Source organism: Occultella kanbiaonis, from assembly GCF_009708215.1.
GTDB classification, from domain to species: Bacteria; Actinomycetota; Actinomycetes; order Actinomycetales; family Beutenbergiaceae; genus Occultella; species Occultella kanbiaonis.
On the sequence record NZ_CP046175.1, the window covers coordinates 1486264 to 1716949 of the forward strand.

A 230686-nucleotide genomic window follows, 5' to 3' on the forward strand; every position below is an offset into this window, starting at 1 on the left:
CGCACCGGTCGCCGTCGTCGGCGACGGCACCACCCGGTGGACGCTCACGCACGCGCGGGACTTCGCAGTCGGGTTCGTCGGCCTGCTCGGCCGCGCCGACGCCGTCGGTGAGGCGTTCCACATCACCTCGGACTTCGCGCCCACCTGGAACGAGATCTTCACGGTCCTGTCCGAGACCCTCGACGTCGAGGCGAACCTGCTGCACGTGCCGGCGACCGAGATGGCCGCCGTGGACGCCGACTTCGGCGCCGGGATGCTGGGCGACAAGGCCAACTCGTTCGTCCTGGACAACAGCAAGATCCGCGGCTTCGTGCCGGAGTTCGCCCCCAGCACCACCGTGGAACAGGGCTTCGCGGAGTCCGTGGCCTGGCACCTGGAGCAGGGCTTCGGCCCCGTCGGGGACCCGAAACTCGAGGCGATGTTCGACCAGATCGTCGCCCGGCACTGATGCGACACCCCGTGCCCGAAATGACGTCTCGGGCGCCGAACGCGCAAGATGGGAGCATGACCGCCCCGACCGACCACACCCAGGAACCGACCCACCGGACGGATCCGGCACCGACGACCGCGAGTTCGCTGCCGAGCGTGCCCGGGCCGGGCCGGGTGCCAACGGTCGAGGATGTCGTCGAGGACGCGGTGGCGCTCGCGCACCGGTGGGCGAGCGCGACCCACGCTGGGGAGAGCGGAGCCGAGCGTCGGGCCACGGCGCGGCTCGCGGCGCTCGTCGCCGACCCGGCCGGGCTCGACCTGGCGGTCCGGTTCGTGGACCGGGTCGCCCGCCCGGAGGACCTGAGGGTCGCCGCCGACGAACTCGGCCGGATCCGCGCCGACGCCGCCGGTGGGTTCCTGTCGAAGGCGGACCGGGGTCTGCTCGGACTCGGGTCCGCGGTGGCCGGCGTGGCACCCGGCGTGGTGGTTCCGCTGGCCCGGCAGCGGCTGCGTCAACTCGTCGGGCACCTGGTGGTGGACGCCCAGGACCCGGCGCTCGGCGCCCACCTGGCCAGGGCCCGGGCGGAGGGCTACCGCCTGAACGTCAACCTGCTCGGTGAGCACGTGCACGGAGAGATGGAGGCACTGCGCCGCGCGGAGCGGACCCGGGCCCTGCTGGAACGGCCCGACGTCGACTACGTCTCGATCAAGGTCTCCTCGCTGGTGTCCCAGATCAGCACGTGGGACACGGCGGGCACGACCAAGCGGGTGCTCGAACGGCTCCGGCCGCTGTACCGGACCGCCGCTGCGAAGACGCCGGTGGCGTTCGTGAACCTGGACATGGAGGAGTACCGCGACCTCGACCTCACCGTCGAGGTGTTCGAGTCGATCTGCCTCGAGCCGGAGTTCCTCGCACTCGAGGCCGGGATCGTGCTCCAGGCCTACCTGCCGGACTCCGCGGCCGCGCTGCGCCGGCTGATCGCGTTCGCGAACCGCCGCCGGGAACTCGGCGGGGCACCGATCAAGGTACGGCTCGTCAAGGGCGCCAACCTGGCGATGGAGCGGGTCGAGGCCGAGCTGCACGGCTGGACGCAGGCGCCGTTCGGCACGAAGGCGGACGTGGACGCCAACTACGTGCGGGCCCTGGACGAGGCGCTGCGCGGGGAGTCCCTCGGCGCGTTGCGGATCGGCGTCGCCTCGCACAACCTGTTCGACGTCGCTCTCGCGTACCTCCTCGCGACCGGCCGAGGCGTGGCGGGGATGCTCGACGTCGAGATGCTGCAGGGCATGGCGCCTGCGCAGGCCCGGGCGGTTGCGGCGGACCTGCGCGCGAGCGGTCCGCTGATCCTGTACACGCCGGTGGTGGCGCCGGCGGACTTCGACGTTGCCGTGTCCTACCTGGTGCGCCGCCTCGAGGAGAACGCCGCCCCGGAGAACTTCCTGCACGCGCTCTTCGCCGGCGGGCACGGCCAGGGTCAGGACCAGCAGACCGTGATGGCCGACCAGGAGGCGCGCTTCCGGGCGAGCGTCGAGGCCCGCAGCACGGTCTCGGACCGGCCCCGGCGGACCCGGGAGCGCGTACCGGCGGGTGTGGACTTCGCGAACTCGGTCGACTCCGACCCGGCGGTCTCGAGCACCCGGGACTGGGCGGTGACCGCCCTCGAGGGCGCGGCTCGTGGGCTCACCTCACCCGAGCTGACCACGGTGGCCATGGTGGACGACGTCGTCACTCGGGCCCGGCGCGCCGGCGGCACCTGGGCGGCTCTGCCGGCCGCGGAACGGGCTGCGGTGCTGCGCACCGCCGCCGACGCCATCGAGGCGCGCCGCGCCGACCTGGTCACGCAGATGGCCCACGAGGGCGGCAAGACCGTCGGTGAGGCCGATCCGGAGGTCTCCGAGGCCGTCGACTTCGCTCGGTACTACGCGGACTCCGCCGTTGACCTCGAGCTGCGCTCCGACGCCGAGGGACTCGCCTTCACCCCGACCGGACTGGTGTTGGTCACCCCACCCTGGAACTTCCCCGTCGCGATCGCGGCAGGCGGGGTGCTGGCCGCGCTCGCGGCCGGTTCACCCGCGATCATCAAGCCCGCCCCCGCGGTACCCGGGTGCACGGAGGTGGTGGTGGAGGCGATCCACGCCGCCCTGGCCGAGCACGGGCACGATCGCGACGTGCTGAGCGTGGTGCGGGTCGCCGAGGACGAGGTCGGCCGGCACCTGGTCGCGCACCCGCAGGTCGAGACGGTCATCCTCACCGGGGCCTGGGAGACGGCCCGGATGTTCACCCAGTGGCGGGCCGACCATCCCGGCGGGCCGGGGGTGCTCGCCGAGACCAGCGGCAAGAACGCGCTGATCGTGACGCCGAGCGCCGACTACGATCTCGCCGTCGCGGATGTCCTACGCAGTGCGTTCGGGCACGCCGGCCAGAAGTGCTCGGCGGCCTCGCTGCTCATCCTGGTCGGCTCGGTGGCCGGCTCGGAACGCTTCCGGCGGCACCTCATCGACGCCGTCGCCTCGGTGCGGGTCGGCTGGCCGGAGGATCTCGGCACCACGATGGGGCCGATCATCGAGCCTGCCGGCGGCAAACTGCTCGACGCCCTCACCCGGCTGGAGCCGGGCGAGACCTGGATGGTGGAGCCGCGCCGGCTGGACCCCTCCGGCCGGCTCTGGTCGCCCGGGGTCAAGGAGGGCGTCTGGCCCGGTTCCCCGTTCCATCTCACCGAGTACTTCGGCCCCGTCCTCGGCGTCATGACCGCCGCCACCCTTGACGATGCGATCGACATCGCGAACGCGGTGCCCTACGGGCTCACCGGTGGGCTGCACAGCCTCGACGCTGACGAGATCGCCCGTTGGAGCGACCGGATCGAGGTCGGCAACGGGTACGTCAACCGGCACACCACCGGGGCGATCGTGCGCCGGCAGTCCTTCGGCGGCTGGAAGCGATCCGCCGTCGGACCGGGGGCGAAGGCGGGCGGACCGAACTACGTGGCGCAGCTGGGCACCTGGATCCAGGAGCACCGGCCCGCCGGCGCCGGGGTCCCCGGGACCCGGGTGCGTGCCCTCGCGCGGACGCTGGCCGCGCTCACCACCGACCCCGGTGAGAGTGAGTGGCTGGAGGTGTCGATGGGTTCGGACGCGGCCGCCCGCGACGACGTGTTCCGTGTCGAGGCCGACCCGTCGGCGCTGCGGAGCGAGTCGAACGTGTTCCGGTACCGGCCGATCCCGCACCTGACCATCCGTGCGCAGGAGCGCACGCTACCGATCGAGGTGGCCCGGGTCGCGCTGGCGGCCGAGTGCGCCGGCGTGCCGGTGAGCGTGAGCCTGGCCGCGGATGTCGCCGCCGCGGCGAACGAGTCCGCCGCGGCCTTCGCCGACGCGGCCAGGGCCATCGGGTACATGGGCTGGCGCACCGAGACGGCTCAGGAGTTCGCCGACCGGATCGCAGCCGGGGACGTGCGCGGACGGGTGCGGGTGATCGGCCGGGCCGACGACCTCTGGCCGGCCACCGCGGCGCCCGACGCCGACGTGACCCTGCTCACCGGAGAAGTACTCGCATCCGGGCGCCGGGAGATGCTCGGCGTGCTCCGTGAGCAGGCGATCAGCAGCACCCGGCACAGGTTCGGGCACCTGCCGCCCGCACCGCGGGAACCGGAGCCGCCCGGCCGGGCCGCCCGAGCCCCGGGCGACCAAGCCCCGAGCACTGCCGCACCGGGCTCAGCCCCGGCGGGCTGAGGTCCCAGCGGGCGCCCGGTTCCGGTGCGCGGCTCCGGTCAGGCAGCCGACGCGCCGGTCACGCCTCGCCCGGCTCCGCGAGCAGGTCGGCACCGCGAGCCTCGTCCCATCCCATCCGGTAGACCGTGCCGGGGTCCCAGGGCAGGGTCCAGCCGAGCTGGTCGAAGACGTGGTCGAGCAGGTTCCCGGTGAAGCCCCACACCCAGCCCGTCGGGCGGCGGAACCCGTGGCTGCCGAAGCCGCCCATCTGCACCGTGGCCCGCGCGGCCGGATCGAGCAGCTCGGCCACCGGGACCCGGAGCGTGTGCAGGACCTCCCCGGGCGTGACCTCGTCGGCTGCGTGGGCCGTGTCCGACCACCCGAGCACCGGGGTGACGACGAACTCGCTGATCGGTACCAGCACCGGCGGGAGCGGACCGGCGACCTCCACCTGATCGGGGGCGATGCCGGTCTCCTCGTGCGTCTCACGCACGGCGGCGGCGACGGCGTCCTCACCGGGCTCGAGCCGCCCGCCGGGCAGCGCGATCTGGCCCGGGTGGTGGCGCAGCAGCGGGGACCGCTGGACCAGGAACAGGTCAAGGCCCGGGCCGGCCTGCGCCGTCGGCGTGAACAGCAGCAGCACCCCGGAGTGGCGGAAGCCCCTGGAGCTCTCCTCGGAGTAGGCGTGGGGTCCGCCCAGTTTCTTGAACCGACCGGACGCGGCCCGGGCCGCGAGCTCGAAGAGATCGTCGCGACGTGGCTGCACGTCCGCCAGCCTACGTGCCGGGTCGGTGCGTCGGTGCGTGGTCGCTGGCACGGTGGCTCGGCGAATGCTCTCGCCCGTCGTCGCCCGGTTGTGTCACGATGGCGGCGGACGGGGACGATCGACGGCTGGGGACGCCTGTGGCGCACGAGCGCGGAAGCACGACGAGTCAGCACGTTCTCGAGGTCGAGGAGGTGGTCCGACGATACGGCGACCTCACCGCCGTCGACGGGATCTCCTTCGACATCGCACCCGGCGAGACGTACGGCCTGCTCGGCCCGAACGGCGCCGGCAAGACCACCACGATCTCGATGATCGCCGGGCTGCTCGCCGCCGACTCCGGAGCGGTCCGGGTCCTCGGTGAGCAGATGGGCCCGTCCCGGGTCGCGGTGAAGCGGCACATCGGGCTCGTGCCCCAGGACCTGGCCATCTACCCCGAGCTCAAGGGCCGGGAGAACCTGAACTTCTTCGGTCGGCTGCAGGGCATGCGCGGCAAGGAACTGACCACTCGCGTCGACGAGGTCCTCGATCTCGTGGGACTGACCGACCGTGCCGGTGACCCGGCCAAGGAGTACTCCGGCGGCATGAAGCGCCGCCTGAACATCGGGATCGGACTCCTGCACCGGCCCACCTTGCTCATCCTCGACGAGCCCACCGTCGGGGTCGACCCGCAGTCGCGCAACGCCATCCTGGAGTCGGTGGAGGCGCTGTCGGGAGAGGGCATGGCAGTGCTCTACACGACCCACTACATGGAGGAGGCCGAGCGGCTCTGCGACCGCATCGGGATCGTCGACTCCGGGCAACTGCAGGCCGAGGGCACCCGGGACGAGCTGATCCGGCTCATCGGCGGGCTGGACCGGGTCCGCCTGGACGGTTCCGGCGACCTCGCCGCGGCCGCCGACGCCCTGGGCGACCTGGCCGCCGTCGAGCAGGTCGACGCGGACCGCACGGGACTCTCGCTCGCCGTCCGCGAGGCACCGACCGCCGTCGCCGAGCTCGTCACCCGAGCCACCGCCGCGGGCGTGACGTTGGCGGACGTGGAGATCACCCGCCCGAACCTAGAGCAGGTCTTCCTGCACCTCACCGGCAAAGCGCTGCGGGACTGATCCGATGCGACAACTGTGGGTGATGACCTCATCCGACCTGCGCCAGCGCCTCCGCGACAAGTCGGTGATCATCTTCTCGCTGATCGTGCCGCTCGCCCTGATGTTCGTCTTCAACCTGGTCTTCGGTGGGACCGACGAGATCGAACTCGAGCCGGTGACGGTCGCGGTGTCCGCCCCGGCCGACGACGAGGTCGCGCAGACCCTGCTCGATGCGATCACCGGGACCGGCGTCGTCGACGTGACCGTCGAGCAGATGACGGCGGACGCGGCACGGACCGCGGTGGCCGACGGCGACGCCAACCTGGCCATGATCGTTCCGGAGGGCTTCGCCCAGGACGTGCTCGCCGGCACCGGTGGCGACCTCGAGTTCGTCGAGGGGGACACCTCCGGTCTCGAGACCGGCGTCGTGATCGTCGTCAGTCAGTCCGTTCTCGATGCCTACGCAGCCGGGACGGTCGCAGCCACCGCAGGCGGCGGGCTCGGTCTCGACCCCGAGGAGCTCGGGCGCGTCGCGGTCGAGGCGGCCACCGCCGGGCCGACGATCGAGTCGACGGAGGGCGAGACCTCCGACGAACAGCTCGGCCAAGGGGCCGCGCTCGTGGCCGGCCAGGCCGGCCTGTTCCTCACCTTCACGGTCGGTTTCGGGGTGCTCGGGCTGATCTCCGAACGGCAGGAGGGCACCCTGGCCCGGCTCCAGTCGATGCCGATGCGCCCGGGCCTGATCGTGCTCGCCAAGGCCCTGACCGCGTTCGTCCTCGGCGTCGTCGCGACGTCAGTCCTGCTGACCCTCGGCGGGCTGTTCTTCGACGTCTCGTTCGGACCGCCCGCCCTCGTCGCCCTGCTGATCCTGTCCGTGGTCACCGCGATCACCTCGCTGACCTTCATCGTGGTCCGCGTCGCCCGGACGGCCGAGCAGGCCGGCATCATCCAGTCCATCCTGGCCATGGTGCTCGGCATCGCCGGCGGCGCGTTCTTCCCGGTGAGTGCCTCGGGGTCGCTCGCCACGGTCCTCGATCTCAACCCGATCGCCGCGTTCACCCGCGGGCTCGGCATCACCTCGAGCGGTGGTGGGCTCGCCGACATCGCGGCGCCGATCGCGATCATGCTCGGCTTCGCCGTGGTGATGCTCGTGGTGGCCCGGCTGATCCCCGACCGGGGGGTGTCCCGATGAGGGTCGTCGGTGCCATCGCCGGGGTGGAACTGCGGCGGTTCCTCCGGGACCGCTCCAACCTGTTCTTCGTGTTCGTGTTCCCGCTGATCCTCGTGGTGCTGATCGGCTCCCAGTTCGGGGCCGCGTCCTCCTCGGGCCGGGTGGTGATCAGTGGGTCGGACTCCTCGCTGCGCGCCGCCCTGGTGGCCGAGCTCGAGGAGGCCTCGGTCACGGTCAGCTACGCCGACGCGGACGCCGCCAGCGAGCAGATCGCCCGCGGCCGAGTGGATCTGGGTCTGGAGCTCACCGACGAGGCGGCGGCAGCGTTCGACGCCGACGAGGACCTGACCGTCGTGGTGACGTCGAGCTCGAGCGGCGGCGCGATCGCCACCCGGCAACAGGTCGACCGGGCCCTGAATGCGCTGCAGCTGCGACTACGACAGGAGGCCGCGCTCGTCGGCGCGGGCGCGGACCCGGCCGCCGTCGACGAGGCACTCGAGGACGCCGAGGCGCAGGTGGTGGCGCCGACCGTGACGGTGACGAACACCTCGAGCCTCTCCGAGGCCTTCGCCGGGGCGTCCGGCTTCACGGTGGGTGCCTCCGCGCAGGTCCTGCTGTTCGTGTTCCTGAACAGCCTCGCCGGTTCGGCCACCATGATCCAGGCCCGCAAGTACCGGGTGGTGGCGCGGACCCTCGCGGCGCCGGTCGCCACCGTGCAGGTGATCGGTGGCGAAGCGCTGGGCCGCTGGGTGATCGCCATGGTGCAGGGGCTCTACATCATGCTCGGCACCGCCCTGCTCTTCGGTGTCGAGTGGGGCAACCTCGCCCTTTCCACGCTGATCCTCGCGCTGTTCGCCGCCGTGGCCGCCGGTGCGGCGATGGTCGTGGGGTCGGCACTGGACAACGACAGTGCCGCCTCCGGGCTCGGTGTCGGTCTCGGCCTGGTGCTGGCCGCACTCGGCGGGTGCATGCTCCCGCTCGAACTCTTCCCGGACACGCTGCAGACGGTCGCCCTCTTCACCCCGCATGCCTGGGCCTACCAGGCGTTCGCGGAGGTGACCCGGCGCGGGGGTACCTTCGCCGACATCGCCGGCGATCTCGCGGTGCTGCTCGCCTTCGCCGTGGTGCTGCTGGCGCTCGGCTCCGTGCTGCTGCGGCGGAGCCTGGCCCGCGCCATCTGATCCTGAGCGAGCCCGGCCGCCTGACGGCCCTCGCCGACGAGGGCCGTCAGGTCGCGTCGGGTCCTACGCGGCGTCGAGGTAGCCGTTCGGGTTCAGCACGTACTTCTGTGCGGCGCCCTTGTCGAACTCGGCGTAGCCCCGCGGCGCGTCCGCGAGCGTGATCGCGGTCGCGTTCACATTCGCGGCGATGTGCACCCGGTCGTGCAGGATGGCCATCATCAGTTCCCGGTTGTACTTCATCACCGGGCACTGACCGGTGGTGAAGGACAGTGACTTGGCCCATCCGGTGCCGAGGCTGAGGGACAGGGCCCCCTTCTTCGCGGCCTCGTCGATCCCACCCGGGTCGCCGGTCACGTACAGGCCAGGGATGCCGAGCGCGCCGCCGGCCGCAGTGAGGTCCATGAGGTCGTTCAGGACCGTCGCGGGTGCCTCGCTCGCACCCTCACCGTGTCCCTTCGCCTCGAATCCGACCGCGTCGATCCCGCAGTCCACCTCCGGGACCCCGAGGATCTGCTCGATCTGTTCCACGGGTCCACCCTTGGTCAGGTCGACCGTCTCGCAGCCGAACGACTTCGCCTGCGCCAGCCGGTCGGCGTTCATGTCGGCGACGATCACCGCGGACGCCCCGAGCAGCAGCGCCGAGGTGGCCGCGGCCAGGCCCACCGGCCCCGCACCCGCCACGTACACCGTCGAACCGACGCCGACGCCTGCGGTCACGGCGCCGTGGAACCCGGTCGGAAAGATATCGGAGAGCATCGCCAGATCCAGGATCTTCTCCATCGCCTGGTCCTTGTCCGGGAACTTCAGCAGGTTCCAGTCCGCGTAGGGCACCAGCACGTACTCGGCCTGGCCGCCCACCCAGCCCCCCATGTCCACGTACCCGTAGGCGCTGCCGGGCCGGTCCGGATTCACGTTCAGACAGATGCCGGTCTTGCGTTCCTTGCAGTTGCGGCAGCGCCCACAGGCGATGTTGAACGGCACCGAGACCAGGTCGCCGACGGCGATGAACTCCACGCCGGGACCGACCTCCACGACCTCGCCGGTGATCTCGTGACCGAGGACCAGATCGGTGGGTGCGGTGGTCCGACCCCGCACCATGTGCTGGTCCGAACCGCAGATGTTCGTCGCGACCGTTCTCAGGATGGCGCCGTGCGGCACCTTCCGGCCCACGTTCGCAGGATTGACACCCGGTCCGTCCTTCAACTCGAACGTGGGATGGTCGATATCGATCACCTCGACCACGCCCGGTCCCTTGTAGGCCACGGCCTTGTTGCCACCCATGTCTGATTCCCTTCACCTCATCGTGAACCCCGCCGATCCGGCGGGGCACTACCGCGTGACACGCGGCCGAGGCTCGCGGGCTGCAAGCCGAGCAGGATATGGATGTCGGGTGACCCGGCTGCTCGGCAGCGTGGGCACGCTCCCGAGTCTAGGTACCGTCACGGTTTCGGCAAGCGCAGGCCGATCCCGCTCGACCGGCCGCCGTGAAACCAGGGCGAGGGCATTGTGAAACCGGGGCCTCCGAGCATGGGCCCATGACCACGAACACACTCCTGCCAGCGCAGCCGCACACCGGCGGCACCCACGAGACGGCCGTCCGTACGGAAGGACTCATCAAGGACTTCGGCGAGCTCCGCGCCGTCGACAACGTCGACCTGGAGGTCCGTACCGGAGAGATCTTCGGCGTCCTCGGGCACGGTGCCGGAAAGACCACCACGCTGAGGATGCTGGCCACGCTCCTCTCGATCGACGGCGGGCATGCGGAGGTCTTCGGCGTCGACGTGGCCCGGCAGCCGCACGTGGTTCGCCAGCTGCTCGGCGTCACCGGCCAGTACGCCTCGGTGGATGAGAACCTCACGGCAACGGAGAACCTGGTCCTGTTCGGTCGGTTGCAGGGTGTCGCGCGAGCTCGGGCCCGCACCGTGGCGGCGGACCTGCTCGCCGAGTTCGGGCTCGAGGACGCCGCGAAACGGCCGATCTCGGAGTTCTCCGGTGGGATGCGGCGCCGCCTCGACCTGGCCGCCAGCCGGCCGTGCCGCACCAGGTCACCTCTGCGATCAGGGCGAGCCGGGTCGGCACGGTCAGCGGCTGGGGTCCGCGGGCGCGTCCCGGCCGGACTCGGCGCCGGGGGACTCGGGTGCGCCCGGGTGGGCCACGCCGGTCTCCTCGCCCGGCGCGTCACGGGCGGCGTCCGGTGCGACGCCTCGCGGCGTCCGCTTCGCGGAGCTGCGGGCATAGCCGAACGCCGCCACCAGGAACGTCGCTGCGAAGATGGCCGGAGTGGACAGGAGCGGCGCCGAAGACTCACCGATGGACGCCATCATCGCGACGACGGACACCAGTGCGACCACCAGCCACACGGTCGCGGGGATGCGACCGAGGCCGGTGGAACGCCCGCGCTGTGGAGACGAACTCATGGGGTCGATGCTAGCCCTCGCCTACTCCCGGCCGATGCGGCGCAGCCAGGGAGCTGAGCAGGAATCGAGAAGCCCGATCTCTCGGGTGGCGACTAGCGTGGCGGACTCGTGCACACGACGATCACAGACCGAGGCGCAGCGACATGAGCGCGTCGACGGCAGAAAGTGTCGGGACCGAGTCCACCGGGGCAGGGTTCTCCGCCGAGGAACGGGCGTCGATGAAGGCGCGCGCCGAGGAGCTCCGGTCCGATGCCCGCGGCGGCCGGGGCGCGAAGAAGGCGGCGGCCGACGAGGCTGCACTGCTCGCCAAGATCGAGGACATGGCACAGCCGGACCGGACGCTGGCCGAACGCGTCCACGTCACCGTCACCTCGACCGTTCCGGACGTCGCACCCAAGCTCATGTATGGCCAACCCGCGTACTACCGGGCAGGGAAGGTGCTCTGCTTCTTCCGGAGCGGACAGGGTGACTCCGAGCGGTACTCGACGTTCGGATTCAGCGCCGAAGCCGCCCTCGACGACGACGCGGGCATCTGGGCCACCTCGTACGCACTCACCGAGTGGACCGAATCCGTCGAGGCGATGATCACGGACCTCCTGACCAGGGCCACCAGCTGACTCCGTGACCCGCCGCCCGGCACCCCGCGGTGACGATCGGCGCTACCGCACGGCCAGGGAACGGGTGTGCGTGGTGCGCATTCGCCGGGGACTCGTGCCGTACCGGATGACGAACGCCTGACGCAGGCTCTCGGCCGAGCCGAAGCCACATCGCCGGGCGACCTGGGACATCGAGAGGTCGGTCGTGGAGACCAGCCGAGCGGCCAGTTCGAGGCGGATCCGGCGCACCGCGCTGGCCGGTGGGACCTTGAGGTGATCCTGGAACAACCGGGTCAGCTGTCGCGTGCTGACCCCGACGAGACCGGCGAGCGCGGACGTACGCAGGTCCCCGTCCGGATGGGCCGTGGCGTGGTCGAGGACACGCTTGACGAGGGCATGGTCGGCGCGCGGGGCCGCGGTGAAGATGCTCATCTGAGCCTGGTTCGCCGGGCGCTGGAGGTAGGTGACCATGCCCATCGCCACCCAGCGCGCGAACTCGGCGCCGTGGTCCTCCTCGATGAAGGCGAGGGTCAGGTCCAGCGACGCGGTGACACCGCCGGACGTGGCGACCTTGCCGTCCCTGACGTAGATCGGCCCCGGGTCGAGGCGAACCAGGGGGAAGCGCTCGGCGATGTCCGCCGCGTAGAACCAGTGCGTGGTGGCACGCCGACCGTCCAGCAGGCCGGCCGCCGCGAGCACGGAGGTACCGGTGCAGACCGATGCAATCCGGCGCGCCCGCGCCGCGAGGCGCCGGACGTGCTGGGTCAGGTCCGGGTTGCGACTGGCGTCCTCGTGGCCGAGGCCACCGGAGACGATCACCGTGTCGGCTCCCGACACCTCCGCCAGCGCTCGCTGCGCTCCGAGCCGCAGGCCCGAGTCGCAGGTGATGTCCCGCCCGTCGATGGTGGCGAGCTCGATGCGGTAGCTCGGGCTGGCGCCGAGGCGGTTCGCCAGCGCGAGCGCGGACGTGACGCTCGAGATGTCGACGAGCTCGGCACCCTCGAATCCCACGACGACGACGCTCATGGTGGCCATGACGCCAGCGTAGGCAGAGGTCCGCGTCGACGGCAGGAGTCTCGTAGGACGCGTATCCAAGAATTCCAGCCATCACCTGCCAGGGGGCGATCCCGCTTGGCATCGTCGTGTCCGCCGGCCCGCCCGGGCGGGGCGGTGATCACGACGAGGGAGCAACCATGACCACCACAAGCAGGACCGAGACCGAACGCCGGACCCGCTCCGGGGGCGCCATCACCGCCTGGGTCGTGCTCGGAGTCGTCAGCGGCCTCGGCATGACCTACGGGCTGGCCGCGATGCACGGCGAGTCGATCATCAACGGGACCACCCAGCTCACGCCCGCCACCGCCGTGGGGGTCGCGGCCCTGTGCTACCTGGCTGCCGCGGCCACGAGGACCCGCTGGGTCGCCTGGCTCGGCGTGCCGGTGTTCAGCGGCCTCGCCTTCGCGGGCCTGCTCGGGGCACTGCCCTGGTGGACCCTGTTCGTCCTGGCCGCGATCGTCCTGCTCGGGGTCGGGGTGCTCCTGGGGGCCGGCCAGGTCACCGCGGTCCAGGCCGCGGCCCTGCTCGGCTACTTCGGGATGGCGATCGTCGCGCTCCAGCTGAGCCCTCAGCTCGGACTGGCGATCGCGGGCGTGACGCTGGCCGCCCACGCGTTCTGGGACGTCAAGCACTACCGCAGCGGCGAGGTGGTCCTGGGCTCGCTGGCGATCTTCTGCATCGGGCTGGACCTCACCGTCGGTGCCATCTGCGTCGCGCTGGCGATCGCCGGCTGACGCGCCGAGGGGGTGGCGTACGGACGAGGGCTCGGCGAGGATGGGACGCATGGATGAGAAGCAGAACGACGGCGAGAAAACCTGGTACGAGGAGTTCAGCGTGTCGGGTTCGGAGCTGCTCGACAAGGTCAAGGGCCTGGTCCACGAGGGCAACGTGCGGCGCCTCTACATCAAGAACGGTGACGGCCGGACCCTCCTCGAGATCCCGCTCACCGCGGGCGTCGCGATCACGGCCGTGACCGCCGTGATCGCGCCCGTGCTCGTGGCCGTCGGGGCCGTCGCCGCCCTGCTGACCAAGGTCACGCTGGGGGTCGAGCGCGAGGGGGAGGCCGCCCCGGACGTGGCCGACCCTGCTCCGGCCGACCAGGACGCTCCGGGGATCCCCGGGGTGGACCCGGCGCCGGACGAGGACGCGCGGTAGCACCCGCGCCGGTCGCGCCTACTCCTCGACGAGGCCGCCGAACTCCCGACCTCGCCACCGGGCGAGTTCCGCGCCCCGGTCCTCGACCACGCGGCGCAGGGCCGGGTCGACCGACAGCCAGGGTGTGAACCGGATGCTCACGGTGCTGCCCTTGGTGAGCGGGCGCCAGGTGCCGAGGATCTCGCCGCCGGCTGCGACCGCACCCGGTCTGCCGATGGTCCGGAACAGATCCTTGCGGCCGGCCTCGTCCGGCACCAGCAGGTCCCGGTCCTTCGCCTGCAGCAACGGGTCGAACGCGCCAAGCAGGCGCACCTCGAGCGCGTCGTCGGCGCCGCCCGACCCGTCGGCCTCGACGAGGGCGGGCACATCCGGCTCCAGCAGCCACGACGGGCGACCCTCGACCTCCACCGCGACGGCGTCCGCTGGCCAGGCGGCGACCACGTCCCGGACCGGCGCGTCCAGGTAGGCGGCCACCTCCTTGGGGGTGGCCGGGCCGAGCAGGCGCAGGTAGGCGCGGACGACCTGCAGGTGCTCGGGTGCTGTGCCCGGACCCCGCGGGGCGCGGGCCGGACCGTGGCTGCGGCGACGCCAGCCCGGGATCCGGCGCAGCACCGGGGGCGAGGTGCCCGGGTCCAATTCCAGCCCGGCGTACAGGGCGCTGAGCCGGAACGGCTGCTCGTACAGGTGCGTAGCCCTGCACACCCGGCAGTAGCGCAGGTACGGCTCGTCCACGCGGGCCGTCAGCTGCGCGGACATCTCACCCTTGACCGTCGGCTCCTTGACGATCTCGCGCATGTGCCGGGCGACGACGTCGAGCGCGTCGAGGACGTCGATGCCGGCCCCGCGCAGCGGCCTGGACGCGTCGTACACCCGCTTCGCGGCGTCCGCCTCGGAGAACGGTGAGACCGCCTGCATCACCCCGGGCAGATCGGCCCGCCGGTACGCGTGCGGTGCCCCGCGCAACGTCCACGCGAGCGCCAACTCGGGCTCCGCCGTCGCCGGGTCGACGCCACGCAACCACAACGCCCAGGCGGACCCCATCGGGCCGGTGTCCTGCACGCCCAGGTCGAGTGCGGGCGCCTCGGCGACGCCGACCGGCCCGGCATGGGCCAGCCCTTGACGGCGCCAGCGGTACCGCAGCGCGCCGGCGCGGGAGACGGTGACGATGGGCCGCTGCGCATCCATCCACTCAGGCTAGACCTGGGCACCGACCCCTCGACTCAGGCGGACTCGCGCACCACGAGTTCCGTCGGCATCGTCACGGGCTCGAGGATGGGACCGCCCTCGAGCTGCGCCAGCAGCATGGCGACCGCCTGGGTGGCCATCTCGTCGACCGGGTTCACCACCGTGGTCAGCGGTGGCCGGGTCCGGGTCGCCAGCTCGAGGTTGTCCATGCCGACCACGGCGATGTCCGTGGGGATCGCGCGCCCGCTCGCGCGGATCGCGTCCATGGCCCCGCTGGCCATCAGGTCCGAGGCGACGAACACGGCGTCGAGGTCTGGGTGGCCGGCGAGCAGGCGCGTCATCGCGTCGCCGCCACCCGCCACGGTGAAGTCACCGAGTTCGACGGCGTCGGCCGGCAGGCCGTGCTCGGTGAGCACGCTGCGCCAGCCTTCGAGCCGGTCCGCACCGGCGCTCATGTCCGCGGGACCCGCGACGGTGCCGATCCTCGTCCGGCCGGAGTCCACCAGGTACCCGGTGGCGAGCGCCGCGGCCGCGACGTTGTCGACGTCCACGAACGTCAGGCCGGGGTGCTCGGCGAACGGGCGGCCCAGGAACACCGTGGGCAGGCTGACCTCGGCCACGGACCGCCACAGATTGTCGTTCGCGTGGTGGGAGACGATGATGGCGCCGTCGGTGTGGCGGCCGCGGATGTACCGGTCCAGTCGGCCGTCGCCGTCGCCCGGGCTGCCGATCAACAGCACCATCTGCAGCTCGGTGAGCGCGAGCGCCTTCGTCACGCCGCGCAGGGTCCCCGCGAAGAACGGGTCGTTGAAGACCCGCTCGTCGGACTCCGGCACCACGACGGCGATCGTGTCCGTCCGCCGGGTGACGAGCGAGCGGGCGGCCAGGTTCGGGCTGTAGCCGAGGTCGCGGATCGCCGCCAGGACGGCCTCGCGGGTGGCGTCCTGGACCCGCTCGTCCGCGTTGACGACCCGGGAGGCGGTGGCCCGCGAGACACCGGCCGCGCGCGCGACATCCTCGAGCGTCGGAACGCCGGTTCGTCGTGACATCGTGCTGTCCCGCCCTTCGCCGTGATTGCTGGTGCTCAAACTATCCGCCCCGGGGGCCCGCACGGGTCAGCCCTTGACCGCGCCGGCCATGATGCCGCTGACGAGCTGCCGGCCGGCGACCACGAACAGGATCAGGAGCGGGAACGTGGTCACCAGCACGCCCGCCATGACGAGCGAGTAGTCGGTGAAGTAGTTCGCCTGCAGCAGCTGGACCGCCATCGGCAGGGTCGGATTGTTCGAGGTGAGAATGATGAACGGCCAGAAGAACGCGACCCAGTGCTGCACGAACGTGAAGAGACCGAGCATCGCGGCGGCCGGCCGAGCGGCCGGCAGGGCCACGTGCCAGAACGTCCGGATCATCGACGCACCGTCCACCCGGGCGGCCTCGATGAGTTCGTACGGGAGGGCCTGGTCCAGGTACTGGGTCATCCAGAACACTCCGAACGCGGAGACCATGGCCGGCACGATGACGCCGATCAGGTTGTTCGCCCAGCCGAGCTCGGTGAACAGGATGAACATCGGCACGATGCCGAGCTGGGTGGGCACGGCCATGGTCGCGATCACGAACACCAGGAGCGGCCCGCGGCCCCGGTAACGCAGTTTCGCGAACGAGAACCCGGCCAGGGTCGAGAACGCGACGACCGAGACGGCGGCGCTGACCGAGATGATCATCGAGTTCACGAACGCCTTGCCGAACGGGACGCGGCCGCCGAGCACCTCGGCGATGTTCGCGAACAGGTTCCCCTCGGGCACCAGGCTCGGGATCGGGTTGCGCGCGATCGAGACCGCGTCCGAGGAGGCGAGCTGGAGCGTGTAGTAGAGCGGATACACCGCGATCAGCAGGACCACGGCGAGGATCGCGTAGGTGACCCAGCCCGGCCGGCGGTTCGCGCCACCGGTCGCACGCCCGCGTCGCCGGGCCGCCCAGCGTGCGGCCCCCGGGCCGGCGCTCTGCGCGATGACGGGGATCGAGGACATCAGGTCTCCTTCGAGGCGGTGGTGGGCCGGGTGGCGTCAGCGGCGGGGGTGCGGCCGGCGTCGCCGGAGCCGCGCGCGAGGAGCCGGGCGGCACCTCGCGGGGAGTCGCTGGTGGCGATCCGGCGCGAGACGAGGAAGTTCACCAGGGCAACCACGATGATGATCAGGAACAGCAGCCATGCGATCGCGGCGGCGCGGCCGAAGTTCTTCTGGTTGCCCCAGCCGACGTCGTACATGTACATGGCAACGGTCATCCAGTTCCGGGACGGGCCACCGAGACCCTGGTCGTCGAACAGACGTGGCTCGTCGAAGATCTGGAGGCCGCCGATGGTGGCCGTGATGATGACGAAGATGATCGTCGGCCGCAGCTGCGGCACCGTGACCGAGAAGAACTGGCGCAACCGGCCCGCACCGTCGATGATCGCGGCCTCGTACAGCTCCTGGGGCACGGCCTGCATGGCGGCCAGGAAGATCAGGGTGTTGTAGCCGGTCCAGCGGAAGTTCACCATCGTGGCGATCGCGATGTGGCTGGTCAGCCGGTCCGAGTGCCATCCGAGCGGCTCAAGGCCGACCTGGGTGAGCAGGGCGTTCACGAGGCCCGAGTCGTCGGCGAACAGCCGGCCGAAGATGAGCCCGACGGCGACGGGCGCCACGATGAACGGCAGCAGCACCCCCATCCGCCAGAACGTCTTCGCGCGCAGGTTCGCGTTCAGCACCGCCGCCAGGGCGAGTGCGGCGATCACCTGCGGGACCGAGGACAGCGCGAAGATGCTGAACGTGTTGCCGATGGCCTTGAGGAAGGTCGGCTGGGCGAACACATCGCGGTAGTTGGTCAACCCGACGAACTCGCCCTGACCGCCGAGCAGGTTCCACTCGTGCACCGAGACGAACGCGGTGTACAGCAGCGGGAAGGCCCCGACCACCGCGAACAGGATGAAGAACGGGGAGATGTACAGGTAGGGCGAGACCTTGACGTCCCAGCGGCCCATCCGCTGCCGGAACCCCATCCTGCGAGCCGTGGCCTCGCGGGGCCGCTGCGCCGTCGGCGGGCGCGGGGTGATGACACTCATGCTGCTCCTCATGAGGGGGTCGGCGGGGCGGGTGGGTGCCGCCCCGCCGACCGGTTGGCGGATCGGTCGGGCTAGAGGCCGAGGTCGGCGACCGCCTGCTCGGCGGCGGCCCAGGAGTCCTCGGCGTTCTGCTCACCGGTCACGTCCACACGAAGGATGGCGTCCTGCACCGTCTGGTGGATCGCGAAGTAGTTCGGGCCCTTGTAGGGCAGGAACCCGAGCTCGTCGACGGCGAGGGAGCGGCTCGCGAAGATCTCACCGACGGGAGCGTCGTTGAAGAACTCGTTCGTGGCCCCGGTCAGGTCAGGGTTCTCGTAGGCGTCCACCTGGCTCGGGAACGTCCCGGCGTTGCCGAACGCCTGGACCTGGATCTCCGGGGAGGTGAGCCACTCGGCGAGTGCCTGGGCCTCCTCGACGTGCTCGCCGCCGGCGGGCACGGTCAGGTACGAGCCGCCCCAGTTGCCGCCGCCGCCGGGGAAGACGTCGGCGATGTCCCAGCCCTCGACCTCGGCCGCGTTGCCCGCGATCGGGCCCTGCATCCACGCCGGGCAGAGCATCGTCGCGAACGCGTTGTTCTGGAACCCGGCGGTCCAGTCCTCCTGCCACTGCTCGAAGCCCGCCGACAGACCGTCGTCGGTGGACGCACTCAGTACCGCGTCGTAGGCCTCGCGCACCTCCGGGTTGGTCAGCCCGACAGGGGTGCCGTCGCCCTCCTCGTAGGCGAACTCGACCTGGTTGATCATGCCCTGGTAGATCGAGACGGCCGAGTCGTACCAGGCCGAGTCGGACGCGCCGACGAACTGGCGCCCGACCTCGAAGTAGTCGTCCCAGGTGGCGTCGGCGCCGCCCAGCAGCTCGGCCACCTCGGCCCGGTCGGTGGGCAGGCCCGCCGCGGCGAACAGGTCGGAGCGGTAGCAGATCGCCTGCGGGCCGACGTCGGTGCCGTAGCCGAGCAGTCGGCCGTCCTCGGTGGTGGCTGCGGCGACCTTGCTCTCCAGCCAGCGACCCTCGACGGCCGGGTCGGAGAGGTCGGTGAAGTAGTCGGGGTACTGCAACAGCTCGGCCAGCCAGTCGACCTCGATGGCCTCGATGTCGCTCAGGCCCTCACCGCCGGAGGCGAGGTTCGTGGTCAGGTTGGCCCGCGCGTCCTCGGCGCGGGCGGCCAGGACGTGCTCGACCACGACGTTCGGGTGTTCGGCGGTGTACTGGGCGAGGAGTTCCTCGGTGTAGCCGAAGTCGTTGAACGTGGCGACCGTGAGGGTGATCTGCTCACCCTCGCCGGAGCCGCCGTCCGTGGTCGAACCGGTCTCGCCGCTGCCGGCATCGCCGCCGCCGCACGCGGCCGTCAGGGCCAGGCCGCACAGGCCGGCCGTTGCTACCAGTGCTCGTGTCCTACGTCGCACGATGACTCCTTCGTCGTGGTGCGGCTGGTGCCGCAACCTTGGTGGGGTGCCGGGTCGTTCCGGCGGTCGAGGGATTTGCGCAGGTGTTCCGGGCAGCTTCGCCCGGAACGGGTAAGAGCGCTCTCACAGTCGGACGACCATGTCCTGAGAGCGCTCTCAGGGATTGCAGTGATAGTGGAACATGTGCGGCCACCGCGTCAAGTCCCGTGACCGAACCGCAATCAACGGGGGCCGGCGCCGACGTCCGATCCGGACGGGGTCCCGGGTGCGTCAGCGCTCGGTCAGCCACTCCTGCGCGGCCCGCCGCTCGGCGTCGAGCACGTTCTGGACCGCCTCCACGACGGCTCGTTCCACCGCGGCACCCAGGAACGGCACGTTGACCTTCGCGTCGCCGTCGTAGCGGACCCGGGAGCCGGCCGCGCCGCTGGGCTCGAGCTCGGTGGTGCCGGTGGCTCCGGCCGGCGCGCCGGCCACGTCCAGGGTGAAGGTCCCGCTGCGCCGCCCATCGGCGGCGGCCCTTTGCCAGACCTCGACGAACCGGACGTCGATCGAGGCGCCGACGAAGGAGCGCAGCGCCGTCGGGATCCTGTCGGTCGGCATCGCTCGCCGGGTCAACACGGTGAAGCCGCCGTCGTCGCCAGCGGTGACCTCGATGGCGGTCGACGTCGCACCGGTCGCCTCGACCTTGCGCCGCACGAACTCGGGATCGGCGAACATCCGAGCGACCCGCGTGGTGTCCGCGGGGTAGTCGATCGCGGCATCGAAGCGCATGGCTCTCCTCGCTGGGTGGTCGGGCCGGCCGGCCCATCTGTGAGCGTAGCGACGCACCGCTCGCGGCACACCCCCGGCCGCACCCGCCGCACCGACCGGCCGCCGTCGGACCGTGGCTCGCCGTCGGTCCCGCGGTGCGTAGGCTACGAGCGTGTCCACGATGGGTGACCTGATCGAGAACCACAGCGACCTGAGCAGCCAGGACGCCGAGTGGCTGCATCTGCTGGTGGGGGACTGGCAGGTGATCTCCGACCTGTCCTTCGCCGACCTGGTGCTCTGGTTGCCGACCACCGACGGCGACCTGGTGGCCGTCGCACACGCGCGCCCCTCGACCGGGGCGACCGTGCACCACGACGACGTGGTCGGCAGGCGCGCCCCCGCCGGACTCAAGACGGCGCTGCTGCAGGCCCTGGAGACCAAGGAGATCAACCGCGCGCGCGAGGCCCGCTGGAACGGGTCGTTCGCGATCCGCGAGGAGGCCATCCCGGTGGTGCGGGCGGGTCGCATCCTTGCGGTCGTCGCCCGCGAGACGCACCTCGGTGCGAGCCGCACCCCGAGCCGGCTCGAACTCAACTACGTGGAGTCAGCGGACGAGCTCTGCGGGATGATCGCGCGCGGAGAGTTCCCGCTGGCGAACGCGGCCACCGGTCCGCGGCGCGGCGCCCCCCGGGTGGGGGACGGACTGGTCCGGCTGAACAGCGAGGGCGAGGTCCTGTACGCGAGCCCGAACGCGCTCAGCGCGTTCCACCGGCTCGGTGTCAGCGACGAGGTCGTCGGGCAGTCCCTGGCGGAGGTGATCACCCCGCTGCTGGAGGACCACTCGCCGGTCGACGAGTCGCTCCCGCTCGTGGTGATGGGCCGGGCGGCGTGGCGCACCGATGTGGAGGCGCGTGGGGTCAGCCTGTCCCTGCGAGCGGTGCCCGTCACGGAGTACGGCCAGCGCGTCGGAGCGGTCCTGCTCGTGCGCGACGTGTCCGAACTGCGTCGCCGCGAGCGCGAACTCCTCACCAAGGACGCCACGATCCGCGAGATCCACCACCGCGTGAAGAACAACCTGCAGACGGTGGCCGCGCTGTTGCGGTTGCAGGCGCGTCGAACCGACTCCGACGAGGCCAAGTCCGCGCTGAACGAGGCGATGCGTCGGGTTGCGACCATCGCGACGGTGCACGAGGCGTTGTCCCAGACCATCGACGAGGTGGTCGACTTCGACGAGGTCTTCGGACGCACCCTGCGCCTGGTGGCCGACGTCGCCGCGGGCGAGGCGCACGTCAAGACGGTGCGCGAGGGCGCCTTCGGCCGCGTGCCGGCCACCGACGCGACGGCCCTGGCCGTCGTGCTCACCGAACTGGTGACCAACGCCGTCGAGCACGGGCTGGCGACCACCGGCGGCACCGTGACGATCAACTCCCGCCGGGATGGCCCGATGCTCCGGGTCAGTGTCATCGACGACGGCGTCGGCATGGGCGAGGACCCGCAGATGAAGGGCCTCGGCACCCAGATCGTGCGCACGCTCGTGGCCACCGAACTGGATGGGACCATCTCCTGGCAGCCGGTCCCCAGCGGTGGCACGGAGGTCGTCCTCGAGGCCCGCGTCGGCGAGCTGCGGGACTACTGAGACACGCGAACGGCCGGACCGCCAAGGGCGATCCGGCCGTTCGGGAAGAGGTTCGGGTCAGCCGGCGCGGCGGGCGCGGGCGGTGCGGCGCTTCAGCGCGCGGCGCTCGTCCTCGGACATCCCGCCCCAGACGCCGGCGTCCTGACCGGACTCGATCGCCCACTTCAGGCACGTGTCCACGACGGGGCAGCGACGGCACACGGCCTTCGCCTCCTCGATCTGCACGAGCGCGGGCCCGGTGTTCCCGATCGGGAAGAAGAGCTCGGGGTCTTCGGTCAGACAGGACGCGTTGTGACGCCAATCCATTGCGTTCTCCTAGCGTGGGCGCGTGCGAGTGCGTGGCCATTTTTCAGGCCGAGTTGGGTGGGGGGAGTTCCGCTACTCGCGTGAATCTCTGGGAACAACTTTCACATGGTATTTGAACGTGCACAAGGGGTTACGACAAAGTTTCAACTTGGTTGCCGTGAGAGATTGTTCACAGGGTGGACACCTTGAACGGGATGCTCGTCGTGTGCTCGCCGGGTGGTGCCGGCCCGACGGCGGAGCTCGGCCCGGGTGGTTCCGCGCGCCGTAGAGTGGTGGCCGTGTCTGCGACCTCCACGCCCCCGGAATCGGACGCGACGAGCCCCGGAGAGCGTCCGTTGCCGCTGCGCGTCGGCCTCGCCGTTGCCCTCCTCGAGGCCGTGGCCCTGGCCGTGATCGGTGTCGTGTCGCTGGTCCTCTCGCTCTCGGACGATGCGACCTTCGTCGGCTTCGCGGCCGGCGTCCTGGTGTTCCTGGTGTTGATCGCCGGCCTGCTGTTCCTGGCCGTCCGGGCGCTGTGGAGTGGCAAGCGCTGGGGCCGGGGGCCAGTGATCACCTGGCAGTTGCTGCAGTTCGCGGCCGGGGCGTCCTCGCTGTCCACCGTGGTCTGGTGGGCTGCGACCGTGCCGATGGTGGCCGCCGTGGTGGTGATCGTGGCGTTGCTCCTGCCGGCGTCGCTCGCGGCGACCTCGGGCTCCGGCGGGCCGGACGCCGTCGCCTAGCTCGCGAGCTGGACCGGGGTGAGCCGGCCGCCGTCGAGCAGCACCCCGCGGCCCGGCCCGGGATCGTCGTCGGCGTGCCGGCGCAGGTCCACCCCGGTCAGGTGTGTGGCGCCTCCGACGGGGCCGAGGATGACCATCAGCGGCGCCTCCCGCAGCCGCGCGCCGACCTCGTGGTAGAGACCGAGGAGGGCCTCCGGGCGGGCGGCCGCGAGCACGGCGAGGTCCACGCGCTCGCTCGCCTCGGCGATCGCGGTGAGGGTTGCCGCCGGCAGCCGGTCGGCGTCATCGAGGAGCAGGACCGGGCCGCGTGCGCGCACGACCGGGTCGCCGACACCCGGGGGTCGGGTCGCACCAGGGGAGGCAGCGGCCCGGAGGGCGGCGAGCCCGTCGGGCCCGTCGATGACCACGCGGCCGCCGGACCGGAGCTGCCCACCCAACATCCGGAGCGCGCAGGTCCGCCCGGAGCCGGCCGGTCCGGCGACCAGCCAGGTGCCGCCGTCGGGCAGGTCACGCACGATCGGGCCGGCATCATCCCCACCCACGCCGAGCACGAGTCCGGCTCGTGCACCGTCGGGCTCGCCGACGTCGGCCAGCGGGGCCGTGGCAGGCAGGGCGACCAGGCGGACGGGAGCCCGGGCTGGGGCACGGTAGGAGTCGGGAGCGGTCGCCGCGAGGGCGACCTGGGCCACCCGAGCCGCGCCCGAGGTGATCAGCACGCCCCGCCCCGCCGGCCAGCCGGTGCCCACGAGGTCCTTCGGGATCCCGGCAAGGAGGGCTTCGCTGATGTCCTGCGGTCGCAGCACCAACCGGTCGGCCACGAGCGGCGCAAAGCGGGTCGGTGTGCCGGCGCAGGTCAGCACCACCCCGACGCCGACGCGGCGGGCCCGGCGGAGCAGCGCGGTCATCAGGTCCATCCCGGTGCCGACGCCCCCGGACTCGTCGAGCGCGCGGCAGAGGACGTCGACGTCGTCGACGAGCAGCACCGCCGGACCGGCGGCGCCCCCGGTGAGCAGTTCGACGAGCCGCCGCGCACGGCGGGAGTCCTCGGGCCCGCACTGGGTGCCGTGGGTGGGGGTGTCTGTCCCGGGCGAGGTGCCGCCGGACCGAGGGACGATCGCGGCCAGGTCCTCGGCGATCACGTGCGTCGCCAGGCCGGCCCGGTGCGCCATCTCGGCCAGCGTGCGCAGCGCGGTGGTCCGGCCGGACCCGGGCGGCCCGCTGACGAGCAGCGTGGACGCGGGCGGCCAGGACCAGCTGCCGAGGGCCTGCTCCTCGGGCAGGTCGGTGCGCAGGAACGGCAGGGCCGTGGGGGTGGGCCGCCCCCGGCCGGAGTCCGGTGCGCCACCGGGCTCGACGGCTGGGGCGCCGAGCTCGGCCTCGAGTTCGTCGACGTCGATGCGGCCCGGCAACGGTTCGGCCCACGGGCGCGGGCGCCGGGTCCGCCACGGCTCGCGTGCCTCGACGTCGGCCGCGGCGGCCACGAGCCGGCCCACAAGGGCCGGGACCGTGCCGGCGTCCGGTGGGCCGGTCCAGGGCACCTGCAGAGTCGTCCGCTCACCGGCCAGGACCACCGCGCGCCCCGGCACCGGCGGGAGCCGGGCGGCCGACGCGTCACCGACGAGGTCGATCGAGTCGGCGTCCTCGAGCACCCGCAGGCAGATCCGCACGGTGAGGTTGGCGCGCATGTCCGGTGTCACCGCACCGGCGGGTCGCTGGGTGGCGAGCACCAGGTGGATGCCGAGCGAGCGCCCCTGGGCGGCCAGCCGCACCAGCGCGTCGAGGAAGTCCGGGTGCTCGGCGGCCATCGCCCGGAACTCGTCGACCATCACGACCAGGGCCGGCGGACGTTCCTCGGGCGGGACACGGGCGCGGTGTTCGGCGAGGGTCGACGTGCCGGACGTGGCCAGCAGCCGCTCTCGGCGGCGCAGTTCCGCGCGCAGGCTGGCCAGGGCCCTGGCGGTGTCCGCAGCATCGAGATCGGTGAGCACCCCGGCGGCGTGCGGCAGGTCCGCGACCGGTCCGAACGTCGCGCCGCCCTTGTAGTCGATGAGCACCAGGGCCAGGTCCGCGGGGGAGCGGGCGTGGGCCAGCCCGAGCAGCCACGACAACAGCAGTTCGGACTTGCCCGACCCGGTGGTGCCGGCCACGAGCGCGTGCGGTCCGTCCACGCCGAGGTCGAGCCGGAGCGGGCCGGCGGGACCGACGCCGATCACGGCCGACAGCCCGGAGTCCTCGGCCCAGCACTGGAGGATCCCGGCGACGTCGCCCGGGCCGACCACCGCGCCGATCGGCACCGTCGCGGGGAGCCCTTCGGCGTGGCGGGTGGCCGCGGCGACGGCGGCGCACACCCTGGCTGCCCAGCGCTCGCCGACCCGACGGTCGTGGCCCGGCCCGACCTCGATCGTCCGCTCGCACCAGGGCGGCACCTCGGTCAGGTCCCGGGCGAGCACGATGCGCACGCCATCGGCTCCGGGTGGCACGTCCGGCCGTTCGGCCACCTGGACGGTGAGTCGTTCGGGTCCGCCGCCGGGGGCACGGTGCGGCAGCGTCGTCGCCCAGGCCCACGCGGCCGGCAGGTCCAGCTGCACCCGCGTCGCCGGGTGCCGCACCGCGAGCCGACAGACCAGCCAGCGGGCGAGCGCGGCCACGTCCTCGTCGTCGCCGACCAGGGCCAGTGCGCCGGGCGCGCCGGGCAGGTACCTGGCCCGTTCGTGGTCGCGCCGGGCGCGAGCGGACGACGGCGGTGCGCGCCGTCGGGTGGTTTGGCTCGCGTTACCGATCTCCCACCTCGGCAGGTGGTCCGTGGCCCGGTCGGTGGCGGCGCGCGGCGGTGCGCCGGCGCTCATCAGCAGACCCGCCGGGTCGTCCGGGCCGAGGTCCGGCTCCGGCTCGGCGGGTGTCTCCGGCCGGCTCCGCTCGCCTCGGCGACGTCGCCGTTGCGCCAGCAGCGGCCACACGACGGAGCCGACCAGCACCAGGGGGAGCGCGATCGCCACCACGACCCGCCACGCACCCGATCCCGAGAGCAGCAACGGCACCGAGGTCACACACATGATCAGCGGGAACATCAGCCGCCCGAGCAGACCGTCGCCGACACCCGACGGCTGCGCGGGCCCGGTCCGGTCCCGCAGGGAGGGGTGGCGCCGAACCTCGATGACGCTCGTGCCGGCCCGGAGCAGGTCGCCCTCGCGCAGGGCACGCCACCCGGTCCGCACCCGGCGCGACCGTCGGCCCGGGATGGGCGCATCGGCACGTGGCCCCCTACGGGCACGGACCATCGTGGTGCCGTTCGCGGAGCCCAGGTCCCGGGCGCGCAGGCGCCCGCCGCGCGCGCTCACCAGGACGTGTTCACGGGAGAGCGACGGGTCCTCGAGCGCGAGCGAGGCCGTCGGGCCACGGCCCACCAGGACCGGCTGGGCGCCGAGCGGCGCCACCCAACCCGGGTCCGGCCCGGCTATCACGGCCAGATGGAATCGGGTCGTGGCCGGGGCGGGTCCCGCGCGCCCTGCGCGCCCGCCGGGCATGTCTGTGGGCATGCCTACGATGCTCGCGCTCCGCCGTCAGGCGTGCGCTCGGCCTGTGGACGACGCCGCCGGCGACCTTGTCAGAATTTTGCAGTCATGCAAAAATGCACGAGTGCAGGAAACCTCGCTCAGGGAGCGCAAGCGCGCCGAGACCTGGGGGACGTTGCACGAGACGGCCGTGGCGATGGTCCTCGAGGACGGCCTCGGCGCGGTGACCGTGGACGCGATCGCCGCCCGTGCGAACGTCTCGACGCGGACGTTCTTCAACTACTTCCCGACGAAGGAACACGCCGTCGTCGGGCTTCGGCATCCCCATCTGGACCCGGCCACCCGGCAGGCGTTCCTCGACGCGCCCCAGGACGGGCAGCTGCTCAAGCGGACCACCCGGCTGCTCCTCGCGGTCGCGCGGACGGCGTCCGGCAGCGCGCTCAGCCGCACCCGGCGCCGGGAGATCTTCGATCGGCACCCCGAGCTGGTGCGGCACCGCACCGAGTCGTTCCGGGAGACCGAGGCGATCGTGACGGAGATCGTCACCGATCGGATCGCGCTGGTGATCGGCCACGAACCCGACGAACCCCACGTGCGGATGCTGATCTCGATGGCCTCCGCCGCGCTGAACTTCGCCGCCACGAACGACCCGACCTTCATCCTTCGCGATGACGTCGACGCCATCCTCGATGACGCCGTCGACCTGCTCCGAGAGGTAGTACAGAAGTCATGACAACCGCCCCCACCGCTCCCGGTGGGTCGTCCGGAACCCTGCTCGACCGGCGTGCCCTGGCACTGCTGTTCGCCGGGCTGATCCTGTCCATGCTGCTCGCGTCCCTGAACCAGACCATCCTGGCGACCGCACTTCCGACGCTTGTCGGCGAGCTCCAGGGCGCCCATCTGATGGTGTGGGTGATCACCGCCTACATCCTGGCGTCGACGGTGATGATGCCGGTCTACGGCAAGCTGGGCGACCTCATCGGTCGCAAGCCGCTCCTGGTCGGCGCGATCGTGCTGTTCATGGTGGGGTCGGTGGTGAGTGCGCTCACCCTGAACATGACCGGACTCATCGTGGGCCGCACCATCCAGGGCCTCGGCGGCGGCGGGTTGATCATCCTGTCCCAGGCGATCATCGCCGACGTCGTCCCGCCACGCGAACGTGGCAAGTACATGGGGATCATGGGTGGGGTGTTCGCGTTCTCCTCGGTGGCCGGGCCGCTGCTCGGTGGCTGGCTCACGGAGGGTCCGGGCTGGCGGTGGGCGTTCTGGATGAACATCCCGCTCGGCCTCGCGGCGTTGGCGGCGGCGATCTTCCTGATGCCGCTCCCGCGGAACCGGCGCGGGCGTCCGCACCTGGATCTCGCCGGGATGGGCCTGATCGCCGTCGGCACCACCTGCCTCGTGCTGCTCGGCACCTGGGGCGGCTCCCACTACGCCTGGAGCTCGCCGATCATCCTCGGCCTGATCGCCGGCACCCTGGTCGCGGCGGCGCTGTTCGTGTTCGTCGAGGGCCGCACCCGGGAGCCGATCATCCCGCTGCACCTGTTCGCGGACCGCAACTTCAACCTGACCACGGTCGCCGGGCTGTTCATCGGCATCGGGATGTTCGGCGTGCTGGGCTACATGCCCACCTATCTGCAGATGGTCGCCGGGCAGGACGCCACGGCGTCCGGGCTGCTCATGGTGCCGATGATGGGATCGATGCTGGTGACCTCCACCGCGGGGGGCTGGTACGTGAGTCGCACCGGGCGGTACAAGTGGATGCCGATCGCCGGGTCGGTGCTGATCGCGGCCGCACTGGTGGCCCTGTCCTCGCTGTCGGTCGGAACGCCGCTCTGGCTGGCGTGCGTCTACCTCGGGGTGCTCGGTGTGGGTCTGGGCGGGACCATGCAGATCCTGGTCCTGGTGGTTCAGAACTCCTTCCCCGTGACGCAGGTCGGCACGGCCACCGCCGCGAACAACTTCTTCCGGCAGATCGGCGGCACGCTCGGGTCGGCGGTGGTGGGCAGCGTCTTCACGGCCCGCCTGCTGAGCCTGCTGACCGAGCGTCTGCCGGGTGCCGAGGGTGCCGTGGAGGGGGGCACGAGCGCCCTCACCCCGGACGTGGTCAAGCACCTCGACGACGCCCTCCGGATTCCGATCGTGGAGGCGTACAACGACGCGCTGACGCCGATCTACCTGGTCATCGCACCGCTCGCGGTGCTCGCGGCGATCCTGCTCTGTTTCATCGACGAGAAGCCGCTCGCGACGCGGATCGAGCGGGAGGCACCGGCCGAGTCCGTGGTGCCCGCCGACGCCCCGGTACCCGCGGATCTCGCGGCCGGCGCCCAGGCGCGGGTTCCCACGCCGGCCGCCGAAGAAGCGGCAGCCGCGGACGTGGACCCACTGGCCGACGCGGACCCGCGCGCCATCGAGGGGACCTCCGCGGGGAGCCGGCGCTGACCCTGGGCTCGACCGTCGGTCCCGGCGCATAGGCTGGCCGGGTGGCTGAGGAGAGCAGGGGCGATGTGTCGCCGGTCGAGGACCAGTGGGGCGAGCCTCCGCAGGACTGGGACGAGCCGCCGCCGGACTACGGCAGCGATTGGGACGTGCCCGAGGCCCCGGCCGGCGCTCCCGCGGCGCGCTCGGTCGTGCGCGATCGGGTCGCTCGGTCCGCCGAGGCAGCGCCGGCACGGCCGGCACCGGCCGCCCGCCCGACCCCGCCGTCGGCGAGTTCGCCGCTCGAGGCGCTCACCGCCGTCTGGGGCTACGACGCCTTCCGCGGGGAGCAGGCCGAGATCATCGACACCGTGGTCGCCGGCGGGGACGCGCTCGTGCTGATGCCGACCGGCGGCGGCAAGAGCCTGTGCTACCAGATCCCGGCGCTCGTCCGGGAGGGCACCTGCGTGGTGATCAGCCCGCTGATCGCACTCATGCATGACCAGGTCGACGCCCTCGAGCAGGTGGGGGTGCGTGCCGCGTTCCTGAACTCGACCCAGTCCGCGGCCGAGCGGCGCGACACCGAGGATCGGCTGCTCGCCGGGGAGCTCGACCTGCTCTACCTCGCCCCGGAACGGCTGTCGGCGGCCGCCGGGCTGCTCGACCGCGCCCACATCGCCCTGTTCGCCATCGACGAGGCACACTGCGTGGCGCAGTGGGGTCACGACTTCCGGCCGGACTACCTCGCGCTGTCGATGCTGCATGAGCGCTGGCCCGACGTGCCACGGGTCGCGCTCACCGCGACCGCGACCGAGGCCACCCGCGCAGAGATCGTCGCGAACCTGGACCTCGGTGGTGCCCGGGTCTTCGTGTCCAGCTTCGACCGGCCGAACATCGCCTACCGGATCACCCCGAAGGCCCAGGCCCGCCCCCAGCTCCTGCGACTCATCGAGGAGTACCCGGGCGATGCCGGCATCGTCTACTGCCTGAGCCGGGCCTCGGTGGAGCGCACCGCCGAGTGGCTGGTCGGCCAGGGCCACACCGCACTGCCTTACCACGCGGGCCTTCCGGCGCAACAGCGGGCCGCGAACCAGTCCCGGTTCCTGCGCGAGGAGGGCGTCATCATGGTCGCCACGATCGCGTTCGGCATGGGCATCGACAAGCCGGACGTACGGTTCGTGGCACACCTCGACCTGCCCAAGAGCGTCGAGGGCTACTACCAGGAGACCGGCCGGGCCGGCCGGGACGGGCTGCCGTCGACGGCGTGGCTCGCCTACGGCCTGCAGGATGTGGTGCAGCAGCGCCGGATGATCGCCGACGGCGAGGGGGACGCCCAGCGCAAGCGCGCCCAGTCGCTGCACCTGGACGCCATGCTCGCGCTCTGCGAGACGGTGCAGTGCCGGCGCCAGCAGCTGCTCGCCTACTTCGGTGAGGTCGGCGAGCCCTGCGGCAACTGCGACACCTGCCTGTCCCCGCCGAAGTCGTTCGACGGCACCGTGCCCGCGCAGAAGGTGATGTCCACGATCCTGCGGCTGCAGCGCGAACGCGGTCAGCAGTTCGGGGCCGGTCACGTCGTGGACATCCTGCTCGGCCGCGAGACCGAGCGGATGGTGAAGTTCCGGCACACCGACCTGAGCACGTTCGGCATCGGCACCGAGCTGGGGGACACCGAGTGGCGGGGCGTGGTGCGCCAGCTCCTCGCGCAGGGCTTGCTGCAGGTGCAGGGGGAGTACGGGGTGCTCGCGCTCACCGACGCGGCCGCCGAGGTGCTCGGCGGCCGCCGGCAGGTCATGCTGCGCATCGAGCCCGAGCGCACCCGCGCTCCCCGGTCGGCGAGGTCGGCGGGCGCGAAGGGCGCCGTCCTCGACCTCGACGACTCCGGTCAGGAGCTTTTCCAACGGCTGCGCACCTGGCGGGCGGAGGTGGCCAAGGAGCAGGGCGTACCCGCGTACGTCGTCTTCAACGACGCCACGCTCGCCGGGATCGCGCAGGCCCGTCCGGCCGGCGAGGCGGCACTGCGCGGGATCTCCGGGGTGGGCGAGGCCAAGCTGGCCCGCTACGGACCGGCCGTCCTCGAGGTGGTCGCCGGCGGGTGAGGCCGACGTAGGCTGGGTGGCGATGTCATCCGCCGACGCGCCCCATCAGACCACCTTCGGCCCGGCCGCGCTGACGTCGGTGATGTTCACCGTCACCGGCGTGGCCCACCTGGTCCGACCGCGGACCTTCGATGCCATCGTGCCCCGGATGCTGCCCGGCCCGGCCCGCGCCTGGACGATCGGCTCCGGCCTGATCGAACTCGCCCTGGCCGGCGCCGTGTGGAACCGGCGCACCCGCCGGGCGGCCGGGCTGGCGTCGGCGGCGTTCCTGGTGGCGGTGTTTCCCGCGAACGTCCGCACCGTGCGGCTCGTGCGGGGCCGGAGCGCGCGGGCGCGGGCGATCGCGTGGGCGCGGCTCCCCATGCAGGTGCCCCTGGTGATCCTTGCCCTGCGGGCCGCGACCGACCCTCGCTGAACCGGTCCTGCCCGGCACCGGAACCCCTCCAGATCGGGTGCCGGGCAGAAGACTTGCGGGCCGGGGTCAGTCCATCGCGAGTGCCGCGACCGGCGGCGTCCGTGCGGCGGTGCGCGCCGGCAGGACCGACGCGAGCAGCCCGGCCACCAGGGCGATCACGACCACGATCACCAGGTCGCGCCACGGCACGGCCAGGGTCACCTCGCCCACCGAGGAGAGCATCACGGCGGTGCCGGCCCAGCCGAAGCCCAGCCCCGCGATGATGCCGAGCGCGGCCCCCGCACCGGCGATCATGACCCCCTCGACGGCCAGCATGCCGCGCAGTTGCCCCCTGGTCAGACCCATCGCGCGCAGCAGCGCCGACTCCCGCCGTCGTTCCAGGACGGACAGGGAGAGCGTGTTCGCGACCCCGACGAGCGCGATCACCACCGAGACCGCGAGCATCCCGAGCACCACGGCGAGCAGGGTGTCCACCACGGAGGTGAAGGCAGCTCGTTCCACGGCGGCGCCGGCCACGGACGCGGTCGGTGCATCGGTCGTCGCGGACAGGTCGGTGAGCACCGTCTGGATCTCCCGCACTGTGTCGACGGCGTCGACGTCGTCGGCGAGGCGCACGGCCATCGCGTTCTCGACGGGCGTCAGGCCGAGCGCGGCGAACGTCGCGGGCGTGACCATCGGATCGACCCCGCCCAGTTCGGTGACCACTGCGGTGAGCTCGACCTCGGAACCGTCCTCCGCGGTCACCGTCACCGGGTCGCCGTCGACGAGGTCGTACCAGGCCTCGTAGATCCGTGGCATCACGATCGTGGCGTCGGTCAGGCCGCCGGCCACCTCCGGGTCACGGAGCACCGGGCTGAGGTCCTCGAGCTCGACCGACTGCGCGAGCACCCACTCCTGCGAACCGTGCACCCCGAGGGTCACCGGGGCCACGCTCAGGAGCGCCGACTCGGCCACGCCGTCGGTCTCGGTGACCGCGTTGATCTGGGCGTGGTCCAGGGCGACGTCGGAACCACCGAGCGAGACGGTCACGTCGACCGGGTACTGGGTGGAGAGGGCGTCGCCGAGGCTGTCCTTCGCGGCGGCCGCGCCGGTGGACATCATCGTGACCAGGGCAACCCCGATGAACAGGGCGCTGGCGGTCGCACCGGTACGGCGGGGGTTGCGGACCGCGTTCGCGGTGGCGATGCGCGCGGGCACCCAGCGGGACAGGATCCGGCCGGCGAGCCGGATCAGCGCGGGGACCACGAACACGGTGCCGATCAGCAGGCCGAGCACGGTGCTCAGGCCGCCGAGCACGCCGATGCCGAGCGCGATGAGCAGCCCACTCTCAGCGTCGATGCCACCGAGCCCGCCGGCGACGGCGACGGCGAGGGCAAGCAGCCCGACGCCACCGACCACCAGCACCAGGGCGAAGGCCATCCTGATCCGTCCGGCGCCGCGGGCGTGCTCGCCCTCCACCGGACGCAGCGCCGCGAGCGGCGCCACCCGGGTGGCGATCCGGGCCGGCACGAGTGCGGCCAGCACCGTCACCACGGTCCCGACGAGGATGGGCACGATGACGCTGGCGGCGTTCACGTGCAGGGTCCGGTCGAGCGGGACGTCCAGGTTGAGCTCAGCCACCACGGCGAGCCCGACGGCCATCAGCACGGTGCCGAGCACCAGTCCTGCGATCGAGGAGACCAGGCCGACCACGAGCGCCTCGATGAGCACCGTGGAGCGGACCTGCTCCTTGGTGGCGCCGACGCAACGCAGCAGTGCCAGGCTGCGGGTGCGCTGGGCGACCAGCACCTGGAACGTGTTCGCGATGACCAGCGCGGCGACCGCGAGCGCGACGGCCGCGAAGCCGAGCGGGAGCACCACGAACGTCATGTCGTTGCCGGTGATCTCCGCCGTCTTGCGCTGGGCCTGTTCGGTGACGGTGAGCACCTCGGCCGTGTCGTTCCCCGCGAGTTGTGCCGCCACCGCGCCGAGGGTGGCCTCGGGGTCCGCTCCGTCGTCGACCGCGATCAGGATCGAGGACCACGTCGAGGCGGTCTCGTTGGCCTCGAGCTCCCAGCGGGCGAGTTCGTCGGCGGGCACGTAGGCGTTCGGTGCGCCGTAGGCCAGGCCGCTGTTCTCCTCGATCAGGCCGCTGATCCGCAGGGACTCGGCGTGCGGCGCCCAGGTGCCGCTCTCGGGATCGTCGGGATCAGGGGTCCACGACTCCCAGGTCGCCACGATCTCGTCGCCGGGCTGGACGTCGAACCGTTCGGCGATGTCCACCCCGAGCGAGATCTCCCCGGCCGCGGCCGGCGCCGACCCGGTGGTGTAGACCGCGGGGGACAGCCGCGGGTCGCTGGCCGCGCCGCCGATGTTCACCCATTCGGTGCGACCGCCGGCGCCGAGCTCGGCCCCGAAGGAGTACGTCGGGTCGGCCGCGGCGACGCCGTCGGTCTCCCGGATCCGGTCCAGCGCGTCGGCGTCGAGGTTGTAGGTCGGGTCGTTGACCACGAGGTCCGCGTCCGCGAGCTGCGCGGTGACCGCGTTGTAGGTGGTCTGCTCCAGCGTGGCCGAGGCGAGCAGGGTCACGGACACGAACGCGGTGCCGAGCAGGATGGCGATGCCCGCCGCGGCCAGCCGTCCGGCGGAGGTGCGCATCTGCGCCAGGGTCAGGCGCAGCATCAGCGAGCCACCTGCGTCTCGAGACCGCGCAGCGCGTCGAGTCCGGCCAGGACCGACTCGGGGGTCGGGTCGTCGATCGTCCCGGCGATGCGGCCGTCGGCGAGCATCACGACGCGGTCGGCGTAGGCGGCGGCGGCCGGGTCGTGGGTGACCATGACGATGGTCTGGTTCAGCTCGCGCACGGAGCGGCGCAGGAACGAGAGCACTTCGGCGCCCGAGCGGGAGTCGAGGTTCCCGGTGGGCTCGTCGGCGAAGATCACGTGCGGGCGGGTGCTCAGCGCGCGGGCGATCGCGACGCGTTGCTGCTGTCCGCCGGAGAGCTGGTGCGGCTTGTGGCTGAGCCGGTCCCGCAGCCCGAAGGTGTCCACGAGCAGGTCGAGCCACGCGGGATCGACGGCGGTGTTGGCGAGCTCGGAGGGCAGCGCGATGTTCTGCTCCGCCGTGAACATCGGCAGCAGGTTGAAGGACTGGAACACGAACCCGACGCGCTCCCGCCGCAGGATCGTCAGTTGCTTGTCGGTGAGCGTGGTGATGTCGACGCCGCCCAGGATCACCTGACCGGAGGTAGCGGTGTCCAGGCCGGCGAGCAGGTGCATCAGGGTGGACTTGCCGGAGCCGCTCGGGCCCATGATCGCGGTGAACACGCCACGCTCGAAGGAGACGTCCACGTGGTCGAGGGCGGTCACGGCCACCTCGCCCTCGCCGTAGATCTTGGTGAGGTCGACGGCGCGCACGGCGCTGGTGGACTCGCTGCGGGGCGGGCCGGAAGGCACTGGGGAGGTCATGCTCATGAACCTACGGTCCGGGTGCCCGGCCCGCGTCGCGCCTCGGTCGGGTTCGTGGATCATCCCGTGGGTGGACCCTTCGGTGGGCAGGTCGGCCCGTCGGTGGGGTGGTCGATGCCCGACGGCGTCAGGTGCCGGGGCTGACCAGTCCGGTCTCGTAGGCGGTCACCACGGCCTGGACACGGTCCCGGACGCCGAGCTTGGCGAGCACCCGGCCGACGTGCGTCTTGACCGTGGCCTCGGCCACGAACAGCTCGCCGGCGATCTCAGTGTTCGTGCGGCCACGGGCCATCAGGATCAGCACCTCGCGCTCGCGGTCGGTGAGGGCGTCGAGGACGGCGGCGGGCGTCTTCTGCTCGTCCGGCAGCACGGTCGCGAGGTGCTCGATGAGCCGCCGGGTGCTGGACGGTGCGATCACTGCGTCCCCCTGGTGCACGGTGCGGATCGCGGCGAGCATCTCCTCCGGCGGCGTGTCCTTGAGCAGGAACCCGCTCGCTCCGGCCTTGATGGCACGCAGGACGTACTCGTCGAGGTCGAACGTGGTCAGGATGACGATCTTCGGGATGGTGCCCTGCCGGTGGGTGTCCGGGTCGGTGAGCGCGGCCGTGGCGGCCAGGCCGTCCATCATCGGCATCCGCACGTCCATCAGGACGACGTCGACCTCGTGGGAGGTGAGCAGCCGCAGAGCCTGGGCGCCGTCCCCGGCCTCGAGCACGACCTCCAGGTCCGGCTGGGAGTTGATCACCAGCGCGAACCCCGCCCGGACGAGTTGCTGGTCGTCCACCAGGGCCACGCGGATCGGCGCGGCGGGAACGTCGGGGAAGGCGCCTTCGAGGGTCATGCGGTGGAGCCCTTCAGTGGGTTCGGATCGGATCTGGCCGGCGGCCCGATGCGTGGGGTGGGTGCCGCGCCGCCCGGTCCGGGATACGGAGCCGAGGCGGGTGGCGACGTGGGGGCGGGCCACGGGCCGCGCGCCGGGCCGGACGCCGGAGCGGGCGGCGGCGCGACGACGGGGGTGAGCGGCGCCGTCGCCGGGGTGAGCGGCGCCGTCGCCTGGCTCGGCGCCGGCCGCGGCCCGCGCCCGCCGGGCAGCGGGATCTCGGCGCGGACGCGGTACCCGCCGCCCGGGCGCGGGCCGGTGGCGAGGGTGCCACCGAGCATCGCGGTCCGCTCGCGCATGCCGAGGAGACCGTGCCCGGCGCCGTCGGTGGTGGCGGCGGCTCCGCGACCGTCGTCGTCGATCTGGAGCACGAGCCCGATCGGGGTCCACTGGACCAGGAGCGTGGCGTGCGCGCCCGGGCCGGCGTGCTTGAGGATGTTCGTCAGGGCTTCCTGGGCGATCCGGTAGACGGTGAGCCCGGCACCGGGCGGCAGCGCCCGCGCCTCGCCGACCCGGACCACCGAGACCTGCAGGCCGGTGTCCCGGACGTGCTCGGCGAGGGTGTCCAGGTCCGAGTCGTCCGGCTGCGGGATCAGGTCACCGTCACGCGGGTCGTCGCTGCGGAGCACACCGAGGATCCGGCGCATGTCCGCCAGCGCGGCGCGTCCGGTCTCGGAGATGGTCGTGAGCGCGCGGGTGGCCGCCTCGGGGTCCGCGGACGCGGCGTACCGGCCGCCGTCGGCCTGCGCGATGACCACGGAGAGCGAGTGCGCCACGATGTCATGCATCTCGCGGGCGATCCGGGCCCGCTCGGCGGCGGTCGCGATCTTGGCCTGCTGGTCGCGTTCGACCTCGAGGCGGGCGGCCCGGTCCGCCAGTGACTCGACCTGGTCCACCCGGGCCTTGCGCACCATGGCGATCGCCCAGGTGATCATCACGAGCGCGGACAGGAACGTCATCGCCGCACCGGCCACCACCAGCGAGTGCATGGGCACCTGGCCCGACGTTGCCGCGTAGTACCCGCTCAGGATGAGACACCCGAGCAGTGCCGAGCCGAGTGCGGTCCTGCGCGCCCACATGGGCCCGTAGACGGTCACCGAGTACAGCGCCACGAAGATCAGCGAGTCCGCGAAGATCAGGGGCGCACCGGCCAGGACGTGCGCCAGGGCCGCCGCGTACACCACGACCGAGGAGTGCACCGGGTGACTGCGCCGCCATCCGATGGCCACCGGCATCACCAGGGAGGCGAGGCCGCCGACGGCAGCGCCGGTGGCGGGGTACCCCATGGCCACGGCGAACGCCAGGGACGGGAGCCCCACGAACAGCAGCGCGACACCGGCGAACACGGCGTCGACCGCGTTCGGCGTGACCCGGCCGGTCCACGCCACCGGCGGCTGGGCAGGGGCACTCATGGGACCCAGCCTAGGAGTCGTCGTCGAATCGGGCGTCCCACCGGGGGCGGAATGCGGCGTCCACCCCCGGGATTACGGCGACTGCGGGCCGGATGGTCGCGGCCGGCCGGGTGAGTGCGCCGGCGGCCATGGCCGGAGTCGCCGGCGGCCGTGGTCGCCCAACTCGGTCGGGTCGTGTCGCGGTCCGTCAGAGGCGCAGGTCGCGCATCCGGGGTGCGACCTCGGCGGCCGCCTCGTCGCCGTAGGCCGCGGTGAACCGCTTGAGGAAGGTGTTGCCGAACCGGTACTCCTGGGTGCCGGTCACGGCGATCACGTAACTCGCGAGGAGCGAGCCGATCTGCGCGCAGCGCTCCAGGCTCAGACCCCAGGACAGTCCGGCCACGAAGCCGGCCCGGAACGCATCCCCCATGCCGGTCGGGTCAAGGGTGACCTCCTCGCGGGCGATCGGCACGTCGATGCGCTCGGATCCGGAGTAGATGCTCGAGCCGTCCTTGCCGCGGGTGATCACCCGGTGCTTGACCCGGTTGAGGATCTCCTCGTGGGACCAGCCGGTCTTCTGCTGGATCACCGAGTCCTCGTAGTCGTTGGAGAACAGGTACGTGGCGCCGTCGATCAGGCTCCGGATCGCGGGCCCGTCCATCCAGGCCACCTGCTGCGAGGGATCCGCGAGGAAGGGGTAGCCACGGGTGCGGCACTCCTCGGTGTGCCGCACCATCGCCTCCGGGTCGTTCGGGCCGACCATCACCAGGTCGATCCGGCCGGCCCGGGCCTCGATCGGGCGCAGTTCGATCTCCCGGGCCTCGGCCATCGCCCCGGTGTAGAAGGACCCGATCTGAGCGTTGTCGGAGTCCGTGGTGCACACGAACCGGGCGGTGTGGGCGGTCTCGGAGACCCGGACCGGCCAGGTGGCCACGCCGTGCCGGTCGAGCCAGGCCCGGTAGTCATCGAAGTCCGCGCCCACCGAGCCGACGAGCAACGGGGTCAGGCCGAGCGCGGCCAGCCCGAAGCAGATGTTCGGGGCGACGCCGCCGCGCTTGATCTCGAGCTCCTCGACGAGGAAGGACAATGAGACCTTGTCGAGCTGCTCCGCAAGCAGGGAATCGGCGAAGCGGCCGGGGAAGGTCATCAGGTGGTCCATGGCGATGGAACCGGTCACGGCGATATTCACTTGCTGAACGGTACCCGACGCGCCGGTGCGGCGCGCCACATCTCAGATGGGCCGGATCAACTCGGGGGAGTTGTTGCGCACGGAACCCACCTGGGTGCCGACCTCGTGCCAGGACACCGCCGGTGCGGGCGCGGCGAGGACGGCGAGCGCCTCGCCGGGATCGGTCACGGTCGGGTCCAGCCAGGTGGCCACGCCCGCAGGCGTCAGCATCGCGGGCTCCCGGTCGTGGATCTGCTCGAGCCCGTCGCGCGCATCGGCCGTGACGATGGTGGCGCTCAGGACCCACCTGTCCGGATCGTCGGCCGACTTCGACCGATCCGGCCACCAGGCGTACAAGCCCGCGAACGCGACCGGGGAGCCGTCGGTCGGGTGGATGTAGAACGGGGTGCGGTCCACCTTCTTCGTGCCCGGCACCGGCGTCTTGTGCCACTCGTAATAGCCGTCCGCCACCACCACGCACCGCTTGGACTCCAGCGGCTTGCGGAACGCCCTGGACTCGGCGAGCGACTCGCTGCGCGCGTTGAACATCCTGGCCCCGACGGACAGGTCCTTCGCCCACGCCGGGACCAGGCCCCACCGCGCGAGGTGCATCTCCCGACGCACCGCGGCCTCCGCGGTGCCCTGCTCGACGAGGTGTCCCTGGCCGCCTTCGACGTCCGCCGTCGCCGGCTTCGGGGCACGATCGAGGACGATCCGGATCGGATCGGTTGGAGCGACGTTGTAATTGGCCGCGACCTCGGCGGCGGCGTCGGTGACGTCCTCCACGTCGAAGGCATCGGCGAGGTCCTGGGCCTCCCGGAACGAGGCATAGCGTCCGCACATGCCCCTACTCTCGCACCGGCCACCGACGCCCGCTGGCGGCGCACCCGGGCCGTCGAGTTCAAGCCGGGTGCGAGATCAACGGTGGAGCCGGCGATCGCTCACGGGCCCCAGCCGAGGTAGGGCTCGACCACCGTCACCGACGTGATCCACACCGCGGCGGCGAGCACCGGGACCAGCAACACCCAGGACGGGTGGTCGCGGTACCAGCGCAGACCCAGCGTGAACAGCGTCACCCAGGCGACACTCAGGACGAGCGCGCCCCACACGGGCGCCACCACCCCCGCCGCGACGTAGAACGGGAGCTGCGCGACCATGAGCAGGAGCCCGAACGACGCGACGACGGTCTCGAAGGGGTGCGCGCGGCGCACCTGGACGACATCGGCCATCTCCACACGATAGTTGGCGGGGACGCTCGCCGCCCGGCAGTCTGGTCCCGGATCGGGCGCGGGGCCCGGCACGGTTCGATGGCGCGGGGAGGGCACGGTGGCGGTCGGCACCTTCACGTTCACGTCCACCTGGCACGCGGCCGCGACACCGGCGCAGGTCTGGCGAGTGCTCTCGGACGTCGCGAGGTGGCCGCAGTGGTGGCCCGGCGTGGTGGCCGCGACGGTGGTGCGCCCCGGCGACGGCGATCACCTCGGTCAGCGCACGGTGCTGACCGTGCGTGCACCGACCGGCTACCTCCTCCGGTTCGGGGTGGAGCTCACCGACGTCTCGCCGGGTGCGTTCGCGCACGCCCGGGTGGTGGGGGACCTGGCCGGTACCGGTGCCTGGTCGCTGACAGCCGAAGGCGAGGCAGTGGTGATGGCGATCGTGTGGCAGGTACGGGCCCGACGGCGGTGGATGCGTCTGGTGTCACCGCTCGCCGGGCGGTCGTTCGCTCGCGCACACGCCGCGGTGATGGCCGCGGGTCAGCGCGGTTTGCGTTCTGCCCTGGCCCGGGTCCATAGTGATGGCCCCTGATCCGGCGGGCGTGTGAGAGCGCTCTGAGTGGCGGGTTTCCGCCGAACGAACAGGTCACAAATTGGCGTCGGTTTGGTGCCCCTGGAGGCCGCGGACGCACGCCGGGAACAGAATGAGGAACGTCCCCCGCCCACGCGGCGGGTGACACGTCCGGAATCGGACCAACCACGAAGGAGTGACGTATGCGACGCATCGGTGTGGTGGCCACGGCCGCCGCGATTGGCCTCGCCCTGACCGCCTGCAGCGGCGGCGGCGACGGCGGCGGGGACGGGGGCGAAGGTGGGGGTGACGGCGGCACCGACGTCGAGGTGTTCACCTGGTGGGCCGCCGGCTCGGAACTGACCGGCCTCGAGGCGCTCGAGGCTGTCTTCACCGAGCAGCACCCGGACTTCACGTTCGTCAACGGCGCGGTGGCCGGCGGCGCCGGTTCGGCCGCGAAGGACCTGCTCCAGACCCGCCTGCAGGCGGGCGACCCGCCGGACACCTTCCAGGCACACGCGGGCGCGGAGCTGACCGACTACATCGCCGCCGGTCAGCTCGAGGACGTCTCCGACCTGTACACGGAGTTCGGCCTGACCGACGTCTTCCCGCAGGACCTGATCGACCTGCTCACGGTGGACGGGAGCATCTACTCGGTGCCCTCCAACATCCACCGCTCGAACGTGGTCTGGGCGAACCCGACCGTGCTCGAATCGGCCGGGATCGACCCGGCCGCGGTGCCGGCGGACATCGACGCCTGGATCGCCGACCTCGAGGCCGTGCAGGCCACCGGCGTCACGGCCCTCTCGGTGGCGACCACGTGGACCCAGGTCAACCTGCTCGAGACGGTCCTCATGGCCGACCTCGGTGCGGAGGCCTACATCGGCCTCTGGAACGGCGAGACCGACTGGGCGGGCGCGGACGTCACCACGGCGCTCGAGCACTTCGAGACGCTGATGAGCTTCACGAACACCGACCGGGACGGGCTCGACTGGCCCGAGGCCACCCAGATGGTCATCGACGGGACCGCCGCCTACAACGTGATGGGTGACTGGGCCGTGGCTGCGTTCGAGGAGCAGGGCGTCGAGCGAGGCACCGGCTTCGTGGACTTCCCGGTCCCCGGCAGCGACGGGCAGTTCGGCTTCCTCGCCGACTCCTTCACCCTCCCGGTCGGGGCGCCCAACCCGGATGGCGCGACGGCGTGGCTGGAGACGGTCGGCTCGCTCGAGGGCCAGGTCGCGTTCAACCAGGCGAAGGGGTCCATCCCGGCCCGGACCGACGCGGACCCGGCGGACTTCTCCGAGTATCAGCAGTCCGCGATCGAGTCCTACGCGAGCGACGCGATCGTGCCCTCGCTGGCCCACGGGGCTGCGACGCCGATCGCGTGGCTTACCGCCATCTCGGACGCCACCAGCAAGTTCACCACCGGCGGGTCCGACCTGGCGACCTACCAGGAGGAGCTGGCCGCCGCCGCCGGCTGATGCCGGGACGCGTGCCCGGGCGCCGAGACGCCCGGGCACGCGCCCGCGCCGTCCGCGTGCGCTCATGACCCGCGTCGAAGGGGAGATCCGTGAAGACCATCAAACGGTGGGGACCGCCGGTCCTGCTGCTGACCCCGTCCATGATCCTCATGGCCGTGTTCGTCTACGGCCTGATCGCCGCGAACTTCGCGACGTCGGCCACCGACAACCACACTGCGGCTCAGGCCACCGGCGTCCAGCCGACCGTGTTCGTGGGCATCGGCAACTATCTGGATCTGCTCGCCTCCGAGGCGTTCCAGCACTCCCTGAAGAACCTGCTCCTCTACACCGTCGTGTTCCTGGTCGGCACGATGGTGATCGGGTTCACGTGGGCGTGGTTGCTCGAGCGGCCGATGCGCGGTGAGGGCATCTTCCGCTCGGTCTACCTGTTCCCGATGGCCGTGTCCTTCATCGCCTCCGGGGTGGTGTGGCGGTGGCTGCTGAACTCCAACGAGGGGGAGCAGGCGCTCGGGCTGAACCGGCTGTTCCAGATGGTCGGCCTGGACTTCCTGCAGAACCCCTGGTGGAACAACATCACCTGGGGCATCGCGGCGATCGCCCTGCCGGCGATCTGGCAGCTGTCCGGCTACGTCATGGCCCTGTTCCTGGCCGGATTCCGGGGCGTGCCCGAGGAACTGCGTGAGGCCGGGCGGATGGACGGCGCCAGCGAATGGCAGGTCTACCGGCACGTGATCTTCCCGCAGCTCTCGCCGGTGGCACTGTCCGCCCTGATCATCATCGGCCACATGTCGCTGAAGGCGTTCGACCTGATCATGTCCATCTCGAAGCCGTCGAACTACCAGACCAAGGTGCCCGCGGTGGACATGTACGTGTTCAAGTCGAGCTTCGACTACGCGAACTCCGCGGCGGTCGGCGCGATCCTGCTGATCATCGTGGCGTTGCTCGTGATCCCGTACCTGATCCACACCAACCGGAAGGAGGCGAGTGGCCGATGACCACGACCACCACTCCGACCGCCCCCGGCATCGGCGACCTCGCCCCGGCACCCCGGCGCCCCAAGGGCCGGTTCTCGGCGGCCCGCACCGCTCGCTACGCGATCCTGCTGTTCTCGGTGCTGATCGTGCTGATCCCCGTGTACGTACTGCTCGTGACGAGCTTCAAGGGCCCCGGCGACGCGACACCGACCAGGGCCTGGGCGCTGCCCCAGCTGTGGATCGCCGACAACTGGATCACCGCCTGGGACACCCTCTCCCCGGCGATCGGGCGGACCCTGCAGATGGTGATCCCGGCGTCGATCATCTCGGCGTTCCTGGGCTCGATGAACGGGTTCGTGCTGTCCCGCTGGTCCTTCCGCGGGGCGAACGTGGTGTTCACGCTGATCCTGTTCGGGATGTTCATCCCCTACCAGGCGGTGATGATCCCGCTGAACCAGATCGTGCTGGACATCGGACTGCCGAACGGCGTGCCGACCCTGATCCTGCTGCACGTGATCTACGGCATCCCGATCACGACCCTGATCTTCCGCAACTACTACGAGTCCGTGCCGCACGAGCTGATCGAGGCAGCCCGGATGGACGGTGCCGGGATGCTGCGCACCTACGCGTGGGTCGTGTTGCCGATCTCCATCCCGAGCTTCGTGGTGGTGCTGATCTGGCAGTTCACGTCGGCCTGGAACGACTTCCTGTTCGCGGTGTTCTTCTCCACCCCGAACACCGGACCGGTCACGGTCGCACTGAACAACCTCGCCAACGGTGCCCAACTCCAGAACTACGGGGTGTCCATGGCCGGGGCGCTGTTCGCCTCACTTCCGACGCTGCTGGTCTACATCATCCTCGGCAAGTACTTCGTGGGTGGCTTGATGTCCGGGTCGGTGAAGGGCTAGGGACTGCCGCGGAGTACGCACGATGGCCCGCCTGATCGCCGTCGCCGAACGCGACATCGTTGGCCTCTCCGGTGAGTCCGGGGCCAACAACCTCGCGTTCGACGGCGGGGGGACAGTCTGGTGGTGCGAGGAGTGGAGTCGGCCCTGGCCCATCGAGCGCTCAGGTGCCGGAGGTTCGTGACCCACCTCACGCGATCTGACATTTGATAACGGTTTGGTTACGATGGCTCGGCTTCGTGACCGATCGACCGTGAGGAACTTCGTGCCAGCAGGCCGTCACCGTGCCGCCGGGACCCGGCGTACGCCATTGTCCCGGATACTCGGCGCCGCCACCGTGGGCGCTCTCGCGCTCGCGAGCCTCGCGGCCGCGGTTCCGGTCGGACCGGCCCTCTCGACCAGGTCGACGGCGGAGCTACCGGTGCCGTTCGACGGCACCGATGCCGCCGCGGTTCTCGACGAGCGCGCCGCGGAGGTCGCGCAGCGGTCCGAGGCACGGGAGCCGGTGCCCACGCCCACGCCCACGCCCACGCCGACGCCGACCGTTGCCGCCGAGCCGAGCGAGCCCGAGCCCGTGCCCGCGGTGACGGGCCAGTTGTGGGTGACCTCCGCCGTCAACGTGCGCTCAGGACCGTCCGCGGACGAGGAGAGGCTGACCACGCTCGCCTGGGCCGACCAGGTCGACGTGACCGGCGAGAGCGCCGACGGCTGGACCCAGGTGATCTGGGACGAGCGCGTGGCCTGGGTGAACTCGAGCTACCTCGCCGACGAGGAACCGACCGCGACGGAGCCCGAGGACCCGGGTGTCTCCGGCGCGGCGTGCGCCACCAGCCCGGGGATCGAGGCGTCGCTGGCTGCGAACGCCGCGGCCGCCTACCGCGCCGTCTGTGCCGCGTTCCCGGGCGTCGCCTCCGCCTACGGTGGCTACCGCGCCGGCGACGGCGGCGACCACGGCTCCGGCCACGCCCTCGACATCATGGTCACCGGCGCCGCGGGGTGGGAGATCGCGCGGTACCTGCAGGCGCACGCCGGCGAGCTCGGCATCACCTACCTGATCTTCGAACAGCAGATCTGGATGGCCGGCGCCGCCGCCGGCGCCTGGACGTACATGTCGGACCGCGGCAGCAGCACCGCCAACCACTACGACCACGTGCACGTCAGCACGTCCTGAGATGAGTAAGCGCGGTGCCCTGGTGCACATCCTGTTCGGGAGGTAGTTCCTGAGCGGGCTGATGTCCGGGTCGGTGAAGGGCTGAGCCGCGCCGTCGTCACCCCTTGAGCGCTCCGGCGGCGATGTTCGCGATGAAGTGGCGCTGGCCGATGATGAACACCCCGATGAGGGGTAGCACGCTGATCAGCGCGCCGGCCATGACCATCCCGTAGTCGGTCAGGTAGATGGAGTTCAGCGTCTGCAGCGCCACCTGGAGCGTCTGGCGCTGGGGGTTCACGAGCACCACCAGTGGCCAGATGTAGTCGTTCCAGGCACTGATGAAGGTGAAGATGCCGAGGAACGCCAGGCCGCCGCGCAGCATCGGCACCCCGATGGACCAGTAGCACCGGAAGAACCCGGCACCGTCGATCCGGGCGGACTCGAGGAGCTCGTCCGGGATCGAGTTCGTCGCGAACTGGCGCAGCAGGAAGATCCCGAACGCGTTCGCGGCGCCCGGGATGATGAGCGCCTGGAAGCTCCCGATCCAGCCGAGCTCGGACATGAGCACGAAACTCGGCACCAGTGAGAGGCTGCCCGGAACGAGGAACGTCGCGATCAACAGGGTGAACAGCACATTCTTGCCAGGAAAGTGGTACTTCGCGAACGTGAACGCCGCGAGCGAGTCGAAGAACATGACCAGCACCGCGAGGGCTCCGGCCACGAACACGGTGTTCAGCAGTGCCTGGATCAGGTCGACGTTCGCGAGGAGGTTCTCCACGTTCTCGGCGAGGTTCGTGCCGAACGTGAGTTTCGGCGGGAATGCGAAGATCTCCGCCGTCGTGTTCGTCGACATCGTCACGAGCCAGTAGAACGGGAACATCGAGAGCAGCACGCCGATCCAGATGCACACGTGGGTGACCACGTGTGCCAGGCGATTGCGCCGGCGGGAGTGCCGGTCGGCCCGCGCCTGCGTGGGGTCCCCCAACTGCGCGGTGGGGAGAGTGTCGTTGCTCATGCCGAAGCCCCCTTCTTCCGACCGCCACGAGGGGTGTCCCGCTCCCGGATCAGCCGCCAGTTGATGATCGCGAACACGGAGGCGATGATGAACAGCGCCCACGCGATCGCCGAGCCGTACCCGAAGTCGAACTGCGTGAACGCCTGGTTGTACTGGTAGAGGACGATCGTCATGCCGGCCTCGCCGACGCCGCCGTTGTCCCCGAGCAAGACCTGAGGCTCGGTGAACAGGCCGAGCCCGCCGACCGTCGAGGTGATCACTGTGAACAGGATGACGGGGCGCAGCATGGGCACGGTGATGGAGGAGAAGATCCGCCAGGTGTTCGCGCCGTCGACCTTCGCGGCGTCGTAGAGCTCGGTCGGTATCGCCTGCAGCCCGGCGAGGTAGATGATCGCGTTGTAGCCGGTGAACCGCCAGATCACCATGGCGGAGATGGTGACCTTGATGCCCCACTCCGACGACAGCCAGGGCACCTGATCGAGACCGATCGCGGTCAGGGCCGAGTTCACGATGCCGAAGCTGTCCGAGAAGATCGACCCGAACACGATCGCCATCGCGACCATGCTGGTGACGTTCGGCAGGAAGTAGGCGACCCGGTAGAAGCCTTTGAAGCGGATGTTCTGGTGGAGCAGGAACGCCAGTACCAGTGCCAGGAAGAGCATCGGGATCGTCGACATGAACCAGATGAGGAAGGTGTTGCCGACCGCATTCCAGAATCGCGGGTCACTCAACAGGAACTGGTACTGCGCGAGGCCGACGAATCGCATTGGAGCGATCCCGTCCCAGTCCTGGAACGAGAGGAAGATCGAGAATGCGATCGGGAAGAGCCCGAACACGAGGAAGAGCAGGTAGAACGGGGAGACCGCGAGATACTGCGGCCAGAACCGGCCGATCGCGCTGCGCCGTCGTACCACCGGAACTGGGGCGACGCCGGGCTCGGGACGGACCCTGGTGTCGGCCGCGGCCATCAGATCACCCCTCTCTTGGTGAGGTTGCGATTCGTCTGGGACACGGCGTCGTCCCAGGCACGCTCGGGGTCTTTGAGGCCGGCCTCGACGTTCGCGAGCTCGGTGGCGAAGGCGCCTGCCTGCGCCTCGTACGTGCTGACGAACGTCGTGGGGACCTGCAGGGCCGCCTCGGCGAAGAACTCGAGCGGATCCTGCTCGCCGAAGAAGCCCAGCTCGCTCGCGATGGTCCCGCTCGTGAATGATTCGGGTGCCGATGGGAACAGCTGGACCTCGTTGTAGGTCTCCGCCTGGTGCTCCGGTGTCGTGAGCCAGGTGATGAACGCGTACGCGGCCTCCGGGTCCTTGCACGTGCGCGGGATGGTGAGGAACGAGCCGCCACTGTTTCCGGGACGGACCGGTTGGGGCGCTACGCGCCACGACCCGGCGGTGTCCGGAGCAGTGTCGCCGAGGACGTTCGCCCACCACACCGCCTCGATGTGGCCGGCGGTGCGTCCGGAGGACCACGCGGCGTTCTGCTCGTTCGCGACGGGCAGCCTCGCGGTGATTCCTGCCTCGCTCGCCCGGATCGCGGTGTCCCACGCATCACGGACGGCGCTGCCGTCGGCCTCGTAGAGCGGGTTGTCGTCCCGATCGAAGTAGCGCTCGGGGGAGGCGTTGAGGAACTGGTTGAACACCATGCCCGCGGTATTGATGATCGCCACGTCGGCGTTCGCGCGAAGCTCCTGGCCGAGCTCGATCCAGCCGTCCCAGTCCGTGATGGCGGCTCCGACGGATTCGGGATCGTCCGGCAGGCCGGCATCCGCGAAGATGTCTGCCCGGTAGTAGAACCCGGTCGGCCCGGTGTCCATGGGCCAGAAGCAGAAGCGGCCGGTCGGAGTGGTGCCGAGGTTCCACTTCCACTCGAAGTAGTCGGCTGCCAGGTCCGCGGCGCCGAACTCGTTGAGGTCGATGAACTGGTCCTCGCTCGGGAAGTACAGCGCACAGTTGGAGTTGATCGCGGCGATGTCCGGGATGTACGCGCCGCCGGCGAGCGAGGTCCGTAGCTTGTTGTCGTAGCCACCACCGATGGCGTCGGCTCGCAGCCGCTTGTCGGTGCCGGGGATCTCCTGTGCCGCCTGGTCGAGCAGCACAGGGCTGACCGAGCGGTTCCAATACCAGAGCACCAACTCTTCGGGGTCTGCGGAGATCGACGTGCTCGATCCACACCCGGCCAGCGTTCCCGAGAGTGCCGCGCCGGTGACCACCCCCAACCCGCCGAGGAATCGTCGTCGGTTGAGTGCGTCCATGCGCATTCTCGCTCTCGTCGATGAGTCGAAGCACAACGTCGTCCTGCCGCTTCGTGAACGATCACGACGACTCGTGGGACCCTGACACGGGGTCATCATCGTGTCAAGGGTTCGTCAGAGTTCGAGCGCCCAGAACGGGGTTATTCACGGCGTGTCATTCGTCGTCCGGGCCACGGTCCGCGGCGCGCGTTAGGATCGCACCTGACACGATTCAGGGAGGCTGCGGTGACAGTGACGAGTGCCGATGTTGCACGCCGCGCGGGCGTGTCCCGGACGGCCGTCTCCCTGGTGCTCAACGGGCGGGGCGAGGGCAGTATCTCCGCGGCGAACCAGGCCAGGATCCACGCGGCTGCGGCCGAGCTCGGGTACCGGCCGAACGCGGCCGCGGTGAACCTGAGGCGCCGCTCGACCGCGACGGTCGGCATCGTCACCGACGAGATCACCACGAGCCCGTTCGCCGGCCCGCTGCTGCAGGGCGCCCGCGAGGTGGCCTTCGAGCGCGGCTACCTCACGATCGTGGCCGACTACGGGCTCGACGACGAGCGCGAGCACCAGATGGTCCAGGCGCTGCTCGGACGTCAGGTCGACGCGTTCCTGCACGCCGCCATGTCGATGCGCGAGATCACGCCGGACCCGGCCATGGTCGAGCTGCCCACCGTGCTCGCCAACTGCTTCGCCGCGGGCGGGCCGGCCGGAGTCATCGCCGACGAGGAGGAGGGCGGTTACCGGGCCGCTCGCGCCGTGTTCGAGCGCGGGCACCGGCGCGTCGTGATGCTGGCCGGGCGCGATGCGAGCGAGACCGAGTACATCCCGGCCACCGCGCTGCGTCGGCGCGGCTTCGAGCGCGCCGCCCTCGAGGTGGGCGCCGGCGAGGCCCGCGTGATCGACGCCGGGTGGAACATCGAGACCGGCGTGCGGCACGCGTGCGCCCTGCTGGACGCACCGGCGGCGCAGCGGCCGACGGCGTTCGTGTGCGCGCGCGACCGGGTCGCGGTCGGCGTGGTCCTCGCCGCCGCCCGGCTCGGCCTACGGGTGCCGGAGGACGTCTCCGTGGTCGGCTACGACGACGAGACGGACGTGGCCGCCGAGATGTCACCGGCGCTGACCACGATCGACCTGCCGCACCGGCGCATCGGTGAACTCGCGATGGAGCTCCTGCTCGCCACCGTGCTCGACGGCGAGCCGTTGCCCGAGGCGGACGTGCTCGTGCCCTGCGAGCTGGTGGTCAGGGACTCGGTCGGCCCAGTTCCCACACGCTGAGTTCCGGCTCGGCCGGTCCGCCCGCCGACCCACCGGCGGCCCGGATCAGCCACTGTTCGCCGGCTCCGGGGTAGGCCCGCACCGTGTGCGCGGCGCCGCCCGCGAACGCCTCCAGCACCGACCCGTCCACAAGGACCCGTGAGCGCTCACCCGCCGCGTGTGCGGGTGTGCGCCAGACCTCCCGCTCGCCCTCCGGACCCGACAGCACGACGGCGAGCGCGCCGGCGGCCGAAGCCTCCCAGGCCGGTGCGTCCACGCGGACCTCGGATCCGGCGACGACGAGCTGACTCCGGCGCAGCCCTGTCAGTTCGCGGGCGGGTGTGGATGCCACCGTGGTTCCGTCGAGCACGAGTTCGCGTGGGAACGTCAGCGCACCGGCCCACCCGGCCGCGGCGACCTCCTCCGGGGAACGTGTGCCGGACTCCCAGGTCCAGCCCCAGAGCAGGGTCCGCTCCGGGCCGGCCAGCGCCTGCGGTGCGTAGAAGTCGGGGCCCTCGTCGAGCAGATGCCCGCCGTCGGGCCTGAACCTCGGGTGCGGCCCGGTCAGGTCGAGGTCGCCCACCAGCGCGGCCACGCCGCGCAGGTGGTGGTCGTGGGCGTCGTCCCACAGCGAGAGGATCAGGACCCACCGGACCCGGCCCTCGCCGTCGGGCAGTTCGACGAGCTGCGGGCACTCCCAGATCTTGCCGGGCGCCACGTCCGCCGCGACGCCGTCGGTCCCGTCGAGCAGGTTCCCGAGCAGGTCCCAGCGGTCCAGGTCGTCCGCCGCGTACACGAGCACCACGGGGGTGCCGTCGGCGCGCCCGCCGCCCATGAGCGCGTACCGGGCGCCGCCGGCGGTGAACACGAACGGGTCGCGGATCTCCCGCAGGTCCCCGCCGGGTGCCGGTGCCACCAACTCTGTGCCCGGCGCCCAGGTGCCGTCCGCGTCGAGCCGCGCGAGGGCCACGCCTGCGTTCGCCGCGACATCGGGCACGGCCGTGTACACGAGGACCGGTTCGCCGTCGTCCATCGTTGCGACACCGCTCCACACCCCGGCCGCGTCGAGGGAGTCCGAACGGGGGGCGAGTGCCACCGGCTCGTCGCGCCAGGTGAGCAGGTCTGCGGAGGACGAGTGCCCCCAGTGGATGTTCGCGTGCACCGGGGCGTCCGGGTTGTACTGGTAGAAGACGTGCCAGCGTCCGTCCCAGTGGCCGATCCCGTTCGGGTCGTTCACCCAGCCCTGCGGCGGTCGGATGTGCAGGCGCGGGAAAGGGTCGAGCGTGGTGGAGGTGTCGGTCACTTGGAGACTCCTGCGGTCAGGCCCTCGCGCAACGGGCGCTGCCCGAACAGGAATACGACGAGGGCGGGGATCATGGACAGCACCACACCGGCGAGCACCACCGAGATGGACCCGGTGCCCATGTTGCCCTGCAGGGACACGAGTCCGAGGGGCAGGGTGAAGTTCTGCTCGCTGATGGTGAGGATGAGGGGGCGGAAGAACTCGTTCCAGTGGAAGTTGAACGCGAGGATGCCGATGATGGCCAGGCCCGGCAGGGCGAGCGGCGCGTAGATCGAGGCGAACGTGCGCCACGGTCCGGCGCCGTCGATCGAGGCCGCCTCGCCGAGCTCGACCGGTAGGCCGAGGAAGTACTGGCGCATCAGGAACGTACCGAACGCCGTCGGGATGGCGGGCAGGATCAGCGCGAGGAGCGTGTCGGATAGGCCCATGCCGCGGATGATCATGAAGACCGGCACGATCGTGACCTGGACCGGGACCATCATCGTGGCAAGCACGAGGGAGAACCACAGGCTGCGGCCGCGGAACTCCAGGCGGGCGAACGCGTACCCGGCCAGGGCCGCGGTCAGCATCTGCCCGACGGCGATGAAGCCGGTGACCAGCGCGGAGTTCAGGGTCAGCAGACCCATGTTGATCTGGGAGAAGACCTGGATGTAGGGGGTCAGGTCGGGGTCGGTCGGGATGAGCTGGGGCGGCAGTGTGAAGGACTCGGCGGGGCTGCGCAGCGACGTCGAGACGGTCCAGATCACCGGCCCGAGCGTGAGCGCCGCGGCGACCACGAGGAACGCCGTTCGGGCCACGGTCGACGGACTGGGTACGGCTCTGGTGCGGCGCCGCGGCGGGGCGGTGCTGGTGGTGCGGGCGGGCGGGGTGACGGTTGCGGTGGTCATCGTCGACCTCTCACTGGTAGAAGACGAAGCGGCGGGACAGGCGGAACTGGAGCGCGGTGACGCCCATGATCAGGAGCATCAGGACGACGCCGATCGCGCTGGCGCGGCCGAACTCGAGCTGACGGAACGCGGACTCGTAGATGACCATCACCGCGGTACGGGTGGCGTCCCCGGGACCGCCGCGGGTGAGCACGTAGGGCTGGTCGAAGATCTGCAGCGCGGAGATCACCGCCATCACGCAGGCCACCAGCATCGTGGGGGACAGCAGCGGCAGCGTGATCGAGCGCAACTGCCGCCAGCCGGTGGCGCCGTCGATGGAACTGGCCTCGTAGACCTCCGTGGGGATCGACGCGAGGCCGCCCACGAAGAGCAGGAACGTGAAGCCGAACTGCTGCCAGACGTAGACGAGGACGATCACGACCGCGGACGCCGTCGGGGACGTGAGCCACGGCACGCCGCCGATCCCGACGAGCGAGAGCAGCCAGTTCACGACGCCGAACTCCTCGTTGAACAGGTACCTCATGACGATCGAGACGCTCGCCGCGGACAGGATCAGCGGGAAGAAGAACACGGAGCGGAAGAACGTGCGCGCCCACGTGGGCATCCGTTGTGAGATCAGGACGGCCAGAGCCAGCGAGACAGCGATCTGCAGCGTCACCGCGACCACCACGAACACGAGCGTGTTGATGAAGGAGATCCGCACGGTCGGGTCGGCGACGACGTCCACGAAGTTCGTCAGCCCCACGAACTCCGGGTCGGTGATGATGTCCCACCGGAAGAACGCGAGCAGGATCGAGGCCAGGATCGGGCCGAGCGTGAAGATCCCGATGCCGATGATGGTGGGGGCCAGGAACGTCAGCACCACGACGCGCCGGCGCCAGGCCGGACCCTGGCTGCGGGGGCCGGAACCCCGGTCGACGGCGGCGCGTGCGGTGGGTAGGGCGGCGGTGGTCATGACATCCTCCTCAGGGCCTGGGTGAGGTCGCGGTCCAGGGCCGCCAGGGCGCCCGGCACGCCGGCCGCGCTGCCGCTGACGGCGGCGGAGACGTTCTTGATGAGCGCCGTCTCGACGGCCGCCTGCTGTGGTGGTGCGGGAATCGGGCTGGTGGTCGGGAACGTGTCGAGCGTGTCGTAGAAGACCTGCCAGGTCCGGGGGCCGGTGTCGGCGTAGAACGCCTCGTTGACCATGGAGCGGCGGGTCGGGGTCGTCGTCGGGCGCGGGTAGGCGAGTTCCATGGCGGGCTTGGTGGCGGAGAACTTGACCCACTCCCAGGCGGCGTCCTTACGCTCGGACGTGGCCATGATCGCGTATCCGGCCGCGCCGAACTGGTGGCGCTGGGTGCGCCACCGCGGGAAGAACTGGACGTCGAAGCCGTCGGGATCCATGCCGGCCTCGTGCAGGCCCTGCGCCCAGTACCCACCGGCGGGCGTGGTGCCGATACGTCCCGATGCGAACAGGCCGACCAGGGCGCCGCCGCCGCCCTCCTCCGGGCGGGTGCCGAGCCCTTCCGCGACGAGTTCACGCAGGTACTCGACCGACTCGGCCACGAGCGGGTCCTCCGCGTTGGACTCGAGCCACCGGTAGCCGCCGCTGCGTTGCTCGCCGGGGTAGAAGCGGTCCCAGAACCAGGCGCCGCCCGGGGCCTTCGTCTCGGTGAGGAAGCTGGTGTCGTTGACGTAGAGCCAGGGGACGAGGCCACCGAACAGCCGGTTCGTCCAGAAGTACGGCACGAAGTCGTCGGCGTTCGTGGCGCGCATCGCGCGCAACAGGTCGGTGAAGTCGTCCTTGGTCCAGTCGTCCGGCGGTCGTTCCAGGCCGGCGGAGTCCAGCGCCTCGGTGTTGAGGTACATGTTCGCGGCGTTGAAGTCGGTGGGCAGCTGGAACAGGCTGCCCTCGTACATGAACGCCTCGAGCAGGGTGGGGTGGACGTCGTCGAAGTACTCCTGCAGCTCGGCGGCGTCGCGCATGACGTAGGCGTCCAGCGGCTCGGCCATCCGGGACGCGAACAGTTGGGTGCCCTCGGTGGCCACGTTGACCACGTCCGGCGGAGTGCCGGCCGCGATCATCGTGAGGATCTTCGAGAAGAAGTCGCCCCAGTCGTTGCCCTGGATGGCCTGGATCCGCACGCGGATGTCCGGGTGGGCCTCGGTGAACGCGTCCACCAGGCTCTGCCGGGCCGCGGCGTCCTGGGACGTGCCGAGGATCGCGACCGTCAGCACGTCCTCGCCGCGGCCGGGGATGTCGCTCGCGGTCAGGCGGGGCCAGGACAGTCCGACGGTGGCGGCGCCGGCGACGCCGAGGGCGCCGAGCGCCACGCGCCGAGTGATCTCAGGTTGTCTGTGCATCATTGCTACTTCCTCTACCTGTCACGTGTCACCTAACACGTGACAGGTAGACTGCACCCCCGGTGGGTTCCGCGTCAAGGGGGAGTTCGAAGTGAACGGACTTCAGGTCGGTCCGGATGGCCTGTTGCCGCTCGGGTCCCGAACTCCCCGCCAGCAAGGACCTGGTTCCTCGCAACAGTCACGGAGGTTGGCTATCGTTGCGGGTTTAGGGCCGCTGGAGTTATCCACAGGCCTTCTCAGGCCGTGATGATTCGGCTAGGTTGTGACGCACTTCACTGTGGCAAAGGCGCGGTGCGGGGGTGATGGGGGACCCGATGGGCGAAGGGGTGGCACTCCTCGAGGAAGAGGTGCGCGAACTCATCCGCCGTCGAGGGCTTGACCCCGAGCGGGACGACGTGGGGGTGCGCGGACTGATCGCGGCCGCGGTCGCGGACTACGAGGAGCGCTCGCTGCTCGGTCTGGTGCCGCGCCTCGACGATCTCGACCTCACCACCAAGAGCCTGCACGACGTCATCAGCGGCCTCGGTCCGTTGCAGCAGTACCTCGACGATCCGGAGATCGAGGAGATCTGGATCAACGAGCCGGGCAAGGTCTTCGTCGCCCGGAGCGGTCGCGCGGAACTGACCAACACGATCCTCACCGAGGTCGCGATCCGGGACCTCGTGGAGCGGATGCTGCGGTCCTCCGGGCGCCGCCTGGACCTGAGCAACCCCTTCGTGGACGCCTCGCTGCCCGGCGGGGAGCGATTGCACGCTGTCATCCCTGATGTCACGCGTCGGCACTGGGCGATCAACATCCGCAAGTACGTGGTCCGGGCCAAGCGGGTCGCCGACCTCGTCTCACTCGGCTCGCTCACGGCGGAGGCGGCCACCTTCCTGGAGGCCGCCGTGGTGTCCGGCCTGAACATCCTCGTGTCCGGCGCCACCCAGGCGGGCAAGACGACCATGGTGAACGCCCTCGCCGGTGCGATCCCCTCGAACGAGCATGTCATTACCTGTGAGGAGGTCTTCGAGCTCCAACTCGCGGCCAGGGACGTGGTCGCGATGCAGTGCCGTCAGGCCAACCTCGAGGGCACGGGGGAGATCCCGCTGCGCCGGCTGGTGAAGGAGGCGCTCCGCATGCGGCCCGACCGGCTGATCATCGGGGAGGTCCGCGAGGCGGAGGCTCTCGACCTGCTCATCGCTCTCAACGCCGGGATCCCGGGGATGTGCACGATCCACGCGAACTCGGCGCGGGAGGCGGTGGTCAAGATGACGACCCTCCCGCTGCTGGCCGGGGAGAACGTGTCCGACCGCTTCGTGGTGCCCACAGTCGCTGCCGCCGTCGACCTCGTCGTGCACCTCGACCTCGACTCCCGGGGACGCCGTCGGGTTCAGGAGATCATCGGACTGTCGGGCCGGTCGGAGGGCGGGATCATCGAGATCACCACTCTGTTCGAGCGGCGCGACGCCGAACTCACCCGGGCCAGTGGCTTCCCGCCGCATGAGGAGCGATTCACACGGGCCGGATTCCGGCTGCAGGAACTCCTGGCGGCGGGCTGAGGGAATGGGCACGGTCGCGGGTCTGCTGCTCGGGGTGGGCCTGCTGTGCATCTGGTGGTCGTTCTGGCCCCAGCAGCCGCGCCAACAGCGATCGACTCAGCGTGGTGAGCGCACCCAGGATCTGCTGGTCCAGGCAGGAATGCCGGGGGTGCGCCCGGCCGCCTTCTACGGCACCAGCGTCGCGATCGGACTGGTCACGTTCGTGGTCGCGGCCGCCATGACCGCTTCGCCGACGATCGCGGCAAGCTTCGCGGTGCTGGTCGCGCTCGCCCCGGGCGCGTATGTGCGCTCCCGCGCCCGAAGGCGACGTACCGAACTGCGTGAGCTCTGGCCCGAGGTGGTCGATGACCTGAACTCGGGGATCCGCGCCGGCATGTCGCTGCCCGAGGCGCTGATCAGCCTCTCCGAGCGGGGTCCGGAACCGATGCGGGCCGAGTTCCGGGCGTTCGCGGACGACTACCGGGCCACCGGCAGGTTCTCGGACGCGCTCGACCGGCTCAAGGCTCGCCTCGCCGACCCGGTCGCGGACCGCCTGATCGAGGCGCTGCGGCTGACCAGGGACGTGGGCGGCACCGATCTCGGCCGGCTGTTGCGGACGCTCTCCGCGTTCCTGCGCGACGACCTGCGCGCCCGCGGTGAACTCGAGGCGCGTCAGTCCTGGACCGTGAACGGAGCACGGCTCGCGGCGGGGGCGCCCTGGCTGGTGCTCGCCCTGCTCAGCACCCGCCCGGAGACAGCCGCCGCGTTCAATACGGCCGTCGGCGCGGCGGTACTGCTGTGCGGCGCTGCCGCGTCCGCGGCCGCCTACCTGCTGATGGTCCGGATCGGGCGACTGCCCGAGGACGTGCGGGTGCTTCGATGAGTCTCGAGAACCCCGCGCTGACCGGAGCCGCACTGGGACTGATGTTCGGCGTGGGGCTCTGCCTCGTCCTCTGGCGCGTGTCCGCTCGTCGGGTCCGCCTGATCGACCGTGTTTCGCCGTATCTGCGCGACCGCCCGACGACCTCCCGCCTGCTCGTGACGCAGCAACCGATCACGCCGTTCCCGACCTTGGAGCGGCTCCTGCGCCCCGTCGTGGCCGATGCCGCCCGGCTCCTCGAGCGTCTCGGTAGTTCCTCGGTGGGGATCCGTGGCCGCCTCGTCCGCGCCGGTTCATCCGCAACTGTGGAGCAGTTCCGCACGGAGCAGGTCATCTGGGCCGCGCTCGGCCTCACCGCCGGACTGGTCGCGGCGCTCGTGCTCGGGGTCGCCCGCGGGGCTGGGATCGTGCCGCTGACCGTCCTGGTCCTGCTCTGCGGGATCGGCGGGGCACTGGCTCGCGACCAGTGGCTGAGCCAACAGGTGAGTGCGCGTGAGCGCCGGATGATCGCGGAGTTCCCGACCGTGGCGGAGTTGCTCGCGCTCGCTGTCGGCGCGGGGGAGGCACCGGTGGCAGCCCTTGACCGCGTGTCGCGCACCACCACCGGCGCGCTCTCCGGAGAGATCGGACGCACGCTGGCGGAGGTGAGGTCCGGCATCCCGCTCACGCAGGCGTTGGACCGGATGTCGGGGCGCGTCGCCCTGCCGAGCATCTCCCGGTTCACCGAGGGGGTCGCCACTGCCGTCGAGCGGGGCACACCGCTCGCGGACGTGCTGCGCGCCCAGGCCCAGGATGCCCGAGAGGTGGGCCAGCGGGCGCTGATGGAGGAGGGCGGCAAGCGGGAGATCCTCATGATGATCCCGGTCGTCTTCGTGTTGTTGCCAACGAGTGTTCTGTTCGCGGTCTTCCCCGGGATATCCGTCCTGCGGGTGGGCCTGTAGACGAAGGGTGAATGATGAGAAGCTGGTCGAACGAATTGCGACGGCGCCTGCGTGCCGACGGCGACCGGGGCGACGTGCCGGGGTGGGTCCTGGTCACGCTCATGACGGCCGGACTGGTGGTCCTGATCTGGGCGCTGGCGGGCGAGGCGCTCACCCAGGTGTTCAACACCGCCATGGAGCGCGTGCTCGGCGCATGAGGTCCGAGCGGGGCTCCGCCGTCGTGGACTTCCTGCTGGTCTCCCTGCTGGTGACGATGCTGGTCCTGGGTGTGGTGCAGTTGGCGCTCACCCTGCACGTCCGCAACGTCCTGATCGACAGCGCTTCGGAGGGAGCCCGGTACGCGGCCCTGGACGGGAGTTCGCTGGCGGCCGGGCAGCAGCGGACCGCCGACCTGATCACCTCCACGCTGCCTGCCGTGTACGCGGAGAATCTTGCCGCCGGATACGTCACCTATGCGGGCGCGACGCTGGTGGAGGTACGGGTGAGTGCACCGATCCCGGTCCTCGGCCTGCTCGGGCCGTCCGGCGTGGTGAACGTGACCGGAAGGGCGGTCCAGGAGTGAGGCTCGCGGCGTGGCTCCGGGTCCGGCTCGATCGGGCCGGCGCGGCCGAACGCGGCAGCGCGGTCGTGGAGTTCCTTGGCATCTCCCTGCTGGTGCTGGTGCCGATCGTCTATCTGATCATCACCCTCGGCCGGATCGAGGCGGCCAGTTTCGCGGCCGAGGGCGCGGCACGCGATGCCGGCCGGTTGATCGCGGATGCCGAGACCATGGAGGAGGGCCTCGCGCTGGCGGCGCTCGCCGTCGAGCTCGCGTTCGCGGACCAGGGGATCACGGTCGACGGCGGCGAGGCTTTGACCGTGACCTGTGCCGAGGATCCCTGCCTGAGCCCGGGTGCCTACATCCACCTCAGGGTCGACACCACCGTCGGACTGCCGGGGGCGCCGAGTTTCATGGCCGACGCGCTTCCGATGGAGGTCGCGATCGAGGCGGAGGCCATGACCGCCGTGGACACCTACCGGGAGCAGCCGTGACGAGCATGGGCGCCCGTCTGCGCGAACGCCGCGAGGACGGGCAGATCCTGCTGCTGTCCCTGGTGTACGGGCTGGTCACGCTCGCGCTGGTGATGGTGGTCGCCTCGGTCGCCTCGGTGTACCTGGAGCGCAAACGCCTGCTGTCCCTGGCCGACGCACTCGCTGCCGACGCCGCCGACTCGGTGGACGAGGCGCAGTTCTACACGGGCGACCGTGGCTCCGTGGTGGACCTGCCGCTCTCGGACGAGTCCGTGCGGTCCGCCGTCGAGGAGTACCTGCGGGCTGCGCCGGCCGGCGTCACGGACGAGTTCGAGGCCCTCGCCGTCATCGATCCGACCGGGAGTCCCGACGGCGATATCGCCGAGGTCAGCCTCGGCGCCGTGAGCCGGCCACCGCTCGTGCCCTGGGTCCTGATCCCCTGGTCGGACGGCATCGTCATCGAGGTCACCGCACACGCCGAGGCCGGCTGAGGGCCGTTGACCGCTCCGTGCGATCTGGTCAACGTCTAGATATGCTCGGGTCATGACCGGATACCACCACGGCGACCTGCCCCGACAGTTGCTCGCGGACGCCGCCGCGATGGCGGCGGAGATGGGGCCGGAAGCCATCACGCTGCGGGAACTCGCACGTCGCTCCGAGGTGTCGCACTCGGCGCCGGTGCATCACTTCGGCACCCGGCAGGGTCTGCTCACCGCGTTGGCCGTCCAGGGCTTCCTGGCGTTGAACGACACCCTGTCGGCGCATCGGGACGACATCTTTGAGATGGGCGTGGCCTACGTGACCTGGGCCCTCGAACATCCCGGTCACTATGCGGTGATGTGGCAGCCGCGGCTGCTCAGTGGTTCGAGTGAGGACCTGGTGGACGCGCGTGACCGGGCCTGGACCCTGCTCTTCGCGACCGTTGCCGAGAACGCTCCCGGCGACAGCGAGGAGCCTGACGAGGGGACGGATGCCTATGCCGCGTTCGCGATCGTCCACGGTCTGGCTGGCCTATGGCTCAGCGGGGCACTGCCCTACCCGGAGGATCCGACCGCACGGGCTCGGCAGGTGGTCCGGCGCCTTGGCCTTGATCGCCCCTGACTTGACACGGCGACGGCGAGTTCTTGACGCCATCGAGGAGGACTGGCGCGTCAGGCGGTCAAAGAGGGAGACCTTGCCCACAAACGGCCCACGCTCATGCGCTACTTGAACCGTCACGCGTCTACCCTTGATTGCGTGGGCATTCGTCCCGCTGCAGGTGCCCGAGGGTGTGCTCTGAAGACTCGCCACCGAAACGGAGCAACCATGCGTTACCTGAACTGGTTCGTCGACGCGATCATCCCGTCCGCCGAACGATCCGAACATGTCGACCGTTTGCCGCTGTTCTTCAAGCAGTTCTGAGCAGTCCGGTCATTGGAAGCCCCGACGCACCCGAAGGTGCGCGGGGCTTCGGCCGTTCAGGGGTGCGGGTCTGAGCAGCCGGGGTCACGGTGCGTGCTCCGGTCAGCGCTGCTGACCCGCGGGCGCAGGCTCGACGAGTCGTGCCAACAACTCCGTGAGCAGTCGCTCGGCGAGCGCTGGCGGGGTGATCTCGATGATCGCCAACAGCGGGGCCAGCGCGTCCGGGAGCGCACCCTCGGCTCCGATGCCGAAGCCGGCCAGGATCATGGCGGCGGTGTCGGAGTCGAGGGGACCGGTGAGCGGCGGCAGCTGACCGAGCAGCGCAGTGGCATCGACGTGCGGGACGCCGCGCACGGCGTCGGCTCCGGCGGCCAGCGCCGCGAGCAGGTCCGGTAGGACCCGCTCGGTGACCGGGGTGATGGTGAGGTGCGTCGTCGAACCGATCGCGCCGTTCGCAGGCTGCAGCTGGAGCGTGAAACCGAGGCCGCGCACGGCGTCCGCCCAGTGGTGCGGGTCGACGCGGGCGGCGGCGGGCACCGCCGGGTCGGCGGCGACCGCCAGGAGCGGGCCGACCGGATCTCCGAGCACCCGCAGCCCTTCGATCCCCGCGATCGCGTCGAGGACGGCATCGGTCGAACGTCGGGTCGAGTCGACGAGTGCCTGGAAGCCAGGCAGCCCGAGCGCGCGGGTGATCGCCCAGGCGGCAGCGAGAGGGCCGGCGGACCGGGAGCCGAGGATCGTCGGATTGACCACCGGGTACCCAGGCCACCGGGTGGTGGCGAAGTACTGCAGGCGCTGTCGGTCCCGGCCACGCTGCAGCAGCACCGAGGCGCCCTTCGGCGCGTAGCCGTATTTGTGCAGGTCCGCGCTCACGCTCGTGACTCCGGGGACGGCGAAGTCCCAGGCCGGCAGGTCCGGCCAGAACGGCAGCACGAGCCCGCCGATGCAGGCGTCGACGTGCACGTCGATGCCCCGGGCGGCCGCGAGCGCGGCGACCGGTGCGATCGGGTCGAGCCCGGCGACCGGGTACGAGGGCGCCGAGACCACGACCAGGGCCACTTCCGCCCCGAGCCGCGCCTCGAGGTCGCCGACCGCCACCACACCTTCGCTGGAGACCGGGACCAGGTCGAGGGTCAGCCCGAAGTAGTGGGCGGCCTTGTGGAACGCGGCGTGGGCGGTGGCGGGCATCACCAGCCGCGGCGTGCCCGTCCCGCCGGCGGCCACCCAGGCGTCCCGGGCGGTCTTGACGGCCAGCAGGCACGACTCGGTGCCTCCGGTCGTGACGGTGCCCACGACGTCGGCGTCGCCGTGCAGCAGGTCGCGCACGAACGCGATGACGTCGCGTTCGAGCGCCGCCACCGAACCGAACGTCGTCGGGTCGAGTCCGTTGACGGGCTGCATCAGGCGCGTGGCATCGGCGGCGAGGTCGTCGAGTTCGGCGAGCCCGGGGTCGTAGACGTAGGAGAGCACGCGTCCACCGTGCGTCGGGGCGTCGTGCTCACGCAGCGCGCGCAACTGCTCGAGGATGATTGCCGGCTCCTCGGCGAAGGTGCTCATGCGGTGGGGGCTCCGTTCCCAGCGGCGGGCTCGGAGTCCACGCGGCGCGTGCGCTCGTCGATGTCGGACCTGCGCAGCGGGTAGCCCGCGAGCGAGAGGAGACTACCGAACATCAGCGCCGCCGGGATGGCACTGAAACTCACGATGATGCCGACGGTCGCGCTCTCGGGCTGGGTCGCCGTCTGTCCGGCGACGGTCGGGATGAATCCGGTGACGGCGAGCACGATCGACAGGATGGTGCCGCCGAACGCGAGCCCGGCGGTCTCACCGGCGGTCCAGACGCCACTGAACGTGCCGGCTCGGCCGGGTCCGTTCCGCGCCGCGTCGTGGGCGACCGTGTCCGGCAGCATCGCCAGGGGTAGCGACTGCAGGCCTGCGTACGCCGCGCCGGCGAGCGCGACCGGCGCGTAGAGCCACGGCCCCGGGAACCAGATGAGCAGGATGAGCGACAGTGCCGCGACGGCGAACACGACCGTCGCGATCCGCAGTGCCCGCTCCTTGCCGATGCGGCGCGAGAGCGCCGCCCACAGCGGCGTGACGAGGAGAGCTGGGGCGATGAGCGACAGGAACAGGACGATTACCCCGGTACCGAGGATCTCGGCGGCCACATAGGCGACACCCGCGAGCATGAGCCCGATCGCGAGCGCTTGGACGACGAACGTGACGAGCAGCGCGCGGTAGGGCTGACTGCTGCGCACCGCCGACCAGCCGCGCCGGTAGTGCATGCCGAGTCCCACCTTCGAGGCGGCGGTACCGTCCTCCGGCTCGGTCGCGCCCATCGGCCTTGAGGTGCCGCGTGCGCTGCGCTCCACCGTCGAGGCGACGAGGAACGCGATTCCGAAGACGAGTCCCGCGACGCCCGCCATCACGAGGTAGCCGAGGTACTCGGTTCCGCCGCCCGCGGTGACGAGCCCGACGATCTCGGTCGCCCCGCCGCCGAAGGCGAGGATGGCGAGGGCGAGCACGATCACGCGCGCCGAGATCAGCCGGGTGCGGTCGTCGTAGCCGTCCACGAGCTCGGCCGGAAGGGCGATGTAGGGCACCTGGAAGAAGCTGAACGCCGTGGCTGCGAGCAGGAACCCGATGAGCACCCACGCGGCTGACGCGAGCTCAGACAGGCCCGGCGGGACCGCGAAGGTGAGCACGAAGAACACCGGCAGTCCGATGGCGCCGAGCACCATGAAGCCGCGACGCGCCCCGGTGCGGGCAAGGCTGCGATCGCTGCGCGCGCCGATCCACGGGTCGATGATCACGTCCCAGATCTTCGACACCGTGAACGCGGCACCGGCGAAGGCGGGGTTCACGCCGAGGGTGTTGGTCATGTAGATGAGCAGCACCAGGCCGGGCAGGGTGCCGAAGCCCCCGGTCCCGACCGAGCCGATCGCATAGCGGACGACGGTGCCACGTCCCAGGGTGCGTGCGGGCGAGACCATGATCCGAACCCTAGAGGCAACGGTCCCTTGAACTTGCCGATCTCGGCACCCACCTGGCCGGTGTCCAGCACGTTCGACGCCCGCCGCACCCTGGGCGCGGCGGGCGTCGTCGACGGCCCGGCGGGTCCGTGCCCCGCCGGCCGGGACTGCTACAGCACAGCCTGCAGGAACGCCTGGGTGCGCTCGTTCTCCGGGGCGGTGAACATGACGTCGGGGGAGGCCTCCTCGACGATGCTGCCGCCGTCGAACATCAGCACCCGGTGTGAGACGTCCTGAGCGAACTGCATCTCGTGGGTGACGATCAGCATCGTGATGTCGGTGCTCTTGGCGACGTCTCGCAACACTCCGAGGACCTCGCCGACCAGCTCCGGGTCCAGGGCCGAGGTGACCTCGTCCAGCAGCAGGATCTCGGGGTCCATGGCCAGCGCACGGGCGATCGCCACCCGCTGCTGCTGTCCGCCCGAGAGGCGCGTGGGGTGCTCGTCGGCCTTGTCCGCGAGCCCGACCTGGTCCAGTAGTTCCAGCCCGCGGGCGCGGGCCTGGTCCTGGGACCTGCCGAGCACGTGCACCGGGGCCTCGGTGATGTTCTCCAGCACGGACATGTTCGGGAACAGGTTGAACTGCTGGAACACCATCCCGATCTTCTGGGTGGTCCGCGCGATGTCCTTCGGACGGCGTTCCACCCGGCGACCGTTCACCTCCATGTGGGTGAGGGGCTCACCGTCGACGAAGATGTACCCGCCGGTGAGGTGCTCGAGCGTCATCACCAGGCGCAGGATCGTGGTCTTGCCCGATCCGGACGGCCCGATCAGGGTGACCCGCTCACCGCGCTGGACGTCGAAGTTCAGGTCGTCCAGCACGGTGTGGTCGCCGAACTTCTTGACCACGTTCTCGAAGCGGATCGCCGGTTGTCCGGCGACCGCGGTGGAATCAGTAGGTGGCAAGGCGCTTCTCCATTCTGCGCAGCAGGACCGAGATCGGGTAGCTGGCGGCCAGGAAGATCAGGCCGGCCATCGTGATCGACTCGGTGTAGACAAAGGTTCGCGATCCGTAGTTCTCGGCCTGCCGCACCATGTCCACCACGAAGATGACGGTGAGGTAGGGGGTGTCCTTGAGCATCGAGATCACCCAGGTGCCCAGGGCCGGCAACGTGGTCCGGAGGGCCTGGGGGATGACCACCTTGCGCCAGGTGCGCGCGGGGGACAGGGACAGGGCCTTCGCGGCTTCCCACTGGCCCTTCGGTACGGCGTCGATCCCGGAGCGGTACACCTCGGCCATGTAACTGGCGTAGTGCACGCCCAGCACGATCACACCTAGCGTCATGCCGTCGACAGACGTGAACGTGTAGAAGACGAACAGCAGTTGGATGACGATGGGTGTCATCCGGATGAACTCCATGATCGCGTGCACCGGCGCGGCGATGAACGCCGGCGCGGTGCGGCGCACGATCGCGACGATCAGGCCGAGCACGGCGGCGATCGCCGAGCCGATCACGGTCGCGACGAGAGTGACCTTGACGAAGGCCACGAGCAGTTCGGGGAGCACCTCGATGGCGCGGTCCCAACTCCACCAGTCCATCAGGCGACCCCCGCTCCGCTGCTACCCGCGTTCGCGGCCGGCTTCGGGTCCGCCGTCGCCTTGTCGGTGATACGCACGCTGAACAGGCCGCCCTTCGGCGGACCCTGGCCGAGTCGGCGCTTCGCGTGGCGCTCGAGCGCGTTCGCGCCGAGCACCATGGCATAGGAGATCAGGAAGTAGATGATCATGCCGACGCCGTAGGCGAAGAACGTGTTGCCGGTCTCCTGGCGCAGTTGGTCGGTCTCCCAGGTGAGGTCGTGCATGAGGATGATGTAGGCGACGGCGGTGCCCTTGAGGAGCATCACGGCCAGGTTCGCGAGCGAGGGGATCATGATCGCCCAGGCCTGCGGCCAGATGATCTTGCGGAGCTTGCGCACCGGGCTCAGCGAGAGCGCGGTCGCGGCCTCCCATTGGCCCTTGGGCACGGAGTTGATCGAGCCGCGGACCACCTCTGCGGCGTAGGCGCCGTAGTTGAGGCCGAGAGCCAGCACGCCGCAGAGCAGTGCGTCCAGCTTGATGCCGAAGAGTGGCATGACGTAGAAGAACCAGAACAGCTGCACCAGCAGCGAGGTGCCGCGGAAGAACTCGATGAGGACCCGGGCGGGCACCCGCGCCGGCCAGCGCGGACTCCGTGCCGCCAGGCCGAGGACGATGGCGATGACGAACGCGAGCACGACGCCCCCGACCGTGAGCTGCAGCGTGATGAACACGCCGCTGCGCAGGTCGGGGAGCGCCGCGATCAGCGCATCGATGTTGTCATTCATAGGCTGGCTGAATCAGCCGATGTCGCCCGCGCAGAACTGCTCGGTCGTGATCTCACCGGTGGGGCGCTCCTCGGCGGTGAAGCCGAAGTCGCCGACGACCTCGAGGTAGGAGGCCTCGTCACCGACGATGCCCGCGAGCTGCTCGTTGTAGGCGTCCCGCAGATCGGTGTCGGACGGCCGGAAGACGGTGCCACCGGCACCCACCTGATCGACGCCGTCGATGTTCGCGACGAAGGACTCGGTGACCTCGACCGGGGCGTCCGGGTTGTTGTCGGCCATCCAGTTGAGCGAGATGCCGGTGAGGGCGAAGACGTCGGCGCGGCCGTTGACCACGGCGTCCAAGCCGTCCTGCGGGTTCCCGACCTCCATCGCGGAGATGCCGAGGTCGGTCGCGTAGGTGGCCTCGATGGCGCCGGTCAGGGCGGCCACCTGAACGCCGGAGTCGACGATCGACTGCATGTCGGTCAGACCCTCCGGGTTGCCCTCGGGGACCATCAGCGCGGTCGTGTACATGAACTCCGGGTCGGAGAAGATGGCCTGCTCGCAGCGCTCGGGCAGGATCGACATTCCGGCGGCGATCACGTCGAACCGGCCCGCGTTCAGACCCTGGATCAGCTGGCCGAACTCGGCCTGGACGCCCTCGACGTTCTCGATGCCCAGCTCGTTCCAGATCCGCTCCTGCAGCGCGACGGTGGCGCCGGTGAGCTCGCCGCCCTCCTCGAAGCTGTACGGGGCCTCGCCGGCGAACCCGACGGTGATCGTGCCCTCCTCCTGCAACTGCTCGAGGGTCAGCGCCTCGCCGCTGCTGCCGCCGGTACTGCCGCCGGTCTCTCCTCCGTCGTCGCCGCCACCTCCGCAGGCGGCAAGCCCGAGTGCGACGGCTCCCGCAGTCGCGAACATCGCGGCCTTGCGGCGCGAAGTGAATGTCATCATGGTCCCTTCGGTTGGACGAGGCATAGCCTCCCGGCGGCGCGACCACTGGGGCGCGCGGCACCGGACGGGTCACCCCGACGGTCATGGTGTCGATCCACCGTAGGCGGGTCCCCGAGGGGCTACAAACGCCGAATTCGGCCATTTTCCGGCCCTCGAACGGTCCGACGACGATTTGCTCTCAGCCGCAGGCTGATGCGCCTGAGAGCAAACCGCACCACCGTCGATCCGGGCCGGATCCCGGCCGGATTCGATGCCGTTCATTGTTACTCTGTTGAGACAACCTCCACATTTTCAATACCCTTTGGAGGGTAAAACTTTGCCGAGACATGGGCTGGTCGGTGGTGGTCGGAGCCCGCGACCGGTGGCAGGATCGGCACATGGACCTCCACCTGACCGGCGACGCGGACGCCGACACCCTGCTCTCCTCCGATCCCCTCGCGCTCCTGATCGGCATGCTTCTGGACCAGCAGGTGGCGATGGAGACCGCGTTCATCGGGCCGCGCAAGATCGCCGAGCGAGTGGGCGGTATCGACGCCGCCACGATCGCCGGCATGGACCCCGAGGAGTTCTCGGCGCTGTGCGCCACACCCCCGGCAGTGCACCGGTTCCCTGGCTCGATGGCCGGGCGGATCCAGGCCCTGTGTGCCGCGATCGTGACCGACTACGACGGCGACGCGGCCCGGATCTGGACGGCCGGCGAGCCGGACGGCGCCGAGGTGCTGCGCCGACTGAAGTCGTTGCCCGGTTTTGGCGAGCAGAAGGCGAAGATCTTCCTTGCTCTGCTCGGCAAGCAGGCGGGCCTGGCGGCGGCGGGCTGGCGGGAGTCCGCCGGCGCCTACGGCGAGGCCGGCTCGTTCCGCTCGATCGCCGACGTCGTGGACCCCGAGTCGCTGCTCAAGGTCCGCGAGACCAAGCGCGCCGCGAAGGCGGCGGCGAAGGCCGCCAAGGGCTGAGACCGGCGGGCCCGAGGGCCGGACCGGTCGGGCCGCGGCGGCAGGCTCCGTAACCGGTCCGGGCATGGTCCGGCGGCACCACCGCCACGGGCGCGGCCTCGTCGTTCCCTGGCCGTTCCATGCCTGTTCGCGGACCATCGGTTGACCCGGACCGGTGCGGCGGGTCGCGCCGCGGAACTGTCGCCAGCATCACAAGAACCCGAACACGAAACGATTCGACTTCGGCCCTTCGAGCGCCGACAATGGAGACTGCCGAGGGTCTGTTCCCGGCCGCCCGACCATCCCTCCGCCCCACGGGAATCCTCGATTGACTGCTGACACCTCGCCCTCGCGCGTCCACGCGCCGACGCCCAGCGCTCCCTCCTCCGACGACTTGATCGACACGACCATGCCCGCCGACCAGCTCGCCCCCGCCGTCGCCACCGTCCCGCCGGTGCCGCCGGTCCCGGCCGACCCCGGCACGCCCGTCGCGGCCACGGCCAGGCGGCGCGCCCCGGTGAAGCTGATCCTGCTGCTCGGGGCCATGTCCGCGCTCGGGGCCCTGACCACGGACATGTACCTGCCGTCGCTGCCGGAGGTGGTCACTGACCTCGCCGCTGGCACGGCGTCGGTGCAGTTCACGATCACCGCGACGCTCATCGGTGGCGCGCTCGGACAACTGCTCATCGGCCCGCTATCGGACCGGTACGGGCGCCGGCTGCCGGTGCTGGTCGGCCTCGTGGTGCACGTGGTGGCGTCGCTGCTGTGTCTGCTGGTCGCGGACGTCGCGCCGCTGATCGTGCTGCGGACGATCCAGGGCATGGGCAACGCCGCCGCTGGGGTGGTGGCCGTAGCCGTGATCCGGGACCGGCTCTCCGGCGCCGAGGCCTCCGCCGTGCTGTCCCGGCTGATGCTGGTGATCGGGATCGCCCCGCTGCTGGCCCCCACCATCGGCGGCATCATCGCCTCGATCTGGGACTGGAAGATGGTGTTCGCCGCGCTCGCCCTGTACGGCGTGATCCTGTTCTTCATCGTGGCGCGGTTCCTGCCGGAGTCGCTGCCCAAGGAGCTGCGCTCCACCAGTACCCGGGCGGTGATGGGCTCCTACGGGGTGCTCCTGAAGGACCGGCAGTTCGTGGCCCTCGCGCTGCTGCCCGGCCTGGGCATGGCGGCACTGTTCGCCTACGTCTCCGGCTCACCGTTCGTGATCCGCGAGGGGTACGGCCTCAGCGAGCACCAGTTCTCCCTCCTGTTCGCGGTCAATGGCATCGGCCTCGTGCTCGGCGCGCAGGTCAACGCCGCGCTCGTGCGCCGGTTCGCGCCGATCCGGATCATGCGTCTCGCGTTGCCGATAGCCACGTTCTTCGCCGTGGTGCTGCTCGTCGTCGGGGTGACCGGCTTCGGCGGGCTGGTCGGCCTGTGCATCCCGCTCTGGCTGATGCTCGCGGTGAACTCGCTGGTGCCCCCGAACGCCTCCGCGCTGGCGCTGACCCGGCACGGCGAGCGGGCCGGCGCCGCCGCGGCCATGATCGGCTGCGCCCAGTCCGGCGTGGCCGGCCTGGTGGCCCCGCTGGTGGGCATGCTCGGCGGCACCGCTGCCGCGATGAGCATCGTGATCGTGGCCGCCATGCTCGCCTCGCTCGCGGTGCTCGCGTTCGGCACCCCGGCGTACCGCCGCGGCGGCTGGACCGCCTGAGCGGCCCGAGCAAGCACCGACGACGGCGGCGCTCACCTCGCGAGGTGAGCGCCGCCGTCGTCCATGCTTGTCCTGCCGACGATCAGATGATGTCGCGCCCCTCACGACGGGCGTCGAGCCACTCCTTGACGAAGGCTCGGGCGATGACGAAAAGGACCACGGCGACGATCACGGGCCATATCAGGACGTAGGCCGTCAGGGCGATGGTGGAAACGGACATCTGACTCTCCTCTCGATCGGGTGGTTCAGCGGGCGCCGGCGGCGACCGGTTCGTCGTCGGGGCTGTCGTCGAAGTCGCCGACGCGTTGTTTGATCAGCGCGAAGTCGAAACGTTCCCGGTTGCGCATGGTGATCGCGGTGCAGACGATCGTCGAGACCGAGTATGCGACCAGTGAGGCGGTCAGCGTCGTGTACTCGTGCAGCGTTCCGATGGCGAACGGTGCCGCGGCGAGTGCTGCCACGGCGCCGGCGATCCGGCCGACCCGGGCGCCGAAGAACCCGAAGGTCATCAGCCCGATCACCACGCCCACGCCGATCACGGCCAGCACGTCCACGACGATGCCGACTGCGCCGTCGAGCGGCACCAGCGAGAACCGGACCGGAAGGAACACGGCCAGCGCGGCGACCACCGAGATGGTGAACGCCTTGTTGGTGACGCGGTCCCAGTAGAAGCTGGCGATCACGGGGAACACGAGCGCGCCCCAAAGAGCGCCGACGAACACGAGCAGGTCCAGGATGCTCAGCTGCAGGCTCGCGAAGGCGACGGCCGCGGCCGTCGCCACGATCATCGTGATCCGGCCGATCAGCAGCATCGTCTTCGGGTTCGCGTTCTCCTTGCCGACCGTCTGGCCGTAGCCGTCCGTCATCACGATCGAGGAGAGGGCGGCCAGGTCGGAGTCGGCCGTCGAGGAGAGCGCCCCGATGATCATCACGAAGAACAGCACCAGCAGCGCCGGCGTCAGGTAGGTCGCCGCCATCTGCGGCACCAGGTTGTTGACGTCCCCGCCGGCGGGCTCGATGCCGAGGTACAGGGCCAGGACACCGAGCATCCCGACGCCGATCACCATGGCGCCGTAGCCGAAGGTGGCGGTGACGAACGTCTTCTTGATCAGGTCCTCACGGACCGCGAACAACCGCTGGGCGATGGTCTGGTTACCGATCGCGTAGGCGAGCACCGCCGCGATGTACGGGGCGCCCTGGTTCAGGAACGCGTCGCTGGAGAAGAAGTTGCCCTGCTGCGGTGTCAGGTTGGCCGCGCCGGTCTCGAACGCCGCGGGGAAGTCGGCCGCGAAGAAGATGGCCGGCACGATGATGACCACCGCGCCCAGCATCGCAACCACCTGCACGAAGTCGGTCAGCACCGACGCCCGGAAGCCGGACCAGAGGGTGTACAGCAGCACCCCGCCGGCCACGGCGATCACGCCCTGGAAGAACGAGAACGGGGACAGCAGGCTGATCAGCGCGCCACCGGCGATGAAGTTCGACATGAGGCTGATCACCGAACCGACCACGTTCGAGCCGGCCAGCATCACCTGGCTGGAGCGGCCGTGCCGGGCGTACATCACCTCGGCGAGGGTGTGGGCCTTCGGGGCCACCGCGCGGATCCGGCGACCGAAGGGGTAGATGAACAGGATCATCAGGGCGCCCCACAGGCCGTAGTGGATCGGGCCCGAGATCCCGTAGGTGTAGCCGGACGTCGCGGACGCGTACATCGAGGACGCCCAGATCCAGGTCGCGGTCATGCTGGCGGCCGAGATGCCGAACCCGATGTTGTTGCCCGCCGTCATGTAGCCGTCGGCGTTCTCCTCCTTCTTGCCGATCCGGGTCGAGATCACGAACGTGATGCCGTAGAACAACACCAGGATCACGACAACTGTCAGGACGCCGAACTGCACCTCTTCAGGGACGTTCACGCGTCACCTCCTTCGTCAGTAGGGATTCATCGAACGGGCGATGGCGCGTGGCAGCACAGGATGTGAACTCGCGCGAACTCGGGTGCGCGGCCACCGGCCGAGAGGTCTCGGGCCGGGGCGCCCGTGGGCGCACACGGGTCACTGGTGCGGAGAATCACATCCGTTCGGTCGTTCGTTCGGTCGGACTTCGACGCGCCGGCGGATGGGCGCGGGTCGATTGCGCGCCGGCAGGGGCGACGCAGGGAGGCATTGCCGTGGCGAACGGGCGGTCAGCTCCGGTCGGTTCCGAACCAGCAATGCCTGAAGTTGATCCGTCAACTTCGGCGTTCCCGACCCTAGCAGAAGTTGTGAACGTTCCAGTCGGGACGTGTGTCGAGGGCCGTCCGGCCGCGCTCGCTAGCGAATCGCGCCCGAAAGGGGCACAGTGGAGCAATGAGCGCGACCACCACCTCTACCCCGATGTCGGAGGTGCTGCAACTGCAGCGCTCCGCCTTCCACCGCGACGGGCCGCCCTCCGCCGCGCTGCGGCGGGACCGGATCGACCGGTTCGTGCACGCCGTCGTCTCCCACTCCGATGATCTGGTGGCCTCGATCTCGGCGGACTTCGGTCACCGCCCGGAGGTCACCACACTCGTCTCGGACGTGACCACCCTGGCCATCGAGGCCGAACTCACCCGGGCCAGGGTCGGCGCGTGGATGCGCCCACGCCATCCCTGGGGCCGGGTCGGGGGAGCGGCGGGCCGGCTGGCCGGGTTGCGCACGCAGGTGCAGCCGTCACCGCTCGGCGTGGTCGGTGTGATGGGGATCTGGAACTACCCGATCAACCTCACCGCGATCCCGGCGCTGTCCGCGCTCGCGGCGGGCAACCGGGTGATGATGAAGATGTCCGAGCTCATCCCGAACACCTCCGAGGTGTTCGCGAACGCCATGCATGACGCGTTCGACGTCGAGGAACTGGCCGTGCTCACCGGCGACGTGACCGTCTCGGGCGAGTTCGCCTCGCTCGACTTGGATCACCTGTTCTTCACCGGGTCCGCGCGCACCGGCTCGGCGATCATGGCCGCCGCCGCGAAGAACCTGACCCCGGTCACGCTCGAGCTCGGTGGCAAGAACCCCGTGGTGATCAGCGAGAAGACCGCGGCCGATCGTTCCGCCATGCGCCGCGCCGCGGAACGGGTGGCCCTGTCCCGGATCGCCAACGCCGGCCAGACCTGCGTGTCCCCGGACGACGTGTACGTGCCGGAGCTGGCCACCCGCTCCTTCGTCCAGGAGGTCTTCAACGCCTGGGGCCGGGTGGTCCCGGACATGTTCGAGGAGAACGAGGTCACCACCCTCATCAACGACGCCGCCTACGACCGCGTGGTCAACCTCATCGAGGACGCCGCCGCCAAGGGCGCGCAGGTGATCGGGTCGATGCGCTCCGACGACGACGGCGAGGAGGCGTTGCGCGCTGCTCGGATCCTGCCGCCCACGGTGATCCTCGGGGTCACCGACGAGATGGAGATCGCCCACGAGGAGGTCTTCGGCCCGGTGCTCGCCGTGCACACCTACGACGACGTCGACGACGTCATCGACCTCCTCGCCGAGAAGCCGGCGCCACTCGTGGCGACCTGGTACGGCCCGCACGACCCGGAGTTCGCCGCGTTCGTCGCGCGGACCCGCTCGGGCAGCGTCTCCCGCAACGACTTCGCGGTCTCCCAGTCCCTGCCGGGTATCCCGTTCGGGGGCGTGGGCCGCTCCGGGATGGGTGCCTACCACGGCAAGGCCGGGTTCGACACGTTCTCGCACCTGAGGGCCGTGGTCGGATCCGAACTGCCGCTCTCGCTGGCGACCCTGGTGACCCCGACGTCCGACACCCGCCTGCTCAAGGCGGTGCGCCAGGGCATCGCCGGGTACGCCAAGGTGCTCGAGCGTCGCCGGCGCCGTTGAGCTCGACGGACTTCGGTGCCGCCGGGCAGAGCGAGGTGCCGTTGCTCGGTGGCGACGTCAGCGACGGGCTGGTCCGCAAGGGTGCCACCGTGCGCCGACCCCGCGGGGCCCACAGCCCCGCCGTCGAGGCCTATCTGGCGCATCTGGAGGCGGCCGGTTTCGACGGGGCGCCCCGGTTCCTCGGCATCGACGCGGCCGGTCGCGAGGTGGTCACCTTCGTCGACGGTGAGATGGGCGGGCGGCCCGTGCACCGCTGGGCGGTGACCGAGGACGTCCTGGTCGAGCTGGCCGTCCTGCAGCGCCGTCTCCATGACGTCTCGGTCGACGTGCCACTGCCCGACGGCGTGAGCTGGCCCGAGCGCATCGAGTTCGACGGCGTCCCGCGCGTCTTCGATGCTCCGGACGTGATCGGGCACAACGACGTCACGGTCGAGAACGTCATCTTCTCTCAAGGCCGGCCGGTGGCGCTGATCGACTTCGACATGGCCGGGCCCTCCACCCGCCTCCTCGACGTCGCCACCACGCTGCTGTACTGGGCTCCGGTGCGGCCGCCCGAGCGGCGCGACCCGGCGCTCGCCGACGTCGACACCGGCCGCCGGATCCGGATCTTCGCCGAGGCCTACGGGCTGGACCGCTCCGAGCGGCTCGAGCTGATCGAGGTTCTCGACCGCAGGTTCGCCCGGTCCTACCTCGCCATGGAGCACGCCGCCCGGACCAAGGGCGGGGGCTGGGCCAGGATGTGGGACGAGGGGGTGGGGGAGACGATCCTCGCCACCCACGCGTGGCTGCGCGAGGAGCGCGCGGTGCTGAGCTCGGCGCTTCGCTGAGGTCACCGCCGGCGCACCGGTCGCCACCCGAAAACTCCTCGACCATCCACGCCCGCCGCGCCTAACGTGCCACCCATGGGACTGCGCATCGGTGCACTTGTCGTCGACTGTCACGACCCCGGCCCGCTGGCGCGGTTCTGGGCCGAGGCCCTCGACTGGGTGATCAGCCAGGACACCGACCCCGAGTGGGTCGTCGAGCCGCCGGAGGGGAGTCGGGAGGACTGCGTGGTCGCTGATCTGCTGTTCATCAAGGTCCCCGAACCCAAGGCGAGCAAGAACCGGCTGCACCTGGACCTGCGACCCGGCGACCGTGACGCCGAGGTAGCCCGGCTGGAGGGGCTGGGCGCGAGGAGGGTGGACGTCGGCCAGGGCGAGGACCGGCCCTGGGTCGTGATGGCCGACCCGGAGGGGAACGAGTTCTGCGTCCAGGACGCCCACTCCCCGCAGGTGCGCGCCGCCTGGCTGCGGCGGTACGAGGCCTACCAGCCGGCTGGCACCTGAACCAGACCGGTCGGCGACAGTGCTGAATCGGCAGCCACTTCCGCTCTGTCACGGCGGTCAGCTCAGCCGCGGGCGATCACGTCGAAGCGGTGCCAGTGCTTCGGGCCGGCTCCGGACGGCCCGTCGTACTCGACCTCGGTGAGTTCGACCAGCTCGAGCCCGTCGAACAGGGCCTGCGCTCCGGGCCGGTCGTGGAATGTCATGTTCGCGATCCCGGTCTCGGGATGGGCCCACGAGTCGTTGACCCCGAACAGGTTGACGGCCAGCACGCCGCCCTCCGCCAGGGCGGCCCTGATCCGCCGCCACATCCCCCCGAACGCATGCTCCGGGACGAACGGGATGCTGGCGCTGGCCAGGATCAGGTCCGCCGTCGGGATCGGGGCGTCAGCCAGATCCGCCACCACGGTGGTGAGCCGGGGACCGGGCTCGCGCCCGAGCGCGGCCGTGGCGTTCCGGTGGACCAGGGGCATCGCCTCCGGGGTCCGGTCGATGGCCGTGACCTGCCACCCGTTGCCGATCAGCCAGGCGGTCTCGGCGCCGTCGCCGCAGCCCAGGTCCACCGCACGCCCCGGTGTGGACCGTGCCTCGGCGCCGTGACGCACCAGGTCGCGTGCCGTGCGACCCTGTCCGCGCTCGTAGTAGGCGGTCCAGTCCGTGGTGGCGGCGTCGCGCGTCATGGCGTCGAGGCTACGCCGTCGGGTTCGCACCGTCGTAGGCGAGGAACCGGCGCTGCGTCACGGCCAGCGCCGCCACGACGAGCAGGCACAGGCACCCGCCGATGACGGCGGCGGCGCCCTCGCCGAACCAGGACGCCTGCGCGCCGACCACGACGTCGCCCAGGCGTGGCCCGCCGGCCACGACCACCACGAACACGCCCTGCAACCGGCCGCGCATCGCGTCCGGCGTGGCGGCCTGCAGGATCGTCTGCCGGAAGATCGAGGAGACCGAGTCCGCCGCGCCCGCCACCGCGAGCACCACGATCGCCGCGACCAGAGCCCACACCACCACGGTGTCCGGATCGGTCTCACCGGCCAGCAGCAACACCACCCCGAACCCGATGACGGCGACGGCGAACGCCGAGATCGCACCGACGATCACCTTGCCCTGGGCACGCACGGAGGACAGGCCGCCGGACAGGGCGCTCGCCAGCACGGCGCCGACCGCGATCGCGGCGGTCAGGGCGCCGGTGGTCGCCTCGCCGCCGCCGATCCACAACACCCCGACGGCGGGGAACAGCACCCGGGGCATGGCCAGCACCATGGCGCTCAGGTCGAGCAGGAACGTCATGCGCAGGTTGGGTCGGGTGCCGAGGTAGCGCAGACCGTCCAGCACCGACGACAGACCGACGCCCCTGCGCCCGACGGGCGCTGCGCCGTCGGGCGTCTCCGGTGGTAGGTCGGGCAGGCGCCAGAGCGCGTACAGCGACGCCACGAACAGGACCATGTCCAGGGTGTAGGCGACCTCGTAACCGTGCCACGCGACGAGTGCGGCGCCGAGGAGCGGGCCGCCGGTCAGGGCGACGTTCCAGGCCAGGGTCTGGAGCGCGTTCGCCGCCGCGAGCTGCGTGGGCGGCACGAGCCGCGGGATGATCGCGGACCGGGCCGGGTTGTTCACGGCGCTCGCCGCGGACTGCATCGCCACCAGCGCGTACAGCACCCCGACGCTGTCCACGCCGGCCCAGGCCTGCGCGGCCAGCAGGGCCGTCACCACCAACAGTGCCGTGGAGGCGAGCAGCGCCACCTTGCGGCGGTCGAAGTGGTCCACGAGCGCCCCGCCGTACAGGCCGAGCACCACGAGCGGCACGAGCGCGCAGATGCCGAGGATGCCGACGGCGAGGGTGGATCCGGTCAGGGAGTACACCTCGAGTCCGACGGCGACCGCGGTGAGCTGGGTGCCGAGGTTGGAGATGCCCAGCCCCCACCACAGCCGCCGGAACGCCGGGACCCGCAGCGGGGCGGTGTCGGCGAGCAGGCGGGGCACGAGCGGTCAGCCTACGCCGGGACCCGACGCGATGCGTCTCGCGTTCACGGTGGCGGTCGTGCAGCCACGGCGAGGTGCTGGAGGGCTCAGGAGAGATGCCCCACGACACGCTGGACGAACAGGTCCGGGTCGTCGAGCCACGGGAAGTGACCGGCGCGTCGTTGCACGACCAACTCGGCGTCGGGGAACGCCGTGGCGATGTCGGCGGCGCGGCGTGGCGGCAGGGCGACGTCGTACTCACCGGCCAGGACCAGCGTGGGGAACGGCGCCGCCGCGAGGTCGGACCGGAGCGTGACCGGGTCGATCGCACCGGCGCCGTAGTAGATCGCGGCAGCCTCATCATTGCGCTGCCGGCCGGCGAGCGCCGCATGCGCCTGGGTGACGTGGTCCCAGCGGCCGTAGGTGAACGGAGTGATCGCCGACCAGTCGGCGGCCGTGGGCTCACCGGACCAGATCCTCTCGAAGGCCGCCCACGCCGCGGGGAACCAGGGCTCCGCTCGACGCAGTTCGGCCAGTTCGCGCCGGTCGGCGTCGCTGACGTCGACGGCGAGCGCACGCGGGCTGGGGTTGACCAGGACGAGGTGTCCGACCCGCTCCGGATACCGGGCGGCGTACAACAGGGCCAGGCTCGCACCGGCCGAGTGTGCGAGCAGGTCGATCCGGTCCAGCGCCAGATCCACGCGCAGTGCCTCGACGTCCGCGACCTGCCGGTCGCACCGGTACGTGGCGCCCTGGCGCGGCACCTCGGAGTCTCCAGTGCCGCGCAGGTCCAACAGCACCAGCGCGCGATGGCCGGACAGCCCGCCCAGGTCGCCGAGGTAGGCCGAGGCCTGCATCGGGCCACCGGGCAGGCAGATCAGCGGTTCGCCCGCACCGGCGCGATGGTAGGCGAGCCGGGTTCCGTCGTGGCCGTCGAAGGTCTGCATGTCCGCAGCGTAGGTCGCGCGGGCCGGGCCGCCGAGTCCCTGCGTCACCAGAAGTTGAGGACGAATCTCCCGACGGCACCGAAGTCGTAGGTGACGACCCGCGGCACTCGGCTGCCGCCGTCGTCGTAGGTCATGTCGCCGCCGCCGCTGACCTTCTCGCCGCGTTGCAGGGCGAGGCTGATCTGGTCGTCGATCCAGTCCCTCGCAGCGGCGACGCCCGGAGGGCCGGCGAGCCGGTTCATCGGCAGCTCCGGGCCGCCGAACTGAGGCGCCGTGAGCCAGAACCACTCCAGTCGGCCCGCGGCCACGGCGGCGTCGACCTGGTCCTCGGTGGTGACGTCGGCGAAGGTGACCCCATCGCGACGCAGGTCCAGGCTGGGTGCTGCCGCTGCCTTCTTCTTGCCGAATCCGAAGATCATGCTGAGTCTCCCGTGTCGGGCAGGTTGCGTTCGCCGCCAAGCATGCCATCGGCGAGGGCCGTCGGCCTGCCCTGGATCCGGGTCCGGGCGTCCACACCCGGCTCGGGTTGCACAGTCGTCCACAGGGCTCGGGCCGCGCATCGGCAGGCGCCCGATCGACTTCTACGGTGCGGGGAGAGCGAGCCGAGGAGGCGACATGTGCCTGAAGTGCCAAGGGATGACGGACGCAGAGATCCGGGCGCACTGGGTGGGACTGATCAAGGAGCACGGGTGGGCCATCTGCACCGTCGGAGCCGGCCCGGCGAGCCCGCCGATGGCGTACACGATCGGGTTGACCCGCTACCACGGGCACCCGGAACTCGTGCTCAGCGGACTCGCCGTCCGCGACGCCACCCAGCTCCTGAACGATCTCGGCGCCGAGATCCGGGACGGGCGCAGGCTCGCGGCCGGTGAGGTCATCGGTGCGGGCCGGCCGCATCCCTACCGGTTGATCGAGGTCTGGAGACCTCGCCGCCTGATCTGGGCGCAGGAGATCTACGGGGGTCCGGACCGGCGGGTGGTTCCCGCGCTGCAACTCGTCTGGGCCGACCATGACGGTCGGTGGCCCTGGCTTCGCCCGGGCCGGGACCGGTACCAGCAACTGCTCGGGCCGGCTCCAGCGGACTCCGGCGAGGGCTCGGTGGACATCGCGTAACCTTGCGGATTGTGGCTACCGACTTCCCGACGGAGATCCAGGGTCTGACCAAGATCCTCGACTCGATCAAGGCTGTGTCCGATCCCGAGGGACTGCGGGCGCGGATCGCGCAACTTTCGGAGGAGGCCGCAGCACCGGATCTGTGGGACGACCCGGACGCCGCCCAGCAGGTGACGAGCCAGTTGTCCCACGCCCAGACCGAGCTGGAGCGTCTCGACAAGCTGGGGGAGCGCATCGAGGACCTCGGTGCCCTCGTCGAGCTCGCCGAGGAGGAGGACGACGCCGACACCCTCGCCGAGGCCGAAGCGGAGCTGACGAAGATCCACGACGCGCTCAGCGACCTGGAGATCCGCACGCTGCTCTCCGGCGAGTATGACCAGCGTGAGGCCGTGATCACCGTCCGCGCCGGTGCCGGTGGCGTGGACGCCGCCGACTTCGCCGAGATGCTGATGCGGATGTACCTGCGCTGGGCCGAGCAGAAGGGCTACCCGGCGGCCGTGCTCGACACCTCCTACGCGGAGGAGGCGGGCCTGAAGTCCGCCACGTTCGAGATCAAGGCGCCGTACGCGTTCGGCACGCTGTCCGTCGAGGCGGGCACCCACCGGCTCGTCCGGATCTCACCCTTCGACAACCAGGGCCGCCGGCAGACGTCCTTCGCCGCCGTCGAGGTGATCCCGCTCATCGAGCAGACCGACCACGTCGAGATCCCCGAGAGCGAGATCAAGGTGGACGTGTTCCGCTCCTCGGGCCCCGGTGGTCAGAGCGTGAACACGACCGACTCGGCCGTGCGGATGACCCACATCCCCACCGGCATCGTCGTGTCCATGCAGAACGAGAAGTCGCAGATCCAGAACCGCGCCGCCGCCCTGCGGGTGCTCCAGTCCCGGTTGCTGCTGCAGCGTCAGGCGGAGGAGAGCGCCGCGAAGAAGGCGCTCGCGGGCGACGTGAAGGCGTCCTGGGGCGACCAGATGCGCTCCTACGTCCTCCAGCCCTACCAGATGGTCAAGGACCTGCGGACCGAGTACGAGTCCGGAAACCCCAGCGCGGTGTTCGACGGCGACATCGATGGGTTCATCAACGCCGGCATCCGGTGGCGCAAGCAGACCGAGCTCGAGGCCTGACCCCGCCGGACCGGCGCATCCCTTCGACCGTGCCCATCCCGGTCGGATCCACCCTACGACCATCTCCGGTGGCAGCTGATCGAGGGTCGAAACAGGGGCGGACCGTGATCGGGACCACCACGATGCCTTCCGGCGGCCCCGGCGTGTCACGGCGGGAGGACAAGGTCCGCTGTTTATGGTGCGAGTGGCCAGGATTTGCCCTTACCCTTCCCCGAGACTGGCCGATGGTCAATACGTGATTCGGTTAGAGAAAGTTTCCAAGGTCTACGCGCGTGGGGCCCGCCCTGCCCTGGACCGGATTTCCATGGAGGTCGAGCGCGGCGAGTTCGTCTTCCTCGTCGGCGCTTCCGGATCCGGCAAATCGACCTTCCTGCGGCTCGTCCTGCGCGAGGAGCGGCCCACCTCCGGTGCCGTCTTCGTGGCTGGCCGGGACCTGTCCAGGATCTCCCAGTGGAAGGTGCCGCACCTGCGCCGCCAGATCGGCACCGTGTTCCAGGACTTCCGGCTGCTCAACAACAAGTCGGTGTTCGACAACGTCGCGATCGCCCTGCAGGTGATCGGCAAGCCGCGCCACCATGTGATGACCACCGTGCCCGAGACTCTCGAGATGGTCGGCCTCGGCGGCAAGGAGAAGCGGCTCCCGCACGAGCTCTCCGGTGGTGAGCAGCAGCGGGTGGCGATCGCCCGGGCGTTCGTGAACCGGCCCGCGATCCTGCTGGCCGACGAGCCGACCGGGAACCTCGACCCGACCACCTCCGTGGGGATCATGCGCCTGCTCGACCGCATCAACCGGACCGGCACCACCATCGTGATGGCCACCCACGACGACGAGATCGTCGACCAGATGCGCAAGCGGGTGGTCGAGCTCGTGGACGGGCAGATGGTCCGCGACCAGGCGCGCGGCGTCTACGGCGCGGAACGGTAGGGCCGGCTGATGCGCGTACGTTTCGTGCTCTCGCAGATCGGGAACGGTCTGCGACGCAACATGGCGATGGCCACCTCCGTGGTGCTCGTGACCTTCATCTCTCTGACCTTCGTGGGGGCCGCGATCCTGCTGCAGATGCAGGTCGCGAACATGAAGGACGACTGGTACGACAAGGTCGAGGTCTCGATCTTCCTGTGTCCGGGGGACTCCTTCGCGCCGACCTGCGCGGGCGGTGAGGTCACCGAGCAGCAGGTGGAGGAGATCCAGGGGGTTCTGGCTTCGGAGGCGCTCAGCGACTACGTCGAGGAGGTCTACGTCGAGACCCAGGAGGAGGCGTTCGTCGCGTTCCAGGACCAGTTCGGGGACCAGGACTGGGCCCAGCGGATCACCGTGGACCAGATGCAGATCTCGCTCCGCGTGAAACTGGTGGATCCCGAGCTGTACCAGGTGGTCGCCGACGAGGTGGCCGGGCGTGATGGCGTCGAGGAGGTCGTCGACCAGCGGAGCATCCTCGAGCCGCTGTTCCTGATCCTGAACCGCACCACCGTGATGGCGGCGGGACTGGCCGCCCTCATGATCGTCACGGCGATCCTGTTGATCACGACCACGATCCGGTTGTCCGCGATGAGCCGTCAACGGGAGACCTCCATCATGCGGCTGGTCGGCGCATCCAACCTGTTCATCCAGCTCCCGTTCATGCTGGAGGGCGCGATCGCGGCCCTGCTCGGTGCGCTGCTCGCCATCGGCGGCCTGTGGCTGGGGGTCCGGTACATCGTCGAGGACTGGCTGGCCGGCACCGTCCAGTGGGTCAACTTCGTCTCGACGTCAGACGTCTGGCTGATCGCCCCGATCCTGATCGGGATCGGGATTGCGCTCGCGGCCATCAGTTCACTCGTTACCCTGAGTCGATACACGAAGGTCTGAGGTCCCATGCTGAGCTCCGCCAGCCCCAACCACCGTGTGCGTCGCCCTGCCCGCTCCGCGTGGCGCGTCGCGATGTCCGCGGCACTGACGGTCCTCGTCGGCTTCGTGGTCATCACCGGCCCTGCGGCCGCCGACGAGATGGACGACCTGCAGGACCAGCAGGACCAGAACGCTGCCGAACGGGAACAGCTCGCCTCGGCCCTGGAGGGCACCGACGCCGAGCTCGCGGCCACCTACCTCGCCCTCGCGGACACGAACTACCGGCTGCCGATCGCGGAGGCGGAACTGGTCACTGCGAACTCGGAACTGGCCGCCGCGGAACGGCACCGTGACTCGGTGCAGTCGCGCCTCGAGATCGCGGAGGGTCAACAGGCGGACCTGATCGCCGAGATCGCCGACGGCGAGGCGGAGATCCTCGAGACCGAGGGCGCCATGGGAGAGGTGGCTCGGTCCGCCTACCGTGGCAACGGGTCGGTCAGCGCGCTCGCGGTGGTCCTCGACGCGACCAGCACCGAGGACTTCGCGAGCCAGTACTCGGTCATGAACTCGGCCCTGCGGACGCAGAACCAGACGCTCACCGACCTGGAGAACCTGACCGCGATCAACCGGAACCGGCAGGTGCGTCTCGACGCCGTCCAGGTCCGCATCAGCGAGCTCAAGGTCGAGGCCGACGCCGCCGTCGCGGCCGCCGAGGTGGCCCGCCAGACCGCCGCCGACCTGGTCGCCGAGATCGCCCGGTTGAAGGCCGATCAGGAGGCCCAGGCGGCCTCGCTCGAGACCCTCAAGGCCGAGCAGGCGGACCGCCAGGCAGAACTCGAGGCCGAGAACCAGCAGATCGCCACCGAGATCAATGCCCTCGCCGCCGAGCAGGCGGCCGAACGGGCCCGCCAGCAGGCAGCCCTCGCCGCGCAGCAGAACAGCGGCAGCGGGGGAGGCGGCGGTGGCGGCGGCGGCGGTGGCGCGGCCGCACCCCCGCCGGGCTCGACCTTCATCCCGCCGATCTCCCGTTCGCTGCATGTCACCTCCTCGTACGGGTACCGCGTGTACCCGATCACCGGCGGCTGGTTCATGCACAACGGGGTCGACCTGCGATCGAGCTGTGGCGAGGCCCAGATGGCCTCAGCGAGCGGCCGGGTGATCGCTGTGCGTGGCGCCGCCGGCAACGGCACCCACGGCAACCAGGTGATGATCGACCACGGAGTCATCAACGGGAACTCCTGGGTCACCGTGTACAACCACATGTCCCGGTTCAACACCTACGTCGGCCAGCAGGTCGGTCAGGGTCAGGTGATCGGCTACACCGGCGCCACCGGCAACGTCACCGGCTGCCACGTGCACTTCGAGATCTGGCGCAACGGATCCACCGTGGACCCGATGAACTACTTCTAATCGCCTCGAAGTCTCGGCCCACGGTGATCTACCCTGACGGTGTCCACCGGTGATCGGTGGCATCCGAAGGAGATCGCAACATCATGAGTAACGCAGCCAAGGGCGCGAAGAAGAAGGCCTCGGCCGCGAACGACCCCAAGACCGCCAAGGTCGTGGTCGCAAGGAACAAGAAGGCCCGGCACGACTACCACATCGATGCCACCTACGAGGCGGGCATGTCCCTGACCGGCACCGAGGTGAAATCCCTGCGGTCCGGCCGGGCCTCCCTGGTGGACGGCTGGGTACACATCGACGGCGGCGAGGCGTGGCTCGAGGGCGTGCACATCCCCGAGTACGTCGAGGGCACCTGGACGAACCACACCCCCCGCCGCAAGCGCAAGCTGCTGCTGCACCGCGCCGAGATCGAGAAGCTGTCCTCGAAGACGCGGGAGAAGGGGCACACGATCGTTCCGCTCGAGCTGTACTTCCTCGGCGGCCGCGCGAAGGTCGAGATCGCACTCGCCCGAGGCAAGCAGGAGTGGGACAAGCGCCAGACCCTTCGCGAGCAGCAGGACACGCGCGAGGCTCAGCGGGCCATGAGTCTGCGCCGGGCCCGCTGAGCCCTGCCGGTCAGTTACCGATCTCGGTGCCGTCCGGTGCGATCACCCACCACACGTCCTGCACGGCCTGGCCGTTCACGTCCCCGGGTGCGGCGTCACCGACGAAGAGGTAGATCGGCCTGCCGTCGACGGTGACCTGGAGCGAGCCGTCGGCCGCGGTGATCGTGCCCACCTCGGCCGTCACCCCCTCGACGGTCGGCGTCTCCGACTCGGTCGTGATCGGCGGCCAGTTGACCAGGCACTCGCCCTCACACGCGCTCGCGCCCGAGTCGGGCACGTCGTTGCTGAAGTAGTAGGCCGTCATACCGGCGCCGTCCACGATGACCTCGCCGAGCGAGGTCTCGGCAGTGGCCAGGTCGACGGCGCCCATCGCCCCGGCATCGGTCTCCTCCTCGGCGGGTTCGGTCGTGGCCTCCTCGGTGGTCTCAGAGTCCGGGGCTTCCGGGTCGTCGTCCCCCTCCGGCGAGGAACAGGCCACAAGGGCGGTGCTCAGCGCACCCGCGGCCAGCGCGCTGATGAGGATGCGGTGGGTTCGGCGCATGATTCGCACTCCTTCGTCGGGCCGGTGCGGGTGGCGGCAGGTTGCCGCTCCCGGCCGGCGCTTCACCCGGATAACGGAACTGGGCCGCCACAGGTTCACCGATCGTCTGAACCGATCCGGGAGCTGGCTCGTCTATGGGGTGAGGATCGCTCGCAACCGCCGGGTGATCGGGTCGATCATGGAGGGACACGGGTCATGCGGGCACGGACGATCGGAGTCATCGTGGTTGCTGGGATGTTGGTGGTCGGTGGTGTGGTGTTCGGACCACGCCTGTACGCCGACCTGGCCAACCGGTCCGCGGCCGCGCCCCCGGAACTGACCAGCGGCAGCGAATCGTCGCTCGATCCGACCGCACTGGACGGCCAGTGGACCCTGGCGGCCGGTTCGTACGCCGGATACCGGGTCCATGAGGTGCTCCAGGGCAACGACGCGAACGTGGTCGGCCGCACCGAGACCGTCGAGGGCACGCTCACGATCGCCGACGGAGCCGTGACGGCCGCCGAGGTCATCGTGGACGTCGAGAGCATCGCGACCGACCAGCCGCCCCGCGACGCCTACTTCCGGGGCACCGCCATGGAGGTCGGCACGTTCCCGACCGCCACGTTCACGCTCACCGCGCCGGCCGAGCTGCCCGACGGCGGAACTGACGTCGCGCTCTCCGGTGACCTGACGGTGCACGGCGTGACGCTCCCGGTCGAGTTCGATGCCAGTGCCGCCGCCGACTCCGCCGGCGCGATCCAGGTGGTCGGGGCGATCCCGGTCACGTTCTCCGACTTCGGCGTGGCCGCGCCGGACCTCGGCTTCGTGGTGGTCGATCCCGACGGCGAGATCGAGTTCTCCCTGCTCTGGGAGCCGGCCACGTCATGACCGGCGAGGCGGACGCGAACCTGCGCGCGTTGCACGAGGCGCATGCCTCGGCGTTGCATCGCTACGTCGTCTCGCTGACCGCTGACGAAGCGTTCGCCCAGGACGTGGTCCAGGAGACCCTGGTGCGCGCCTGGCACCACCCGGAGGTCATGGAGCGCGCCGAGGGGCCGCGCCGGGCATGGCTGTTCACCGTGGCCCGCAACCTCGTCATCGACGACCGGCGCAGTGCGCGCAGCACCAGGGAGCGGACGACCGAGCACCTGCCCGAGCGCGGTGGTGGCGACGAGACCATGGCCGTCCTGGACTCGTGGCTGATCACCGAGGCGTTGCTGGGGCTCAGCCCGGACCACCGGGCCGTCGTCGTCGGGGCGTACTTCGGGGGCCGATCCGTGGCCGAGCTGGCCATCGAGCTCGAGGTGCCGGAGGGCACCGTGAAGTCCCGCATGCACTACGCGATGCGAGCGCTGCGGCTGGCGCTGCAGGAGAAAGGGGTCACCCCATGAGTACCGACCGCTACGCCGACTGGGACGGTGCCTACGTGCTCGGCTCCCTGAGCCCGACCGAGCGCCGGGAGTACGAGGAGCATCTGGCCGGCTGCCCCGCATGCCGCGGCGCGGTCACGGACCTGGCCGGGATGCCCGGCCTGCTCGCCCAGGTGAGCGCCGAGGATGCCCGCACCCTGCTCGCCCAGATGCCGGGCCGGCTCGCTCGCCCGAGTGCCGAGGACGCGCGCATCCGGCCCGCCGGCGAACCCGCCGATGGCGCCGCTCCGGTGATCGCGCTCCGTCCGAGGACCCGGCCGCCGCTACGTCGGAGGCTCTTCGCGGTCGCCGCCGCCGTTGCGCTGGTCCTCCTCGGCGGAGTGGGCGGCCTCGCCCTCGCCCAACGGGACACCGCCCCACCCGCAGACGCCATCGAGCTCGAGCTGACCCAGGTGGACGCCAGCGGGGTCAGCGCGGACGTGCAGTTGACGCCAAGGCCCTGGGGCACCAGCCTCGGTTGGGACTGCAGCTATCCGTCCGGCCCGTACGCGCCGCCCGGTGACGCCGTGTACACGCTCACCCTCGTCGACGCCGACGGTGCCCGGACCGTCGCCGCGACCTGGACCAGTTCCGGCGGGGGTGCCAGTGGGCTGAGCGCCGCCACGGACCTGCCGACCGAGGCCATCGTGGCGGTGGAGATCGGACTCGTCGGGCAGGACGACGCGCTCGCCAGCGGCACGCTCTGAGGAGACGGGCGGCCGGGCAGTCCTGCCCGTCGTGAGCCGCCTCGACGCCGCAGGCGCCTCGTTACGATGGCGAGCATGCAGGCCAACTCCATGATCGCTCGCCACGTCCGGTCCGCCGTCGGCCTCCTGTTCGGCCTCATGCTCACCCTCGTGCTCGCGGTCGCCGCCCTGGCCGCGGGAGCGGGGCCGACCCGAGCCGACGATGATCAGGGCGACCGGGCCATCACCCGCTACGACGTCACCGCCACGGCGAACCCGGACGGGACCGTCGATGTGCTGCTCGACTTCTCGTTCGACTTCGCCGACAGCCCTGGGCACGGCCCCTACCTGACGCTCGTCACCCGGCAGGAGATCGCCGACGACCCGGACCACTACCGGGTCCTGGCGATCACCGACGTGCAGGCGATGAGCCCGTCAGGAGCACCGGCCGACGTGCAGACCGACGAGGAGGACAACGGCCTGGCCATCCGGATCGGCGACGAGCGGATCGACGACGTCTCCGGCGTCCAGGACTATGTGGTCTCGTACACGGTCGCGGGCATCCCGAACTCCGGCGTCGGTGCGGCCGGCGAGGACGAGATCTACTGGAACGTGATCGGCTCCGCCTGGGAGATCCCGCTCGAGGACATCTCGGTGGCCGTCATGGCCGTGGCGCCGGTCGTGGAGGCCGACTGCCGGGTCGGCGACGTCGGCTCGCGGACACGCTGCGACTCGTTCGACGTCGACGGCGGATCCGCCACCTTCTCGCAGGGCCGGCTCGAGCCCGGGGAGGGGATGAGCGTCATCCTGGCCTACCCGGAGGGCTCGTTCGGGGGAGTGGAGCCGATCCTCGCGCCGCGGCGCACGTTCTCGAACTCCCTCGGCGTGGACGGCCCGGCCGGGATCATCGCAGTGGTGGCGACGGTCGGCGGCCTGGGGCTGATCGGAGTGCGGGCGCGCCGGCGCGGGCGCGACCGCGAGTACCTCGGGCTCACGCCCGGCCTGGCCCCGACGTCCATCGACGCCGGCGACACCGGGCCGCGCCGTAAGCGCCCGATCGCGGTCCAGTTCACGCCACCGGCGGGCGTGCGGCCGGGTGAGATCGGTACGCTGACCGACGAGATCGCCGATCCACATGACGTGACGGCCACGATCATCGACCTCGCCGTGCGCGGCTATCTCACCATCGAGGAGCTCCCGGCCGAGGGCAAGGAGAAGCGGGACTGGCGCCTGATCCGCACCATGGACCGGGACTGGTCCGACCTGGCCGACTTCGAGGTGACGCTGCTGCGCGGCTTCTTCCCGCACAGCTCCGCTCAGGAGACGACTCTGACCGCGCTCAGCACCACCTTCCACGAGGTGATGTCGAGCGCCCAGCAGGCGCTGTACGCCGAGGTCGTGGCCCGCGGCTGGTTCGCCGAGTCCCCGCAGGGGGTCCGGCTGCGGTGGGTGGGCCTGGGGATCGTCGCCCTGGTGGTCGGGGTGATCGCCACGGTCGGGCTCGGCCTGCTCGCCGGGTTGGCGGTGCTCGGGGTGCCGCTGATCCTGATCGGCATCCTGACGATGGCACTCAGTGGTGCCGCACCCGCCAGGACCGCCGCCGGGACCGCCGTGCTGGCACAGGCGCTCGGGTTCAAGCAGTACCTGGAGAAGGCGGAGGCCGACCAGATCCGGTTCGAGGAGGGCGAGGACCTCTTCTCCCGGTACCTGCCGTACGCGATCGCGTTCGGGGTCGCCGAGCGGTGGGCGGACCTGTTCAACCAGCTCGCCGCGCAGGGCGCCCCGGTGCCCGAGCCGACCTGGTACATCAGCCCGTACCACGGCGTCGGGACCGCGATCTGGGCGTCCGGGTTCGCGAGCAGCATCAACTCGTTCAGTGACATCGCGACCACCGCGATCGCGGCCACGCCCGCCTCGAGCGGCGGCTCCGGGTTCTCCGCCGGCGGCGGCTTCTCCGGTGGCGGGATCGGTGGCGGTGGCGGTGGCGGCTGGTGAGCCACGGCGTCTAACCTGGAAGCGGCCGACGGCGGACCTCGCCTCGGTCTCGGTCGATCACCTTCAGGAGTCCTCCCGTGGCATTCGCCCTCCGTCGTCTTCCCCTTCGCCTCGCCTCCGGCGCGTTCTTGCTCAACTCGGGCGTCGGCAAACTCGACCTGGACGCCGAGTCGGCGAAGGGGCTTCAGTCCATGGCGACCAACGCCATCCCGCAGCTGGGTGAGCTCGATGCGGTGCAGTTCGGCAAGTACCTCGCGGCGGGGGAGATCGCCCTCGGGACCGCTCTGCTCGTACCGTTCCTGCCGAGCCGGCTCGTCGGCCTCGGCCTGACCGCGTTCGCGACCGGCCTCGTCACGATGTACCTGAAGACGCCCGGCATGACCGAGGCCGACGGGGTCCGCCCGACCCCGCAGGGCGTCGCGCTCGCCAAGGATGTGTTCCTCCTCGCGATCGGCCTCGCCCTGCTGCTCGACGGCGGCCCCAAGCGGAAGCCGTGACGACGCGCCCGGCGGCACCACCGCCGTCGGGCATCGGTGGCCTGGAACTGGGCTTCTACAGCTTCGGTGACACCATGCCGGACCCGCACACCGGCGAACGCACGGCGCCAGGGCAACGCATCCGGGACCTGCTCGAGCGGGTCCGCCTCGCCGAGCAGGCGGGTCTGGCCTACGCCGGCATCGGCGAGCATCACCGGCCCGAGTACGCGGTGTCCGCGCCGGGCACCGTGATCGCCGCCGCGCTCGCACAGACGTCGACGATCCGGGTCGGCAGTGCCGTCACGGTACTCAGCACCGAGGACCCCGTGCGGGTCTTCCAGCAGTTCACGACGATGGACCAGTTCTCCGGCGGGAGGGTCGAGCTGCTCGCCGGCCGAGGCTCCTACGTCGAGTCCTACCCGCTCTACGGGGCCGCTCTGGAGGACTACGACGACCTGTTCGAGGAGAAGGTCCGGCTCCTGCTCGAGCTCGACTCCCAGCACCCGATCACCTGGTCGGGGAGGTTCCGCCCGCCGCTGACCGACGCGGTGGTGCTGCCCCGGCCGGTCGACAAACCCGGCCTGGGGGAGCACCTGCGGATCGGCATCGCCACCGGGGGCAACCCGGAGTCCTCGGCGCGGGCAGGGGAGCTGGGGCTGCCGGTCACCTACGCGATCATCGGCGGTCGTCCGGCGGACTTCGCGCCGCTCGCGGACCTGTACCGCGACACGTTCACCGACACCGGGCATGGCGCCGCGCCACGCGTGGAGGTGGCGGTGATGGGATTCGTCGGCGAGACCGATGCGGGTGCCCGCGACTTCTTCTACCCGTACTACCTGCAGACCATGCGGATGATCGCCGCCGAGCGGGGCTTCCCGATCCCCAACCGGATCACGTACGAAGCCACGGCGAGCCACGGCGGGGCGTACTTCGTCGGAGCGCCGGAGTCGGTCGCGGAGCGGATCGTCGCGCTGCACGAGGTGCTCGGGCACGACCGCCAGGTGTTCCAGATGGACCTCACCGGCGTGCCGCAGCGGGAGGCCATGCGGGCCATCGAACTGCTAGGTACCGAGGTCAAGCCGCTGGTGGACGCCGCGCTCGCCGATGCGGGCCACGGAAATAGATGAGGGCCCGACGGCGTTGGGCCGGGTAGACTGGTCCGGTCGGGTTCACGCTTCATCGGGTCCGGTGCTTGATAACTCAACATGGGGGTGATCGGTTTCGACGATGGTTGTCGTACCAGGAGAAGCGAGTCGAGGATGCAGGGTTATCTCGTAAACGCTCCTTGCAAACCAATAGGTGCCGATTCCAAGCGCACCGACTTCGCACTCGCCGCCTGAGCGAGCTGTAGAGGTCCGTCAGCCCAGGGTTGCTCTCGACCTGGTTCCTGGCGTCATCTAGAGAGCCACTGCTCGTAGCCTTGGTCACTGGGGCTACGGGGACATCTAAGTGACTGGGCCCGTCAGCGACTTGTCTGCGTGATCGCTGGGGCCGAGAAAATCTACTAGCAGACTGCACTCGGAGAAGTCCTGGTTCCGCACTGTCGGACGCGGGTTCGATTCCCGCCACCTCCACCTACGATGCGCCGGATCCCTTGTGGATCCGGCGTTTTCGTTGCAATGGTGCAACTCTCGGCGCATCCACTCCTGTTGCAGGAGTGGGCACGAGTAGGCTTGTTGTGGCAGGAAAATTTCCACACTGCTTCCACGCCCGCAAGGGGAGAGGCAGTCACAACGAACCGGGAAGGTCTGTGGCTCTGGGCAAGCTCCCTCGAGGAATCTACGCCCACCGTGGTGGGCGGTACCGGGTGCGCGCCAGCGTGGACGGCACACTGACCTCTCTCGGGGTGTACGACACCCTAGGCGACGCGAAGGCCGCGCTTGCGATCGCACGTGGCGAGGAGGTACGCGGCATTTTCACGCCGCCATCGGTCCGCAAGGCCGAGCGCAGGGCCGAGGCAGAGCAGATCGAGCGGGAGTCCCTCACGTTCGCGGCGTGGTCGGAGCAGTGGCTCACCGAGCTCGAAGCGAATCCGAAGCGCTCGGGTGCGACCGTTGTCTCCTACCGGTCCGTGCTCGCGAACCACGTGCTCCCAGTGCTCGGCGACACCCGGCTCGTGGACCTCACCGCCGAGAACGTCAGCGAACTGCTGGTGGAGTTGCGGTCGCAGCCGTCGAAGCGACACCCGGGCGCCACGGTGAACGGCATCGCTCCGAACGTCGCGATCGTGCTTCGGTCGTGCCTGAACGCCGCCGTAAAGCGCAAGGCTGGTGGGCTGAGCACGTTCACCTTCCCCGAGGCACCCAAGCATTTGCGCGTGCGTCCCGAGGATCCAACAGGCGAGGAGGTCGCGACCCCCGCCGAGGTCGAGAGGATCGCGGTCGCGATGCCCGAGCGGCTGCGCATCGCCGTGCCGTTGGCCGCATGGTGCGCACTGCGGATCGGGGAAGTCCTCGGGTTACAGCGCCGCGACCTCGAGCACCTCGACGACCCCGCACGCGCCACGCTACACGTCCGCCGCCAGTTCAACGTCAAGGCCGGGCGTCTGACCCCGCCGAAGGCCGATTCGGCGCGGAGCATCGCGATCCCGGCGTTTCTGCTCGCCGACTTGCGCGAGCACCTGGACACCTACGCCGGCACCGGCCCTGAGAGTTCGGTGCTCGCGAACACTCGGCAGCAGCGAGTGTCACAGACAGCGCTCGACAACGCGTGGCGTGCCGCACGGGACAAGGTGCGTCCAGGCTTTCGCTTCCACAACCTGCGGCACACCGGACTGACGATCTACGCGCAGCAGGGCGCCACCTTGGCCGAGCTGCTGCACCGGGGTGGGCACACGGACGTATCGACGGCGCTGCGCTACCAGCACGCGACAGCCGAACGTGACCGAGCGCTGACAGCGAGGCTTGCCGATGTACTCGGGCGGATGAGTTCGTGAGTTCGCCGGGCCGCCAGATCAAAGCCTCGCAGCACGATCGTCGGCGCGACGGACGCCTGAGCTGCCTCGGCGGACAGCTCCCCTTCACTCGCGCCAGGCGTGGGTCATGGCTCAGCCAGCGAGTCGCGGGTCCCTGCCCCTCCGAGGTCCCAGGCGCGCTCTATTCGACCGACGGGTCCGACGGGACCTCTAGCGCTTGGCAGTTCACTTCTCACGGGAAATCTCGCGTCACAGGCGGCGTCTGCCCGAAGACCGTTCGTCTTTGCGAGCCTGGCTGGCTCGGAACGCGCGCGTCCGATCTGGAGGCCAGCGACACGTCGCCAGGATGCGTCACTTCCGCTCCCTTAGTGACGCGGACGTCCACCGCGGCTCCGGCAATACTGGGGATCGGGCGCCAATTCGGCTCCTGCTAGGACATCTCGCGCTCGCGCTGTGAGCAGCCGACGCCGCGAGGCGCTAGACCTCCCCGATGATCGGGCGCTCCGACTCAAGGAGCTCCATGATCTCGCGCACAGCGAATGCCGGGATTCCCAGCGTCTCGACTTCGCGTTCGCGGAGCCATGCCAAGCAATCGGAACTGCTGAGATCAGGGTTGGAGATGTAGGGCGAGACAGCCATTGCCGATGCCCGCGAGAGGCCCGCGTTGATGAGTCCCATATCGGTCAGCCGAGGCACGCCGAGTTCCAGCATCATCGTGATGTCCGGCTGCTCGTCGGTGCTGAGACCCATCTCTCGAAGGTGTACCGAGACCAGGTCGTTAAAACACGCGAGGAACTTAGGTGCATGGAAGCGAGCGATCTTCTCCACGTCGGACATGACTTCGCGGATCGTCGCGGCCGTGTCGACCTGCTGCCCCTGGTTCCGCTTCCATCGCAAACGATAGTCGATCAGTCGCGAGAGCGGCAGCCCGTTCATCCAGTTGACAATTGTTCGCGACAAGGCGAACCGCCGTTTGTCGTTTTCGAAGGGGCCGCCGAGGTAGGCGGCAACCCAGTCGAGCGCCTCTTTGTAGACAGCAGGAGCTTCGTCGTCTTCTGGTGGTACTAACGCGAGACCTTGAGTGTTCTCACGCTGCCGGAGCGCATCCAAGAGACGCTGCATTGAGATAGGACTGATTCCCTGATGGCGGCGAATCGCATCGGTAGGAACTTGAACCTCCGTCATCACCCGGTCGACCAGTTCCTCGACGGGTCGGGTCTGCGCCACGTCAAGAGCCAAGCCATGGATCGACGCCAGACTACGCTCCTCTGAGCGGCGACCCGCGACGAAGCTGAACGCTGCCTCGAGATCTTCTGGTACTTCCTTACTAGCCGGCGGTGCGCCGGACTCGATGTACCGGAGGAGGTTCACCGGCTGGTCGAGTGCGAGTTCAGCTGACTTTCGGATTGCTCCCCGCGCACGCGGTCCCGGAGGCGTCGGCCATTGAGTCTTGTCGTTCACGTCAATGCAGACGATGTTTCCCTGGAACTCCGTGCCCCACCGGCCAGCCCGGCCCCCAAGGTTCCAGAAGTCCGCTGCCGTCATGGGGTTGCCGCGCCCCTTTCGGGGTCCCCTCATGAAGATGTTCCTACAGGGCAGGTTGACACCCTCGAGGAGAGTGGAAGTGCAGACGAGGTACTTCAGATGCCCCTGACGGAATAGGTCCTCAACGAGCGTCTTCACTGGGAGAGGGATGTCGCCATAGTGATACCCGATACCACGCCCAATGACCTTCGCAAGGGCGTACCGGTCATGAACGCTCGCACGAATGAATTCAGCTGCGTTAGTGATCACTTCGTTCTCGACGTCTGCCGCTGGGCCGAGCATGTCCCAAAGCTGGTTTGCATGCTGTTCCGCAGTCGCCGGGCCATTGGCGTAGATGATGTTCCCGCTATCTCCGCCCAGCGCAGAGGCAATGAAAGCGAGCCGCTGTCCAGGCGCAGCCCGACGCGCCCCGATGCTGAACTCACCGACCTTTGCGATGGTTCCAGCAATATTAAGGTCGATCGTGAATCGCGAGGGTTTATACTTCACCTGTTCGACAAAGAGGAGATTCTGGTTGACAGTCACGGTCTCGGACAGTAGGGAGGTCGCCGCAGAGTCCAACGGAGCGCCAGACAGCAGGACCTCTGGGTTTGACGTAAGTGGACTGGCAAAGACGACCTGTGCCTTGGGTGAGCGGTAGACGGCTTCATCGAGCACCGAACTCAACAGGATGCCCCGGCTTCGGTCACCCACGTTCTGTGCCTCGTCGATAAAGAGAAACGATGGCGCGAACGTGGTGCGCTGCTGCAGCAGGTGCATTCGCTCCTGAGTGACAACGTACATCTCCCTAGCCGATTGGCCAATATCAGCGTCCCAGGGCAACGTGTGGACCTTGACTGCTTGCCCAAGCTCAGCGGCCAGCTCGGTCGAGACTTCCTGTACCAGGGCTCGCGTCGGCGCGATATAGGCGGCTCTCAACTCAGTTTTCCGTGCGAACAATGTCTTGATCCACTCAGTGACGATTCGTGTCTTCCCGGCCGAGGTCGGTGCCGAGATACTCACCCACTGGTGCTCATTAACTAGGTCCCAGAACTCGCGCTGGAACGGGTTCGCATTGATTGACTTATCGCCGGGCAGTTCGATGACAAGTTCCTGTTGGCGGTGCCATGCATCGAGAGCGAGATCGAGAGGGACGGACCGCCACCGGTCATCGTGACTCAGCAACTCTCTTTGATTGGCAAGTCGGAGTGCCGGAAGATTCCCCAGGCGTTCGAGGAGCAGTCCAGCCGCCTCGCGCTGCGGGATCGTTGTGTTCGTCTCGCCAAGACAGGCCTGCGCGATTCGAAGCGCCGCGTCTTGAGCTGGCTCGGTCTGCACGCCGGTCAACGAACTTGCAGCCATTAGAAGGTAGTTCCAGGAAATCGCACTCGTGGGTTCGCGCGCTTCAATTCCAGGCATGTCACGTCGAACTGTGTGCGCAGCGAGCACTCGCATCTTGGCTCGGAATCCATCGCTTTGGAGCAATGATTGAGTGAGTGGCGTCTCGCTCATCGGATCGCCCCCATGATTGCCTTACGGAAGTCGTCAGCGGAGGGAACCGGCAGGAAGAATATCTCCAGCTCGTACGATTCGATCTTCGAGTTCAAAATTTTCCTCGAGACGCTCGATTGCCACTTGCAAATTGATGCATCAAGTTGTTCCTGCAGCTCGGTCGCGCTTTTAGGGAGAACAGGGTAGTCCGCCTGAGTGAATCCGATTAGACAAGCTCCCCGAACCTCAACATTCGCCGACTTGGGATTCGAGTTGTCGAAGTATTCCAACACTCGGGACTTTAGTTCGTCGTCGCCGAGGTCCGCGTAATGCTTGATAAGCCAAGTATCCTGCTCAACAGCCTCGCCCAAGAGGTAGGGCGTGATGCTGTCGAAGCAGTCCGCAATCGCGCTGCTCAGGCTGTCCCAAATCTTGGCCTCGCCCCAATACAAGGCGAGATTTCCCGAATCAAGTATCTTGGCGTGAACACCATCAGTGCCATGCACCTGCACCTCGGGATTTGTCTTCAGTGACATCTTGCTGAGAATTTGTGGCACGCCCAATCCCTGCTCCAATAGGGCGTACAGGAGAAGTTCGCCTCCTTCTCCGGATGAAGGCTGCTTCGTCGTGAACAACGCGGCGGCTTTCTTGGCCAAGCGCGTGGACTCCCGCAGTTGATCATTCCCGTCCGCAAGCGCTCGCATGTGCACCACGTCTGAGCGTGGGATGCAGTGGAACAGTACTTCGAGGGCCAACTGTTCAGCGAGAGCCTTAATCCGCGGAGCGTCGTTTGCGTCGGAGCGAATGAAGTGACACCGAAAGTTGGCTCTTGTTCCGTTAATCACAGACTTCGGTCCATGCATGACGAGGCAACTGTCTAGCTGGCTCAAATCGCCTCGAACTAAAGCGGCGAGTGCATCTTGGAGACTCTGCCAATCGGCCGCAGACTCGTCCATTGACCCTGCAGACTCTGCACCCACCGAGACCTCCACCATCGCGCCGGCGGGGTTGTCGCTGCAGTGACGCCGTCCCGCCACCGTACCTCGTCGAGCAGTTGCCCTGTACTCAAGCACGTTCGTGGCGAGATTTGCGGGATTTGGGAGGTTCGGTCTGCGCACGGGCGGACTGTCATAAGGTCGCCGTCGCTCGAGGCTGACCTCCCGCTCAACGCGACGATGAAGGGCGAGTGCAACGTCGTGCACATGTTGGGCCACCGCTTCCACCGACCCCGACACGGGAACACCTCTCATGCAGTCAGTCTGCGATCCGGCACTGACATTCGGTCCGGGCGTGGCCAGCGATGCGCGTCATGCCGCGACTGACCTGAGTTGGGGCCGCCCGTGATGCAGTGGCCCGAGGCGTGCCACGTGGTGCGTTCACTACCACGACTCCGTCGGCGTCGAGCTCCGTTGGCCGCATTGTGGCGAGAGGGCTGCAGTCGGTCCATGCGGGGCTCTCGACGGCGATGAGGGAATCTCCACGAGTTCTCTCTTGATCCGGGGCTATGCGTCGAGGCCATCGCGGCGTCCTACTTCAGTCCTACCGATCTGCCTCGTCACGGGGCTGGCTCGCGTGTACTACCGACTCCGGGAGGCTCCCGGGGTGTTCACCTGGGAGACCTCTGCCATGGACAGCGCTACTACCCGTGCGCCCGGTACCACCGTCTACAGCACCAGCGGCACCGCGCCGTTGCGGATCGTGCCTCTGAAGCGAAACGACTACGCCGTGTGGCTCGAATTGGAGGACGGGTCGGGCCAGATCTACAACCGTGCCGGGCTGGCATCGGTGATGGGCGGCGGCGGGTTCGCGCTGTCGACGTCGGGCACCGCGCCGGTCCGGGTCGACGTCCACGATGCTCGGACCGTGCATGTCTCGTTTGAGGATGGCCGTGGGCAGGCTTATGATCGCGGACGGCTTCTCGGGGCGCTGGCAGAGCCCCCCGGTCAGGAGCTTGACCTCTGACGCCGGGAAATGTGCGCGCCCAATGGGGATCGCTAACCAGTAGCCCAAACGGACCACGATTGCTTGCTGCGACTGTGGCCCTTCGTCATGTACGGGTTTTGCGTCGACGGCGGACTCCTGCCCGGAGCGCGATCTGACGAATGCGTGGCTCACTCAGCCCGTAGTGCTCGGCGATGGCCCGGTACGGTAGGCCCGCTCGCGCCCAGGCGACCACTTCGGCATCGCGAGCCGAGAGGTGCGGATCGGTATGGTGACGTCGCAGAAGATCGCGCTGACATTTGCCGCTGCAGGTCTTGCGTGTGGTCGTCTCTCCGGGCAGGTCGCACCACTGGGCCCCGCATGCCTGGCAGGTCCGCACCACGACGTGATGGCCTCGGGGAGCGAGGAGCGGTTGGCCCCGGGTGATCCGCTGCCAGTGCATCTGGCATACGCCGCGGGAGAACTCGGCGGAGTCACACTCGACCACGGCGCAGGTCTTGGGCATGGCATCGATCATGGCCCGTTCTGTTTCGCTGTGCACCGCTCATCCACAACCACCTACAAGAGGACCTGCCCGCCGTGCAGGTGGTGAGGCCCGTGATGTTCAACCCAGAACGTGTCGGTCGCTCGTTCGAAGCTGCTGTGGATCACTGCGGGAATCGACACTGTCGAACGGCGCGACCCGATGGCTCCAACTGTCGTTGGCCCCGCCCACCAATAGGCGGGGTCAGTTTCCTGCGGCGAGGTATTGATCGAGGACGGCCTTCGGGATCCGGCCCTTGGCCGGGACCTCGATGGAGGCGGATCTCGCCCAGACGCGAACCGCCTTGGGGTCGTATCCGCTGTCGGTGCTGCGTGCCTGGCGCCCTGTGCTCACGCGTCCACCGGTGCGACGTGCACGCTCAACCCAGGGGGCCAGCTCGTCGCGGAGCTTCGCGGCATTGTGCAGGGTGAGGTCGATCTCGAAGACCACGCCGTCGAGGCCGAAGGTGAGGGTCTCGCCCTTCCCGTCGGCGATCGCGTCGCCGGTGATGTCGTCGACAAGCTCATACACGGTCCTCGTTGCCATGCCGGCCACCTTATGCAGTTCAGCCGATTAGTGCCTCTCCGACACGGGCAATTTACGGAGCCGCAGTTGGTTCACAAGTGGTTCTGGGAAACTCTTCGCTGCACACCGTCGCTTTACGGCGCTTCGCTGCCTGGGAGCCGGGCGCCGGTTGATCGCCCGGGGACTTAGCGAGCCGACGCCCAATTCTGGTCGAGCGGCCCGCGATTGCCCGGCCGTTTGATCACCGCGGTTATGCCCGTGCGGTGTCCCGACTGAGTGGACTGACCGGCTTACCAGCGCGGGCGAGGTCGCTGGCGTCGATCCGGATGAGCCGCCCGAACCGTCTCCCCTTCAACTCGCCCCTGGCGATCATGCGCCGGATGGTGTCGGTCGAGCAGCTCAACGCCTCAGCGGTCTGACGGATGGTCAGGTAGGTGCTCATCTGTACGCCCATGCCTGATCCACGCGGTTTGGTGATGCATGAGCGCGCAGGCGGTAGCCCCATGCAGCCTCAACACGGTTTCGCTATCGGGCCAATCGCGTCGAAGCCAAGCACGCGAGTGATGCCCAGTGAGGGGCCGGGCGCCCAGCGACATCGCGCTTCAAGCGCACTGACCGGTTTGACAGCGAGGCGGACGTGAGAAGTGATCGAAACGCGACAACTGGTGACGTAGCTATTGCGGCAGTGATGGTGCTTGCCCTACTGGCGGTGACTACCGTCCTGCTTCGCGGTGACGACGGCATTCTGCGGTGGTTCGCCGTTCCGACCGGCTTGGGAGCAGCCGGCCTGCTGGTCTGGGCGGTGGGCACAGCCAGATCTATTGCTCGCGCGCGGTGGTCGGTTCGCGTGGATGGGATGGCCGAGCAGATGGCGAAGGTCGCGACGTGGTGCGGTCGCCTCGGCGGGCATCTCGAGCAGCCAAGGTCGGCCGAGATCAGCAGGGCAACGAAGGTCCGGTTGGCGCAGGCCATCACGCAGGGCGAGGCGGCATTGGTGGCGTGGAGCGCGGCGCCGGTGCGGCGCCGGACGGTGGGCCGACTGGAGCGCGTGGCCACGCGACTGTTGCCTGAGATGGGAGCTGCGGACCTGCGGGCCAGCCATGAGTGCACGATCGCCAGGCACGGGAGGATCGCGTGACACCGCTGGGACCGGATGACACGTGGTTGGACATGCCGGAGGCGGCCGTGCTCCGCGAGATCGCCGGGGGAGTGTTGGGCCTCGCGCTGCTGGTCTCGGTGGCGGTCCTGGCCGTGGGCAGCGTGCTGTGGGCGCTGGAGCGCGCCGGCGTCGTGGCGATGACGCAGCAGGGCATTGCCAGGATGGGCCGGGCGATGGTCGGGGCGGTCGTCCTAGGTGCACTGTCGGGCCTCGTGGCCTTCGGAGCCAGAGCGTCCATCCTCGCGATGGGCTGACCAGAACCACAACCCGCTGGCCGGACGGAATGTGACGGCCCGCCTATCAGGTGCGGCAAACGCCGCACCTGATAGGCGGCACGGTCCCGGTCGTCCTGGCGTGACGTAGCGTGCCGGGCCTATCGGGCGCCCTGGCCTGGGCCCGGTGGTGGACGTGTGGTGGGGAACGGCTCGTCGTCGACCAGGAATGGGCTCAATGATGCTGAACAGCAGGCTGTATGGGGGGTCCGGGTTCGCCGGTCGTGCCGGTGGCGTGGTCGGAGCCGCCGCCGATCCCGACGTGAGTTTCGACTGGGACTTCTTCCCGTTCATGGACACGTTGCGCGAGGCGGTCGGCGGCGTCCTGGCCGTTGTGCTGGTGATCGACGTGGCGGTGCTGGTGCTGTGCGCTATCGCGTGGGCAGCGGGACGGATCGCCGGCTCCAGGGGCATCCAGCAGGCGAGTGCCATCGGGATGCTCATCGCCGTGGGGGTTGCGGCGATCATCGGTGGCGCCAACGCCCTGGTCCGGTGGGGCGCCAACGTCGATCTCGGGTTCTGAGCGTGAGAGCGCGCGTGCCACCGGCAATGCACGCATCTAGTGCGACGAGCGGGCCGACCCGGCTGCGGCTGGAGGTCGCGCGGTTCCTGCTCGACCTCCTGGAGGTTCAGGCGAGACTGCTGTCGGCGGCGGCGACCGTGTCGTCCGAGGCGGCGCGCAGGCTGGCGACGGGTTGGCGGGTGGTGCCGGCGCTCGCTGGGGCCGGCTTGACGGTGGCGTTGTGCACGGGTGCGTGTGGACCGTTCGACCTCAGTTGCAAGATCGACGCCTGGCAGTCGGGGTGGCTGGAAGGACTGAACGCCACGTTCGCGACGGTGACGCAGTCGATGATCGAGGGGGTGTTCACCTCGAGCCTGTCCACGCTCGGGACGGCCTCGTGGAATGTCGGGATCACGACGGTCAACCGGTTGGGCGCGGTGATGGCCATCGTGGTGGTGGCACTGTGCGCCGTGCAGATCACGATGACCCTGTTCGCGCGACAGCGCTCGGGTGTGACCCGAGCCGTCTTCGGTGCGTTGCTGGCGTGGCCGATCTGCACGGCGAGCGTCTGGTTGGCGATCCGGCTGGTGACGGTCGCTGACGGTCTGGCCGACGTGGTGATCGAGAGTTCCACGGCCCTGACTTCGCTGTCGAGGTTGGTGGACCTGGCGTGGGTGGGCAGCGTCGTCACCGGCAACCCGGTCGGTGTGGCGATGGTCGGCCTGTTCTTCCTGTTCATGGTCTTCATTCCCACCGTGTTGCTGACGTTCGTGATGGCGTTTCGCAACTACGCCCTGGTGGTGGCGGTCGCGGTAGCGCCGGTGTCGTTGATGGTCTGGGGCCTCGATGCGCTGCGCGGCATGGGACGTGGCTGGGTGAAGGTGATCACGGCGCTGGTGCTGACCAAGCCAGTGATGGCGATCGCGATCTTGATCGCGGGCGAGATGGTGGGGGCCGGCCTGGCAACCGGCGGGATCGGGCCATTCATGACGGGCGTCGTGGGCCTGTTCGCGGCCGCGTTCGCCCCGTTCCTGGCGATGGGAATGGTCACCGGCGCCATGGCCATCGGCGACGGTGTGGCAGCGCGCGGTGTCGAACAACGCCTCGGCCGGGCTGGTGCCGCTGCGGCCGGGCGCGGCGCCGCCGGGTTGGGCCGGTTGGGCTGGCAGAAGGGCAAACCCCACCTGGCGCAGGCCACCTCCGGAGTGACATCGCGACTGGGGACATCCATCAACTCCTTCTTCGGCACCTCGGCAGGCAGCCAGGCCCCTGGCTCCCAGGTGGCCCCGGGCGGTGCACCGCCCTCGAGCGGGCCGGCAGGAAGCGGCCGCCGGGCCGGTGAGGCAGCGGGGGGCGCCGCGGGTGAGGGCGTGGGTGGCGCGGCTGGTGGGGTGGCCGGTTCGGTGGTGCCGGGCGTCGGCACCGTGGCCGGTTCCCAGGTCGGGCGCCAGGCCGGCCGTGCGGCCGGGCAGAGCGCCGGTGGCGCGGCCGGTGGGGCCATGGACCGGACCACACACGGCGAGGGTGTCGGGGGACCGGGCCAGGCAAGCGCAGGAACGATGCCGAGTAGGCCGCCGGGTGCAGGGCCGGGAGGCCGCCAGCCGGGTCGGGCAGCGAGCGAGGGCACCGGTGGCCTCGCAGGTTCGACGGCGCCGGCGGTCTCAGGCAGCGTGGGCGGGCGAGGGCCCGACCGTCCGGTGGGGCAGAGCGCTGGCGGTGTCGCCGGTGACTTCGTCGGTCAGCCGGATGCGGGTGAAGAAGCACCAGGAGCAACCGGCCAGCGGGATGAGGGCAGGACGCCAGGCCGGCAGGCCGGTGTGGAGGCGCCGGTCCCGCAGGGCAGTCGGCGTGAGTCGACCGTGCCGGGTGGTGCCGGTCTGATGGAGGGGTTGGGGTGAGTGGCGCGAGCGTGAACGCCGACGGCGTGCCGTCGGCGCTGCTGGCACCGGTGCGCCGCAGCGGCGTGGCCCTGGGCCTCAGCGGCGGCCAATTGGCGATCACCGCGACAGCCGTGACGGTGGCGTTGGTGGCGAACGTGACCGGTGGCTGGTCGACGGTCGCGCGGGTGTGGTGGGTGTGGCTGCCGCTGCTGGCCCTGGGCGTGGGCTCGTGGCGTGGGCGCTCGTTCCTGGAACGGATCGCAGTGGAGGCCCTGTTCGGCGCCCGGGCCGGCCTGAGCAAGACGGCCGCGGCCGTGGACGTGGCGGCGCATCGGACCGAGTCGAGGGTGGAGATCCCCGGTGCGATCGGGCACCGGATGCACCTGCTCGAGCTGGTGGGGACCTCGTTTCCGGGCGCGTGTATGGTCTGGGACGCGGCGCTGGGGACCGCGACAGCGGTGCTGCGCATGCCGACAACGGCATGGCACCTGACCTCCCCGGCCGAACAGGCGACCCGGTGCGCGTCGCTGGGACGAGCGTGCCGGTCGCTCTCGACGGCGACCGGGGTGATCCGGGTCGTCACCTACGCGCGGACCATTCCCCGCACCCTGGATCACCTGCGACCGGAGCAGGACCGGTCCCTGTCGGACTTCGCCACCGCCGAGTACGAACAACTGCTGGACGGCGCCGCCTTGGGGGCCGCCCCGTACCGGGACATCCTGGTCGCGATCACCCTCGACAAGGCCGCGGTGGCCGCCGGGGTCAAACGCGCCGGTGGGGGCCGGGCGGGAGTCTCGAAAGTCCTCGCGGACCGGGTGAAGGACTTCGCGGCCGACCTGCCGGGCTGCGGGGTCGACCTGTCCGGTTCGGCGTGGATGTCCGGGGGAGCGATCCGGGCTGCGTGCCGGCTGGCGTTCGACCCGGTCGCGGCGAGCTGGTTGGACCCCCGTGAGGGGATCTCGGCGGACTACCTGGTGGTCACCTCGCCGGTGGAGCACCGCGATCACCTTCAGGTGGATTCCGCACTCGCGCGCACGTGGTGGGTGGAGCGGTGGCCGAGCGAGCCGGTGCGCGGCGGGTTCTTGGCGAGGTTGATCGCCACGGGCGGGTTCTGGCACACGGTGACGCAGGTGTGGGAACCGGCAGATGTGCGCGCCTCGCAGAAGCGGCTGGACAACGACCAGTCCGCGATGGACACCATGGAGCGGGTCAACCGGGCTTTGAAACGGGACGCCTCCGCTGCCCAGGTGGCCGAGCAGCGCGCGTTGGAGACCAGGCGCTCTGATCTGGTCGAGGGGTACGGCGACGTGCGCTACAGCGTCTACGTCACCGGCATCGCGGGCGATGCCGACGGCCTGGAGGCGATCGGGCGTTGGTTGCGCCAAGCCGCCCCGGACACCGGGATGAACCCACTGCCGGCGCAGCAGTGGGCAGCGTTCGCCCAAGCGGCACTGCCATTGGGGATCCCCACCCGTGGGAGCAGGCAGGGGCTGCGCCGATGAGAACCCCGGGGAGTGCCAGGGCTGCGGGCCGGCGGCTGCAGATTCGGGCCTACCCGCAGCTGAGCGGGCGGCCGGGTCGGGCCATGCGTGCCCAACTGCGCACGCTCACCCGTGCCGCCCGCCCACAGACTGCGCCTCGCGCTCGGCGGGACCGGGAGCAGGATGAGGATCTGCCGTATGTGGACCTGGGCGGCCGGTGGGGTCGGCTGCGGGAGGCGATGTGGTCCCCGATCGGGGCACGGACCCCGATGCACATCGCCTCATCGGTGGACGCGGGCGTGCTGACCCCGTTCGTGGCGGCCGACACCGAGCTGCTCAAGGGCCCGGTCCAAGGGGTAAGCCCGTGGGACGAGACGGTCATCCGGATGGACCCATGGGAGCTGTACCGGGCCGACCTGGTGGACTCGGTCGGGCTGTGCGCGTGGGGAACGATGGGCTCGGGCAAGACCTACGCCCTACAGACGGCGGCCCTTCGCCTGATCGGCTACGGCCGGCACGTCATCGTCGAGGAGGACCCGAAGGGCGAATGGGTCGCACTCGCACAGGCGGTGGGTGGGCAGGTCCTGCGCGCCGGGCCCGGCGCCGGCACCCGGATGAATCCCCTCGCCGCCCCGACCGCACGGGCGACGTCCTCGCCGGGTGATTCGGGCAAGACGCTCGCCGCCCACCGGGGCAACATCCTGCGGCAGATCATCTCGATCCTGCGGTCCGGCAAGGCGTTCACCGAGGATGAGGAACCGTGCCTCGACGCCGTCGTCGACGCGATCGAGACTGGGCAGTGCCGGGCCAGCATCCCGGGGGTGGTGGACTACCTCGCCGACCCGCCAGCAGACCTGGTGCGCCTGGTGGGCGCGCAGGCACCCGGAGTGTTGCACCTGGTGCTGCGGCGGCTGATCACCGGCCCGCTGGCGGGGATGGTCGACACCGAGACCAGCACGGTACTGGACCCGGCCAGCCCAATGATCTGCATCGACACCTCGATGCTGCTGGGCGCCGACCCGGTCACCAAGGCGATCGCCTTGGCGTGCATCGGCGCCTGGGTGGACGCCCTGCTGGCGTGCCAGGACGGGCGGTTCCGCATCGTGCTGGAGGAGGAGGCCTGGGCGAAGCTGCGCAACCGCTACTCCGCCCAGGCGATCGACACCCGGCTGCGCATGACCGGCCTGTGGCGCTGCTCGAACTGGCTGATCTTCCACGAGCTCAACGACATCGGACAGATGGCCGACGACGGCGCGCACCGGGAACTGGTGCGCGGCATCATCTCCAAGTCACCGATCAAACTCATCTACCGGCAATCACCGGCGGCGCTGGCCCTGTTCAAGGAGTTCGTCCAACCCACCGATGACGAACTGGCCACCGTCGCGAGCCTGGGCCCACATGTCGGCCTCTGGCGCCTCGGGGAGCACCTGTCGGTCCTCGTGCACGCCGAGACGGTGCCGACCTCGCACGTGCTGTTCGACAACTCCGCGGGCAGGGCCGGCTGAGCCGGCACACCACAAGTCAGAGGGAGATGCTCAGATGCTGTTGCCAGTCCCCACCGTCGAGGAGCCCGAGCAGGCCCAGGCGCCCGCTTGTGATAGCAAGCGGCCGCCCGCGGGAGCGCCAGGCCCCTCGTTGGGCGCGTTGGGTGCCTACGTCTGGCCCTACCGGCTGCTGACCAGCGTCAAGGACAAGTCTTTGCTCGCCGGGGCCGGGATGACGGCCCTGATCGGGGTGGTGATGATCGTGCTGTCGGTCGCGGCCGGCTCGGCGGGCCTGGGTGTGGTCGCCGTCCTGGGCTGGGTGGGGTGGGCGGCGGCCTGGTTCGTGATCGTGCGGGCCTGGTGGGCCTACCGGACGAGCCCGCGCCGTGACCATCACCTGCTGTTGAGCCGGTCAGGGATCGCGACCGTGGAGGAGGTCCGCCGCACCGTCGCCGATGCGGCACTGGTGCGCCGGGCGGGCCAATTGCGCCCGGCCCTGGCCGCGACCAGGGCACAGGCGCGCGAGCCCGTGCGCGCCGGGGAACTGTCCTGGCTGGTGGGGACCTCCCGTACCGAGCCGGTGTGCGCGGCTATCGACGTGCCCGTGTACCTGGCCGGCCCGGCCCGTTCCGGCAAGGGTTTGACGGTGTTGATCTCGGCGATCATGGAGGCACCCGGATCAGTAGTGACCACCTCCACGCGCGCGGACAACATGGAGGCCACCATCGCCGCCCGGGCGCAGGCCGGGCCGGTGTACGTGTTCGACCCGGACGGGGTCTGCGGCCGGGCCACGACGCTGCGCTGGGATCTGCTCGCCGGGTGCGAGGACCCGGCGGTGGCTCAACGCCGCGCGGCGGTGTTGGTGGCCAAGGTCGGGTTCACAGGTGAGAACCAGGTGTGGGCGACCAGCTCCGGCGGGATCGTGCAATGCCTGCTGCACGCCGCCGCCGTCTCCGGGCGCCGCGCCCAGGACGTGCACCGGTGGTCGACGTCGCCGGAGATCGCCCGCGAGGTGGTCTCGCTGCTGGAGCGCTACTCCCCGGACTCGAACTGGTCGGAGACGATCGCCGCGATCCAGGCCGAGGACGCCAAGATGCGCTCGAACAAGTGGTTCGGTGTCGAGTCCGCGTTCAAGGCGCTCGACGTGCCCAGCGTGCGGGCCGTGTTCGACGTCGGACCGGATGAGGCGTTCGACCCAGAGGCGTTCCTGCGCTCGTCCGGGACGATCTACATGATCTCCCGCTGGCGCGACACCGCAGCCACGGGCGGCAGCGTCGGAGCGTTCTTCTCCCTGGTTCTGGACGACATCGCCCAGGCGGTGCGCACGATGTCCCAACAACCGGGCAACGCCGGCCGTCAGGACCCCCCGTGTGGGCTGGTGCTGGACGAGATCGCGAACATCCACCCCTGGCCAGGTCTGCCACTGGCGGTGGCCGCAGGATCTGGTGAGGGCCTGTACACGGTGATGGGGTTTCAGTCCCGCTCCCAGTCCCGCGACGCCTATGGCACCGACACCGAACGCTCACTGTGGGAGAACAGCACCATCCTGCTGCTGGGCGGGGGCTCGGACCACGCCGACCTCAAGGAGCTGTCCGAGCTGCTCGGGGACCAGACGGTCAGCACGGCCTCACGCACCTGGGGCGGCGGGCTCAGCGGCGCCCTGACCCCCTCCCTGCAGGACGGTGAGCGAGACAAGGCCCTGGTCAGCGTCGATGAACTGCGGCGCCTGCCCGAACGCGTGCTGCTCATGGTCCAGGGACGCCTGCGCCCCATCGTGGTGACCACCATCCCCTGGCCCGAACGGCACTGGGCGCCCCAAGTACACGCCTCGAAAGCCTGGCACAACGCCCACCCCCGCACCGGCGAGCACCTGGCCGAGGCCTACCCCACCGGCCCGGTTGCCGGCGAAGGTCCCGTCGAGCACCCCGAGGGCAGGCAGCAATGAGCGGGCAGGGCGACCCCGGGCAGCAGGGCACCCCGCTCGAGGCGATCTGGGGCGAGGACCTGCCTGACGCGGCTGAGCGCGAGATCCTGGCCGTCCCGGTCAGGGTCCCGGCACCGTTCTGGTGGGCGCGCTCGACCCGACTGATGCGCGAGGAGGCGCTGGCGTTCACGATCACGTTCACCGAGTGGGTGATCGCGGTGTGGCGCTGGGACCGCAAACTGCTCCCACCCTGCTGGGTGCACCACCCCGACATCGTCGTAGAGATGTCGGCCCTGGCGATGGCGCACACAGCCCTGCACAGCAAGGACAACCCCGGCGGCCCGGTCCAGTGGCTGCTCTACCTCGACTACCAGCACCGACGCCTCGCCGACAACAACTCCGCCGCCGGATGCGCCAACCGCGGGTACCACGAACTGATCGGCCAAAGCACGCAGGCGACCGCGGACCGGCTGCGCAGCTACGGCGAAGGCGATGAGTCCACACCCGAACTACCCCAGAGCGTGGGCCGCTGGACCTGGCCCCACACCCACCCCGAGAACGAAATGAGCGAGAACGAGACCGGAGGACGGCGATGAGCACCGTGACGATCTACACCAGCCCAGACTGCACGGCGTGCCACGCGGCCAAGCTGCGGATGCGCGCAGGCGGCGTCGAGTTCGAAGAGGTCGACCTGGCCACAAACCCGGGCGCTCTGGCCTACGTGCGCGATGACCTCGGCCACCGGCAAGCACCGGTGACCGTACGCATCGGCCCGAGCGGGCAGGTGGACCACTGGAGCGGGTTCCGGCTGGAGAAGATCCGGCAACTCGCCACCGAACAGCACACCAACCAAGCCCGCGCAGAGGCAACTGCCGATGGATCCGGCACCGGCCGCTGTCCGCAGGTGCCCGTCGAGGCCATGCACGGGCACAGGGCTCCAGGCTCGATCACCCCGGACGTGGCCTGACGGCCCATCGAGACACCTGGCGCATCGTCCGACCGCGCGTGAGGTCATGAGCGCGCGGACCACGGCCAAGGGCGGGAGCCAATGATGCGGACGACAGGTGAGGATCGGGTGCCATGGGGCCGTGCCCGGGTCGTGGTCGTCGTCGCCTGCGCCGTGGTGGCGCTGGGTGCGGTCGCGGGCGCGACGGTACTGGTCACCGCGGACCGGGAGCGTGAGGACTGGCAGCAGCGAGTGGCGGCCTACGAGTCGCAACTGGTGGCCGCCGAAGCCGCCAGTTGCGCCAGCCGCACCGCCACCGAGCGGGACTACGACCAGGCTGTCCGTGCCATGTCCGCCCAGATCGCCCGTGCCGAGGAGGTCTACCAAGGCACCAATGGCCGCGTCCTCGACGACGACCTGCGCTGGCAACTGTGGTTCGCGGCCACCGACGCGCAGCTCATTCTCGCTGCCGCACCGGCCTACCTCACCCAGACCAGGGCCGTGGCGGCGATCACCTTCGATGGCACCTTCGTTCAGGACTCCCGACCCGGCCACACCTTCACCGTCACTACCGGAACCACTCCCGCGGTGAGCGACCTGCACGCGGCAACGAGCAGGATCACCGAGGCGATCGCCGCCGTACAGCAGTCCCAGCAGCAGTGGGCGAACAGCCCAGCGGCGCCGTGAGAGCAGGCCACCGATGCCCGAACGCGCAGACGTGATCTCACTCTTTCGTCACCGGCCCCCGGCCTGGGAAGCAGCCCCCGACCAGACCATGACCGCCGAGCCCGCCCGGTCGCTGGCCGACCAACTCGAGGCGGCCTCAAGTCAGGACACCGCCCAGGCCGGCCGAGCAGCTACACCTTCGAGTGCGCGCGCCGCGCACCAGCCGCCGGTCGGCGGCGAGGTAACAGACCGGAACAGCTCGAACTCGCAGCGCCTCCGCCTCGCCCGGGAGCTGCTGCGCCCAGTCAACCAGGCGACGAGCACGGCCGGTACGACCCGGACCAGTGACAGTGACCGACCAGGAGGATCCGATGTCGACTCATGACGACGCGCTGCTCGCCGAGCAACTGAGCCAAACCGAGCTGGCACTCCAGTGCGAGCAGGAGGCGGTCCGGCGGCGCGAGCACGAGTTCGCCCGTCGATGCGAGCAGGCATGGCAAGCGCAGCTCGAGCCGAGGTAGACCCGGCTGTGTTGCAGGAACGACCACGACGAGGCCGAGCCGGCCGATGGGTCACCGCCCTGGTCGCGCTCGGGCTCGGGCTCATGTTCATCGCCCCGATCGCCCTGGTCGGCGCCACCGGGATCCTCACCTCCAGCCTCTTCGCCGGCGCCGACGACGACGCGCAGGGACCAGACGCCGACATGGTCGCCGCCGCGGAAGCCGCCTCGGCCCGATGTGAGTCCGCGACACCGGCGCGGCTGATCGCCGTGGTCAGTCTGCCCCCGCCGGAGCAGACCCCGGTCGATGCCACTCCTGCGGTCCAAGCCTGGGGGCAGGTGCTGATCTCCTCCGGGCAGTACGAGGCCCTGCGGGCCGGCGAGGACGCGCAGTTGGACCCGGCGAACACCGCCAGAGTCCTGGACGCGGTCGCGGTCATCTGGTGCGCCCTGTACCCCGAGGTCGCCGACGCTGCCGCCGACACCGCGGTCACCGTGACCTACCTGGCGCTCGGCTCAGCAGCCAGCGCAGCCGAGGCCATCGAGCACGAGCCGAGCGCCTCCGATCAGGTTCGGGCCGCCCAGTTCGAATCGCTGGCCGCGCGATACGAAGAGCGCCTCGCCCACGCCGCGAACTCCGGGACGGGAACGGTCAGCGCCGACGGGTGGACCCACCCGATCCCGGGCCTATCGCGGTACCAGGACAACTACGGCGTGGCCCGAAACCTGTACACCCACGCCGGCGAAGACCTCTCGGCGCCGCTCGGCACACCGATCTACGCCGCAGCGGCGGGCACCGTGACTCACGTCGCCTGCCACATATACGAAGGTCGCTCACCTTGCAACGTGATCATCGACCACGGCCCCGACCCCGACACAGGCCTGCGGGTTCAGACCTGGTATGTGCACATGTACCCAGGCGGGGTGCTCGTCAACTCGGGGGATCAGGTCATCGTCGGCCAGCAGATCGCCCTGACCGGGTCCAACGGCAACTCATCCGGCCCGCACCTGCACCTGGAAGTCCACGCCGGCAGCCGCGTCATCGACCCGACCCCGTTCTTCGCCGCCCGCGGCGTCGACCTGCGCAACCCCACCACGCCACCGAACGTGAGTGGCGCCGCCGAGCGGGCGCTGGCGTGGGCGCGCACGCAGATCGGCACCCCCTACGCGCTCGGCGGCACCGGCCCCGACACCTACGACTGCTCCGGGCTGACCATGCGCGCCTACGAGCACGCCGGCGCCACCCTGCCCCGGACCAGCAGGCAGCAGTACGCCGCCACCATCCGCATCACGCCTGAACAGCTGCAACCGGGCGACCTGGTGTTCTGGAGCACGGACGGCACCGCGGCCGGCATCTACCACGTCGCCCTCTACGCCGGGGAGGACCGCATCGTCCAGGCCCCCGCACCGGGCCGCACAGTGGAGGACCAGGTGCTCTGGCGGGAGAACCTCTTCGGCTACGGCAGGGTGACATGACGCCGCACGCAGCACACCAAATCGCCCGCACGAGCGTGTCGGCGGTGACCACCGCGGCCGTGCTTCTCCTCCCAGCCTGCTCGGTCACGACGCTGCCACGTTCGGCGCACGGCGTCCTCGAGGGTGCGAGCGAGACAGTCGAAGTCCTCGACGAGAACTACATCGACCCCGACGCCACGCCAGAACCCGGCGCGGACCCACCACCCACGCCGCCTGTCGACCACGTCATCCGAACTCTTGCCGACCCGGCCGCAGTCGGCCTCACCGAAGCCGACGAGTTCGCCGCAGCACAGGCCGGAATGATCTTCCTCGAGACGATCTGGACCTGGGACTCCAACGACACCTCTGACCGAGCCGGCCTCGAGCGCGCCCTGCCGCTCGCAAGTTTCGACCTGGTCGAGCGGTTGTGGCACTGGATAGATGAGCCGCTCTACTCGCCCGAGGAGTGGGAATCCCTGGCCGGGCGAGCGGACGTGGGATCGACGATCGGCATCCTGCAGACCTGGCCGGACCCCGACGGGGCCTTCGACCACGACACCTACACCCTCAAGGTCCTCTTCCGAACCTTCATCCCGGGCCCGAACGGCGCCGTGCTGCCCAGCCACGAAGAGGCCCGCTACGCCACCCTCGTGCTCACCCGCACCGCGACCAACACCTGGCAGGTCGTCGACCTGCCCCTCCAGGACGTCGAGCACGTGATCGAGCCCAGCGACGAGGCCTGAGTGCCGCGTATGACAGCACAGTCGGATCGAATCGGTCATTCAGCAGGTCTGCAGCAGAGCTACCAGCGCACGTCGCTCGGCTGGCGTGACCCAAAGGCCGTAGCGGGTCTTGATCACGACCTGGGTGGTGGCGAAGGCGCAGTGGTAGGCGGGATTCGGTGGAACCCAGGCCGCAGCGTCGCCTGCCCCCTTGTCCTGGTTGGCCCGGCGGCTGACCGTGAGGAGGTTCGCCGGGTCGTTGGCAAAGGCCGCCCGCGTCGCACTGTCCCACTGTTGGGCCCCGGTGATCCAGGCGTTGTACAGCGAGACCACGTGATCGACCTCAACCAGGCCGGTTCCCGGCTGGTAGGTGATTGCGTCGCCGGTGTAGGGATCGATGAGGACCCCGCCGACGACCATGCACGGCACACGCGGGTGATACTCGGTGGCGGACAAATCACGGGCAAGGACCAGATCGCGAACAGCACAGTCCCCAACTAGCGCCCACCGTGCCCCGAACAGACGGTCACGGTCATAGCCATCACCGGTGGCGGGACCCGCCACGGGAAGTTCCTCGAGCAGTACCAGGGCATCAGCTGCCTCAACATCCGGCGGTCCACCCGCGGCCGGACTCCCGACGAAGGACTCGGAAAACCGGTCACCGACGAACCCGGCGGAGAACACGATTGCGATCGCTGTGAGGACCCCAAGCAGAGGCCTGGCGAGCAAGCCGGGGCGAGAGCCACCTCGAGAATGCGTCCTGGGCGTCGCTGCACGGGCCATGCCAACCCACGCGCCCGGAAGCAGGCGAGGTATCGACCCGATACCGGCGAGATGGAGCCTAGGTGAACAGGTCCGCGCCCTCGTTGCCTGTCGGGTCCGACGTCAGGAGCGATTCGTGCAGACCGAGAAAGCGCTCGGCTGGTTGCGGCAGGTCCGAAGCCTCGTCGATCTCATCGGACAGCAACAGCAGGAGGGCGAACGCAACCTCGTACCCAGAGGACGTCATCGCCCTGGAAACGTCCTCCGCGGAGGCGCCAGCATCGATGGCGCGGGCCGCGGCCGGATAGTTGCGCACGTTGTCGGCTGAGAATCCCCGGATCTCCTCCCACACTGACTTGAGCAACTCTGCCCTGGCGCTGTCGTCATCAGACACAGGATCAACCTAGTGCCATCGGCAGAGTCCGGGCCTAGAGGTTGAACGTCGCGGTGACTAGGGCGTGGTCGGAGAACGGGGAGTCGCGTCGCGCCGTCGGGGTGTCGGCAACGGACTCGAGCGATTCGCCGCCGGTGCGGGTGCCGGCCTCGGTGACGATCTTGCGGCTGGCGTTGGAGACGAACAGGTGGTCGATCAGCTCGCCCCTGCCGCGGTACACGCGCGAGAACCGTTCGTCCTCGGGGATCAGCGGGGCCAGGTTGAACAGGCGGTGCGCGTCGCCCTGGTCGGGGCGCTCCTCACCCGGGGTGCCGATCTCGCTGCCGGTCGGGCCCTGGATGATCTGGGTGGTGGCGGCCTGGGGTTCGTCGTTGAAGTCTCCGGCCACGACCAGGTGTCGGTCGTTGCCGGCCCCGTCGAGCAGTTCGTCGGCGAAGGCGCGCACGGCGACGGCTTCGGCTGCCCGGCGGTAAAGGGCGTAGGCGGCGAAGCGGGCCCGTTCGCCTTCGTCCCGTGGGGTGAACCGGCGGCCGGGGTAGCTGATCAGCTTCGACTTCAGGTGCACGGTGACGACGTCCACACCGGTGCCGTCGGGGGCTGTCACGCGCACGTGGAGGGCGCCGCGTCCCATCGCGGTCAACGGGGTCGACTCGTCATCGATCGGGACACCCTGCAGTCGCGGTGGGATCAGGCTGTGCTCGCTGCTGCCGGCGATGGGCAGGCGGGTGAGGATGCCGGTACGGATCGTGTGTGGCGTCTGGAACATGACGGACAGTTCGCCGGCCCAGTCACCACCGAGTGCGTCGGTCAGCGCGGTGAAGGCTTCCTCGTCGCCGATCTCCTGCACGGCCACGACGTCGAGTTCGGCGGCGGTGATGGTGGCGGCAAGCCCGGCGACTTTCTCCTCGAACACTGACCGTTCAGTCGGCCCGTACCCGGTGCCGGGGGTGAACAGGTTCTCGACATTCCATGTCCCGATCCGCATCCCGAACCACCCCATCGCCTCACCGGTCGTCGTACCGCTATCGGGCCACGACTGCACGTGTTCGACCATACCGACCGGACGCCCCTGAGTGGCACTGCTGCAAGATGCCCATCACGTAGGCCGCAGTGCACGCACGCGCACGGGGCCGCGCCGCGAGTCGCAACGGGGCCGACCATCGGGCGCGATACCAGGCCTCGACCCCGGCCCAGCTGCGGTGCTAATCGACGAGAGAAAGCGCCCAAACCCGTCAACGACTGAGCGGCGGAGGCGGGGCCGTCTCGACGACTCGGATATGCACGTCAAGTGGAACGACGGCGACGAGTTCGGCGGCCATCGCATGGTCGTCGTGCCGCTGAGGATTCCTGGCGGCAGGTGGTTCGACCACACCGACGGGTCTAGGTGTGCTGGACGTGGGTGAACGCGCCGCGATCGTTAACCAGGACGTACAAATGGCCGGTCTTGGATTCACGCACGGTGCCGATGGCGAGGATGTACCGACCGGGCATCGTGACCAGAACAGCGCGGTCGGTGACGCCGAGGGCACTAGCCGTGGGGAGGGGGAGCACCACACGCGGGCCATGTCGTGGTTGCAGGTGGACGGCACCAGTCGGGCCGTAGCGGATGGCCTGCTCGACCCGGCCCCAGTAGCCGCGATGGCGATCGTCGGAGTGCTCGACGCAGTCGAGGGGGACGAAGAACAACTCGGCCGGCGTCGGGTCGCGGGAGCCCCAGGAGACTACATAGCCGGGTGGATACCCGTGGCCGAGCAGGACACGTAGTGCTCCGCGAAGCGGTGACCGACGCGGTCGCCGCACCGTCCGGTAGGTTCCGACGCCGGCTTCCATCTCGGCCGTACAGGGCGACGGCGAGGAATCTGCACGCGTGCGCCGACGTGGGAGGTCCGCGGTGAGTGTGATGGCGGTGACGGCTCGCTCGTCGATATTGAGGGAGCCCGCTCTGGTGAGGTCGTCGGCTGACGGGTGAGTACGCGCCTCGTCACAGCCCTCGATGTGATCCATCGCCGCGAAGTGGGGCGCCTTCGCGGCACTCCCTAGTGCCTTGGCGAAAGCATGGCCGCCGCACGGTTGCCCGTCGCTACCGGTCCCGGCGCAGCGCAGGTTCGCGGGCCGCTCGGAGGGCCCCATCCTCTGGTAGCGGCCGATGGAGAGCAGGCCCTGGATCGGGCCGGCGACGGACACGGCGACCTGCATCGGTGGACGATCCCTCCCATCCCCATCAGGTTGGGCATGCCTCGGCGGGTCGCGGTTCGATACCCGAAGGGCCGCGACGCAGTGTGGCGGGTTCGTGGTTAAAGCCGCGGGTGGGGTCAGACTCGCCAGCAGGCGTCGCGGATGGTGTTGATGGGCACGACGTTGTCAAGGATGCTGACGTGGTCTATGGCGCCATTCCAGTGGTTGGTGAAGGTGGTTGCTCCGTAGTCGAGGGACCTGCCGAGCTCGATGGGGCCGCCTGCCGCCCAGGTGATGGGGTTGATCAGTGGTGTAGTGCCTGCGAGTTGGGGTTGTGTGCCCGCTTCGGGGTAGCAGACGTAGAGGCTGAGTTGGTTGTTGACTGTGTCGACGATGGCGCTGAGGTGGACCCACTCGTCGGTGGTCGCGGGGATGCTGCTGGTGAGCCTGGTGTAGTTGCCGGACTCGACATCGGCTGACTTGACTTGCAGGAACCAGCACGGTTGAGCGACGGCACCGCAGGCGGCTGCTGGGAGTTGCCCGACCAGGAACGCCGACGTGGTTTGTCCGTTCTGGCTGATGGCGGTCTGCGGTGTCGTGGTCAGGCTGCTGAGGTTCACGAATGCCATGACCGTGTAGCTGCTGCCGGTGTTGGCTGCTGGTCCGACGGAGGTCGCGGAGTCGGTGGTGGAGTCGAAGTACAGGGCTCTGTCGGTGGTGATGCCGGCGACGTCGGCGAGCATCCCGTTGCCCCACGTCGTGGTGGCCGAGGTAGTGAGGTCGTTGGTTCCGGCGGCGTCTTGTCCGGTGGTGCCGGTGGCGTCGTCGAGACTCCAGTGGGCGGCTGTGCCGGGGAAGTGGACGCTGAACCGGTAGGTGGCGACCGGTCCGGTGTTGCCAGCCCGGTCGACGGCTTGGACGAGGATCCGATGGGAGCCGGGTGTCGTGGGCCGGACACTGATGGTGGTGCCGGTGGTCTGCTGATCCAGGGCGTCGGAGTTCCACGAGTACTTGTAATAGGCGATGTCGGCGGCGGCGTTGGCGATGTTGAAGGACCCTCGCAGGCCGACGCCTCCGGAGATTTGGTTCTCGGAGTAGGTCGCTTCGTCGGCGGTTGGGGTGAGGGTTGTTGGCCCTGGTGCGGTGGTGTCGATTCTGAACCAGCATTTGGTGACTGGCCCGAAGCGGCCGGTCGGGACGTCGATACCGCCCGCCTGCCATTCGTAGGTTTGACCGTCCGCGAGAACTCCCGCGGGTGGGGTGATGGAGAACTGGGTCCCGCTCGCTTGTGTCGCCACGGTCGGGTTCCAGGCCAGGGCGACCCCGTTGGTCATGCGGTAGATGTCGAGGTTGCCGGTGACGTTGCCGCCGTCGGGGTCGGCGACGTTCCATCGGAACTGGGGTGTGGTGGTGCGGATGTAGGTTGGGTTACCCGACGTGCAGGTGGTCGCGGGGGTGGTAGCCAGTGCGGTGCCGGTCGTGGGCATCCGGGAGTAGGTCACGCTGAGTTGGGCGTCGTGACGGTAACGCTGCCAGGAGGCAGCCATCGTGGTTTCGTTCGCGGTCCGCAGGCCCAGGGTGATCGTGGCCTGGTTGTTGGTGGCGGCGTACTGGGCGGCGGCGGTGGCGTTCCACTCGACCCAGCGGGGCAGGCCGGTGCAACCGGTCTTGTGGACCAGGTTCTGGGCCTGCAGTTGCTGCGACCAGGCCGGTTGGGTACCCCACGTGGTGCTGGCCGAGATGCCTCCGGTGCGCCAGAGTTGCACTCCGGTCGGGGTGCAGGACCAGGAGTGCTGGCCGTAGACCTTGAAGGTCGCGGAGATGATGTCGGCGCTGTCGGCAGCGGCGATGCTGGACAGGCCACCGAATCCGAAGAGCATGCGGTAGATGCCGTTGTTGGTGCAGCCGGTGGAGCAGTAGCCCAGGCCCTGGTCGCCGCTCCAGTTGTAGTAGTAGTTGTCGCTCGGGAAGCCCGAACGAACGATGGTGCGTCCGGACTGGCTGCCGGAGACGGTGGGGTCGATGTAGACGGGCCAGATGGTGTCGGGGTTGGCGAGCATGGCCTGGTCGGGTTCGATCGTCACGGTCTGGTCGGCCACAGTGGTGGGCATCTGAACGACGTTGTCACCCTCGGCGGGCTCCAACATGGGGGGTGACTGCTGCGCGGAGTCGTTGCCGCCCAGGCTCGCGATCCCGGCCATCTCGGCGGCGTCATGACCGGGCGCGGTCGAGGCGGAGTCCCACATCAGCGGTGTGGGCGAGACGAAGATGTCCTGGCCGGTGGAGTCTTGGGCGGCGAATCCTCCGGCTTGCTCCACGACGGTCAGGTCGCCGGTGGTGTCCACACCGAACTGCAGTTGTGCCAGTTCGGGGTTCTCGGCGGCCTCGGGGGTGTGGACACGTAGGACCTCGGAGTAGCCGGTGCCGTCGGGGTGGACCTGCAGGACCAGGTCGACGTCTGGGAGGACGTCGGGGTAGGTGATCGTGGCGCCTTCGATGGTCGGGGTGGTCAGCGGCAGCGGGGCATCCATGGTCAGGGTCTGCTCGCCGGTGCTGATGACGGCCAGTGGTTGTCCGGGTGTGCCGTTCGAGAACGTCATCTGGTGCACCGGTGCGAGCACGCTGATGCCGGTTCCGGTGTCGGTCAGCGTGGTGTCGATGGTTTCCCAGGTTCCGTTGATGTCGGTCCGGAGGGCGCTGATCGATGTGTCCAGTCGGAAGGTCCCCTCAGGGGTGGCGTAGACGGTGTCCCATGGGCTTCGTTCGGTGAGCACCTCGACGTCGGCCTGGCACTGGGCGGCCTGTGCGGCGGCGTCGTCGGCGGTCTGCGCTGGCGAGCAGTCGCCAGCGGGGTCGGGGGTGGGGTCGGCGCTGGCCGGCCCAGCGAGAACGCTTGCAGCGAGAAGTGTTGCGGCGGCGAGGATCCCCGTGGCGCGGATTCGTGTAGGCCGCATTCGTTCCCCCTGTGTAGGTGATGTCAAGCTCGTGGGGTTCGTCGTCGAACCCCGGATGGCCGTGAGCGTAGAGGCCCGGGTGCCGTTGGCGCAATCACCATTTCTGGGAGTCCTCAGAGCGTCTCCTGGATGTTCGGTTCATGTTGTCTGGAAGTTCTATGCACGGGGCCTGGGAGTGCGCTAGCGTCAGCGATCACTCGATGGCGAGTGGCTTCTCCAACGGCTGACGTTCGGTCCGATCGCACCTGATCTGTCCCTGCGTAAGGACCGGTTGTTGGTGCGGTCACGAACGTCCACGGGATTGGATTCTGGCTGGCACGAGTCGGGCGGGGGCAGCATGTCAGTTCGAGCACGGGGACGTGTGGGGATAGTCGCGGTGCTTGCCGTGGCGCTGGTGGTCGTGGGCAGTTCAGACCCTGCGCAGGCCGACCCTGACGAGATCAGCGATGCCGAGCGCGCCTCGTGGACCGACGAGCAGCGGCGCGAATACGGCGAGGAACTCTGGGCCGATCCCGAAGTCGAGGACCTCGTGCCCTCCGAGGTCAGTGTCGGTGACGAACCCACGGTCGACTGGCAGCCACCGGCCCCCGAGCTCGCGACGGAGCTGCCCGACGGCGCCGAGACCAGCGTTGAGGTGACCAGCGCCGGCGCTGGCGCCGTGGACGCCGGACCGGTCACGCTCGATCTCGGTGAGAACGCCGAGAGCCTTGCCGCCACCGACGATGCGCAGGTCAGCGTGAGGGTCGCTGACGCCGAGCAGACGCAAGCTGCCGGCGTCGAGGGTGTCCTGCTCGAGGTCGATCCCTCGGCCGACCTCTCCGAACCGGTCCAGGTCAGCATCGACTACTCCGACTACGCCGACGCCTACGGCGGCGACTGGGCGAACCGCCTGACCCTGGTCGCGCTGCCCGATTGTGAACTGTCCGGGGCGAGCGACTGCGCGGCCGGTGAGCCGCTGGAGTCGACCAACGACACGAGCAGCCAGGTCGTCACCGCCACCGTGCCCGCGGAGGCGGTCGGGACGATGGCGCTGATGGCCGCCACCAGCGGGTCCACGGGAAACTGGGCGGCAACCCCGCTGTCGCCCTCGGCGTCGTGGGAGGTGTCGGCACGCACCGGTGCCTTCACCTGGTCCTACCCCTTCCGGGTGCCGCCCGCCGGCTCCAACCCGACACCAGACCTCAGTCTTGGGTACTCCGCGGGCTCGGTCGACGGGCGCGTTGCCTCGACGAATAACCAGACCTCATGGGTCGGTGAGGGCTGGGAGTCCTCCAGCGGGTTCGTCGAGCGCAGCTACGTGCCCTGCGCCACCGACACCAGCGGAACCCCCAACAACGCCTCCCACCCCACCGGTGACCTGTGCTGGGGCGGCCAGAACGCCACCCTGCAACTGGACGGGCAAGCCTTCGAACTGATCCTGGACGCCGCGACCAACACCTGGCGGCCGAGTCAGGACAACGGCATGAAGATCGAGCGCCTGACCGGAGCCTGGAACAACGGCCAGAGCGGCGAGTACTGGCGAGTCACCTCAACCGACGGCACCCAGTACTACTTCGGCCGCGACAGGCGCTCCGCCACCGACACCCTCGCACTGAACTCGGCGTGGACGGTCCCGGTCTTCGGTAACCACCCGGGCGAACCCTGCTACAACTCTTCCTACGCGGCATCGTCGTGCAACCAGGTCTGGCGTTGGAACCTCGACTACGTCGTCGACACCTCCGGCAATACGATGACCCAGGTCTATGTCGCCGAGACCAACAACTACGGTCTGAACAACAACGCCAGCGTCGCGTCCTACGTTCGTGGTGGCTACCTGAGCCGTGTCGACTACGCCCAACGCCAAGGCAGCGAGACCGCCAACGCACCCGCGCGGGTGAACTTCACCGTCGCGGAGCGGTGCCTGCCATCCGGGGCGATCACCTGCACCCCGGCCCAGCTGACCGCGGCGAATGCCTCGCACTGGCCCGATGTTCCGTTCGACCTGATCTGCACCTCGGCCAGTTCCTGCGCGAACGTGACCTCGCCGGCCTTCTTCACCCGTAAGCGCCTGACCACCGTCACCACGACGGTGTGGACAGGGTCGGTCTACCGCAACGTCGACCAATGGACCCTCACGCACACCTTCCCCGACCCGGGCGACGGCACCTCCAAGCAACTGTGGTTGGCTTCCGTCCAGCACACCGGCCTGGCCGGTTCGACGCCGGTAGTGATGCCCGCGGTCACTTTCGCCGGAGTGCAGATGCCCAACCGGGTCGACGCGATCGGCGACCTAGGCCCGCCCATGATCCGCTACCGGATCTCCTCCATCACTACCGAGTCCGGAGGTGTCACCAGCGTCAACTACAGCACTCCCGACTGCACCAGCGCCAGCCTGCCCGCCAGCCCGCACACCAACACTCGCCGCTGCCTACCGGTCTACTGGGACCCTGAGGGTCCGATCGGGATGACGCTGGAGTACTTCCACAAGTACCTCGTCACCAGCACCGTCGACAGTCCCGGCGACGTCGAGTCCGAACCGATCGTCACCAACTACGCCTACATCGGCACCGCAGCCTGGCACTACACCGACAACGACCTGATCCCACCCAACAGGCGCACCTGGTCAGACTTCCGCGGCTACGGCAACGTTGAGGTCAACGTCGGCAACTCGGTCGTCAGCAAACTGCGGACCGTCTACACCTTCTTCCGCGGCATGAACGGTGACCGCGCCACACCCACCGGCGGCACCCGCACTGTCGTGGTCGACGGCGTCACCGACCATCCCGAGTTCGCAGGCATGATCCGCACCGAGACCACCTACAACGGCTCCACGATGGTGTCGAGCACCACTAACACCCCGTGGCGGTCCACGCCAACGGCAACTAACACCGCAGGACGAACCGCTCACTACGCCGCGATCGCCACAGTGGAATCCCGAATCGCCGCCCCAGCCCTGGCTGGTGGGCAACGCACCACCAGGACCGTCACGACCTACGACGGCTATGGCATGCCCTCCCAGGTCGAGGACCAGGGGGACCTCGCCATCACCGGTGACGAGCACTGCACCCGTTATGAGTACGCCCGTAACACTGGTGACAACATCATCTCCACAACCCGACGTGTGGAGACGGTCACCGTCAGCTGCGCTGCCACCCCGGCACGGCCGACACAGGTCGTCAGAGACGTCCGAACCAGTTACGACGGACTCGCCTACGGCGCCGCACCCACCGACGGGCTGACCACCAGGGAAGAGCGACTGGCCGGCTACTCCGGAGCCACACCGACCTACCAGACCGTCAGCACAGCGACCTACGACGCCTCTGGGCGCATCCTTACCATCAGCGACACCTTGGGCAGGACCACAACCACGGCCTACACCCCAGCACTAGGTGGGCTGGTCGCTTCCATGATCGTCACCAGCCCTGATCCCGACGCGGCGGGCCCGCTCACCGCGCACATCACCACCACAGCCTTCGATGTCGCCTGGGGCGCGCAACGCTCGGTCACCGACCCCAACGGAAAGGTCAGCTCCGGCGCCTACGACGCCATTGGCCGCCTTACCGGCGTCTGGCAACCGGGCCGGGTCCAGGGCACCCACACCGCGAACACGACCTACGCCTACACCGTCTCGCGGACGGGTACCAACACCGTCACCACCAGATCCCTGATCCACGACGGCACCTATCTGACGTCCGTCACGCTCTATGACGGGTTGTCGCGTGAACGGCAGGTCCAGTCACCGACCGCGGACAGGGAAACTGCGGGGCGGATCGTGACCGACACCGTCTATGACTCCCGGGGACTGGTCACTTACGCCAATCGTCCCTGGTACACCACCGGCAACCCCGCCACCACCGTTGTCGTCCCGGCTGCTGCGGTGCCGCTGCGGACCGTCTACACCTACGACGGTGCCGGACGAACCACCAACACCATCACCCAGGTCAACGAGAGCGAGGTCTGGCGCACCACCACCAGTTACGGCGGCGACCGCGTCACCACCACCCCACCCGCCGGCGGCATCCCCAGCACCGAGATCTACGACGCCCACGGCCGCACCATCGAGTTACGCCAATACCAAGGCCCCGCCGCGATCGGCGCCTACAACGCCGTCACCTATAGCTATGACGCAGCCGGTCAACGCACCTCGATGACCGACCCCGTAGGCAACACCTGGAGCTCGGTCTACGACCTACAGGGTCGTCTCGTGTCTCAGACCGACCCCGACGCCGGCACAACGACGTTCACCTACGATGCCGCTGACCAGCGCGTGACCTCGACCGACGCCCGTGATGTCACGCTGCACACGACCTATGACAACGCGGGCCGGCGCACCCAACTCCGTGAGGACAACGCCACCGGCACCCTGCTGGCCTCATGGGCCTGGGACACCCTTGCCGAGGGGCAACTAACCTCCTCCACCAGGTACGACAACGGCAACGCTTACACCACCGCCGTCACCGCCTACGACAACGGCTACCGGCCACTGGGCCAGACCGTCACGATCCCCGCGGCCGAGGGCGCGCTGGCAGGGACCTACACCTACACCAACACCTACACCATCGACGGCCAGCTCAGTACGATGCGGTACCCCGCCGCAGGCGGACTCGGCGCGGAAACACTGTCCACGTTCTACGACAACCGGGGCATGCCCGAATGGATGGGCGGCGGCGCCGGCTGGGGCGTCTACGTCTCCGGCACCAGGTACTCCGTCTACGGCGAACCACTGATCGTCGACGTCGGCGCCAGCTACGCCAACCTCATCAACTACTCCTACGACCACGGCACCCGCAGGCCCGACCAGATGTGGTTGCAACGCGAAGGCGCCACCAGTTACGACATCGACATCACCTACGACTTCGACAACGCCGGCAACCTCCTCGCCATCGACGACGACGCCGTCGACGACACCCAGTGCTTCACCTACACCCAAGCCCGCCTCGCCCAGGCCTGGACACCCGCCAGCGGCGACTGCGCCACCACCCGAACTGCCGGCACGTTGGGCGGCCCAGCGCCGTACTGGCACACCTACGGCCATGACGCCGCGGGCAACCGCACCAGCCTCGTCGACCACACACCCACGGGCGACATCACCACCAGCTATGCCCGCCCCGCCGCCGGCCTCGAACAGGCCCACACCCTCACATCCACGAGCACCACCGGCGGCGCCAGCACCAACTACACCTACGACGACGCCGGCAACACCCTCACCCGCACAACCGGCGCCACGACCCAGACCCTGACCTGGGACCCCGAAGGCCGGCTCGACACCCTCACCGACGGCGCCAGCACCGACGAGTACCTCTACACCGCCGACGGCGACCGACTCATCCGTCACCAAGGCACCACCACGACCCTCTACCTGCCCGGCGGGCAAGAGCTCAATCTCACCGGCACCACCGTCACCGGCTCACGGTTCTACACCTTCAACGGCCAACTCGTCGCCACCCGCACCAGCCCCGGCTCAGCCAGCCTCACCAGCTACGTCACCGACCTCCAAGGCACACCCATCCTCGGGATCGCCAACACCGGCAACCTCCCCACCCGCCGCTACCACGACCCCTACGGCAACCCCCGCGGCACCACACCCGTCTGGACCAGCGACCACGGCTTCCTCAACAAGCCCACCGACGCCAGCGGACTGACGAGCATCGGCGCCCGCTACTACGACCCCGGCATCGGCCAATTCATCAGCCCCGACCCCATCCTCGACACCAAGTGGCCACAGCAGTTCCACCCCTACAGCTACGCCGCCGGCAGCCCAGCGACCCTCTCCGACCCGTCCGGAACGTATCCAGGCACCAGGATGCTCCACGACGGCGGCGGAAAGCCGAAACCCATCGCAAAACTGGCGACGAGAAACTGGGACCGACTAGCCAACTTCGCGGGCGCGGTGGTCGCAAACGCCGTACCCGGCATCGGAGGATTCCTGGGGTCAATTGTGGCAGAGACCACCAGAGCGGCGCCCGGCATCCTCCAGGGCCTAGGACACCTCGCCGTCAACTGGTCAGCGACTCAGCGGGGGATGCCACCGATCTACCCGGCCCCCGACCTCTCCAAACTACACCTGGCACTCGACATCGGCGGCTTCGCTCCAGGAGCAGGCGAACCATTGGACGCTGCGAACGCCCTGATATACGTCATGGAAGGCGACTACGGGAACGCGGCTGTTTCGGGCATAGCCACCGCGCCAGTGATCGGAAGCGCCGGCACCCTGGCACGCGTCTTGGCGCGGACCCCGGACACCCTAGTTGTGCCAGCCCTCGGGAGACCAGTACAGCAATACATCCAGCAGACAGCCCAGGCTGTTAGTAGCCAGGGTCGGCCCGCGCTAGTTGCGCGCTTCAGTGAAGGCCAAGCGGAGGCGGTCGACATTCATCCCTGGCTCAATGCTCCCATGATGGGTAACGTCGTCCATAGGACGACGGCGCAGACGATCCAAGACGCGCACCCCAACCTCTTTACATACCATACCGTGGGCCCAGATTTCACCTTCATCCCGACCGGGCAGCGTTATGAGCTCACGACTATTGGGAGCGTGCTGGAACACAACCGCAGGCCGGGCTATGATAACGTGACATATTGTGTCTACACGTTGCCAGGGTGCTGAGAAAGATGACAAGCGGAGGGCTTGAGCCTGGAATCAAGGATGACAGTCTATACGTAGATGGTCAGCAACTGGCCAATCTGGATCTGAGTGGCAGAGTCTTCAAGCATTTTGTCGTGGTTGGTTCACGATTTGAGAATTGCACTTTTGATCGGACGTTCATTTCGCACGCGAATCTCGGCGCGGGCGACCCCCCATCTGAGTTTGTAGACTGTTCATTTGACAATGCCCGGCTGCGCCACATCTGGACGGGCAACACACGTTTCGTGAGGTGCGCGTTCACGAATGTTTCGATAGTCGACCTGGATGCCTCTTCCATGGAATTCATCGAGTGCGTGTTCACTGGTCGAATTCAGAAGGCGCTCTTCTGGGGAGTGCCACCAACGGAATTTCGGCCGTATCTAAGGAGTACGAATCAATTCTGGGGTAACGATTTCTCTGGTGCGCAACTGAGCGATGTCTCGTTCCGAGGAGGAATAGACCTGCGTCGTCAGAGTCTACCTTCAGGACGAGACTACATTTATATCGCGGACGCTGCTGCTGGCGTTGCGCGAGCCCGCGAGGTGCTCCGAACTTGGAACGACTCGCATGAGATTGGGATTGCGGAGCGCACGCTACAGCGATTGCAGGCGCAGGTCGATCACGGTCAAGAACAGTTCTTCTTCTGCATTGCAGGGCAGTCGGGAGGGCAGCGCCTCGCGCGGCTGTTCGGAGTCAATTTGACTTGAGTGTCGGGTTTGATACTTGTACCCCGATCCATGGTCGGGAGCGTTCCTTGGCCATGAGGTTGACATTGGTTGGTCCAGGGCCGCCGCGCTGGGCGGGAAGCCAGAACCGGAGAACGGACGTACCGTGCTTCGGGCTTCTAGAGCTCCGTCGGCCTACCCTCACTCCGGAACCGTGCCGCTCCATCGAGACGACGCGTCTCGGTGGCTTGGTCGACGGCCGGGACCGAGGCCAGCCTCTGCCCGGATCGCGCGGTCGCCGTGTAAGTCGTGTTCCGAGCCGGAGGCGGTGAGAGGTCCCATCGCAGGTTTCCGGGCGGCGCACCCTGCCGGACCGAACAGGGATCGTGGCTACATGATCATTCAGCTGGTAGTCGACCTGGATGGGAAGGCTGTGCACTCCCCGAGTGTGAGTGTGCCTGAGCACTCACGATTTTGCATCCAAGTCCAACTCCACTGGGGAGGGAGGGGGCTCCTCGGCCGGTGAACGTGGCGGTGAAGCGTGGTTGGTAGCCTCCGGTGTTGTTGGCTTAACTGAGGCCCGGGCCGTCTATCGGCTCAGCGAACATCCATTCGTGTACGTGCTGATTGGGGCGGGTGATCTCGCCGCATGTTGGGCGCGCTTCTCCGCGGCGGAGGTGGTTGAGGGTGTGCAACATCTGTTCGCTGCGGCCGTGTTGCTCCTCGCGAACCAGCTGATGGGTGCGCTCGGAGTCGGGCTTGTTGCGTGGGTCCACGCCGAGGGCGAGCAGTGCCTGCGCGGCCTGGGCGCGCGCATGTGATTGCATCCCGTTGGCGGACGCGGTGCCGAGCGGGTGGCGTCCGGTGATTTCGTAGCGGTCGCGGTAGGCCACGATGGCCCGCACGGCCCGGTCCCACCGGCCGCGCAGCGGGTCCTCGGGCTCCGGTGCCTCTGGCAGATCAGCGGCCCAGGACGGTGTGTGGTGCGCGACTCGATCGACAAGGGCATCCAGGCGTTCAATGACCTGCTCAGCCCGGTGTCCTAACCACGCTGCGATCGCGGGGTTCTCAACTTGAACCGCGGGTGCGGGTGTTTGGGCGCGGTGGTTTGCGCGGGCTTGCTGTAGTTCGGCCCAGATCGTCTCGCGGGCAAGTGTGTGTTCGACCCACAGCCCGTAAGGGGAGCTCACCTGCCGAGCGAGGTGTTCGCCGGCCTGCATGAACGCCTGCTCGTCCGGGAGTCGGGCGACTATCGCGCCTGCTGCGCGCACAACTGCGAGGCGTTGCTCAGCGAACTCGTGCGGTGAGGCTTGGACCAGTCGATCGAGGAGGTCCTCGGTGGTGGGTTGTGCGGCGAGGAGGCCGTACCGCAGGTTGTCTATGTGGCCGTCCTGTAGCAGGGAGGCGGGGTCAGCGCCCGCTGGCAGGATTGCATTGCGGGCCAGGGCGGCCTCGTCATCGGTGAGTAGCGACCACGCGCGGGCGGTCGCCTGCTGGCCTGCGGGGTCGGCGTCGAAGGCGAAGATCGGTGCCATGGTGCCCTGGCACATCGCGCGGACCTGTTGCAGGTGCTCACGGGTGAGTGCCGTCCCGCAACTTGCCAATGGCACGAGCATGGGGTCGTCGACGCGGCGGAGGGCTTCGAGGTCGAATGCGCCCTCAACGAACACCGGCCGGGCGCCGGCGCGAAGTCGCGCCCTGGCGTCGGCATCCAGGCCGAGGACTGTCTCGGCCTTGGTGTAGGCAGGTGTGGCGGGCGGGTTGAGCCACTTAGGTGTGTGGCCGGAGGTGGTGGCTGGGTTGGTGCGTGCGGTGAACGCGATGATCGCGCCATTGCCATCGTGCACGGGGATGATCACACGGTCCCGGAACCGGTCGATGAGGCGACCGGTGCGGGTCCGGGAGGCGAGTCCGGCGGTGAGCATGGCCTCGTCGCTGACTCCCTCGCCGTGCAGATAGTCGACCAGCCCGGTCCAGCTCGCGGGCGCGACGCCATGTTCCGGTGCTGGGCTGAACCCGCGGTCCTGGAGGTACTGGGCGGCCCACGGCGAATCGAGGACCTGTCGCTGCCACCATTCGAACGCGGTGGCGTTGAGGTCGACGACCTGCTGCCATCGGTCATTCTTGGGCGGGTCGGTGCCGATCGCTGCCTTGGTCGGGCCGACGGTAGTGGGGTGCTGCGGGGGTGGGGTGACCCATGAGGGTAGGCCTGGCTCGTGGTCGGCGGGCGCGGCGACCGGCTCGCCGATGCGCCAGTGCAGCAGTGTGGCTGGTGAGCGGGTGTCGTGCAGGTCTTCGGCGTGCCTGTGCAGGAGTCGGTCGAGGTCGGCGCCGGTTCGTTGGTGGCGGACCAGCAGTGCGGCGAGGTTGGGCCACGATTGGTCTTCCAGGATGGGGTTGGCCAGGTCCGGCCCGAGCGTGGCTCGGACGGTGTCCGCGGTGCGCTCGAGTGCTTTGGGGTCGAGCAGGTGGGCGTAGGCGTCCTCGTACGCGGGGATCAGGCGTGCGAGCGACCCGGCTCGCTCGGCCTCGTCGTACAGTGCTGCCAGTGCGCCTTCGCCCACCGTGGTTCGGGCGAGGACTCGTTCGAGTGCGGTGCGGGCTGCGATGTCCGGGCGGGCCGGGTGGTGGAGCGAGGCGTCGAGCAGTTCTTCGGTGACGACGTAGAGGTCGTTGCTTTGGCGTCCGCGGGTGATCGCGGTGTAGAGGTGTTCGCGGGTCAGGCTCGCGTCGACGAGGACGCGGGCGACGTCGACGGTCATGCCCTGGGCGCGGTGGATCGTGGAGGCGTACCCCAGCTGTATGTGTTCACGCACGTACCGGGCCGGAAGGCGGGTGGTGGTCTTGTGGACGCGGTGTCGGACCACTAGGGAGCCGTCACTGTGGCGGGCAGTGACGATCCACATGTCGCCGTTCTTGACGTAGTCGGTGTGGCCGTGGCGCAGTCGGCGTTCGTTGCGTCGGGTGACGACGACATCACCTACCCCGGCGATGGTTCCGTCGGCCAGGTCGACTCCTAACGTCTCTACTAGACCCTCGATGCTGCGGTGCAGGCGGCAGCGGGTGTTGAGGGAGGCGACGTCGTCGTTGTTCGCCGCGATCATGATCGCGTTGCGCCCCGCGGCGTGATCTTGGACCCAGGCTGCGTAGATCTCCTCCAGTGCGGACTCCCGGGATCCGGTGTGCACGCGGGCGTTGTCGATGTAGAAGTCGAGGCCTGCGGGGCGTCCGTCCCGGACGAGCAGGCCAGCCTCGTCTTCGCCCGGGACGCGGAACCGGTACACGTCGCGCAGTTCGGCGGCCCCGACTGTGTTGGCGATCATCCGCAGCGCACCGCCCGCGCCGACGGCATCCAGCTGGGACGGGTCACCCAGGAGCCGCACCGCAACTCCGGCCCGGGTAGCCAACTCGAGCACCGCCTGAAGCTCTAGCGTGCCGGCCATCGCCGCCTCGTCGATCACGATGACGGTGTCCTCATCGAGCAGCAACTCCGCGGGGATACTGCCGCGCATGTAGGTGTCGATGAGCTTGTGTATGGTCTCGGCGTGGGTGCCGAGTTCTTCGGCGAGGATCCCGGCCGCGACTGCCGAGGGCGCAAGGCCCAGCACGCGACCACCCGCGGCGGTGACCGCTGCCGCGAATGCGCGCATCGCCGTCGTCTTGCCGGTGCCGGCCGGTCCGATCCCAACTTCGATCCGGTTCGGGCCGCAGGCGAATCGGTGCGCGAGTTCGATCTGGGCGGCATCGAGGCGGACTTGGTTGTCGATCTGCACTTCCGCGACGGCACTCTGGAACACCTCGCCGGAGACGACGAAGCCACCCGGGGACGTGGCAGCGCGCAGCAGGTCCTCTTCGGCGTTGAGGACGTCCATTGAGGTGTATTTCTCGGCGCCGTGCACGGTGTAGATGGACTCGCCATCTGCCCTGGAGAGGTCGGGTGGCCGGTGTTCGTCTGTGTCGGGATTAGTCAGGTGCACCGAGGATGCGAGCACCTGGTCGACGACCTCGGCGGCTAGTTGTTCGGCGTCTCGCCCTTGTTCGACGAGGACGCTTCCACGGGCTCGCCGCAATGCCTCGGCATGAACGTGAAAGCGGGTCCAGGTGGCACGCCGATAACCCATCGCTGCCAGCACCGATGTTGCGATCTGCTCCACGGTCTCCGGTGAGCGAGGCGTCGACGGAGCGACGGGTGCCAGCGCTGCCTCGACCCGGTCCCGGACGGCCATTTCCGAGCCCAGGGCGCGGGTTGCCCGGGCGTGCCATTGCTGCACCCGTTCGGACAGTGGGATGCCGGTCTCCTTCTGCATCCGGGTGTCCAGCGTGGCCTGCTGGGCCATCTTGTATTGCACTGGCCGGGACGGCTCGTGGCCGTGCGCCGCCCGGTACCGCGCGACCAACTCCGCGTAGGACACGTTGATGGCTTGCCGCCGTTGGGAAAAGACCTTGCACAGGTCCTCACCAACGCCAACGATCTCGCGGACCGGTACCCGCCCACCCGGGCGGGTGGTCGGCTCGAACCGCACCCCGAGGCGGCTCACGAGCTCCTGCTCGATCAGCGTGTTGTAGCGCTCCGAAGCGGATACCGCCATTGAGAACAGCACCCGCCCATCCAGGCTTCGCCACTTCCCGTCCGAGCCTCGCACCTTCGTGGACACGGCAACGTGGGTGTGCAGGTTCGGGTCGCCCGACCGGGAGTCGAGATGGTCGAATGCGGCCGCGGTCAGCCCGTGGGTGTTGATCTGGCGCACCCCGCCGGCGCCGGCCCTTGTGAGGGCGCCCTCGGACTCGATCCACGCCAGCGTTCGGCGCCACGCCGCGTTGTGCGCTTCGGCGATCACCCGGCGGGTGTCGGAATCGGCCAGGGCCCACAGCACCGAGACCGACTTCGCCGGCGTGAACACCAGGTCATAGCCGGTTACCGCGTCCCGGTTCACACCAGCGCGCTGGGCCAGAAACCGGGCTACTTCAGCTTCGCTCGGCTCCTCCACATCGAGGTCTTGCCTGCGCATCTCCGTGGCGACCCCCCAACGGATGCGGTCTCGTTCCGCGCCAGCCCGTGGGGCTCGATCGTTCTCCATCGCGAAGGCCTCGAACGCTGTGTCCAATGCGGCGTGATACGCATCGGTGCGGTCCTGACGGAACTGCATAAAACGACGTCCCAGGCGCACCTTCTCGTCGTTCGGGTGCGTCCCGGCGCCAAACAGGTTGCGCATCTGTTCCGGCCCGACCTGACCACTCACCCGCAGCACGTCGGCACCCTTACCCACCCACCGTCCGGGCGGGTTCCCGTGAGCCAGGTAGTAGTCGCTCATCGACTCCCCATGCGGGCGCACCTCATCGCCGGTCGCAACCTGACGAAGCAGGTACTCGTAGCCGTTCCCAGCATGGAGCGGGTGGATCGTCATCATCGAGGGCTCCACGCGCACAAGTTCGAGCCTCGCCCGATCTTGATGTGCGGCTCGGGTGACCCGACCGTCAATACCAGCCCAGACCGACCGGCACTTGTAGTGCAAGAGGTGTGTGCGCCTTGGGCTCCTTGCCCGGGATTTGTGGTGAGGGTCCGTGGGCGAGTGCCTGGAGGGGGTAGGTCGGCTATCGATGGCGTGCCCGGCGGCGCGCCACTTGACGTGAGGGTGGTAGCGGATCGCAACAGCCGGTCAGGCAAGGGGAGGAGTTCGGACAGATGTCGGCGAACAGGTCGAAGGTGGCAGCGCGTGAGCGTGCTCGGCAGCGCCGGTTGGAACTTGATGCCGAGCGGGCACGACGGGATGAACAGATCGAACAGGCCGCCGCGGAGTTCTTCCAGGCGCAGGGTGCCCACCGCGAGGCCGCGGCCCGGATGGGCGCGGCCGCGGCCACGCTGGCCGCTCTAGGAGAGTCGTCGCAGCGCATCCAACTACTGCTCGAAGTCAGCGCCGCTGATCTGCGCCGCTTGCGGCAGATAAGTCGTGAGTCCGGCGCCAGCGACCCTCGTCCGCGACCAGAACGACCCGATACGCCAACCAACACACCCAAGAGACCCGAACACGGGCCTCGCACCTAGCCGAGGAGCGCCGCCAGTTGGACGCCGACACCGCAGAGATCGCCGTTGAGAGGGTGATCGCCGCCGTTCTCGACGGCGCACCAACACTCGGGCCCGAGATCGCCGCGTTCGATCTCTTGCACCTCGTCGACCTTGGACTTTGCATGCCGATGGAGGTCGACGACCGTGAGTGAATCCAGACCGACTGTGCACATCTCGACTGCGGGCGACATCCTGGCGATGATCCCCAGCCTCGTTGGTTACCAGCTGGACTCCCAGCACGTGGCGGTCCTGGGCATGATCGAGGATCGACTCATCAAATTCACCGCCGCGATCGATTGGGAAGACAATGACCCGGCCGACGTTGCCGCGGCCATAGGACGGGCCGCAACGACCTCCGGCACCGATCAACTAATCGTCGTCGGGTACGGGCCGCAGGGAGCCACGAGGGCACGCGCACTCGGTGCCGTGTCGGCGCAGGTGAATCCCGGCCTGTCTCACCACGAGATGCAGATCAACGAAGGTCAGTACGTGCTGCTCGACCACCCCCGGGCGAGATGGCGTCCCATGCCCGGGCCGCCGGCCGATCTTGCCGTGCTGGGCCGGCCCCCTGCGGCAGCCACCCGTGAGGAGATGCGCGCCCGCTACGCCCCACTGGATCAGCCGACCATCGACCCGCTGGCAGATGATCAAGCCGTCCGACTCGGCCGTCTCAGCCCGTCCCTGCGTGTCGACATCGCCCGCCGCAGTCTTGATCGCATCGCAGCCCGTGCATCCAAGCCGTTCGATGCTGCGCAGGTCGCACACTTGGTCCAGGACAGAGACGTCCGAGGCTCGATCATCGTTCACGCCTACACGAGCTCGGCCAGAACCGAGGCACTGGTCCAGGTGTACCGGGGCGCTCCAGTTCCCGACCGGCCCGTACTGGGCAGCGCGGCGGCGGCGGCCCTTTACCTGTCCGGTCGGCAGGCACAAGCTGACGCCGTCCTCGAACACGCGGGCGACGAGCGCCTCGCAGGCCTAATCACTGCGGCCATCCGTGCCGGCGTACCCCCAGACCGAGTCAGCGAGATCCTCGCAAAGACGGTCCCGGAAGGGCTCCGCAGCGCAGACGAACAGTGGACCCGGCAGACCGAGCCCACACGAAGGGCGCGGCAACGCCCGGAACATCCCGACCTTTCCACCATCCCGCCGCCGATACCGGACGTCGGCGGACCCGAGTTCTAGCCTGGAGCACACACACGCCGAGGAGACCCATTCATGTCAGAACCCACACAGGCAAGCGAATTCGAGGACGCTCTGCAACGACTCGTCGCCGCCGCCGACCCCAGCGACGCGGTGCCGCCAGGCACCTTCGTCGACTTCGAACCGGGGGAGTTCTGCGCCGACCCGTCCAGTTCGCCCGACGACCCACCGGCATGAGCGTGCCGGCGCTTCCGCCGCGCCAGAGGCTTGGTGCGGGTGACGTCGTTGCCGCACTGCCCTACTACGCCGGCTACCAGCCCACCCCAGGATGCATCGGGTACTTCATCGTCGCAGAGGCGGGTGAGTTGCGGCGAGTGGGGGTCCTGCCCCCCGCAGTCACAGCTCGTCTCGCCCCGAGGGCGGCGCGGACTGTCATCGAGCCAGCATTGCGCCAGGACTCCGATGGAGTCATCCTGCTCGTCTACGGCCAGCAAGCCTCAGCAACCGCGGATGCGCTCACCACAGCACTCATCAACCGTCTGCCATGGATTGCCAACACTGCCATCACCGTCGACCTCCAGCAGGATCGCTACCGCGTCGGAGGGTCGGGCCAGGCCATCTGGCGGGACACGCCACCGCCGCCGGTATGGGCCATCGCGACCGGGCAACCAGCACCTGCCGCGACTCTCGAGGAACTCGTCGAGCGCTACGTTCCGCTGAACGGGCCCGGCCAAGGCGTCAACGCGGCCAGAATCACGAGCGCTGACCGAAAGCGCCTCGACTCCATGAGCCCATCGGTGCGTCGCCTCGTGGCGCTTCGGACCATCGACGCGATGGCTGGCCGCGAAGGAGCCAGGGACCTCAGCGCCTCCCGGCTCGCGCACATCGCCCGCAGCGCCGTCGTGCGAGATTGCCTCCTCCAGGAGTCCTACAGCCGACCCGAGCGAGTCGAGGCGTTGGTGCAAGCCACCCGCATCGCCCACCCCGACGACGTCGACCCTCTCGTCGGCCTCACCGCGGCAGCGCTGTACGCCGCCGGACACCACGTCTCGGTCGTCTTCGAGATCGCGGAGCGGTCCCCCGGCGACAGCCTCAGCACGACGATTCGCACAGCGGCCCTGAACTCCATCCCACCAAACGAGATCCGATCGCTACTCGAAACTGACAAGTACAGGTCGCAACTGCGGCATGCGGATTCGCACTGGCTCGAACTCCACACCCGACCCGACGCTCCCAAGGTCCCCGATCGCCGGGACCAGGCACGAAAGAAGCTCCAACGGCCCGACACTCCCATGGATAGACCTCACGACCCGCCCCGACTACCACCGTCGAGCGTCGACGGGCCGACTCTATGAGAGAGGCGGACGCGAGGAACGCCTCTGCTCGGCGAAGTTCCCTGACGCGGCGGCTCCCAGTACACCGCGCTGCCATACTTCGAGTGCCCGTCAGTTGTCGGCGTGATCGGATCCATCGGGACCGTTGCCGATAATACGGCAACGCCCTCGCAGAGACGGTCGTGGGGCTCTATAAGACCGAGTGCGTCAAGATCGACGACCCATTCCGCGCCGTCGACGAACTCGCACTCGCCACGCTCATCTGGGCCCCTGAACCCGAGAGGCCGCTCCTTGGACACGATCACATTGACTGGCTCCGGCCGCGGGAGTGGACGAGCTCGAATGGCCGGTGCAGGGTTCCTACGAGTGGCTTGATGCGGGAGCGTTGGGGGCGAGAGTCAGGATCTCGCCGAGGGTGATGTAGGTCTGAAGGAAGACGAACCGTGCCTCATGGATGTCAACTGAGGCATGTACAGCCTGGGACGTGACGCCATAGAGGTTGGTGAGTTCCTGACGGAGCCGGTCGTAGCGCCGCCCAGTGATTCCTTGCTGGTGCAGGTACGCCCTACAGCGGTTGATTACATTGTTCGACTTCACATCGATGGGTGTTCCGTTGAGATCGTATGGATCGGCGCGCGCAGGAAACACATGGTCGGCGACGGTGTCGATGAGACGTCGACAGGTGGTCAGTCCCTGGTTGACCGCCTCTGGATCTCCGTCACGCAGCCTGTCGCTGATGCTCTCGATTTTTTGGAGTGGATCGCGACCTGCTTGTACGAAGGGCACCATCCACGGCGATCTGTGTGGCACTGAAGAGCGACTCCTGAAGTTCGCTGAAGAGCAACTCATGGTAGATCTCGGTCACGTACCCGTAGACCGCAGCGATGACAGCCGCGCGTATCGCCGAGACTGTTCGTAGAGTTGCAGCGGCTCCTTGAATCTTTCCGTCATGGTTTCCGGACGCTGTGATGATGTAGTCACCTGAGTAGTTGCCGCCGCCGCGCAACGCCTGAAGAGCGCCTTCGGCTGATCGGATCTGAGCTTCGACCTCGCCGATCGAGTACGTCCAGAGCGTGTACTTGCCGTCTTCCTTCTCCTCGGCGATCCGGCCAGTGCGCCTAACCCATTCTTCTGGGGCACTACCCTTGTAGCCATCGCGTTCGAGTGTCACGAGGGTATTGAGGTATTCGTGCCCGGTTAGTCGGGCGAGTCGACTGGCCTTGAGCACCAACTCTGACGAGTTCAGCCGGCCGAGTTCGATGTCGGTGATCAGGTCGTAAGCGAGGGCGCGTGCCTCGTTCTGGCGGGTGCTCAATCGGTGTCTCCGGCTTCTGTTCGCTTGCTTCAGGTCGTCTCGGCGGACTGGCGGCGGATGAAGCTCGCCATTCCGGGCACGGTGTAGGAAACGCGGCCGTGCTCGGGTGCGTAGATGAGCCCCTTCTTGATCAGGGTGTCCCGGGTGGGGCTGAGGCTGCTGAGGTCCCGTTCCAGGCGTTGCGCTACGGCTGCTGATCGGGTTCCCGCCTCGCCGTCCTCGGCCATGGCCCTTAGATAGTCACGCTCGGCTCGTGTGGCACGGTCCCAGCGAGCGGGGAAGAAGCCCTGGTCGAGTTGCGCCGTTCCTAGAGTGATCGCGAGGTGTGCGTCCTCGAGGGTGAAGGTGGCGGTCGGGGCGACGTCCCAGATGGCCTTGCCGTACTCCTGCAGGAAGTAGGGGTAGCCGCCGGACGCTTCGACGACGTGGTCGAGCGCCTCTGGCGTGAAGCCTGCGCCCATCATACGGGCAGGCTTGAGTAGGGCATCTGCGGCGGCGGTGTCAGAGAGTGCGCCGATCTGTCGGTACTCGAAGAGTCGCTCGGCGTAGGACCGAGCGTCGGACAGTACCGAGGGAAGGTTGGGCAGGCCGGCTCCAAAGATGTAGAACGGCCAGTCGTTCTGGCCGGCTGCGTGCTGGACGGCCAGAAGCGCGACGAGGAGTTCGCGGTCGAGATCCTGCATCTCGTCGATAAAGAACGCCAGACCCAGACCGTCTTCACGGAGAGCTTGGGCAACGTCGGAGACCATCTCTTCTAGGTCGATCTCGAGGACGCCGGAGTCAGCTCGGCCGGGCGCCCGCTCCACACCGATCGAGACCCCGGTGAGGCCGAGGGTGGCAGAGAACGAGCCGATCGAAGCCAGAGCCTTCCTCAGGCGTCTACGTTTGGCTCCGGCGGCACGCGCCGCGATCACCAATTCGCGAGCGAGTTTCGTCCTGACCGAAGCGCGGCCCGAGTCGGTTGGTCGTGCTTCGATCGCAACCGCGAGCCAGTCCATTGTGCTGGCCCGTTCCTGGAACGACTTCAGCAGCACGGTCTTGCCGACGCCCCGCAGGCCGGAGAGCACCATGCCACGGTTGGGTAGTCTGCCGCGCGTGCGAGCGACCGTGGTGTCGAAGGCGGTGACTTCGTGCTCTCGGCCCTCAAGAGCCTTCGGGCGAAGCCCCGAACCAGGGGCGTATGGGTTCGCGTCACTGTCCACATAGGACACTATACGGTTCTATAGGGATGACTCCTATAGTTGCCTATAGTTGGGTAGAACCCTCCTTTGGGGGGACTAGATACTCCGATATGTCCGGCACCGTCGGTGGGTGCGAACAGGTCAGTACTCAAACACCTTGCGTGATCGCATCCAGCCCCGGGGGCCGTAGTGGAAGAGGTCGCCGGTGGACCAAGTACTCATGAGCCAGACATTTGTGAGCGTGCCGGGCAGCGTCAGAACCGCGCCTGGCAGAGGTGCATCGGACCGCATCAGTCGGTCCGCAACGTCGAAGGGCGCGGTCGTGAAGCCAGGCAGTAGGACGAAGAGATGCTGCTCGGAGTATCCGGACGCACTGAGTTTCTGCAGGTTGTGTTGCTGCGCGCTCCCGCGGATCCAGTCCTCGAGCCAAGGGACTAGCGCGTCGGCAGTACTTACCACCAACTCAGACGTCACCTCAGGCGCCTGCTCAATCGTCACGTAGATGCTGCCCGGAAAGTTGGTAGCGCGGCGGGCCGCCGACGACACCCCCAAACTCCGAAGTTCCCCGATCACCCTCTGGTAGTCGTGATGTTGCTGCTCGTCTTCGAGGAGTCGCAGAAGGTCGGGAAGTTGGTTCTTTAGCCGCTTCGCACGACATCGTGGGCTCACCTCGATCGACCAGCCGCCCTCAAGGTTCGGCTCGATCCAACGTTCGTTCGAACCGTTGATCGAGTTCCATAGTTCGATCGACTCGGCGTCGGCTGCTGCTGTGACCTCGCATGCCCCGAATGGCACGGAGTCACGAGCGAGCGTTAGGTCGTGCATGCTCGGTCGTGAACCGTCGTCGTGTTGGCTGACGCTGACACCCGGCAGAGCAGCCTGGAGGCATGCACGCACCCAACGCTCTTCGCCACGAAGCTCAGGCATGGGCAGGGTGGCGCGTCTGCAGTTGGGACCGTTCTGTCTTGCCCGCATTCTCCGGCTGTGGTCGCATGTTGCTCTTGTCGCCAACGTTGAGGTCGGCGCGGTTGAGGGCCCGATAGATGGTCGCGCGGGAGACGTCGAAGGTGCGGGTGAGGTCGGTGATGGATTCACCACCGTCGCGCAGCGCGCGGACCTGGCGGACCTGGTCCTCGGTGTGCCTTGGTGGCCGGCCGGTGTGGCGGCCACGGGCCCGGGCTGCCGCCCGAGCGGCGGCGGCGCGTTCGTGCATCAGTTCGCGTTCGTACTCGGCGAGGGCGGCGAAGATGCAGGCGAGCATGCGCCCGGTCGGGGTGGAGTAGTCGATGCCCTCCCGTACAGAGCGCAGCATCACGCCGGCCTCGGTAAGGGTCTCGATGGTGCGGATCACCCCGGTCAGGGACCAGCCGAGCCGGTCGAGGGCGACCACGACGACGGTGTCCCCAGGACGGACGTAGTCCAGGAGTTGGGCCAGGCCGGGCCGGTCCTCACGCACTCCCGACATGGTGTCGGTGAAGATCCGTTCGCACCCCTGGGCGCGGAGCAGGTCTTCCTGGGCGGCCAGCTGTTGGTGATCGGTGCTCACCCGGGCGTATCCGACGACGGTCACCTCATCAGCGTCACAGAAGTCGGCTCAGCAACCATGGTCGACCCGCCGAGATTCGCACTGACTTGTGAGTCCCAGATCCGGTTCGATTGCGTGTTGTCCGGTGTCTCACCGGCTGGTGTCTCAGAACCAAGGAATCAACCCGGGGCTGTCCGCGTTGAACAGTCGCCTAGGGATTGTCGGCGCGAATAGTGCACCCCGGCGCGGTGGCGGGTGTGTGCCGCTAACCTTCTGGAGAGTCTCGGATGCGATACCGGCTAAGTAAGAGCTGAAGTTGGTCCGGGGGAGGATCACAGATGTCATACGCCTGGCCCGAGTCCAGGGTCAGTATTCTACTCTCGAGCCACCTGAGATCATACTCGCTCTCGACAGACCAAGCGCTGGGCCACTCAGATGGGTCCTCAATGTCAAACAAGTAGGTCTCCCAGTCAAGAGCTTCGCGCTCAACCTCTGTGTGTGTTCGCCTGTCGCGCTCAATCTGGGGCGAGACTCGCGTCGCGAGGTAGCCACGAACGGTCCCGTTTCGACGCAACTCGAAGACGTTGTTCCGATACGGATCCCATCGCGGATCCAACTGCATTGGGACTCTCTTCCAGGGCCTCATCATCACCACCACCTCGACCTATGCTGAACGTGCAGGTTAGAGTATCGATGGTTTCCGCGGTTCTGATACGCAAAGTTGGATTGCCAACGGCGCTGGCTGTTGCTCCAGTGCGCAGTTCGATAGTTCCTGGCTGCCGTTGACCCGTAAACCCGGGCATTCCGATACGTTGAAGGTACAGATCTTAAAGTCCGTGACCAAATTCTACCCGCAATGGCCGCAGTCGGGCGAGAGGCGCGTATGACAGCGTTTGTCCTATTGAGGTAATAGGCGGCGCGCGCCGCGCGCACAACGCGGGCGATGCGAATGGCCCATGCCACCGCACCGAGTCCCGGCACAAAAGCGAGGGCGGTTAAGGCAATGTCTACTCGGTTCTGATAGACCCAATTTCCGACAGCTCGCCAGTTGATTTTGCCATCTAGGTCGGAGGAATTGACGGGGTCGTGCGGATAGGTGTACGTGGTTGTATTGCCGCCTGCGATGGGATCGCGACTTGTGAAGAGACCGGTGACTGCGTTGTAGAGGCGGACGCCCATGAGGGTGAGGCCGGTGGAGTCGAGGGCGCGTTCTTGGGCGCCGTGCCATTGGTAGGCGATGGCTCCGGTGGTCATGTAGGCGGTGTCGCGGTTGTTGCCGTATTCGTCGGTTCGGGTCCAGCCGGTGGCGGGGGTGGTGGCGTCGCCGGTGGTGGGGATGGTGATGGTGGTGTGGATGGTGCCGAGGGGGTCGGCGATGGCGAGGGTGGGGGTGTTGTCGGTGATTTCGAGGGAGAGTCCGCCGCCGATGGCGGGGATGTAGCGGGTGGTGCGGGTGTTGGTGAGGAATGTCAGGGTGGCCCAGGCGGGGTTGTCGCTGGTGTCGGTGTAGTGACGTTGGACGTTGGTCTGGTTGGTTCCGTTCCCGGCGATGGCGGTGCTGCGGCGGCCTGCGGGGTCGAGGGTGTAGGTGGTGATGGTCCCGTTCTGGGTGGTTGTGCGGACGAGATCGCCGTCGTAGTAGCCGATGGTGAGGTCGCCTGCTGCTGTGCCGGCGGGGGTGTCGATGCCGGGGATGGTGGTTTGGCGGCCGAGGTTGTCGTAGGTGTAGGTACCGGTTGTGTTGGCGCCGGTTTGGACGCGGTCGGCGCTGTCGTGGGTCCAGGCTCGGGAGGTGGCTTCTGTGGTGGTGCAGGGTGCGTCGGGTGCTGCCGTGGTCGTGTTGGCGGTGGTGCGGTTGCCGTTGGGGTCGAAGCTATAGGTGCGGGTGGTGCAGGTCTCTGCTGTGCCGTCGTTGATGGTGTCTTCGACGGTGGTGAGGCGGTCGGCTCGGTCATTGCTGAAGGTGCGGGTTCGGCCGGCTGCGGTGTCGCCGATGATGTCGCCGTCGGCGTCGTGGGTTTGGGTGAAGTTGAACCAGTTGAAGCGCTCGGTCGGGCCGTTGCCGGTGTAGGTGAGTTCGGTGAGTTGCCCCGCGCGGTCGAAGGTGTGGACTTGGTGGATGTTGCCGGGCAATGTCTGGAGCGTGAGCTCACCGCCCGCGTCGTAGCCGGCGCCGAAGGCCAGGTTCCCGCCGGTGTTGGTGACGACCATTGCGGTTGGTAGGCCGCGGTGTTCGGTGTTGCCGTGGGCATCGGTGCCGTCGTAGGTGTAGGTGAGGGTGCCGGTGGGGTCTGTCGCGGTGGCGATCTGCCCGGCGGGGTTGTAGGTCGTGGTGGAGGTGGCGTTGTCGGTGTCGGTGTAGGTGACCGTGCGGCCCCAGTTGTCGTAGCCGGTGCTGATCCGCCCAGTCTCGGTCACGCCATTCAGCGACACGGTCGCGGTGGCCAGGCCGGTGGTGGGGGAGTACTCAGTCTTGGTGATCGGCAGTGGGGTGGAGCCGGTCAGCCCAGTGGTGGCGATCTGGGCGGTGAGGGTGCGTCCCGCGGTGTCGGTGGTTGTGGTGGTGGTGCGAGTGGTGGCGCCGAGGGTCTCGGTGATGGTGCGGGGTTGGCCGTAGAGGTTGTAGCTGGTGGTGTGGACGGTCGCGATGGTGGGTGTGGTCTCTGCGGTCCGGATCAGACAGAGCAGGCCGGCGTAGGCGGGTTGGTTCCCACACCCCGGATCGGTGCTGTTCGCGGCGGTGGTGTAGTAGACGGTGAGGGTGGTGCCGGCGTCGGTCCCGGTCGAGGCCGGTTGGCGCACCTGGATCGCGTGGCCGGCACTGTCGTAGGCCGTCCGGGCGACGATGTCGGGCTGCCCGGAGCCCATCACGGTCGTGGTGGTGGTCGCCATCGCGAGGGTCCACCCCGACGTCGTGCCGGTGGTCGAGGTGCCGTCGATCGGGTCATACCCAGTCAGTGACTCGGACAGCACCGGTTCACCGGTGGCCACCGGCGTCTCGGGGGATGAGCTGCCGGTATCGGGTGCGGCGCTGGTGGTGGTGACGGTGGTGGGTAGCCGGTAGGGGACGCCGGTGGTGGGGTTGACGCCCTGGTTGGGTGCGCCTTGGTCGTAGTCGGTGTGGGTGTGGACCCGCACGAGTGCACCGTCGGTGCCGGCGGGGGCGGCCGGTGCCCAGGTGTCGGTGACGAGGGTCCCTGCCGGGGTCAGGACCGTCCCGACTGCGATCGTGCCGCTGTTGTGGGTGATGGCGCTAGTGGCGGTGATCTCAGGGTTGTACCTGGTGATGGTGGCGTAGGAGTTGACATCGACGGTTTGCCCGGCGCCAACGAGGGTGCGGATCTGGTCGATCGCGCGCTGGTCGAGGGTGCGGATGACGCGGCCGCCGGTGTCGTAGTCGGTGGCGGTGAGTTGCCAGTTCCCGGCGCCGTGGGCGGCGGTGTTGAGGGTGTAGCCCTTGGCGTCGGTGTAGAGGAGGTCGGCGTAGGGCCAGTCCGCTGCGGTGATGGCGGTGGGGTTGTGGGTGGTGACGGGGTGGTCGGGGCCGAACACGGCTGCCCCCCAGGTCGGGGCAGTCTGTTGCTCCCAGACGCCGACACCGGCGGCGCTCATGTCCGGTAGCCCGGTGGTCGCGGTGGTGGGGTTGATGCCGTAGACGAAGGAGGCCTGCGGCAGTGGCGCACCGGTCCCGGTTGCTGGCGCGCGTAGGACTTGGGTGAGGCCGTGGGTGCCCTGGGAGGTGGTGGCGTAGGTGAAGGACCACGGTGCCAGGCCGGGTTCGGTGAAGGTCGCGAGTTGGGGTGCCACGAGCCCGGTCGGGATCGGGTTGTAGGTGTAGCTGGTGGTCAAGGAGGTGCGGGGGTCGGTCGCTGTGGCGAGCCATCCTGCGGGGGTGTAGGCGTAGGTGGCGACCTGGATCGAGTCCATCCCGGCGCCGCCGGTCTTGTCGGGGTTGTAGGCGTCGTAGAAGACCGCGGTCAGGCGGCCGAGGTAGTCACCGGGGGTCCCGGCGGTCGCGGTGGTCGCGGTGGCGTAGACCAGGCGCAGTGCCCGGCAGCCCGGGTTCAGGGTGCCGTTGGCGGGGCAGGTCACCCCGTCGGGGGTCGGGGCAAGGATCCGGGTGATCCGCCCGGTGGCGTCGCGGGTGAACACGGTCGTGCCCACCGCGCCGGCTTGGGCGACCGAGACGGGGAGCCAGGTGATCGCCGCGGACGCGGTGTAGGTCTGGGGTGTCCAGGTGGTGACGGTGCCGTCTTCCTCGGTCAGGACCAGCTGGGCGCTCGCTCCGGTGCCGGTGCGCTCCAGGCGTGCCCCGAGGGCTTGGGTGTCCTCGTCAACAGCCGTGTAGGTGCCGGGTTTGTGCCAGGTGTTCGTGCCGCCGGGTTGGCGCCACACGAACGCGGCCCCGTCACCATCGATGAGCGCGAGGGTCCCGTCGATCCCGGTGCTGTCGGCGACTTCGTATCCGGCGCCGCCCCAGTCTGATCCGTCGAGGTTGGCGACCCAGCCGGGTCCGAAGACGCTGTTGGCGGTGTTCGCGGGCCCGGCGTAGGTGGCGTAGGTGCGTGAGATCGACAGGGTGTCGGCCGGGGTGGTGATCGAGACGTCGGTCGCGGTGGTGGTGAACTCCCCAGTCCAGAGGGCGACGCGGCCCGGGCCGGCTTCGGCCTCGGGGAAGGAGTCGCCGAAGGCGTGCGGGACCCGCAGCACGGACACGTGGGAGGCGTGCCCGTCGGTGTTCGTGGTCCAAGTGCACCTCGTCACCGAGGTCGCGGAGTAGGCGAAGCAGACCTGGACGTCGATCAACGCCGGAGTCCGGGCCGATCCCATCGTCGTCGCGGCCGCGGCGGCGGAGAACAGGGTGTTCACATTGACCGCGGTCCCGGCGCCGACGGCGGGCAGGGTGGTGGCCGCTGTCCATCCGGAGGTGGACCCGACTGCGGGGTTCCACCCGGCCGCGTTCGCTGTCCCGGCGGGGCGCCAGTAGATCGTGGGTGTGACTGTTCCAGACCCTGCGGAGGGGGCACCGGCGGTGATACGGAAGGTGTCGGTGGACTTCGCCCCGCTGGTGGGGGAGGTCATCGCCGCGGCGCCGGTGCCGAACGTGAACATTGTCGAGGTGGCCGAGATGTTGCCGGCCCGGTCGATCGCCCGGACCACGAGGGTGTGTGCGCCGGGTGCGACCCACGACAGGGTCGCGGTCCTGGTGGACCCGGTGCCCGTAGCCGCGACCGAGGTCCAGGCTGTTCCGTCGCGGGAGTACTCGAACCTCACCGTGTCGGTCGAGGTCGTGGTGAAGGTGAACGTGTTCGACGCCGGGGTGGTCTCGACCCAGGCCCCGCTGGTCAGGTTGTTCGCACCGATCGTGGGCGTGGCCGGTTTCGCGGTGTCGACCACGAATGTCCACGAGGAGTCGCTGGCCCGGGTCAACGCCCCGTCATGGGCCCGCACGACCACGGTGTAGGTCTGCCCGTTCGTCAACGCCGGTGTCGCAGTGGTCGGGACGAAGTTCGAGTAGCCACCCGATGCCACGTACGGCCCGGCCAGCTGGTTCCACACCGTCGTGGACCCGGTGGTCACGGTGTACAGGGCGCGGACCTGCCCACCATCGGGGTCGGAGACCACCGACCGCAGCGTCGGGCGGGCCGTGTTCACGTACAGCACCCGGTTCGGATCGGTGGCGCTCGGGTAGTAGGTGGACTGTCCGCCGGCGTGGGAACGACCGGTCGGGACGTGCGGGTAGGAGTTGTATGTCACCGACAACACCGGCACGTTCGACCCGTTATCGGCGGAGTAGAACCGCTTCCACCCACTGTTGGAAGTCTCGGACACGGCCCGCAGCCCGATCGTGGTGACCCCGGTGGAGTGCTCGGCCGCATACACCATCGCACCGGTGAGGGTGATCGCGGTGCGGGCTGCCGGGCACGACGAGGAGAACCCGGCCGTTGCCGTCGAGGTCCCATGCCGGGCCAACCACGTCGGCTGCGCCGTCCACCGCGTCGCCGTGGACACACCCCCGGTCAACCACGCCTCCCACCCGGTCGCGGTGCAGGAGTTGGAGTGGAAGGAATACATCGACAACGACGCGGCCGAGACCACCCGCCCGGCTAGGGAGGCGGTGTTGAAGTTCAGGAATGACCGGGCCACGTGGGCACCGGAGTCGTAGGTCCCGACCCGGACCTCGGTCGCTCCCGAGTAGTCGCTGGTGTTCCCGGTCTGCACATAGGTGTCGAACCCGACACTCAACGAGATCGAGGGGTCCACGACCACTGGGAACTGCGTGGCCGGGTCGCCCAGGAAGTCCTCGTCGGGGGCCAGGGTCACCGTGGCGCTCTGACCGTCGACCTCGGCCGTGCGGGCGACCTCGACTGCCGCCGACAGCGGATCAGCATCTAGCGCGTCCGTCACTGGGGTCCGCGTGCCGCCTTGGTCAGCTGGCTCGTCGGCGGTGTCCTCGGTTCCGAAGGTGGCCCAGTCGCTGACCGTCTCCGGGAACACCCCGCCGGGCTCCTCCGCCGGGCGCTCCACGGCGAGGGGGAAGTCCATGGCGGCGTCGGAGGTCGCGTCCCACATCAACGGCACCCCGGATGTGGCCACGACCGACTCATCGGCACCTGTGAGCAGCAGTTCTCCGCTGGCGGTGGTCTCGATGGTGCCGCCGTCGCTCGTTCCCACACCCATGTCGACTTGCGCCAAAGCAGCGCCGGCGTCGGCGTTGGCGAGGACGAAGAACTCCTCGAACCCGGTGTTCGTGGCCTCGACCACCAGGTCCACGCCCTCGAGCACGTCGGCGTACACCGCACGGCGGCCCTGCAGCACCGGCACCGGCAGTTCCCCACCGCCCCAACCGGTCGTCATGACCTGACCCGAGACCGGGTCCGTCAACGACGCCAACACCACACCCTCGCCACCGGCGCCTTCGCCGGCCGCGGGAACCGGGGCGGCCGGTCCACCGGCCAACACCAACCCGGCGAGTTGGGCCCGCGGACGCACCAGCCCGTCCTCGCCGACCACCAGGGTCAGGTCGACCCGAGCCCAGTCCTCGACCGCGCTCCCATCACCACCGGTGGGCTGTGGCACCCACACCGGGCCCGCCCCGACCCCCACATGCCATTGTCCGTTCGGCAGCGCCCACGTCGACGAATCGATCGTCCGCGCGGCCAGGTCCTCGATCGGGCGGCCCTGCGCCTGCGCGGTCACCATCGCCGTGATCGCATCCGGCGCCGACGGCGGACCATCAGCAACCGGCCCACGATCACGGGGTAGGCCCTCCCGAACCACCGGCCCGGACGGCTCGGCCGCCGCCGGCATCCCCTCGCCGACAAGCACGACCGACGCGACCAGCGCCACCGCGACCGTGAACCGAGTCCACCGATCCGGCGAACCGAACCACGACCACACGCCCCGACCCGATCCAGACGGCACAAAGGAGACGTTCTCGTCCACGAGCAACCACCGAAGACTCAGGGACCCACCTGCGTGGATCCGACCAACCAGCTGCCGAACCCTCCCCAATGGGAGCCCGACCCCAGCTCGCCGGCCACAAGAGCCATTGATGGTGCACGAAACATACAGACCCACGCCGGGTACCTGTCAGCCGAACAACGGTCACAGATTGATAACGAAAAGATCTGCGTCGCGCTCATCGCCAGGGTGCTCGGCGACGTGGCATCCTCGATGTCTCGAGCACAAATTGAGGCGCAACGTCATACGCCTTCGCCAGGGTGACGTCTGTCGACTCGCTGAACTGGGCCGCTTGTCTAGGGGCGGGGGATGAGTTGGGCGGGGATGAGTTACGGCTGGCGCGATCTCGGTGATGGTCCTCGAACGGAACGGTGTGACGGGTGCGGTTTCGATGCGCGCCGCTCGCCACCCGATCGTGAGCTGGACAAGGTCCTCGTCCTGCCAAACGCTGAGACCGTGCCACCGAACGCCCGAGCCCCGAGATCTGGTCGGCGCTCGAGTTCCGCACCCACTGCGTGGACACGGTCGGCGAGACCATTGTGGTGACACGAGAAGGCCGCGCAGAACCACAGGCGCGGGCTCGCGACGCCGAGGATGCGGCGGCACAACTGCGTGGGCTCCTCCGGGAGGCCGCCGACGGGGACGCCTACCGCGAGATCGAATTGGTCGGGCCCGGTCCAGTGACGCCCGCCTGGCTGCTCGCGCATCTTCGGCACGACCTCGAACACCATCTCCTGGACATGGGGCGTGGACACGCGCGGCTCGATTCGAAGGAGCCCAGGGTGCGAGAGTCCAGCGATAGCGGGCCTGACGACGTGGCGTAGGGAGTGCGGGAGTCGCCTGGACAGCGACGTTGACTACCTCATCGCCGGCTGCCCATGCGGTCTGTTGGTGATGGAGAACATCGATAGCGGTGAAGTTCGATAGCAGGCAGACCGCTGGAAGGACTTCATCAACCTGCAGCGAAGGTGCGAGGGGTCTGTGCATTGGCACAGGTGGTCAGACGGAGTTCCCAAGGGTGGCCGTTCCACATATTCTGTGGGTCTGGTGCACGTAGATGGCAAGTTCCACGAGCCGGCCGAGACCGTCAGCATGTGCGATTCTCGGCGCGACGCGCAGGGCGCGGCACGCCGAGCGCGACCGGCACGCCGGACCGCCTACCCATACTGTCGCCGGCTCGACCTAGAATCGTTCCCGGTAGCAGGAACCTCTTGCAACCCGAAGCGGGCCGAGTGGCGAGTGGTAGCACACTCGATCATCTCGACCCGCTTGGACAACACAACCCCAAGCGAGATCAGTCGCGCTTGTGAGGTGTCGGTTCAGTTCTTGGGAGAACTTCGTATCGACATCATTGCACGGCCTGGTGGCCTTGGCCCACGGACGTGCCGCAAAAAGTGACTGCTCTCACAGCCCCTCAGGAGGCACAGTGAATAGCACTCCGCGAATCCGCGTAGGCGAGTACATCGGCTACATCGCCACGCCGGACTCCAAACTGCGGGACCGGGCACGCTTGCTCCGCGATATCAGACCCTACAACCCTGGCTCAGACCACTGGTTCCGAGTTCGAACTGCAGTAGGCAAGGACCGTCGAACGACGCGCGACGGTCAGGCCGTGCATGCTGCAGCACTCAACGCGCCCAGCCGACGCGAGGCCAACTTCCGACGGGTCGCCGAGACCTGGGACACCATCGTCAAGCGGTGGCGCCGTCACGAGCTCGTAGCAGTCGATCCGGTCACCATCAACATCGGTGGTACCGATGTCGCTGTCCGGCCGACATTCGCCGAACAAGATTCCTCGGGTAACCGGGAAGTCGTGATCGTTCGGTTCTCAGTCACCGCCCCGCTCGATGTCGACAAGGCGAACAAGATCCTCAGGCTCGCGCAACGGGCGTACCCGGGCGACACGATCGTGCTGGCGGATCTGCCGAGTGGGGATAAGGCCTACACCGCCGGGCCAGCTCGTGACCTCTCGCGATACGACGAGGCGCTGGAACGCGACGGCTTGCACATCGCCAGCATCCTCGCCACTGCTGACGGCGCAGCCTAGGGCGAAGAACCCGCCCTCGCCGGCCAGATGTCGAGCGAGGGCGGGCGACTCGCGTTCCGCGGCGTAGCGGCCGCCGAGGTACCTGGCGGACGTGTGTGAGCCGGATCGGTGTACCTCGGCCATGGTCACTGAACCTGGCGACGGACGCCCGGGGATTGCTGCTTTGCGGGGTCGGTCGGTGAGTCCTCAATCGTGTTGGCGGTCTGCTCGGCGAGGCCGCCGGGGATCTCGCTTCGAGACTGGCGACGGCCTGTTCTCCGGGGTCCTGGTTTCGATTGCGTCCTTGGTGAGGAGGGTGCGCCGGTTTGGCGGGTCGGCGTGGAGCAGGACGGCGGATGGCTCGAGTGTGGACGACCCGGACAGGTAGCGCGGACGCCGGGTCGTCGCGGGCCCTAGTCAGGTTGGCGACCGAAGCGAACGCCCTGCGGCCCGGAGTGTTGGCTCGTGGCTGAGCCAACCTAGGTTCGGGTGGCGTCTTTGCTCGAAGGGGGAGGAGGTCGTCTCGTACCAAGTTCGTGGCCGGTCGGGGTTGGCGAGCGGCCCGATCTGAAGCCGACGGTGCATCTGGCCCCTGGCGGTGGTCACGTTCGCTGGATTGCGGTTGCCCAAACCCAGACCACTCCGTTGCGTCCATGTTCGTCGATGAACTCAACTCGCCCTGCGCGTGGCGAGTAGGCAGTTGCCCGGCCATAGACTTGTACGTATCCGGTCCTCGGAAAGGACACCCACACCTTGACCGGGATGGGCGGGTCCAGCGGTCGGATCGGAATCCCGATCGCTGTGGACGGAATGTCCAGCGGTGCGTCGCGCATCGGAACGCGGTCAGGGTGGCGGCCTTCGTTTGTCATGTGGTCAGTCGAACAGGTGTACGCAGCCTGGGCGTAGGACCGACGCGCCGCACTATCCAGCGGGGCCAATTGCTGGTCGACATCGGCGGTGCCCGTCGCCTGATTTGGCGCTGGTGCGTTGGCTCAAGAGGTGGCTAGGGCTTGGTTGCCCAGGGTCGACCGCGATCGGCGGGCAAGGGGTCGGTGGCGAACTTCACAGCCGGGACGTGACTTAGGCAACGGGTGCGGGCAAGGGGCTGTGGTCAGCGTGGTCACGGAGCCCTCGAGAGTTTGGAGCCTGCCATGCGTCCACGCCGCGTCCCTACCCAAGTCCACACCGCGGGTGCCGACTCCGTCGTGGGATCTGCGCTCAAGGCGCGGCGCAGCGCGCCGTGCACGAAGCCGTCAGCCCGAGAGATGAATCGAGCCCAAGATCCGGCGTCGAGGCGGCTCGAGTGGTCGCGGTTACCACTTGGGCGGGGGTGCGAGCGAGACGTTTCCGCTGACGAGGTCGTCGAGGCTTACCTGGAAGTACCGGGCCAGCAACACGGCTTCTCGGAGTTTCCAGGATGCACGGCCGTTGAGCCGCGCTGTCATTTGGGATGTGCCGATCCCGCAGAGTTCGGCGAGGGAGGCGGAGGTGACGCGTCGCGAGTGGGCGAGCCCACGCACGGTTGCGGTGACGGTTGCGTCGACCGCGCGTGCCTCAGAGTGCTCGTCCATGAGTCAGCAGGATGGCCTCGTCGTGGCCGAGTTTGCAAGCAGAACGCCGATAGAGCAGTCGCATTCGATGATAAATCATTGACAGCAGGCACGAATCGTTGCATGCTACTGCTCATGGTCTCGCCGTTGAGTCTCTTGATGCATCGGATTGTGCGTGACTCGCACGGCGCATCGCTGCGGGACTGGGCGCTGGTGCGGCACCGGCGCCAACATCGGGTGGCTTGGGCGGACTTGCCGGATCGGCTGGCTCGAGTTGGCGGCGGGCGGGTGGCGGTCACGGCGCTCACGCCGCGCTCGTGGTTCGTGGCGGAGCTGACGCAGGCTCGTGTTGAGGATGATCGCGACGCGGGCCGGGCCGGAGGCAGGGATGCGACTGGTGATGATGGGGGGCGGGGCGATGACGGCGTTGGCTGCGCACGAGGCTGACTTGGACCCGGTGGCTGCGCGTCGGCTCACGGATCAGTTGCGTGTTGCGCTCGAGGGCGGGTGGCAGTTGGCGATCCGGGCCTGGGCAGGCCGTGTGTGGGTGGCTCTGGGGTATGCCTCGTGGGATGAGTACTGCACGCGTGAACTCGGGCAGTGTCGGATCCGGCTCCCGCGTCAGGACCGCGAGGAGGTGCTGGCGCCGTTGTCGGCGGCTGGCATGAGTACCCGCGCGATCGGATCGCTGACCGGGTTGCATGCGACGACGGTCCAACGTGTGCTCGCCGATGCCGACGTCAGTCCGGGGGAGGCGGAGGCCGACGCCGTGCCTGTTGCGCGCCGGGGTGGAGCCGGTCCGAGACGGGTGGCCGGTCGCGATGGCAAGCAGTACCCGAGCAAGCATCCGACGAGGAGTGATGTGCTCGTGCGTCGCGCGGAGGTGGCGCGGCTGCGCAATCTCGGTTTCAGCCAGGTTCGGATCGCCGCTGAGTTGGGGGTTGCGCAGGCGACAGTGTCGGCGGACCTGGCGGAGTTGACCGCGATCTCGGGGGCGGCCGGCGTTGCCGGGCTCACGGAGGTGCTGCAGGAGGCGCGTGATGAGGCTGGCCGTACCGACGTCGCGGCGGTGGCTGAGTACCTCGGTGTGCAGACCTCTCCTGGTCGTGACTTGGGCCGGCTGTCGAAGCAGCCGGTGAGTGACCTTCACGGGACTCTCTCGGTGCTCCTTGAGGAGGTGGTGTACTCGGACGAGTGGCTCGATGACGTCCAGCATGAGGCCGCGGTCGCGGTGTTGTTGCCAGGGGTGGCACTCGTGGTGGCGCAGCTGGCCCGGATTCTGGGTGCGCTCACCGAGGCCGACCGGGCCGGCCCCGCCTGGGAGGACCTGCGCCAGGCGATCGGTCCGCTCCTCGCATGGGTTGAGCCGGGCGGCGGGCCGGAGGCCGGATCATGACATCGACGCGCCAGCCGAGGTCGACTCTCGAGGTGTGGGAGGCGCGCCAGAAGGACCTTGTGGCGCGCACACGTAGATGGGCTGTGATCGGTGCCGGCGCGAGTGTGCTCGGCTTGGCCGTTCTCCTCGTTGCGGAGCGGGCCGGTGTGGCCTGGCTGACGGTCTGCCTGGCCGCGCTGCTGTGTATGTCGTGGGGTTGGGCGTTGCTGGCCCTGTTCCTCGGCTGGGGTGGCCTCCTGTTAGGGAAGATTGCTGCCGGGATGGGCCAGGTCGTGGCCGCGGCCCGGACGCAAATTGGAGCCGGATCCGGGCACAAGGGTGGTGGGGGTCTTGACTGACGTGAGAGGGTGCGCAGTGGAGGGCCGCGGCGGCGTCGCCGAGTTTGGCATCACAGAGGGCGATTTCGTCGCGGCATGTGATGAGCAACGGGGGTTCGTCATGCACCTACTCGGCAGCCGTCGGTGGGAGGCAGACGATGTCATGGCGCAACTTGCCCTGGACCTGCTGAAATCACTGCCCCGTTGGGCGGCCACGGTTGAGCATCCGTGCCTGGGGGCCTGGGCCCGCGGCGTGGCGGTCCGCACGTTCTATGCCTGGCTGCGCTCCCCGGGCGCCGGCCGGGGCCCTGGCGGGGCCGTGCTGGTCAGCGCCGAGGCACTGGCCGAGATCGGCACCGAGATCGAAGTACCTTCCCTCGATCGTGACCGTGCCAGTTCGACGGCGCAGCTGAGGCGACGCGAACTTGCGGACCGGCTGCGCGAGGCGATGCTTGCCCAACCGGGCGGCGCGGCGCAGTGGGCGCGGATGGTGACCCCCGACGGGCAGGTCCGCGGGAAGACCGCACGGGCGGCACTGCAAGTGCTGCTCGAGGTCATCGACCCCGACGGGGGGATGCGGCGCGCGGCCGGCTACCAAACGGGCCCCTGGGGGTCGGGAACCGGCGGGGGTGTGGCCGATGTTGCCTCGTAGGAGCACCTTGACTGCGGGCGCAGGCCGGGCTGAGGCCGAGGCAATGGCAGGGCCCGGCCCTGGCAGGACCGCGACGCGACCTGCCGCGTCCACCGAATCGAACGGTCACCCGCCACCCGACCAGGCGTGGCAAACGCAGCGCCCAGCTCCGAGGCCGCTTCCACGGCGTCGGCGACCGGCGACGATCGCCCTGGCGGTCGCGATGATCGCACTCGGCGGTCTGACCGGCGCGTGGCTGCTGTCCCGCTCGGGCGAGACCCAGACGGTCCTCGTGGTGGCGCAGGCGGTGGCGCGAGGCGAGGCGGTGACGGCGACCGATCTGACGACCACCGAGCTCCCGGTGGATGTGCTGAACGTGCGCACGGTGCCCTCGACCAGTCTGGACGAGGTGGTCGGCGCCGTGGCCACGGCCGACCTGCTGGCGGGCACCGTGCTGACTCCAGACTCGATCACCGAGGAACTGGTGCCCGGGCCGGGGAACTCGGTGGTGGGGGTGGCCTTGACGTGGACGCAGATGCCGGGCCAGCCGATCGGCTCCGGTGACCATGTGCGGTTCGTGGCCACCCCACCGGTCGGCGGTGAGATGCCGGCAGCAGATCCGGAGACGATCGAGGCGGTGGTGATCAACACGCAGGCCACCGACGCGGGTTGGCTGGTGAATGTGGAGTTGCCGACGTCGTCTGCGCCGCAGTTGGCGGCGCTGGCAGCCACGGCCCGGATCGCGCTCGTGATCGACACGGTTGGTTGAGCCGATGGCGCTGATCACCGTGTTGAGCGCGAAGGGTGCCCCGGGTTGCACCACCGCGGTGCTTGGGCTCACGTTGCGCTGGCCCATACCGGCGTTGTTGGTTGAGGCCGACGTGGCGGGCTCGGCGATCCTGGCCGGGTACCTGCGTGGCGAGCTGCACCAGGACCACGGTGTCCTGCCCCTCGCCGTCACGCAGGCCCAGACCCGCCGCCTGCAGATGACCGACCTATGGGACCAGACCCTGCCCCTCGCCCCGCCCTCGCACGACCAACCCGCACCCCGTGGGCCGTTTGGTGCGACATCGGGTTCGCCAGGGCCAGTGACAAATAGCCCGGTGCAGTACCTGCTGCCCGGGATCCCGCACGCCACCCAATCCGCCGCGGTCCGATCCCTCTGGGGTGAGTTGGCCAGCACTCTGCAGACACTCGAGGACGGAGGGATGGACGCCATCGTCGACCTCGGGCGCCTCAGCCTTGGTGAGGAGGACCGGCACGGGCTGCTGGCGCGTTCGGACCAGATCGTGGTGGCGACCGGGTCACGGTTGCCGCAGATCCACGCGACGAAGACGCTCGCGGAGCACCTGCGGGCACGGTACGCACCGGCCGCCGCGGAGATGAGCCCGCTGACGATCGTGGTGGTGGGCCCAGGCCGCCCCTTCGATGCCGGCGAGATCGCGCAGTTGTGCGGACTCCAATTGGCGGGGACTCTCGCGTGGGACCCCGCCAGCGCGGAGGTCTACAGCGCCGGGGCGAGGCCGGGACGAAAGTTCGCTAGCGCCGCTCTGAACCGCTCGCTCACCGCGCTCACCGACACCCTCCGCAGACGCGTCGGTGCCCGCCGGGCGCACCTGGTCGGCACACGCACAGGAGGCGACCAATGAGCACCGCGTCACCACCGCAACAGGAGCGCAGGTCGCTCAGCGAACTCCCGCTGCTCAAACCGCCCGCCAACGTCCAGCCGGTAGCGAGGCCAGCGACACCGACCACGCCGGAGCCGCCGGACAACGAGAGCGCCCAGGGCGGCCACCGACTCTACGCGAGAGCGGGCAACGGGCACCTGGACGCGGCGGCGACGCGGCGGGGTGTCGGGGGCGGTGAGTCGTTCTGGCAGGAGGTGGAGGCGCTGCGGGCGCAGGTGAGCACGGCGTTGGCGGGGCACGAGGCGGCCCTGCACGGCGATGAGGATACCCAGCGCGAGATCGGGCGGAGCCTGCTGGCGAGCCACGTTCGCGAGCACCAGGGCGCGCTGATGCGCGAGGGCCATCAACGGTGGGATCCGGACTACGCCGACGCCCTGAACAAGGCCGTGATGGCGGCCCTGTTCGGGCTGGGCCGGCTGGAGCCCTTGGTCGAGGCGGACACGGTGGAGAACGTCGAGATCACCGGTTGCGACCAGGTCCTGGTCCTGCACTCCGACGGTCGCCGGGAACGAGCGGCACCGGTGGCGGAGTCCGATGAGCGGCTGATCCGAGATTTGGCGTTCCTGGCGAGCCGGCGCAGCGCGAGTGGGGAGCGCTCCTTCACCCGCGCGAACCCGATGCTGTCGTTGTCGCTGCCGCCGGACCTGCGCCTGCAGGCGTCTGCGTTCATCACCCCGCGGCCGAAGGTGGTGATCCGTAAGGACCGCCTGCCCGCCATCGACCTTGCCGGGTTGCGCGACCTCGGCGAGTTGGATGAGGTCATCTACGACTTCCTGTCGGCGGCGGTGCGGGCGCACAAGAGCATCGTGGTCTCCGGCCGGGGGCAGGGGTCGGGCAAGACGACGCTGCTGCGGGCGCTGATCGGGCAGATGGACCCGTGGGAGTCGATCGTGACCGCCGAGGACATCGACGAGTTGCGCATCCACCAGGTCCCCGAGCGCCACCACCGGGTCACCTCTTTCGTTGCCCGTCCGGGGACCGGGGAGGTCGGGGTCGACGGGAGGAGCGCCGGGGAGTACACGCTGAACGAGGTCGTCTACGGTGCGTTGCGGTTCAACGCCGACCGGGTCGTGGTGGGCGAGGTCCGGGGCAGCGAGGTGATCCCGATGTTCAAGGCGATGCAGATGGGTAACGGGTCCTTCTCGACGATCCACGCCAACGCCGCCCGGGACGTGGTGGAGCGCCTGGTCACGTGCGCCGTCGAGGACGCCTCGGTGACCGAGACCTTCGCCTACCGGCAGGTCTACCAGCACATCGACCTGATCGTATTCCTGGACGCCACCTACGATCCGGTGACCGGGCAGCGGTACCGGTTCATCAGCCAGATCATCGAGGTCACCGCGCCCGATGATGTGGCCACGGCACCGTATGCGGTGAACGAGGTATTCCTGCCGGGACCGGACCGGCGGGCGGTGCCCACCGGGGTCTCGCCGACATTCGCAGCAGAGCTGAGCGCGCACGGCTTCCAGACGCGGGACCTGTCCGGTCCCGGCGCGTGGCCCCACCGAGGGGGCCTGCCGTGACCGAGATGGTCGGTGCACTGCTCGGGCTCCTGGTCGCCGGCGGCCTGATGCTTCTGGTCGTGGGTCTGCGCCCCCGGCCCGAGCCGGTGTCGCGGGAACGGGTGCGCGAGCCGTCGACCTCACGGCTGTGGCGCTCGGGTGCCCGGTTCCGCGATGTCGTGGTGGGTGCGGTGGTCGGGGCGATTCTCGCCGCCGTATCTGGGCTGCCGGTCCTGGTGATCGTTTGCGCCGCTCTTGGTGTGACCGGGCCGCCGCTGTTCCGCCAGCCGGCCTCGGTGCGGGTGCTCGCTCGGCAGGAGGCGGTGGAGACATGGGTGCGGGCCCTGACCGGGATGCTCACCGGCGGGGTCGGTATCGAGGTGGCGATCCGGACGTCGTTGCCCTCGACACCGCCGGCGATCAGGCCCGAGGTGACGCGGCTGGTGGCGCGGCTGCAGTCACAGCAGCCGCTGGAGGCTTCGTTGCGGCGGTGGGCCGATGAGATGGACGACCGGATCTGCGACCTCGTTGCCGGGGTCCTGATCATGGGCGCCGAGACCCAGCACGGTGGCCTGTCCCGTGCGCTGGCGGATCTGTCGACCTCGGTCGCCGAGGAGAACCGCATGATGCGCCGGATCGAGGCCGACCGGGCCGGCACCCGCACGGTCGCGCGCATCGTGGCGGGCATCTCGGTGGTGATGTTCGCGCTGGTCATGGCCGGGCCGTTCGGCGATGCCTACCGTGACCTGCTCGGGCAGCTGCTACTGGTGGTCTTCGGACTCGCGTACGCGGCGATGCTGCACTGGATGACGGTGCTCAGCAAACTGCCCCCACGCCCCCGGTTCCTGACCGACCCGGCCCACGTCGTCGGGAGCGCACACCCATGAGCCAACTGCTGGGAGTCATCCTCGCCGGCGCGGCCGTCGCCGCCGGCGCGTATCTGCTGGTGCGGCTGCTGGTGCCGGGCGTGCCGGCCCTGGGCAAGGCCCTGGAGCGGTTGGACAGTGAGCCGGTCCCGGTGCTGGTCCTGCCCGACGGTGCACCGATGGCCCAGCGGGTCGGTACCAGGCTGGCGCGAGGCCTCGGCACCCGCACCCAAACCCTGGTACTGGTCAGCGACGCCGACCTGGCCATCCTGGACAAGCCCCGCAGCGAGTTGCTCGGGGAGAAGGCGATCTGCGCCACCATCGCGTTCCTGATGGGCCCGGTGACCACGGTGATCTTGACCGCTGGCGGGGTGCCGGTGAGTTTCCTGCTGCCGGGGATCGTCTCGCTTGCCCTGGCGGGCCTGGCATGGATCTACCCCGACCTCGCGGCACGGGAACAGGCTGCGAAGTCACGGTATGAGTTCGCCGCGGCGGCAACGGCCTACCTGGACCTGGTCGCGATCGCCCGTGTCGCCGGGGACGCGGCCAATGAGGCCATGGTCCGGGCAGCGCGCATCTCAGGCAATGCGACGTTCCGCCGGATCTCCCAGGCGCTGCAGCAGTCGACCTGGGCCGGGACCGCGCCCTGGGATGCCGTGCTCGAACTACGCACCCACTTGGACGTGCCAGAGCTGGGCGACATCGCCGACATCATGCGCCTGACCGGCGGCGGGGGTCAGGTGATCGACTCGCTGCGACAGCGAGCCCGGGCATTGCGCGATTCCCAACTCGCCGCCGAACAGGCCCGCGCCGTCCAGAGATCCGAACGATTGACCGCCGCCGCGACCCTGACCGGCGTGGTGTTCATACTCATGCTCCTGTACCCCGCCGCAGCCAACATGCTCTGACGAACCCGAGCACCCTCAGTCGGGGCCACCGTGGCACCGGCACCCAATGGAAAGGGAACACGATATGTATCGCAGGATCACCAAGTCCCTTCGACGGCGCCTGGATCAGGTCCGAACCCGTGCCGAGCGTGGGGCGAGCACCGTGGAATGGGTCATCATCACCGCCTGCCTGGTCGCGCTCGCCGTGGGCCTGGTGGTGCTGATCACCACCGTGGTCAACAACCGCTCCGCCGGCATCTTCTGACCTGGCACTGACGCATGACCAGGCGGGCACTGCGACCTCCTCACCCACGGCGTGAGGGGGACCGCGGCGCGATGACCCTCGAGGCCGTCATCGTGCTGCCAGCCGTCCTGCTGCTCATCTTCGTGGCCATCCAAGCCGGACTGTGGTTCCACGCCCGCGAGGTCGCCATGCACGCCGCATCAGCGGGCAGCACGGCCGCAAGCGCCGAGAACGCCAGCAACATCGCGGGCGCCGCCGCGGCGCAAGGATTCGTTGACCAGGTCGGTGCGCTGCGCGAGGTCAGCATCACCGTCGACGGCGCAGCCGAGACGGTCACAGTCACGGTCAGCGGGCAGGCACCCGCCATCGTCCCCGGGATGCCGCTTCCGGCCATCACCCAGAGCTCGACCGTGGCCATCGAGAGGTGGACTCCATGAACCGGCGCGCCGACCTGGGGCGTGACCGCGGCTCGATGACCGTCGAGTCGGCGATCCTCGCCGTGGCGTTCGTGCTGTTGCTAGGCACCGTCATTGGTGTCGGTCGCGTCGGTCTGGCGCGAAACACCATCGACCAGGTGGCACACGACGCCGCCCGGATCGCAAGCATCGCCCGCACCGGCCAGCAGGCCTCCCTCGACGCTCACACCGCGGCCGAGGCCTCGATCACGGATCAGGGCCTGGCCTGCTCACCGATGTCCGTCCAGGTGGACACCGGCGGCTTCGCCAGCCCCGCGGGAACGCCAGCGCAGTTGGACGTGGTGGTGACCTGCGCGGTGCCGCTGGCGGACTTGCTGCTCCCCTTCGCCCCAGGCACCCTCACACTCACCGCCACGGCCAGCCGGGCGATCGACACCTACCGGGAGCGATCATGAGGCACGCGGCCGGTCCCCGAGTGGACACCGAGCGGGGGAGCATCACCCCGGCCGCGGTGATGTTCTCGATCGTGCTGCTGCTGATCATCGGTCTCGTCGTCGATGGCGGCCGGAAATTGAACGCGGTGGCCCGGGCCGGCGACGTGGCAGCGCAGGCGGCCCATGCGGCAGCCCAGCAGCTCGACGCCGGCACGGTCCTGCTGGGTGGCGGCGCCATCGTCGATCCTGCGCAGGCGCATGCCGCCGGGCAGGCGGTCCTGGCCGCCGCCGGAATGACCGGAGAGGTCGTGGTCGACGGCGATCGCGTCCTCGTCACCGCCACCTGCAGCAGACCGACCGCCTTCCTCAGCCTGATCAACATCACCACCGTGCAAGGCACCGGCTCGGCCGAGGTCAGACTCGCGACAGGAGGACCATGATGACCCGCAACGTGCGCTCACTCGGTGCGGCCGTCGCACTCCTGGCACTGCTGATCGGAATCCCAGCAGCGCTCTGGGCACTCGGACGCGACTCCCTCCCCACACAGGTGCCGAGTTGGGAGCAGGTGCTCACCACCTTGGCACACCCGCTGACCGCCGGCTTCCTCACCGGCCTGCTCACCCTCATCGGTGCCATCGCGTGGGCGACGTTCCTGGCGGGCGTCCTGATGGAGGTCCCGGCGGCACTGGGCCACCGGCCCACTCGGCAGATCCGCGGCCTCGGCCCGCAACGCCGCCTCGCGGCTGCATTGCTCGGCGCCATCTTCCTCAGCGGCATGGCGGCACCGGCCCTGGCGCCGGCGACGCAAGTCAGGGCAACCGTCCACGAGCCCTCGCAGGTGATGCTCTTTGTGGACCTGCCGGCCGACCGACCCAGCGCGCCAGATCCTGGCCGCGCCGACCACGAGGAGGAACCGGACGCGCCGAGCCCCGGCTGGCAGACCCACACGGTCGAGTCCGGAGACACCCTGTGGGACATCGCGCAGAGCCGACTCGGCGATGGCCACCGATGGCGCGAGATCGCCGACCTGAACTACGGCCTGCCGCAACCGGACGGGCGGGCCTTGACCGACGCCCACTGGCTCGAGGTCGGCTGGCTGCTGCGCATTCCCGGCACTGAGTTCCCGGGCGCGGAGACCGTCCAGAACGCCGCGACGGAACTGACGGTCCAGGCCGGCGACACCCTCTCCGAGATCGCGGCCGAGCACCTCGGGAACGGCTACCGCTACCCAGAGATCTTCGAAGCTTCCCGCGACCTTCCTCAACGAGGCGGCGCCCGCCTTGTCGACCCCGACATCATCGACGTCGGCTGGCGCCTCCTCGTCCCACCAGCGACCGGCCCAACCGCATTGGTAACCGAGAACGCTGCCGCTGGCGAGGCCACGAGCGAGGGGGACACGGGCGAAGAAGCACTGACGACCGAGACCTACCCGCAGGAGGCATCCACCCCACCGCCAGAGTCCCCCGATCTAGGCGAGCACATTGCGCCCGACCAGCCGGCAGGGCAGCAACACCGCGACGCCGAGGGCGTGGTCACCAGCGCGGACAGTGATCACGACGCCGACACCACCGACCAGGCCGAGGAGGCCGGCGTGGGCCGACGAACGGCCGGCGGAGCAGGGGCACTGCTTGCCGCCGGCATCGTGGCGGCGATCGTCTACCGGCGCCGCCATACCCACCGCACCCGCCCCTCTGGCACCCGGGTGGCCATGCCCGAGCCGGGCAGCCCCGAGGAGGCAGTCGAGAAGGACTTGCGGACGGTTGCAGACCCCGACGCACGGGAAACGGTGAACCTTGCCATTCGGGACCTGGCCCAGCAATGCCAAGAGCACGGACTAGCGCGCCCCCAGATCCGCGCTGCTCGATTCGCCGGCGACGGCAGTGAACTCCAGCTTTACCTCGAAGCGGCCACAGACCTGCCCTCACCGTGGCACGGGTCGACGGACCGGCAGGTCTGGCTGATCAGCGACGAAGACTTGGCCGCCGTCGCCGCGCGGTGTGACAGCCGCGACGTCCCGGCGCCCTGGCCGGCCCTGGTTAGCATCGGCCAAGACGAAGAGGACGCCCACGTCCTCGTCGACCTCGAAGACCTGGGTCAGCTGGACATCCGAGGCGAGGCAGAGGCGGCCCACGCGACCCTCGCAGCACTGACGCTGGAACTGGCCACTTCGGAGTGGGCCGATGACATCCAGGTCACCCTCGTTGGCGTGCTCCCGGAACTGGTTGAAGCGATGGACACCAGCCGCATCCGCCACGTCCCGGACCTGGCCGCGATCCTGGACCCATTGGAGGCCAGGGCCAGACACCTGCGAGAGCACGCTCCAGTCCGGCCGTTTGGCCAGACTCAATGGTCCCCGGAGATCATCATCACAGGGACCGATGTCGACGCGCAGATGCGCGCCCGCTTGGAGACTCTCGTCGGCACCCTGCCCCGCGTGGGTATCGCCACTATCACCCAGGAGGCGAACAATGGGGAGTGGGCGATCGAGCTCGACTCGGCCTGCGCCGCCGAAGCGACGCTGCACCCGGCAGGCCTGCGACTGCGACCGCAGCAGATCTCCACAACCGAGTACGCCGCGATCCTGAACGACCTCGCCGGGGCCAACCGGTACACCGCCGGCCCTGCGTGGGCGCAGACACTCAGGAGCATGGCCGAGCCGGAACTGGCCGACCTACCTACGCCCGATCCCACCGAGCAGGTGACGCCGGCCCCGGTCGCGGTCGTTAACCCGGACCGGCTCGAAGCAGAACCCCCTATGGTCCGGCTGCTTGGCGGCGTCGACATCACCGGAGTCGACGAAAGCGTGCTCTCCGGAACGCCCACACACATGAGCCAAGCGGTCGAGATGGTCGCCTACCTCGTGCTCAACCCCGGCGCGACGACCGCAGAACTCACCCATGATCTATGGCCGGGCCGGGAGGCGAAGGCATCGACCCGGCAGTCGGCGGTCTCCCGCGCCAGACGACTCCTAGGCACCAACGACGCCGGCGAACCGTACCTCAGCCTCAGCGGCACCGACCCGCTCGGCAACAGCTACAACGTCCTGCCACAAGTGCGCAGCGACTGGGATGACTTCAACGAGTTGCGCGGCGACGACCCCACCACAGTCCCGCTCGCTGATCTATGCTTGGCGATGGCGCTCGTGCGCGGCACACCGTTCGAGCGGGTCCGCGAGGGGCAGGGCCGTGTTCGCGCTAATCGGTATTTGTGGGCCGACCGGTTCGCCTCCGAGATGATCGCCAGCATCACTGACGTCGCCTGCGAAATCGCGCGTCGGGCACTCCTGGAAGGCAAACCAAAAGTCGCGGCCGAGGCCGCCCATGCAGGCCTTCGCGCCACCCGGGACGAGGAGCGGACCTGGCGGTATGCGATTCGCGCCCACCTCCAGCTCGGTGACCATGTCAGCGTTGAGGAACTTGTCGAAGAACTCACGGCCCAGCTCACCGAACTCGATGTCGACCCCGAGCCCGAGACCAATGAACTCCTCGACGAACTAGACCGCTCGCGCCGGGTAGCCGGCTGACCGGGAGGGGAACCAGGGATGCGCACACGACGAGACACGAAGGCTGTCATCGCGGCTGTGACGGTCGCGGTAGCGGCGACGATGGGCCTCGCCGCTTGTGACCCTGCCGACGTCAACCCAACGCCCACACCCACCACCGGAACGACCGAGACGACCACACGGCCCACGGAACCGTCGACCGAACCATCCCTCAACTACGAAGACCTGCAGATCGAGGCGGCCGAAGCGTTCGTGATCGACTTCTACGCAGTGGCTGCCGAGGTCGCGAACAACGGGTATGAGGGCTGGCAAGAGCGCATGTTCCCCTATTACGCCGGCAACCTCGAGCTGTGGGAACAGCGTTCGACCGGATACGAGCGGAACGACGAAGAGGGTGGTTTCACCGAGGGCGCCACCGAGGTGGTCACGATCACCGCCACCGATTGGGTCGAGGATCCCACGGAGAGCGGCTTCGACACGGTGACCTTCACCATGTGCCTGGACTCGCGCAGCGTGATCGCCTTCGACGAGGCCGGCAATGTCCGGACGGACCGGACTACCCCCGATCACCCCTACCCGGCTACGGCCGTGGTGATGGGCCAACCAGAGACAGACCTGGGCTGGTCGCTCATGGACCTCGTCGCAGACGGGGAAGCCGAATGCTGACCGGGCGGAGCGTCAGCCTGGCCTTCGTCGGGCTGCTACTCACTACCATGGCCATCACCGTGCCGGGGATGAGTCCGGCCGCCGCAGTCGAAGTCCCGCCGGGCTGCTGGACCGAGGAATACCGCGACGACCAGGGTTTCCTCCAAATCAACATCCAATGCCCGTGGGACGGCCCCGTCGAGGGCAACCCCGATGGTGTGGTCGGTCCCGGCGCAACGCGGGAGTGCACATACGGTGCCCACCTCACGATCGAGTGTGAGACGAGAGCCGGCGTATGGAACGGGTCCTGCTACGTGACGGTGGCAGATCCCCAGCCAGCACGTGAGCACCCCGCGTGGGGTGGGCGCACCGATGGGGTCATCCTCCAATGCACCGGCTATGAGGCTGTGCGGGCGGACTGCGATGCTGTCTCCGGGTGTCCAAGCGGGGTGTCGTATGTCTGGGGGCAAGGCCCCCCGGGCTCGGGACCGTCACCGGAGAGGCTCGCCCGCCAGGTGGTCGCGCGGATGCAATTGCAGATGGGCTCGATCGGGTCAACCCCGCCCGAGGGCACCAGCGAATCGATTGTCGGGATGCCGATATGGCTCTGGGTGACCAACCCCGCCCCGAACACGACCGGCCCCATCACCACCTCGGCGAGCAGTGCAGGGCTCACCGTGACGGTGACCGCGACCCTGGACCAGATCGCGTACTCCATGAGCGGCACTGGTGCGACAGTCGCCGGGGTGACCTGCGCCGGCATGTCAGCACCGGGCACGGCGTACGAGCCGACCTACGGCGCCTCGCCCTCGCCAACCTGCGGCATTACCGCCGGGCAGAACCAACACACCGGGTCCTACACAATCACCGGCACCGCGTCCTGGACAGCACAATGGACCGGCGGCGGACAGACCGGGACTATCCCCGTCGAAGTAGGCAATTCCATCCAAATGGAGGTCGGCGAGGTCCAGTCGATCAGGACCGGCAGCGGTTGACGACGCCGGCCGCTAACTATCCCACGCCAAGGGCGGCGGCGACGGTGCGCACGCCTTTCTCGTAGAACCAGACGCTGCGGGATCCACTTGGCGCACCGCCTCGTGGCGTTGGCTCTGGCCCCCGCAGCCTGGAGGTGTTGCTGGAACACCCGATACTCGCACGCGGCGCCCCGCACCCAAGCCGGGGCACCACCCTGCAGCCGGCCTAGGATGGCCCGCGATCGGGAGCGTCGTTCAGTTCCCGGGCAACGTGGTCGACGAAGGACCCTTTCGGCACCGCAGGACGGGTCACGTACCGGGAGAATCACGAACCCACGGTGGATTCGTGCAAGATTCGGATAGGTTGCTGCCTAGGCCCTCGCACCCGTGGTGCGGGTGACCTGGGGGTCACCCGCTGTCTCACCTGCCAAAAGCGCAACTTGGAAGAGATACGGGTACGCGACCCCTACGCACTCTGTACGCACTCCGGGTGCAAGTATCAGCGCAGGTCAGTATGCGTACCGGGGAACGTCGAGATTTGCTGCTCCCGACACTGCCTCACGCGCCGCCGGTAGGCTCCGAATCCGACCCCGTACGCACCCAATACGCACCCACCGCGTTCTTCATAGCCCGGCGAGCCGCGAGAAGATCACGCGTGGAACAACCCTCGCCCGAGGGGCTCCCGGCAGTTCGCTGGACTCGTTGTACTGAGGTGCGGCCGTCACCCAGGGAGCGGAAGCCCCATCGCACGGAGGTGGGTGCGCCTGAGGTGCCCGTGCACGCCTCGTCCTATGCAGTTCAGTCGTCCATGTCGAAGCGAAGGCTCATGGAACGCCCGACCACTCGGTACCTCTGCAGGCCCCCTGGAGCGAACGGATTGGGCAGCGGGTAGATGCGGGCTTGCGTGGCTTCGCCGCCGTTGGCGACGAAAACTATCATGTACTCCTCTTCAGGGGAGAGATCCTGGGCCTTCCTGACTTCTGACTCTCCGAGCTGGATGAGTGCGTCGTCGCCCAGGCTGGCTTTCACCTCGAGGAGGAGCGTTCGATCTGGAGTCTCGACGCGGTAGTCGTATCCAAGGCTGTCGTTCCCTACACCGTCCAGGTAGACGGACTGGCGATACCCGGACACCCAGGTGTCTGTTGGCGCGAGTCCGAACTGCTTCTCGATCCAAAGCCCGACGATCGTTTCGCCGATTAGGCCGATGAGCTTTGTCTTCTCCTCTGGCGGGCCAGACGCCTGAAATGAGGTTGGGCGTGGGCTGGTGGTCCGTGGAACGGGTGTGTCTGTCGGAGTCAGTGCGAGAGTCACCGGCACTGGGGCAGTGCTGATCACTTCGTCGACGACGGAGGAACGAACCTGCTCGAAAAGACGGACCATCTGGTCGTGCTCGGCCGTGAAAGTCTCGTGCTTGTAGGTGACTGATGTCTTGGCTTGGCGTTCGTCGGCTTCGCGATTCTTGATGCGTTCCCTGGCTCCCTGGAGGTCGGAGCCGCTGATATCGAGTTCGGAGGCAGTGGAAGACAGAGGCATGGTTGCTGGCCATCTGTCGCTGTTTCGCAGCCAACCAATAACGTCGGAAGGTTCAAGCGGACCGAAATCGAGTCGGCCAGTAGCGGTGATGGCCTCAACGATCTCGGGCGTATCGATGGTCCGGGGTGCGGGCGCCACACCGACTTTATAGGTCCACGCTTCGATGAGCGCAGGTAGCCGTCCCAGGACCGCGCGCAGGCTCCGCTGAGCGTCGGCTCGGGCATCGTCGACACTCGGGAACTCGCGCTGTTCCGGCGGCGGCGCAGGTGCGTGGGCATCGAGCCAAGCAGTCACATGCCGGGCCATGAGGTCAGGATCTAGCGCCCAGCGTTCGGCGGCCCAAGCGGTGTCTGGGGCGATAGTCGAGATGTCCTTACTCAGTTGGACGTAGTTGGAGAGGTCACCGCCTTGCTTGACAGTGCCGGCGAAGCGGTCGCGGAGTTGATCGCGCAACCTGGCGCCGTTCTCCTGGAGGAAGGCTCGGTACTGGTGGTTCTGGCCCTCTGTGTTCTCCAGTTCAGCGAGTTGAACTGAGCGAAGGTGCCGGTTGACTGTGGGGAGGTCCGCGCCAAACTGCGTGAGGATGCTGCCGCGATCGGTCTCCAGGCTCAGCTGCATCACTCGGTCGGCCTGAGTTTCGCCACCAGCGAGTCGATCGGCCAGCCACCTTCGTACTGAGTCCTCCTCGACGAAGGAACCGTCGGCCTCGTGGAGTTCGTACCCAATGGCGGGCTCAAGGCACATGAGGACGAACACGGTCGCACTGGTGTCGACGCCTGCACGCGGCTGGTGGACGACAGCGCGGACCTCGCTCGGATCGATCCGAAGTGCTCGGGCGACATCGTCAGCGGGATCGTCGTTAATGCCAGTTGTGCGCAGGGTGGTGATGGCTACGCGGAGTGTGTCGCCGAGGCTCGGTGCGCTGATGAGCTGAGCGATGCTGTCGGCAGCAGTGTCGAGAACCAGCCATTCGTCGTCGTTCGCCACGCCGCCGACAACGATCACGTCGTTCTCTTCGTCCGGGATCAGCAGTGAAGTGGGGCTGGCCGTCGGAACGCTATGGTCGTCGATCGTCACGGTGACGTGGTGGCCGATGGTCAGTTGAGCGCGTTCGAGGCGGTCGATTGCTGCGGCGACGGCAGTAGGTGGGAGCGGCGGGAAGTTCCGGTACTTGAGTTCCATCGCGGCGACGACAAGGGTTGTGAGCCAACGTCTGCGCTCTGAGATGAGTGCCTGCCGCTGAGTAGTCAGCGCGACCTGGACGCCGTCCACAAGGACGCTCATCCGGATATCGGAGATGCTCCGAACGTGTGCCTCCTCCTGGTGTAGATGTTCGAGAACTCTCTTGCCAAGCCTGAAGTCCTTGATAGGTAGGATCAGCAGTGGCGAAGCTTCGAGCAGCCGTTGTTGTCGTACGTCGTCGATGTCGACGACATAGACCGGGGCGGAGTTCCGCGAACGGGTGCTCCTGACTGTAAGTGCGCCGGCGGATTGAACAACGACTGTGTCGGGCAACTCAACCACGGCTTGGGAGTCGACCAGGTCGCTCCACGCGGTCTCGACGGCACGGCGAACCGAGTGTGCGGTGCGAGCGGCAAGGCCTCCCTCGCGGACGAGCCCCGCGAGGTGCTCAAGTCGCTGCGCCGCAGTTGCTGGGTCGTCCCACACACGTACTCCGAGACGTCGAATCCGCCGAAGGAAGAGGTCGGTGTCGACCACGCGGAACCGCGCTGGCTGAGATGGAAGGAAGTCCACGGTGTCAGCCTCAGCGAGCCACCATGACTCGCTCGGCCTGGAGCGCGTGACCGTAGAACGATCGCCTGGTGTTGCTTGCGGAACCCAGGCTGAGCTCGACAAGAACGCCGCCAGCGGCGTCGGCCATGCCGCGCCCTTTTTGTCGGTCTGCCGAGTGAAGCGCACCTCGAGTGACTCATTGGGCCACCTCCCCAGTCCGAGGACGACTAACTCGCTGTAGGTGCGTTGCGTCTCGTCATCGAGGCGCTCGAAGTCGGCCTGCCCGGGAAGCACGACCCAACTTGCTTGCGGTACGTAGGGCGTTGTTGCCTGCGATGGCGAGTGTCCGGGCCATTGCTCAGCGAGGGCACGCCAGGCCCCCTGCGTGAAGCCGGCGAGGGGGAGGTCACCGTCGATCCAGGCGTACTGGGGATTTGCAAGGTGTTCACCCTTCTGGTGGCGCGGACGAGAACCTTCGACTGGCCAGAGACCGTGCCTGACGCCAAGGGACTCGAGGAAGACCCGAAGTTGTTCATGCTGTTCGGCTGCGAGGTCAGGGAGCGCAATGCTGGGCCCTGGCACGAGGAAGCCGGTCATCTCGGTGAGCTCAGAGGATCGTTCTCCGACTGTCGAGACAAGCCGCCGGAGTGCTGCATCCAACAGGGAATCAGGCCCGTCCCACCCTTCGTCGAAACGAGCGGCGGTTGCTCTGACCCATCCGTTGCGAACGGGGACGAAGATTGCTAGCGACTCAAGGGCCTCGTCTTTGATCTCGCGTGTCGCTCGTTTGTTGAGTTCAAACGCGAAGTGGAGGCACTCACGGAGTTCCGCGTCGTGGATGATCGCGTCCGCCGAGAGTTCCTTCATCGTGGTTGCGACGGCGCCGAGGATGGTCTCGGTCCTGTACTCACTGACAAGTCCTTGACGGGCCAGCCAATCTCGGCCCGCCCTCAAAGGTGCGTTTCTGCCTTCTCGGCGGTCAGGTACTTCGTAGGAGGCAAAGACGAGGCGCGACCGAAGGGACACCGGTAGAGGGTGACTGCCGATGCTGTCGTCGGTCTGCCGTGGCGGGAAGTAGACCTGCGCAACGCCAGGAGCTCTCCCCGCCCGTGCGAGTCCGCCTGTTTCATCGAGGATGAATGCCCGGCCTTGGAGGAAGGACGGCTCGATATCGAGTTCTGCGAGGTCGTCGTAGAAGCCAGCCCAACGTTCCGCTTCCACGCCGTGCCTGGCTAGGCGCTGCGCTACCGCCTCGACACAGTCGGCAAGGACGTCGGACGACGGATCGAGCGTCCATTCGTGTGCCGTGCAGAGCTGACGCAAGTGCTGGATCCGAGCCGCGGAGAGGCTTGGATCAATGAGGTCGAGGGTTTCGGTCGCTGCGACAGCATGGGGGGTGAGCTCGTGCCCGTGAAAGCCCCAGTGGTACACGGTGTCGAGACCGGCTCTGCGCGAGGTGTCGCCGAGTGCAGGGACGAACGAGAGATCCCAGAGGCTCAGGTCATTCGCCTTGAGAGCGTTATCCAGGTGATCTGGGTCTTCCGTCCATGACGCTGCGTCGACAAGCAGATCCGGAGGGACAGGCGTGCCGTCGCGGGCCCCGGCCGCAAGGAGCGCAGCGCTGATCCTGGCTGCTGACGCAAGCAGGAGGGCATTGACGGCAACCGAATCGGAGAGTGTCCGGCGATCAGCACGCGTGGCGAACGGTGCATTCACAAAGGCCGGCAGGGGCGCCCGGGCTTGTGCACCCATGGGGAGAAACGTGTACAGGCGCCCCGCATCCAGGCCTTCGTGCAGAGGGAACGCGAGACTAACTCTGGCGGGCCCCTTCCACTCGAGCCAATTGCTATTCAGTTTACCTGCAGAGCAACTTTCCTCGATCGCATCTCTGAAGGTGTGCTCGGCGATGTCGTGGGATGCCACGATGAAGCGGCGATCATCACCAAGCTGAAGCTCACGAACTGTGACGTCGTACTTGGCAAGACGGTCGGCCCAAGGGACTGCAACCTGGTCGCGGATGAGGAGCGTTTCTCGGGGCTCGTCTGGGCCAATCGTCTGAAGAGAGATCGCTGACACGCGATCGAGGAAGAGGTGAAATGGCACTTCGCTGCTCTCGATCTCGCGGATCTGGGAGCGCGCACTTTCCAGTGCCTCCGATGAGCGAAGGGGAAGTCGGATCACGGTCGAGACGGATTCCGCAGCGAACTGCTCAACCCGAGCTGGGAGCGATTCAGTCAGAGGAACCGGAACTCGCAGGTGCGAGACCTCGTCTCTCAACTCGTCGGCAAGGCCGGGTTCGTTAGGGGCAACTCGTCGAGCGATCGCATCAAAGTCAGTGGGCTTCGCGAACCGGAAACGATAGCCCGTAAGGCCAGGCATGCCTTCTGAGTTCGCGCTGTAGACCTCTGGAACGGCGCTGAGTTCGCTGACGCTCTTGAATCCGATGCCCTTGTTGCCAATGCTGTTGTCCGGCCTCTTCGAGCTCCGGCCGGTGCCGGTCATGCGCTTGAAGTTGCCGTCGTTCAAGGGCGCGCCCCCATTGACTGCATACAGAGTGCCGTGTGGACCCTCTGCCTCATCGAGGACTACTTGCAGTTGGCCATCGTCACGAGTGCTGTCGTGGGCATCGTGTCCGTTCTGCAGAAGCTCCAGAACCGTGCGTCCGGAGTACTCGGGCGAGATGACCCCCTCGATAAGGTCCTTCATCTCGGAGATGACAGGGTTGTCTTCTTCACGCCCTTGCAGGTACATCTTCGCCTCAGACGCGGCTCTCGCCTCGACCCGGATGCGGAACTCGTCGGCCGCGCGCACGCCTGCCAACGCTGCGCCGACTACAGCCACTTCGCGTCTCCAACGCTTCTTTGCAGGTTACGTGTCGCGCAACGTCTGCCACGCGCGTCGTAGGCCGTAGCCGGTGCAATCCATGTCACAGCCCCGAACTTAGCCGGAGAACCCGCCGACCACTACTCGCGGATCGGGGTCAGACACGGTGACCAAGCCGTCATACACAGTGCGGACCGCCGGCCCGATTTCGCACGCCTTCGCGGATGAACGGGGCCGCCTCGCCGAGCGCGGCTCGCACCTCTCCCGCGAGCTCCATGATATCGCCGCCCCGAATCCGTGTCGACCCACTCGAGCAGGTCCTCGGGCTTCGCGTGCGAGCAGCGCCAGTCAAGGTGAGGTGGCTGGTAACTAGTCGGTCTTGAAACTGAAGGTACGGGACCGGCGATGTCGGCGACCGCACCGGTGTAGGGCAGGTGGTAGCGCACTCGCTTTGGGCGCGGGGGTCGTGGGTGAACATCTCATTGGCATTCTCCTACGGAACCAGTCGCTCTCGCGCTAGCGTGCCAATAGTGGCGAGGCAACGTGCCCGTCGACCCCATCGCAACGATGTGGGTGAGACTTAGGGATGAGGGACTCGACGTGTCGGGGGTTGTGTCGAACATCAAGTTGTGGGACGACAACCCCACGGTGATCGACATGCTGGGGTTCGAGCCCGTTGTGGACACCGTGGTCGCGGCGGTCTGCTCCCCGACGCTCGACCCGGTGACCGTCGCGCTCCAGTCGTCCTGGGGCGGAGGGAAATCGACCGCGCTCAAGCTCATCGAGGCCAAGCTCGGAGCGATCCCCGGCGTGGTCGTCGTGACGTGCGACCCCTGGGAGTACGACGACCTGCCGAAGTCAGAGATCCGGAACCTCGTCATCAGCCAAGTCCTCGAGGAGCTCAGCACCGACCAGAGCTTTAAGGACCGGGCTACGGGACTGCTCAAGCGGATCGGCTGGGCGAAAGTCGGTGCGACGATCGCGAACATGGCACTCGCCCGCGAGGTCGACGTCGACAAGCTCGTCGATGTCTTCACCCCAGGCTCTGCGCAACCGACGTCGATGGCTGGCTTCCGAAGCCAGTTCGCCGACCTCGTCGCCGAAACTCCCGACCTCGAGAAGGTCGTGGTGCTGATAGATGACCTCGACCGGTGCAGCCCGGACTCCGTCGTCGCGATCCTCGAGGCCGTGAAGGTGTTCCTTGCCGTCCCGAAGATGGCCTTCGTCGTCGCTGCCGAAGAAGCTCTCATCCGATTCGCGATCGAGCGGAGCGCGAACTCGGGTGCACGCAGTACATACTCCGATCGGTACCTGGAAAAGATCGTCCAGATCCCCGTGCGGCTCCCGACGTTATCTCGCGACGATGCAGAGACTTACATCGCTCTGCTGCTCGCCTCGCATCGCGACCCGGACGTAGGGACGGAACTCGTCGCGCACGTCGCGGGACGGCGCGTGGACGCGAGGAAGCCGTACCTCGGCGCGCCGTTTCCCCCGGGCGCCGACCCCCACCAGGACGACCTTCTTCTGGCTGCGCAGGTCGCGGCTGGGCTCAGCCACGACAAGTGGAGCAGCCCTCGCGCGATCAAGCGGTTCCTCAACGCCTGGGGTGTGCGCGTGTCGATAGCGCAGGCTCGTGGAGCCGAGCTCGACCTCGACGTGATGCTGAAGTTGTACATCCTCGAGGACCGCTTCCCCAAGTCTTTCGAAGCGCTCGTGTCGCAGATCCCTGAGGAGCGGGGGGCGTTCATCGACCAGTGGGAGAAGTGGGCGAACAGCGATGGCGAGGGCGGCTCGGGCAAGCCTGAACAGGTTGACGACAGCACGCGTGAGTGGGCTGCCTCGGCGCCGAGCCTCAGTGTCGTGTCCGGGAAGATTGACACCTACCTGACCGTCGCTGCGACATTCACGTCGTTCAGCGCCGCCGAGGGCCTGTCCAGCGAGATCCTCGCGCTCCTGGACGACCTCATCTCGGAGAGCGATCCGATCCGCCGCCAGGCGGTCACCGACATCCTGGAGTTCGACGTGTCGATCCGAGAGGCGGCAGTGACGCGCCTGCTCGAACGCTCCGGTGCTGTGTCCACCGCCCTTGCAATCGAGTCGGCGAAAGACCTCGCGAAGAGTGACCCGAGCCTTCCCGCGGTCTTCCACGACGCCGTCCGTGTGCACGCCCTCCCGTACATCGAGCCCGAGTCCGTCCCGGACATCGTCGATGCAGGCGGCGACGCGTTGGTGACGCTAGAGGCACTGCGGGACCGCGCGGGCGTCCCCCCCGTGCTGAAGTCGGTCGTCGAGGACGAGATCGCGTCGCTGCGAAATCAGCAAGGGCGCTGATGGGAACCCAGCTGTCATACGGTGGCAGCAGCAGCGCGCCCTGGGACGCGGCGGCAGCCGACGCGGCAGCGATCGACGACGGCTCAGCGGATAGCGTCGGCACCGAGGCATCACCGGCGGCCCCGTCCGCGAAGCCGAACGCTCCTGAGGATGCTGCACTCGAATCGCTCGTCGGGCACATCATTCAGGCGTTGGATGCGCACGAACGTCGCCCGATCCCCGGCGCACCCAGCCGGCACACCCCGACGAGCGCTCGTCCGTCCCGGTTCACGCCGGGCGGCTCGAGCGTGCGGAGCGGTACCGGGAAGTTCGTCAGCACCCCCAGGTCGAATCGGAGCGCCACGCAGTCGATCGCCCGCGGTGCCGCGGCGGTCTCCGCAGGCTCCGCACTCGCGCGACGCGACGCCGCCGCTCTGCGTGACCTCGGACTAAACCTCGACGAGCTTGTGACATTGAGCGCGCGCGAGCAGAACCAGCGAATCCTCGACGAGTTGCTCGGAGCCCCCGGACACCCCGACGACGAAGCGCTGCGACGAGCAGCACTCGCCACACTGAAGGAAGTGGCGAAGAACCCCGAGCTCACGCAGGACGAGCAGATCGACCACCTCCTCGGTTCCTACGTCTACGAGCAAGCGCTAGTCGAACTGACGTCGAGCAAGCATCGCAACTTCAGCAAGGAGGCGTTGCGCACGCTCGACAAGAGCCTCAAGCCGTACATCTTCCGCCGGGCCCGGCACCGCGCCGCAGCGGGCAACAGGTACCTGTCGCCCGCGCTCTTCATTGAGAAGGCGACGTCGCTGAGCGCGGTCGTGCTCAAGGCGATCCGCAGCCACGAGGCCGGGAGTAGTAATGGATAGAGTCGTGGAAGTCCTTGCGGACGACGACGTGCCGATTCGCACGGATGCGCGAGTTCTGCTGTGGCCCACGAGCATCGACGAGCACTCGGACACCGTGGTGACTGATATCGACTGGACTCTTTCGTCGTTCGGCGACGTGCACCCCGTGGCGCGAGACCTCGCTCGCATCGCCGGCGCCGCATACCTGACCGACCGAACCGTCCCGCGCTCGACCACATTCTTCTCACGCCGGCTCCACCTGGTCGTCCACGTCGACCAGCCCGACGTCTTCCTGTCGCCAGCGGGCCAGCGCCTTGTCGACTTGCTCGCCTGGATCACCGGCGACGCCTGGACTATCACCCCGGTGCCGAACACCTCGACAGCCACACCAGTTCGCGCGGACGTCGTCCCGCGCGCCGCGGTCCAGCTGACGTCGGGCGGGCTCGACAGCCTCTGCGCGGCGCTTATTGGCCTGCCGTCACATGCCGAACGGCTGCACCTCGGGCACCGCGACCAGACCCGAGCAGTCGCGAAGTCGCAGTCGGACATGGCGGCGGCGCTGCAGAGAGTGGAGCCCTCGTTCGCGTGGTCGAGGGTCAAGTTCGCTCCTCGCAAGAGCGAAGAGAGCTCGACGCGAACTAGGTCATGGCTGTTCATGGCACTCGCCGTCGCAGCTGCGACGGGCTCCAACGCCGGAGAAGTCATCGTCCCGGAGAACGGGTTCACCAGCCTGAACCCGCCGTTGGTGCCCAGCCGTGGTGGAGCGTTGTCCACCAAGTCGACGCACCCGTGGACGTTCACCCAGGGCAACCTATTGATGGACGAACTCGGCGTCGGGGTTCGCCTGATGAACCCGCACGCCCTGGATACCAAGGGTCAGATGCTTGCACGGGCTGCGGCGACTGGAATTCCCGGATTCGATGACATGGTCAGGAACTCGACCTCCTGCGGAAAGATGGACGGGGGAAGGTACAAGGGCGGCAACCCGAACCTGAACTGCGGTCTGTGCATCGCCTGCCTTGTGCGACGCGGCGCGTTCTTCGGTGCCGATCGACTCGACCCAACCGAGTACGTGATCGACCGATTGGCACGCAATGCTCGTGCCGAACTCCTAGAGCGTCGCCGGTCCGACGTCTGGGCGATTGAGGCGTGGGCGACCCGCGAGACCACAGTCGAGGACCTGATGGCGTCCGCTCCGTGGCCCCGGGGGACCGACTACGAGACCATGGTGGACATGGTGCGCCGAGGCCGGACCGAACTGCTCGGAGCGTTGAGCATTGCCCTGTAATCTGCCCCCGCTTGACGCGCACGCGCACATAGCCGGAGATGTGACCCAGGCGCAGCTGGACGCGCTCGGTGGCGCGGTCGTGTTCGCGATGACCCGTTCGGTCAACGAAGCACGGTACGCACTGCGGCCTGCTGGCGCTGTCGCGGCGAACGTCGTCTGGGCGATCGGCGTTCACCCGGGTGTGCCAGTGTCGCTGGCACAGCACTCCCCGGAAGCATTCGCGGGGGAGCTCGATCGGTTCGCCCTTGCAGGTGAGGTCGGCCTGGCCGGTCGAAGTAGCGAGACTCAGACCAACGTCTTCCGTTCTGTCCTCGAGTCTGCGGCGGATCACCCGGTGCTGGTCAGCGTGCACAGCGCTGGAGCACGAACTGAGGTGCTCGACGAGATAGCGCGCCACTCGCTGCCCGGTGTCGTCCTCCATTGGTTCAACGGAACCCAGGCCGAGTTCGATCGGGCGATCGAGCTTGGGTGCTGGTTCTCGGTCAACGCCGCCATGAGTGACGCGACCTTGCGCATGGTTCCGCCCGACCGACTCCTGACCGAGACCGACTTTCCCGCCGCACGCCGTAAGACCTTGGCGGCGCGTCCGGGGGATGTTCGAGAGATCGAGAGCCGCCTCGTCGCTCTAGGCCGAACTGACGTCCGTACTCAGGTCTGGCGGAATCTCGCTTCCCTGGTGGAGGAGGCGGGCGTGATGACGAAGCTCCCTTCCGCGGTTCAGCAGGTCATCCACAGCGCTACGCAAGGATAGTCCGCTCTCCGCAGAGCATCAGGGCGGTGGTGGCCCCTGGGCGCCTCCGTCGTACGCTGCGGACTTGGTCACGGGCTCACCGAGTTCCTGTTCTGCTTGAGGTAGCAGCACGTCCAACTCATCGACGGCAGCGGTGTCTGACCGTAGTCCGGGTTGAGTCCGCTCACTTTGTGCGTGCAGGATGCTTCGCGAGATACCGGCCGGTGGTGCCGGAACGGGTCTTGCTCGTGACATTGCGGCGCTCGAGCTTGGCCGACGCCATAGTGGACAAGCCTGCGGACTCGGCGGCTACTGCTGTACTTACATGTCGACGTCCCACGGGTCCACCGCCTCTCAGGGTTCAAGGTGAGGACCAAATTTAGCGCTGGCGCCGAGGCGTCCCTGGCGGCTGGCGGGAGGGAGCACCAGGCGGCTCCATCGACGATTTCGCCGAAAGCCACCGGGGGCTCGCTTGCTCCGTAGGGGGTGGGATGCGGGCCCTCTGCGAGGTCTCTAGAACCTCCACAGGGGTGACACGCGCCTTTCTGGACGAGGATCGCCGCAGGTCAGAGGGCTACGGGTGAGACTCCCACCGTTTCCGATTCGCTCGGCAAGGCGCCATAAGTGGTGAAGCTGCCCGGATCGTGGGCAGTTGACTTGCCTGGATGCCGCGGTCGCCGCGCGGATGGTGGTATGTGAGCCGACGACGTCGTTGATGCGCAAGTTGTAGATGGCGCCGACCTGCTCCGGGTGCACCTGCCGTCGTAGTAGCCGCCTCGGTCGCCACGCGGATGGACCGTTGTACGCGGTCGGAGTTCCTGGCTCATTGCGCTTGAGACTCACTACCCGAGTCTCCAGGCGATCGGAAGGCCGTGGTCCGAGGGAGAGTTCCGACGAGTTCAGCACCGCCGTCGTACATGACGCGAGGCTGGCCGATACTCTCGGGGCAGGCCCGGCGCAACAACTTTGAGGAGCCGTATGCGTGTAGTTACTTATCGTCGAGGATCGGGGCGCCCGTCAGATACGGCGAGGGGCAATCTCAACGAACTTGTGATGCTGATGGAAGCGGCGGTTGCCCTTGCGAATGTGGAACGGTGGGTCCAAGCTTCTGTTGCGTCCGCAGCGCGCGAAAAGGCTGGCAACTCCATCCTGACCGATGACGTTCGACACGCCGGCAAGAAGGACTCGTATGAAGTATCGGTGGTCGACGGCTTCATGAGGCTCGGAGCGGTGAGCTTCGCTGCACACGGGAGCGAGGCAGTCTGGGAGAGGACATTCCCAACAGGAAAGCAGGGTCGACCGCTTGCGGTAGATGTCTGTCTGTTCAATGGCAAGCGCGCCGAAGAGGCGCGCATCGAGTTCGGGCTCTATACGCTGACCAAGTTGAAAAATGATGCGCGCAAGCTCGCAGTTGATCTTTCGGACTCTGAGGAGCATACCGTCGCGAACTTTGTGATGCTCTGGCGCACTCGCGAGTCTGCGGTGCGGGCGTCCGACACCACATGGAGGGATCAGTGTCATGGCGACGCTCGAAAGGCCTCCACCTCCGCGTACACGGTGAAGGTGGAGGTCGCTTCGGAGCAGGACCTCTTCGTGGCAGCTGGGAACGACAAGCGAAAGGTCCAGGTGGGACTGTTCTCGGTTTTTTCGAACCCTATGCCGAGTGCGGACGGTAGTGCTCCGACGAACCCGCCGGTAGATCTGCCGCTGTAGTCTAGGCCGCCGTGACTGTTCTCCACGCGTACTCGACCAACTTGCTTCGCGCCTCGTCTGCATCCTTCTCCGCGACAAAGGGTCTCCCGCGATGAGAGCGTAGTTTCAGTCAGCCCGCCGGTCAGCGCGTCCGTAAGCAAAAGGAGCCGAGGTGCTCAATCTGAGGAAGGTTCCTTATATGCTTAAAGCCCGCACGCCGTGCCCGCTAGTTGCACCATCACCCATGCCGGCATACGTATGCCTATAAAAGGAGGAGGCGCGACATGTAACGAAGAGTGCTTTGCGACGCAATTCAGGCGGCCCTCTTATGGATGTGATGTTCAGCGTGCGTCCATCGGCCTTTCGAGACGAGTCGATTTATCAAAGGCCACTGCTGCAACGTAAAGGACAATCGATCCCACCGCGGAGTAACTGCCGATCAAGAGTCCGTTCACTGTGAGGCCGATGCCTGGCGATGTAAGCTAGAATTCCAGTAAGTGCTCCAAGCCACACGATTGTGTCGAACGGCACTGGAAGTCCTCGCGGGATGGGTTCGCCGTCGAGCGCGGTCGCCACCCACTCGCTTGAGGCGCTCGCGATGATGTGCAACGCTAGCGCGAACGTGGCGAGGCAGATGCCCGCGACGCGAAGGACTGGGATAGTCGGCGGTTGGCCGCGTCGTGTGGGCCTGGATGTGGTTGCTACGGAGTTGTCCAGAGGCGCGGCGCAATGCGCACAGAATCGTGCTCCCCGCTCGACGGAACGACCACATGCTGTGCACCGCCGCATGGCATCTTCCTATCTTCTACGCTACCGGAAGCTCTTGTAGAACTCATCCTCCTCGAACTCGACGCCCACCTCACGACGTCGTGCACATCTGAACGGTAGTCCACGACGTGGTCGCACGGCCGGTGGACGCACTAGTGACGATCAGACCCATCACACCGGAGATTTGGTGCCGGCTGGGTCCGAACTCATGCAGGCTGTCCGCTTCGGCGGATCCAGACTCAGCGCGCACGCGGAGGTCGAACCTCCTCTCCGCCGTAACGCGGATGACGCAACATCGAGGTACGCCGGCACCGTATAGCGACGTGTCGCCGGACCGCGCCACCGGGCGGCCCGACCTGCACCTGCGCCCTCGGTCATGTCAGCTTCGGAGGGAAGCTCGATCGCCTTGAGCCTACTTTTCGCGAGATGTGACACTTTTTCACGTCCTGCTGCACAGAGTCGCAATCTGGGCATAGTGCCGGGGGGATAGTCGACGCTAGCCTCGCGGGTCGGCGGATGGCGTCTCCAGCGTGTGCCAATGCGGCGCTGACCCCGCCAATGCAGGGCTAGGCGCCGCGACTACCTCGGCCGAACCGCGCTCCAGGGGCGCCTTCGAACGACCCGGGCGCACGACGCATCTGAATCTGGCACCGGATTGACGAATGCAACCTGTACTGGACGAAAATGCAGGTCAGAGCGATGTCGGTGCGATTGCCGCCATCTCCAGCGCCGTGCGACGATCGTACATGCAGACGACCCGGCGGAAGAGTGCTCGGTTAGTCGGAGAGCTGGCGTCCGGCGTTCCGTAGAGTTCAACGAGAACATCGCACAGATCCTGTGTTGTGTACTGCCCTGGATCAAGAAGGACCAAACATTCGAGTTTGAAGTACATCGTATACGAGGAGTCGAGAACTTGTCGTGGCGTTGTCAGAACACTCTTCACTTCACGGTTGAATCGTGCCTTGCTCTGACCAGATGCGGATAGTGGTCGCTCGGCAAGCCGTTGGATCAATTCAGGCAATTCTGTGAAGTTGACACTCCCATCCGCAGCGATGCGACCACACTCGAGAAGGTACTTGTGTACCGGAAGGTACGCGGTCGGTCCTGGGCGGATGGCATCTGGGATTCCAGAGAGCAGAACATTCTCGGGGTCGAGTGCCCGTTTGCGTATTCCGAGGACATCCTGCTCGACGTCATCGCGTCGAAGTGTCCGACCGATCGTGGATAGGCTCTGCAAGTCCTTTTCGGAAAATGCCCCCACGCCGAAGACGACGCGGTAGTCGCTCCCCTCATCCGTGTCGATTGGGATAGCGCGGACGACCTCGCGCGTCTGGGATGGATCGGGATGGGTGACTAGATCAAATACATGCTTGCGCAACTCGCGGAGGATCGCTGAAGGAAAGGGTCGGTCGAGTCGCGACAAGACCTCCCAGATCCATTTGAAGCTGTGCGTGTCAATCCTAGTGATCGGGAGGCGAGATCCGCCTCGCTCAATGCTGGTCTGCTCAATGACCGTCGGAGCTGACGCATCGTGATTCCACTCAACGAAGTAGATGCGTTTCCCCAGTTCGCCGAGGCGTTCAGGCCCAACCGCTGTAGCGATATTGTCAAGGATCTCGTTGAGATACTTATCGCCAAGGCTGTAGCCGACGAAGATCACGGGGTGTTCCGCAAAGATTGTCAAAAGTTTCGCTGCGAGATAGTGGTTTCGGTTCGAGAACCGTTCGTAGTCGCTCTTCGTCAGCACCAGCGTCAAGGGCTGCGATGCGGCTCCATGGATCTTGTACGTCTCCGCGATGAACTGCGCATCGCTCATCAGCAGTTCATCTTGGCCGATGTACGGCGGGAAGGATGGGAAGAGTTGGTCTGTCAAGGAGTCGTAGTTCGTCGTGATCACGCCGTCGACGACGGCCGTGCCCAATAGTTCAACCTCTGCGGCGAGGGCGGCGTCGTCAACACCCGGAACGCCAGGCAGCAATTTGTCGTTGGCGCCAATATATTCTGAGATCGCAACCTTAAGCCCACCCTCATCGTCGCGAACGCTTGAAGAATAGGCATTTCGCTGGTCCTTGTAGACGTGATCCTTCCACCAGAGAGGGTGAAATGCTCGAGCGACCGCCGTGGCTGCGGCGGGGAGATTGTTGTTGGCTGTCGCGAGGTGGAAGTTGAAGTCCTCACCCGCTTCGGTCGAAAAGTGCCTTAGCAATCCCTCCCAGTCGGGTAGGCCCAGGTAGCGTCGGGAGATCCCGCTGCCGATGAATAGGTATGGCAACGCGCCGTGTGACGTAAGTGAAGTTTGCAGATGGTCTGCGGCCCGGTCGGTGTCGAAGGTGAGTTGATCATTGTCGGTGGGACTCGACTTGTTCATGCCACGATTATTCATGATCCCGCGCCAATCCAGGGCGGATGTCGGCGCGAGTCGCAATGTGCCAGTACGTGACGCCCGGCCACGGCGAAACTCGTGCCGACGCCATCGCTCGCTGCGCCACGTGCCCGAGGCGCAGTGCTTCGCATTGTCCCAGTCCAGGTGGGGCGCGAACTCGAGGTAGACGAGCGTCGCAGTAAGCGCGAGGTAGCTCAGCGCCTCAAGCCCAAGCTGGTGCCAGCCGCCACGCCGGCCGCCCACCGGCGACTCCCGCACCGTGCTACGCCACAGTCCGCCGGTACTGCTGAGATCGCGCCCACGGAAGAACACTACGAAAGGCACGCCGCTCGCGGCGGCCGTGTCGCTGGACCGGGACAGAGCTGCCGCCTCCTCGTCGGCGAAGGTAGTCCGGTCCCTCGCGGAGTCGAGAACAACGCATACGTCGCCGAAGACGGGTCTGCTGCACGGATAGGGGACACCTGACCTGTGGGGATTTAGTCACTGCTGGATGTACCCATGCCCAGACACCACCCTCAGGAGTTCCGAGACGACGTGGTGGCGATCGCCCGCCACGGCGCGGCTCCGATGTAACAGATCGCGAAGGAGTTCGGCATCTCCGATTCGTGCCTGCGCATTTGAATGGGAGCCGCCGATGTCGAGGACGGCCGCCTTCCCGGAGTGAGCGCAGGCGAGTCGGCCGAGTTGCGCGAGCTGCGGCGTCGCAACCAGCTGCTCGTGCAGGAGAACGAGGTCCTGCGCCGCGCGGCGCTTATCTGTCCCAGGCGAACCTGCCGGGAAAGGGCTCTACCCGCTCGTGAGTGGGCTCGCCGGTGACGCGATCCGCGTCGCGGTGAACGTGCCGGGTCCTCAAGCTCGCAAAACAGCCCTACTACCGCTGGCTCGCCATACCGAGCTCTGGCTCTGGGACATCACCGATCACCCCACCGCTGAAGGCAGGTTCTACCTCTGCGCCATTCAAGGACGTGTATTCCAAACGGATCGTGCGCCTACTCGATCAGCGACTGGATGAAGTCCCGAATCGCACCCAACCCCGAACTCCAAGCTCACGGCCCAGCCAACAGGCCCAAACGGAGGATCCGCTTCGCACACGTGAAGCCACGTGCGTAAAGCCGCCGAGCGAGCCCGGGGGGAGTTCGAGGTCTGCCAGGGTGTGTCGCTGGGTGGTCATGGTGCGTCCTCCTCGGTTGCGTCTACCGCTTCCACACCACTGCCACAGTGTGGCCCAAAGGCGCATTGCTGCTGATCAGAGTCTCAGCGGTGAGACTCCCGCCACCTCCACCCCGAAAGAGCGCCGTGTACCCCCGAGTACACGGCGCTTTTCGTCGTCATTCCAACGGTCTTGGGCGTCGTTCGGTAGCCGTCGCCGACAGAGTTCGCACGCGGGACGCCGGCATCGCGCGGTAGATTCGGCGCATGCTGGGGGAGGACCCGTCTCGAGGTGCCGTCACGGTCGACGAGCCGACGAAGGTGCTGATCGCCAGGCCCGAGGAGGTCACCCACCTCGTGTGCTGCCGCGACGAGGTGTGGCGGGTGGCGTTCTGTGGTGCGGAGTCCCACGAGATCAACATGGCGGCCGAGCGCTTGTGCGCGATGTGCGTCGAAGTGGTCCTGCGTGTGGATCCGCGATTCTACGAACGGCAGCCGATCCTGTGCGCGAAGGACCGACGTCCGTGCCCCACCGAGCACGAGGTGAACCTCAGGGTCATCGACGAGATCGGGCCCTGACGCCCTCGCGCGCGTTGATCAAAGTGCGGGGCAGGGCGTCTCGGCAGGCCGACGGGTCTGCCCTTGTCGCAGTCGGACTCATGTGCTTGTATGGAAGGCGCAGATGATGGATTGACAATGTACATTCACGATGGGGTGTGTTGATCATGAATGCGAGTACTCACAGGGTTCGTGAGGAGTTGAGCCGACGCGGGTTCCTCGTCCTGGCCGGTTCCGGCCTCGGGGTCGCGGGTTCCGTGTATCTGGGCGGTAGCGCTGCGTCCGCTCATCCACAGGCGATCCATGTTCGCGACTTCGGCGCCGTGCCCGACGACGGCATCGACGACACGGCAGCGATACGCGCGGCCCTTGCAGCCGCTACCACCCGTGGTCGTCCGACCACCGTGCTGTTCGACGCCGGCACCTACCAGCTCGCACCCGACCCCGACGGCGGCGCGAGCCTGCCGATCTCGGGTGCCGTCGGCCTGAGTCTCGTGGGCGAGGTCGGGCCCGACGGGCGCCCGTCGACCCAGCTGGTCGGCGGTCTGCCACTGGCGAACGACATCGCGCCCGCCACGCAGTTCACCCTGACCGATTGCCAGGGGCTGACCATCAAGAACTTCGTGCTGGACTACTCGCCTCGAGCCACGTCGTCGGGAGAAGTGGTCTCGGTCGACCCCGGCGCCGACGAGGTTGTCGTCGACGTCTTCGAGAACTCCACCCACTTCGACGGCATGCGCTGCTACTCGGCGAACAGCTGGGACCTGGCCACGCGCCGCCTGAATCGCGTGACGCCTCTGACGATCGGCACCAACCCCGAGCAGTTCGCGAACCTGTGGCACAGTGTCGCCGGCGGAACGGGTCGCCGCTACCGCATCTCGGGGCACGGCTTCTCCGACCGGGTCGTGCCCGGTGACGGAGTGTCCTGGCACCTCAATGTGGTGGGCGGCTCGTACAACATCTTCGCGCTCGGCTGCCGGGACCTGGAGATCGAGAACCTCCGGATCCACAACGCGGTAGGCGTCGGGATGCTCGCCGGCTACGGTCACAACGTCACCCTGAACAGGGTCGTCGTCGAGCCGGTCGGGGACCTGGCAGTTGGCCCCCGGGACGCCATCCACCTGTCCAACAGCACGGGCACGATGAGCGTCACCGACTGCTACATCAAGGGCGTGCGGTGGGACCCGCTGGTCTCACGCAGTTCGTTCCTGCGAGTGACCGACGCCGGTGATGGGCGGGTGATCACGGTCTCGCCCGTCAGCGCCGGTTCGCGGGCACTGCCGTTCGCACCGGGGGATGAACTGACGTTCTGGGCGGGCGCGCACCCGTCCGCCGCGTCGGTCGTCGAGGCCAGTCCCCTGGACGAGGAGGGAGCTGCATTCCAGATCCGGCTCTCGTCCGACCTTCCCAGCGATGCCGCCGTGGGTACGTTGCTCAGCAGCGCCGGCCACGAGTGGGCCGCTGCGAGCCTCACGGGCACCACCATCGAGGACAACATCGGCACCGCGCTGGTCTTCATGAACCGGAACCTTCGTGTGCATGGATGCCGCTTCGCCAACAACGCCTACCACGACATCGGTCTGGGCACGACGAGCGCCGGCACCGGCTCGTTCGCGCGCGATGTGGACATCCGCGGTAACAGGTTCGAGGGCTCCGGATGGGTCCAGAAGTACAGCAAGCACGCTCGCACGGGCGCGATCCTGACGTTCGCCAACAACGGGGCGTTCACCAACCAGCCCTACAACAGCGGCATCACGATCCAGGCCAACAGCTTCACCGATCTCGAGACGGAGGAGGTCCAGACCGGCATCTACCTCCGCAATGCTCGTGACGTGACGGTGCGGAACAACCGTTACGTCGACGTCGCCCGACGCGTCGAGGTCGACGCCGCCTCGACCCAGGACATCGATCTGCGGGATTGAGCCGGTGATGGGCCGGATGCCGTTGGTGTATCCGGCCCTCGTCGGCTGGCAAGCCGCGCTCAGCGATGACGGACGCACGAGGCGTCGGGCGACTCTCGTCACTCGATCCCGCGGGAAGCCAGCAGCCCCAGGTCGCGTTCGGCGAAGCGCCGGTGCTCGGTGTGCTCGCGCAGGACGACTCCGATGCAGTGAGCGACGGTGACCGTCTCCGGCTCCTCGCCGACGCCGAGGCTGCCCGTGCGCAACTGCTCGAGGTCGGTGTCGGTCAGCGCGGCCAGCACGGCATCGACGCGCGCCCACTGCGCGTCCAGGGCTTCGACGACCTCGGCGTAGCCGGGTCGGGCGGAGCGATCGAGGCCGAGCGCGGCGCTGTCCTCATCGGAGAAGTCGGTCGGCGCCAGGCCCAGCCGATGGTAGGGCTCGGGCGGGTCGGTGAGCATGACGCCGACCCAGCTGTCGATGCCGAAGATCAAGTGCCGCAGCGTCTCCACGAACGACCACTCGCCGTCGACCCGTTCGTTCCGGACGGACTCCGGGAGGGCCTCGGCGCGTTCCTTCGTCTGCGCCCACAGCCCCTTCAGCATCGGCCACATCGCACGGAGGTCATCCGCGGTCGTGGCAGCGCGCAACTGCACGCGTTCGGGGTGACGGCGGTCCAGCTCAGCCGCGACGAACGCCGACACCTCGACGTCGTCGACGAACAGCGAGCCCGCTGCGCCGTCGAACCCGGTGATCCTCATCCCGTCGACCCAGCTGCTGGCGATCCTGGCCTCGCGCAGGTCACTGTCGCGGACCGCCAGGCCGAACAGGTCCGACTCCCGGAAACTCGCGCCGTGGAACTGCGCCGTCCGCTGAAACTCCTCTGCCATGACCGCTCCTGATGTCTTGCCTCGTCGCTGACGGCCGAAGTTAACACCGAATCCGGACGGTTCCCGTCCGTGAACGTCCGGCACGGTCTGGCGGGTGGCGTCGGTCACTCCTCCGTCGGCATCTCCGTGTAGAACGCGGTGGTGCGCAGTGCGGCCGCGGTGGCCGCCTCCGCAGGAGTGCCGGCGGCGACGCTCGCCCGGGCCCAAGCCTCGCTGCTCGCGGTTACGAAGGCCTTGCCCTCGTCGGACAGGACCCAGGCGTTCTCGTCGTCGGGCCGCGCCGCATCGGGATTCGCCAGATGTAGGCCCAAGCCATAGAGGCCGAGGTCCCAGCCCACGCCGGTGGCGCCGGGGCCGAACTGGTCCCACCACTCGTCCGCGACGACGGCGGTGTGCTCCAGTTCGAGGCTGGCTGCGCCGCCTTCCTCGCCCCGGATGCGCACCGCGAGCCAGGAGACCTCCTCGCCGTACTCCCAGGTGGCCGTGAACTCGCGAGGGGCGTCACACGTCTGCACGGTGCCGGCCGCGTTGTTCTCGACCTGGAAGCGGCCACCGAGCCTCAGGTCGCCGGTGACCGGCGCGAACCAGCGGGCAATGCGCGCTGGAGTCGTGACGGCGTCCCATAGGTCCTCCGGAGTCGTCTGGTAGGTCTGCGACAGGGTCGCGACGCGCGCCTCGTGGCCGTCGCGCTCGACGGTGCTCAACTGGCGCAAGGTGGTGTCGGTCGATTCGGTCATGCTCACTCCTCGGTGCTATCGGTATCGGGGCTAGCGGTCGGTGAGGCAGGCGTTCGATCGGAAGCGTTCGCCCCGGTCGTGGCTCGGATGCGTCGCCCGCGGTTGCCGCGAGCGATCTCGGTGCCGAGTGCGTCGAGCCGGGGCTGCCAGGTGACACGAAACGCCTCGAGCCACGCATCGACCTCCCGCAGCGGCTCATCGGCCACGGCGTAGATTCGGCGGGTGCCCTCGGGGCGCACCGTCGCGAAGCCGGAGTCCCTCAGGACCCGCAGGTGCTGGGAGACCGCCGGCTGACTGATTCCGAACTCTTCGGTGATCGCGTCCGAGATCGCTCCGGCGGGCCGTTCGCCGGGGGCGAGCAGCTCCAGGATCCGACGGCGGACCGGGTCGCCGAGGATATCGAACGCGTGCATGGGGCTACTCTAGAAGTGGCAACTTATATAAGTCAATACTTCTAGACGGGATCGGCGACGACCCGTGAACGGCTCGGATCTGCTGGCCATTGGAACGTGGCAGCAGGCGTCGGGTGCGCCCCGCGCCGTCGGGGCGCTTCCGCGGAAGCGCTGCGGACGCTGCGCGCGGACGGCTCGGGCGGGCTCCGCCGTCGGGCGCTTCAGCGGAAGCGCTGCACCGCTAGCGGAGCCGCTTCGGCGATCTCCCGGATCGCCTCGTGCTCGGCCTTGGCCAGCACCTCGCCGAGCGGCCCGGAGGAGACGAACGTGCCGTCGGCGAGGAAGTGGACGTGGGTGCACATCCGCTCGACCAGTTCGAGGTCGTGGGAGACCAGCACCAGCGCGGTGCCCAGCCGACCGGTGAGGGTGGCCAGGCGGCGGGCCATCGCGCCGCGCGCCTGCGGGTCGACGGCCGTGAGCGGCTCGTCCAGGACGAGGATCTCCGGCCGGGTCGCCAGCGCGACCGCCAGCGCCACGCGCTGCCGCTCGCCCCCGGACAGGGTGAGCATGTTGCGCTTGGCGTAGCGCTCCTCGAGGGCGACCGCGTCCAGGAGTTCCTCGATCGGCGTGGCGTGGGTACGCCCGCCCTTGCGGGCCTCGGCGAGCGCGCTCTTGAGATAGCGGGTCACGGTCAGCTGCGGATCGGTGATGGTCAACGAGTCCTGGGACATGAACCGCACCTCCGCCTTGAACGCCTTCGCGTCCCGGCGGGGCATCTTGGCGGTGTTGCGGCCGTTGTAGGTGACGGTCCCGCGGCTGGGGCGCAGCGTTCCGCGCAGGAACCGCACCAGGGTGGTCTTGCCCATCCCGGACGGTCCGACGATCCCGATGGGGGCGTCGCCGGCGGTGACGGTCAGGTTGACGCCCCGGAGCACCTCGTTTCCGGGGTAGCCGCCCCAGAGGTCGCGTGCCAACAGCGTCGATCGTGCCGTCATTGAGTTCTGCTCCTTGCCGCCGGACAGGTCGTGTTCTACCTAGCGCATGCTAACGCCCGGACCTGACCTCACTTGAGTCCGGTGGTCGCGATGCCCTTGATCAGGTACTTCTGACCGGCGATGAAGAACCCGATGATCGGCGCCAGCGAGACGACCGACATCGCGAACATCGGCCCCCAGGCGCTCTGGCCCTCGGAGTCCATGAACTGCCGCAGGGCCAGCGGCACCGTGTAGAGCGAACTGTCGGTCAGGTAGAGCAGCGGGCCGAAGAACTCGTTCCAGGTCGAGATGAACGTGAAGATCGCGGTGGTCGCCAGCGCCGGGACGCAGAGCGGCAGGATCACCCGGAAGAAGGTCCGGAACGGGCCGCACCCGTCGATCCGGGCGGCGTCGTCCAGCTCGCTCGGCAGCGCCCGCATGAACTGCACCATCAAGAAGATGAAGAACGCGTTCGTGGCCAGGAAGTTCGGCACCACCAGCGGCAGGTAGGTGTTCATCCAGCCGAGCAGGTTGAAGATCACGTACTGCGGGATGAGCAGCACGTGCCCGGGCAGCATGAGCGTGCCCAGCATGAGCGCGAACAGCGGCTTCTTGCCGACGAACTGCATCCGGGCGAACGCGTAGGCGGCCAGTGAGCAGGATGCCAGGTTGCCCACGATGGTGAGCGCGACCACCACGAACGAGTTCCACAGGTACAGGTGGAAGGGGTGGTTCAGCGAGTTCCAGCCCTGCGTGTAGTTGGTGAAGTCCCACGTCGAGGGCCAGAGCGAGAGGTCCGCGAAGACCTCCGAGCTCGGCTTGAACGAACTGGCCAGCATCCACAGCAACGGATAGAGCATGATCGCGCCGACCGCGCACAGGATCACGTGTCGCAGGAACCGGGTCCGGCTGTTGCTCCCGAGCTTCTCGAAGTAGCTGTCCTCTGAATCCGCGGCGATCGCGCGCGAGCGCTGCCGGATCTGGGTCATCAGTGCCATCGGAAAGTGCCCCTAGTTGTCGTAGAAGACCCAGAACCGGGACATCAGGAAGTTCGCGGCGGTGAAGGTGGCCACGATCATCAGCAGCAGCCAGGCGAGCGCGGACGCGTAGCCCATGTCGAACCGCTGGAAGCCCTCGATGTACAGGTACAGGTTGTAGAACAGCGTCGATCCGGACGGACCGCCGGTGCCCCCGGACAGGATGTAGCCCTGAGTGAACGTCTGCAGCGAGCCGATCAGGGCCAGCACCAGGTTGAAGAACAGGATCGGGCTGAGCAGCGGCATCGTGATGGACACGAACTGGCGCCACCGGCTGGCGCCGTCGATCGAGGCGGCCTCGTAGTACATGATCGGGATCTGCCGCAGCCCGGCCAGGAAGATCACCATCGGCGAGCCGAACGTCCACACGTGCAGGGAGATCAGCACACTGAGGGCGTACTGCGGGTCGGAGACCCAACTGGGCCCGTCGACGCCGAAGAAGGCGAGGACCGCGTTGACGATGCCCTGGTTGCCGAAGATGTAGCGCCAGAGCATCACGATCGCGACCGAGCCGCCCAGGAGCGAGGGCAGGTAGTACACGGCGCGGTAGTACTTCAGACCCTTGATGCCCTTGTTCAGCGCGAGCGCGACCCCGAGTGCGGCGAGCAGCGAGAGCGGGACACCGACGAACGTGTAGATGCCGGTCACCTTCAGGGCCTGGAGCAGGTCCTCGTCGGTGAGCATCTCCTCGAAGTTGTCGAGGCCGATCCAGTTCGGGTTGTTGATGAGGTTGTAGTCGGTGAAGGCCAGGTACAGCGACGCCCCGAACGGGATCAGGGTGAACAGCAGCCCCACGAACCAGGGGAGCAGGAAGATGTAGGCGGCCTTCTCGTTGCGACGGCGCGGGCTGCCGCGCCCGGCCGCCCCGACCTGCCGCGAGGGAGCGGAGGTCGGGGCGGTGGTCGAGGGTGCGATCGAGGTGCTCATCGGAACGCCGGATCAGCCCGCCAGCACGTCGTTGGCCGTGGCAACGAGCTGGGCGGCGGCGTCCGCGCTGGTGATCCGGGCGAACTCGACCTCGACGGCGACATCGGCCAGCTTGGACTGGATCTCCGTGGCCCCGACCGGGTCGGCGAACGCCGGCGGCAGGTCCTCGGCCTGCAGCCCGAGGATGTACTCGGTGGCGGTCACGTCGTCCGTCTCCAGGTTCGGCAGCAGGCCCTCGGCCACCTCGGCGTTCGGCGGCACGCCGCGGGTGGTGCCCATCGCCTCCCACGCGGTGAGCTCGTTCGTGAGGAAGCTGAGCAGCTCCGCGGCCTGGGCCTGGTAGGAGGACTGCGACGAGATCGACCACAGGTGTGGGCAGTCGATGGACTGGCCGCGGCGGGGTGCCGTGGACTCGCCGGGAATGCGCAGCAGGGCGAGGGTGCCACCGCAGGCCTCGTTGTAGCTCTTGAAGTTGTTCGTAGGGATGATCTGGGAGGCCGTGCGGCCCTGGGCGATGTAGGACGCCTCGGCCGCACTGGTGGTCCCGTCGAAGAACCCGGCGGGCGGGAAGCCACCGGCCTGGCGCATCTCGTCGGCGAAGTCGAACCAGGCCTGGAGGGTGGTCTCGCTGGCGCCGAACTGGCCGTCCTCGGTGTAGAGGTCCTCGCCGTGCTGGCGCACCCACACGTACAGGTTCGCGACGGTGGCCATCTCGTAGGCCGTGCCGTAGATCGAGCCGCCGCTGGCCGCGGTGATCGCGTTCGCCATCGTGGCCAGGTCCTCCCACGTCCAGGTGTCGCCGTCGGGAAGGTCGATGCCGTACTCGTCCAGGACTGTCGTCTGGATGATGAAGCCGATCGTGTTCAGGCCGGCCGGAACCCCGATCAGCTCACCATTGACGTCCCAGGGGGCCAGCACCGGCTCGGACAGCCCGGCCAGGTCCATTCCCTCGATGGTGCGCAGGTCGGTCAGGGCGCCGCGGTCGCCGTACTCGCGCAGCTGGTCGCGACGGATCGCCATCAGGTCCGGTGCATCCCCGGCCGCGATCCGGGTCGCCAGCTTGTCCTTGTACGGGCCCGAGTCCTGGTACTCGGTGGTGATCGTGACGTTCGGGTGGTCGGCGCGGTAGAGGTCGAGAGCGGCCTCGGTGACCTCGGCCCGGCCGGCGTCACCCCACCACACGAAGTTCAGCTCGACGGGCTCGTCGGAGTCGGCCGGTTCCTGCTCGACGTCCTCCGGTTCGACGGCGCACGCGGCCGTCAGTCCGATGGCGCCGGCAGTGCCGGCACCGACGACCAGATGGTTGAAGCCGCGCCGGGTCAGGGGTGCGGACGGGTGGGACAGGCGTGCGGACATCGCATGCTCCTTTGCAGACATGATGTGGATCGCTCTGGCTGGACCTGGTGGTGCTGGTCGGGCTGTGTGGTCGACGGGCCGACCGCTTGCGGTGGTGCGTGGCCTCCATCGGCGGTGACAGGTCCGCTCCGGAGACCGAACTCCTGAAAGCGGTTTCTAGCATGATCCGAGCGAGGGGGTCAACCTTGCACGTGAAGGTCACGAGCAGGTCACGGGCCGTATGGGTCGCCGGACGGGTTCCAGGTCCACGACAGTTCGTTCATATTTGGCGAGTTTGCAACCTATTCCCGACCTCAGGTCGCACCCTTCGACGGATCGTCGAAGGGTTGGCGGTGCGCTTCGGACCATCGGCGACAGGAGCGGGTGACCGGTTTCTGGCAGCCGTCCCAGATCGCGCTCTCACGGGGCGCGAAGCAGGTCCCTCACCCCAACGTTCCGAGCGTGATGCATCCGTGACCGGCACCGCCCTTCCGGGCGCCTCGGACCGGCGTAGCGTGCGGATCGCAGGGGCCACACGATCGGGGGACCTCAGGGAAGGGGAACGTCATGAAGCGCTTGTTCACAGTTCTGCTCAGCCTGGTCCTCGGAGCGGTCTTCCTCGTTCCGGCCGGGCCCGCTGCGACCGCCGCCGGCAGCCCGTACTGCGGGATCCGGTGGGGGTCGCTGCCCGAGTCCGATCCGACGATGTCCGCCGGCTGGCTCCAGAACGTCCGCACCGGTCGCCACGCCTGTTTCGACCGCATCGTCTTCGACGTCCACGGGGACATCGAGGGCTACCACGTGTCCTACGGAACGTTCACGAACGAGGGCGAGGGCCGCGCGATCCCGCTTCGGGGCGCGGCGGACCTCGTGATCGTCCTGAGGGTCCCGATCTACGACGAGCAGGGGACGGTTCGGTTCCCGTACCGATACGGGTCGGAACTCGCGAACGTGAACTCCTACTCCACGTTCCGGCAGGTCTTCTTCGGCGGCAGCTTCGAGGGGCAGACGACGATCGGCCTCGGTGTCCGGGCGCGGCTGCCGTTCCGCGTCTTCATCCTCGACGGCCCAGGAGACCTGAGCCGGCTCGTGGTCGACGTCGCGCACCGCTGGTGAGACGTCGCCTCACGTAGGTCTCAACGCCGACGGCGTGGGGCGCGTTCGCTGGCCGCGGACCCGCCCCACGTCGCGTCAGTCCCCGGCCGACGGCGTCGGGACGGGTCCGAGCAGGGCGTTCGCCATCGCGGCGTGGGCCGACTCGTCGTCGCTCGGGTGGAAGAGACCGGCGAGCACGTCCCGGTAGAGCCGGGAGAGCTCGCTGCGGTTGAAGTACGAACTGCCGCCGGAGACCCGGACCGCCTTCTCGACCACATCCTTGGCCGTCTCGGTCGCGCGGACCTTGACCGCGGACAGTCTCGCGAACCACATCGCGCCGTGGTCGACGAGGTTGTCGACGTCGGAGGCGAGCGTCGCGATCTGTGGCCCGATGCCGTCGAGTGCGATCGCGGCATCGGCGATCCGCCAGCGGATGTCAGGGTCGTGGGCGTAGGGGGCGCCGTCGTTCTTCAGCGAGGTCCGCTTGTGCACGGTCTCCACGGCCACGTCGAGCGCACGCTGGGCGATGCCGGTATAGACCGCGGCGAGCAGGATCTCGAAGTTCGCGAAGATGCCGAAGATGAACGGGTCGGCGTTCGGGCCGGGGACGAGCCGCCGGACGATCCTGTCAGCGGCGGCGGGCGCGCCGTCGAGCACCGTGGTGCAGGACTGGGAGGCGCGCATCCCGAGCGTGTCCCAGTCGTCCTTGATCTCGACGCCGCCACCGTCGCGAGTGACGAAGCCGTACACCGACCGCGGTGCGTCCTCGGACACGGTGTCCATGCCGAACGTGCCCAGCCGGGTCCAGGCCGGCGAGAGCGAGGTGAAGATCTTGGTGCCGTGGAACGTGTAAGCACCTGCGCCGTCGGGCCGCGCCTCGGTGGTGGAACCGAACAGGACCAGATCGTTGCCACGTTCGGAGATCCCGAACGCGAAGATCTCCCCGGCGGCCGCCTCGGTGAGGACGAAGTCGAGGGAGTCGTCACCGCGGTCGTGGACGGTCTTGGCGACACCGACCCACACGTGGTGCATGTTCACGGCAAGAGCGGTCGACGGCGCCGCACCGGCCAGGCGCATCTGCTCGCGGGTCAGCTCCTCGAGGGTGAGCCCGGCGCCGCCGAACTCCGTCGGCACGAGGGCGGTGAGGTACCCCGCGGCCGTGAGGTCCTCGAGGTCCTCTGTGAAGAACTCGTTCGCACGGTCGTAGTCGGCGGCACGGGAACGGATGCGCGCCAGCAGGTCATCGGTGAGCAGGCTCATGGCCGTAACACTGCCACGACGGCACGGGACAGATGGGGCGGAAGTGATCAAAGTGACGAAAGTTTGCGCCGAGGAGGGTGAAATGGGGCCAAGTTGGCGGAAACACGCCGAAATCACGGCTTGAAATACGCGGATCGGGGCCTCGGAGTCGTAGTGTCGATCCCGGCGCATCCCATTCGGGACGCGATTCCGCACGATGAGAGGGAACCTACGTGTCCGTCAACCGCACTGACCTTGTTGCCGCGATCGCCGAGAAGGCTTCGCTGACCAAGACGCAGGCCGACGCCGCGCTGTCCGCGCTGCAGGACGTTCTGATCGAGTCGCTGGGCAAGGGCGAGGCCGTCAAGGTGACCGGTCTGCTCAGCGTTGAGCGTGTCGAGCGCGCTGCGCGCACCGGCCGCAACCCCCGCACCGGCGAGGAGATCCAGATCCCGGCCGGTTTCGGCGTCAAGGTGTCCGCCGGCTCGGCCCTGAAGAAGGCCGTCGCCAAGTGATCCCACGCGGCGCCTGACTCCGGTCGGCGCCGCACACGAGAGGGCGCGGGGTTCACCCCGCGCCCTCTCGCATGCTCAGACCTTGCGCGCGGCTGCCTTCTCCTGACGCTCGCGTTCCCTGGCGGCCTGCGCCTGTGCCTTGTCCGCGGCCTTGGCGGCCCGATCCTCGGCCTTGGTGACCGCCTCGCGCTCCTTGCGGAGGGCCTCGCGCAGCTTCGCCTCCGCCTCTCTGCGAGCGGCTCGCGCCTGCCGGACCGCAGGGTCCTTGGGGTGCGCATCGGTGCGCTCGGCCTGCCAGTCCCGCGCCGGCGCGGGCGCGGGCGCGGCGCCGCCGGCGATGCGGTCGGCGATGTGGTGCTCCACGCCCTCGAGGATTCGATACACCCCGAACTCGAACGGGTCGGTGTCGTCGACGAGGGCGCCGGCCCGGATCGCGGCCGTCAGCGTCGGGAACATGTCCTCGGTGACCAGGCTCGCGATCAACTCGGTCTCGGCCCGCTCCAGCTCGGCCGTGCTCTGGCCATGCTCGGATGCGGACTGGACGTAGCCGCGGGTGACGCCGGCTGCCCAGCGGGCGTGGCCGGTGAACAGCAGCACGGCGGAGATCTGCTCCGACAGGTCCAGTGGCGTGTCCCGCATGAGCACCAGGCCGGCCTCGAGCCAGGCGAGGTTGTTCGGGGTGTTCGGGGTCCCCTGGATCGGGATGTCGAGGATCCAGGGGTGCGCCTGGTAGATGTCGACGTTCGCGCGGTAGAAGGCCAGCAGGCCGTCCTGCCAGGTCTGCGCCTCCTGCACGCTCAGCGGGGGCAGGCCGAGTCCGTACTCCTGCATGAGCAGGATCAGGTCGTCCTTGGCGGAGACGTACCGGTACAGGGACATCGTGGTGAAGCCGAGCCGGGTCGCGACGGCCGACATGGAGACCGCGCCGAGCCCGTCGGCATCGGCGATCTCCATCGCTGCCTCGACGATCCGCTCGATGCTCATCTCGCGCTTCGGTCCGCGCTGCGGGTTCGCCGCGACACCCCAGGCCAACGCGATGGCCCGGGGGAGCTCCACCTCGATCTGTCCGTCCGCGTTCTCCATCGGGCCATCCTCGCCGAGACTGCCGGTCCCGTCCACTTCTGTGTATGCCCTATACAACACTGCGTGCGGCATATACAGTGTGTGCCGCACACAGTGTGCGAGATAGACAGTTTCGGGAGGAATCGCATGACCACAGCGATCGACGTCCAGGGGGTGACCAAGTCCTTCGGCCGGCAGGCAGTGCTTGCCGGCATCGACCTCCGGGTTCGACGGGGGACCGTGTTCGCCCTGCTCGGGCCGAACGGCGCCGGCAAGACCACCCTGGTGAACATCCTGTCCACGCTGGTCCAGGCCGACGGCGGCAGCGCCCGGATCGAGGGTGCGGACCTGCGCCGGGACCCGGTCGGCGTGCGGCGCCGGATCCGGCTCACCGGTCAGTCCGCGGCGGTGGACGAGCTCCTGACCGGCTCGGAGAACCTGCGCATGATGGGGTCGCTCGCAGGCCTGCGGGCGGGCGCGAACCGGCGCCGCACCACGGAGCTGCTCCAGCAGTTCGGCCTGACCGACGCGGCCGACAAGCCGGTCAAGGCCTACTCGGGCGGGATGCGCCGTCGTCTCGACATCGCGCTCAGCCTCCTGACCGTGCCCCAGGTGCTGTTCCTGGACGAGCCGACTACCGGCCTCGACCTGCGCAGCAGGCTCGAGCTCTGGGACGTGATCCGCTCCCTGCGTGCCGAGGGCACCACGATCCTGCTGACGACCCAGTACCTCGAGGAGGCCGATCAGCTCGCCGACCGGATCGGCGTGCTCCGGCAGGGACGAATCGTGGCCGAGGGCACCCCCACCGAGCTCAAGCAGAGCGTGGGCGGCGAGGTCGTGGAGGTGCGCGGCCCGGACGGACGGGTGCTCCACGAGGTGCCCACGGACGGCTCGGTGCACGCGCTGCGCTCGGCCCTCGACGCGATCGACGCGCGCGGGCTGACCGGGACGGTCGGCCTGCGTCGCCCGAGCCTGGACGACGTCTTCCTCGCCCTCACCGAACCCGACGCCCCACCGCGCGACCCGGCGGCGGACCCGAGTACCGACACCGGCGTCGACGCGTTGGTGACCACCGGAAGGAAGCACCGATGACCGCCCTGACCGCCGCGCCGCCGTCGGCCCCCGCCCGGCTGCCGCTGGGCACCGAGGAACGGACCTTCGTCGCCCGCAGCATGCGGCACACCATCCGCAATGTCGAGTCGCTTCTGATGGCGATCGTGCTCCCGGTGATGCTGATGCTGCTCTTCGTGTACGTGTTCGGCACCGCGATCTCGCCCGACGGCCAGTACGTGAACTACGTGGTTCCGGGGATCATCCTGCTGTGTGCCGGGTTCGGTGCCTCCTCCACGGGTGTGGACGTCGCGAACGACTCCGCGACCGGGTTCATGGACCGGCTGCGCACGATGCCGGTCCGCAGCTCCGCGGTCATCACCGGCCATGTGGTGGCCAGTCTGGCACGCAACCTCGCGGCCACGGCCATCGTCATCGGCGTGGCGCTCGCGATCGGGTTCCGACCAACGGCGTCCGCGGGGGAGTGGGTGGCCGCCATCGCCCTGGTGGCGCTGTACATCCTCACCATCACGTACCTGTTCGCGGCGATCGGCCTTGCCAGTGGCAACCCCGAGGCGGCCAACGGCTACGGCTTCATCCTGCTGTTCCTGCCGTACCTGTCCAGCGCGTTCGTGCCGACGGAGACGCTGCCGACCTGGCTGCGTGGCGTGGCCGAACATCAGCCGATCACACCGGTCATCGAGTCGATCCGAGGATTGCTGACGGGCGTCGAGTCCGGGAACGCTCCGCTCGTGGCGGTGGCGTGGTGTGTCGGGATCCTCGTGGTCGCGGTGACCTGGTCGACCATCATGTTCCGGCGCAAGGCCGGGCGCCGCTGAGGCCAGGGGCCGCCCATCGCGGCGTTGTGCCCCACCTCACCGCACCGAAGTCCACGCCCAGGACGCAACCTGGGCGTGGACTTCGTACACTGGTCCCATGAGTGAGCCCCTTCCTCCCACGCAGCCCCAGGAGACCGAGCGCCTTTCATCGGGCACCGGCACCGACGTCCTGGAGCGGGCGGAGGTGCGGGAGGAGGCCTCGCCCGGTGACGCCGAGCGCTACGCGCACTACGTCAAGAAGGAGAAGATCACCGCCTCCGCCGTGTCCGGCGCCCCGGTGATCGCTCTGTGCGGCAAGGTCTGGACACCGAACCGCGACCCCAGCAAGTTCCCGATCTGCCCCGCCTGCAAGGAGATCTTCGAGGGTCTCACCGGCGGCGGTGGCGGCAAGGACGGCGCTGGCTCGGAGTCCGGCGGCAAGGGCCGCGGGTTCTTCGGCTTCGGCTCCAAGAAGTGACCTCGGGTACCTCCACCGGCTCCCCGTCCCACCCCGAAGCATCCGGTTCGCGCGCCCATCCGGCGCGCCCGGACCACGCCGTCGGGTCGACGGCCGCCGCGTCGCACCTGCCCCCGGCCTACCCGGCGCGCGCGCCCTGGGGCACCGCGTCCCGGCTGCGCGCCTGGCAGGCGGCGGCCCTGGAGTCCTACCTGGAGCGTCAGCCCCGGGACTTCCTCGCGGTGGCGACGCCCGGCGCCGGGAAGACCACGTTCGCCCTGCGGGTGGCCACCGAACTGCTCGAGCAGCGCGTGGTGCGGCGGATCACTGTGGTCGCGCCGACGGAGCACCTGAAGACCCAGTGGGCCGACGCCGCCGGGCGTGTCGGCATCAGGATCGACCCGAACTTCAAGAACGCGCAGGGCCGGCATGGGGCGGCCTACGACGGCGTCGCGCTCACCTACGCGCAGGTCGCCGCGAACCCCAACCTGCACCGTGCCCGCACCGAGGCCGCGCCCACGCTGGTGATTCTCGACGAGGTGCACCACGGCGGCGACGCCCTCTCCTGGGGAGATGCGATCAGGGAGGCGTTCGAGCCGGCCACCCGCCGGCTGTCCCTGACCGGGACCCCGTTCCGGTCCGACACGGCGAAGATCCCGTTCATCACCTACGCCCCGGACGCGCACGGCATCCGGCGCTCCCAGGCGGACCACTCCTACGGCTACGGGGATGCCCTGCGTGACGGGGTGGTGCGGCCGGTCATCTTCCTGTCCTACTCGGGGCAGATGCGCTGGCGCACGAAGGCCGGCGATGAGGTCAGCGCCCGCCTCGGTGAGCCACTCACGAAGGACATGATCAACCAGGCCTGGCGGACCGCGCTGGACGAGAAGGGCGAGTGGATCCCGTCCGTGCTCGCGGCCGCGGACAAGCGCCTGTCCGAGGTGCGGCGCGGGGTTCCGGACGCGGGCGGTCTGGTGATCGCCACCGACCAGACCAAGGCCCGCGCGTACGCCGGTCACCTGCGCCGGATCACCGGCGAGTCGCCCGTGGTGGTGCTCTCCGACGACGAGGGCGCCTCCAAGCGGATCGAGGAGTACGGCGCCGGCGAGCAACGCTGGATGGTCGCGGTGCGAATGGTCTCCGAGGGCGTGGACGTGCCGCGCCTGGCCGTCGGGGTCTACGCGACCTCCACCGCCACCCCGCTGTTCTTCGCCCAGGCGGTCGGCAGGTTCGTCCGGGCCCGCAAGCGCGGCGAGACCGCCTCGATCTTCCTGCCGTCCGTACCGAACCTGCTCGGCCTGGCGAACGAGCTCGAGACCGAACGCGACCATGCCCTCGACCGCCCCAAGACGGCCGAGGAGGAGGGCGACTTCTACAACCCCGAGGACGCGCTGGTCGCGGCTGCGAACCGGTCCGAGTCGGCGTCCGACGAGATGATGCTGCCTGGCTTCGAGGCGCTCGAGGCGCAGGCCTCCTTCGACAAGGTGCTCTTCGACGGCGGCGAGTTCGGCACCGGCGGCGAGCTCGGCTCGGACGAGGAGCAGGACTTCCTCGGCATCCCCGGACTGCTCGACGCCGATCAGGTCGCCACGCTGCTGCGCACCCGGCAGGCCGAGCACGTCGCGGCCCGCAAGAGGCGCACCCCGGCCGCCGAGGCACCTCAGGTGGACGACCACCGGGCCGTGGCCGAGCTGCGCAAGGAGCTGAACTCGCTCGTCAAGGCCTGGGCCCGGCGCAGCGGCACCCCGCACGGCGTGGTGCACACCCGGCTGCGTGAGCACAGCGGCGGGGGAGAGGTCGCCACCGCCTCCGCCGACCACCTGCGGTCGCGGATCTCCCAGGTGCGGCGCTGGTTCGTCGGGCAGAAGTAGCCCGCACGGCAGGCCCCACCCGGCGCTGACTCACCCGGCGGGTCAGGTCGGACGTCGTGAGGCAGTGCGTCGCGCCTGAGTAAGTGCGGTGCATGGGTCTGGCTCGGGCGGAAGGGTCTGGGTCACGGCGAGAGGTTCTGGCTCGGGCGAGCGGGCCTGGGTCACGGCGCGCCTCGGCGCCGGTGGCGTCAGATCGTGACGTGCGTCGTGGGCACCGCCGGGTCGCCCTTGGACAGGCGGCGGGCCGACGGCGCCAGTTCCGCCCGGGAGGCGGCGTGCCGGGCCGCGGCGCGTCGGACGCCCTCGGCGCCGGTGTAGGAGGCCTCGACCACGCCGTCGCGAACCAGCGGCACGTGCAGGGGCCGCAGGTCATCGTCCTCGGGGACCCAATCGCCCTGCGCTCCGGCCACCACGAGTTCCTCGCTGGCCCGGCCCGCGGCGTCGAGGCGCCGGGCGGCGCTCTTGCGCCCGCCGACGCTGGTCTTGGAGCTGGAGGCCTTCTCGACCGGCTCCATCCGACCGGTACCGCCCTCCCGGAGCACCAGCTTGTAGACCATGCCGCACGTGGGCGCACCGGAGCCGGTCACCACGGAGGTGCCGACGCCGTAGGAGTCCACCGGCGCCACCGCGAGTGAGGCGATGGCGTACTCGTCCAGGTCGGAGGACACCACGATCTTCGTGCCGGCCGCGCCGAGGGAGTCCAGCTGCTCGCGCACCTCCCGGGCCACGACGCCAAGGTCGCCGGAGTCCAGGCGCACCGAGTCCAGTCCGGTCCCGGCGGCCTCGATGGCGCGGCGCACGCCCTCGGCGATGTCATAGGTGTCCACCAGCAGGGTCGTGTCCGGGCCGTAGGAGGCCACCTGCGCGGCGAACGCGCCCGCCTCGTCGTCGTGCAGGAGGGTGAACGAGTGGGCCGCGGTGCCGATGGTGGGCAGGTCGTACCGGCGCCCGGCCTCGAGGTTGGAGGTGCCGGTGAACCCGGCGACGATCGCGGCACGGGCAGCGGCCACGGCCGCCCACTCGTGCGCCCGCCGGCCGCCCATCTCCAGGCACGGCCGGCTGCCCGCCGCACTGGTCATCCTCGACGCCGCCGAGGCGACCGCCGAGTCGTAGTTCAGGATCGACAGCGCGACCGTCTCGAGGATGACGCCCTCCGCGAACGAGGACTCCACCACCAGCAACGGGGAGCCCGGGAAGAACACCTCGCCCTCGGCATAGCCGTAGATGTCCCCGGTGAACCGGTAGTTCGCGAGGAAGTCCAGGGTCTCGGCGTTCACGACGTCGCCGCTGCGCAGGTAGTCGAGCTCGTCGTCGCCGAACCGGAACGCCGTGATCGCCTCGAGCAGGCGTCCGGTGCCGGAGACCACGCCGTACCGGCGACCGTTGGGCAGGCGTCGGGTGAACAGTTCGAAGACGGACCGCCGGGACGCGGTGCCGTCGGCCAGCGCGGCCTGCACCATCGTCAGCTCGTACCGGTCGGTCAGCAGCGCGGTGCTCGCCGCGGAGGCTCCAGACATGCGTCATACCGTAACGGTGCGCAGGGGCGTGCGCGCGTGGCATCGCGGCGCGGCGATGCGCCTACGCTGGGGGCATGGTCCTCGCCACCCAACTCCCGGTCGCCACCCCGGAGGCGGACATCGAGGAGGGCATCCGCCCGGCCCACGACCGACCGTGGCGCACCGTCGTCTGGAACGACCCGGTGAACCTGATGAGCTACGTCGCGTACGTGTTCCGCTCCTACTTCGGGTTCTCCGCCGAGAAGGCCAACCGGCTCATGCTCCAGGTCCACAACGAGGGTCGCAGCGCCGTCTCCTCGGGCACCCGCGAGCAGATGGAGGTGGACGTGCAGGCGATGCACTCCTACGGCCTCTGGGCCACCCTCTCCCAGGACGGTGACTGAGCCGATGCGAGCCTTCTCCTTCCGCCGCGGCGAATACGTGGCCGAGCTCGACGCGCACGAGCGGACGATCATCTCCAGGGTGATCGCGGACACCTCCCAGCTGCTCGGGGTCCCGCTCGGCCACCCCGACGAGGCGAGCGACCCCGAGGAGGCGAGCTCCGCCGTCGGGCCCTCGATGACGTGGTCCGCGGACGACGTGAGCGCACCCGCCGACCCGGCGCTGGCGCGCCTGCTGCCGTCGGCGAGCAAGGAGGACGACGGCGTCGCTGACGAGTTCCGTCGGCTCACCGAGGCGGACCTCAGGTCGGCGAAGGCCGACCGCCTGCGGATGGTCTTCGACGAGCTGCGCCGGCCGGGCACGAAGATCCACGTGCCGACCGAGCGCGCGATGGACTGGGCGGCGGCGCTGACGGACGTGCGGCTCGTGCTGGCCGAACGGCTCGAGATCCGCTCCGACTCCGACGCCGAGGAGGTGTACCGGCTGAGCACGATGGGCGCCGAGCCGGGCGAGGACGAGATCCGTGAGGCACTCGCTCTGCTCTACTCGGCGCTGACCTGGCTGCAGGAGTCGCTGCTGCAGGTGATGCTGCCCACACTCCCCGATTGAATCGGTTCGCCGTCGCCGCACCGGGCTACCCTCAATCGCGTGAATGACGCGTCCATCGGGATCTTCGACTCTGGCGTCGGCGGCCTCACAGTGGCACGAGCCGTCATCGACCAGTTGCCGAACGAGTCGACCCTCTACATCGGTGACACGGCGAACGGCCCGTACGGTCCGCTGCCGATCGCCCAGGTGCGTGCGCACGCCCTGACGATCATGGACGATCTGGTCCGATCCGGGGTCAAGATGCTCGTCATCGCGTGCAACTCCGCCTCCGCCGCGGTGCTGCGTGACGCCCGGGAACGGTACACGATCGGCATGGGCGTCCCGGTCGTCGAGGTCATCGCACCGGCCGTGCGTCGCGCCGTGGCGACCAGCCGCACCGGCCGGGTCGGCGTCATCGGCACCCGCGCCACCGTCGACTCGCGCGCCTACGAGGACGCGTTCGCGGCCGCACCCCACCTGAACCTGGTCACCGCCGCGGCGCCGCGGTTCGTGGAGTTCGTCGAACGAGGCATCACCTCGGGACCGGAACTGCTCGAGGCGGCCCGCGACTACCTCGCCCCGGTCACCGCCGCGGACGTGGACACGCTCGTGCTCGGCTGCACCCACTACCCGCTGCTCACCGGCGTGATCCAATACGTCGTCGGCGACGGCGTGACGCTCGTCTCGAGCGCCGAGGAGACCGCGAAGGACGTCTACCGCGAGCTCGTCGCGCACGACCTCGAACGCACCGCCGCCAGCCCGCCGGAGCACCGGTTCCTGGCGACCGGTGACCCGCGCGGCTTCACCCGCCTGGCCCGCCGGTTCCTCGGCCCCGAGGTGGGCGCCGAGAGCGCCGCCGAGGTCACCGGGGAGATCCCCGGATCGTGGTGGCCGACGAGGAGGCCACCTCATGAGGCTCACCGTCATCGGCTCGTCCGGGTCCGTCTCGGGGCCGGACTCGGCGTCCTCCTGCTACCTGGTCGAGGCCGATCACGACGGACGCACCTGGCGGGTGCTCCTGGACCTCGGCTCCGGCGCGTTCGGGCAGCTCCTGCGCCACGGGGACCCGGCGACCCTCGACGGTGTGCTGCTGTCCCACCTGCACGCCGACCACGTCGTCGACACCGCCGCCCTGCACGTGTACCTGAAGTACGGACCCGGCGCCCCGCACCCCCGCGTGGACATCCACGGGCCGGAGGGCACCCAGGCCCGGCTGGCCCAGATCTGCGGGGACTCCGACACTCCCGACGACCAGTTCCGGGTGTTCACCTGGGACCCGGCCGCCCCCGTGCGGATCGGCCCGCTCAGCATCGCCGCGTTCGTGGTGCGGCACCCCACCCCCGCCTACGCGATGCGGATCTCCGGTCCCGCCGAGAACGGTGACGGCACCAGGGTGATCACCTACACCGGGGACACCGACGCGTGCGCCGGGGTGGCCGAGGCCGCCGAGGGCGCCGACCTCCTGCTCAGCGAGGCCGCGTTCGAGGAGGGCCGGGACACGGTCCGCGGCATCCACCTGACCGGTCGGCGGGCCGGGGAGCTCGCCCGTGGGGCGGGCGCGCGCCGGCTCGTGCTGACCCATCTCCCGCCGTGGACCTCCCCGGCCACCGTGCACGCGGAGGCGCTCACGGCGTACTCCGGGCCGGTGGACCTGGCCGAGCCGGGCGCCGTCTGGAAGCTCTGAGGCGGGCCCGGGCTCGCTCGGTGAGACGCCCGACGGCGAAGGGCCGCCCCGTAGGTACGCTCGAGCCATGAATTCCTCGAGTGAGGCATCCTCGACCACTCCGCAGACCCCCGCCACCGGCATCGCGTCCGGTTCGCGCACGGGTGCTCGGCAGGACATGCCGGACGCCCTGCGTCACGACGTGCGGCTGCTCGGCGAACTGCTCGGCATCATCCTCACCGAGAGCGGCGGGCCGGACCTGCTCGCCGACGTCGAGCGGCTGCGCGAGCTCACCATCGCCGCCTACTCCGGCTCGGACACCGGTGCGTTCGACGACGCAGAGGCTCTCGTGGAGACGTTCACCCTGGAGCGTGCGGAGGAGGTCGCCCGGGCCTTCACGTGCTACTTCCACCTCGTGAACCTCTCCGAGGAGTACCACCGGGTGCGCACGCTGCGCTCGCGGGACACCGCCGCGAAGGCGCCCGCACGCGCACCGGAGGAGACCCTCGAGTCCGCACTGGCGTTCCTGGTGGACCAGGTCGGCGCGGACGAAGCCCGCCGCCGGGTCTCGGAACTGGAGTTCCGCCCCGTCCTGACCGCGCACCCGACCGAGGCCCGGCGCCGCGCGGTCGCCGCGTCGATCCGCCGCATCACCGACCTGATCGGTGAGCGGGACGACCCCCGCCGGGGACCGCACGCACTCGAGGAGAACCGTCGCAACCTGCTCTCCGAGATCGACACGCTCTGGCGGACCTCCCCGCTGCGCACCGAGAAGCCGACCCCCCTGGACGAGGTCCGCACCGCCATGGGCGTGTTCGACGAGACCTTGTTCACGACGCTCCCGAAGGTCTACCGGGAGTTGGACGTGCTGCTCGACTCCGATCCGGACGGCCGCAAGATCCCGGTCGCGCCCGCGTTCGTGCGGCTCGGCAGCTGGATCGGGGCGGACCGGGACGGCAACCCGAACGTCACCGCGTCGGTCACCCGGGCCGCCGCGGCCATCGCCGCCGAGCACGTACTTGTCGGGCTCGAGCGGGTGGCCCAGCGCGTCGGGCGCAGCCTCACCCTGGACGGCGGCACCACGCCCGCCTCGGCGGACCTCGAGGCGCTCTGGAGCCGGCAGCGCCGGCTCGCCGGCGAACTGACGGCGGACATCGCCGTCCGGTCCCCGAACGAGCCGCACCGGCAGGTGATGCTGGTGATCGCCGAGCGCATCGACGCGACCCGCCGTCGGGACGCGGACCTGGCCTACACCGGACCCGAGGAACTGCTCACGGACCTGCGGGTGGTGCAGGCCTCCCTCGCCGGCGGGGGAGACGAGCGCAAGGCCTACGGCGAGGTGCAGCACCTGATCTGGCAGGTGGAGACGTTCGGGTTCCACCTCGCCGAGCTCGAGGTCCGGCAGCACTCGAAGGTGCACGCAGCCACGCTCGCCGAGATCGACGCCGGGACTCCGCTGGGGGAGATGAGCGAGGAGGTGCTGGAGACGCTGCGCTCGGTCGCATCCATCCAGCGCCGCTACGGGCAGCTCGCCGCCCGCCGCTACATCGTCTCCTTCACCACCAGCGCACAGGACCTCGCGAACGTGTACCGGCTCGCCGAGGAGGCCCTCGGGTCACCCGAGGAGGCGCCGGTCCTCGACGTCATCCCGCTGTTCGAGACGTTCGCGGACCTGCAGGCCGCGCCCGGTGTGCTCGACGAGATGCTGAGCCTGCCGCAGGTGCAGACCCGCCTGGCCGCCACCGGGCGCCGCGTCGAGGTCATGCTCGGCTACTCCGACTCCTCCAAGGACGTCGGCCCGGTCGCGGCCACGCTTGCCCTCTACGAGGCGCAGAGCCGCATCGCCGCGTGGGCCGAGGCCAACGACATCCGGCTCACCCTCTTCCACGGCCGCGGCGGTGCGCTCGGCCGCGGCGGCGGCCCCGCGAACCGGGCCGTGCTGGCCCAGCCGCCGGGGTCGGTGGACGGCCGGTTCAAGTTGACCGAGCAGGGTGAGGTCATCTTCGCCCGCTACGGCAACCCGGTGATCGCGGCCCGGCACATCGAGCAGGTCGTCGCCGCGACGCTGCTCCAGGGCACTCCGGCGATCGCGGACCGCAACGCCGGCGCCGCCCGGGACTTCGCGGACGTCGCGGCCCGCATGGACTCGGCCTCCCGCGAGCGCTTCTTCGAGCTGATCAAGGCGGACGGGTTCCCCGCCTGGTTCGCGCAGGTGACCCCGCAGGAGGAGGTCGGCTGGCTGCCCCTGGGTTCGCGGCCGGCCCGCCGCGGGCTCAGCGTGGAGTCGCTCGAGGACCTGCGGGCCATCCCGTGGGTGTTCGCATGGACGCAGGCCCGGATCAACCTGACCGGCTGGTTCGGTCTCGGCACCGCGCTCGCGGCCGTCGGGGACACGGGCGTGCTCCGGGACGCCTACGCCCGGTGGCCCCTCTTCGCCACCATGATCGACAACGTCGAGATGTCCCTGGCCAAGACCGACGAGCGGATCGCCCGTCGCTACCTCGCCCTGGGCGACCGCGACGACCTCGCCGAGCTGGTGCTCGACGAGATGGCCCTGACCCGCCAGTGGATCGTGGACATCACCGGTCAGGACCGGCTGCTCGCCGGGCACCGGGTGCTCGGCCGGGCCGTGCAGCTGCGCAGCCCCTACGTGGACGCCCTGTCCCTGATCCAACTGCGTGCCCTGCGGGCGCTGCGCTCCACGGACGGCTCCGACCAGGCCACCGACGCCCAGCTCCGGCGCGTCATGATGCTGTCCGTGAACGGAGTGGCCGCCGGCCTGCAGAACACCGGCTGATCAGGCCGCGAGTTCCGCCAGGGCGGCGTCCGCCGCGGCCAGCGCGTCGTGGTCGAACGTGGAGGTCGACGCCAGCACCTCGGCGGCGCCGGTGCGCCGGACCAACTCGCCGAGTTCGGCGCGCACCTGCGCCGGGGTGCCGTGCACCGCCTGGGCGAGCTGACGCCCGACGGCGGAGCGCACCCTCTCGGGGAGGGCGTCCGCCTCCGCGGTGCGCACCGCGCGCAACGGGCCGAACGAGCCGGTGGTCCGCGACTCGGCGAGCGCCACCGCCTCGGGCAACAGCAACTCTCGGGCCCGCTCGGCGGTCCCGGCGATCATCACCTCGAGGCTGATCGTCACCCGCGGCTGCGGCCAGGCGGGACTCGGTCGGTAGGTGCTGCGGTACTCGGCGAGCGCACGCAGGTCGCCGAACAGGACCGGACCACCCACCACCACCGGCAGGCCGAGCCCGGCGGCGACGCCGAGGCCGGCTCCGGTCGCCAGCACGTGGATGCCCGGTGGCGCCGGGAGCGGAGGCATGGCGGTGACCGGGCCGGTGCCGTGCAGGAAGGCATGCACCGCGGTCAGGTCCCGGGCGAAGTCCTCCGGGGAGTAGCCCTCGACGCCGAGCGCGGTCCGGACCGGCTTCGTGAATCCGAGCGAGCGGCCCAGCCCGACGTCGATCCGGCCCGGGAACAGAGCCTCGAGCATGAGCGCCTGTTCGGCCACCTGCAGCGGCCGGTGGTTCGGCAGCATCACGCCGCCCGAGCCCACCCGGATGGACCGGGTCGCCGCGGCGACCGCGGCCATCAGCGTCGGCGGATGCCCGCTCGCGATGCCGGGCACGCTGTGGTGCTCGGCGACCCAGATCCGGTGGAAGCCGAGGGCTTCGGCCCGCTGCGCCCGGCGCACCGTTGCGGCGAGCGCGTACCCGGGCTCCTCGCCGACCCGGGTTCGGGAGCGGTCGAGCATGGAGATCGGGAGCAGTTCGGACGTCATCACCCATGCCAACCCGGCGCGGCGCGACACCATTCCGGGCGGTGCGGACCGAGTGCCCCGCTGGCTTAGGCTCGTGTCCATGACTGATGTGACCCGCGCGGATGGCCGACGACCCGACGAACTGCGCCCGGTGCGCTTCCACCGCGGCTGGTCCGACCAGGCCGAGGGGTCGGTGCTCGTGGAGTTCGGTGGCACCCGGGTGCTGTGCACGGCGTCCTTCACCGAGGGTGTGCCGCGCTGGCGCAAGGGTTCCGGGCAGGGCTGGGTCACCGCCGAGTACTCGATGCTGCCCCGGTCCACGAACTCCCGCTCGGACCGGGAGTCGGTCAAGGGCCGCATCGGCGGCCGCACCCATGAGATCTCCCGGCTGATCGGCCGCTCCCTGCGCGCGGTCATCGACGTGTCCGCGCTCGGTGAGAACACCATCGTGCTCGACTGCGACGTGCTCCAGGCCGACGGTGGTACCCGCACGGCGGCGATCACCGGCGCGTACGTCGCGCTCGCCGACGCGATCGCCTGGGGCCGGGAGAACGGGGCCGTCGCCAAGAAGGCGACGGTCCTGACCGATTCCATCGCCGCCGTCAGCGTCGGTATCATCGAGGGCACCCCGATGCTCGACCTGCCCTACAGCGAGGACGTGCGCGCCGAGACCGACATGAACGTCGTCGTGACCGGGTCGGGCTCGTTCGTCGAGGTGCAGGGCACCGCCGAGGGCGTCCCGTTCGACCGGGCCGAGCTGAACGCGCTCCTCGACCTCGCCGTCGCCGGCACCGCGCGACTGACCGAACTGCAGGCCGAGGCGCTCAAGGTGCCGCTCGCCCGGCGCCCGGCGCCGGGTCCCCTCGGCGCGCTGGCACAGTGAACAGCACGCCCGACGGCGGCCCTTCCGTCCCGCAGGCCGGTGCGCCCCGGCTCGTGCTCGCCACCCACAACGCCCACAAGGTGGGCGAGCTCCGGGCGATCCTCGCCGGGCTGACGCCGCTCGCGCCCGAGCAGGTCGTCGGAGCCGCGCAGACCGGCGCGTCCGAGCCGGTCGAGGACGGCGTGACCTTCGCCGAGAACGCGCTGATCAAGGCACGTGCCCTGGCCGCACACACCGGCCTGGTGGCCGTCGCCGACGACTCCGGCCTCGCCGTCGACGTGCTCGGCGGCGCGCCCGGGATCTTCTCGGCGCGCTGGGCCGGCCGACACGGCGATGATCGGGCGAACCTGGACCTGCTCCTGGCCCAGCTCGGGGACGTGCCCGCCCAGCACCGGGCCGCGGGCTTCGTCTGCGCGGCCGCACTGGTCACCCCGGACGGGCATGAGCACGTCGAGCTGGGGGAGTTGCGGGGCACGCTGCTCACCGCCCCACGCGGGGAGGGCGGCTTCGGCTACGACCCGATCCTGCAGCCCGACGGCGAGACCCGCTCGTGCGCGGAGCTCACCGCCGCGGAGAAGAACGCGATCTCGCACCGGGGCCGTGCGTTCCGTGCGTTGGCTCCGCACATCGCGCAGGCGCTCGCCAGAACCTGAGGCACCGGCCCGGCCCCGCTCGATCTGCGACGAGTGGTCGCCGCGCGAGGTCGGTCGTGCGAGTCCTGAACGAGCCCCACGACCTGGGCGTGGCGAATACGCTGCGGCGGGAACGGCGCAGACAGCGTGCCGGTCACAACCAGGGAGGGTTGATGCCGGTAGGCGCATGGGAGCGAGTGGACCAGCTGGCCAGAGTTGGCCATACCGCTCTTCTGATCATGCTCGCAGTAGGGGGAGTCCTGATCCTCGCGGAGGCTCTGCACAACCTTCCTGCTGCCCTCACGGTCGCCCGAGGCGAGGGCGTCGCGGGTGTCTTCACGACCAAAGCCGTGGACTGCACGCCGAGTGGTCGCGGCGGAGAACTCTGCGCCATCTCTCGGTGTGGGGGACCAGGTGCATCTGGTCGACGGTGGCGAGCTCCTCGGTGCGATCCTGCTGTTCGTGATCGGTCCATTGCTATCGGCGGCGGCGGTCGGGTACCTCGTTTACGAGCATCGCCACCGAGGTGGAGGCGGTCGGCACAGTCGGCGTCGCGGTGACCCCCGGGAGTCGTGATGGTGGCCGCGGAGGAGATCATCGGCTGGCGTGTTGAGGCAGCGACGTGGCCCTGGCGGGTCGCGATGTCAGTGGACGCCCTTGTCCAGATCGTCACCGGAAGTCTGCCGTCGGGTGGTCTCGCCGGTGCGTGGGCAGCTGAGGCGGAGGACTCGAACGACTACATCGACGGAGTCGAGGTGGCAGTGCGAGGACAGGCGCCATGGCTCTCGCCGTTGGCCGGGTGGAGTCCAGTCGAGTGTTCCGTCGAGCAAGCATGGATCAACTACATGGACGGGTCGGAACACAGGCGGATGCTTCCCCTGAACGAGCTCACCTTGACGGACGCACGGCCCCGCATCCGCTCCTCTCGGCCGAAGTTCGCCACGGCGCCCTGGGAGTTGCACGTCACCGGCACGTCGTCGAACCTGGTGTTCCGGGGTCGTTGGCTCGGCCTGGCTGTCATCGGAACGCTTGCGGGTTGGCCCGAACCGCCGACGCGGTGACGCCGGATCCGCCCGCCGCCACCGACGCGCACAAGAGGTGAGGCATGACGCATCGACCGCTGATCGTGGCTGGAGTGCTGGTGGCCACGCTGGTGCTGTCATCCTGCAGCGGTCCTGCCATTCCGGATCGCGAGCCGAACGCGACCGGCGTGGTGTCCGTGGCGGGCGCAAGCCCGAAGGTGGTGGATGCACAGCCCGAGGGCTTCGAGGACGCGCGCTCATTTGTGATGGCGTCGTCGCTCACCTGATATCGTCGGCTCAACGTACGTCGGACGAAGGAAGCCAACGATGACTCTGCTCAAGGATGAGACCGTTCAGAGTCTCGGTGGATCCGTTGCGGTGCCAGGCTACGACCGGTCCGCGCTGACCGCTGGGATCGTGCACATCGGTGTCGGCGGCTTCCACCGGGCGCATCAGGCGATGTATCTCGACCGGCTGATGCGCGAGGGGAAGGCGTTCGACTGGGCGATCTGTGGGCTCGGTCTGCTGCCCGGGGACGTGCGGATGCGGGACGCGCTGAAGGCCCAGGACGGCCTGTACACCCTCGTCCTCAAGCACGCCGACGGCACGATCGAGCCGACCGTGATCGGCTCCATCGTCGACTACCTGTACGGACCCGACGACCCTGAGGCTGCCATCGAGAAGATGGCGGACCCGCAGGTGCGGATCGTCTCCCTCACGGTCACCGAGGGCGGCTACAACGTCAACCCGGTGACGGGCGAGTTCGACCTGGGCAATGCCCAGGTCCAGGCGGACCTGGTCGACGGCGCCGTGCCCAGCACGTCCTTCGCGTACGTGACCGAGGCGCTGCGCCGGCGTCGGGACCGCGGCACGCCTGCGTTCACCGTGATGAGCTGTGACAACATCCAGGGCAACGGCGAGGTGGCGCACAAGATGTTCGTCGCGTTCGCCCGGGTAAAGGACGCCGAGCTGGCCGACTGGATCGAGGCAGAAGTGCCGTTCCCGAACTCCATGGTCGACCGCATCACCCCGGTCACCACCGACGACGACCGCGCCTTGGTCGCCGAGAGGTTCGGCATCTCCGACGGCTGGCCGGTGGTGTGTGAGCCGTTCGCCCAATGGGTGCTGGAGGAGAAGTTCGCCGGCGGCCGCCCGCCGTACGAGGACGTCGGCGTGCAGGTGGTCGAGGACGTGATGCCGTACGAGCTGATGAAGTTGCGCCTGCTGAACGCCAGCCACCAGGCGGTCGCCTACTTCGGATACCTGGCCGGTTACCGGCTCGTCCACGACGCGTGCCAGGACCCGCTGTTCTCAGCGTTCCTGCTCGCCTACATGGACCGGGAGGGGACTCCGACGCTGCGGCCGGTGCCGGGCGTGGACCTCACCGACTACAAGCACACTCTGATCGAGCGGTTCTCCAACCCCAACGTCCGCGACACGCTCGCCCGGCTGTGCGCCGAGTCCTCCGACCGGATCCCGAAGTGGCTCGTCCCGGTGATCCGGGAGAACCTCGCCGCCGGTGGCGAGGTGCGGCTCTCGGCCGCGATCGTGGCCAGCTGGGCCCGCTACGCCGAAGGCGTCGACGAAGCAGGGGAGCCGATCGAGGTCGTGGACCGGCTCGCCGAGCGGCTCACCGCCGTCGCGCGGACACAGGCCGAGGATGATCTGGCGTTCATCCGCGACCGGGACCTGTTCGGTGACATCGTCGACGACGAACGGTTCGTCGGACCGTACCGCTCGGCCCTGGCCTCGCTGCACCGCGACGGGGCCCGGGTGACCCTCGAGAACCTGGACGACACTGAACTCGACTGAGCGGCACCGCGAGAGTTCCGGCGTTGGCCCGGTCAGTCGACCGATGCCGCCGCGGACTCGTCGCGCAGGATCTCGGTCAGGGCAGCGGCCGCGGCCGGATCGAGCACGAGCGTGGAGCCGATCCCGCCGCGGATGGCTGCGCGCACGGCCCGGGCGGCGGCTGCGCCGTGGGCGCTGATGATGACCTCGGGGGCGCGGCGCAGCTGGTCCAGGCCGACGCCCACGATCCGCCTGTTCAGCGGCGTCGGCACGAGTTGGCCGTTGACGTCGATCAGGTGACCCGAGCACTCGCCGACCGCGCCCGCGGCGGCGGCGTCGGCGATATCGGACTTGCTCACGTTCGAGTACACGGTCGATGACTCCGACGACCAGCCCCCGACGGCGACGACGGCTATGTCGAGCTGGTCCGCACGCTCCAGGGCACGGGCGATCTGGGGTTGTGCGCGCAGGCCGGTGGCCGTGGCCTCGTCCTGGACGACGAGCGGGGCCCAGATCGGCCAGGTGCGCACGCCCGGAAGGCTCTTGAAGCGCTGGATCATCTCGAGCGAGTTGCCGCTGCCCTCCACCGGCTGGGCGCCGACGAGTTGCACCACGTCGCACGGCGGTAGCTGGTCGATGTGCGCGGCGGCGAGCTCGATGGTCCGGGACCAGGAGACGCCGATCGTCATCTGCGGTTCGGCCCGATCCACGAGCGTGCGGGCAACCGCACGGGCCAGGGCGTCCCGTGGCGATGTGCCGGAGCCGCCGGATGAGACGATCACCTCACGCACGCCGAGGGCCCGCGCCAGGGCGCTTCCGGTGGAGTTGTCCAGATGGGCCGGGGTGGAGATCTCGATCCGCACGATGCCCAGATCGCGTGCCAGGTTCAGCATCCGCGCCACCTGGAAGCGGGACAGCCCGCGCTCCTTGGCGATCTCCACCTTGGAGCGGCCGTCCAGGTAGAAGTCCACGCTGACCTCGCGCAGCAGCTCAGGATCGTCGACGTCGGGCACGAGAGCCTCCTCGGTGGCTTTCAGATGAGCGAGCGCGCTTGCTCATCTGAGTGTATCGGACGGTGCTGATGCCGATGGTGGCGCCAGGCCTGGCGGCGACGGCGCTGATCTGCGTCATCTTCGCCTGGAACGAGTTCTTCTTCGCGCTGAACCTGACGGCATCTCGGGCGGCCACCGTGCCGATCTTCATCACCTCGACGATGACCAGTGAGGGTCCGTTCCTGGCGCAGCTCTCCGCGGCGTCGCTGCCGGCCTCGTTGCCGGTGGTCATCGCCGGCTGGGTGGCGCAGAAGCAGCTGGTCCGAGGCCGGTCAATGGGCGCGATCAGGTGACGCTAACGCTGGTGCCCGGCCGCGTGGACGCTGACCGCGGCGACTGCCTGCCCCCAGGCACTAGGGCCCCATCAGTCCCTCGCCCCCGATCCGGTACCACCGGTAGTCGTAGCCGCCCAGCGCGACCTCGAGCGTGCCGACACCCCGTGAGACCCCGTCGCGCGCCAGCAGGTCGACGATCTGGTCCGGCTCGTCGAGGTGGGGCAGCGGCACCTCGACCGTGACCGGATCGGGCCCGAGGTTGTGGATCGCCACCACGGCCGAGCCCTGCAGGGCGCAGCGGTGGGCCAACACCTGAGGAGCATCGGTGGTGAGCACCGAGAACTCACCCCAGCCCAGCTCGAGGCAGGTACGTCGCACGGCGATCAGCTCCCGCATGAAGGTCCACATGGATTCGGGGTCGTGGCGCTGGTCGCGGACGTTGACGTGGTCCGGCCCGTACCCGTCGCGCACCACGGCCTGGATCAGCCGGCCGGGCGACGCGGCCGAGAACCCGCCGTTTCGCCCGTCGGTCCACTGCATGGGAGAACGTACGGCCATGCGTCCCTCGGCGGCGAGGTCCTCACCCATCCCGATCTCCTCGCCGTAGTAGATCGTGGGTGTGCCCGGGAGGGAGAACATCAGGCTGTAGGCCATCCTGAGCCGGCGTGGGTCACCGGCCAGCATCGTCGGCAGCCGGCGCTTGAGACCGCGTCCGTAGAGCTGCATCTGCGGTTCGGGGCCAAAGGCTGCGAACACCTCCTGGCGCTCCTTGTCGGTCAGCTTGTCCAGGGTGAGCTCGTCGTGGTTGCGCAGGAAGTTGGCCCACTGGCAGGTGGGATGGATGAGTGGCCGATCCTCGAGGGCCGTGGCCAGTGGCGTCGCATCCCCCCGGGCGAGGGAAAGGTACAGGGCCTGCATGGCGATGAAGTCGAACATCATGGTCACCTCGTCGCCGGCGTCGCCGCCGAAGTACTCCACCTGCTCCGCACGGGGGACATTGACCTCCCCGAGCATCATCGACGAGCCCTTACGACGGGTCAGGAACGCACGGATCTCCCTCAGGATCTGGTGTGGGTCGTCCGGGACCGCTGGCTCCTTGGCGTTGGCGCTGAGCGTCTCGGCGTCCTTGATGAAGAACGGGACCGCATCGACCCGGAAGCCATCGATGCCGAGCTCCAGCCAGAACCCGATGACTCGCAGGATCTCCTCGCGCACCAGCGGGTTGGCCACGTTCAGATCCGGTTGGTGCCGGTAGAAGTGGTGGAGGTACCACGACTCGGTCTTCTCCTCGCGTTCCCAGATGGACTCCTCCTGGTCGGGGAAGACGACCTCGCCGCTCGTGTCCGGTGGCTCCGTGTCCCGCCAGACGTAGTAGTCCCGATACTGGCTGTTCCTGCTCCGCCGGGCCGACCGGAACCAGGGGTGCTGGTCCGAGGTGTGGTTGATGATGAGATCGGCGATGACTCGCATCCCGCGATCGTGCGCAGTCCGCACCACCTCCACGAGTTGGCCATGGTTGCCGAGCCGTGGGTCCACGCCGTAGAAGTCCGTGATGTCATAGCCGTCATCGCGGTCCGGGCTGGGGTAGAAGGGCATGAGCCACAGGCAGTTGATCCCGAGCTGTGCCAAGTAGTCGATCCGTTGCGCGAGGCCAGTCAGGTCCCCCGTCCCGTCACCGTTGGAGTCCAGGAAGGTCTCCACGTCGAGGCAGTAGATCACCGAGCTCTTCCACCACAGGTCGCTCGTCCGGGTGGTTCTCATCGCTGTCCTCCGTCGCTCACCGCGGGCAGGACCTGGTCGCCGAATGCGTCCAGGAACGCATCCTGGGCCTGGCCCACGTGGTGCAGGTAGATGTCGTCGAACCCGAGGTCGGCATACTCACCGATCCAGGCGCGGTGCCGTCCCAGATCCGCCGACGCCCGCACCGTCTCCGTGACCGAGTCCGGTGGGACCCGCTCGGAGAACGCGTCGAAAGCCTCGGTGGTCGCGGTGTCAGCCGGCGCGGGAGGGGCGAACACGTTGCTTCGCCACTGGTCGTGTGCCAGCGCCAAGGCCTCCTGTTCGGTGGGTGCCCAGGACAGATGCAACTGGAGTGCCAGCCGTCCGGGCCCGCCGGCGCCGCGGTATGCCGCGACCACCTCACGCAGGGTGTCGACCGGCTGGACCACGGTCACCAGGCCGTCGGCCCAGGCGGCGACCCGCGCGGCAGAGACTGCCGAGATCGCCGGAGCGAGCAGATCTGGTGGCTCCTCGGGCAGGTCCCAGAGTCGGGCTCGATCGACCCGGACCGGCCCGTCCCTGCTGACCTCCTCGCCGGCCAACAGGGAGCGGATGATCGCCACGCTCTCCTCGAGCCGCTGCACCCGAACCTCCTTACGCGGCCAGTGCTCGCCGGTGATGTGTTCGTTCAAAGCCTCGCCGGTACCCAGTGCGACCCAGAACCGGTGGGGGAACATCTGGGCGAGGGTCGCCACTTGGTGGGCCAGCACGGCCGGGTGATAACGCGACCCGGGAATGGCGAGACTGCCGATCGGGAACCTGGTCAGCGCGAGCGCGGCTCCCAGCCAGGTCCACGTGTTGCCAGAGTGGCCCTGGCGGGAGCTCCAGGGCGCGATGTGGTCGGAACACATGGCCATCTCGAATCCGACGCGTTCGGCGTGCTGCACATCTCGGAGCAACTGCCGCGGCGAGGCCTGCTCGTGGCTTGCATGGAACCCGATGCGTGTCATGAGGCAACCGAAACCCCGATCGGGGCCCTCCGCAACAGCAGGTCGACGGTGCCGATGACGGCGCGCCACCCGGCCCGGCGGTCCTGGGGGTCAGTTCAGCCGGCGCAGCCCGAGATCGAACCGCATCCGGGGCAGTCGGCGGCCGGGGATCGAACCGCTCGCGGTGTGGCCGACTCTTGTCGCGCCTGCGTGCGCGTAGAAGGCTTCCGCGCCCGGGTCGGCCTCCAGCCCGAGTGAGTCGAAGCCGACCTCCGCGGCCGCGGCCAGGGCATGTCGGAGCAGTGCTCCACCGACCCCGGTGCCGATCCGCACCGGGTCCACGAAGAGCGCCGCGAGCTCGCCGTCGGGTGGTTCACCGTGGATGCGATAGAAGCCCACGAGGCGGTCATCCGGCCCGGCAGCGACCACGAGGCCGCCGGCTCGGATCTGCGCCTCGGTGTAGGTGCGTTCGGCCCGGCAGGTCTCCAGGAACGCTTCGTCGTAGCCCCAGTGTGCCTTGGACCGCAGAGCCAGCTCGGACAGGAGGTCGGTCTCGCCGGCTCGCGCAGGACGGATCCGTATCTCGCTCACGGCAACGGCTCCCCGAGCCGCACACTCGTCGTGAACCCGTACGGCTCGCGGACGGTGACCTCGACCCCGGTCGGGGCGGCAACCTGCAGGTCCAGGGCTGCGCCGTCGCGGGCCCAGGCGACCTCCACCCGGCCACCACCCGCCAGCGGGACCGCACCGCGGGCCCAGTCGAGATCGCCCGGGTGCGGCGCGATCTCGACCCGGGTTCCGCCGTCGAGCAGGCGTATCCCGAGCACCACGGCAGGAAGGAACGACGCGGGCGCGGCCGACCACGCGTGGCAGTGGCTGCGCGTGGGCCACTGGCGGTCCGGGGCGGGGAACATCTCCCAGCAGGTCACCGCCCCGGCGCGGATCATCGCGCCGTAGTCGCGGCGCAGATCGGCCAGCGCCACGTCCGCACGGCCCGCGGCCTCGAGCACGTCATAGCGGAAGATCGACATCCACGGGCTGCCGATCTGCACCAGGCCCGACGGCGGGTCGACCACGAGCGCGCGGGTGCGCTCGCGCTGTGGCTCGCTGCCGACGCCAGCCAGGTGGGCGAACATCTGGGTCTGCACGCTGATGACCTCCGACCTGGCGCCGTCGGCGTGGATGGCGTCGATGAACGCCTCCCGCTCCGGCGACCACAGGTGGGTGGCGATCGCAGTACGCAGCGTCTCGGCCCGCGCCCGCAGGGCCCCGGCCAGTTCGGCGCGCTCGCCCGCCCCGGCCAGATCGGCCAGGTCGGCCGCGGCGTCCAGGGCCATCACGAACAGCGCGTTCTGGTGGGTCACGATCCCGGCGTTCGGCTGGTCCATCGGCGCCCAATCGAGCAGGTTCCAGGCCTCGATGGACAGCAGGCCGTTCGCGTCGAGGTGCTCGGCGAACGCGTCCAGGGCCTCCACCGCCTCCGGCAGCAGGTCCGCGGCGAAGGCCGTGTCACCCGTGCGCCGAGCGTGCTCCTCGCAGGCGAGCACCCAGAAGAACGTCCACGCCGGGATCACGTTCGTCCAGCCGGACGGCACCTGGGAGCCCAGCAGCGGGGTCTGCCCCTTGGACCCGGGCACCAGCCGCAACGAGCGCTCGATCAGCGGTGCCACGTCGAAAAGCGAGGACGCGAACCGGGCGCTGGAGTAGGTGTCGCCGACCCAGAACGCCTGCTCGTAGACGGGGCAGTCGACGAACGTGTCCTCCATGCAGGCGATCACGGTGCGCCGGGACATCTCCCAGATCTCGGTGAGCAGGCCGTCGCTCGAGGCGAACTCGCCGGCCTGGTCCGCTTGGCCGATGGGGTAGTGGGAGTTGCGTACGGCGACCTCGTGCAGCACCACCGGGCCCCGCAGGGCCGGGTCGCGCCGGACCACGAGCTGCAGGTAGCGCAGCCCACGGCGCACCGGGGACTCGTAGCGTTGCCGCCCGGCCCGGGTGCGGTAGCGCAGCGTGTTGTCCATCGCCGTGGTCTCCTGGCGGCGCTCGCCATCGATGTACTCGAAGCCGTAGACGTCCACGACCGTCCCGGCCGGGGCGTCCAGGTCCACGATCACGAACCCGGACGCCTCGATGCCGAGGTCGAGCACGATCGAGAGGTCGCCGCCGTCGGGCAGGACCACCGGCTCGCCACGGGTCAGCCCGGTGACGTTCGCGGTGAGCGGGTGCTGTTCGCGTGGGTGCACGACCTGCCCGTAGACGCTGGAGTTCGCCACGAGCGCCGCCGGGACGGTGGCCGCTGGCAGGGGAGCGGCGCCGGCGTCCCTTGACGCGGTGAGCGCGACGACGGCGGAGCGCACCTGCGGCGTCGGCGTCACCTCCGGACGGGTCGGGTGGGCCAGCGGCCGGTCGAAGGCGGGGTTCGGGTCGCCGATCGGGCCGAGCGCGACGAACGGGGTGGGCGCGTTCGCCTCCCACGGGTGGGTCAGGTCCGCACCGTCGAGGAGCAGCGGCAGCGGGTAGCCATGGTCGTACATGCTGACGTCGAGGGCGAGCCAGTGTGTGCCGGGGTCCAGCTCGAGGTCGAGGGTGCGCAGGTCGGCGGGCCCGGGCGCCAGCTCGTTGATGTCCCAGTGGCGCCCGTCGACGGCGATGCCGCGGACCCGGGGGAGCGTGGTGGTCAGCGGCAGGCCGAGGCTGACCCGGCGGGCGGGACCCTGCTCGGCGACCCTGAGCGCGGTGAGCAGGTAGCCGCCGTACGTGCTCGGGTTCGCGTGGCCGGGCGAGGTGGGGTCGAACGTCGCCCGGGCGTCCACCGTCCAGCTCGCCGGCCACGGGCGGACCCGCTCGACGGAGCGCACCGATACGGGGGCGACGACCTCCTCCTGCAGCGGCGGGACGGGCCGGGGCACCAGAGTGGTCCACGGCCCCTCGCCGGGTGCCGCGACCTCCGTGGCGGGCGCCCACCCGGCCTCGGGGCCCTTCGGGTAGGTGCCCTCGAAGGCGTCGCCGCCGTCGGTCCAGTCCGGCTGCCAGGCGCCGTCGACGTCCTCGGTGAACGCCAGCTGCGGGCTGATCCGGGGCGCTCGCGGATCGTGGCCCCCGTGCGTGGCGACCTCCCACTTCGAGTCCGTGCCGACGATCCCCCAGCCGAGATCGAGCTCGGCGAGCAGGCCGCCGCGCCCGGGCAGCGACTGGAACGTGGCGACCCCGTGGTGGGCGACCAGCACGGCGACCGTGTTCCACTTGTACTCGCGCAGGTGCCACCAGATGTCCCAGGTGTCCACCGGCCACCGGTCGCCGAACGCCCGCACCGGCCCGCGCCCGATCCGCTTGCCGTTGACGAACACGACGTACCGGGTGTCCGCGGTGATCCGCAGCAGCGCGGTACCACCCTTGTCGGCGGCGAACCGGCGCCGGAAGCAGCGCCACGCGTTCCGGGGCGCAGGCTCGCCGTCGTCCCAGATCCAGCGGGTGGCGCCCTGCCACGTCGCGCTCGTGTCGGACTCGGACGGTGCCGGTATCGAAGTCACGGCAGGATCCTCGCACAGCCCCCACGTCGCCCCGTGCGAGGATCCACGGCAGGTTCAGCCACGGTCGAACACGGCGCCGGCGCTACCTTCCGGGCGGCTCCGCGGCCAACTCGAACCGCATGCGGGGCAGCCGGCGGCCCGGGATGGAACCGCTCGCGGTGCTGCCGACCGTCGTCGCACCGGCGTGGGCGTAGAAGGCCTCGGCCCCCGGATCGGCGTCCAGACCAAGGGTCCGGAACCCCGCCTCCCGGGCGGTGTCCAGCGCGTGCCGCAGCAGAGTGCCGCCGAGCCCGGTGCCGATCCGGTCCGGTTCCACGAACAGGGCGTCGAGTTCTCCGGCGGGCGGGTCGCCGTGGATCCGGTAGAGACCGAGCGGCACGTCGTCGTCGTCGACGGCGACCATCAGTCCCCAGGCGGCGGTCTGTGCCTCGGTGTAGGTGAGCTCGGCGCGGCACATCTCGAGGAAGTCCTCGTCGTAGCCCCAGTGCGCCTTGGAGCGCAGCGCGAGCGCGGACAGGGCCGCCGCCTCGCCCGGGATCGCCCGCCGGATCCGCACGGTCACCTCGCGGCGCGCCTTCCGAACAGCCCTGCGACGGCGCGCCAGCCGATCAGGAAGACGGCCAGGACCCCCGCGGCCACGAGCGGGAAGCCCCCGGACCGGCCGCCGCCGGTCAGGGCGCGCAGGCCGAGGCCGACGGCCACCGTCACCGCCCAGACGATCACCCCGGTCGGCCACGGCCGCAGCGGTGAACGCCACGCCCGGGCGATCGCCCAGCCCAGGATCAGGGCGACGCCGAACGGCCACGCGGTGCCGAGCAGGCCGGCGAACACGCCGTCGTCGTGGTGGGTGCGGCGCCCGGCGAGGGTGAACACGAGCACGGCGACCACGTCGACGACGGCAGCGACGACGACCGTGCGAGGCGACGCCGTCGCCCGGCTTGGGCGCACGTCAGATCAGGCGACCGGTCGTGGCCAGCGCGGTGCGCACCAGCGCGCCGTGCCCGGAGACCATCTCCGCCTGCACCATCGGCGAGACGACCTCCTCGGGAGAGAACCAGCCGATGTCGAGCGCGTCCTGCTGGGGCTGGCAGTCGCCGTCGATCGGGACGATGTAGGCGAGCGAGACCGCGTGCTGGCGGGGGTCGTGGTAGGCGGTGATGCCCGGCGTGGGGAAGTACTCGGCGACCGTGAACGGCACCAGCGAGACCGGCAGCCGCGGCAGCGCCATCGGGCCGAGATCCTTGTCCAGGTGCCGGGCCAGGGCGTCCCGGACCAGCTCGTGGTACATCACCCGGCCCGATACCAGGGCCCGGGAGATGCCGCCCTCGCGCGGGGTGCGCAGCAGCAGCGCCACCTGCTGGATCACGCCGTCGGCGTCCACGCGGACCGGGATCGCGTCCACGTACAGGATCGGCATCCGCCGACGCACGGTGGCGAGGTCCTCGGGGGAGAACCAACCGCCGAAGTCTTCTGTCGAGATATCACTCACCCTTGAGTTCTACCCGCTGAGCGCCGTGAGTGCTAACCCGGCACGCACCCGCGCCGCGGCGAAACAGGCCGCGAGCGGATTGTCGGCGCTGCCGGATAGCGTGTGCCCATGCGACGCGACGAGAAGGTGGCCCGGATCGGCGAGATCCTCGACGGGCTCTACCCGGAGCCCCCGATCCCGCTGGATCACGTCAATCCGTACACGCTGCTGGTCGCCGTCGCCCTCTCGGCGCAGACCACGGACAAGAAGGTCAACGAGATCACGCCCGCCCTGTTCGCCGAGGCGTCCACGCCCGCACAGATGTACGCGCTGGGGGCGGAACGGATCCTCGAACTGATCCGGGAGGTCGGACTCGCGCCGACGAAGGCCCGCAACCTCTGGACGGCGGCCGGTCAGATTGTCGATGCCGGCGGCGAGCTGGTGCCCGAGTGGGACTTCCTCGAGGGCCTCGCCGGGGTCGGGCACAAGACCGCGAGCGTGGTGATGGCGCAGGCTTTCGGCGTGCCGGCGTTCCCGATCGACACTCACATCTTCCGGCTCGCCCGGCGGTGGGGGCTGTCCCGGGGCACCACGGTCGAGCGCGTCGAGACCGATCTCAAGAAGGCGTTCCCGCGTGAGACCTGGAACCGGCGCCATCTGCAGATCATCTATTTCGGCCGCGAGTACTGCCCCGCGCAGCGGCACGTGTTCGCGACCTGCCCGATCTGCTCCTTCGCGGCCACGAAGGCGCAGCAGGCGGCCGAGATCAAGGCCCGCGCCAAGCCCAAGCGGGCGGCCGTCGCACCGCCCGCCTAAGCACCGGCTCGGCAGCACCTCGCCTGCGAGCCTGGAGCGTGCCCCGCCGTCCGCGCGCTGGCGCTGCCCGCCGTCGACCGTGATGGTGATGCCGGTGATGCAGGTGTCGCCCTCATCGACGGTTATGTAACCTACATTGATGTTGTATGTTGCATATCAACCGAACGTGGACACGGAGGGGCGACGATGGACACGACTCTGACGAAGCTCGAGTTCGAGTCGATGCTGTTCGTGCGACACCTGACGTTGACCGCGGCACGGCGCACCGGGCGGGATCTGGATCGCAGCGCGTACACGATCCTGAGTTGCCTGGACGACGACCGCGCGATGAGCATGGGCGAACTCAGCGAGGTGCTGAGCCTGGACGCCTCGACGCTGAGCCGGCAGACCACGGCGATGCTGCGGAGCAAACTGTTGGAGCGCATCCCGGACCCGGACGGCGGGATGGCTCGCAAATACCGTTCCACCTCACTCGGGCAGGCGCGCCTGCGCGAGGCATGTGCCGCGAACATCAGCGTCCTGGATGAGGTCACGGCGTCCTGGAGCCCTGAGCAGCGCGACACGCTCGCGCAACTCCTCGGCCGGTTCAATCGAGGGATCGAAGACCTCGACCACCGGCCGTGGCCGCGCCCGGCAGCTCTCGAGATTCAGATCTGAAACGATAGAAGGAGCACATGAGCGACACCATCAAGGTCGATATCTGGTCCGATATCGCCTGCCCGTTCTGCTATATCGGCAAGCGCAAGTTCGAAGCCGGCGTCGCCGCATCCGGTGTTCCCGTCGAGGTCGTCTACCACTCGTACGAGCTCGCGCCGGACACTCCCGAGGACGTCACCGAGAGCCACGCGCAGCTGCTCGCGAAGAAGATGAGGGTCAGCGTCCCGCAGGCGCGGTTGATGGAGCAGCAGCTCACTGACACCGCCCGCAGTGCCGGGCTCGAGTTCGACTACGAACAGCTGAAGCCGGCGAGGACGCTCAAGGCACACCAGGTGCTGCACTACGCGAAGATGCATGGCAAGCAGGTGGAGATGAAGGAGCGCTTGATGCGCGCGTACTTCACCGACGGGCGCGATATCGGCAAGCTCGACGAGCTCGCCGAACTTGCCGCCGAGATCGGCCTCGACCGCGACGACCTGGTGCGCGTGCTCGAGACCGGGCGGTACCTCGAAGAGGTCCAAGCCGACATCAGGCAGGCGCAGGCCTATGGGATCCGCGGGGTTCCGTTCTTCGTCATCGACGGCAAGTACGGCGTCTCCGGCGCCCAGGAACCTGCCGCGTTCGCCCAAGCACTCACCCAGGCCCGCGACGAGAAGGCTGTGGCATCATGACCGACTCCAACCGCCTCGTCGCTCTCGGTGACCCGAGCGCGGGACGCTGCGAGGACGGGGTCTGCGTGATCGACCCCGCGGCCCCAGCGCCGAGCGCGCTGGCGAGCATTCCGTTCGCCACGACGGGCGGAGACGAAGTGACCCTCGCCGAGTACGCAGGCAGAGTGACCCTGGTCGTCAACGTCGCCTCCAGATGCGGGCTCACCCCACAGTACGAGGGACTGCAACGGCTGTACGCGCAGAACGCCGACCGGGGATTCACCGTGCTCGGGTTTCCCGCCAACGACTTCATGGGTCAGGAGCCGGGCACGGACGCGGAGATCGCCGAGTTCTGCTCGTTCAACTACAACGTCACCTTTCCGATCATGTCGAAGATCACCGTCGTCGGAACGGATCGCCACCCGCTCTACACCGAGCTGATCCGGCAGGCGCCGACCGCCGCAGGGAAGCCGGAGGTCGCTGAGGCGGTCGCCGGAGACGGACCCACTCCGATGGAGGATCCGGAAGTCCTCTGGAACTTCGAGAAGTTCCTCATCGGCCGCGAAGGCACCGTTGTCGGACGCTTCGCGCCCGGCGTCACCCCGGACGACCCGGGGCTGATCGCCGCGATCGATGCCGCGCTGACGTCCCCCGGGGCTCTGAAGCCGCTGCCCTGACTCGTCGGACCTGGATGGGAGCGGCGTCGAGTCCCGAATGCCCGGCGCCCCCTCGGGCTCGACACCGCTCCTGTCGTGCGCGAGATGGGACTCGAACCCACACGCCCGAAGGCACAGGAACCTAAATCCTGCGCGGCTGCCAATTACGCCACTCGCGCTCACCCCCTAGCCTATGTGCCGACCGACCTGACGGAGGAACCGACGTGCCCACCCCGACCCTCGTGCTGGACTTCGACGGCACCGTCTGCCTCGGCGACGATCCGGTGCGGTTGTACGCGCAGGAGGTGGCTCGGCGGCTTTCGGCTCCGTGGGGGGAGCGGGTCGTCGCCGGCGCGGAGGACTTCCTCGCCGGGCGCGCCCGGCCGGGTGACGCCCAAGACGGCTACCAGGCGGTACACGCGCTGGGGTTCGCCGCCGGCCTCGACCGGGCCTCGATGTCGCCCGCGTACCAGGCGTCCAGAGAGCGGCTCGACGCCGGCGAGGGCGAGGTGGGCCCGCCGTCCGGCCTCGGTGAACTCCTGGACGACGTTCGAGCCGCCGGGGTACGGACGGTCCTGCTCACCAATGCCCCAGGCACCGGCGTGTTCGGGTGGCTCGACGCGGTGGAGCTCTCCGACCGGCTGGACGCGGTGATCACCGACGCCGGCAAGCCGGCGTCGATGCCGGACCTGCTCGGCGGGCTCCTGACCGAGGCGGACCTCGAAGGCCGGCCCGACCGGCTCCTCAGCATCGGCGACGTCTGGGCGAACGATGTCGGACCGGCGCTGACCCTCGGGTGCACGGCCTTCCACATCGACCGGTTCGACCTGCACCCGGGACGCAGTTCGCGGACGGCGACCACGTTCGTCGAGCTCTACGGTGACGTTCGGGACTGGGCCGCGCGCTCCTGACGGCCGTACGACGCGCCGTGCGTGACTACCGCATCCCGTCCGGGGTGGCCCGGCCCGAGAGCAGCTCGGTGATCGCGTCGAGCTCGCCACGCTCGTGCCAGGCGAGGCGGCGCAGGAGCTTGGTGGTCGTCCAGAGCTCGCCCCCGGACCGGTGCACCGCGTCCCGGGGCATCGACAGCAGGACCGTGCGAACGTGGCGCTGCGAAGCCGTCAGTTCCTCGGCGAGATCACCCGCCCGGTCCCGGCTCGGCTGGCCGGTCCGCGGCAGGTAGTAGCGGGACTCCGTGTCGCAGATGTGCCACATGGTCGCGCGGATCGTGCGCCACCGTGCCCACGAGGGCATCTCCCGGGTCGGATCGTCGTGGTCGAGTTGCTCCGCGGGCAGTGAGTGAAGCAGTCGCCTCGTTCGTTGCCGCTGCGCCGCCAGGGTGGCGAGGGTTCGCTCGAGCTCGTCGTCCGAGGCGGGCGCGAGGTCACGTCGGAAGGCCTGCTCGTCACCCCGGATCGTCTCGACGATCTCGGCTGCCCCGTGCTCGGCGGTCCACCGGGCGACGGCCTCCGGTGCCGTGCGGCCCTGCGCGCAGGTCCCCCAGAGGGCGGGATCGAAACTCCACACGGCGGCGCCGACCGAGTAGGCCATGCCGACCAGGTCCTCGACGTAGATCGTGCGCATGTCTGCGTCCCTTCGCCCGCCGTCGGCCCGCGCGACCGGGCGACCGGCTCAGTCGATCTTCAGGTCGCGGCGCAGCTTCGCCACGTGCCCGGTCGCCTTCACGTTGTGCTGGGCGAGCGCCACGGTCCCGTCCGGGGCGACCACCACCGTCGAGCGGATCACGCCGGTGTAGGTGCGTCCGTAGTTCTTCTTCTCGCCCCATGCGCCGTAGGCCTCGAGCGTGGTGTGTTCAACGTCACTGACCAGCGGAAACGTCAGGGACTCGGCCTCGACGAAGCTCGCGAGCTTGGCCACGGGGTCGGGGGAGACGCCGACGACGGCGTATCCGGCGCCCTGCAGAGAGGCCAGCGAGTCGCGGAAGTCGCACGCTTCCTTGGTGCACCCGGGAGTGCCGGCCGCGGGGTAGAAGTAAACGATCACGCCGTTCTCGGCGGTCGGGAGGAGCTCGGCGAGGCTGAGCGAGCCGCCGTCCGAGGTGGGCAGGTTGAAGCCGGGTGCAGTCTCGCCGGGGGTGAGTCGAGCCATGGTGTGAACCTCCGTGTCGGGTGCCGTCCCGGACAGGTTAGGCGTCCTCGGGCCGGTTGGCCCCGGACGCTCACAGGCTGGTAATATCGTCCACCGCAAGCACCTCTAGCTCAATTGGCAGAGCAAGTGACTCTTAATCACTGGGTTCTGGGTTCGAGTCCCAGGGGGTGTACTCCACATGATCCCCGTCCGGTCCAACCGGGCGGGGATCATCTGTCTCTCCGAGCAGGAAGCCTCCGCCCACATTGAGGTGGCGCGCGGCGGCGACGACATCGCCGGCTGACCACGCAACCTGACCACGGAGCTTGCGCCCGACTACGGACGCGGACACTCCGAGCACCGGGGCCATCTCTCGCGCCGTGATGCGCTTCAGGAACATGACCTGGTGAGCGCGTTGACCGATCGCCTCGTCGAGCGATCGCGGTTCCGTAATTCCCGTCAATAGCGTCATACGCGTCACGGTAGCACCGTACGCGACACGCCACTAGTAGTTCGTATGTTGACGTGAGTGACGCGAGGCGTCACCCTGTGACGCATGGCGAACGATGATGACTCGACATGGCTAACAACGACGCAAGCCGTCACTTTGCTGCCGGCTGTCACCCCTCGCACTTTGCAGCGATGGGCACAGAAGGGCTCGGTCCAGGTCCAGGTACTGGCAAGCGGTCGCTACCGCTTCCGCCGCTCGGACGTTGAGAAGCTCGCTCGGGAGCGTCAGTCGTGAGCGGGCCGACGCTCGTGCACCTGCTGCGCCTGGAGGCGGAGCGGCGCCGGGTGATCGACCGCATGGTGGCGGACCTGGCGCGGCTGACTGGCACGCCTGAGGCGGTCGTCCGGCTCAAGTACGCGCTGACGCCGGCGGAGCTGGCGGAGCTCGACGCGGAGCTCGTCGCGTGAGCCGGGCGCTGCGGGCGATGGCCCGCGCCGCCGTGCTCTGCGTGCTCGCGTCGGTGCCGCTGGCGGCCACGCTGCTCGCCGGGTGGTGGGCCGCGTGAGGGTCACCGAACCGATGCTCCCCGGGATGGCAGCGGTGCCCGGCTACAAGCGGCCGGCCGCGCGGACCCCGAAGCCGAAGCCGGCCCCGCGGGCACCATGGGCAAAGAAACTCCAGGCGAAGAACCCAACCGTCTGCGACGTGTGCGCGGCGTCGGTCCTGGCGAAGCTCGGCGCCGGCGAGCGGACCTACGCACCGCGCCGGGCCGCGTTCGTCGTCTCGGACGGCAAGGGTCCCGGCCAGCCGCTGTGTGCTGAGCACGCCGCGGACCGCAAGCGCCGGTTGGGGCTCAAGTGAGCGGGCGCTGGGGCCGGCTCGCGGTCGTCGTCGTCGGCTCGGCCGTGCTCGGCGCGGCGCTCGGCGTGTGGCAGGCGTGGGCGGGCACTCCGGTGCCGTTCGTGCCTGAGCCGGAGCAGACCCGGTGAGCGGGTACGTGCCGTCACCGGGTGACCTGGTGACGCGGGGGAGCGGCCTGGCGTTCTACGTCGTGGTCAAGGTGCACCGGTCCACGGTCACGCTGCGCTCGACCAAGCGGAACTCCCGCTCTGGTGCTTTCGCGACGTACACGGCGACGCTCGGGGAGCTCTCCCTGGTGGAGCGTGGCTCGTGAGCGCGGCGGCGGACGGCGCGGCCGTGATCGTCGCGGAGCTGCTAGGCGACGGCGACGGGCACACCCGGGACCTGGCCCCGACGAGGCGCGGGAAGTTCGTGCCGTTCCGGCTGTTCTACGACGTGACGCCGGCGGGCGAGCTCGTGCCCGTCACGGTGCAGCCGGCCACGCTCAGGCGCCGCGCCTGGCCTGAGTTCGGGTGAGCGCTGCGGCCCTGGCGGCGCCGGCTACTAGGCCGGCGCCGCCCCGTGTGCGTCGGGCGAACCGTCGCACGGAGCGAACCTCGACGTTCCACCTGATGCGGGCGTTGCCGGGCGGCTCGACCCGCGCCCGGCGGATGACCGACTGGCTGGAAGCGGTGGAGGACGCCGCTACGACGCACTGCCGTGCCGATGGGCGCCGGACGGTGCTCGCGATCGCTGACGGGCTGCGTGAGCGCGCTCTGGGCGCGTCTGCGTGCATCACGTCCCGGCCGACGTGGGCGTTCCTGGCGGAGCGCGCCGGCGTCTCCCGCGCCCGGGTGGCGTACTGGCTCGGCCGGCTGCGCGCGTGGGGCTTGCTCGGGATCGTCGCCACGGGCCGCTCACGCGCCTACGCGGCGGCCGCGAAGGACGGCCGGGACGGCATCAACGAGGCCGCGGTGTACCTGCTCGCGGTGCCCCGCCGGCTCGCGCCTGTGGACGTAAACGAGACCCTCCCCTGGTAAGGGTTGGGATGACCCCCGCACGCACGCGCGAGGCCGGGCTGGGAGGCTCCATCGGAGCCGCTGCGCGGCAGGAAAGCCCTATTGAAGCGCCGCGCGCCGCAAGGCTCGCCCCGGTAGGCGACCTCGCCAGCGCGGCGACCGGTCACCCGGGCGAGCAGCGGCGCCAGGGCGCGTGGCCGGGTGGGATGACGGCAAGACGCCGGGACGAGGCCATGGTGGCCGCGGAGCACCTGCGGCGCCGCTACCCGGTGTTGCGACGCGTGACGGCCAAGCACGTCCGATCGGTGATCCGGGAGTTCCTGCTGGCCGGGTGGACGCTCTCGGACCTGGCGCACGCGATCGACCAACGCCCGACCGGCCGGCAGCCGCACTCCGGCGCCAACGGTGTCGGCAACGTGGGCGCCTGGCTGACCAGCCGGCTCGCGTGGTGGCGAGACGACAACGGCACCGTGGTGGTGTCCCCGTCGCAACGGGTGGCCGCCGAACGGGTGGAGCTGCGGGCCCGAGCTCGGGCACGAGCTGAGGCGGAGGCGGCGGCGGCCGCGGCCCGGGTGCCGGCGACGTCGAACGCCGAGTACCTCGCGGCCCGGGCCGCGCTGCGAGCCAAGGCCTCGCTGTCGAATACACCCCTGTGAAACCTCGGCGTGTCGTGGACTTCCGAACCTAGGTCCCGCGACAGTGCGCCTGTTAGCCGCTTCCGGTGGGGCCGGGTGTGGCGAGGATCGGCCCGGCCCCACCGACGCCCGATCCTCACCGCACCCGGCCGCACCGGCCGCGCTGGCTCGCCACCGTGCACCTACCTAGGAGACACCATGAAGAAGCTTCTCTACACGGCCGGGATCGCCCTCGTCGTGGTCCTGGCCGTCGACGCCGCGAAGGGTGGCGGGATCAAGCTCCCGTCCATCCCGGGGCTCAAGGGCTGACCCACCGATGAAGCCGCTCAGTTTCTGGCTCGCCGTGGGCGGCGTGTCCATCCTCGCCCCGGTGGTGTTCAACATCGCCGCGGACCGGCTCGGGGACCACGTTCCCGGGCTTCGCACCCTGAACGACTACCTCACCCGCCGCAACGGCTGAAAGGCATCAACCAACATGGCAACCATCGCCACCCCGACCGCCGCCGCGCCGCAGCGGTACATGCAGGGCATCGCCGTCCCGGCGTCGTCCGTGCGACCCCCGGAGTTCTTCGCCCGCACCCGCCGGCACATCAGCCTGGAGCGGTCGTTCACCTACGACGGCTCCGAGACGCAGACCGTCGTTGAGCTGCGCAAGTCCGACATCCTCGCCGGGATCGATGTCCGGTTCACCGGCTCGGTCACCGTGGCCCCGGGCACCGGCACCGTGGCGTCCACCGCCCGCTGGCCCTACGACCTGCTGCGCGCGCTGCGGTTCACCGCCAACGGCGCGTCCAACATCATCAACGTGTCCGGCCTGAAGCTGAAGGTCCGCGACATCATGAAGCGCTCGGACCTCACCGACCGCGGCGTGTCCCAGACCTTCGGCGGCTCCGCCAAGTCCAACGGCACGCTCGCGATCGCGTCCGAGGCGTGGGGCGTCGGCGCGAACAGCTCCGGCCTGGCCGCCGGGACCTACGACGTGGAGCTCGTGTGGCACGTCCCGGTCGCGGAGGACGAGCAGGACCTGGCCGGCGCGATCTTCCTCGCCACCTCGAGCTCGGACCTGACCCTCACCCTGGACTACGCCCAGAAGGCGGACCTGTTCGCCATCACCGGTGACGCCGCGGTGGACATCGACGGCACCTTCCAGGTGTCGTCCACCAAGTACTCCATCCCGATCGGGCAGGACGGGCAGATCGTCGTTCCCGACCTGTCGGTGTTCCACTCGCTGATCCAGTCCCGCTACGCCAACGGCGTGCAGGCCGGCGAGAACGAGCTCCGCCTCATCGGGCAGGGCGCGGGCAAGTCGCTGCTGCGGATCTTCTTCCAGGTCTACAACGGCACCCCGGCCGCGCCGCTGGCGATGAACGCCGCGAACTTCGGCCGGCAGGCCTGGCGCTACGCCAACAACGAGACGCCCGACGCGTTCCACGACGGGACGCACATGCGGGTGGACTCCGAGCGTCGGTACAACTCCGACATCGGCGCGCTGTGGGGCTTCGGCTGCCACGACTTCGCCCACGAGAACGCGTTCCGTGACGTCGTGGACATGGGCACCACCTCCGAGCTGCGCCTGGTCACCACGATCAACTCCGACGTGGCCCTGACCTCCCCGGCGGTGGAGATCGTCCAGGAGACCGTGTTCCTGGCCGGGCAGGCGGTCTGACCCATGACCACCAGCCCTCTGGCTACCACGTGGGCCCCGGCCGGCGTGGACGCCAAGTACGCGCTCCACGGCGGCGGACCCGTCAGCTCGGCACCCACCGAGCTGAACACGGTCGCGTCGCCGGCGGAGGGTGCCAACGCCGAGGGGACCTGGACGGCGCGTAACCCGCTCGTCTGGTTCGGCGCCATCGCGGCCGTCACGTTCGGCCTGATGGCGTTCTCGACGTCGGTACGGGTGGGCGGCACCACGGCAACCCTCGCGCTCGGAAACGCGAAGGGCTGACCCGTGGCCATCCCAGCCGCCGCGGCCGCGGGCGGCACTGTCGCCCGCGGCGCGGGTGCCGCTGCTACCCGTCAGGCAGCCGGCACCCGCACCGCGGCGGCCGGCCGCGCGTCCTCGGGCCGGGCACCAGCCACCACGGCTGGCACGCGGGCCGGCGGCGCGCCGCCGGCGTCCGCGCCCGCGCCCGAGCCGCCGGCCAAGCCGTCCCGCCTACCCGGGCCCGCCGGCAAGTCCGCCACGAAGGCGAAGGCCACGCGGCGGCGGGTCACCCGCCCGCTGCGCGGCGCCGCCCGAGCCGGCGGAAACGTCCTGCTCGGCACGCTGGCCTACGTCCTCGCACTCACCTACATGCGCGGCGGGGCGCCGGCCGTCAAGCAGCTCCTGGCCGCAAAGTTCCTCAACAGAACACCGCTCGATATTCAGGGCACCGGATCAGAAAGGATCGGCTGAAATGAATAGCGGCGGAATCGTCCTGGTCGTCTTTGGCATTTGGGTGCTCACCCAGGTCCTGGCCGGCGACATGCTCGGCCGGCTCAACGTCGTCGGCGGTGACGAATAGTGCGCGGGCTCCTGTCAACACTGTTCGTCACCTGGCTCGGCCTCATCGCATTGCAAACCCTGTCCGGCTCGGGCGCATCCGGTCGCGTTGCAGAAGCATTCCGCGACGCGAACACCATCATCGAAAAAGCGCTCGACCCGACCGTTCCCGCAATTCCAGACCTGCGCAAGTAGAAAGAGGAAACATCATGCTTCGGCAACTCACCAAGTACGGCGCGGGCCTGATCGCGCTGTACGTCATCGTCGCCAACGGCTCCCGGTTCGGATCCGTCATCAGCGCCGGCGCCCGCGGCGTCTCGGACGTCACCCGCACGCTCCAGGGGCGCTGACCCGTGGCCCGTACCGACGTCGCCGCGGCGGTGAACGCCCGCGTCTCGGCCATCGTGTCCTATGGGCTCGACCGGCGCGGCGCGGGCCTGTTCGCGGCCCTGACCGGCCGCACCAACGGCGAGCTCAACGGGTCCCGGCCCGTCGTGGACACCGCCCGCGACGGCGGCCGCACCTTCCACGGCACCACCGCGACCCCGCAGCGGTTCACCGGGATCGCCCCGCTCGGGATCGCCCGCCCGGTCGCCCCGACCAACGGCACCATGGCGGACGAGCTGTCGGCGTCCCCGCTCAACGATGGCGCGTTGCGCATCTTCGCCCAGCGGCTCGCGCGGGGCCGGCGATGAACGTCAAGGCGCTGTGGGCGAAGGTCCAGGACAACAAGTGGGTGCTCGGCGGGCTCGGCGCGGCCGCCGTCGTCGCGCTGGCGTGGTTCTCGCGTCGCTCTGCCACCACGCCCGCCGCCGACGACACCGGCGGCGCTGGCTACGGGCTGGCGGCGCCGGGTGCGACGTCCACCACGGGCGGCTACACCGCCTCGGCGGGCGGCGCCTACGACTCCAGCGCCAGCGACGTCTACAACGCGCTGCAGCCGGCCTTGGAGAACGTGGGCAAGCAGTATGACGAGCTGCGCGACCTGCTCAACAAGACGCCCGTGCCCGAGGCCGAACAGCCGCGCGAATCGCTCGGGTTCTTCCAGGTCCGCGGCACGCCCGGGATCTACGAAGTGTTCACCGACAACACCCGCCGCCACCTCGGCAAGACCGAAGCGCAAGAGCGCGGCATCTTGCACAACCCGGCCGCGGTGAACGCCTCGGACGCGAACGCCGATTGGTCCAAGTACCGGATCGTCCCGGACTGATGCCCGCCCTCGCCACACCCACCGAGCTCCAGGAGCCGCCCGCGCTCCCGGGGCTCGGTGCCGTGCGCCCGCACGTGCGCGAAGCCGCCACCCTGCTCGCCGGCCGGTTCGGGATCTCCACCGTGGGCGGGTGGCGCGCGCTCGCCCGCGACATGGGCGGGCACCCCGCCGGCCTGGCCGTGGACTTCATGTGCACGAAGGCACAGGGAGACGCGCTCTCGGCCTACGTGGCCGCCAACCACCAGGCGCTCGGCGTTGACTACCAGATCTGGTGGCAGCAGCTCTGGACGCCGCGGCGCGGCTGGTCCGCGATGGCCGATCGCGGATCCCCGACACAGAACCACCTCGACCACGTACACGTGCAGTGGAAGTCCGGCGCCGTGCTCGCCCTCGACGGGCTCACGGACGGCACCGGCAGCGGGAAGATCGGCACCGGCTCCGGCACGTCCGGCGGCGGCCTCGGTGGCGTCGGGGAGGCGCTCTCCGGGCTGAACCCGTTCTCCGGGTGGCAGGACGACGCCCAGGAGCTCGGGATCAAGGTCGTGGTAGTCGTGGCCGGCCTCGCCCTGGTCGTGCTCGGCCTCGTGCGGGGCGTGCGCTGATGGCCACGCTCACCACCGCCCAGGTATACGGGCTCGCCCGCCGGGCCGGCCTGGATGCTGCGGACGCCACCATCGCCACCGCGATCGCCGCGGGAGAGTCCGGCCTACGCACCGACGCCCGCGGCGACGTCGGGCTACAGACGTCGAAGTGGGGCCCGTCCATCGGGCTATGGCAGGTCCGCTCCCTCAACGCCGAACGCGGCACCGGTGGAGTGCGGGACGAGCTCGCACTCACCGACCCCGAGCACAACGCCCGATCCATGGTCTCCATCAGCGCCGGCGGGAGCACCTGGCGCCCATGGACCGTCTACACCTCCGGAGCCTGGCGCCAGCACCTGGCCGCCGCCGAAGCGGCCGCGGACGGCTCCGAGAGCGGCGAGACCGACTGGCGCAAGGGCGGCGGCGCCGGCACCCAAGGGCTCGGCGGCAGCGCCGGCAGCGGCGGCAGCTCGGGCGGCAGCTCGGGCAGCGGCGGCGGCCTGCTCGACGGGCTGAACCCGTTCTCCGGGTGGCAGGACGACGCCCAGGCGCTCGGTATCAAGTTGGCCGTCGTCGGCGCCGGCGCGGTCCTCATCATCGTCGGCGCCTGGCGCGCCGTCTCCACCAGAAAGGCAAGCGAATGAAGGACACCATCAGCGACCGGATCGCCGCGACCCTGGCCGCCATCCCGCTCGAGCTCGAACGCGTCAAGTCCGAGCTCGCCACCGGGCTACAGGCCTTCGCCGGCAACACCGCACTCCAGGGCGCCCGGGTACTGCCCGTGGGCCCGACCGGGCGGCCGCTCGCGTGGGCCGGCCCCGGGCGCCTGGTCGGCTGGTCCGTGCGCGCCGGCGAGGCCGCCGCGGCGCTCACCCTGCGCGACTCCCGGCAGGCCGGCGAGGGTGACGTCGTGGCCGTCCTGGACGTGCCCGCCGGCGAGTCCGCCACGGTGTGGCTCGGCCCCGGTGGCGTCTCGATCACCGAGGGCCTGTACGTGGAGACCGCCGGCGACGTCACCGCCGGCGCCGTGTGGCTCGGAGCGGTCGACTGATGCTCGACTCGCTCCCCGGCCTGATCGCCAACGCCGGCGCGCTCGTCGTTCTCGCCCTGGCCCTGCTGCGCATCGCTGTGACTCTTCGCCGCGACACCGCGGAAGAGCTCACGAGGCGGGTCGGCGCACTGGAGACCGAGTACCGCTACGCCGTCGCCCGGATCTACCAGCTCGAAACCACCATGCGCGAGGCCGGCATGACCGTCCCGCCGTGGCCCGCCCGCACACAGGAGGCAACCCCATGAAGAACGTCACCCCCTACGCCTACGCTCTCGCCGCGCTCTGCGTCGTCACCATCGGCGTGCTCGGCGGACTCAGCCAGCCGATCCCCGACGTGCTCGGCCTGGTCGCCACGGGCGCCATCGGCGTCGGCGCCGGCTCCAGCCTGCCCAACGCGGCCGCCCGCGCGATCGCCCCAGCCCCGGAGCCGGCGTCGGTGGTCCCGCACGTGCGCGAGCTCGTGCCCGACCCGACGCCGGCGACGGGGGAGACCACGCCGCAGTCCCCGCGCCTGCCCGGCGGTTCCGAGTGAGGCCGTTCATCGGTGACGGCGGGTGGCCCTGACCGCCGGCCTGGTCCTGGTCGTGGCCGGCGCGTGGCTGCTCAAGGACGCCTACGAGCGCCGCGGCCGCTCGCGTCCGTTCCTGATGCGGCTGGTGCCCGGGGCGTGAGCCTGATCCTGCCGGAGTCGCGGGCCGGCACCGCCCGCGGCTGGACACTGGCCGACTTCCGCACCGTGCAGGGCCGCACCACGCCCGCGGTCGGCGGCGCGTGCGAGCTGCGGCTGCCCGAGGTGGAGCAGGACGAGCTGTGGCTGATCGATCACATGGTGGCCGCCTGCGACTCCACCACGCCGACGTCGGTGCGCCTGTACGAGTCGTCCGTTGACCCGCTCGCGCTGCTCGACGGCAGCTCGGCCGGGAACTTCGACGTCGCGGACTGGCCCGCCGGCTTGCAGGTGCGCTCCACTCAATTCCTGATCGCTCGGTGGGATAGCGCCAGCGACGGCGCCCGCGGCACCCTCACTGTGCAACTGCGCTCTCTGAGGCGGTGAACAATGGGATTCCGAAACCCCATCACCACGGTGACTGCGCAGAATGCAACCGGAACAATGACGTTCGGCGCTGATCAGTGGGACGAAACAACACCCGGGATTGTCTTTACTACCGTTGAAGGTGGCGAGGAAAGTCCGGCCGGCCTCGCCTACGGCATGGATAACCGCATTGCGGGCGGGCAGTGGGGGCCGGGCATTCTCGGCCTGGCCCTCGTCGGTCCGAGCGGCGACACGGCACAGGAGCGCACCTACGTGATGATCACGAAGAATGGCCGTCTCAGCGTCCGCGCGCTTTCCTACACCGATAACGATGACCCGGTGCCGGTCAATCACGGGATGCCGGCCACGTTGAGCGTCGGTGGCGGCAACGTGGGCATGGATCCCGGCGGACTCGGGGCGCCCACGTTGCGGGCAGACTCCACCGTGGCGGCAGACGGCACCCTCACCGCCGGCTCGGTCACGGCCGGTCGGGCCGACTGGCAACCAGCCGCGCTCACTCACCACGGCTTCTACCACACCACCGCCACCATCAACGGAGTGCCGCCCGCGTGGTACCTCGGAGACTCCGATGGGGCGCGCATCGTGGCCGCGGTCGGCGGGGCGCACCAGCTGACGATCACCGCGCCCGGCGGCGCCACCGTGGACGGCGACTTGGAGGTGACCGGCTCCACCACGCTCGCCGGCCTGGAGCTCGCCGGCGGGCTCGACGTCGCCGGGGCGCTAACACTGCCCGGGGTGACCCTGATGGGGGACGCCGGCACCGACGTCCTCGACATCGCCGCGCTCGGCGGGGTGACCGTCAACGGTGCCCCGATCGCCGGCGCGAGCACACCGCTGGTCTACTTCGAGGCGACGTCCGCAACCGGCGTCAAGGGCACATGGGTGCTGCCCCAGTCGTCCTTCGTCACGGTGCCCAAGGCGCTGGTCACCGTTGATCAGGGCGGCGGTGTCTGGGACCCGATCGCCAACACCTACGCTGTGCCGGTCGCCGGCATCTATCTGGTCACCGCCTCGGTGAGGCTCTGGGACGACACAACCGCCGGCGTCGCCCGCTCGACCGGGCACGGCGCCGATATCGCCAACGTCGATACCGCCGCCGGCTTCGCCTGGCGCAAGATGCAGGCCACCACGGGCGCCGATCGCCGCGACGTCTTCCAGTTCACCCGGGTGATGCACTGCAACGCCGGTGACCCGCTGCGCCAGTTCATCTACTCCGACGCCCGCACGTTCGACGTCCAGGCGTCCGCGCTGTCGGTGCTACTACTCCGGGAGGACTCGTGATCGTTTCACCTGCGGCGGGCTCGACATCGCCGCTCAGCAAGGCCGGCCTGGCC

The 230686-nt window shown here is 69.2% G+C and carries 213 protein-coding genes, 2 tRNA genes, 1 other RNA gene and 3 pseudogenes (2 of these 219 running past the window's edge); 139 read left to right on the forward strand and 80 right to left on the reverse strand.

Annotated elements, in window-relative coordinates; all coding sequences use genetic code 11:
* Window positions 1-448, forward strand: partial view of an NAD-dependent epimerase/dehydratase family protein gene (locus GKS42_RS06615; RefSeq protein WP_154793114.1) — the final stretch only. It extends 530 nt beyond the left edge of the window; the window shows 448 of its 978 coding nt (coding positions 531-978); its start codon lies off the left edge, out of view; its stop codon occupies window positions 446-448.
* Between the two features lie 56 nt (window positions 449-504).
* Complete coding sequence (locus tag GKS42_RS06620) at window positions 505-4158, forward strand: bifunctional proline dehydrogenase/L-glutamate gamma-semialdehyde dehydrogenase (protein WP_154793115.1); 3654 nt, start codon at window positions 505-507, stop codon at window positions 4156-4158.
* 58 nt (window positions 4159-4216) lie between these two features.
* Here the strand turns inward: GKS42_RS06620 and GKS42_RS06625 are convergent, their stop codons facing one another.
* Window positions 4217-4903, reverse strand: a complete 687-nt coding sequence (locus tag GKS42_RS06625) for an NUDIX hydrolase (protein ID WP_154793116.1) — start codon at window positions 4901-4903, stop codon at window positions 4217-4219.
* Window positions 4904-5094: 191 nt separating this feature from the next.
* Between GKS42_RS06625 and GKS42_RS06630 the strand changes: the two genes are divergently transcribed.
* The 3 genes from GKS42_RS06630 to GKS42_RS06640 are packed head-to-tail and all read left to right on the forward strand — an operon-like array spanning window position 5095 to window position 8337.
* Window positions 5095-6006, forward strand: a complete 912-nt coding sequence (locus GKS42_RS06630; protein WP_232847963.1) for an ABC transporter ATP-binding protein — start codon at window positions 5095-5097, stop codon at window positions 6004-6006.
* Window positions 6007-6028: 22 nt separating this feature from the next.
* Window positions 6029-7177: an ABC transporter permease gene (locus GKS42_RS06635; protein WP_154793118.1), complete on the forward strand. Its 1149-nt coding sequence runs from the start codon at window positions 6029-6031 to the stop codon at window positions 7175-7177.
* The gene (locus GKS42_RS06640; protein WP_154793119.1) at window positions 7174-8337 is read left to right on the forward strand and encodes an ABC transporter permease; all 1164 of its coding nucleotides are present in this window, start codon (window positions 7174-7176) and stop codon (window positions 8335-8337) included. The genes GKS42_RS06635 and GKS42_RS06640 overlap by 4 nt, the downstream gene beginning before the upstream one ends.
* A gap of 63 nt (window positions 8338-8400) precedes the next feature.
* Here GKS42_RS06640 and fdhA read toward each other — a convergent pair whose 3' ends face one another.
* Window positions 8401-9618: a formaldehyde dehydrogenase, glutathione-independent gene (fdhA, locus tag GKS42_RS06645; RefSeq protein WP_154793120.1), complete on the reverse strand. Its 1218-nt coding sequence runs from the start codon at window positions 9616-9618 to the stop codon at window positions 8401-8403.
* Between the two features lie 395 nt (window positions 9619-10013).
* On the opposite strand from fdhA, the pseudogene GKS42_RS26870 reads away from it, so the two are divergent.
* Window positions 10014-10301, forward strand: a pseudogene (locus tag GKS42_RS26870) (ATP-binding cassette domain-containing protein); the annotation flags it as partial.
* Window positions 10302-10418: 117 nt separating this feature from the next.
* Here GKS42_RS26870 and GKS42_RS26430 read toward each other — a convergent pair.
* The gene (locus GKS42_RS26430; RefSeq protein ID WP_168217673.1) at window positions 10419-10754 is read right to left on the reverse strand and encodes a hypothetical protein; all 336 of its coding nucleotides are present in this window, start codon (window positions 10752-10754) and stop codon (window positions 10419-10421) included.
* A gap of 143 nt (window positions 10755-10897) precedes the next feature.
* Between GKS42_RS26430 and GKS42_RS06655 the strand changes: the two genes are divergently transcribed.
* Window positions 10898-11371: a DUF1801 domain-containing protein gene (locus tag GKS42_RS06655; protein WP_154793121.1), complete on the forward strand. Its 474-nt coding sequence runs from the start codon at window positions 10898-10900 to the stop codon at window positions 11369-11371.
* A gap of 42 nt (window positions 11372-11413) precedes the next feature.
* Here the strand turns inward: GKS42_RS06655 and GKS42_RS06660 are convergent, their stop codons facing one another.
* Window positions 11414-12385, reverse strand: a complete 972-nt coding sequence (locus GKS42_RS06660; protein WP_154793122.1) for a GlxA family transcriptional regulator — start codon at window positions 12383-12385, stop codon at window positions 11414-11416.
* A gap of 158 nt (window positions 12386-12543) precedes the next feature.
* Between GKS42_RS06660 and GKS42_RS06665 the strand changes: the two genes are divergently transcribed.
* Both GKS42_RS06665 and GKS42_RS06670 read left to right on the forward strand, forming a co-directional pair.
* The gene (locus GKS42_RS06665; RefSeq protein ID WP_154793123.1) at window positions 12544-13140 is read left to right on the forward strand and encodes a hypothetical protein; all 597 of its coding nucleotides are present in this window, start codon (window positions 12544-12546) and stop codon (window positions 13138-13140) included.
* Between the two features lie 49 nt (window positions 13141-13189).
* Window positions 13190-13561, forward strand: a complete 372-nt coding sequence (locus GKS42_RS06670) for a DUF4342 domain-containing protein (protein ID WP_154793124.1) — start codon at window positions 13190-13192, stop codon at window positions 13559-13561.
* 18 nt (window positions 13562-13579) lie between these two features.
* Here GKS42_RS06670 and GKS42_RS06675 read toward each other — a convergent pair whose 3' ends face one another.
* The 6 genes from GKS42_RS06675 to GKS42_RS06700 all read right to left on the reverse strand — a co-directional run bounded on the left by GKS42_RS06675 (window position 13580) and on the right by GKS42_RS06700 (window position 20017).
* Window positions 13580-14746 (reverse strand): DNA glycosylase AlkZ-like family protein, encoded by a 1167-nt coding sequence (locus tag GKS42_RS06675; RefSeq protein WP_154793125.1) that lies wholly within the window; start codon window positions 14744-14746, stop codon window positions 13580-13582.
* A 35-nt stretch (window positions 14747-14781) separates the two neighbouring features.
* Window positions 14782-15795, reverse strand: coding sequence for a LacI family DNA-binding transcriptional regulator (locus GKS42_RS06680; protein WP_154793126.1), 1014 nt, complete (start codon window positions 15793-15795; stop codon window positions 14782-14784).
* A 66-nt stretch (window positions 15796-15861) separates the two neighbouring features.
* Entirely contained in the window at window positions 15862-16773 is a 912-nt protein-coding gene (locus GKS42_RS06685) for a carbohydrate ABC transporter permease (RefSeq protein ID WP_154793127.1), read from the reverse strand.
* Window positions 16773-17843, reverse strand: coding sequence for a carbohydrate ABC transporter permease (locus GKS42_RS06690; protein ID WP_154793128.1), 1071 nt, complete (start codon window positions 17841-17843; stop codon window positions 16773-16775). The genes GKS42_RS06685 and GKS42_RS06690 overlap by 1 nt, the downstream gene beginning before the upstream one ends.
* A gap of 71 nt (window positions 17844-17914) precedes the next feature.
* A complete protein-coding gene (locus GKS42_RS06695; protein ID WP_154793129.1) occupies window positions 17915-19246 on the reverse strand; it encodes an ABC transporter substrate-binding protein in 1332 nt (443 codons plus the stop codon).
* A 270-nt stretch (window positions 19247-19516) separates the two neighbouring features.
* Window positions 19517-20017, reverse strand: coding sequence for a DUF2505 domain-containing protein (locus GKS42_RS06700; protein ID WP_154793130.1), 501 nt, complete (start codon window positions 20015-20017; stop codon window positions 19517-19519).
* 160 nt (window positions 20018-20177) lie between these two features.
* On the opposite strand from GKS42_RS06700, the gene GKS42_RS06705 reads away from it, so the two are divergent.
* Window positions 20178-21632, forward strand: a complete 1455-nt coding sequence (locus tag GKS42_RS06705) for a sensor histidine kinase (RefSeq protein WP_154796583.1) — start codon at window positions 20178-20180, stop codon at window positions 21630-21632.
* Window positions 21633-21689: 57 nt separating this feature from the next.
* On the opposite strand, the gene GKS42_RS06710 is transcribed toward GKS42_RS06705, so the two are convergent.
* Window positions 21690-21938: a WhiB family transcriptional regulator gene (locus tag GKS42_RS06710; protein WP_154793131.1), complete on the reverse strand. Its 249-nt coding sequence runs from the start codon at window positions 21936-21938 to the stop codon at window positions 21690-21692.
* Between the two features lie 278 nt (window positions 21939-22216).
* Between GKS42_RS06710 and GKS42_RS06715 the strand changes: the two genes are divergently transcribed.
* Window positions 22217-22657 (forward strand): hypothetical protein, encoded by a 441-nt coding sequence (locus GKS42_RS06715; RefSeq protein WP_154793132.1) that lies wholly within the window; start codon window positions 22217-22219, stop codon window positions 22655-22657.
* Here GKS42_RS06715 and GKS42_RS06720 read toward each other — a convergent pair.
* Window positions 22654-26193, reverse strand: a complete 3540-nt coding sequence (locus GKS42_RS06720) for an FtsK/SpoIIIE domain-containing protein (protein WP_154793133.1) — start codon at window positions 26191-26193, stop codon at window positions 22654-22656. The two genes, GKS42_RS06715 and GKS42_RS06720, sit on opposite strands and share 4 nt — an antisense overlap.
* A gap of 100 nt (window positions 26194-26293) precedes the next feature.
* On the opposite strand from GKS42_RS06720, the gene GKS42_RS06725 reads away from it, so the two are divergent.
* Genes GKS42_RS06725 through GKS42_RS06740 form a run of 4 tightly spaced genes read left to right on the forward strand, consistent with a single transcriptional unit; the run spans window position 26294 to window position 31098 of the window.
* Complete coding sequence (locus tag GKS42_RS06725) at window positions 26294-26902, forward strand: TetR family transcriptional regulator (protein WP_232847964.1); 609 nt, start codon at window positions 26294-26296, stop codon at window positions 26900-26902.
* A complete protein-coding gene (locus GKS42_RS06730; protein WP_154793135.1) occupies window positions 26899-28611 on the forward strand; it encodes an MDR family MFS transporter in 1713 nt (570 codons plus the stop codon). The genes GKS42_RS06725 and GKS42_RS06730 overlap by 4 nt, the downstream gene beginning before the upstream one ends.
* A gap of 41 nt (window positions 28612-28652) precedes the next feature.
* Window positions 28653-30683, forward strand: a complete 2031-nt coding sequence (recQ, locus tag GKS42_RS06735; protein WP_435529666.1) for a DNA helicase RecQ — start codon at window positions 28653-28655, stop codon at window positions 30681-30683.
* Between the two features lie 22 nt (window positions 30684-30705).
* A complete protein-coding gene (locus GKS42_RS06740) occupies window positions 30706-31098 on the forward strand; it encodes a DoxX family protein (RefSeq protein ID WP_154793136.1) in 393 nt (130 codons plus the stop codon).
* A gap of 66 nt (window positions 31099-31164) precedes the next feature.
* Here GKS42_RS06740 and GKS42_RS06745 read toward each other — a convergent pair whose 3' ends face one another.
* The 7 genes from GKS42_RS06745 to GKS42_RS06775 form a co-directional block, all read right to left on the reverse strand.
* Window positions 31165-33759 carry an ABC transporter permease gene (locus GKS42_RS06745; RefSeq protein WP_154793137.1) on the reverse strand — a complete coding sequence of 865 codons (2595 nt, stop codon included), beginning with the start codon at window positions 33757-33759 and terminating at the stop codon, window positions 31165-31167.
* Window positions 33759-34550: an ABC transporter ATP-binding protein gene (locus GKS42_RS06750; RefSeq protein WP_154793138.1), complete on the reverse strand. Its 792-nt coding sequence runs from the start codon at window positions 34548-34550 to the stop codon at window positions 33759-33761. Before GKS42_RS06750 ends, GKS42_RS06745 begins: the two co-directional genes overlap by 1 nt.
* A 121-nt stretch (window positions 34551-34671) precedes the next feature.
* Complete coding sequence (locus GKS42_RS06755) at window positions 34672-35385, reverse strand: response regulator (protein ID WP_154793139.1); 714 nt, start codon at window positions 35383-35385, stop codon at window positions 34672-34674.
* Window positions 35382-36836, reverse strand: coding sequence for a sensor histidine kinase (locus GKS42_RS06760; protein ID WP_210769326.1), 1455 nt, complete (start codon window positions 36834-36836; stop codon window positions 35382-35384). The genes GKS42_RS06755 and GKS42_RS06760 overlap by 4 nt, the downstream gene beginning before the upstream one ends.
* Before the next feature lie 187 nt (window positions 36837-37023).
* Window positions 37024-38004: a carbohydrate kinase family protein gene (locus GKS42_RS06765; RefSeq protein ID WP_154793140.1), complete on the reverse strand. Its 981-nt coding sequence runs from the start codon at window positions 38002-38004 to the stop codon at window positions 37024-37026.
* A 42-nt stretch (window positions 38005-38046) separates the two neighbouring features.
* Entirely contained in the window at window positions 38047-38826 is a 780-nt protein-coding gene (locus GKS42_RS06770; RefSeq protein WP_154793141.1) for an SOS response-associated peptidase, read from the reverse strand.
* A 98-nt stretch (window positions 38827-38924) separates the two neighbouring features.
* Window positions 38925-39212, reverse strand: coding sequence for a hypothetical protein (locus GKS42_RS06775; RefSeq protein ID WP_154793142.1), 288 nt, complete (start codon window positions 39210-39212; stop codon window positions 38925-38927).
* A gap of 97 nt (window positions 39213-39309) precedes the next feature.
* Between GKS42_RS06775 and GKS42_RS06780 the strand changes: the two genes are divergently transcribed.
* From GKS42_RS06780 to GKS42_RS06805, 6 genes are all read left to right on the forward strand, one after another.
* Window positions 39310-39789 carry an SRPBCC family protein gene (locus tag GKS42_RS06780; RefSeq protein WP_168217772.1) on the forward strand — a complete coding sequence of 160 codons (480 nt, stop codon included), beginning with the start codon at window positions 39310-39312 and terminating at the stop codon, window positions 39787-39789.
* A 182-nt stretch (window positions 39790-39971) separates the two neighbouring features.
* Window positions 39972-41249 carry an ABC transporter substrate-binding protein gene (locus tag GKS42_RS06785; protein ID WP_154793144.1) on the forward strand — a complete coding sequence of 426 codons (1278 nt, stop codon included), beginning with the start codon at window positions 39972-39974 and terminating at the stop codon, window positions 41247-41249.
* A gap of 140 nt (window positions 41250-41389) precedes the next feature.
* Window positions 41390-42244 (forward strand): carbohydrate ABC transporter permease, encoded by an 855-nt coding sequence (locus GKS42_RS06790; RefSeq protein ID WP_154796585.1) that lies wholly within the window; start codon window positions 41390-41392, stop codon window positions 42242-42244.
* Window positions 42241-43131: a carbohydrate ABC transporter permease gene (locus tag GKS42_RS06795; RefSeq protein ID WP_154793145.1), complete on the forward strand. Its 891-nt coding sequence runs from the start codon at window positions 42241-42243 to the stop codon at window positions 43129-43131. The genes GKS42_RS06790 and GKS42_RS06795 overlap by 4 nt, the downstream gene beginning before the upstream one ends.
* 22 nt (window positions 43132-43153) lie before the next feature.
* Window positions 43154-43312 (forward strand): hypothetical protein, encoded by a 159-nt coding sequence (locus GKS42_RS06800; protein ID WP_154793146.1) that lies wholly within the window; start codon window positions 43154-43156, stop codon window positions 43310-43312.
* 153 nt (window positions 43313-43465) lie between these two features.
* Entirely contained in the window at window positions 43466-44299 is an 834-nt protein-coding gene (locus GKS42_RS06805) for an SH3 domain-containing protein (protein WP_154793147.1), read from the forward strand.
* A gap of 97 nt (window positions 44300-44396) precedes the next feature.
* Here the strand turns inward: GKS42_RS06805 and GKS42_RS06810 are convergent, their stop codons facing one another.
* From GKS42_RS06810 to GKS42_RS06820, 3 genes are read right to left on the reverse strand one after another with little or no spacing between them, the layout of a single operon-like run.
* The gene (locus GKS42_RS06810) at window positions 44397-45293 is read right to left on the reverse strand and encodes a carbohydrate ABC transporter permease (protein WP_154793148.1); all 897 of its coding nucleotides are present in this window, start codon (window positions 45291-45293) and stop codon (window positions 44397-44399) included.
* Window positions 45290-46261, reverse strand: a complete 972-nt coding sequence (locus GKS42_RS06815; RefSeq protein ID WP_154793149.1) for a carbohydrate ABC transporter permease — start codon at window positions 46259-46261, stop codon at window positions 45290-45292. Before GKS42_RS06815 ends, GKS42_RS06810 begins: the two co-directional genes overlap by 4 nt.
* A complete protein-coding gene (locus GKS42_RS06820) occupies window positions 46261-47547 on the reverse strand; it encodes an ABC transporter substrate-binding protein (protein ID WP_232847965.1) in 1287 nt (428 codons plus the stop codon). The genes GKS42_RS06815 and GKS42_RS06820 overlap by 1 nt, the downstream gene beginning before the upstream one ends.
* Window positions 47548-47772: 225 nt before the next feature.
* Between GKS42_RS06820 and GKS42_RS06825 the strand changes: the two genes are divergently transcribed.
* The gene (locus GKS42_RS06825; RefSeq protein ID WP_210769327.1) at window positions 47773-48807 is read left to right on the forward strand and encodes a LacI family DNA-binding transcriptional regulator; all 1035 of its coding nucleotides are present in this window, start codon (window positions 47773-47775) and stop codon (window positions 48805-48807) included.
* Here GKS42_RS06825 and GKS42_RS06830 read toward each other — a convergent pair.
* Genes GKS42_RS06830 through GKS42_RS06845 form a run of 4 tightly spaced genes read right to left on the reverse strand, consistent with a single transcriptional unit; the run spans window position 48773 to window position 53322 of the window.
* A complete protein-coding gene (locus tag GKS42_RS06830) occupies window positions 48773-50089 on the reverse strand; it encodes a glycoside hydrolase family 32 protein (protein WP_168217773.1) in 1317 nt (438 codons plus the stop codon). The two genes, GKS42_RS06825 and GKS42_RS06830, sit on opposite strands and share 35 nt — an antisense overlap.
* On the reverse strand, window positions 50086-50976 hold the full coding sequence (locus GKS42_RS06835; RefSeq protein WP_154793153.1) for a carbohydrate ABC transporter permease: 891 nt from the start codon (window positions 50974-50976) through the stop codon (window positions 50086-50088). The genes GKS42_RS06830 and GKS42_RS06835 overlap by 4 nt, the downstream gene beginning before the upstream one ends.
* A 10-nt stretch (window positions 50977-50986) precedes the next feature.
* Window positions 50987-51931, reverse strand: a complete 945-nt coding sequence (locus tag GKS42_RS06840; protein WP_154793154.1) for a carbohydrate ABC transporter permease — start codon at window positions 51929-51931, stop codon at window positions 50987-50989.
* Window positions 51928-53322 (reverse strand): extracellular solute-binding protein, encoded by a 1395-nt coding sequence (locus tag GKS42_RS06845; protein ID WP_210769385.1) that lies wholly within the window; start codon window positions 53320-53322, stop codon window positions 51928-51930. The genes GKS42_RS06840 and GKS42_RS06845 overlap by 4 nt, the downstream gene beginning before the upstream one ends.
* Window positions 53323-53636: 314 nt before the next feature.
* On the opposite strand from GKS42_RS06845, the gene GKS42_RS06850 reads away from it, so the two are divergent.
* The 8 genes from GKS42_RS06850 to GKS42_RS06885 are packed head-to-tail and all read left to right on the forward strand — an operon-like array spanning window position 53637 to window position 58775.
* Window positions 53637-54863, forward strand: coding sequence for a TadA family conjugal transfer-associated ATPase (locus GKS42_RS06850; RefSeq protein WP_154793156.1), 1227 nt, complete (start codon window positions 53637-53639; stop codon window positions 54861-54863).
* Window positions 54864-54867: 4 nt separating this feature from the next.
* Entirely contained in the window at window positions 54868-55725 is an 858-nt protein-coding gene (locus tag GKS42_RS06855; RefSeq protein WP_154793157.1) for a type II secretion system F family protein, read from the forward strand.
* Complete coding sequence (locus tag GKS42_RS06860; protein WP_154793158.1) at window positions 55722-56663, forward strand: type II secretion system F family protein; 942 nt, start codon at window positions 55722-55724, stop codon at window positions 56661-56663. The genes GKS42_RS06855 and GKS42_RS06860 overlap by 4 nt, the downstream gene beginning before the upstream one ends.
* Window positions 56664-56674: 11 nt before the next feature.
* Window positions 56675-56860, forward strand: coding sequence for a hypothetical protein (locus GKS42_RS06865; RefSeq protein WP_413230899.1), 186 nt, complete (start codon window positions 56675-56677; stop codon window positions 56858-56860).
* Window positions 56857-57225, forward strand: a complete 369-nt coding sequence (locus tag GKS42_RS06870) for a TadE/TadG family type IV pilus assembly protein (protein ID WP_154793160.1) — start codon at window positions 56857-56859, stop codon at window positions 57223-57225. The genes GKS42_RS06865 and GKS42_RS06870 overlap by 4 nt, the downstream gene beginning before the upstream one ends.
* A complete protein-coding gene (locus GKS42_RS06875; protein WP_154793161.1) occupies window positions 57222-57695 on the forward strand; it encodes a TadE/TadG family type IV pilus assembly protein in 474 nt (157 codons plus the stop codon). The genes GKS42_RS06870 and GKS42_RS06875 overlap by 4 nt, the downstream gene beginning before the upstream one ends.
* On the forward strand, window positions 57692-58165 hold the full coding sequence (locus GKS42_RS06880) for a pilus assembly protein TadG-related protein (protein WP_435529667.1): 474 nt from the start codon (window positions 57692-57694) through the stop codon (window positions 58163-58165). Before GKS42_RS06875 ends, GKS42_RS06880 begins: the two co-directional genes overlap by 4 nt.
* Window positions 58166-58217: 52 nt before the next feature.
* Window positions 58218-58775: a TetR/AcrR family transcriptional regulator gene (locus tag GKS42_RS06885; RefSeq protein WP_154793162.1), complete on the forward strand. Its 558-nt coding sequence runs from the start codon at window positions 58218-58220 to the stop codon at window positions 58773-58775.
* Between the two features lie 402 nt (window positions 58776-59177).
* Here the strand turns inward: GKS42_RS06885 and GKS42_RS06890 are convergent, their stop codons facing one another.
* From GKS42_RS06890 to GKS42_RS06915, 6 genes are all read right to left on the reverse strand, one after another.
* Window positions 59178-60632 (reverse strand): pyridoxal phosphate-dependent decarboxylase family protein, encoded by a 1455-nt coding sequence (locus tag GKS42_RS06890; protein ID WP_154793163.1) that lies wholly within the window; start codon window positions 60630-60632, stop codon window positions 59178-59180.
* Complete coding sequence (locus GKS42_RS06895; RefSeq protein ID WP_154793164.1) at window positions 60629-62065, reverse strand: MFS transporter; 1437 nt, start codon at window positions 62063-62065, stop codon at window positions 60629-60631. Before GKS42_RS06895 ends, GKS42_RS06890 begins: the two co-directional genes overlap by 4 nt.
* 149 nt (window positions 62066-62214) lie before the next feature.
* A complete protein-coding gene (ehuA, locus tag GKS42_RS06900) occupies window positions 62215-63009 on the reverse strand; it encodes an ectoine/hydroxyectoine ABC transporter ATP-binding protein EhuA (RefSeq protein ID WP_232847966.1) in 795 nt (264 codons plus the stop codon).
* The gene (gene ehuD, locus GKS42_RS06905; RefSeq protein WP_207632246.1) at window positions 62996-63643 is read right to left on the reverse strand and encodes an ectoine/hydroxyectoine ABC transporter permease subunit EhuD; all 648 of its coding nucleotides are present in this window, start codon (window positions 63641-63643) and stop codon (window positions 62996-62998) included. The genes ehuA and ehuD overlap by 14 nt, the downstream gene beginning before the upstream one ends.
* Window positions 63643-64407, reverse strand: coding sequence for an ectoine/hydroxyectoine ABC transporter permease subunit EhuC (ehuC, locus tag GKS42_RS06910; protein ID WP_154793166.1), 765 nt, complete (start codon window positions 64405-64407; stop codon window positions 63643-63645). Before ehuC ends, ehuD begins: the two co-directional genes overlap by 1 nt.
* A gap of 12 nt (window positions 64408-64419) precedes the next feature.
* Window positions 64420-65337 carry a transporter substrate-binding domain-containing protein gene (locus GKS42_RS06915; RefSeq protein ID WP_210769386.1) on the reverse strand — a complete coding sequence of 306 codons (918 nt, stop codon included), beginning with the start codon at window positions 65335-65337 and terminating at the stop codon, window positions 64420-64422.
* A gap of 380 nt (window positions 65338-65717) precedes the next feature.
* Between GKS42_RS06915 and GKS42_RS06920 the strand changes: the two genes are divergently transcribed.
* Both GKS42_RS06920 and GKS42_RS06925 read left to right on the forward strand, forming a co-directional pair.
* Window positions 65718-66293 (forward strand): HhH-GPD-type base excision DNA repair protein, encoded by a 576-nt coding sequence (locus GKS42_RS06920; protein ID WP_154793167.1) that lies wholly within the window; start codon window positions 65718-65720, stop codon window positions 66291-66293.
* Between the two features lie 388 nt (window positions 66294-66681).
* The gene (locus GKS42_RS06925; protein ID WP_154793168.1) at window positions 66682-67968 is read left to right on the forward strand and encodes a multidrug effflux MFS transporter; all 1287 of its coding nucleotides are present in this window, start codon (window positions 66682-66684) and stop codon (window positions 67966-67968) included.
* An 82-nt stretch (window positions 67969-68050) separates the two neighbouring features.
* On the opposite strand, the gene GKS42_RS25980 is transcribed toward GKS42_RS06925, so the two are convergent.
* Both GKS42_RS25980 and GKS42_RS06930 read right to left on the reverse strand, forming a co-directional pair.
* Window positions 68051-68188, reverse strand: coding sequence for a putative transporter small subunit (locus GKS42_RS25980; protein WP_163542869.1), 138 nt, complete (start codon window positions 68186-68188; stop codon window positions 68051-68053).
* Between the two features lie 25 nt (window positions 68189-68213).
* A complete protein-coding gene (locus GKS42_RS06930) occupies window positions 68214-69881 on the reverse strand; it encodes a sodium:solute symporter family protein (protein WP_154793169.1) in 1668 nt (555 codons plus the stop codon).
* 432 nt (window positions 69882-70313) lie between these two features.
* Between GKS42_RS06930 and GKS42_RS06935 the strand changes: the two genes are divergently transcribed.
* The 3 genes from GKS42_RS06935 (at window position 70314) to GKS42_RS06945 (ending at window position 73138) form a co-directional block, all read left to right on the forward strand.
* Complete coding sequence (locus GKS42_RS06935; RefSeq protein ID WP_154793170.1) at window positions 70314-71810, forward strand: aldehyde dehydrogenase family protein; 1497 nt, start codon at window positions 70314-70316, stop codon at window positions 71808-71810.
* A complete protein-coding gene (locus tag GKS42_RS06940; protein ID WP_154793171.1) occupies window positions 71807-72637 on the forward strand; it encodes a phosphotransferase in 831 nt (276 codons plus the stop codon). The genes GKS42_RS06935 and GKS42_RS06940 overlap by 4 nt, the downstream gene beginning before the upstream one ends.
* A gap of 75 nt (window positions 72638-72712) precedes the next feature.
* The gene (locus GKS42_RS06945; protein ID WP_154793172.1) at window positions 72713-73138 is read left to right on the forward strand and encodes a VOC family protein; all 426 of its coding nucleotides are present in this window, start codon (window positions 72713-72715) and stop codon (window positions 73136-73138) included.
* A 62-nt stretch (window positions 73139-73200) separates the two neighbouring features.
* Here GKS42_RS06945 and GKS42_RS06950 read toward each other — a convergent pair whose 3' ends face one another.
* From GKS42_RS06950 to GKS42_RS06965, 4 genes are all read right to left on the reverse strand, one after another.
* Entirely contained in the window at window positions 73201-73815 is a 615-nt protein-coding gene (locus GKS42_RS06950; protein ID WP_154793173.1) for a class I SAM-dependent methyltransferase, read from the reverse strand.
* 10 nt (window positions 73816-73825) lie between these two features.
* The gene (locus GKS42_RS06955; protein ID WP_154793174.1) at window positions 73826-75118 is read right to left on the reverse strand and encodes an MFS transporter; all 1293 of its coding nucleotides are present in this window, start codon (window positions 75116-75118) and stop codon (window positions 73826-73828) included.
* Between the two features lie 86 nt (window positions 75119-75204).
* On the reverse strand, window positions 75205-76044 hold the full coding sequence (locus tag GKS42_RS06960) for an alpha/beta fold hydrolase (protein WP_154793175.1): 840 nt from the start codon (window positions 76042-76044) through the stop codon (window positions 75205-75207).
* A gap of 44 nt (window positions 76045-76088) precedes the next feature.
* Complete coding sequence (locus GKS42_RS06965; protein ID WP_154793176.1) at window positions 76089-76463, reverse strand: hypothetical protein; 375 nt, start codon at window positions 76461-76463, stop codon at window positions 76089-76091.
* Window positions 76464-76680: 217 nt separating this feature from the next.
* On the opposite strand from GKS42_RS06965, the gene GKS42_RS06970 reads away from it, so the two are divergent.
* The 6 genes from GKS42_RS06970 to smpB all read left to right on the forward strand — a co-directional run bounded on the left by GKS42_RS06970 (window position 76681) and on the right by smpB (window position 82115).
* Window positions 76681-77157, forward strand: coding sequence for a DUF4262 domain-containing protein (locus tag GKS42_RS06970; protein ID WP_168217774.1), 477 nt, complete (start codon window positions 76681-76683; stop codon window positions 77155-77157).
* A gap of 11 nt (window positions 77158-77168) precedes the next feature.
* Window positions 77169-78278, forward strand: a complete 1110-nt coding sequence (prfB, locus tag GKS42_RS06975; protein ID WP_154793178.1) for a peptide chain release factor 2 — start codon at window positions 77169-77171, stop codon at window positions 78276-78278.
* 235 nt (window positions 78279-78513) lie between these two features.
* Window positions 78514-79203, forward strand: a complete 690-nt coding sequence (gene ftsE, locus GKS42_RS06980) for a cell division ATP-binding protein FtsE (protein WP_154793179.1) — start codon at window positions 78514-78516, stop codon at window positions 79201-79203.
* A 9-nt stretch (window positions 79204-79212) separates the two neighbouring features.
* Window positions 79213-80127, forward strand: a complete 915-nt coding sequence (gene ftsX / locus GKS42_RS06985) for a permease-like cell division protein FtsX (protein ID WP_154793180.1) — start codon at window positions 79213-79215, stop codon at window positions 80125-80127.
* Window positions 80128-80199: 72 nt separating this feature from the next.
* Complete coding sequence (locus tag GKS42_RS06990) at window positions 80200-81516, forward strand: murein hydrolase activator EnvC family protein (protein ID WP_154793181.1); 1317 nt, start codon at window positions 80200-80202, stop codon at window positions 81514-81516.
* Between the two features lie 83 nt (window positions 81517-81599).
* A complete protein-coding gene (smpB, locus tag GKS42_RS06995; RefSeq protein ID WP_154793182.1) occupies window positions 81600-82115 on the forward strand; it encodes an SsrA-binding protein SmpB in 516 nt (171 codons plus the stop codon).
* Between the two features lie 10 nt (window positions 82116-82125).
* Here the strand turns inward: smpB and GKS42_RS07000 are convergent, their stop codons facing one another.
* Window positions 82126-82656, reverse strand: a complete 531-nt coding sequence (locus tag GKS42_RS07000) for a COG4315 family predicted lipoprotein (RefSeq protein ID WP_154793183.1) — start codon at window positions 82654-82656, stop codon at window positions 82126-82128.
* 195 nt (window positions 82657-82851) lie between these two features.
* Between GKS42_RS07000 and GKS42_RS07005 the strand changes: the two genes are divergently transcribed.
* The 8 genes from GKS42_RS07005 to GKS42_RS07040 all read left to right on the forward strand — a co-directional run bounded on the left by GKS42_RS07005 (window position 82852) and on the right by GKS42_RS07040 (window position 90136).
* Window positions 82852-83523 (forward strand): YceI family protein, encoded by a 672-nt coding sequence (locus GKS42_RS07005; protein ID WP_232847967.1) that lies wholly within the window; start codon window positions 82852-82854, stop codon window positions 83521-83523.
* The gene (locus GKS42_RS07010) at window positions 83520-84026 is read left to right on the forward strand and encodes a sigma-70 family RNA polymerase sigma factor (protein ID WP_154793184.1); all 507 of its coding nucleotides are present in this window, start codon (window positions 83520-83522) and stop codon (window positions 84024-84026) included. Before GKS42_RS07005 ends, GKS42_RS07010 begins: the two co-directional genes overlap by 4 nt.
* The gene (locus tag GKS42_RS07015; protein ID WP_154793185.1) at window positions 84023-84751 is read left to right on the forward strand and encodes an anti-sigma factor family protein; all 729 of its coding nucleotides are present in this window, start codon (window positions 84023-84025) and stop codon (window positions 84749-84751) included. The genes GKS42_RS07010 and GKS42_RS07015 overlap by 4 nt, the downstream gene beginning before the upstream one ends.
* A 75-nt stretch (window positions 84752-84826) precedes the next feature.
* The gene (locus tag GKS42_RS07020; RefSeq protein WP_154793186.1) at window positions 84827-86725 is read left to right on the forward strand and encodes a DUF2207 domain-containing protein; all 1899 of its coding nucleotides are present in this window, start codon (window positions 84827-84829) and stop codon (window positions 86723-86725) included.
* A 77-nt stretch (window positions 86726-86802) separates the two neighbouring features.
* On the forward strand, window positions 86803-87222 hold the full coding sequence (locus GKS42_RS07025; RefSeq protein WP_154793187.1) for a DoxX family membrane protein: 420 nt from the start codon (window positions 86803-86805) through the stop codon (window positions 87220-87222).
* Window positions 87219-88328, forward strand: coding sequence for an LLM class flavin-dependent oxidoreductase (locus GKS42_RS07030; protein WP_232847968.1), 1110 nt, complete (start codon window positions 87219-87221; stop codon window positions 88326-88328). The genes GKS42_RS07025 and GKS42_RS07030 overlap by 4 nt, the downstream gene beginning before the upstream one ends.
* An 80-nt stretch (window positions 88329-88408) precedes the next feature.
* Window positions 88409-88778, forward strand: a transfer-messenger RNA (tmRNA) gene (ssrA, locus tag GKS42_RS07035).
* 242 nt (window positions 88779-89020) lie between these two features.
* On the forward strand, window positions 89021-90136 hold the full coding sequence (locus GKS42_RS07040; protein ID WP_154793188.1) for a tyrosine-type recombinase/integrase: 1116 nt from the start codon (window positions 89021-89023) through the stop codon (window positions 90134-90136).
* A 456-nt stretch (window positions 90137-90592) separates the two neighbouring features.
* Here GKS42_RS07040 and GKS42_RS07045 read toward each other — a convergent pair whose 3' ends face one another.
* Together GKS42_RS07045 and GKS42_RS07050 are read right to left on the reverse strand one after the other, a co-directional pair.
* Window positions 90593-93058, reverse strand: a complete 2466-nt coding sequence (locus tag GKS42_RS07045; protein WP_168217775.1) for a DEAD/DEAH box helicase — start codon at window positions 93056-93058, stop codon at window positions 90593-90595.
* An 89-nt stretch (window positions 93059-93147) separates the two neighbouring features.
* The gene (locus GKS42_RS07050; protein ID WP_168217776.1) at window positions 93148-94248 is read right to left on the reverse strand and encodes a HamA C-terminal domain-containing protein; all 1101 of its coding nucleotides are present in this window, start codon (window positions 94246-94248) and stop codon (window positions 93148-93150) included.
* Between the two features lie 484 nt (window positions 94249-94732).
* On the opposite strand from GKS42_RS07050, the gene GKS42_RS07055 reads away from it, so the two are divergent.
* Window positions 94733-95092 carry a hypothetical protein gene (locus GKS42_RS07055; RefSeq protein WP_154793191.1) on the forward strand — a complete coding sequence of 120 codons (360 nt, stop codon included), beginning with the start codon at window positions 94733-94735 and terminating at the stop codon, window positions 95090-95092.
* A gap of 706 nt (window positions 95093-95798) precedes the next feature.
* Here the strand turns inward: GKS42_RS07055 and GKS42_RS07060 are convergent.
* The gene (locus GKS42_RS07060; protein ID WP_154793192.1) at window positions 95799-96140 is read right to left on the reverse strand and encodes a histone-like nucleoid-structuring protein Lsr2; all 342 of its coding nucleotides are present in this window, start codon (window positions 96138-96140) and stop codon (window positions 95799-95801) included.
* Window positions 96141-96369: 229 nt separating this feature from the next.
* Window positions 96370-96561, reverse strand: a complete 192-nt coding sequence (locus GKS42_RS07065; RefSeq protein ID WP_154793193.1) for a helix-turn-helix domain-containing protein — start codon at window positions 96559-96561, stop codon at window positions 96370-96372.
* 267 nt (window positions 96562-96828) lie between these two features.
* Here GKS42_RS07065 and GKS42_RS07070 point away from each other — a divergent pair, with 267 nt between their 5' ends.
* From GKS42_RS07070 to GKS42_RS07130, 13 genes are all read left to right on the forward strand, one after another.
* On the forward strand, window positions 96829-97257 hold the full coding sequence (locus tag GKS42_RS07070) for a hypothetical protein (RefSeq protein ID WP_154793194.1): 429 nt from the start codon (window positions 96829-96831) through the stop codon (window positions 97255-97257).
* Window positions 97254-97532 (forward strand): hypothetical protein, encoded by a 279-nt coding sequence (locus tag GKS42_RS07075; RefSeq protein WP_154793195.1) that lies wholly within the window; start codon window positions 97254-97256, stop codon window positions 97530-97532. Before GKS42_RS07070 ends, GKS42_RS07075 begins: the two co-directional genes overlap by 4 nt.
* A gap of 196 nt (window positions 97533-97728) precedes the next feature.
* Complete coding sequence (locus GKS42_RS07080; RefSeq protein WP_154793196.1) at window positions 97729-98073, forward strand: DUF6112 family protein; 345 nt, start codon at window positions 97729-97731, stop codon at window positions 98071-98073.
* A gap of 2 nt (window positions 98074-98075) precedes the next feature.
* Window positions 98076-99950, forward strand: a complete 1875-nt coding sequence (locus tag GKS42_RS07085) for a hypothetical protein (RefSeq protein ID WP_154793197.1) — start codon at window positions 98076-98078, stop codon at window positions 99948-99950.
* The gene (locus GKS42_RS07090; RefSeq protein WP_154793198.1) at window positions 99947-101434 is read left to right on the forward strand and encodes an SCO6880 family protein; all 1488 of its coding nucleotides are present in this window, start codon (window positions 99947-99949) and stop codon (window positions 101432-101434) included. Before GKS42_RS07085 ends, GKS42_RS07090 begins: the two co-directional genes overlap by 4 nt.
* 83 nt (window positions 101435-101517) lie before the next feature.
* On the forward strand, window positions 101518-102918 hold the full coding sequence (locus GKS42_RS07095) for a hypothetical protein (protein ID WP_154793199.1): 1401 nt from the start codon (window positions 101518-101520) through the stop codon (window positions 102916-102918).
* A 34-nt stretch (window positions 102919-102952) separates the two neighbouring features.
* Window positions 102953-104842 carry a type IV secretory system conjugative DNA transfer family protein gene (locus GKS42_RS07100; protein ID WP_154793200.1) on the forward strand — a complete coding sequence of 630 codons (1890 nt, stop codon included), beginning with the start codon at window positions 102953-102955 and terminating at the stop codon, window positions 104840-104842.
* On the forward strand, window positions 104839-105417 hold the full coding sequence (locus GKS42_RS07105) for a hypothetical protein (RefSeq protein WP_154793201.1): 579 nt from the start codon (window positions 104839-104841) through the stop codon (window positions 105415-105417). Before GKS42_RS07100 ends, GKS42_RS07105 begins: the two co-directional genes overlap by 4 nt.
* Window positions 105414-105788: a glutaredoxin family protein gene (locus GKS42_RS07110; RefSeq protein WP_154793202.1), complete on the forward strand. Its 375-nt coding sequence runs from the start codon at window positions 105414-105416 to the stop codon at window positions 105786-105788. Before GKS42_RS07105 ends, GKS42_RS07110 begins: the two co-directional genes overlap by 4 nt.
* 108 nt (window positions 105789-105896) lie before the next feature.
* Window positions 105897-106454 (forward strand): hypothetical protein, encoded by a 558-nt coding sequence (locus GKS42_RS07115; RefSeq protein ID WP_168217777.1) that lies wholly within the window; start codon window positions 105897-105899, stop codon window positions 106452-106454.
* 350 nt (window positions 106455-106804) lie between these two features.
* Complete coding sequence (locus GKS42_RS07120; RefSeq protein ID WP_154793204.1) at window positions 106805-106954, forward strand: hypothetical protein; 150 nt, start codon at window positions 106805-106807, stop codon at window positions 106952-106954.
* Window positions 106955-106962: 8 nt separating this feature from the next.
* Window positions 106963-108408, forward strand: coding sequence for an NlpC/P60 family protein (locus tag GKS42_RS07125; RefSeq protein WP_154793205.1), 1446 nt, complete (start codon window positions 106963-106965; stop codon window positions 108406-108408).
* Window positions 108409-108452: 44 nt separating this feature from the next.
* Window positions 108453-109130, forward strand: coding sequence for a hypothetical protein (locus GKS42_RS07130; protein WP_168217778.1), 678 nt, complete (start codon window positions 108453-108455; stop codon window positions 109128-109130).
* A 39-nt stretch (window positions 109131-109169) separates the two neighbouring features.
* Here the strand turns inward: GKS42_RS07130 and GKS42_RS07135 are convergent, their stop codons facing one another.
* The 5 genes from GKS42_RS07135 to GKS42_RS07155 all read right to left on the reverse strand — a co-directional run bounded on the left by GKS42_RS07135 (window position 109170) and on the right by GKS42_RS07155 (window position 115394).
* A complete protein-coding gene (locus GKS42_RS07135; protein WP_168217779.1) occupies window positions 109170-109793 on the reverse strand; it encodes an HNH endonuclease family protein in 624 nt (207 codons plus the stop codon).
* 157 nt (window positions 109794-109950) lie between these two features.
* Window positions 109951-110265 (reverse strand): hypothetical protein, encoded by a 315-nt coding sequence (locus GKS42_RS07140; RefSeq protein WP_154793208.1) that lies wholly within the window; start codon window positions 110263-110265, stop codon window positions 109951-109953.
* Window positions 110266-110299: 34 nt separating this feature from the next.
* A complete protein-coding gene (locus tag GKS42_RS07145) occupies window positions 110300-111250 on the reverse strand; it encodes an endonuclease/exonuclease/phosphatase family protein (protein ID WP_154793209.1) in 951 nt (316 codons plus the stop codon).
* Between the two features lie 395 nt (window positions 111251-111645).
* Window positions 111646-112461 carry a hypothetical protein gene (locus tag GKS42_RS07150; protein ID WP_154793210.1) on the reverse strand — a complete coding sequence of 272 codons (816 nt, stop codon included), beginning with the start codon at window positions 112459-112461 and terminating at the stop codon, window positions 111646-111648.
* Window positions 112462-112577: 116 nt separating this feature from the next.
* Window positions 112578-115394 (reverse strand): LamG domain-containing protein, encoded by a 2817-nt coding sequence (locus GKS42_RS07155; protein ID WP_154793211.1) that lies wholly within the window; start codon window positions 115392-115394, stop codon window positions 112578-112580.
* A 376-nt stretch (window positions 115395-115770) separates the two neighbouring features.
* Between GKS42_RS07155 and GKS42_RS26765 the strand changes: the two genes are divergently transcribed.
* Together GKS42_RS26765 and GKS42_RS07165 are read left to right on the forward strand one after the other, a co-directional pair.
* Window positions 115771-121980 carry an RHS repeat-associated core domain-containing protein gene (locus GKS42_RS26765; RefSeq protein WP_154793212.1) on the forward strand — a complete coding sequence of 2070 codons (6210 nt, stop codon included), beginning with the start codon at window positions 115771-115773 and terminating at the stop codon, window positions 121978-121980.
* A complete protein-coding gene (locus tag GKS42_RS07165; protein WP_154793213.1) occupies window positions 121974-122705 on the forward strand; it encodes a pentapeptide repeat-containing protein in 732 nt (243 codons plus the stop codon). The genes GKS42_RS26765 and GKS42_RS07165 overlap by 7 nt, the downstream gene beginning before the upstream one ends.
* Before the next feature lie 527 nt (window positions 122706-123232).
* Here GKS42_RS07165 and mobF read toward each other — a convergent pair.
* A complete protein-coding gene (gene mobF / locus GKS42_RS07170) occupies window positions 123233-128071 on the reverse strand; it encodes a MobF family relaxase (protein ID WP_154793214.1) in 4839 nt (1612 codons plus the stop codon).
* Between the two features lie 275 nt (window positions 128072-128346).
* Between mobF and GKS42_RS07175 the strand changes: the two genes are divergently transcribed.
* The 5 genes from GKS42_RS07175 to GKS42_RS07195 are packed head-to-tail and all read left to right on the forward strand — an operon-like array spanning window position 128347 to window position 131225.
* The gene (locus GKS42_RS07175; protein ID WP_154793215.1) at window positions 128347-128706 is read left to right on the forward strand and encodes a hypothetical protein; all 360 of its coding nucleotides are present in this window, start codon (window positions 128347-128349) and stop codon (window positions 128704-128706) included.
* 17 nt (window positions 128707-128723) lie between these two features.
* A complete protein-coding gene (locus GKS42_RS07180) occupies window positions 128724-128879 on the forward strand; it encodes a hypothetical protein (protein WP_154793216.1) in 156 nt (51 codons plus the stop codon).
* Window positions 128872-129912, forward strand: a complete 1041-nt coding sequence (locus tag GKS42_RS07185) for a hypothetical protein (RefSeq protein WP_154793217.1) — start codon at window positions 128872-128874, stop codon at window positions 129910-129912. The genes GKS42_RS07180 and GKS42_RS07185 overlap by 8 nt, the downstream gene beginning before the upstream one ends.
* Before the next feature lie 33 nt (window positions 129913-129945).
* Window positions 129946-130107, forward strand: a complete 162-nt coding sequence (locus GKS42_RS07190; RefSeq protein ID WP_154793218.1) for a hypothetical protein — start codon at window positions 129946-129948, stop codon at window positions 130105-130107.
* Window positions 130104-131225 (forward strand): DUF4192 family protein, encoded by a 1122-nt coding sequence (locus GKS42_RS07195; RefSeq protein ID WP_154793219.1) that lies wholly within the window; start codon window positions 130104-130106, stop codon window positions 131223-131225. Before GKS42_RS07190 ends, GKS42_RS07195 begins: the two co-directional genes overlap by 4 nt.
* 697 nt (window positions 131226-131922) lie before the next feature.
* Here the strand turns inward: GKS42_RS07195 and GKS42_RS26200 are convergent.
* From GKS42_RS26200 to GKS42_RS07220, 5 genes are all read right to left on the reverse strand, one after another.
* Window positions 131923-132519, reverse strand: a complete 597-nt coding sequence (locus GKS42_RS26200; RefSeq protein WP_210769328.1) for an AbiTii domain-containing protein — start codon at window positions 132517-132519, stop codon at window positions 131923-131925.
* A gap of 29 nt (window positions 132520-132548) precedes the next feature.
* On the reverse strand, window positions 132549-133721 hold the full coding sequence (locus tag GKS42_RS07205) for an ATP-binding protein (protein ID WP_154793220.1): 1173 nt from the start codon (window positions 133719-133721) through the stop codon (window positions 132549-132551).
* A 120-nt stretch (window positions 133722-133841) separates the two neighbouring features.
* Complete coding sequence (locus GKS42_RS07210) at window positions 133842-134627, reverse strand: hypothetical protein (RefSeq protein WP_154793221.1); 786 nt, start codon at window positions 134625-134627, stop codon at window positions 133842-133844.
* The gene (locus GKS42_RS07215) at window positions 134620-135270 is read right to left on the reverse strand and encodes a recombinase family protein (protein WP_154793222.1); all 651 of its coding nucleotides are present in this window, start codon (window positions 135268-135270) and stop codon (window positions 134620-134622) included. The genes GKS42_RS07210 and GKS42_RS07215 overlap by 8 nt, the downstream gene beginning before the upstream one ends.
* A 603-nt stretch (window positions 135271-135873) precedes the next feature.
* Entirely contained in the window at window positions 135874-142671 is a 6798-nt protein-coding gene (locus GKS42_RS07220) for an RHS repeat-associated core domain-containing protein (RefSeq protein ID WP_154793223.1), read from the reverse strand.
* A 1444-nt stretch (window positions 142672-144115) separates the two neighbouring features.
* Between GKS42_RS07220 and GKS42_RS07225 the strand changes: the two genes are divergently transcribed.
* Window positions 144116-144736, forward strand: coding sequence for a hypothetical protein (locus GKS42_RS07225; protein ID WP_154793224.1), 621 nt, complete (start codon window positions 144116-144118; stop codon window positions 144734-144736).
* A 1292-nt stretch (window positions 144737-146028) separates the two neighbouring features.
* Here the strand turns inward: GKS42_RS07225 and GKS42_RS26875 are convergent.
* On the reverse strand, window positions 146029-146286 hold the full coding sequence (locus tag GKS42_RS26875) for a helix-turn-helix domain-containing protein (protein WP_154793225.1): 258 nt from the start codon (window positions 146284-146286) through the stop codon (window positions 146029-146031).
* 367 nt (window positions 146287-146653) lie between these two features.
* On the opposite strand from GKS42_RS26875, the gene GKS42_RS07235 reads away from it, so the two are divergent.
* From GKS42_RS07235 to GKS42_RS07305, 15 genes are all read left to right on the forward strand, one after another.
* Window positions 146654-147661: a hypothetical protein gene (locus GKS42_RS07235; protein WP_154793226.1), complete on the forward strand. Its 1008-nt coding sequence runs from the start codon at window positions 146654-146656 to the stop codon at window positions 147659-147661.
* 113 nt (window positions 147662-147774) lie between these two features.
* Window positions 147775-147999, forward strand: coding sequence for a hypothetical protein (locus tag GKS42_RS07240; RefSeq protein WP_154793227.1), 225 nt, complete (start codon window positions 147775-147777; stop codon window positions 147997-147999).
* 16 nt (window positions 148000-148015) lie between these two features.
* Window positions 148016-148630 carry a hypothetical protein gene (locus GKS42_RS07245; protein ID WP_154793228.1) on the forward strand — a complete coding sequence of 205 codons (615 nt, stop codon included), beginning with the start codon at window positions 148016-148018 and terminating at the stop codon, window positions 148628-148630.
* Window positions 148631-148832: 202 nt separating this feature from the next.
* A complete protein-coding gene (locus tag GKS42_RS07250; RefSeq protein WP_168217780.1) occupies window positions 148833-149378 on the forward strand; it encodes an SAF domain-containing protein in 546 nt (181 codons plus the stop codon).
* Window positions 149379-149382: 4 nt separating this feature from the next.
* Entirely contained in the window at window positions 149383-150258 is an 876-nt protein-coding gene (locus GKS42_RS07255) for a hypothetical protein (RefSeq protein WP_154793230.1), read from the forward strand.
* Window positions 150255-151820, forward strand: a complete 1566-nt coding sequence (locus tag GKS42_RS07260; RefSeq protein ID WP_154793231.1) for a TadA family conjugal transfer-associated ATPase — start codon at window positions 150255-150257, stop codon at window positions 151818-151820. The genes GKS42_RS07255 and GKS42_RS07260 overlap by 4 nt, the downstream gene beginning before the upstream one ends.
* Before the next feature lie 5 nt (window positions 151821-151825).
* Entirely contained in the window at window positions 151826-152686 is an 861-nt protein-coding gene (locus tag GKS42_RS07265; protein ID WP_232848071.1) for a type II secretion system F family protein, read from the forward strand.
* Complete coding sequence (locus GKS42_RS07270; RefSeq protein WP_154793233.1) at window positions 152683-153573, forward strand: hypothetical protein; 891 nt, start codon at window positions 152683-152685, stop codon at window positions 153571-153573. Before GKS42_RS07265 ends, GKS42_RS07270 begins: the two co-directional genes overlap by 4 nt.
* 64 nt (window positions 153574-153637) lie before the next feature.
* Window positions 153638-153817, forward strand: coding sequence for a hypothetical protein (locus tag GKS42_RS07275; protein WP_210769329.1), 180 nt, complete (start codon window positions 153638-153640; stop codon window positions 153815-153817).
* A gap of 71 nt (window positions 153818-153888) precedes the next feature.
* Entirely contained in the window at window positions 153889-154233 is a 345-nt protein-coding gene (locus GKS42_RS07280; RefSeq protein WP_168217781.1) for a TadE family protein, read from the forward strand.
* On the forward strand, window positions 154230-154667 hold the full coding sequence (locus tag GKS42_RS07285; protein ID WP_154793236.1) for a TadE/TadG family type IV pilus assembly protein: 438 nt from the start codon (window positions 154230-154232) through the stop codon (window positions 154665-154667). Before GKS42_RS07280 ends, GKS42_RS07285 begins: the two co-directional genes overlap by 4 nt.
* Window positions 154664-155086, forward strand: a complete 423-nt coding sequence (locus tag GKS42_RS07290) for a pilus assembly protein TadG-related protein (RefSeq protein WP_154793237.1) — start codon at window positions 154664-154666, stop codon at window positions 155084-155086. Before GKS42_RS07285 ends, GKS42_RS07290 begins: the two co-directional genes overlap by 4 nt.
* On the forward strand, window positions 155083-158169 hold the full coding sequence (locus GKS42_RS07295; RefSeq protein ID WP_168217783.1) for an AfsR/SARP family transcriptional regulator: 3087 nt from the start codon (window positions 155083-155085) through the stop codon (window positions 158167-158169). Before GKS42_RS07290 ends, GKS42_RS07295 begins: the two co-directional genes overlap by 4 nt.
* Before the next feature lie 18 nt (window positions 158170-158187).
* Window positions 158188-158814: a hypothetical protein gene (locus GKS42_RS07300; protein ID WP_154793239.1), complete on the forward strand. Its 627-nt coding sequence runs from the start codon at window positions 158188-158190 to the stop codon at window positions 158812-158814.
* A 47-nt stretch (window positions 158815-158861) separates the two neighbouring features.
* Window positions 158862-159788, forward strand: a complete 927-nt coding sequence (locus GKS42_RS07305; protein ID WP_154793240.1) for a hypothetical protein — start codon at window positions 158862-158864, stop codon at window positions 159786-159788.
* 777 nt (window positions 159789-160565) lie between these two features.
* Here the strand turns inward: GKS42_RS07305 and GKS42_RS07310 are convergent.
* Complete coding sequence (locus tag GKS42_RS07310) at window positions 160566-165875, reverse strand: sacsin N-terminal ATP-binding-like domain-containing protein (RefSeq protein WP_154793241.1); 5310 nt, start codon at window positions 165873-165875, stop codon at window positions 160566-160568.
* Between the two features lie 525 nt (window positions 165876-166400).
* Here GKS42_RS07310 and GKS42_RS07315 point away from each other — a divergent pair.
* The 5 genes from GKS42_RS07315 (at window position 166401) to GKS42_RS07335 (ending at window position 172755) form a co-directional block, all read left to right on the forward strand.
* Window positions 166401-168188 (forward strand): KAP family P-loop NTPase fold protein, encoded by a 1788-nt coding sequence (locus GKS42_RS07315; protein ID WP_154793242.1) that lies wholly within the window; start codon window positions 166401-166403, stop codon window positions 168186-168188.
* Complete coding sequence (locus GKS42_RS07320) at window positions 168188-169045, forward strand: hypothetical protein (RefSeq protein ID WP_154793243.1); 858 nt, start codon at window positions 168188-168190, stop codon at window positions 169043-169045. Before GKS42_RS07315 ends, GKS42_RS07320 begins: the two co-directional genes overlap by 1 nt.
* Window positions 169046-169049: 4 nt before the next feature.
* Window positions 169050-170312, forward strand: coding sequence for a hypothetical protein (locus GKS42_RS07325; protein ID WP_154793244.1), 1263 nt, complete (start codon window positions 169050-169052; stop codon window positions 170310-170312).
* Entirely contained in the window at window positions 170302-171063 is a 762-nt protein-coding gene (locus GKS42_RS07330) for a TatD family hydrolase (protein WP_154793245.1), read from the forward strand. The genes GKS42_RS07325 and GKS42_RS07330 overlap by 11 nt, the downstream gene beginning before the upstream one ends.
* A gap of 1032 nt (window positions 171064-172095) precedes the next feature.
* Window positions 172096-172755, forward strand: a complete 660-nt coding sequence (locus tag GKS42_RS07335) for a hypothetical protein (protein ID WP_154793246.1) — start codon at window positions 172096-172098, stop codon at window positions 172753-172755.
* A gap of 1438 nt (window positions 172756-174193) precedes the next feature.
* On the opposite strand, the gene GKS42_RS07340 is transcribed toward GKS42_RS07335, so the two are convergent.
* A complete protein-coding gene (locus GKS42_RS07340; protein WP_154793247.1) occupies window positions 174194-176143 on the reverse strand; it encodes an SIR2 family protein in 1950 nt (649 codons plus the stop codon).
* Between the two features lie 1158 nt (window positions 176144-177301).
* On the opposite strand from GKS42_RS07340, the gene GKS42_RS07345 reads away from it, so the two are divergent.
* Together GKS42_RS07345 and GKS42_RS07350 are read left to right on the forward strand one after the other, a co-directional pair.
* The gene (locus GKS42_RS07345) at window positions 177302-177613 is read left to right on the forward strand and encodes a hypothetical protein (protein WP_154793248.1); all 312 of its coding nucleotides are present in this window, start codon (window positions 177302-177304) and stop codon (window positions 177611-177613) included.
* A gap of 179 nt (window positions 177614-177792) precedes the next feature.
* Window positions 177793-179514 (forward strand): right-handed parallel beta-helix repeat-containing protein, encoded by a 1722-nt coding sequence (locus GKS42_RS07350; RefSeq protein ID WP_168217785.1) that lies wholly within the window; start codon window positions 177793-177795, stop codon window positions 179512-179514.
* Between the two features lie 98 nt (window positions 179515-179612).
* On the opposite strand, the gene GKS42_RS07355 is transcribed toward GKS42_RS07350, so the two are convergent.
* From GKS42_RS07355 to GKS42_RS07385, 7 genes are all read right to left on the reverse strand, one after another.
* Window positions 179613-180491, reverse strand: coding sequence for a DinB family protein (locus GKS42_RS07355; RefSeq protein WP_154793250.1), 879 nt, complete (start codon window positions 180489-180491; stop codon window positions 179613-179615).
* The gene (locus tag GKS42_RS07360) at window positions 180488-181120 is read right to left on the reverse strand and encodes an SRPBCC domain-containing protein (protein WP_154793251.1); all 633 of its coding nucleotides are present in this window, start codon (window positions 181118-181120) and stop codon (window positions 180488-180490) included. Before GKS42_RS07360 ends, GKS42_RS07355 begins: the two co-directional genes overlap by 4 nt.
* A gap of 2 nt (window positions 181121-181122) precedes the next feature.
* Entirely contained in the window at window positions 181123-181533 is a 411-nt protein-coding gene (locus GKS42_RS07365) for an ArsR/SmtB family transcription factor (protein WP_154793252.1), read from the reverse strand.
* Between the two features lie 200 nt (window positions 181534-181733).
* Window positions 181734-182507, reverse strand: coding sequence for an ABC transporter ATP-binding protein (locus GKS42_RS07370; RefSeq protein ID WP_154793253.1), 774 nt, complete (start codon window positions 182505-182507; stop codon window positions 181734-181736).
* Between the two features lie 68 nt (window positions 182508-182575).
* Window positions 182576-183475, reverse strand: coding sequence for a carbohydrate ABC transporter permease (locus GKS42_RS07375; protein WP_413230905.1), 900 nt, complete (start codon window positions 183473-183475; stop codon window positions 182576-182578).
* Between the two features lie 21 nt (window positions 183476-183496).
* Window positions 183497-184450 (reverse strand): carbohydrate ABC transporter permease, encoded by a 954-nt coding sequence (locus GKS42_RS07380; protein ID WP_154793255.1) that lies wholly within the window; start codon window positions 184448-184450, stop codon window positions 183497-183499.
* Between the two features lie 12 nt (window positions 184451-184462).
* Entirely contained in the window at window positions 184463-185806 is a 1344-nt protein-coding gene (locus GKS42_RS07385) for an ABC transporter substrate-binding protein (protein ID WP_154793256.1), read from the reverse strand.
* 546 nt (window positions 185807-186352) lie between these two features.
* Between GKS42_RS07385 and GKS42_RS07390 the strand changes: the two genes are divergently transcribed.
* Entirely contained in the window at window positions 186353-186901 is a 549-nt protein-coding gene (locus GKS42_RS07390; RefSeq protein ID WP_154793257.1) for an AMIN-like domain-containing (lipo)protein, read from the forward strand.
* A gap of 75 nt (window positions 186902-186976) precedes the next feature.
* Here the strand turns inward: GKS42_RS07390 and GKS42_RS07395 are convergent, their stop codons facing one another.
* Window positions 186977-188140 (reverse strand): acyl-CoA dehydrogenase family protein, encoded by a 1164-nt coding sequence (locus tag GKS42_RS07395; RefSeq protein WP_154793258.1) that lies wholly within the window; start codon window positions 188138-188140, stop codon window positions 186977-186979.
* Window positions 188141-188352: 212 nt separating this feature from the next.
* Between GKS42_RS07395 and GKS42_RS07400 the strand changes: the two genes are divergently transcribed.
* Window positions 188353-188634 carry an HU family DNA-binding protein gene (locus GKS42_RS07400; RefSeq protein WP_154793259.1) on the forward strand — a complete coding sequence of 94 codons (282 nt, stop codon included), beginning with the start codon at window positions 188353-188355 and terminating at the stop codon, window positions 188632-188634.
* A gap of 75 nt (window positions 188635-188709) precedes the next feature.
* Here GKS42_RS07400 and GKS42_RS07405 read toward each other — a convergent pair whose 3' ends face one another.
* Entirely contained in the window at window positions 188710-189717 is a 1008-nt protein-coding gene (locus GKS42_RS07405) for a TetR/AcrR family transcriptional regulator (RefSeq protein WP_154793260.1), read from the reverse strand.
* Between the two features lie 126 nt (window positions 189718-189843).
* On the opposite strand from GKS42_RS07405, the gene GKS42_RS07410 reads away from it, so the two are divergent.
* The 4 genes from GKS42_RS07410 to GKS42_RS07425 all read left to right on the forward strand — a co-directional run bounded on the left by GKS42_RS07410 (window position 189844) and on the right by GKS42_RS07425 (window position 193892).
* Window positions 189844-190788 (forward strand): ATP-binding cassette domain-containing protein, encoded by a 945-nt coding sequence (locus tag GKS42_RS07410; RefSeq protein WP_154793261.1) that lies wholly within the window; start codon window positions 189844-189846, stop codon window positions 190786-190788.
* The gene (locus tag GKS42_RS07415; RefSeq protein WP_154793262.1) at window positions 190785-191585 is read left to right on the forward strand and encodes an ABC transporter permease; all 801 of its coding nucleotides are present in this window, start codon (window positions 190785-190787) and stop codon (window positions 191583-191585) included. The genes GKS42_RS07410 and GKS42_RS07415 overlap by 4 nt, the downstream gene beginning before the upstream one ends.
* A 97-nt stretch (window positions 191586-191682) precedes the next feature.
* Window positions 191683-192042: a DUF3039 domain-containing protein gene (locus GKS42_RS07420; RefSeq protein ID WP_154793263.1), complete on the forward strand. Its 360-nt coding sequence runs from the start codon at window positions 191683-191685 to the stop codon at window positions 192040-192042.
* Window positions 192043-192149: 107 nt separating this feature from the next.
* Window positions 192150-193892 carry a DEAD/DEAH box helicase gene (locus GKS42_RS07425; protein WP_232848072.1) on the forward strand — a complete coding sequence of 581 codons (1743 nt, stop codon included), beginning with the start codon at window positions 192150-192152 and terminating at the stop codon, window positions 193890-193892.
* 188 nt (window positions 193893-194080) lie between these two features.
* Here the strand turns inward: GKS42_RS07425 and GKS42_RS07430 are convergent, their stop codons facing one another.
* Window positions 194081-195409 (reverse strand): nicotinate phosphoribosyltransferase, encoded by a 1329-nt coding sequence (locus tag GKS42_RS07430; RefSeq protein ID WP_154793265.1) that lies wholly within the window; start codon window positions 195407-195409, stop codon window positions 194081-194083.
* A gap of 74 nt (window positions 195410-195483) precedes the next feature.
* On the opposite strand from GKS42_RS07430, the gene clpS reads away from it, so the two are divergent.
* The 5 genes and pseudogenes from clpS to GKS42_RS07455 all read left to right on the forward strand — a co-directional run bounded on the left by clpS (window position 195484) and on the right by GKS42_RS07455 (window position 200838).
* Window positions 195484-195792 (forward strand): ATP-dependent Clp protease adapter ClpS, encoded by a 309-nt coding sequence (gene clpS, locus GKS42_RS07435; protein WP_154793266.1) that lies wholly within the window; start codon window positions 195484-195486, stop codon window positions 195790-195792.
* A gap of 4 nt (window positions 195793-195796) precedes the next feature.
* Entirely contained in the window at window positions 195797-196399 is a 603-nt protein-coding gene (locus tag GKS42_RS07440; protein ID WP_154793267.1) for a DUF2017 domain-containing protein, read from the forward strand.
* A 39-nt stretch (window positions 196400-196438) separates the two neighbouring features.
* Window positions 196439-197224 (forward strand): annotated as a pseudogene (murI, locus tag GKS42_RS07445) (glutamate racemase); the annotation flags it as partial.
* Window positions 197225-197288: 64 nt separating this feature from the next.
* Window positions 197289-198062, forward strand: a complete 774-nt coding sequence (locus GKS42_RS07450; protein ID WP_154793268.1) for an MBL fold metallo-hydrolase — start codon at window positions 197289-197291, stop codon at window positions 198060-198062.
* Between the two features lie 67 nt (window positions 198063-198129).
* Complete coding sequence (locus GKS42_RS07455) at window positions 198130-200838, forward strand: phosphoenolpyruvate carboxylase (RefSeq protein ID WP_154793269.1); 2709 nt, start codon at window positions 198130-198132, stop codon at window positions 200836-200838.
* Here the strand turns inward: GKS42_RS07455 and GKS42_RS07460 are convergent, their stop codons facing one another.
* Window positions 200839-201819, reverse strand: a complete 981-nt coding sequence (locus GKS42_RS07460) for an MsnO8 family LLM class oxidoreductase (RefSeq protein ID WP_154793270.1) — start codon at window positions 201817-201819, stop codon at window positions 200839-200841.
* A gap of 79 nt (window positions 201820-201898) precedes the next feature.
* Here GKS42_RS07460 and rph point away from each other — a divergent pair, with 79 nt between their 5' ends.
* The 4 genes from rph to GKS42_RS07480 all read left to right on the forward strand — a co-directional run bounded on the left by rph (window position 201899) and on the right by GKS42_RS07480 (window position 206147).
* Window positions 201899-202681 (forward strand): ribonuclease PH, encoded by a 783-nt coding sequence (rph, locus tag GKS42_RS07465; protein WP_154793271.1) that lies wholly within the window; start codon window positions 201899-201901, stop codon window positions 202679-202681.
* Window positions 202678-203334, forward strand: coding sequence for an RdgB/HAM1 family non-canonical purine NTP pyrophosphatase (rdgB, locus tag GKS42_RS07470; protein WP_154793272.1), 657 nt, complete (start codon window positions 202678-202680; stop codon window positions 203332-203334). The genes rph and rdgB overlap by 4 nt, the downstream gene beginning before the upstream one ends.
* Before the next feature lie 1084 nt (window positions 203335-204418).
* A complete protein-coding gene (locus GKS42_RS07475; protein WP_154793273.1) occupies window positions 204419-204622 on the forward strand; it encodes a hypothetical protein in 204 nt (67 codons plus the stop codon).
* Window positions 204623-204662: 40 nt separating this feature from the next.
* Entirely contained in the window at window positions 204663-206147 is a 1485-nt protein-coding gene (locus tag GKS42_RS07480; protein ID WP_154793274.1) for a mannitol dehydrogenase family protein, read from the forward strand.
* A 32-nt stretch (window positions 206148-206179) separates the two neighbouring features.
* Here GKS42_RS07480 and GKS42_RS07485 read toward each other — a convergent pair whose 3' ends face one another.
* Window positions 206180-207139 (reverse strand): sugar-binding transcriptional regulator, encoded by a 960-nt coding sequence (locus GKS42_RS07485; RefSeq protein WP_154793275.1) that lies wholly within the window; start codon window positions 207137-207139, stop codon window positions 206180-206182.
* A 56-nt stretch (window positions 207140-207195) separates the two neighbouring features.
* On the opposite strand from GKS42_RS07485, the pseudogene GKS42_RS07490 reads away from it, so the two are divergent.
* Window positions 207196-207471, forward strand: a pseudogene (locus tag GKS42_RS07490) (carbohydrate ABC transporter permease); the annotation flags it as partial.
* Between the two features lie 60 nt (window positions 207472-207531).
* Here GKS42_RS07490 and GKS42_RS07495 read toward each other — a convergent pair.
* The 7 genes from GKS42_RS07495 to GKS42_RS07525 form a co-directional block, all read right to left on the reverse strand.
* The gene (locus GKS42_RS07495; RefSeq protein ID WP_154793276.1) at window positions 207532-209214 is read right to left on the reverse strand and encodes an alpha-amylase family protein; all 1683 of its coding nucleotides are present in this window, start codon (window positions 209212-209214) and stop codon (window positions 207532-207534) included.
* A complete protein-coding gene (locus GKS42_RS07500) occupies window positions 209211-210182 on the reverse strand; it encodes a TIGR03885 family FMN-dependent LLM class oxidoreductase (RefSeq protein ID WP_154793277.1) in 972 nt (323 codons plus the stop codon). The genes GKS42_RS07495 and GKS42_RS07500 overlap by 4 nt, the downstream gene beginning before the upstream one ends.
* 90 nt (window positions 210183-210272) lie before the next feature.
* Window positions 210273-210752: a GNAT family N-acetyltransferase gene (locus GKS42_RS07505; protein WP_210769330.1), complete on the reverse strand. Its 480-nt coding sequence runs from the start codon at window positions 210750-210752 to the stop codon at window positions 210273-210275.
* Window positions 210749-213691: a family 78 glycoside hydrolase catalytic domain gene (locus GKS42_RS07510; protein ID WP_154793278.1), complete on the reverse strand. Its 2943-nt coding sequence runs from the start codon at window positions 213689-213691 to the stop codon at window positions 210749-210751. Before GKS42_RS07510 ends, GKS42_RS07505 begins: the two co-directional genes overlap by 4 nt.
* An 82-nt stretch (window positions 213692-213773) precedes the next feature.
* Window positions 213774-214253 (reverse strand): GNAT family N-acetyltransferase, encoded by a 480-nt coding sequence (locus tag GKS42_RS07515; protein WP_232847969.1) that lies wholly within the window; start codon window positions 214251-214253, stop codon window positions 213774-213776.
* Complete coding sequence (locus GKS42_RS07520; RefSeq protein WP_154793279.1) at window positions 214250-214639, reverse strand: DUF3054 domain-containing protein; 390 nt, start codon at window positions 214637-214639, stop codon at window positions 214250-214252. The genes GKS42_RS07515 and GKS42_RS07520 overlap by 4 nt, the downstream gene beginning before the upstream one ends.
* Before the next feature lies 1 nt (window position 214640).
* Window positions 214641-215180, reverse strand: coding sequence for an NUDIX hydrolase family protein (locus tag GKS42_RS07525; RefSeq protein ID WP_154793280.1), 540 nt, complete (start codon window positions 215178-215180; stop codon window positions 214641-214643).
* A 108-nt stretch (window positions 215181-215288) separates the two neighbouring features.
* Between GKS42_RS07525 and GKS42_RS07530 the strand changes: the two genes are divergently transcribed.
* The 4 genes from GKS42_RS07530 to GKS42_RS07545 all read left to right on the forward strand — a co-directional run bounded on the left by GKS42_RS07530 (window position 215289) and on the right by GKS42_RS07545 (window position 217959).
* A complete protein-coding gene (locus GKS42_RS07530; protein ID WP_154793281.1) occupies window positions 215289-215975 on the forward strand; it encodes an endonuclease III domain-containing protein in 687 nt (228 codons plus the stop codon).
* Between the two features lie 186 nt (window positions 215976-216161).
* On the forward strand, window positions 216162-216632 hold the full coding sequence (locus GKS42_RS07535) for a MarR family winged helix-turn-helix transcriptional regulator (RefSeq protein ID WP_154793282.1): 471 nt from the start codon (window positions 216162-216164) through the stop codon (window positions 216630-216632).
* Window positions 216633-216649: 17 nt separating this feature from the next.
* Entirely contained in the window at window positions 216650-217303 is a 654-nt protein-coding gene (locus tag GKS42_RS07540) for a DsbA family oxidoreductase (protein WP_154793283.1), read from the forward strand.
* Window positions 217300-217959: a glutathione peroxidase gene (locus GKS42_RS07545; RefSeq protein ID WP_154793284.1), complete on the forward strand. Its 660-nt coding sequence runs from the start codon at window positions 217300-217302 to the stop codon at window positions 217957-217959. The genes GKS42_RS07540 and GKS42_RS07545 overlap by 4 nt, the downstream gene beginning before the upstream one ends.
* A 76-nt stretch (window positions 217960-218035) precedes the next feature.
* Here the strand turns inward: GKS42_RS07545 and GKS42_RS07550 are convergent.
* Window positions 218036-218117, reverse strand: a tRNA-Leu gene (locus tag GKS42_RS07550).
* A gap of 45 nt (window positions 218118-218162) precedes the next feature.
* Between GKS42_RS07550 and GKS42_RS07555 the strand changes: the two genes are divergently transcribed.
* Window positions 218163-218849: an HAD family hydrolase gene (locus GKS42_RS07555; RefSeq protein WP_154793285.1), complete on the forward strand. Its 687-nt coding sequence runs from the start codon at window positions 218163-218165 to the stop codon at window positions 218847-218849.
* Between the two features lie 25 nt (window positions 218850-218874).
* Here GKS42_RS07555 and GKS42_RS07560 read toward each other — a convergent pair whose 3' ends face one another.
* Both GKS42_RS07560 and GKS42_RS07565 read right to left on the reverse strand, forming a co-directional pair.
* Window positions 218875-219522, reverse strand: a complete 648-nt coding sequence (locus GKS42_RS07560) for a hypothetical protein (protein WP_154793286.1) — start codon at window positions 219520-219522, stop codon at window positions 218875-218877.
* A gap of 48 nt (window positions 219523-219570) precedes the next feature.
* On the reverse strand, window positions 219571-220047 hold the full coding sequence (locus tag GKS42_RS07565; protein WP_154793287.1) for a peroxiredoxin: 477 nt from the start codon (window positions 220045-220047) through the stop codon (window positions 219571-219573).
* A gap of 99 nt (window positions 220048-220146) precedes the next feature.
* On the opposite strand from GKS42_RS07565, the gene GKS42_RS07570 reads away from it, so the two are divergent.
* Window positions 220147-220219: transfer RNA gene (locus GKS42_RS07570), tRNA-Lys, on the forward strand.
* Here GKS42_RS07570 and GKS42_RS26885 read toward each other — a convergent pair.
* On the reverse strand, window positions 220181-220498 hold the full coding sequence (locus GKS42_RS26885) for a helix-turn-helix domain-containing protein (protein ID WP_154796593.1): 318 nt from the start codon (window positions 220496-220498) through the stop codon (window positions 220181-220183). The genes GKS42_RS07570 and GKS42_RS26885 overlap by 39 nt on opposite strands.
* Window positions 220499-220582: 84 nt before the next feature.
* Between GKS42_RS26885 and GKS42_RS26890 the strand changes: the two genes are divergently transcribed.
* From GKS42_RS26890 to GKS42_RS07690, 24 genes are all read left to right on the forward strand, one after another.
* Window positions 220583-220771 carry a helix-turn-helix domain-containing protein gene (locus tag GKS42_RS26890; protein WP_154793288.1) on the forward strand — a complete coding sequence of 63 codons (189 nt, stop codon included), beginning with the start codon at window positions 220583-220585 and terminating at the stop codon, window positions 220769-220771.
* Window positions 220768-220944, forward strand: coding sequence for a hypothetical protein (locus GKS42_RS07585; RefSeq protein ID WP_154793289.1), 177 nt, complete (start codon window positions 220768-220770; stop codon window positions 220942-220944). The genes GKS42_RS26890 and GKS42_RS07585 overlap by 4 nt, the downstream gene beginning before the upstream one ends.
* A gap of 94 nt (window positions 220945-221038) precedes the next feature.
* Window positions 221039-221338 carry a hypothetical protein gene (locus GKS42_RS07590; RefSeq protein WP_154793290.1) on the forward strand — a complete coding sequence of 100 codons (300 nt, stop codon included), beginning with the start codon at window positions 221039-221041 and terminating at the stop codon, window positions 221336-221338.
* Window positions 221335-221466, forward strand: a complete 132-nt coding sequence (locus GKS42_RS26770) for a hypothetical protein (protein ID WP_290368048.1) — start codon at window positions 221335-221337, stop codon at window positions 221464-221466. Before GKS42_RS07590 ends, GKS42_RS26770 begins: the two co-directional genes overlap by 4 nt.
* A complete protein-coding gene (locus GKS42_RS07595) occupies window positions 221463-221651 on the forward strand; it encodes a hypothetical protein (RefSeq protein ID WP_154793291.1) in 189 nt (62 codons plus the stop codon). Before GKS42_RS26770 ends, GKS42_RS07595 begins: the two co-directional genes overlap by 4 nt.
* A complete protein-coding gene (locus GKS42_RS07600; RefSeq protein WP_154793292.1) occupies window positions 221648-221854 on the forward strand; it encodes a hypothetical protein in 207 nt (68 codons plus the stop codon). Before GKS42_RS07595 ends, GKS42_RS07600 begins: the two co-directional genes overlap by 4 nt.
* 95 nt (window positions 221855-221949) lie before the next feature.
* Window positions 221950-222357 carry a hypothetical protein gene (locus tag GKS42_RS07605; RefSeq protein WP_154793293.1) on the forward strand — a complete coding sequence of 136 codons (408 nt, stop codon included), beginning with the start codon at window positions 221950-221952 and terminating at the stop codon, window positions 222355-222357.
* A gap of 185 nt (window positions 222358-222542) precedes the next feature.
* Window positions 222543-222992: a hypothetical protein gene (locus tag GKS42_RS07610; RefSeq protein WP_154793294.1), complete on the forward strand. Its 450-nt coding sequence runs from the start codon at window positions 222543-222545 to the stop codon at window positions 222990-222992.
* 295 nt (window positions 222993-223287) lie between these two features.
* Window positions 223288-223431, forward strand: a complete 144-nt coding sequence (locus GKS42_RS07615; protein WP_154793295.1) for a hypothetical protein — start codon at window positions 223288-223290, stop codon at window positions 223429-223431.
* Between the two features lie 15 nt (window positions 223432-223446).
* Complete coding sequence (locus tag GKS42_RS07620; RefSeq protein WP_154793296.1) at window positions 223447-224637, forward strand: hypothetical protein; 1191 nt, start codon at window positions 223447-223449, stop codon at window positions 224635-224637.
* A 3-nt stretch (window positions 224638-224640) separates the two neighbouring features.
* The gene (locus GKS42_RS07625) at window positions 224641-224919 is read left to right on the forward strand and encodes a hypothetical protein (protein WP_154793297.1); all 279 of its coding nucleotides are present in this window, start codon (window positions 224641-224643) and stop codon (window positions 224917-224919) included.
* A gap of 3 nt (window positions 224920-224922) precedes the next feature.
* On the forward strand, window positions 224923-225369 hold the full coding sequence (locus GKS42_RS07630; protein WP_154793298.1) for a hypothetical protein: 447 nt from the start codon (window positions 224923-224925) through the stop codon (window positions 225367-225369).
* A 108-nt stretch (window positions 225370-225477) separates the two neighbouring features.
* Window positions 225478-225651 carry a hypothetical protein gene (locus tag GKS42_RS07635; RefSeq protein ID WP_154793299.1) on the forward strand — a complete coding sequence of 58 codons (174 nt, stop codon included), beginning with the start codon at window positions 225478-225480 and terminating at the stop codon, window positions 225649-225651.
* 14 nt (window positions 225652-225665) lie between these two features.
* Window positions 225666-225806, forward strand: coding sequence for a hypothetical protein (locus tag GKS42_RS07640; protein ID WP_154793300.1), 141 nt, complete (start codon window positions 225666-225668; stop codon window positions 225804-225806).
* A 3-nt stretch (window positions 225807-225809) separates the two neighbouring features.
* Complete coding sequence (locus tag GKS42_RS07645; RefSeq protein ID WP_154793301.1) at window positions 225810-226151, forward strand: hypothetical protein; 342 nt, start codon at window positions 225810-225812, stop codon at window positions 226149-226151.
* Window positions 226148-226666 (forward strand): hypothetical protein, encoded by a 519-nt coding sequence (locus tag GKS42_RS07650; RefSeq protein ID WP_154793302.1) that lies wholly within the window; start codon window positions 226148-226150, stop codon window positions 226664-226666. The genes GKS42_RS07645 and GKS42_RS07650 overlap by 4 nt, the downstream gene beginning before the upstream one ends.
* Window positions 226666-227268, forward strand: coding sequence for a VldE C-terminal domain-containing protein (locus GKS42_RS07655; protein WP_154793303.1), 603 nt, complete (start codon window positions 226666-226668; stop codon window positions 227266-227268). Before GKS42_RS07650 ends, GKS42_RS07655 begins: the two co-directional genes overlap by 1 nt.
* Window positions 227268-227891: a transglycosylase SLT domain-containing protein gene (locus GKS42_RS07660; RefSeq protein ID WP_154793304.1), complete on the forward strand. Its 624-nt coding sequence runs from the start codon at window positions 227268-227270 to the stop codon at window positions 227889-227891. The genes GKS42_RS07655 and GKS42_RS07660 overlap by 1 nt, the downstream gene beginning before the upstream one ends.
* Complete coding sequence (locus GKS42_RS07665; RefSeq protein ID WP_154793305.1) at window positions 227888-228298, forward strand: hypothetical protein; 411 nt, start codon at window positions 227888-227890, stop codon at window positions 228296-228298. Before GKS42_RS07660 ends, GKS42_RS07665 begins: the two co-directional genes overlap by 4 nt.
* Complete coding sequence (locus tag GKS42_RS07670; RefSeq protein WP_154793306.1) at window positions 228298-228543, forward strand: hypothetical protein; 246 nt, start codon at window positions 228298-228300, stop codon at window positions 228541-228543. The genes GKS42_RS07665 and GKS42_RS07670 overlap by 1 nt, the downstream gene beginning before the upstream one ends.
* The gene (locus GKS42_RS07675) at window positions 228540-228830 is read left to right on the forward strand and encodes a hypothetical protein (protein ID WP_154793307.1); all 291 of its coding nucleotides are present in this window, start codon (window positions 228540-228542) and stop codon (window positions 228828-228830) included. The genes GKS42_RS07670 and GKS42_RS07675 overlap by 4 nt, the downstream gene beginning before the upstream one ends.
* A gap of 135 nt (window positions 228831-228965) precedes the next feature.
* Complete coding sequence (locus GKS42_RS07680; RefSeq protein ID WP_154793308.1) at window positions 228966-229352, forward strand: hypothetical protein; 387 nt, start codon at window positions 228966-228968, stop codon at window positions 229350-229352.
* A 3-nt stretch (window positions 229353-229355) separates the two neighbouring features.
* Entirely contained in the window at window positions 229356-230633 is a 1278-nt protein-coding gene (locus GKS42_RS07685) for a hypothetical protein (RefSeq protein ID WP_154793309.1), read from the forward strand.
* On the forward strand, window positions 230630-230686 hold the 5' portion of the coding sequence (locus GKS42_RS07690; RefSeq protein WP_154793310.1) for a M23 family metallopeptidase. 699 nt of this gene lie beyond the right edge of the window; only the first 57 of its 756 coding nucleotides appear in the window; it begins with the start codon at window positions 230630-230632; the stop codon falls past the right edge of the window. The genes GKS42_RS07685 and GKS42_RS07690 overlap by 4 nt, the downstream gene beginning before the upstream one ends.

Bases quoted from the DNA above. Each gene is read 5' to 3' on its own strand.
- GKS42_RS06620 (WP_154793115.1), top strand. From the start codon at position 505: ATGACCGCCCCGACCGACCACACCCAGGAACCGACCCACCGGACGGAT.
- GKS42_RS06635 (WP_154793118.1), top strand. From the start codon at position 6,029: ATGACCTCATCCGACCTGCGCCAGCGCCTCCGCGACAAGTCGGTGATC.
- GKS42_RS06640 (WP_154793119.1), top strand. From the start codon at position 7,174: ATGAGGGTCGTCGGTGCCATCGCCGGGGTGGAACTGCGGCGGTTCCTC.
- fdhA (WP_154793120.1), bottom strand. From the start codon at position 9,618: ATGGGTGGCAACAAGGCCGTGGCCTACAAGGGACCGGGCGTGGTCGAG.
- GKS42_RS26430 (WP_168217673.1), bottom strand. From the start codon at position 10,754: ATGAGTTCGTCTCCACAGCGCGGGCGTTCCACCGGCCTCGGTCGCATC.
- GKS42_RS06655 (WP_154793121.1), top strand. From the start codon at position 10,898: ATGAGCGCGTCGACGGCAGAAAGTGTCGGGACCGAGTCCACCGGGGCA.
- GKS42_RS06660 (WP_154793122.1), bottom strand. From the start codon at position 12,385: ATGGCCACCATGAGCGTCGTCGTCGTGGGATTCGAGGGTGCCGAGCTC.
- GKS42_RS06665 (WP_154793123.1), top strand. From the start codon at position 12,544: ATGACCACCACAAGCAGGACCGAGACCGAACGCCGGACCCGCTCCGGG.
- GKS42_RS06670 (WP_154793124.1), top strand. From the start codon at position 13,190: ATGGATGAGAAGCAGAACGACGGCGAGAAAACCTGGTACGAGGAGTTC.
- GKS42_RS06675 (WP_154793125.1), bottom strand. From the start codon at position 14,746: ATGGATGCGCAGCGGCCCATCGTCACCGTCTCCCGCGCCGGCGCGCTG.
- GKS42_RS06680 (WP_154793126.1), bottom strand. From the start codon at position 15,795: ATGTCACGACGAACCGGCGTTCCGACGCTCGAGGATGTCGCGCGCGCG.
- GKS42_RS06685 (WP_154793127.1), bottom strand. From the start codon at position 16,773: ATGTCCTCGATCCCCGTCATCGCGCAGAGCGCCGGCCCGGGGGCCGCA.
- GKS42_RS06690 (WP_154793128.1), bottom strand. From the start codon at position 17,843: ATGAGTGTCATCACCCCGCGCCCGCCGACGGCGCAGCGGCCCCGCGAG.
- GKS42_RS06700 (WP_154793130.1), bottom strand. From the start codon at position 20,017: ATGCGCTTCGATGCCGCGATCGACTACCCCGCGGACACCACGCGGGTC.
- GKS42_RS06705 (WP_154796583.1), top strand. From the start codon at position 20,178: ATGGGTGACCTGATCGAGAACCACAGCGACCTGAGCAGCCAGGACGCC.
- GKS42_RS06710 (WP_154793131.1), bottom strand. From the start codon at position 21,938: ATGGATTGGCGTCACAACGCGTCCTGTCTGACCGAAGACCCCGAGCTC.
- GKS42_RS06720 (WP_154793133.1), bottom strand. From the start codon at position 26,193: ATGCCCACAGACATGCCCGGCGGGCGCGCAGGGCGCGCGGGACCCGCC.
- GKS42_RS06730 (WP_154793135.1), top strand. From the start codon at position 26,899: ATGACAACCGCCCCCACCGCTCCCGGTGGGTCGTCCGGAACCCTGCTC.
- GKS42_RS06740 (WP_154793136.1), top strand. From the start codon at position 30,706: ATGTCATCCGCCGACGCGCCCCATCAGACCACCTTCGGCCCGGCCGCG.
- GKS42_RS06745 (WP_154793137.1), bottom strand. From the start codon at position 33,759: ATGCTGCGCCTGACCCTGGCGCAGATGCGCACCTCCGCCGGACGGCTG.
- GKS42_RS06750 (WP_154793138.1), bottom strand. From the start codon at position 34,550: ATGAGCATGACCTCCCCAGTGCCTTCCGGCCCGCCCCGCAGCGAGTCC.
- GKS42_RS06755 (WP_154793139.1), bottom strand. From the start codon at position 35,385: ATGACCCTCGAAGGCGCCTTCCCCGACGTTCCCGCCGCGCCGATCCGC.
- GKS42_RS06760 (WP_210769326.1), bottom strand. From the start codon at position 36,836: ATGAGTGCCCCTGCCCAGCCGCCGGTGGCGTGGACCGGCCGGGTCACG.
- GKS42_RS06770 (WP_154793141.1), bottom strand. From the start codon at position 38,826: ATGTGCGGACGCTATGCCTCGTTCCGGGAGGCCCAGGACCTCGCCGAT.
- GKS42_RS06775 (WP_154793142.1), bottom strand. From the start codon at position 39,212: ATGGCCGATGTCGTCCAGGTGCGCCGCGCGCACCCCTTCGAGACCGTC.
- GKS42_RS06785 (WP_154793144.1), top strand. From the start codon at position 39,972: ATGCGACGCATCGGTGTGGTGGCCACGGCCGCCGCGATTGGCCTCGCC.
- GKS42_RS06790 (WP_154796585.1), top strand. From the start codon at position 41,390: ATGATCCTCATGGCCGTGTTCGTCTACGGCCTGATCGCCGCGAACTTC.
- GKS42_RS06795 (WP_154793145.1), top strand. From the start codon at position 42,241: ATGACCACGACCACCACTCCGACCGCCCCCGGCATCGGCGACCTCGCC.
- GKS42_RS06800 (WP_154793146.1), top strand. From the start codon at position 43,154: ATGGCCCGCCTGATCGCCGTCGCCGAACGCGACATCGTTGGCCTCTCC.
- GKS42_RS06810 (WP_154793148.1), bottom strand. From the start codon at position 45,293: ATGAGCAACGACACTCTCCCCACCGCGCAGTTGGGGGACCCCACGCAG.
- GKS42_RS06815 (WP_154793149.1), bottom strand. From the start codon at position 46,261: ATGGCCGCGGCCGACACCAGGGTCCGTCCCGAGCCCGGCGTCGCCCCA.
- GKS42_RS06820 (WP_232847965.1), bottom strand. From the start codon at position 47,547: ATGGACGCACTCAACCGACGACGATTCCTCGGCGGGTTGGGGGTGGTC.
- GKS42_RS06835 (WP_154793153.1), bottom strand. From the start codon at position 50,976: ATGACCACCGCAACCGTCACCCCGCCCGCCCGCACCACCAGCACCGCC.
- GKS42_RS06840 (WP_154793154.1), bottom strand. From the start codon at position 51,931: ATGACCACCGCCGCCCTACCCACCGCACGCGCCGCCGTCGACCGGGGT.
- GKS42_RS06845 (WP_210769385.1), bottom strand. From the start codon at position 53,322: ATGCACAGACAACCTGAGATCACTCGGCGCGTGGCGCTCGGCGCCCTC.
- GKS42_RS06850 (WP_154793156.1), top strand. From the start codon at position 53,637: ATGGGCGAAGGGGTGGCACTCCTCGAGGAAGAGGTGCGCGAACTCATC.
- GKS42_RS06855 (WP_154793157.1), top strand. From the start codon at position 54,868: ATGGGCACGGTCGCGGGTCTGCTGCTCGGGGTGGGCCTGCTGTGCATC.
- GKS42_RS06860 (WP_154793158.1), top strand. From the start codon at position 55,722: ATGAGTCTCGAGAACCCCGCGCTGACCGGAGCCGCACTGGGACTGATG.
- GKS42_RS06865 (WP_413230899.1), top strand. From the start codon at position 56,675: ATGATGAGAAGCTGGTCGAACGAATTGCGACGGCGCCTGCGTGCCGAC.
- GKS42_RS06870 (WP_154793160.1), top strand. From the start codon at position 56,857: ATGAGGTCCGAGCGGGGCTCCGCCGTCGTGGACTTCCTGCTGGTCTCC.
- GKS42_RS06885 (WP_154793162.1), top strand. From the start codon at position 58,218: ATGACCGGATACCACCACGGCGACCTGCCCCGACAGTTGCTCGCGGAC.
- GKS42_RS06890 (WP_154793163.1), bottom strand. From the start codon at position 60,632: ATGAGCACCTTCGCCGAGGAGCCGGCAATCATCCTCGAGCAGTTGCGC.
- GKS42_RS06895 (WP_154793164.1), bottom strand. From the start codon at position 62,065: ATGGTCTCGCCCGCACGCACCCTGGGACGTGGCACCGTCGTCCGCTAT.
- ehuD (WP_207632246.1), bottom strand. From the start codon at position 63,643: ATGGACTGGTGGAGTTGGGACCGCGCCATCGAGGTGCTCCCCGAACTG.
- ehuC (WP_154793166.1), bottom strand. From the start codon at position 64,407: ATGAATGACAACATCGATGCGCTGATCGCGGCGCTCCCCGACCTGCGC.
- GKS42_RS06915 (WP_210769386.1), bottom strand. From the start codon at position 65,337: ATGACATTCACTTCGCGCCGCAAGGCCGCGATGTTCGCGACTGCGGGA.
- GKS42_RS06920 (WP_154793167.1), top strand. From the start codon at position 65,718: ATGGACCTCCACCTGACCGGCGACGCGGACGCCGACACCCTGCTCTCC.
- GKS42_RS06925 (WP_154793168.1), top strand. From the start codon at position 66,682: ATGCCCGCCGACCAGCTCGCCCCCGCCGTCGCCACCGTCCCGCCGGTG.
- GKS42_RS25980 (WP_163542869.1), bottom strand. From the start codon at position 68,188: ATGTCCGTTTCCACCATCGCCCTGACGGCCTACGTCCTGATATGGCCC.
- GKS42_RS06935 (WP_154793170.1), top strand. From the start codon at position 70,314: ATGAGCGCGACCACCACCTCTACCCCGATGTCGGAGGTGCTGCAACTG.
- GKS42_RS06945 (WP_154793172.1), top strand. From the start codon at position 72,713: ATGGGACTGCGCATCGGTGCACTTGTCGTCGACTGTCACGACCCCGGC.
- GKS42_RS06950 (WP_154793173.1), bottom strand. From the start codon at position 73,815: ATGACGCGCGACGCCGCCACCACGGACTGGACCGCCTACTACGAGCGC.
- GKS42_RS06960 (WP_154793175.1), bottom strand. From the start codon at position 76,044: ATGCAGACCTTCGACGGCCACGACGGAACCCGGCTCGCCTACCATCGC.
- GKS42_RS06965 (WP_154793176.1), bottom strand. From the start codon at position 76,463: ATGATCTTCGGATTCGGCAAGAAGAAGGCAGCGGCAGCACCCAGCCTG.
- GKS42_RS06970 (WP_168217774.1), top strand. From the start codon at position 76,681: ATGACGGACGCAGAGATCCGGGCGCACTGGGTGGGACTGATCAAGGAG.
- ftsX (WP_154793180.1), top strand. From the start codon at position 79,213: ATGCGCGTACGTTTCGTGCTCTCGCAGATCGGGAACGGTCTGCGACGC.
- GKS42_RS06990 (WP_154793181.1), top strand. From the start codon at position 80,200: ATGTCCGCGGCACTGACGGTCCTCGTCGGCTTCGTGGTCATCACCGGC.
- smpB (WP_154793182.1), top strand. From the start codon at position 81,600: ATGAGTAACGCAGCCAAGGGCGCGAAGAAGAAGGCCTCGGCCGCGAAC.
- GKS42_RS07000 (WP_154793183.1), bottom strand. From the start codon at position 82,656: ATGCGCCGAACCCACCGCATCCTCATCAGCGCGCTGGCCGCGGGTGCG.
- GKS42_RS07005 (WP_232847967.1), top strand. From the start codon at position 82,852: ATGCGGGCACGGACGATCGGAGTCATCGTGGTTGCTGGGATGTTGGTG.
- GKS42_RS07010 (WP_154793184.1), top strand. From the start codon at position 83,520: ATGACCGGCGAGGCGGACGCGAACCTGCGCGCGTTGCACGAGGCGCAT.
- GKS42_RS07015 (WP_154793185.1), top strand. From the start codon at position 84,023: ATGAGTACCGACCGCTACGCCGACTGGGACGGTGCCTACGTGCTCGGC.
- GKS42_RS07020 (WP_154793186.1), top strand. From the start codon at position 84,827: ATGCAGGCCAACTCCATGATCGCTCGCCACGTCCGGTCCGCCGTCGGC.
- GKS42_RS07045 (WP_168217775.1), bottom strand. From the start codon at position 93,058: ATGCCTGGAATTGAAGCGCGCGAACCCACGAGTGCGATTTCCTGGAAC.
- GKS42_RS07060 (WP_154793192.1), bottom strand. From the start codon at position 96,140: ATGGCAACGAGGACCGTGTATGAGCTTGTCGACGACATCACCGGCGAC.
- GKS42_RS07065 (WP_154793193.1), bottom strand. From the start codon at position 96,561: ATGAGCACCTACCTGACCATCCGTCAGACCGCTGAGGCGTTGAGCTGC.
- GKS42_RS07080 (WP_154793196.1), top strand. From the start codon at position 97,729: ATGATGCTGAACAGCAGGCTGTATGGGGGGTCCGGGTTCGCCGGTCGT.
- GKS42_RS07095 (WP_154793199.1), top strand. From the start codon at position 101,518: ATGCGTGCCCAACTGCGCACGCTCACCCGTGCCGCCCGCCCACAGACT.
- GKS42_RS07100 (WP_154793200.1), top strand. From the start codon at position 102,953: ATGCTGTTGCCAGTCCCCACCGTCGAGGAGCCCGAGCAGGCCCAGGCG.
- GKS42_RS07105 (WP_154793201.1), top strand. From the start codon at position 104,839: ATGAGCGGGCAGGGCGACCCCGGGCAGCAGGGCACCCCGCTCGAGGCG.
- GKS42_RS07110 (WP_154793202.1), top strand. From the start codon at position 105,414: ATGAGCACCGTGACGATCTACACCAGCCCAGACTGCACGGCGTGCCAC.
- GKS42_RS07120 (WP_154793204.1), top strand. From the start codon at position 106,805: ATGTCGACTCATGACGACGCGCTGCTCGCCGAGCAACTGAGCCAAACC.
- GKS42_RS07145 (WP_154793209.1), bottom strand. From the start codon at position 111,250: ATGCGGATCGGGACATGGAATGTCGAGAACCTGTTCACCCCCGGCACC.
- GKS42_RS07150 (WP_154793210.1), bottom strand. From the start codon at position 112,461: ATGCAGGTCGCCGTGTCCGTCGCCGGCCCGATCCAGGGCCTGCTCTCC.
- GKS42_RS07155 (WP_154793211.1), bottom strand. From the start codon at position 115,394: ATGCGGCCTACACGAATCCGCGCCACGGGGATCCTCGCCGCCGCAACA.
- mobF (WP_154793214.1), bottom strand. From the start codon at position 128,071: ATGATGACGATCCACCCGCTCCATGCTGGGAACGGCTACGAGTACCTG.
- GKS42_RS07175 (WP_154793215.1), top strand. From the start codon at position 128,347: ATGTCGGCGAACAGGTCGAAGGTGGCAGCGCGTGAGCGTGCTCGGCAG.
- GKS42_RS07190 (WP_154793218.1), top strand. From the start codon at position 129,946: ATGTCAGAACCCACACAGGCAAGCGAATTCGAGGACGCTCTGCAACGA.
- GKS42_RS07195 (WP_154793219.1), top strand. From the start codon at position 130,104: ATGAGCGTGCCGGCGCTTCCGCCGCGCCAGAGGCTTGGTGCGGGTGAC.
- GKS42_RS07210 (WP_154793221.1), bottom strand. From the start codon at position 134,627: ATGCCTGAGCTTCGTGGCGAAGAGCGTTGGGTGCGTGCATGCCTCCAG.
- GKS42_RS26875 (WP_154793225.1), bottom strand. From the start codon at position 146,286: ATGGACGAGCACTCTGAGGCACGCGCGGTCGACGCAACCGTCACCGCA.
- GKS42_RS07235 (WP_154793226.1), top strand. From the start codon at position 146,654: ATGCGACTGGTGATGATGGGGGGCGGGGCGATGACGGCGTTGGCTGCG.
- GKS42_RS07250 (WP_168217780.1), top strand. From the start codon at position 148,833: ATGATCGCACTCGGCGGTCTGACCGGCGCGTGGCTGCTGTCCCGCTCG.
- GKS42_RS07255 (WP_154793230.1), top strand. From the start codon at position 149,383: ATGGCGCTGATCACCGTGTTGAGCGCGAAGGGTGCCCCGGGTTGCACC.
- GKS42_RS07260 (WP_154793231.1), top strand. From the start codon at position 150,255: ATGAGCACCGCGTCACCACCGCAACAGGAGCGCAGGTCGCTCAGCGAA.
- GKS42_RS07265 (WP_232848071.1), top strand. From the start codon at position 151,826: ATGGTCGGTGCACTGCTCGGGCTCCTGGTCGCCGGCGGCCTGATGCTT.
- GKS42_RS07270 (WP_154793233.1), top strand. From the start codon at position 152,683: ATGAGCCAACTGCTGGGAGTCATCCTCGCCGGCGCGGCCGTCGCCGCC.
- GKS42_RS07275 (WP_210769329.1), top strand. From the start codon at position 153,638: ATGTATCGCAGGATCACCAAGTCCCTTCGACGGCGCCTGGATCAGGTC.
- GKS42_RS07280 (WP_168217781.1), top strand. From the start codon at position 153,889: ATGACCCTCGAGGCCGTCATCGTGCTGCCAGCCGTCCTGCTGCTCATC.
- GKS42_RS07285 (WP_154793236.1), top strand. From the start codon at position 154,230: ATGAACCGGCGCGCCGACCTGGGGCGTGACCGCGGCTCGATGACCGTC.
- GKS42_RS07290 (WP_154793237.1), top strand. From the start codon at position 154,664: ATGAGGCACGCGGCCGGTCCCCGAGTGGACACCGAGCGGGGGAGCATC.
- GKS42_RS07295 (WP_168217783.1), top strand. From the start codon at position 155,083: ATGATGACCCGCAACGTGCGCTCACTCGGTGCGGCCGTCGCACTCCTG.
- GKS42_RS07300 (WP_154793239.1), top strand. From the start codon at position 158,188: ATGCGCACACGACGAGACACGAAGGCTGTCATCGCGGCTGTGACGGTC.
- GKS42_RS07305 (WP_154793240.1), top strand. From the start codon at position 158,862: ATGGCCATCACCGTGCCGGGGATGAGTCCGGCCGCCGCAGTCGAAGTC.
- GKS42_RS07320 (WP_154793243.1), top strand. From the start codon at position 168,188: ATGGGAACCCAGCTGTCATACGGTGGCAGCAGCAGCGCGCCCTGGGAC.
- GKS42_RS07335 (WP_154793246.1), top strand. From the start codon at position 172,096: ATGCTGATGGAAGCGGCGGTTGCCCTTGCGAATGTGGAACGGTGGGTC.
- GKS42_RS07345 (WP_154793248.1), top strand. From the start codon at position 177,302: ATGCTGGGGGAGGACCCGTCTCGAGGTGCCGTCACGGTCGACGAGCCG.
- GKS42_RS07360 (WP_154793251.1), bottom strand. From the start codon at position 181,120: ATGACCGAATCGACCGACACCACCTTGCGCCAGTTGAGCACCGTCGAG.
- GKS42_RS07365 (WP_154793252.1), bottom strand. From the start codon at position 181,533: ATGCACGCGTTCGATATCCTCGGCGACCCGGTCCGCCGTCGGATCCTG.
- GKS42_RS07370 (WP_154793253.1), bottom strand. From the start codon at position 182,507: ATGACGGCACGATCGACGCTGTTGGCACGCGACCTCTGGGGCGGCTAC.
- GKS42_RS07375 (WP_413230905.1), bottom strand. From the start codon at position 183,475: ATGACCCAGATCCGGCAGCGCTCGCGCGCGATCGCCGCGGATTCAGAG.
- GKS42_RS07380 (WP_154793255.1), bottom strand. From the start codon at position 184,450: ATGAGCACCTCGATCGCACCCTCGACCACCGCCCCGACCTCCGCTCCC.
- GKS42_RS07385 (WP_154793256.1), bottom strand. From the start codon at position 185,806: ATGTCCGCACGCCTGTCCCACCCGTCCGCACCCCTGACCCGGCGCGGC.
- GKS42_RS07390 (WP_154793257.1), top strand. From the start codon at position 186,353: ATGAAGCGCTTGTTCACAGTTCTGCTCAGCCTGGTCCTCGGAGCGGTC.
- GKS42_RS07395 (WP_154793258.1), bottom strand. From the start codon at position 188,140: ATGAGCCTGCTCACCGATGACCTGCTGGCGCGCATCCGTTCCCGTGCC.
- GKS42_RS07405 (WP_154793260.1), bottom strand. From the start codon at position 189,717: ATGGAGAACGCGGACGGACAGATCGAGGTGGAGCTCCCCCGGGCCATC.
- GKS42_RS07410 (WP_154793261.1), top strand. From the start codon at position 189,844: ATGACCACAGCGATCGACGTCCAGGGGGTGACCAAGTCCTTCGGCCGG.
- GKS42_RS07415 (WP_154793262.1), top strand. From the start codon at position 190,785: ATGACCGCCCTGACCGCCGCGCCGCCGTCGGCCCCCGCCCGGCTGCCG.
- GKS42_RS07420 (WP_154793263.1), top strand. From the start codon at position 191,683: ATGAGTGAGCCCCTTCCTCCCACGCAGCCCCAGGAGACCGAGCGCCTT.
- GKS42_RS07430 (WP_154793265.1), bottom strand. From the start codon at position 195,409: ATGTCTGGAGCCTCCGCGGCGAGCACCGCGCTGCTGACCGACCGGTAC.
- clpS (WP_154793266.1), top strand. From the start codon at position 195,484: ATGGTCCTCGCCACCCAACTCCCGGTCGCCACCCCGGAGGCGGACATC.
- GKS42_RS07440 (WP_154793267.1), top strand. From the start codon at position 195,797: ATGCGAGCCTTCTCCTTCCGCCGCGGCGAATACGTGGCCGAGCTCGAC.
- GKS42_RS07450 (WP_154793268.1), top strand. From the start codon at position 197,289: ATGAGGCTCACCGTCATCGGCTCGTCCGGGTCCGTCTCGGGGCCGGAC.
- GKS42_RS07455 (WP_154793269.1), top strand. From the start codon at position 198,130: ATGAATTCCTCGAGTGAGGCATCCTCGACCACTCCGCAGACCCCCGCC.
- GKS42_RS07460 (WP_154793270.1), bottom strand. From the start codon at position 201,819: ATGACGTCCGAACTGCTCCCGATCTCCATGCTCGACCGCTCCCGAACC.
- rph (WP_154793271.1), top strand. From the start codon at position 201,899: ATGACTGATGTGACCCGCGCGGATGGCCGACGACCCGACGAACTGCGC.
- GKS42_RS07475 (WP_154793273.1), top strand. From the start codon at position 204,419: ATGACGCATCGACCGCTGATCGTGGCTGGAGTGCTGGTGGCCACGCTG.
- GKS42_RS07480 (WP_154793274.1), top strand. From the start codon at position 204,663: ATGACTCTGCTCAAGGATGAGACCGTTCAGAGTCTCGGTGGATCCGTT.
- GKS42_RS07495 (WP_154793276.1), bottom strand. From the start codon at position 209,214: ATGAGAACCACCCGGACGAGCGACCTGTGGTGGAAGAGCTCGGTGATC.
- GKS42_RS07500 (WP_154793277.1), bottom strand. From the start codon at position 210,182: ATGACACGCATCGGGTTCCATGCAAGCCACGAGCAGGCCTCGCCGCGG.
- GKS42_RS07530 (WP_154793281.1), top strand. From the start codon at position 215,289: ATGCGACGCGACGAGAAGGTGGCCCGGATCGGCGAGATCCTCGACGGG.
- GKS42_RS07535 (WP_154793282.1), top strand. From the start codon at position 216,162: ATGGACACGACTCTGACGAAGCTCGAGTTCGAGTCGATGCTGTTCGTG.
- GKS42_RS07540 (WP_154793283.1), top strand. From the start codon at position 216,650: ATGAGCGACACCATCAAGGTCGATATCTGGTCCGATATCGCCTGCCCG.
- GKS42_RS07545 (WP_154793284.1), top strand. From the start codon at position 217,300: ATGACCGACTCCAACCGCCTCGTCGCTCTCGGTGACCCGAGCGCGGGA.
- GKS42_RS07560 (WP_154793286.1), bottom strand. From the start codon at position 219,522: ATGCGCACGATCTACGTCGAGGACCTGGTCGGCATGGCCTACTCGGTC.
- GKS42_RS07565 (WP_154793287.1), bottom strand. From the start codon at position 220,047: ATGGCTCGACTCACCCCCGGCGAGACTGCACCCGGCTTCAACCTGCCC.
- GKS42_RS26885 (WP_154796593.1), bottom strand. From the start codon at position 220,498: ATGACGCTATTGACGGGAATTACGGAACCGCGATCGCTCGACGAGGCG.
- GKS42_RS26890 (WP_154793288.1), top strand. From the start codon at position 220,583: ATGGCGAACGATGATGACTCGACATGGCTAACAACGACGCAAGCCGTC.
- GKS42_RS07605 (WP_154793293.1), top strand. From the start codon at position 221,950: ATGCGGGCGTTGCCGGGCGGCTCGACCCGCGCCCGGCGGATGACCGAC.
- GKS42_RS07610 (WP_154793294.1), top strand. From the start codon at position 222,543: ATGACGGCAAGACGCCGGGACGAGGCCATGGTGGCCGCGGAGCACCTG.
- GKS42_RS07615 (WP_154793295.1), top strand. From the start codon at position 223,288: ATGAAGCCGCTCAGTTTCTGGCTCGCCGTGGGCGGCGTGTCCATCCTC.
- GKS42_RS07620 (WP_154793296.1), top strand. From the start codon at position 223,447: ATGGCAACCATCGCCACCCCGACCGCCGCCGCGCCGCAGCGGTACATG.
- GKS42_RS07625 (WP_154793297.1), top strand. From the start codon at position 224,641: ATGACCACCAGCCCTCTGGCTACCACGTGGGCCCCGGCCGGCGTGGAC.
- GKS42_RS07640 (WP_154793300.1), top strand. From the start codon at position 225,666: ATGCTTCGGCAACTCACCAAGTACGGCGCGGGCCTGATCGCGCTGTAC.
- GKS42_RS07650 (WP_154793302.1), top strand. From the start codon at position 226,148: ATGAACGTCAAGGCGCTGTGGGCGAAGGTCCAGGACAACAAGTGGGTG.
- GKS42_RS07655 (WP_154793303.1), top strand. From the start codon at position 226,666: ATGCCCGCCCTCGCCACACCCACCGAGCTCCAGGAGCCGCCCGCGCTC.
- GKS42_RS07660 (WP_154793304.1), top strand. From the start codon at position 227,268: ATGGCCACGCTCACCACCGCCCAGGTATACGGGCTCGCCCGCCGGGCC.
- GKS42_RS07665 (WP_154793305.1), top strand. From the start codon at position 227,888: ATGAAGGACACCATCAGCGACCGGATCGCCGCGACCCTGGCCGCCATC.
- GKS42_RS07670 (WP_154793306.1), top strand. From the start codon at position 228,298: ATGCTCGACTCGCTCCCCGGCCTGATCGCCAACGCCGGCGCGCTCGTC.
- GKS42_RS07675 (WP_154793307.1), top strand. From the start codon at position 228,540: ATGAAGAACGTCACCCCCTACGCCTACGCTCTCGCCGCGCTCTGCGTC.
- GKS42_RS07685 (WP_154793309.1), top strand. From the start codon at position 229,356: ATGGGATTCCGAAACCCCATCACCACGGTGACTGCGCAGAATGCAACC.